This is a genomic window from Corynebacterium sp. 20-84 (assembly GCF_053479455.1).
This window is the reverse complement of sequence record NZ_JBRBCB010000004.1, coordinates 1-202,331: the sequence shown is the minus strand read 5'-3', so window position 1 is coordinate 202,331 and position 202,331 is coordinate 1. Positions and strand designations below refer to the sequence as shown.

The window sequence follows — 202,331 nt, the reverse complement described above, 5'->3', positions numbered from 1 at the left end:
CGACATACATCGAGTTCTATAACAATCACCGAATCAAGATCAGCCTCGATGGCTTGAGCATTGCCGAATATCGAAAAGTCAATGTAGCGTGAGATCGAAACTGTCTAACAAAACGTCCGCACCCCGTTTTTTGACCCTTAACCCTTCGTTCGTGTGCAGCATGGCGGCCAGCATAACGAAAACCTCCGGCCTGCTTCTGCATCGAAGCTGACCGGAGGTTCCGTTTGCATTTTGTACCCCGTACGGGATTTGAACCCGTGTTACCGCCGTGAGAGGGCGACGTCCTAGGCCGCTAGACGAACGGGGCAAAGGACTTTATGTCCAGCAATTCAATAAAGTTTCATCTCTACTGAACTGCAGCTGGCCTACCAGGACTCGAACCTAGAATGACGGTACCAGAAACCGTAGTGTTGCCAATTACACCATAGGCCATCGTTTCTCAGTGCTTCCTGCTTTGTGCGGGTCGCTCTGAACAACGACGATTACTATAACCACACCGGCGATACAGGACCAAATCAGCTGGTCAACAGCAGTGAAAAGGTCACCAGTAATCACACCGGTGTGATTAGCAATGCAGGCTGCGCGCCTTACTCACCGGAGGCCGGCACGAAGGGAGTCTGCTCCCGCGCGGCACGCAGGCGAGCCAGGGTGGATTCGCGGCCGAGCAGCTCCATCGACTCGAACAGCGGCGGCGAAACAGCTGCACCGGACACAGCCACGCGCAGTGCACCGTAGGCCTTGCGGGGCTTGAGGCCGAGATCGTCGATAAGCGCGCCGCTGAGCGCGTTCTCGATATTCTCCGTCGTCCATTCGCTGATGCCCTCGAGTGCGGTGATGCCCGCGTCGAGCGGTTCGACGGCGTCTTCCTTGAGGTTCTTCTTTGCCGACTTCTCGTCGAGCGTGAGCTCCGCGTCCGGGATGACCAAGAACTTCAGCAAGTCATAGGCGTCCCCGAGCATCTTGATGCGGGTCTGCACGAGATCGGCTGCGACGGCGAATTTATCCTCCGGGTAATCCGCCGGGAAGTCCGTGTACTCACTCAAATACTCGCGCAGGCGGTTCTTGAAGTCCTCCGGCTCGAGCATGCGGATGTGGTCGGCGTTGATGGCCTCGAGCTTCTTCTGATCGAAGCGCGCCGGATTGGCCAGCACATCGTTGATGTCGAAGGCCTTGACGAACTCGTCGACGGTGAAGATGTCCTGATCCGCCGACAGAGACCACCCGAGAAGGGCAAGGTAATTGATCATGCCCTCGGGAATGATGCCGTTGTCGCGGTGATTGAACAGGTTCGATTCCGGGTCACGCTTGGACAGCTTCTTGTTGCCCTGCCCCATCACGAACGGCATGTGGCCGAATTCCGGCGTGAAGTCAGTGACCCCGATGCGCTGCAAAGCCTCGTAGAGAGCTAGCTGACGCGGGGTGGACGAGAGCAAGTCCTCGCCGCGCAGCACGTGCGTGATGCCCATGAGCGCGTCGTCGACGGGGTTGACCAGGGTGTACAGCGGTGCACCATTGGAGCGCGCCACGACATAATCCGGCTGGGTGGATGCCTTGAATTCCACGTCGCCGCGAACCAGGTCGTGCCACTTCCAGTCTTTCTCCGGCATGCGTAGGCGCCAGACCGGCTCGCGGCCCTCCGCCTTGAACGCCGCGACCTGCTCGTCAGTGAGATCGCGGTCGAAATTGTCGTAGCCGAGCTGCGGGTCGCGGCCGGCGGCGATGTGCCGCTCCTTGACCTCGTCGGCCGTGGAGTACGCCGGGTAGACCTCGCCAGCTTCGATCAGCTTGTCCAGGATCTCCTTGTAGATGTCCATGCGCTGGGACTGGCGGTACGGCTCATGCGGTCCCCCCTTGACCACACCTTCGTCCCATTCCATGCCGAGCCACGTCAGCGAATCAATGATCGCCTGGTAGGACTCCTCGGAATCACGGGCGGCATCCGTGTCCTCGATACGGAACACCAGGGTGCCGCCGGTGTGTCTAGCTTGCGCCCAATTGAAAAGCGCCGTCCGGACCATCCCCACGTGGGGTGTTCCGGTCGGCGAAGGGCAAAAACGTACTCGTACAGGTGCGTCAGTCATGCACCCAACTGTAGCGCGCTAGAGGACGGCTGATTTCGTGGGCAGCTTATTTGCTCACGCGGGACAGCACTGCCCACATATCGTTCGCGGTGGACGGGTTGTACCACCAGAAGTGGTTCGACCCGTGAACCTTGATGGCCTGCACCGGCTTCTTGCATCCGGTGGCCGAGACACGGGTGGCATTATTGCTCAGCGGAGCCTTGTTGATGCGGCCGATATTGCACCCGTTGCGGCGCTCGTACGAGCTGAACAGTTCCGGCACGCCCAGGTAGCGGGTGCCGCGGCGGACACCGCCGTGGTAGTTCGTGAGCGTGTCGTTCGTGCCGTGGTAGGCCAGGAATGCGACCGGGATGTTCTGGCAGTTGGAATTCACCGGCCAGTAGTACGCGCCGGATACGCCGGCGACGCCTGCGAACAGATCGGCCATATGGCAGGCGGACACGGCAGCCATGCCGCCACCGGTGGACATGCCGGTGGCATAGATGCGGCGACGGTCAATGTTGTAGTAGCGCTGCACGTCGTTGATCATCGCGCGGACGAAGCGGATGTCCTCGCCGGGACGGGTCGCTGACGTAGCAGAACCCTCCCACGAAGTGCCGATCGCACGCGGGTAGACGATGATCGCGTCACGGCCCACGTTCGATTCGCGCAGGCGGGAGTAGTTCCGGAAATTCTCCGTCGAATCCTGGTACGCCGAGTACCCCACCATCACCGGGGTCGGACGCGAGGCGTTGTAACCGCGCGGCACCCAGATCAAGTACGAACGGTTACCCACACGGATCTCACCATTGTGCCCCGGAGCCACCGGCTGCCCAGCAGTCGCACGCCACGGGCCCGATGCCGGCTTCGCTGCGGGAGCCGAAGGCTGCCCCGGAGCCGGGAACGGGTTATAGGGCACCGAGGAGCCAGACGGCACCGTGCCGTTGACCTGACGCGCCATATCGTTCCATGCGCGGTTCGCGTCGTTAGCAGCGCCAGCAGCAGCCTGCTGGACCGCATTCGCTGCATTGCTGGAACCGGCAGTCAGCTGATCGACATTCGGGATGCCCTGGGCTTGGGCGGGAGCTGCGGCGATGCCGACTGCCATGAGCATGCTGGCGGTGGCACCCACGATGCGGCGGCGCCAGAGGGAGGCGGATTTCATCTGCGGCCTTTCAGGAAAATAAGAGAGTTGAGGCAGAAAGTAGGCCATCGAGGAGCGCTCCATCGCTTACCCCCAACAGTCACTTGCGTAACACTAGTCCCAGACAAACCCCACTGCAATAGAGGTATAAAAACTGCTGGAATTTCTCTGAAATTCCCAGAACAGCGCCGGTACTTCCCGCCCGACCCCCCTACCCTGAACCGACTCCCGACCCCGCACTAGAATCGGCACACATGTCATCTCCCAGACCCGACTCCGCGCCTGATTTTCTCCTGTCCCGCGCGGACGGTTCTGTGCGCACACAAGGCTCAAAAATGAGCTTTATCGACGCCTGGGACGCCATTGCTGCACTCGACCGCGGCGAGGTCCCCATTGTCGTCGGCACACTCCCCTTCGACCGCGATGCCCCCGCCGCGCTGACCGTTCCCCAGCGCATCATTCGCGAACCCGGCCCCCTTGAGCCCCACGCCTACTACCGAACCGGCGACGGCGCCCGGCTTTCCGCCCGAGTCACGGGTTATGACCCGGAACCGCACGAGCATCTCCGCCGCGTGGAAGCTGCCGTGGCCACGATCAATGACTCATTATTGGACAAGGTCGTGCTTGCTCGCGCCGTGGACATCGGTTTCGACGAACCGGTCGACCCCCGTACGGTCGCCGCGCGCCTGATCGACCTCTCCCGGACCCGCGACGGCTTCATCGCCGACCTCACGCCCGCAGGAAAACACGGGCACATGATCGTCGGCTCCTCCCCGGAGCTTTTGATCAAACGCAAGGGACTCACGATCTCCTCGTATCCTCTCGCTGGGTCCGCCGCGCGTATTTTCGACGATCCCGCCGCCGACGAAGCCGCGGGACAAGCACTGGCCAATTCCGCCAAGGATCTCGACGAGCACGCGTACGTCGTCGAGCACATCCGCGACGTCCTCGCACCGCTTTGCGACGAACTATCCATTCCCTCCCGCCCTGTGCTGACCAAGACGAATGAGATGTGGCACTTGGCCACCCCGATTACCGGCACACTGCGCGACCCCGCCCCGAATGCGCTGGATTTGGCTGCCCGGCTCTACCCCACCCCGGCTGTCTGTGGCTCCCCACAGCACGCCGCTGAGGCATTGATCACCACTGCCGAATCAGACCGGTCCTTCTACGCCGGGACCGTCGGTTGGTGCGATCGAAGCGGCGATGGCGAATTCATGGTGACCATCCGCTGCGCCGAAGTCAATGGCGACGGCACCGCTGCCCGCGCATGGGCAGGCGGCGGACTCGTCGCCGCCTCCGAGCCGGAGGCTGAGCTCGCGGAAACCACCGCGAAGCTGCGCACGATCCAGCGCGCGCTGGGCCTTTAACCAGCGCTTAGGCGCGCTCCACCGGGTTGCGGAGTGTGCCGATGCCCTCGATCTCGACCTCGATCGTGTCCCCCGGCACCATTTCCGCGGTGCCCGCCGGCGAACCCGTGCAAATCACATCGCCCGGCAGCAGCGTGTAAGCCGACGTGATGAACTCGATGATCTTGCCCAGCTTCCAGATCATCTGGTTCGAATTCGAATCCTGCTTCGTCTCCGTGGTGCCGTCGTGCGTCAGGTGTGCTTTGATCGGCAGGTTGTCGAAGTCAAATTTATCCAGGTCAGTCTCGATCCACGGGCCCAGCGGGCAGAACGTGTCAATGCCCTTTGCACGGGCCCACTGACCGTCGGTGAACTGCAGATCGCGGGAGGAGACATCGTTGACGATGGTCACGCCCCGCACGACTGACTTCCAGCCCTCCGCCTTGACGTTCTTGCACGGCCGGCCGATGACGAGAGCGAGCTCGCCCTCGAATTCGACGCGGGTGGCAAACTCCGGGATCTTGATGGCCGCATCCGGCCCGATCACTGCTGTCGGGGGCTTGAGAAACAGAGTCGGCGGCAGGTGCTCCGAGGACTGTTTGAACACCTCGGCCACGTGGTCGGCGTAGTTACGGCCGATTGCCACTACCTTGCTGGGAAGCATCGGGGCAAGCAGACGCACATCCTCGAGCGCCCATTCCTTGCCCGTGTACTCCGGCTCCGTGAACGGAGTCGCTTTGATTTGCTTCGCAGTCGTCGCGTCATCGTCGATGACCGCGAAGGTCATTCCCTCAGGTGTGGCAATTCGTCCATAACGCATGCCAATGAGCATACGCCACCGTGGACTCTCACCGCTTAGGGATAGCCTTTCAATTCTGAATTATTGATAGCTGACAAACCACGGGCGCGGATCGACCGTGTTGTACGTCTGGTCCGGGGTGAACATCGGCATGTCCTCATCGATGAAGTTCTTCCATGCCATGAAGAACTGCGGCTGCAGATCCTCGCGCATCACATTCCACGTATCGAATTTCTGCCCCGGCGAGCCATGTCCGTCTGCGTGCAGGATGAACGACAACTCCGGCGCAGACGTCTTGATATTCTGGCGGTCCGGCAGCATCGCTACCTGGAACTGGTGCACGATCAATGCCTTCTGCGGCAGACCGTTCTCACGAGTGAGGTTCGCCAGCCATTCCGTGGCCTCATTGATCTCTGCGGCGGAAGCGGAGCCGACCTGCGCCGCCGGCTGCTGCCCCGGCTGGAGTTTCCACTCGGCGTCGAGCGCCAAACCCACATTCGGGCGCTTGAGCAGTTCCTCGTAGCGAACTGCCTGCTCCTTGAAGGTCGTCAGACCCGGCTGCAGGTCGATGACGGCATAGCCGCCCGCCTCAGTAATGGCGTCGATATACGGGATCAGTTCTTCCGGATCCGATTCGTTGGTGAAGTTCCCGTCATCGCCCGGTGCCGAGGACGCGACAGTGGCAATGACCTCGAAGGCGGGGATGATCTTCTCGTCGGTGAGCTCCTGGTACTGGCGCGCCCATTCCTTCACCACGCCCACAGCTTCGGCCGGCGGCTTCTCGCCCATCTGTCCCAGCGCGGGACCGGACGGGTGACCATACGTGGCGATCATGCGGCGCCCCGGGAACACGAGTCCACCGCCGCCCGGCAATTCGCCGTTCTTGGCCAATTCGATCGTGGTCCGGAACCGCTCACTGCTGCCGAATTGGCGGCCGAGCGCGAGCGCTTTCTTGCCGTTGACCTGATCCATCGATTCCTTGGTCACGCGCGGATCCGCGTAGGACAAAACCGTGACCGGAAGCTTGTTTGCCGCTGTCACCGCCGCAGCGAACGAGGTCAGCTCGGTGGCGAAGATCGGAACTTCACCCTCACCGCTCTTATCGGCCCCACCTGCATGAGCGCGGGCGTGGTCGACAATCGCCTTGATCTCGGCATCCTTGTCCGCCGTCACGGGCTGGGTGTCGGCGATGAGCTGGGTGTCTTCGCCGTCCGTTTCTTCGCCAGCCTTTTGCCCCACATTGATCACGCGTGTGGCGCCGAGTCGCTCAATCTCAGCGTCGACCGCCGCGGTGGCCTCGGCGGAGCTGTAGCGGATGAGCATCGGCGCGCCGAGTTCGACGGCGATGGCTGCCGCCTTCAGCTGATTCTCCCGGTCAGGCGCTGCGACAACGACCGTGTCGGATTCGGGGAAGAATTTCTGGGACACCTCGGCTCCCGTGCCGTCTGGGTCGGCAATGACCGCGGACCCGTCCGACACCAAGGAAGCCGCGAAGCTGTCCTTCTCGGCGGCGGCAGACGAGTCCTCCCCCTGCTTCCCGTCACCTCCGATGGCAGAGCAGCCTGCAAGCAGCATCGTGGTAGCCGCCATTACTGCGACGGTCGTGGTGAACCGGGAAGTCGAACGCATAACGAAAACCCTACTTCAGGGATTCCGCGATACGGGTTCCGACCCTTTCCGTGAAGCTTCTAGTTTCCGTAGCATCATTGCCAGTTTCATCCGCAGCATCCTTCCGGCCCGAGACATCCGCGGCGACGGCGTCTTCGATGCGAACGGCAGACGCTTCGTCGTCAAGCCAGCGAAGCATCATGGCCACGGAGAGAATCATCGCGGTCGGGTCAGCCAAGCCCTTGCCGGCGATATCCGGTGCGGAACCGTGGACCGGCTCGAACATCGACGGATTGGTCCGGGACGCATCGATATTGCCGGAGCACGCCAGACCCACGCCGCCGGCGACCGCACCGGCGAGGTCGGTGAGAATGTCGCCGAAGAGATTGTCGGTGACGATCACGTCGTAGCGCGACGGGTCGGTGACCATGTAGATCGTGGCGGCGTCGATGTGGTTGTAGTCGACTTCGACCTCCGGGTACTCCTTCGACACCTCGTCGACGGTGTTCTGCCACAGTGCGCCCGCGTTCGTGAGCACGTTGGTCTTATGCACGAGTGTGAGCTTCTTGCGGCGCGCCATCGCGGTCTCGAAACCGTGGCGGACGAGGCGCTCGACGCCGTAGCGGGTGTTCTGCGAGACCTCGCACGCGACCTCGGCCGGGGTGCCCTGGCGCAGGGTTCCGCCGTTGCCGGCATACAGGCCCTCGGTTCCCTCGCGGACCACAACGAAGTCGATGTCCCCTGGGTTCGCCAACGGGCTTGTCGCCGTCGGGTACAGCTTCGACGGACGCAGGTTCACGTAATGGTCCAGTTTGAAACGCAGCGGCAGCAGCAGGCCGCGCTCCAACACACCAGCCGGGACGCGCTCCGGGTCGCCGATCGCACCGAGCAAAATCGCGTCATGCTCGCGCAAGCTGGCCAGGTCCTCATCAGTCAGCAGCTCGCCGTTGCGCAAGTACCGGCGCGCGCCGAGGTCATACTCGGTAAGCTCCACGTCCCCGCGCACTGCGCGCAGGACCTTGAGCCCTTCTTCCATCACCTCGGGACCGATGCCGTCCCCTGCAATAACCGCAATTTTCAACGTCGAGCTTCCTTATTTTCCTTGCTTGGTATGCGCGAAACGTCGTATATGCCTAGTCGAGCACGAGCTGGAAGCAATCCGCCTCCAGGGAATTCGCGATAGCAGCCTCGAGCTCGGTCGGGACCTCAGCTTCGACGCGGAGAATAAGGAATGCGCCGTCGCCCTTCGCAGACTGAGTCAAGGCTGCGGCCTCGATATTGATTCCTTCGTTGCCGAGCTGCGCGCCGACGTTGCCGAGAGCGCCCGGCTTGTCGGTATACGACAGGAACAGGTTGCGGCCCTGCGCGCGCATGTCCACGCCGCGGCCGTTGATGCGCACGATCTTCTCTACGCGCTCCAGTCCGGTCAGCGCACCTTCGACAGTGGCGGATTCCCCGTTCGCGGACACGACCTGCACTTCAAGCGCAGAGCGGTGGTCGCGGGACTCGTTGGCCACGCCAGTCTCGATATCGAGGCCGCGGGCCTCGGCGATCGCCGGTGCGTTGACGAAGGTGACCTGCTCCTCGACGATGCCGGAGAACAGACCGCGCACAGCGGACAGACCCAGAGTCGACGGGTCCTCGGTGGACAGTTCGCCGCGGGCAGTGACGCGGAGGGCCACCGGTGCGTCGTCAAGCAGCTTGCCCGCCAGCAGGCCGAGCTTGCGCGCGAGCTCGAGCCACACGGCGACTTCCTCGCCCACGGCACCGCCGACGACATTGACGGCGTCCGGAACGAATTCGCCAGCCAGCGCCTTCAGGACAGAACCAGCGACATCCGTGCCCGCACGGTCCTGCGCCTCGCTTGTCGACGCCCCCAGGTGCGGAGTCACCACAACCTCTTCAAGGGCGAACAGCGGAGAATCCGTGCACGGCTCCGTGGCGTACACGTCGAAGCCGGCGCCGCGGATGGGACCGTTCACGATGGCGTCGGCAAGCGCCTGCTCGTCGACAAGCCCGCCGCGCGCGGCGTTGATGATGATCTGGCCTTCCTTTGCCTTGGCCAGCAGCTCGGCGTTGAACATGCCCTGCGTCTCTTTCGTCTTCGGCAGGTGGATGGTGACGAAGTCTGCGCGGGAGACAAGCTCCTCCAGCTCCACGAGTTCGACGCCGAGCTGTGCCGCGCGCGACGGATTCGCGTACGGATCGTAGGCGATGATCTCAGTCTCGAATGCGGCGAGACGCTGCGCGAACAGCTGGCCGATGTGGCCGAAGCCGACGATGCCGACCGTCTTGCCGTAGATCTCCACGCCCTTGAACGAGGAGCGCTTCCACTCGCCGTCGCGCAGCGTCTTGTCCGCAGCCGGAATCTGGCGAGCTGTGGACAGCAACAGGGCGATCGCGTGCTCACATGCCGAGTGGATATTCGACGTCGGCGCGTTCACGACCATCACGCCGCGCTGCGTTGCCGTATCGACATCGACGTTGTCCAAACCCACGCCTGCACGTCCGACGATGCGCAGGTTCGGCGCAGCCTCGAGCACCTCGCTGTCCACCGTGGTCGCCGAACGCACGAGCAGGGCCTGCGCCTCCGGCACCGCTGCGAGAAGCTCCTCGCGGTTCGGACCGTCAACCCAACGCACCTCCACGGAATCCCCCAGAGCGTCCACTGTGGACTGGGCGAGCTTGTCGGCAATGAGAACGACTGGCTTGGCTTCGGGGTTGGACACGGGTGCGGTCACGGTGCTCATCTCCTACTGCATAGTGGCTGATATTGAGTATTGATTCATTAAACCTTAATCCGGCGATTGCGGGAGCGAGGAAATATTATTTAAATCTCCCGGCTGAATTTTCTCTTCCGCTTCTCGGATCCGCTGTGCGAGCTCCACGCTGGTGCCAAATGCCTTGCCCAACGCGACCAACGGTCGTTCCGCAAGCCCGGCAGTGAGCACGAGCGTCAAGTGACTGTCCCGTGGATCCGGTTCATCCGTCATATAAACGGTCGCCCCGAAAGCTCGCGCCGTGGCAATCGCCGCCAGCGAACTCTCCGGCCACGCGATCACCTGCGGTGCCATCGCCGCGTCTTGTCGGGAGCGCACGGGCACCACGCCGGGTTTCGCGTCTTCGGCGACATGCTGGGCCGGACCGTATCCGGCGCGGAGCCACATCGGCTCACCGTCAGCCAAACCCGCCACAGCTGCTGCGGCGTCCTCCGGGCGCTGGACCTCGCGCTCCGCGAATTGCAGAGCAGTCGCTTCCTCCAGCGCTTCCTGATCGCCCGGGTCCTTGATGACCGTCAGTTTCTCGGTGTACCCCAGCACCGGTACCTTCCCCACCGCGTAGACCGTGTGGGTGGACATGCGCTCAATCTCGCGGATCACATCCGAATGCTTCTCGCTCCGGTAGATCAGCATCGGCGCATGTGCCACTACCGCCAGCGATGCCGCTCGCAGCTGTGCAGCGGGAGTCTCGTCGGCGAGGATGAGCACCTCCGAGGACGGGAAGAACAACTCGCTGGTGGCGAAACCATCTGGATCATCCATCACCACCGGATGCGGTTCGAAGCGGTCCGAGACATGCCGCGACTGGTTCACGGTGCGGGCATCTTGCAGCATGCGGTCGACCTGCGGCTCATCTTCCCCGTCTTCGCCGGTGCACCCGGCTAGCAGCAGCGATGCGGAGGCCACTACTGCGGCGAGCTGAATCCCGCCGCGTTTGTTGGTTCCGGTCATTCAGTGCCGCTTTCTGCCCCGTCCCCTGCGTCATCGATGATCACGGGTTTGTCCATCGCGTACTCGATGATCCCCACCAACCGGTCGCGGCGATCCACGAAATAGGCCTGCCAGTTGGAGGTGAACAGGTAATCCGGTTCGAGTTCGTGGGTGGCAAGGACTGTGTCGAATTCCTCGTCCTCCATGATCGCCTTGGACTGCAAGCGGGAGAGATAGCGCTTCGGGTCCGCATCCTCCATGATCGCCTCAGTGCGCTTGCCTAACGGGGTCCGATTCAACACCGACTCTGCCAAGTCCGGATCGACACCCTTGCCGCGGCAGAAACCGTCCGGGAAAACCTGATGGAAGCCCGGCTGCAATTCCTCGACTGTCTCGGCGGTGAAAGTCTTGCCGGTGCGCCAATCACGGGCACCACGCGCCATCAACAGGGAGAACAAGCCGCGGTATACGCCGGAGTCAGCGCGGGCGCTGATCAAGCGGGACTCATTGAAGAAGGCGTCTTCGACCGTCTTCGGAACTGTATCGGTCTCCCCCTTTGCCCACGGGGTGACCTGATCGACATCGGAGCCGGCACGGATCGACGGAGCATGTGCGCCGTAGAGTTCGCCGAAAACGCCATTCCAGTACCACTGGTTGATGCGGTCCCACGTGGTCTGCTGCTCAAGGCACCCTTCCTCCCAGGACAGGCGAGCCAAGATCACTGCCAGCGGCACCAGCTGGTGGGAGTACGGCACTTGGTCAACGGTGAAAATGCACCGATCTGAGAGGAATTCGGCGGCACGCTCGAAAGCCGCGAGCAAATCGCGCGACGCCCAGAGGTAGTCGTGCAAGCTCAGGTTCAAAATATCGCCGCGGTGGCCCCGTGCCGGCCCCGTCGTACTGGTGACCAGAAGCGCGACGCCGCGCAGGAAGCGCACACGGTCGATCTCGTTGAGCGCAGGATGTTCGCGCAACACTGCCTCGGTCTTCTCCCAGTGGGCAGCGAGCGAGAATTCCGGGTCTTCGAGCGCGAACACCGCGGTGAGCAGCTCGAAGACATCCATGGACACGCCAGAAGAATTCGCCTGCGCGAAGATCTGGCCCACACCGATCTGGGAGGTGCCGCGGTCGAGGCGCGTCATGGGCAGGTCGTAAGCGGCGAGCGGACGCAGGATGCGCCGGTGGAATTCCTTCACATCTTCGCGGATTGCCGGGTCGTCGGTGCTCGCAGCCATGTCGAAGAGCAGGTCGTTGCCCTCCTCCCACAACAGCGAGGAGACCGGCACGATGAAATTATCGAGCATGGTCTGGCGACCGGTCACGCCTCCGTCGATAAGCGGGCCGAAATGCGAGCGCACGATACCGTCATCGTCGACTGCGAACACAGCCTCCGTCGGCATCGGGTCAGCGGCGACCGCCGCGCGCACGTCGACGAAGAAGCGGCGGAAAATGCGTCGCCCGCGAAAGTCGAGAACTTCAATCCGTCCGTCGCCCTGCATAGACAGGTACAACGAGGACAGTCGCTGCTGCCCGTCGAGAAGCAGCAGCCCTGGCTGCTCCCCGGTCTCCGGCGCGCCTTGCAAGGGACGGGGACGGAAACGCATGGGCTCGTTGCGCGTGTCCAGCGCCAAGAGCGTTCCCACCGGGTAGCCGCGCAGCACCGACGCCAATAGCGTGCGCGTGCGGTCCACATCCCATAGGTAGGTGTGTTGAAAATCCGGCGTTTGCAGTTCGCCCCGCTCAGCGCGCGCGAACAGATCGGTCAAGGAGTAGCTCGGCGTGGTAAACCCCATGACCCCAACTTTAGATCACTCGCGGTCACCGTGAGGGGCACAATAAACCTCGTGCTCAAAGTGCCCGGGCCCTTCAATTTGAATGGTCGCGTGCTCAATGCCGAGCTCCCGCAACCGCCCCTGCGCACGATCCAGCAACGGACCGTGATCCGCCCGCGTAATCAGGTGCACCGTGCACAGCACGTCACGCCCGCCAGCCGACCACAGGTGCAGGTCATGAATCGCTTCCACACCATCCAAAGCCACCAGCGCGTTCCCCACGTTGACCGGATCGATCCCTGCCGGGACGCGTTCAAGCAGCACGCTTATCGACGCCTTCAGCAACCCCCACGCCCTTGGCAGCACCAACCCAGCGATGATGAGCGAGGCCACCACGTCCGCACCGGTGAATCCTGTCACCGCGATAACCACTCCGGCGGCAATCACAGCGACTGACCCCAGCAAGTCGACCATCACGTGAAGGAATGCCCCCTCGATATTCACCGAGTGCTCTCTTTGGGACTGCAGCACCAGCGCCGACACCACGTTCGCGATCAGGCCGACCACCGCCACGATGATCATCGCCCGCGTCTGGACCTCCTCCGGGCTCCCGATGCGCTGCACCGCCTCCACAACGATCCACACCGAAATCGCCGCCACCATCACAGCGTTGAACGCCGCAGCCAGAACCTCCGCGCGCCGGTACCCGAACGTCGCGTACCGCGACACCGGCTTCCGCCCCACAGCCACCGCGACCAACGCGATGATCAACCCTGTCGCATCCGACAACATATGCATAGCATCGGCCATGAGCGCCATCGACCCAGACAGCCAGCCACCGATCAACTCCGCGAAGAACACCACACCGGTAATCGCCAGCGCCGTCCCCAGCGCCCATAGCGGGGCATCGCTGACGTTATGGTCGTGGCTGTGTCCGTGCCCGTGACTGTGTCCATGCCCGTGCCCGTGACTGTGTCCATGCCCGTGCCCGTGACTGTGTCCATGCCCGTGCCCGTGACTGTGTCCATGCCCGTGCCCGTGGCCGTGACTGTGTTCCGTCATGGTCACCACTGTATGACAGTTTGACGCTTAATGAAAAGGGAATGAAAACGCGCTGATCGCGCGATCTTTCGCCTCACCTGCACAGACCGTGGTGTACACCACTTCAAACATGACCTGGATCGACATGAACGTGACGCAGAACACGTCGACGGCTCCGAAATGCTGTTACTGTGGGGCGCTGACTGTTCAAGCACGGTCTGTTAGATAACAACCTTATTAGAAAGGTGGTCACATTATGACCAGCAAGAACCCGAACGACCCGACCAACAAGCTGCCGAAGGAAGCCGCTGACCGTCTCGCACACGGCGAGCGCGTCACCGACAAGCTGAACGAAACCCGCATCGGCGACAAAATCGACGAGACCCGCATCGGCGACAAGCTGAACGAGACTCGCGTCAGCGAGGAGCGCATTAAGCCGGCTGACAACACCGCTACCCGCGAGGTCCGCACCAACACCCGTCCGGCAACCACCGGCGGCTCCACCGCTGTCGAGGAGAGCGAAGGTGGCAGCGGCTGGTGGAAGTGGTTGCTCGGCCTGCTGGCCCTGCTGCTTCTCGGCCTGCTGATCTGGTCCCTGGTCAAGGGCGGCGGCGACGACGAGGGTGCCGAGGGCTCCACCGAGGTCACCGGCACCACCACCGTCGACGTGACCACCACCGCTGGCGATGCTGCTGGCGACGCTACCGGTGCTGCTAGCGATGCAGCTGGTGACGCTACCGGCGCTGCTGGCGATGCAGCTAGCGACGCAACCGGTGCTGCTGGCGATGCAGCTGGTGACGCTACCGGTGCTGTCGGCGACGCAGTTGAGGGCGCTGGCGATGCAGCTGGCAACGCCGCTGACGCTGCTGGCGATGCAGCCGGCGACGCAACCGGTGCTGTCGGCGATGCAGTCGGCAACGCCACCAACTAAAAACGGTTAGCCGGTTCTCCGGCAATTACCCCGCGCTTCCCGCTCCAGGGACGCGGGGTTCATTCATTTCTGCCCCCAGATCGCCCATCGCACACCCGCTCGTGAATCTGTTTACATCGCGCTTATGCGCTCCGCACCATAAGACCAGGTAGACAACTTTCGGGAAAATTTGAGCTGGTGGAAAATGTAAACAGATTCACCAGCGTTGCCTGCGCGCCGCTCCCGGCCCCACCCATTGCCAATACATAGGCATAGAAAAACCGCCCGGGGGATTCCCCGGGCGGTGAGCCGCTGCTAGAGATTTAGCGGGCGGTGTCGTTCAGAGGATTCTGAACCCAGCTCATCATGTCGCGCAGCTGAGCGCCGGTCTTCTCGATCGGGTGCTGAGCAACCTTGTCGCGCAGCCCCTCAAGCTCCTTGTTGCCACCGTCGACATTCGCGATCAGGCGCTTGGTGAACTCACCGGACTGAATATCCTTGAGGACCTCACGCATGCGATCCTTGGCACCCTCGTCGACAACGCGGGGACCGGACAGGTAGCCACCGAACTCCGCGGTGTCAGAGACGGAGTAGTTCATGTTGGCCAGGCCGCCCTCGTAAATGAGGTCGACGATGAGCTTCATCTCGTGGAGGCACTCGAAGTAGGCCATCTCAGGCTCGTAGCCGGCCTCGGTCAGGACATCGAAGCCATTCTTGATCAGTTCCTCCAGGCCACCGCAGAGAACAGCCTGCTCACCGAAGAGGTCGGTGACGGTCTCAGCTTCGAAGGTCGTCGGGATGACACCGGCGCGTGCGCCACCGATTGCGGCAGCATACGACAGAGCCAGCGCCTGGCCGTTGCCAGTCGGATCCTGCTCGACGGCGATCAGGCACGGAACACCCTTGCCGTCGGCGAAGGTGCGGCGAACCAAGTGGCCCGGGCCCTTCGGGGCGACCATGGCGACGGTGATGTTGTCGGCCGGGTCAATGAGCTTGAAGTGGATATTCAGGCCGTGACCGAAGAAGAGGGCGTCGCCGTCGTTCAGGTTCGGCTCGATGTCATTCGAGAAGATCTCGGCCTGAGAAGTGTCCGGGGCGAGCAGCATGATCACATCGGCCCACTTGGCGGCCTCAGCGTTGGTCTTGACCTCGAAGCCGGCCTCGCGTGCCTTGTCGGCAGACTTGGAGCCGTCGCGCAGGCCGATGACCACCTCGACGCCGGACTCGCGCAGGTTCTGCGCGTGCGCATGCCCCTGGGAACCATAACCGATAACTGCGACCTTGCGTCCCTGGATGATGGACAGATCAGCGTCGTCGTCGTAGAAGACTTCAATTGCCATGAGCGAAGCACTCACCTTTCTGTTTATTGCTGTGCGCCGGAGCGCTGTGCACATTCTGATTTCTATAGAACGTGTCCCGCATATTGGGCGACAAGTTTCACTATACGGGACACAGCACGGTTTGTGTGGGATCTCGGCCCGTTTTTAGGAGGCCGCGGGCCGAAGGGCCACTACTTGGAAGATGCCATCGTCTTCGGTCCACGATTCAGAGCGACACGACCAGACTGGACCAGCTCGCGCACCCCGAACGGCTCGAGCACATCGAGAAACGCACGGAGCTTGCTCGTCGTGCCAGTCGCTTCAATCACCACAGACTCCGGAGCGACGTCGACGATGCGGGCCCGGAAGATATTGGCGGCATCGACGACCTGCGGACGGTTGCTGTTATTAGCGTTGACCTTGACCAGCATTAAAGAGCGGGCGATGGTGTTCTCCTCCTCGAGGCGCACGACCTTGATCACCTGGACCAGCTTGTTCAACTGCTTGGTCAACTGCTCGACGGCGTGCTCGGAGGCGTCGACGACGACCGTCAGACGGTTAATGCCCTCGGTCTCGGTCTTCGCGGACGTGAGCGAGACCAGGTTGAAACCGCGGCGAGTGAACATCGCAGTCACGCGGGTGATGATGCCGTCGACATCCTGCACCAGAACGGACACGACGCTACGGGTGACATCGTCATAGATGGGGTTGTTGTTCATCATTATTCTTCCTCCGCTTCGGTCGGAACATCGGCAACGCTCTCGGTCACGGTCTCGTGGATGTCGGCGGGGGATTCGCCGGCGGACATGTCTTCGTCGAAAAGCGGGCGCAAATCGCGCGCGTACTGGATCTCCGAATTGGAGCTGCCAGCGGAGATCATGGGCCACACCTGAGCATCCTCGCCGACGACGAAGTCGATAAGAACCGGGCGGTCGTTGATCTCGCGGGCGCGCTTGATGGCGAGCAGAACCTCTTCCTCGGTGGTGACGCGGATGGCTTCAGCACCGAGCGCGCTGGCCAAGCCGAGGAAGTCCGGGATGTAGGTCTCGTCCTGGTGCAGCTTGGTGTGCGAGTAGTGGCCGTCGTAGAACAGGGTCTGCCATTGGCGGACCATGCCCAGGTTGCCGTTGTTGATCAGGGCGACCTTGAACGGGAAGCCTTCAACAGCCGCGGTGGTGATTTCCTGGTTGGTCATCTGGAAGCAACCATCACCGTCGATGGCCCAGACTTCTTTGTCGGGACAGGCGGCTTTGGCGCCGAGTGCGGCCGGAATGGAATAACCCATCGTTCCCAAACCACCAGAATTGAGCCAGGTGCGCGGGTGCTCGAAGTCGAGGAACTGCGCGGACCACATCTGGTGCTGGCCGACGCCAGCAACGTAGATGGCCTCTGGGCCGACTTCCTTGGACAGGGTCTCGATGACGAACTGCGGCGACAGCGTTCCGTCGGCATGCTTCTCGTAGCCGCGCGGGAAGCGCTCCTTCATATCGCTCAGGTAGTCCTTCCACTCCCCGATCTTAGGTGCGGAGACCTTCTTGCCCTTCTTGAACGGCTCGGCGAGCTGACTCAGGACTTCCTTGGCATCGCCGACGATCGGGACGTCCACGGGTCGGATCTTGCCGATCTCAGCGGGGTCGACATCGGCGTGGATCACCTTGGCGTCGGGGGCGAAGTGCTCGGGGTCGCCGGTGACGCGGTCGTCGAATCGCGCGCCGATGGTGATCAACAGGTCCGCCTTCTGCAGGGCTGCCACGGCGGGGACGGTGCCGTGCATGCCGGGCATGCCCATGTTCAGCGGGTGATTCGTCGGAAATGCACCGAGCGCCATGAGTGTGGTCACGACGGGAACACCCGTGAGCTCCGCGAACTTGAGCAGCTCCTTGGAAGCATTGGCCTTGATGATGCCGCCGCCGGCATAGATCACCGGGCGCTTTGCCTTGGCGATCATCTTCGCGGCCGAAGAGATCTGGCGGCCGTGCGGAGTCGTCGTCGGCTTGTAACCGGGCAGGTCGATGACCGGTGGCCACGCGAAGTCGATCTCGGCGTTCTGGACATCCTTCGGGAAATCGACCAGGACGGGTCCCGGCCTACCGGTGCTGGCGAGATGGAAGGCCTCGGCGAGCGCCTGCGGGATCTCCTCCACGTCGGTCACCATGATGCTGTGCTTCGTGATCGGCATGGTGATGCCGCGGATATCGGCCTCCTGGAACGCATCGGTTCCCAGCAGTGGGGTTCCCACCTGACCAGTAATGGCCACGATCGGCACCGAGTCGAGGTACGCATCGGCTAGTGCGGTAACGAGGTTGGTCGCCCCGGGGCCTGAGGTAGCCACGCACACGCCGACTTTTCCGGACGCCAACGCGTAGCCTTCAGCGGCGTGTCCGCCACCCTGCTCGTGGCGTACCAAAACGTGGCGCAGCTGTTTCGCGGCAAACAGGGCGTCGTAAAGCGGAAGGACCGCTCCCCCTGGAATGCCGAAAACGATCTCGGTGCCCAGCTCTTCGAGGCTGCGGACGATGGCTTCCGCGCCTGTCATCCGCTCTACCTGTTTCTTCTGTGACGCTGCCACTTTTTCCGAACTCCTTTGATGAGTTGTCAGCACTCTGGTGATCTACGAAAAACGCCCCCGCTCTAAATCCTTAGGCGGGGGCGCTTGTCGTTCGACGTCTACGTATGCAAGTACGTCGCGCGAGGGACAAGCGCCGCGCGAATCACTGCTACTAGGTCGAAGAAGATCATGACTTGAGGATACACATTTCCCAGGGATCTATAGGGAAAATGAGGATAATCTGGAACTGCTATGCCTTTCTCACTTATTCTCGAAAACATATGGCGGTGGTTGGCCGACACCGGAATCAACCTCGCCCTCCTCATTATCGTCGCGATGCTCGTGCCGCGTGCGGGCCGTCTCGCCAATCGTTATGTCGAGCGCCAGATAGCGGACTCGAAGGACTCGGACGAAGGCAAGTCTTCGCTGGCCATTGCCGGTGTGGTCATTTATATCGTCCAGTTGCTGGCGTTCTTTTTGATCCTTGTTTTTTTCCTCCAGCAGATCGGCTTCTCGCTCGCCGGCGCCGCCATTCCGGCCACGGTTGTTTCCGCCGCAGTCGGTTTCGGCGCGCAGTCCATCATTTCGGATTTCTTCGCGGGCTTTTTTATTCTCACGGAGAAGCAATACGGCGTCGGCGACCTTGTCACGTTCCAAATCAACGGCACGGAAATCACGGGCGACGTCATTCAGATCACGATGCGCGCCACGCAGATCCGCACGCTCGAGCAGAACACGGTGACCATCCCGAATTCGACGGCGCAAGTGTGCATCAATAGCTCCAATATCTGGTCGCGCGCACTGGTCGTCGTGCCTGTCCCGCTTGCTCGTTCGCGCGATGTCGACGAAGTGATCGCGCGAGCCGAGCGCGCCGCGCGCAAGGCGTTGGCGAACCCGGAGATCGCACCGCTGATTCGTGGCGAGTTGATGTCGCAGCCGGGCATCCAGATCAATCCGCCAAACACGGTCGGTATGCCGTGGACGCTGGATGTTCGCTTCATGGTGCGGTGCACGCCTGGCGACCAGTTCCCCGTTGAGCGTGCACTGCGCGTCCATATTCTCGAGGAATTCTTCGACGAATACGGTTCGCAGACAGCGACGCAACCGCTTGACGACGAAGCCACGGAGGCCTTCCCCGCCGTTTCTGCCAGCCGCTACAAGTCCAGTTGGGCCGAGGATTATTCCGAAGCAGCTCAAGCCGGCGCAGGGAGCACCGCTGTGACGTCTGCTGCCAATGACGAGCCGGCCACTGATGTCCCCGAGCTGAGTTCCGGTGTGGGCACGAACCCGGACCCTGAACTGAGCGACCACGAGGAAGTCCCAGCGGAAGAAGATCCCGCCGCGAATCCCACCAAACCGCAAGCGCATCATGCACTCGGCACGTTCGGCGGCCGTGTGAGAGCATCGACGGGCCTGCTCATCGCGCTGCTCCTCGGCCTGCTCATCCTTCGCGGCATGATGTTGGAGGGAGAGACCAGCGAAGCTCGCTCCGGCATTCTCGCGCCGCCGCGCCCGACTACCTCGTCGGCTGAGGCAACCACGCCCCCTCCCAGCGATTCTTCGGATGAGCCGACCCAGACAGATGCGCCACACGAAGAAACCACCGGCACTGAACAACCGGGAAACGGGGACTCCACTGAGCCCGCACCTGCCCCGGCTGCATCTTCCGGAGCGCAGGAATCAGTGCAGCCGCGTTCGCAGGAGCAACCGACTGAAAGCGCCGAGCCCTCCGAGCCGGCCAGCGAACCAGTGGAGCAAAGCGCCCCCGCTTCTACCCCGGGGGAGAACGCGAGTCCAGACCCCCGATAGCATGACACCATGACATTCACCCCGGACCGCACCCACGTTCTCGCGGCGGTGCTCATGACTGGCATCGCTCTCATCGGAATCTCTTGGGCCCCGCTCAAGCTCGGCTGGCTGCTCATTTTCCCGATTATTTTCATCGTGTGGGTATTCACCGCTAAAACCCGGGTGGACGATAGCGGCATCACCGTGTCCTACCTGTTCAAGAAGAATGCGCACCTGCCGTGGGACCAGCTCCGCGGAATCGGTTTCGAAGGGTCCAGCGCCAAAGTCGCCACCGTAAACGGCGAGGAGTACACGCTGCCCGGAGTAACGTTCAATTCATTGCCGGATCTCGCGGAAGCCTCCTCGGGCCGCATCGCGGACGTGATCACGCAGGCCTCTGAGGCAGCGGACGGAATGATGGAGGTCACCGACCAGGAAGGAAATTCCATCCTGGTCACTCCTGAGGAATACGAGGAGCGCACCGCCGCCGGCGAAAAGCTTTCGAAGCCTGCTACGGGCACCAGCGAAAGCCGCAAAGAATGAAAGAACTGTAAAGATGACGAGGACTGACACACATGCCTAACTCAATCCCGCTTCGTTCCCGCGTCACCACTATCGGCCGCCAGGCAGCCGGCGCCCGCGCACTGTGGAAAGCCACCGGCACGAAGGATAATGAATTCGGTAGGCCGATCGTGGCCATCGTCAACTCGTACACCCAGTTCGTGCCCGGCCACGTGCACCTGAAGAATGTCGGCGATATCGTCGCTGAAGCCGTCCGCGAGGCCGGCGGCATTCCGAAGGAATTCAACACCATCGCCGTCGACGACGGCATCGCGATGGGCCACGGCGGCATGCTGTATTCCCTGCCCAGCCGCGAAATCATTTCCGATTCCGTCGAGTACATGATCAACGCCCACACCGTCGACGCGATGGTGTGCATCTCCAACTGCGACAAGATCACCCCGGGCATGCTCAATGCGGCAATGCGCCTGAACATCCCCGCCGTGTTCGTCTCCGGCGGCCCGATGGAGGCCGGCAAGGCCGTGGTCATCGACGGCATCGCGCAGACCGGGACGAAGACCAACCTCGTTGACGCGATGTCCAGCTCCGCCAACGACGCGATTTCCGATGAAGACTTGGACCGCATCGTCGAATCCGCCTGCCCCACCTGCGGCTCGTGCTCCGGCATGTTCACGGCGAATTCGATGAACTGTCTGACTGAGGCTCTCGGTCTGTCCCTGCCGGGCAACGGCACCACCTTGGCCACCCATACCGCACGTCGCCGCCTGTTCGAGCGCGCCGGCGAGGCTGTCATGGACATCGCGCGCCGCTACTACGGTGAGGGCGACGAGTCGGTGCTGCCGCGCAGCATCGCCACCCGGGAAGCCTTCCGCAACGCCATGGCGCTGGACATGGCCATGGGCGGATCCTCTAATACGATCCTGCACACCTTGGCCGCTGCCCAGGAGGGCGAAGTCAACTTCGATCTGAAGGACATCGACGAGCTTTCCCACGAGATCGCCTGCATTTCCAAGGTGGCTCCGAACGGTGACGCCCACATCGAGGATGTCCACCGCGCCGGCGGCATCCCCCGCATCTTGGGCGAGCTGAACCGCGCCGGTCTGCTCAACACCGACGTCCACTCCGTGGCGTATTCGAATCTGCAGGACTGGCTCGACGACTGGGATATCCGCGGCGGCAAAGCGACTGAGGAGGCCATCGAGCTCTTCCACGCCGCCCCCGGCGGGGTGCGTTCGTCTGAGGCGTTTTCCCAGTCCAACCGCTGGGATGAGCTGGATACCGACCCGGTGGGCGGTGTCATCCACGACTTCGAGCACCCCTTCACCTCCGACGGCGGCCTCGTCGTCCTGCGCGGCAACCTTGCCGAAGACGGAGCGATCCTCAAGACCGCCGGCGTTGAGGAAGAGCTCTGGGAGTTCTCCGGCCCTGCACGCGTTGTGGATTCGCAGGAGCAGGCGGTGTCCATGATTCTCGCCCGCGAGGTCCAGCCTGGCGACGTGGTGGTCATCCGCTACGAGGGTCCCGCCGGCGGCCCGGGCATGCAGGAGATGCTCCACCCGACGTCCTTCCTCAAGGGCGCAGGTCTGGGCAAGGTCTGCGCCTTGATCACGGACGGCCGTTTCTCCGGCGGCACGTCGGGCCTGTCCATCGGACACATCTCCCCCGAGGCAGCCCAGGGCGGTCTGATCGGCTTGATCGAAAACGGCGACACGATCCGCATTTCAGTGCGCGACCGCAAGCTGCAGCTCGAGGTCGACGACGATGTCCTGGACCGTCGCCGCGCGGAGATGGAGCTGCGGGACAACCCTTTCACACCGAACCGCACCCGCCACGTGACCAAGGCGCTGCGCGCGTACTCGAAGATGGCCACGTCGGCCGATAAGGGTGCAGTGCGTCGCGTGGACTAGCGTTGTAGCGCACGCCCTCGTACTACCCACAGGATCACAACATGCCGCTTCTTCTTTTGCTCGGCGTCGTGCTCGGCGCGATCAATCTCGGCCAAAATCTGCACTTCGCGGTCAACGAGACGCTTCTCGACGTCGGCGTTTTCCGCGATGCCGGCGCAGCCTTTATCAACGGCGACCCGTTGTACGAGGGCTTTCCCACCCGAAGCGGTTTCGCGTTCATTTATCCACCGTTCGCTGCCCTGCTCTTCGTTCCCCTGACCTGGGTTCCGGAAGTAGCGATGGACATCATGTGGAACTGCTCCATCATCGCCGCGCTTTTCGGGATCATCGCGATGGCGTGCCACCGCCTGGGCTTGCGCCCGTGGTGGGCGTGGGCAGCTGCCCTGACAGGCTTTGCCACCTGCCTAGACACGGTGTACATGAACCTGTATTACGGGCAGATCAATATATTTCTCGTCTTCTTGGTGGCCGCGGATGTACTGGGCTACACCCCGAAGGCGATCCGGGGCTTGGGCATCGGCATCGCCGCCGGAATCAAGCTCACCCCCGCGGCCTACGCCGTGATCTTCCTAGCACGCAAGGACTGGTGGTCGGTCGCGCGCTCGGCGGGCTTCTTCCTGCTCACCGCGCTCATCGGTTTCGCATTCCGCCCGCGTGAATCGCTGTACTTCTGGACGGAGGAATTCTTCAAAACCGACCGCGGTGGCGATGTGCATTACCCGCCAAACCAGGGCCTCGGCGGGATGCTGTCGAGGGGGCTGGTGGACGTGGGAATCGTCGACAAGCTCTCCCCTGTCTTCTTCCTCGTCTTCGCCGCAGCGACGATCTTCATCGCATACCGGCTGGAAGAGCGCGGCCGCAGCGTCGAGGCCCTGCTTGTGACGGTGTTGGGCATTTCCCTGGGCGGGCCGTTCGCGGTGTCCCACCATTGGGCGGGCATCGTGCTGGTGCTGCCGCTCATCTTCGCGGTGCGCGAGCAGGGCTTGCGTGTCCTGCTTGCTGTCGCCGCGGGTGCATGGATCGTGCCGGGCTACGAACTGGTGCCCGAGGAAGAGGCGCAGAACTTCGAGTGGCCGTTGTGGTTCAACAGCAATGTCATCGGCCTGATGGGCCTGGCAATCTTCGTGGCGTACCTAGTCCTCGCCATCGGCGGGCGCTTCAGCGCCGAAGTGCTAGGCGAAGACCCAGAGCAGGACCGCAGCGGCGATGCCGAGCGCGGCGCAGATCCACGAGCTGGCCATCGGGCGGCGCGTCCAGCTACGGCTGAAATCGATGCCGAACAGGCCCGGGCCGGTGAACTGAACAGCTAGCGCCATGCCCGCCAGGGCGATCGCCAGCCAGACCGACGGCTCCCACATGAAGATATCGCTCGTGGACTCGGATGTCAACACCGCGTTGATGGCGGTGAAGCCCGTCGCGGCGACAGCGACCATCGACGCGACCGGCGTGAGCAGACCAAGAACGAGGAACACGCCCGCACCCAGCCCCATGGACGGCAGCGCGATCGCGAGTAGATGCGGGTAGTTATACGACGCCAGCTCGTCCTCCAGGCCCGCGAGCCCCGCGTTGCCGCCGAGCTGGAACAGGACCGCCAGAGACGTCAGGATCAGCACGCCGCCGAGCACGAGACGCAGAATCAGCAGGCCGACGTCAATCGTTCCGCGGCCGATCGGCGGCTGCGGCTGGGGTGCGCCCGCGACATCCGCAGTGGAAGCAGCGCTTTCTTGCGTGAGGCTCTCCGCCCCCTCCGTCGTGTGCAGTGTGCCCGCCGTGCTCACGGTGCTGGCTGCCACCGGTTCTTCGACCGGTTGCTTCACCGCAGGTTCAGCGCTGGTGGCAGGTTTCGCGGCCGCATCAACGGCCGGCTCGTCGACCCGATCGACGCTAATGTCGACGGGCTTGTCGCGCGGTGCGCTCTTCGGCGCCGCGGGAAGAACCTCCGTCGGGGCGGCCTTACCGGTGCGGGTATAGACATTGGAGGCCGGCACCACCTCCAAATCGTCCAGATCATCGAGGTGGTCCAGATCGGTGACGTCCTCGAGCTTTCGCGCCTTGTTCGCGGACGTGTCTACGGGCTTTTTGCTGCCTTTATCACTCATGCTTTCAAATTTAAGGCAGGAAAACACCGCGATCGGACTGCCACGCAGGGACTCCTATGTGGACAGAACCAGAAATAGTCCCCGGTTAACCGCGGGTGCGCGAGGCCGTCGCCCCGGCCCAGATATTGATGCCGGCGTCGTGGGCGATATCGTCGATAAGCGAAAGCTCCTCGTCGCTGAACTCGAGGTTGTCGACGGCGTCGAGGTTCGCGTCGAGCTGCTCCACGCTGGACGCGCCGATGAGTGTGCTGGTGACCGTGCGCTCTGCCTGGTCGCGCAACACCCACGCGATGGCCATCTGCGCGAGCGTCTGGCCGCGCTTGGCAGCAACCTCGTTGAGCTTGCGCGCCATAGCGATATTGTCCTCGCTCAGCATGCCCTCGCTCAACGACTTCCCCGCCGCGGCGCGGGAATCAGCCGGGATGCCGTCCAAATAACGGTCGGTGAGCAGGCCCTGAGCCAACGGGGAGAACGCGATGACGCCCAGACCGCTCTCCGCCGCGGACTGAAGCAGGGAGTATCCGTCCTCGCCAGGCTCCTCGATCCACCGGTTGACCATGGAATAGCTGGGCTGGTGAATCAGCAGCGGGCAGCCCTCCCCTGCCATGATTTCAGCTGCCTCGGCGGTGAGCTCCGGCCCGTAGGAGGAAATACCGACATACAGCGCCTTGCCCGATGCCACGATGTCGCGCAATGCGTACATGGTCTCCTCCAGCGGGGTATCTGGGTCCGGGCGGTGGTGGTAGAAAATGTCCACGTAGTCGAGCCCGAGCCGGTCGAGCGACGCATCCAGCGAGGACATCAGGTATTTGCGCGAACCCCCGAAACCGTACGGGCCTTCGTGCATGTACCAGCCCGCCTTCGACGAAATGATGAGCTCATCCCGGTGCGCAGCGAAGTCCTCGGCGAGGATGCGCCCGGCGTTGAGTTCCGCTGATCCGGCGGGTGGGCCATAATTATTGGCGAGGTCGAAGTGCGTGACGCCTCGGTCGAAGGCACGGCGCATGATTGCTCGCTGGGTCTCAATCGGCTTGTCGTCGCCGAAGTTGTGCCAGAAGCCCAATGAGACCGGCGGAAGTTTCAGACCGGAATTGCCTACCCGGCGAAACCAGTCGTCCCTATTGCGGTCATAACGGTCCTGAGCTGCAGTGTAGGCATCCATAAGCGCCCATTGTGCCATAACTTTGTTACTCTCACTCCGATCATTCTTTTCTCTAATTCCTCCTACACAAAGGTTCTTCGATGAAGAAAACCCTGAAAGTGGCCATGGCGCTCGTCGGCCTCACAGTCGGCGCCGGCTTCGCCTCCGGCCAAGAAGTCATCCAATACTTCCTCTCCTTCGGCTACTGGGGCATCGTCGGTGCCGCCGTCGCCGGCACCGCGATCGCGATCTTCAGCGGATTCGTCTACCAGCTCGGCTCCTACTACCTGGCCGACAACCACAGTGTCGTCTTCGAAAGTGTGTCCCGCCCCCTGCTGGCGAAGTACATGGACTACACCACGATGTTCACCTTGTTCTGCATCGGCTTCGTCATGGTGGCCGGCGCGGGCTCAAACATGGAGCAGCAATTCGGCTTCCCAACCTGGATCGGCTCCGCGATCATGGTCGGGCTACTCGTGCTGTCCGGGTTCCTCGACGTGGACAAGCTGACCAACGTCATCTCGCTGATCACGCCGCTTCTGGTCATCTGCATCATCGGCGCATTCATCATCACGATGATGAACATGCCGGACAACCTCGGTGAACTCAATGAGCTTGCCCAGACTAACCAGCATGCATCGGGCACCTTCGGCAACTGGTTCATCACCGCCATGAACTACGCCACGCTCGTGATGATCATGGACTGTTCCATGATGCTCGTCTTCGCCGGCTCCCACATGAACCCGGCTCAGACCGGCAAGGGCGGCCTCCTCGGCGGCATCATCTTCGCGGTCCTGCTGATGATCCTGGTGTTCATCCTGTTCTTCAACATGGAGCACATCATGGGCGCGGACCTACCGCTGCTCATGGTCTTCGACACCATGCACCCGGCCATCGGCACCGGGGTTTCGATCGTCATCTACCTCATGATTTACAACACCGCCGTCGGCCTGTTCTACGCCCTCGGACGCCGCCTGAGCCACGATAAGCCGGAGAAATTCCGTCCCTACTACTTCATCGTTGTGGCGATCGGCTTCGCGCTGTCCTTCATCGGCTTCGCGGACCTGGTCGGCTGGGTGTACCCGCTCCTGGGCTACCTGGGTCTCATCCTGGGCGTCGTCATGGCTGTCGCTTGGTTCCGCGACCGCAAGAAGATCCAGGACGAGACCGGCCGTCGCGAGCGTCTCGCCGAGCTGGCAGAAACGCAGCTCCGCCCCGAATCCGACAACCTGTCCGCCGACGAGCGCAGCGAGGTCGACGACCTGACTAAGGATTCGAATATCGAAGACCAGAACCTCTGGCACTCCGTCCAGGAGGAGGTCGCCGCCGACCTCGACGCGGACGATTCCAACGAGTTCAGCTTGAAGAATGTTCCCGCCCTCGACCCGGATTCTGATTCATACGGCGGCGCCCCTGAATCGAAGGGCGATTCCATCGACTGGAAGTCCTACGAGGAGATGTACAAGACCGGCGAGTTCCCGGCCATCAAGCCCGAGAAGAAATAGCCTTTCGCTTTTCGACGCCGCCCCCTGCGCTGTTTCGGGGGCGGTGTTTTTCATGGCTGCCCCCCGCTACCGCCAAGGCAACCATTCCCCCCAAAAACGCGAAAGGTAACAATCAAACGGTAACCCCGCCCTGTTAGGTGCACCTTTTCGGACACACCGGCCCAGGTTCGAGCATTATTACCGTTTGATTGTTACCTTTCGCCGAATCGAATCCTCAGTGACTAGTCCGCGAGCTTCTTCGCGATGATCTCGTTAATAGACTTCGGATCGGCCTTGCCCTGCGTCGCCTTCATCACCGCGCCGACGATTGCGCCGGTGACCTTCTTATTGCCGGCCTTGTACTTCTCCACGATGTCCGGGTTGGCAGCAAGGGCTTCGTCGACAGCGGCCTCAATGGCACCGTCGTCACGCACGACCTCGAGGCCGCGCTTTTCGACGACCTCGTCGACGTTGCCCTCCCCTTCGATGACACCGTCGATGGCCTGGCGGCCGAGCTTGGTGGTGAGCTTGCCTTCCTTGACCAGCTCGACCACGCGGGCGACATCGGCCGGGGTGACGCCGAGTGCGTCAAGGTCGCGGCCCAGTTCATTGCCCTTTCCGGCGATATAGGAAACCCACCATGCGCGGGCTTCGTCCGGTGTCGTGCCGGCCTCGACGGTGTCGACGATGAGGTCGAGCGCACCGGCATTGACCAGGTCGCGGAATTCCTTCTCCGGCAGCTGCCACTCCTCTTGGATGCGTGCGCGGCGCACCCACGGAAGCTCCGGCAGGGTCGCGCGAATCTCTTCGACCCACTCCGGCTTCGCGATGACGGGCGGCAGATCCGGGTCGTTGAAGTAGCGGTATTCGCTGGCCTCTTCCTTCGGGCGGCCCTTAGACGTGGAGCCGTCGGACTCCTGGTAGTGGCGGGTCTCCTGGACGATCTCGCCACCGGCCTCGAGCACACCTGCGTGACGCTGCATCTCGTATCGCACAGCCTGCTCGACGGACTTCAGCGAGTTGATGTTCTTGGTCTCAGTGCGGGTGCCGAATTTCTCCTGGCCCTTCGGACGGAGCGAAACGTTGGCGTCACAACGCATCGAGCCCTGGTCCATGCGCGCATCGGACACGCCAAGCGCCTTGACCAGCTCGCGCAACGCACCGACGTACGCGCGCGCGACCTCCGGGGCACGCTCGCCGGCACCCACGATCGGCTTGGTCACGATCTCGATCAGCGGGATGCCTGCACGGTTGCAGTCCACCAGCGATGCCGTCGCACCGGAGATGCGGCCGGAGGCGGAACCCAGGTGGGTCAGCTTGCCGGTGTCTTCCTCCATGTGGGCGCGCTCGATCTCCACGCGCCACTTAGTGCCGTCGTCGAGCACGACGTCGAGGTAGCCGTCGTACGCGATCGGCTCATCGTACTGCGAAATCTGGTAGTTCTTCGGCTGGTCCGGGTAGAAGTAGTTCTTGCGGGCGAACCGGGACGATTCGGCGATCTTGCAATTGAGCGCCAAACCGATCTTGATCGCCCATTCCACGCCCTTGGCGTTGACCACCGGCAGCGCGCCCGGCAGGCCAAGCGAGACCGGGTCGACATTAGTGTTCGGTTCCGCACCGAAGTGGGCGGACGAGGTGGAGAACATCTTGGTCTCCGTGGACAGCTCCACGTGCACCTCGAGACCCATCACCGGGTCGTACTTTTCCAGGACATCGCTGTAATCCATCAGGTCGTACGCAGTCATGGTTGCCAAGTGTAGTGCCCCTGCGCCGCCGCCGAGACGATAGCTCCGTTTAGGCGTCCACCTCGCCGCGAGCGGTATCGCACCGAAGCGTCACCCGAATTAATAGGCACGGCATGTATATTGATCGGCGTTATGAATGATCTGAAATCCTCCCGGGCACCTGTTGCGCTCGGGCTTATTCTTTGTGTCCTGGTTATGGCAGTACTGGCCTTCCCCCGCATTGTCGACGCCACCACTTCCAACAGTGAATCCCGCGCGGAACAAAACCCGGTGGAGCTGGGCGGAATCGGCGTTCCCGACGGCCAAGGCGGCACGCTGAACTGTTCGAACCCGTCCGGATTCACCGGCAACACGATCACGTGGGATTGCGGTGACACACGCATCGCCGGCCGCTCCGAGGCCACCCCCGACGATAGCGAAAGGGCGCTCGCCCGCCACCACCGCGCGATGACGCTGACCCGCACCGTGGACGCGAGCGACATCGACTCCCCGCGCGAGGGCATTTACGTCAAGAGCAGCGAAAACAGCGACGGCAGGTTCGTCTCTGTTTCCGTCACCGACGGAGCAACAACCCAGTACTTCACGTTCGGCGGCCCCGAAGCCGACGAACTGTCACAACGGCTTATCGACGACGCCCCCGCCAACTCCGACGACTCCCACCCCAAGGAGGACTCCAAGTGACCGACAAGAATGCTCTTTTCTTGCGCATCGCAGCCGCGGTGATTCTCCTCGCCTCCGGCGCGTGGTCGGCGCTGTATCTGTCCCAGCTCCCAATCAACGGGAGCATGGCCGCAATGAGCGTGGTCGGCGTGGCGCTCTGGTTGCTGCTTGCCTGGCTGATCTTGCGCGGCCACCCCGGTAGGCTCCATCATTCGACGCCAGCATTCATCCTTGCCGGATTCTTCTCCGGAGCGACGCTGCTCGCCCCAGCATTGACGACGAATACCTCCGCCATCGCTTTCAAGGACTGGCTGGGGCTGGACAACCTGGTCTTCGGTCTCCTCTCCCCCGTCACTGAGGAGCTGCTGAAGTTCACTGTGGTGTTCGTGCTGTGCACCATGGTGTTTCGCATCCGTCGCCCGATTGAGGCTGTGACAATCGCGATCGCTGTCGGGCTCGGCTTCGCCGCGGCGGAGAACGCCACGTACATCATGCGCGCCGCGCTCAATAACCTGAATTCGGATCTCGAAGGCTCACTTGTCGGCATCGGTATCCGCACGCTCCCCGGACCGTGGGGACATTCGATTTACTCCGGTCTAGCTGCCTGGGGCTTGGGCAATTTCCTGTGCCGCACCGACAAATCCATCGGCTGGCGCGTAGGCCAACTCGTCGGCTGGTACGCGCTCGGCTACGGCATCCACGCCGTCTTCAATTCTGTTGCCGAACTGCCCGGCGACGTAGCGCCAGTCATCGGTTTTCTCGCCGCTCTCGTCTTCAAATGGGTGGGCGGTATCTGGCTCTATCTGCGCAGCCGGAAGATCGGCCGCCGCGATGTCCCGGAAACACCCACTGAACCAGAAACGGTCTAGGCACCCAGCCGCGCCTCGAGCGAGGTCTTCACCTCGGGCCACTCGGTGTCCAAGATGGAGTAGACGCACGTGTCGCGCACGAGGCCACTCCTCAAGATCTTGTGGCGGCGTAGTACCCCGTCGAGCTTGGCACCGAGGCTCTCGATGGCGGCGCGCGACTGGCGGTTCATAAAGTGGGTGCGGATCTCCACGCGCAGGCACCCCAGGTCCTCGAACGCGCGCTGCAGCATGAGGAGCTTCGCCGCTTTATTGAACGGCGCACCCTGGGCGTCTTTGGTAATCCACGTCGACCCAATCTCGATGCTCCGGTTCGCGGGATCGGGATGGAAGAACGTGGTCACGCCGATGGCGCTGCCGGCAGGGTCGACGATCGCCCATGGGGCGCGCTCACCGCGTTCGTGTTCCGCTAGATAGGCCTTGATGTATTCCGGCACGCTATCCGGCGTCGGGATGTGGTCCTGGTACCAGAGCTCAGACAAGTCGCCGACGCACGAAGCCAAAGACTCCGCATGGTCGAGACTGAGCGGCTCCAGCGTGACCCACTCATTGCGCATTATCGGGTTATCACTGAAATTCATCGAGACCTCCTGAAGAATTCAACGGTGCGTGCCACGCCCTCGTCGAGGCTGACGGTGGGCTCCCACCCGAGAACCTCCCGTGCACGGGCATAGGAAAGGGCGGAGCGGGGGACGTCGCCAAGCCGTGGCGGGAAATCTTCCGGCGTATCGGGCGCGCCCGCATGTTTCGCTACCAAGCTGTGCAGATCGCGGTCGGTGGTCTCCACCGAGGTGCCGATATTGAAGCGTGTGCCGTCGCCGCGCTCACCTGCCGCGAGAACGAACGCGCGCGCAACGTCGCCGGCATAGACATAGTCGCGGGTATTCGTGCCGCCGCCGAAGATCTTCGTCGGATTGCCGCGCAGGAGACTCTCCGCGAAAATCGCCACGACCCCGGCTTCGCCGTGCGGGTTCTGCCGCGGGCCGTACACATTCGCCGGCGCGATGAAACTCGCTTGCATACCGTACAGATGGCGGTAAGTGCCCAGGTATTGCTCACCGGCGAGCTTCGACGCGGCATACGGCGAGTGCGGATCGACAGGGAAGGACTCGTCCACCGGGAATTCGCTCGGTGCGCCGTAAATCGACCCGCCGGACGAGGTGTGCACGATCTTTCGCACGCCAGCCTTCCGCGCGGCTTCCGCGACATTGATCGTGCCCAGAATATTCGCCTGCGCATCAAGGATCGGGTCTTCGACGGATTTGCGCACGTCGATCTGCGCGGCGAGGTGGAAGATCACTTCAGGAGCAAGCTTATCGACGACATCTGCTAGCCCCTTATCCCCCACGTCCCCCTCGACGAGCTCAACTGCAGTCTGGTGGCTGATGTTATCGAGCCGCCCGCTGCTCAAATTGTCCAGCACGGCGACCTCGTGGCCTGCCATGACGAGCTGATCGACGAGATGAGATCCAATGAAGCCGGCACCGCCGGTGACGAGAGTGCGCACGCGGTGATTCTAACCGACGGCTATCCGAACATAGACCGCGCGGTCCGAATGCGGCGCTCAGGCACGCGCTTGAGGTTCTCCACCGCGTCGGCAAGCGGGACGAGCGTGATGTCCTCGCCGCGCAGCGCGACAGTCATACCGAAATTGCCCTCGTGCGCCGCGCGAGCCGCATGCACGCCGTAGCGGGTGGCCAGCACGCGGTCGTACGCCGTCGGGGTGCCGCCGCGCTGCGTGTGACCGAGCACCGTCGTGCGCACGTCGTAGCCCAGGCGGCGGTGAATCTCGTCGCCGATGATCTGGCCCATGCCCTTGAACGTCTTGTGGCCGAACTCGTCTTCTTCGCCAAGTCCTGCGTCCATCGTGCCTTCCTTCGGCACTGCGCCCTCAGCCACGACGATGATGCCGTACTTCTCCCCCATCTGGAAGCGGCGTTCCATCGCCTTGCAGATGTCCTCGATATCGAAGGGGTCCTCCGGGATGACCGTGTAGTGCGCGCCGCCGGCCATGCCCGCGTGCAGTGCGATCCACCCGACGTGGCGGCCCATCACCTCGACGATGAGGATTCGGTTGTGCGATTCCGCAGTGGTGTGCAGCCGGTCGATCGCGTCCGTGGCCACCGACACTGCGGTATCGAAACCGAAGGTGTAGTCGGTGGCATTGACGTCATTGTCGATCGTCTTTGGCACGCCGACTACCGGAATGCCGTTGTCGGAGAGCCACTTCGCACCCTTGAGCGTTCCCTCGCCGCCGATCGGGATCAGCGCGTCGATGCCCGCGTCTGCGAGATTGTTCTTGATCTGGTCGATGCCCGCCTTGAATTTATCCGGGTGCAGGCGACCGGTGCCCAGAATCGTTCCGCCGCGCAGCAGAATCGAGTCGATGAATGCATCGTCGTACAGGTCCTGGCGCAGGTCGTCCATGAGTCCCACCCAGCCGTCTTGATAACCGACGACAGTGGAACCGAACTCCGAGCTAGCGGTGCGGACAATGGCGCGGATGACAGCATTGAGACCGGGGCAATCGCCGCCGGAAGTGAGTGTGGCAAGACGCATGGGACCCAGATTAGCGTGATTGGGCGGTGCTGTCTGACTCTCAGGCCGCCGCCGAGCTTCGGCCCCGCAACGGAACCGATGCGAGTGCGCCGACGAGCATCGCCCCGAGCGGCAGCGCCACCGCCCACCCGGCGGTGTCCGCGATCTCGCCGCCAGCGAGCACCATGCCGACGAGCGCGACGCCGAGCACGCTGCCCACCTGCCGTGCGGTGTTGTACAGCCCCGACGCGGCACCAGTCTGGTGCTCCGCGATTCCCCGCATGGTCACCGCCGCGTTCGGCGCCCACACGAACGCACCGCCGATGCCGAGCAGCGACGTGACGGCCGCGAACCACCACACGCCCGCCGACGCCTCGATGAGCGCGATCTCCAGCCCCAGGCCCGCCGCGCAGACCGTGAACCCGGCGACGCAAAGCTTGCCCGGATCCCGCCTGTCCGTCAGGTACCCCGCGACCGGGGTGAGCACGAGCGCGAAGACCGACATCGGGGCGGTAATCAGACCGGAAGCCGTGGGAGATGCGCCCGCCACTGTTTGCAGCCAGTACATCAGCGGAATGAACATCGACGCGACGGTGAACCCCATCGCCGCCACTCCCACCGCGCCGAGGGCGAACGACCGGTCGCGCAGAAGCTCCACCGGCAAGAAGCCGTGGTCCTCCCCGTTGCGCGCCGCCACAACGAGCGCCACAAGCGAGACCACACCTAAGACGACCACGATCCACTGCCCGAACTGGATGCCGTAGACCAAGCACCCGAGCCCGCCGAATGACAACAGCACAGGGACCAGGTACACCCGCTGCTGACCCGCCGGGAGCTTCGGCAAGGCGGCGAGTCCCGCGACCAGAGCAGCGGCACCGAGAGCCGCCTGCACGACGAATGCCGCGCGCCAGCCGGAGAATTCCGCAATCGCGCCACCGGCTACCGGCCCGATGAGCGAGGCGACCGAGCCGATGACGCCCCAAACAGCGAATGCGCGCCCCTGTTTATCCTCGCTGAAAACCCGCGGAATCAACCCGAAAGCTTGGGGCAGGAAGACCGCGGCACCGAAACCCTGCAGGCCACGCGCGGCGACGAGCGAGCCGAACGACCAGGAAGCGCCCGCGAAGACGAGCGCGGCGACATAGACCGCCAACCCGATCAGGAATACCCGGCGCTGCCCATAGGCGTCGCCGAGCCTGCCCGTCGCAGGCATGGGTGCCACCGTGCACAGGAGGTACACGCTGGTCAGCCACACCGCATCGCCGACGTCGAATGGCAGCAGCGGAGTGATCACGGGCATGAAGCCCTGATCGATCAGAACCAGAAAATACCCCGCAGCGAGCGCTGCGAGGGTATTCCAGGGATTAACGGCGGGCTTCAAAAGCGGCAGCCACGCGGTAGAGACGCTCGTCGGCGAATGCTGGAGCGATGAGCTGCAGGCCGACCGGCAGACCCGTGTCGGAGGCGGTACCCGCCGGAACGGACATGCCCGGCAGACCAGCCAGGTTCAGCGGCAGCGTGAACAGGTCGAAGTTGTACATCGCCAGCGGGTCGTCGACCTTATCGCCGAGCTTGAACGCCGTGGTCGGCGTCGCCGGGCCGGCGATGATGTCCACCTGCTCGAAGGCCTTGGCGAAGTCCTGCGCCACGAGTGTGCGGATACGCTGCGCCTGCAGGTAGTACGCGTCGTAGTAGCCGACGGACAGAGCGTAGGTGCCCAGGATGACGCGGCGCTTGACCTCTTCGCCGAAACCTTCGCCGCGGGTGAGCGCCATGACCTCCTCGGCGGAGTGCTTTCCGTCGTCACCGACGCGCTGGCCGTAACGCATGCCGTCGAAACGCGCGAGATTCGAGCTGACCTCGGAGGTCTGGATCAGGTAGTAGGCACCCATGACGTGGGCGAAATTCGGGCAATCGACCTCAACGATTTCCGCACCCTGGGATTCCAGTTGCGCAATCGCCTTATCGACGGCCTCTGCCACCCCAGCCTGCGTTCCCTCGCCGCCGAACTGCTTCACGCGTCCGACCTTGACTCCGGTGAGATCGCCGGAGGCACCCTCGCGGGCCGCGGCGACGACCGGGCTGACCGGACGGTTGACGCTGGTGGCGTCAAATTCGTCGTGGCCGGCAATGACCTCGTGGAGCAATGCGGTGTCGAGCACGTTATTCGCGCACGGGCCACACTGGTCGAGCGAGGACGCATTGGCGATCATGCCGTAGCGCGAGACCGCGCCGTAGGTCGGCTTCACCCCGACGGTGCCGGTCAGGGACGCCGGCTGGCGGATCGAACCGCCGGTGTCGGTGCCGATGCCCAGCGGGGCCTGGCCCGCAGCGAGCGCCGCCGCGGTGCCGCCGCCGGAACCACCCGGGGTGCGGTCCAGGTCGTGCGGGTTGCGGGTGACCTTGTAGGCCGAATTCTCCGTCGAGGAGCCCATGGCGAACTCATCGAGGTTGGTCTTGCCCAAAATCGGGATGCCAGCTTTACGGATCTTGGTCACGATCGTCGCGTCGTACGGGCTCATGTAGCCCTCGAGCATCTTCGACGCAGCCGTCGTCGGTGCGTCGGTAGTGACAAAGAGATCCTTCAGCGCCAGTGGCACGCCAGCGAGCGGGGAGGCCGGCGCTTCGCCGGCCTTCACAGCGGCGTCGACCTCGTCAGCCGTCTTCAGCGCTTCCTCCGCACCGACGTGGAGGAAAGCACCGATGGTCTCGTCGGTCTCCGCGATGCGGTCGAGGAACGCCTGGGTGACCTCACGGGAGGTCACCTCGCCGGACTGGATCTTCTCCGCCAGCACGTGCGCCGGCAGGCTGGTGAGCCCCTCTGCGGGAACGGTGTAGTCGGCCATTAGTCTTCCTCCCCCAGGATCTGCGGAACCATGAAGCGGTCATCCTCCACCTCGGGCGCCTGGTCGAGAGCCTGCGCCTGAGTGAGGGTGGTGCGCTGGACGTCGTCACGCATTGCCGCTTCGACGCTGTGCGGGTGACTCATCGGCTCAACGCCTTCGGTGTCCACTGCCTGCACTGCGGAGACGGCCTCCACGATGGTGTCCAGCTGCCCTGCGAGCTGGTCCAGCTCCTCGTCGCTGACTGCAATGCGCGCCAACCGCGCGATGCCTGCGACCTCCTCGCGGGAGATTCCTGAGGCTTCAGCCACGTTGTCCCACCTTCTTCAATCCTCGGGTTGCGGTTAACGCGCCTTATCTTACGTCACACCGCCACGCTTACCCGCGAGCGGTAAGACGCACCGGCAGCGATGCCCAGCCGCCCACCGGATGGATCTCGCGCTCTCCCTCGCCCGCGCGCGAAAGCTCCACGGCTGCGCACAGTTCTTCGGTGAATGCCTGCAGCTCAATCACCGACAGTTCTTTGCCGGGGCACGCGTGCGGGCCGGCGCCCCACACCAGGTTCTGCGCGGCGTTCGCGTCCGGGTCGAAGCCATCGACGTCGGCGAAGGTGTCCGGGTCACGGTTGGCGGCCGTCCAATGGATGCGCACTTTCTGCCCCTCGGGCAGCTCGACTTCGCCGAGGGAGACCGGGCACGTGGTGACGCGACGGTTGCTCACGAACGGGGAATCCGCGCGCAGGATCTCATCAGCGATCGCCGTGAACTCGGCACGGGAGACACCCTGGGACAAACGGTCCTTCAGCTCTGGGTGCTCGATCAGCGCCTCGATAATGACGCCTACGCAATACGCCATGGAGCTCAGATCGCCGGCCGTCCAGTTACGCAGCACGGAGACAATCTCTTCGAATTCCAGCGGGCGGCCAAGACTCTCGTCGCGCACGAGGTGCGACGTGACCGAATCATTGGGGTTGTCGAGCAAAGGCTCCACGACAGAGCGGATGATGTCGTCGAAACGCTCCGCGACCGCGGCAGTGCGCTCAAGCTGTCCGGAACGTGTTGCCGCGTTATTGTCCGCGACCCACGCGACGAGATCGTCGTTGATGTTTTCCGGCCAGCCCAGCCATGCCGTCATCGCGCGCACGGCGTACTGCGCGCCGAGGTCGCCGACGGCGTCGACGGTCTCTTTCGCAGCCGCGTCGCGGACAATCTCGCGGGCCAGCTCACGGAAGTCCGGCTCCAAGTGCTCGACTGCCGGCGCGTCGAGGTATTGCTCGATCATCGCGCGGACCTTGGTGTGCTCCTCACCGTCAAGGCCATTGGGCAGCTGCATGAAACGCGACACTGCAGAGGAATAACGCTGCGGATCCTCCGCCACTTCGCGGGCGAGGTCGTGTCCGGCGACGACGACCTCGTCGCCGTCCTTTGCCACCTTCGTTTCGCCCCGGAGAAGATTGTCTCCGTACGTCCGGGGTTCAGTCCCTGCAAGTGAGGTTTCTAGCAGTTCATCGGTATGCAATTTCTGCCTCCTATCGAAAGTGCGTTCAGTCCGTCACCCGATGGTACGCCCGCGCCCGGTACCCCTCATTGCTATAAATAGGGCCATGTCCTACCTGATCCGCGTCGTCCTCCCCGACACCCCCGGCAGTCTCGGCGAGCTCGCCGAGGCCTTCGGCATGCTCGACGCGAATATCAAGTCCGTCGACATCGTTGAATCGACCTTCGCCGACGAAAAGGCCGTGGTCACTGACGATATCGTGGTCGAGCTACCCACCGGAACCATGGTCGATTCGCTCATCACCGCCGCCGCGTCCGTCGACGGCGTCGAGGTCGATTCGATCCGCCCGTTCACCGGCCGCGTCGACCGCCGCGAGCAAGTGCAGATGCTCGCGCGTGTCGCCAACCAGGTCCGCGACCTCCCCGCCGCAATGCAGGAACTCGTCTCCGTCATGCCCCTTGCCTTGACTTCCTCGTGGGCCATCGTCTTGCGCGACACAGGTGCAGGCAGCGAGCGCGTCGCCGCGTCCCAGGCAGCACCGGGAGACGACGGTTCCGCGCCCGTGCTTATCGACGTCTCCGAGGCCCGCATCCTCCGCGACGACATCGACACGTGGGTGCCCGAAGCCTGGTGGCTCCTCGATTCCACCTTGGCCGTCACTCCCCTGGGCACGACCGACCTGTACATGGTGGTCGGCCGCACCGGCGGCCCCGATTTCCTCGCCTCCGAGGTCACCCACATCGGCGACCTTGGCGCTATTGTCGGTGCTCTCGTCAGGTAGAAGACGCGAAAGCTACCGCATTCATCTGCAATTTTCGCCCACGGTGATCGGCCGTTCATGCTTACTATGAACAGGGAAGCTCTCTCCCCCAAACACACCTCACACCATGGAGTCGAAAATGCGCACCAGCTTCGCCACCCTTGTCATCGTCGCTGCTCCCCTTCTCGCACTGACCGGCTGCTCGTTCACGCAGTCCATTGACCAGTCGGAGGTCGAAACCCAGATTGCCGATAGCCTCGAGGAGCAAGTCGGCCAGCGCCCTGATTCCGTCGAGTGCCCGGGCGATCTCGATGGCGAGGTTGGCGCCACGATGCGCTGTACGCTGACCGCCGGCGACACGAAGCTCGGTGTCGGCGTTGAAGTCACCAACGTCGAGGGCAACAATGCGAAATTCGACATCAAGGTCGACGACCAGCCGATGCAGTAGCAGCCCGGCGCGTTCTAGTCAGTTTTTCCGGTCTCCAGCAGCTGCTCGAACTGGGCTTCGTCCAGAATCGTGATGCCCAAGTCCCGGGCTTTTTGCTCCTTCGAGCCGGCGTTCTCGCCGACAACGACATAGTCGGTCTTCTTAGACACGGACCCCGACGCCTTACCTCCGCGAGTGAGAATCGCCTCCTTGGCGCCATTGTCGGTGCCTTGGTGTGCTAGGCCCGCTCCCAGGAGTCACCACCCCACACAAGCAATTTCAAAGCGCGCTCCGGCGTGCTTTTTTATTGCCCCAACGCCGAGGAACTCAAGACTCCTCGACAATTGCAAAACTCTTTTATAATCTTGGAATCGTGGACCAGCAGACTTCTAATTTGACTCTAATTTATTCCAGTTTCTTGGAACGTCTCGGGGCTCTCGAAGGGCGCGTCGCGGCCTTGGAATCCCAAGCATCATCGTCCGGCGGCACCTCCCCGCTCACCCGCGCCACCGGCGAGTACTGGGTCGTCGACGGAGTGGAGGCGTCCCGGCCGCAGGCAGAAACAGACAACGAGCCAGACAATGGCGCACTCGTCTTCGGTGGTTCCGTCCGTATCAACGGCCGCGAATACGCGTACCAGTGGCAGCGCGAAACTGATTATCTGCTGGACCACGAATGGGACGAGTACACCGAGCGCATTGCCGCTATCGCGCACCCTGTCCGCGGAGCGATCCTCCGTCGGCTCCTCACGAAACCTGCGACAGTCTCGGAACTCGTGGAAGAAGCAATCGTTTCTTCGACCGGCACCGCCTACCACCACCTGGGGGCCCTACAGGACGCGGGGTGGGTAGCCAAGCTCAACGGCCACTTCGAGGTGCGCCCCGCCCGTGTCGTCCCACTGTTGACCATCATCGCAGCAGGAGAAGATCACTAATGACCACGAAGCAGAACGACCGCAACCAGCAAAGGCGTTTCGGCCCTACCGCACTCATCGTCGCCGGGGTCGCCGCTCTCTCGACACTTTCATTGCTCATCGCATTCGGGCCCCGACCCATCGCGTTGGCAACGCAGCATACCGGCGAGGAAGAAATCTCCACGCTGCTGGAATCAGGCGCCGATCCAGGCTCCAACGAGCTCGCCGCTTTCGTCAGCGAAGACGGGGAGGTCCGCTTCGGCGGGCTGGGTGCAGACGAGAACACTGAGTTTGAAATCGGCTCTCTCACCAAGACATTCAACGGCGAACTCGCCCGCCAGCAGATCAAGGCTGGCACTCTGCGCCTCGACACTCAAGTCCAAGACATTATTGACGCCGCCGGCACGCCCATTGCTGATGTCACCGTCGAAGAGCTTCTCAACCACACATCCGGATTGTCGCGGCTCGAAAGCATTGGTCTCCCGCAGTTCCTCTCCATGATGGTGCGCGACGGCGGGAACCCGTACCGCGGAGATACCCCCGAGGATATTTTCACTGCTGCCACTAATCCGAAGTTGAAACTAAAGGGCCGCGGCGAGGAGAACTACTCCAATTTCGGCCATGCGCTGCTCGGTCAGTTGCTCGCCAAGAACGCAGGTATGAGCTACGACGAGCTCCTTCGCACGAAGATCCTCGAACCTGCTGGCATGACTTCGACGTTCCTCGCCCTGCCCGGAACCGCCGACGGTCATCCGCAAGGACTCACTTTGGCCGGCCGTCCCGCGGAACGGTGGGAAATGAATGGCTGGGCGCCCGCTGGCGCGATTCGCTCCACTGCCAAGGACATCGCGAAGTACGTCGACTGGATCTCCGCGCACGGTGGCCCTGATCTCGGCCGGGCTGAGTTGGAGGACGACGGAACGGCATACACCTTCCACAACGGCGGCACCGGGGGCTACAGCACGATGCTCATCTGGGACCCGGCGAATCCCCGGCGCGCCGCCTTCGTGGCCAATTCCAGCGAAGCGAGCGTCGACGACCTCGGCATCAAACTGTTGAAAGGAACCCAGCGATGATCAATTTGCTACTCACGATCGCTATTCTCGCGCTCGCAACGTTCACTGCGGTGCGCGGAGTGCGCTCCCCCATTGTCGGGCTTATCGACGCCGTCTTCACCGTCCTCATCGTCTTCCTCCTGGCCCGCGGAATGAGCTGGAATACCGACCTGCCTATATTTGCGTGGTGGTTGCTCGCTCTCTGGGGCGCAGCCCTCGTCGGGTTCCAGGCCGCCCGTGTTGCAGCACGATCCCATAGCTCCGGTGAGCGCCGCACCGGCTAAACGCGGTTGCCCACTACACCGCGCCGGTCTCCAGCAGCTGCTCGAACTGGGATTCGTCCAGAATCGTGATGCCCAAGTCCCGGGCTTTTTGCTCCTTCGAGCCGGCGTTCTCGCCGACAACGACATAGTCGGTCTTCTTGGACACGGACCCCGACGCCTTACCTCCGCGCGTGAGGATCGCCTCCTTGGCGCCATCGCGCGAGTAGTTCTCCAGGGTGCCGGTGACCACGACGGTCAGGCCCTCAAGCGTTCGGGGTGCGGCGTCTTCGACGTCGTCTTCCATGGTCACGCCAGCAGCGGCCCACTTATCGACGATCTCTACGTGCCAGTCCACCTCGAACCAGTCCTTGAAGGATTCGGCGATGATGGTGCCCACGCCGTCAGTCTCCGCGAGCTCCTCCACCGAGGCGGCACGCAGCGCATCCATGGATTTATAGCGCGCCGCGAGTGCGCGTGCAGCTGTGGGACCGACGTGGCGGATCGACAGCGCCACGAGTACCCGCCACAAGTCCGTGGTCTTGCGCTCCTGCAGGTTTTTCAACAGCTTCTTGCCTGACGCATTGATCTGCCCGTCTTTTCTCGTGTACGTAGATGATTTCTCTACGTCGTCGGAGGACAGAGAGAAGAGAGTGGATTCGTCGATAAGCACGCCCGATGCGATGAGGTCGTGTGCGCCCTTCTCACCGAGCGCTTCGATATCGAATGCCCCTCGCGAGGCGATGTACTCCAAGCGCGCGCCGAGCTGCGCTGGGCACGAGCGGGTATTCGGGCAGCGCCAGTCCGCGTCGCCCTCCTTTGCGGGCGCGAGCTCCGTGCCACACGCCGGGCACTCCTTCGGGAAGACGAATTCGCGCTCGGTGCCGTCGCGCAGATCCGCAACGGGGCCCAGCACCTCCGGAATGATCTCGCCGGCCTTGCGCAGCACGACCGTGTCGCCGATGAGCACGCCTTTGCGCTTGACCTCCGTCTGGTTGTGCAGCGTGGCCATCGACACGGTCGAGCCCGAGACGAACACCGGCTCCATGACCGCATACGGCGTCGCGCGACCGGTGCGCCCGATGGAGACCTCGATATCCAGCAGCTTCGTGGTCACCTCTTCCGGCGGGTACTTGTACGCGATCGCCCAGCGCGGCGCCCGCGAGGTGAAGCCCAACTGGCGCTGCTGCGCGATGTCGTCGACCTTGATCACCACGCCGTCCATCTCGTGGATCGCGTCGTGGCGGTGGTCCGCCCAGTAGCTCACCGCGTCCTGGACGTCTTGGGCGGTCTCGGCGCGCTTGGTGTACTCGCTGACCGGCAGCCCCCACGAGGCGAGCTTCTCGTACGCGTCGTGCTGCGTGGCGAATTCAACGCCTTCGCGCGCGCCGATACCGTGGCAGATCATCCGCAACTTACGCTTGCGCACAGCCTCCGGATCCTTCTGCCGCAGGCCTCCTGCGGCCGTGTTGCGCGGGTTCGCGAAAGGCTTGCCGCCTTCCTTCTGCCGCAGCTCGTTGAGCTCTGGGAAATCCTCCGGCCGAATGAACACCTCACCGCGGACCTCCACCAGCGCCGGCACATCGCCCGTCAGCTGATGCGGGATGTCCTCGATGACCCTCGCGTTGGCGGTGATGTCCTCACCCACGCGCCCGTCGCCACGCGTAGCCGCGCGGACAAGCGTGCCGTTCTCGTAGACCAAGTCGATCGACAGCCCGTCGATCTTCAGCTCCGTCAGGTACGGCCCCGGCGTCTTCGCCAGCCAGTCCGCGAGCTCTTCGGCAGAGAACACGTTATCCAAGCTCGTCATCGGCTCGAGGTGCTCGACGTCGGCGAACGCCGTATTCGCCGTCGGTGCGCCGACCTCCTTCGTCGGTGAATCCGGAACAGCCAGCTCCGGGTGCTCCTCCTCGAGTTTTTGCAGCGCACGGAACATCTCGTCGAATTCCGCGTCGGTGATCACCGGGTCGCCGTTGTAATACAGATCCCGGTGGTGGCGGACCTCCTTCGCCAAGTCAGTCCATTCGCGGAGGAGGTCCTTGTCCACAGTGCCGTTGGTCACAGGGGCGTTGTTCTCAGTCACAGGCCCCAAGTTTAGAGGTCTTTCACCACTGCGGGTTGGCCGTATCCACGCCCTTATCCGCCGCATGCTTTTCGACGAGCCCCAGCAAGTAGTCCTGCGTACCGTCGTAAGCCTCGTGGAAACGTTCGTCCCCGACGTACATCCGCGCGAGGATGAGCTGGCGTGCCGGGGTGACCTCGTACCACTGGCCGATCATCTCGCGGTGGCGTGCAACGAGTGCTTCGGCTTCGTCCGAGCCTGCTTCGACACCGGCCTCCCGCGCTGCAGCGAGGTCCGAAACGAAAGCGTCCTGTTCGCGCTGCAGCCGGGCGAAGTCGTTCTCCCCCATCTGCGCGAGCTTCTCCTGGGACTGCGCCCACTCGGCGGTATCGCCCCAGCGCTCTTCGGCTTCCTTCTGGTACTCGGGCATTTTCTCGCCCAGGTATTTCTTCATCGCATCCATGTCAATGTGTCCTTTCTCAGTCTGTTCAATCAGGTCGTCCACCGCATCGAGTTGCTCAGCAACGGCTGAAAGCTGCGCTGCCAATTCCGCACGGTGACGGGTGAGGGCGTTGCGGAGGGTGTGGGAGGGGGCGTCGATAAGCTGCGCGATTGTCTCAAGCGGGATGCCGACGCCGCGGTAGAGCGCGATCGCCGCACCCCGTTCGATATCTGCGTCCGCGTACATGCGGTACCCGGTCGCCGTACGCGACGGATCGAGCAGACCGCGCTCCTCCCAATGCCGCAATGCCTTCGTGGAAACTCCGAGCAGCGCGGCGGTTTCTCCGATCGTGTAATCACCCATGACCACAGTGTGAACGTTGCCGTTGGGTCAAGGTCAAGCGCTCGCGCAAAAACGTGTCGCCGCGCTCATTAGAATGAACCCCATGCCTACTTTCGACGCCTCGCGGATGCTCTCCTTCGACCTGGAGACCACCTCGGCGAACCCGCGGGAGGCACGCATTGTGACCTCAGCGCTCGTGCGTATCGACGGCCGCGATGTCACCGCCACCGAGCACCTCGCCGACCCCGGCGTGGAGATCCCGGAACAAGCCGCCGCGATTCACGGCATCTCAACGGAAAAGGCCCGCGCCGAGGGCCGCCCGCACGACGACGTTCTGCGCGAGACAGTCGAGACTATCAAGCAGGCATGGGACGACGGCTTCACCCTGATCGTGTTCAACGCGCCCTACGACCTGACCGTGTTGCGCGCGCTCACGGGCGATTTCACCGTGACCGGGCCCGTCTACGACCCGCTGCTCATCGACCGCGCGATGGACCGCTACCGCAAAGGCGGCAAGCGCAACCTGGGTGCCCTGTCCGAGTTCTACGGCGTCCAGCTGGAAAACGCCCACGAGGCGACCTCCGACGCGATGGCCGCCGCGCGCATCGCGTGGAAGCAGGTCAAAAAGGTTTGGCCGGAACTATCCACGAAAGAGCTCGACGAGCTCATGGAATTCCAGGCCGTCAAGCACTTCGAAATTCAGACCGATTTCCGAAAATACTGCGAGTCCCGCGGCCGCGACACGTCGAGCATCACGACCGCCTGGCCGATGATCAGCTAGCTGGCTACAGCTGATACTTCTGCTTCACCTCGCCGACGAATTCCCCAAGGCCCTTTTTATCCCAACCGGCGTCGAGCGAATGCGCGGTGCCGTCGTGGGTGCGTACCGTCATCTCACCTTTCGATTCATCGAAGTCAAGACGCGCGATCTGGCCTAGCGGAATGGTCTGGGTTTTCTCGCCCACACCGAACACCAAGTCATCTCCTTCGATGGCCGCCCGGTGCTTCTGCGCCAACGCCAATGCGATGGCCAAGCCAAACATAAGACCGAGGGGGATGCCCATGGCCACGTTCTTGAAGACCAAAGACATGGGAGCGCCGAATGCTACAGCGAAACACAGGATGTAGTACCACTGAATTTGGTTATGCTCCCACTTCATGCCAGCCCCTTTGTCTCAAATAATGCGTGGCACTTAGCGTAGCGAAAGTTCTGAACCCATGCCCTCCGTGTCCGGGGCGGATAGGCCATCGCGCACTCAGTGTTAGCCGATGTGGCTGAGCTCGGGTGTGTTGTGCACCTGCTCGACGAACTCGGCGACGCCAGCTTCATCGCCGCCGGTATCGATCGCGACCTTCGCGCCGTTGACGAACTCGAGCACGAGCACATCGGCTTTCGGCTCTTGGTGGAGTGCGGCCAGCTTTGAAACGGGAACCTTGCTCTCGCCGTCACCGGCATCGTAGGTCAGCGTTCCATCATTGATGGCGACGGAGTGCTTCTCACCAAACGGAATCAACACGACACCCAAGGCGAGACCGATAACGAGTGCGATCACGTAATCGTCGAAAAGCAGTCCGAAAACGACCATGAAACTGAGCGCCGTCCCGAGGCCAAGAGTCCAGTCCTCCTCTTTCATCTCCCATTTCAACTCGTTGCTGCCCATGCCTCCATTTTAGAACTTTCGAATGATAAGGGACCTATTACGAAAGCTTATGTGTCCAACCCCATAGCTAATGAGGCGTGGGCGCGATGGCTTCAGCCATGTCCGCCGCCGCGCGGTAGTTCGCGGCGGTCGCGATCAGCGTGCGCCCGGGTTCCGCATACACGTCGATCGCGGTTTCCGCCGGGTCGATCTGCAGTCGGTCGAAGATACGAAAGACCTCGCGCGGCTCCATCACCGGCACCGCGATCCGGGCGCCGCGGTCGAGCGCGCCGGCCAACCCGTCGAGGTCCACGTCGCCTGCCAGATCGACGGTGAACCAATCCGCGCCACACAACGGCTCCGGGCTGTTGAGCAGGTGCTCGCCGAAACGCCCGAGCACGTCCAGTACGCGCTCGTCCGGCACCGCGGGAATCTCCTCGTAGTCGGTCGCGCCTGTCACCGCGCCGCACCGAACACGCCCGAGCATCGGCTCGTCGAGCTGCAGGAGCGTGCGCACGCCGAAACGCTTTTCGACGTCTCCCCTATGCTCCTCCACCCCGTGTAGCAGCGCATCGGCGATATCCCGTGTCGCGCCGCGGTCGGTGATCATGCGGTGGCCGTTGCCCATCTCCAATTGGGCGGCGAGTGTCCACGGCCCGACGAGCTGAACTTTGAGTTCAGTGACCTTGCCGGCCCACAGCTCCTCGAGCGCGTCGAGATCTCTTTCGAATTGGTCGCGTGCGCGCATGGTTGCGATTTGCGGACGCCGCGTGACCCGCCACGACCGTGGCCCGATGTCCAGGTTCAGTGGCAACAGCGCCGCGGTGCGGCCGACCGCATCAGATCCGACACCGCGTGCAGGAAGCTGCGGGATGTGCGGCGTCGGCGATTCCGAGAGCACAACGTCTGCCGCTTGAGCGAAGTCGGTGCCGGGAAGCGAGCCGAGCCCGAAGGCTGTCATTTCGCGGCGCGAAACCGGAGGCATATTCACACGAAAGAGTCTATAGATTACGGTGCCCGGTTAATATGCTCCCCATGGCACTTGAACAATTCTCCGGGTGGACATTCATTTCTCCCTGCCCGATTCCGAACGATGTACATGAGTTGATGGCCCCTGGCGAGCAACCACTTCAGGCGTTCAAAACAGTACGTGACTCGGCAATCTTCACAAACAAACGGCTTATTGTGAGAGATTCACAAGGCCTGTCGGGCAAGAAAGTCGAGATGTACTCCATCCCCTTCAAGAACGTAACAATGTGGTCGACTGAAAATGCAGGAAAGATGCTCGACTGGAATGCCGAATTAGAAATGTGGACCAGAGCTGGTCACATCAAAATCAATCTCTCCAAGGGAATCGATATCCGGGCAATCGACCGGCTCATCGCGAGCTGCGTTTTGAGCGCTTAGGGCCTCGACTCTTCCGTAACTGCCTTTCACTAACTAGCAGACTCCGTCCCGCAGATCGTGCCGGAACCCAGCACGATATCGCCGTGCCCGTCCGGGTCCGGCAGGTAAAGCACGGCGGCCTGGCCGCGCGCGACGCCGGAAAGAGGCTCGGTGAGAGCCAAGGTCATGGTGTCGGCATCTACATCGACGTGCGCGCGGCACGGCACGACACCACCGTGGGCGCGGATCTGCACGTTGGCGTCGAATTCCCCCTCCATCGAAGGGTGAAGCACCTTGAGGCGGTCGGCGTGGATGGTGGTCACGTCGAGGGCGGCGCGCGGTCCGACGGTGACGGTGCCGGTTTCAGAGTCGATATCGGTGACATAGCGCGGCTTGCCGTCGGCGGCGGGCACGCGGATATTCAGACCCTTGCGCTGCCCGATCGTGTATTGGAACGCACCGTCGTGCTCCTTGAGTTCCGCGCCGTCCTGGTCGACGATCATGCCGGGGCGCATGCCGATGGACTTGCCCAAAAACGCCTGGGTGTTGCCGTCCGGGATGAAGCAGATGTCGTAGGAATCAGGTTTGGACGCGGTGGAGAAACCATAGGCGGCGGCTTCCTCACGGATCTGCGGCTTCTCGGTATCGCCGACCGGGAAAATGCAGCGGTCCAGCTCGTCGCGGGTCATCACGCCGAGCACATAAGACTGGTCTTTATTGGCATCGGTGGAGCGGCGGAGGTTGCCGGCGTCGTCGATAAGCGCGTAGTGCCCTGTCGCGATTGCGTCGAAGCCGAGGGTGACCGCGCGCTCGAGCAGGGCCGCGAACTTGATTTTCTCGTTGCAGCGCAGACACGGATTGGGGGTCTCGCCGCGCGCGTAACTGTCCACGAAATCGTCAATGACGTCTTCTTTGAAGCGGTCCGAGAAATCCCACACGTAGAACGGAATGCCCAGCTTGTCGCACACGCGGCGCGCGTCAGCGGAATCCTCGATCGAACAGCAGCCGCGCGCGGATTCACGGGTCTGCTGCGCGTCCTTGCTCAAGGCGAGGTGAACGCCAACGACGTCGTGTCCGGCATCGACAAGCCGCGCCGCCGCCACAGAGGAATCGACGCCGCCACTCATTGCTGCCAAAACTCGCACGTGGCGTGAGTGTAGTCGCGTCACCGCAGGACGAAAAATGCCCGGCGCGCAAAGTGGTACCTGGGTACGACGACACCGCCGTGCCCCGGAAATTACGCTGTCGAACCATGACCAATCACGTGAAGGCCGCGCCCGTCCGACCCCGGGACGTCGCACTGGCGCTCGCGCTCGCGGCGATGTGCCTCATCAGCCCGCTCGCTGCTAGGTTCGGCGTGCTCGACGCGGCGCTCATCGCGTGCGCGGTCGCCGCGCCATTTACCCGCCGGCGCTGGACGTGGGCGACCATCGGGGCGTGCGTCGCGGTGCTCGCAGCCTGCGCATTCGCAGAAAGCCTGCCGACCGGGACGATCGGTGTGGCGATGTTCACTGCCTATATCGTCGCGCGCCACCTTCCCGCACCCGCGCGCTATGTCGCGGCCGCCGCGCTCCTTGCGGGAGGCATCGCAGCGACGAAGTTCATCGCCCCGGCCTTGCGCTCCCTGCCTCTCGCGGAACGCGCGCAATACATCGCGTGGAGCGTCACGTTGCTCACCGTTGCCTTCCTCGTCGGCGAGCTGCGGCGCCGCGCGGAGGAAGCGGCGGCGAAGGAAGTCCAGATCCAGCTCGAGCGCCAGCGCGAGGAATTCGAGCGCGAAGCAGCAGAGCAGCGGGCGCATCTTGCCCGCGAGATCCACGACATCGTGACGCATTCGCTCACCGTCATCGTGGCTCAGGCCGACGGCGCACGCTACGGCGCCTCGCCCGACGACGCGCTGCGCACGATCAGCTCGGTCGGCCGCGAATCACTGCGCCAAATGCGTGGCGTCGTGGGCCTGCTGCGCGGCGGGGAGCAGCGCCCAGTCGAGCCGCTTGTTCCGGCGCTCGACATCGACAGTCTCGTCGCCACCAGCCGCGCGGGCGGACTCGACATCGACTACAGCGTCGACGGCGCACCGCCCCCACTCGACCCCGGCACGACGCTGACCATCCACCGCATCGTGCAGGAAGCGCTCACCAACGCGATGAAGCACGGCGACGGCACCGCGCAGCTCACTGTGTCGTGGCGCCCCGACGAGGTCGCGCTCCGCCTCGAAAACGGTTTCACGCACGAGCCCGCTCACCAGCACGGTCACGGTCTGCGCGGCATGCGCGAGCGAGCATCGCTTATCGACGGCTCACTTACCTCCTCCCCCTCCCACGACCGCACGTGGGTCACCGAAGCTCGCTTGCCCCTGCAGCGTACAGATAGAGTCGAACCATGACCTTTTCCATCGGTCTCGTCGACGACCAGCTGCTCTTCCTCCACGGCATCCGCGCTGTCATCGACTCCCAGCCGGATTTGTCCGTGAGCTGGCTCGCCGCCAACGGTGAGGAAGCCTTGGAGGCAATGTCCGCGGACCCCGTCGATATTGTCCTCATGGATATTCAGATGCCGGTGCTCGACGGCATTGTGACCACACGCCAGTTCTCGCAGCGTTTCCCCGGCGCGAAGGTGATCATCCTGACCACATTCGACGATGAGGGCTACGTCATGGGGGCATTGTCCGCGGGGGCGAGCGGATTCCTGCTCAAAGACGCCGAACCGGACACACTCCTAAGTGGGATCCGCACCACAGCAGCAGGCGATGCGGTGATTTCGCCGCGGGCGACGAAACGGATCGTCGATAAGCTCAGCTCTTCTTCTGCTGAGGCCGATGTTCCGCTGTCGCCCGCCGACCGTCTCGCATTGGACGAGTTGACCGAGCGCGAAACCGAGATCCTTGTCGCCGTCGGCCGTGGCTGGACGAACACGGAGATCGCCGAGCGGATGTTCATCTCGATGCCGACTGTGAAGACGCACGTCGGGCGTGTGCTCGCCAAAACGCACTCGCGCGACCGCGTCCATGCCGCGCTGTTCGCGTACCGGACTGGGCTCGTCGCGCGCGCGGACCTACTGGATTCATAACGGGCGTCATACCCGGGTAGGACGGCGGAAATCATGCCCCGCGCCGACGCGGAACCTGCTGGTTGTGCGGGAACCTTGAGGGCATGGAGACATCATCGATCATCAGGACAGAAGGTCTGACGAAGAACTACGGCGGCACGACCGTCGTCAACAACCTCGGCTTGGACGTGAAGCCCGGTACCGTGCACGGGCTGCTCGGTCCGAACGGCTCGGGCAAGTCGACCACCATGAAGATGCTGCTGGGGCTGGTCACGCCCACCAGCGGCGAGATCAACATGCTCGGGCGGCCCATGAACCGTACGAACCGGTCCGAGGTGCTCGCCGGCGTCGGCTCGCTCATCGAGGCGCCGTCCGCGTACCCGCACCTCACCGGCGGCGAGAACATGACAATCGCGTCGCGGCTCTTCGGCGCCTCGGAAGCCAATGCGCAACGCGCCATCGAGCTCGTGCGCCTGAGCGGCCACATGGACAAGCTGGTCAAGAACTACTCGCTCGGCATGAAGCAACGCCTCGGCATCGCGATGGCGCTCGCCCGCGACCCGCAGCTGCTCATTCTCGACGAGCCCACCAACGGCCTCGACCCCGCCGGCATCGAGGAAATCCGCGCGCTCATCGTCAGCCTCGCCCGCGATGAAGGCCGCACGGTGCTGGTGTCTAGCCACCTGCTCTCCGAAATCGAGAAAATGGCCTCGAATCTGACCATCATCGACCGCGGCACGCTCATCTTCCAGGGCTCGCAGCAACAGCTTTACGACGCCCAACTCCCCGACCTATTCATCCAAACCCCATCTGCGGACACCGCCGCCTCGCTGCTGGCCGCCCTGCGCCCCGTTGCTGTGGATGGCGGAGTTGAGCTGCCCGGGCTGAGCGACGCCCAGGTCGCCGATGTCTGCGCCCACCTGGTCAGCCACGGCGTTCCTCTGCACCAGGTGGTGCGCAAGCGCCGCAGCCTCGAGGAGATCTTCATCGGACTGACGGGACGGGAGGGTCTGAGCGCATGATCGTCGAGATCGCAAAGCTACGCCGCACCAAGGTGGTGCTGCTCGGATTCCTGCTGTCCGCGGGCATTGTCCTGTTCGCCGGCATGAATCTCTTCGCCGGGGGCCGCATTGACGATTTCCACGCGGACCCCGGGACGAACTGGGCCGGCCACATTGTCGGCTTCTGCATAGCCCTGGCGTTTTTGTCGCCGCTGCAATTGGCGATCATCGCCAGCCGCGTGGCGGACACGGAGAACGTGAGCGGCGGGTGGCGCCTCAACGCCATCGCCGGGGTGCCGCCGGGCACGTTGATCGTGCGCAAATTCGTGGTGGCGGCGGTGCTCGTGGCCGTACTCAAGCTCGTCGAATTCGCCGCGGTCCTCGCATTGCCTCTTCTCCTGGGCGCCCCAACTCCAAGCTCCGAGATGCTGGCTACCTGGGCGCTTTTCGGACTCGGCGCGCTCGGAACCTCGCTTGCCCTGCTCGCTGTGATGCTGTGGCTGGCTGCGGTGACCGATTCGCAGATCGTCGTCCTCGCGATCGGCGTTGTCGGCGGATTCCTCGGCATTGCCGCACTGCTCTCGCCGACGTGGTTGGCCGCCATCAACCCGTTCGGCTACTTCGCGATGCTCACCCCGTTCACCTTCGCCGACACAGGCATCGTGCCGACTGCTCCGCACTGGCTCGCGTGGGGCGTCTTCATCCTCGCGGCCGCCGCAGTCTTTCTCGCTGCAACCCGCATGCTCGACCGGAAGGAACTCTAGAACCATGGATCTTCTGCGCAACGACCTTCTGAAATTCCGCCGGTCGCATATGTGGGCTGTGCTCACCCTCGTTCCGCTCATCGCGGTGGCGATGGGGGCCGGCAACTACTTCGGCAACCAAGGCCAACTTGAGGCCGGTTGGACCAGCTACCTCTCCCAGATCATGCTCTTCTACGGAATGATCTTCATGACCGCAGGCATCGCGATCATCGCCTCCGCCGCCTGGCGCGTCGAGCACCGCGGCCACAACTGGCACTCCCTGCTCACCTCCACCCGCTCGGCGGGCGGCCTGACCGCCTCGAAGATCGCCGCCATCACGATCTCGGCCGCGGCGATGCAGACCGTCCTCGTCGTCCTGGCCGTCGTGATCGGACTCGTACTCGGTGTGCCAGGCACCCCGCCCGGCTCGTTCATCGCGGTCGCGTTTCTGTCGCTGCTGCCCGCCACCGCTGTGGCCGCGTGGCAGTCCTTCCTGTCAATGGTGATCCGCAATTTCGCGGGCCCCGTCGCCATCGCCCTCGTGGCCAGCATCATTTCCTTCGGCGCCCTTGCCTCCGGCGCGACGTTCGCCCGCTTCGTCCTGCCGCCGGGGCTGCTCAGCGACACCCTGTGGCTGGGCAGCAGCGCAGTCGCAGACGCCGGCGCGATCAGCGCGGCGACGGTCGTCCAAGTCGCTGTCGCCTCTGCTCTCCTCGCTCTGGCCGGATGGCTCTCCGCCACGGCCTATCTCCGGGCGACGGACGCGCGTCTGTAGTCTCGGCGGTTATGGCCCAGAAAAGCGAGACTTTCGAGATCGACACCGGCATCGCGGAGATCATCCACGAACCAGACGGGTCGATGCTCCTCATGGTCAACGGCGTGCCCAGCTCGCACATCGTGCCGGGTGAGCCGGAGCGGCTCGATTTCTCGTACATGCGCTGGATCGCAGCCGCGATCGAGGAGACGCGTTCGTGGGAGAAGCCCCGCCTGACGCACCTCGGGGGCGCGGGGTGCTCGCTGCCGCGCTATTTCGCACACGTGTGGCCGCATTCGCGCAACACGGTCGTCGAATGGGACATGGACTTGGCGCAGCTCGCGCGCGAGAAATTCGATATCCCGCGCTCCCCGCTCGTCAAAATCCGCGTGGGCGACGCGCGCGAGGTCACCGACGGCTTCGTGGACGCATCGCGCGATGTGATCATCCGCGACGTCTTCGAATCAGCGACAACGCCGCGCAGCTTGACGACGCTCCCCTTCTACCACTCCTGCCTCCGCTCCCTCTCGTCAGACGGCCTGTATGTCGCGAACTGCGGTTCCCGTGGCGACCTGACCGAGGCCCGCGAAGAGCTCGCCGGCATGGCACAAGTCTTCCCCCACCTCGCCGTCATTGCCGACCCGCCGATGCTCAAGGGGCGCCGCTACGGCAACATCATCTTGCTCGGCTCGCAGTCCGAGATACTCGAAACCCCCGAGCTGACCCGCAGGTTGCTCGGGGGTGGGGTGCCCGCGCACTTCAAAGACGATGCGTGGGCTCGCGCCATGGCTGCATCCGCCACGCCGCGCCACGACGCTGACGCTTAGTTCCTACTCGCTCGACCCAGCGCCCTGCTTATTCGCGTTGTCGAGCAGGATGAGCAGGTCGCCGACGGAGTAGTCGTTGCCGACCATCATGTTGTTGAGGTCATCGACGGGCAGCGTGCCGTTTTCGACCTGGCGGCGCGCGGTGTCCGCGATGTTCTGGGCGTCGCCAGCATCGAAGCCGAAGGTCTGTGCCGCGCCCTCGACGTGCTGCGGCGAGAGTGCGCCAGATGCCAGGCCGAGGATCGCCGCGGCGAGCGCCGAGTTGGACTGCTCGAGGACGGCGAGGGAATCGGCGATGCCGCTGTCGATGTCCTTGTCCTGCAGCTGCTCGAGCAGACCGCCGGTGGCGTTGTGGTCGCCGGCGACAAACCGCACCCACTGGCCCTGGTTGCCGTTGAAGAGGTTCAAATCGACAGGCGTGTTAATGCCCGCAACGCGCCCCGATTCCGAACGCTGCCAGATATCGACCTTGTCCCAACCGCCGACTGGGCCCGGCGCCTTGTTCTGGTACGCGGCGAGCCACAGCGGGTAGTCCGCAAACTCGCCGGTGTTGCCCATCTGCTCGAGCCAGAAGTAGCGGTAGGTGTACACCATCGGGCGACGGCCCGTCTTATTCTCGAGCTCAGTGAGGAACGTGCGCGTCCAGTCGCGCAGCTGCTCGGGGCTCAGTCCTTCGTCGACCTCGAGGTCGAGCACCGGCGGCAGGGTCGTCGCCGGGCCGGTGTTGAGCACGTTGGCGAAGTTATTCGCCTGCGCCACAGGGTCGTTGGCCGGGCGCGCGTAGTGGTACGCGCCGACGGTCATGCCCGCATCGAGAGCGCCTTGCGCGAATTTCGCGTAGGCATCGTCGGTGTAGTCGGTGCCTTCAGTGGCTTTGATGATGGCGAAGCGGTGGTTGTCGCCGCGCACCGAATTCCATTCGATGGCGTTGCCGCCGGTGTCTTGGTGGTGGGAAACGTCGACGCCGTTGACCCAGTCGGCACGGCTATCGGCGTTGACGGAACCAGCGGCCATGATGCTGCCGAAGGCAATGGCCGCGGATGCGATAAGGGCTGCAGGACGCAAAGAACGAGTCATAGCACGCACCTTAACTCACATTCGTCACACAAACCACACGCGACACACAATTCACAGCTTTGCGACGTCCCGCGCCTTCCTGATCACCTCCGGCAGCCTGTCGAGGAGAAACTGCACATCCTCTTCCGTCGTCGTCCTCCCGAGTGTGAACCGGAGAGCTCCATCTGCGTAATCGTCCGGCAGCCCCATCGCTTCGAGAACGTGGCTGCGCTGGTTGACCCCGTTATTGCACGCCGAGCCCGTCGACGCCTCGATACCCTGGCTGTCCAGCAGCATGATCATCGCGTCGCCATTGGCTCCCGGGAAGATCAGGTGGGCGTGCCCCGGAAGCACCTGCACGCCTTCGCGGCCGAGTACCGTCGCATGCGCATCCGGGATCGTGGCGATCGCGGCATGCACGAGTTCGTCGCGAAGCGTCGCCAGCCGTGCTGCCTCCGCGTCCATTTCGCCGGCGGCTTCTTTCAGCGCGGCTGCCGTCGCGGCAGCTGTCGCTACGTCGACCGTCCCCGGCCGGATCCCGCGCTGCTGTCCTCCGCCCGTCAGCACGGGCGACGGCGCTGGGGAACGCTTCGCCAGCAGGATTCCCGCCCCGCGCGGACCACCGAATTTGTGGGCGCTGGCCGCGAGCGTCGTCGCGCCGAGCGCGTGGAAATCGACCGGCAGGTGCCCGACGACCTGGACCGCGTCCACGTGGACAGGCGTGCCCGCGGCATGTGCCCTTGCGACGATGTCGGCGATCGGCTGGATCGCACCGGTCTCGTTATTGGCCCACATGCACGTCGCGACAGCTGCCGGATCGTCGAGCACATCCGTGACGTCGACGACCCCGTCCTCGCCGACTGGCAGCATCTGCACGTCCGCCCCGCGCTTTTCTACATCCGCGACGGTCTCGCGGACGGCGGGGTGCTCGATCGGCGTCGAGATAACGCGCGCGCCCGGGTCATCCGCAAAACCTCGGAGCGCCACATTGTCCGCCTCAGTGCCGGAGGCCGTGAAGATCACCTCGACGGGATCAGCCCCGAGGATCTCCGCGACGGTCTCGCGCGCCTGAGCTAGCACTGCGTTGGCGGCGCGCCCAGACGCGTATTGCCCGCCGGGGTTGAGCAAATGCGCATGCTCGGCCCACGTGTCGACGGCGATCTGCCGCATCGGGGTGGTCGCCGCGTGGTCGAAATAGCGGGGCGCGCTTACCGTCACCGGTTCTTGAGTGCCTTGATCAGCTCGGGCACGAATTCTTCGATGTCGGCGACAACACCGATGTCGGCGATGGAGAAGATCGGCTCGTCGCGGTCCTGGTTGACAGCGACGATGGTGCCGGAGGTCTGCATGCCCGAGGTGTGCTGGATTGCGCCGGAAATGCCGAGCGCGATGTACAGTTCCGGAGACACAGTCGCGCCGGTCTGGCCGACCTGGGTCTCAGGTGAGGCCCACCCCAGGTCGACGATGTCGCGGGTGGAGCCGGTGGCGGCGTCCAGGACGTCGGCAAGAGCTTCGACGTACTCCTTGTAGCCGTCTTCCGAACCGACACCGCGGCCGCCGGACACGACGGTGGCTGCCTGAGTCAGCTCGGGACGGTCAGCGCGCACCTTCGGCGTGAACGACGCAACGCGCACGTCGCGCTCGGTCGCCGCCGGCAGAGGCATCGGCGCGAGCTCGCCCGCAGCTTCCTGCGGCTCAGCCTTCACGGAGCCGGGGCGCAGGGTGTAGATCGGGCACTCGCCACCCGCGATCGCGGTGGTGGTGTAGCTACCGCCGAAGATCTCGTGGTGGGCGGCGCGGTTATCCTCGATGCCCACGACATTCGTCAGCACGCCGGAGCCGAGGCGCGCAGCGAGGCGGCCGGCGATCTCGTTGCCTGTCACGGTCGCGGCGATGACGATCGGAGCCGGGTTCGCTGCTCCGAGCGCCTGCAGGGCGTCGACCTCTGGAAGAATCAGGCGCTCGCTGTAGTCCTCTGCGGACGCATCGATCACCTGAGCGGCACCCAACGCCGCCAGCGACGGTGCGAGCGCTTCCGCATCGCCAGGCGCACCGACGACCACCGCCGAGACCACCCCCAGTCCCCGCGCCGCAGTGATCAGCTCACCGGTGATCGGGCTCAGCTCAGAGCCGGTGTGTTCTGCCAGTACATAAACGTGCATGTCGGATCGGCTCCTTAGTTATTGAGAAGGTTGCGGGCGGACAGCTGCTCGACGACCTGGGCGGCGATGTCGTCAGCCGGGCCTTCCAGCAGCTCGCCGGCGGTGCGCGGCGGCACCTCGGTCGCGTGGGTCACATTCGTCGCGGAATTGCCCAGGCCGACCTGGCCGGCATCGACGCCGATATCAGCGATGGTCAAACGCGTGATCTCGTGCTTCTTGGCGGCCTTCATGCCCTTGAAATTCGGGAAGCGCGGCTTATCGGACTGCTCGGTCACAGCGACAACGGCAGGCAAGGGCGCCGCGAGCTCCCACGTGCCGCGCTCGTCTTCGCGCGTGGCCAAGATCTCGCCGCCCTCGATGCGCAGGTTGTGCGCCTGCGTCACAGCCGGAACCTGGCGGTATTCCGCCAACAGCCCCGCCACCGTGCCGGTGCCGCCGTCGGACGACTGGTTACCGGCCACGACCAGCGCCAGGTCGTCGATGGTGTTCAGGACATTGTGAAGGGCCCACGCGGTGGAGATGGCGTCGGAGCCGGCGAGGGTGTCGTCGATAAGCGAAATCGCATCGTCCGCACCCATCGCAAGGGCCTTGCGCAGCGCTTCCTCGCACCCCTCGGGCCCCATCGTGACGGCCACGACGCGGTAGTCGCCCGCATCGCGCAGGCGCAGCGCCGCCTCGACGGCGTACTCGTTGATCTCGTCGATGACGTTGTCGGCATTTGCGCGGTCGAGCGTGTTATCCGCCTCGAGCGACTTCGTCGACCACGTGTCCGGCACGTTTTTCACCAGCACAGCAATGGTGGGCATGAATTTTCACCTTCCATCTGTCAGTTTCGCTCACACGAGCCTAGCGCACGCGAGCGCCGCAAATGAACGCTGTCGCGTGGTCGCCGATACGCGCGATCGCCACCGCCATCGGCCGGTCGCCTTTGAGTTTCAGCTTGGCGCGCAGCTGGTCGGGGTCGATGTCGACACCGCGCACGAGGATCTCCAGCGAGCCCGCGCCATGCGCTTGTAGCGCGGGCCGCAGCTTCTTCAACGGCACCGCCTCGATGAATGGAAATCCGGAATACCCGTCCGGCACCCGCTCGCCGGTGAGAAACGCGATGTGCGGGTCCAGCATCGCAAGCTTGTGCCGCGCGGCCCACTGCTGAACGAGCCCCGCGCGGATCACCGCACCATCCGGTTCAACGATGGAGCTTTTCGGCTTATCGACGTCCACCCCATCCCCACAGTCCTCCACCCTCTCCGTGAAGCTCTCCCGGATGACCACTGCTTCGCGCGTGTGCCCCGGATCCGCGAGATCAGGTGTGTACAGGCACGCCTCTTTGACTCCCCCGTCCACGCTGACGACGCTGACCAAGCCGTGCCAGTCCGAGTAGTCGATCCCCGGGGCGCATTTAATGGCCATGGCCGCACCGGGGTACGCCGCGATGAGGTCCGGCAGCGGCGGGATGAGCTTTGCTGGGTCGGTGATGCGCCGTCCGTCCGCCCGGCGCGCAGGGTCGGCCACGATGACACGCCCCGGCCGCGACCCCGTGCCTGAGCACGCCCGGATCCGGGGCCCGGGGCTGCTCGCCGGTGTGGTCACGGGTGCCAGCGCATCTGCCTGTGCGACCCACGCGCGCCCAGCTGCAGCACCACCGCCTATGTTCTCCCGGGCCATCAGCAGCCGCGAATAATCGAGGTCCGTGCCGAGCCAGTCCATGCCCGCCGCAGTCACAGCGGGCGCCTCCGTGCCGATCGAGCACGTCACATCATGTACCAGTGACGCTCCCGCCGCGGCGATGCGCCCGGCGCGGACCTGCGACACCGCGAACGGGGTGGCCTGCTGGGCTGAATCGCTGTCGGCCATCCAGTCCGCGGCAGGTCCTGCAAGCTTGGGGGCGAGCGTTTGCCGTGCCTGGAGGAGCTCCATCACGGCGCGGGCTTGATCGTCGAAAAGCTTGGACAGCACAGTGCGGTCGGCGATCGCGGATTTCTTGGTCAGTGCCACCTCACCGGAGGCTGCGACGCGGGCGATGTCGTCGCGGTGGGCAGACAGAAAACGGATTTCTGCGGGGCTAAAGCTCAAATTTCTTTCCCATCCGGTTGACGGGCTGGCGGTCGAAAAGTTCAGAGTAGCGCTCGATCTCCACCGGATCGCCGACGATGGCGTTGATCTCTAAGCCCTTCACATGCGACATGACCTCGGCGACAGAGGCGAATTCAGCCATGTCGTACACCTGCGCCCACGTGGAGGGAGCGAAGCGGACGAGGCCTTGGCGCCAGCCGTCGATAAGCAAGCTCGGCGGAAACCAGTTGGCGTCGCTGGCCTCGCCTGTGGTGACGTCGGGTGCTTGTCCGGCGGGCAGCTCCGCGACGAACGAGAATGTGTCGAACCACTGGCCTTTCTCCGATTTGCCCACCCAGCGGCCGGACGGTTTGAGCAGGGTCGCATCGACATCCAGCCCGGTTTCTTCGAGCAGCTCCGTGAGCGACAGCTCGTGGCTTTCCAGGCGTTTGCGCTCGCGGTGGAAGGGGCGGGCGTCGCTTAGAAGGGCGCCGGTGTCGTCGACAAGCAAAAGCGTGCCTGTTTCCTCGAAGAGCTCGCGCACGGCGGCGAACATGAGCGCGTGCGCCTGGCGTGGCTTCACGTCGAGCTGCTTCGCGAGATCCGACGCGGAACGGCCCGACCACAGCTCTTTCGCGTCCTCCCTCGTCGGCGGAAAATCGCGGATGTCCACGCCGCCGCCCGGAAACACGGTCATCCCCGGGTAATTGCGCATCGTGAGCACGCGCTCCTGCATCCACACCTCGAGGCCGTGAGCGCCGTCGCGCACGAGGATCACGGTCGCCGCGAGGCGCCCGTAGTTGATCCCCAGCATGTCCTCTTCGTCGCGCGTGGGCACAGTTTCACCTCCGCTTATCGACGGTGCGCCCCACCCCGCCGCTCCCTCCGCGCGAAGAAGCGGTCGTCTTCCTTCGTGAGTTTGATCGGCTGGTGGTACGCCTTGGTGAGGTTCTCACTGGTGAGCACGTCGTCGATGAGGCCCTGGGCGACGACATCGCCTTCGTCGAGCAGCAGCGCGTGGGTGAAGCCGAACGGGATCTCCTCGACGTGGTGCGTGATCATGACGATCGCCGGCGCATCCGGGTCGAGCGCGAGATCACCCAAGTACGCGACGAGGTCCTCACGGCCGCCGAGGTCGAGTCCCGCGCCGGGCTCGTCCATGATGAGCAGCTCCGGGTTGACCATGATTGCGCGGGCAATGAGCACGCGCTTCTTCTCGCCGTCCGACAGCGTGCCCCAGCGGCGGCCCAGCAGGTGGAATCCGCCGACCTGGTCGAGCGCGTCGTGCACCTGCTCGTAGTCCTGCTCCTCGTACTCCTCGCGCCAGCGGCCCACGACCGCGTAGCCGCCGGAGAGCACCAGGTCTTCGACGCGCTCGTCGACCGGCACGCGGGTAGCCAGCTCCGAGGTGGTCATGCCGATCACCGCGCGCAGATCGCGCATGTCGGTCTTGCCGATCTGCTCGCCCAGGACGAACGCCGTCCCGGCGGACGGGAATTCCTGCGCCGCGGCCATGCGGATCAGAGACGTCTTGCCGGCGCCGTTCGGGCCGATCACGACCCACCGCTCATCCAGCTCCACCTGCCAGTCAATGGGTCCCACCAGCGTGTTCCCGCCGCGGCGGAACTCCACGCCGCGGAAGTCCAGCAGCAAATCAGGGTTAGTCGGTTCAATTTCAGCAGTTCGGTCAGTCACGCTTTCCATTGTGACGCATTTTGCTTCACGACGGCCGACTGACATGGCCACTTCGCTACTCTGGGAGTCAGAAGGCGTGCCCGTGCACCCTTTAAGCCCCCTGCAACGTCAATTGGACGAGGTGAATCGACGTGAGCCCAGTGATCGGCCGACTTGGAATCGACGACGTCCGACCCCGCACCGCCGACGGTGCTCTGCCTACCAAGGCTGTCGTCGGCGAGGTCGTACCTATTTCCGCGCTGGTGTGGCGCGAGGGACACGATGCGATCGCTGCCACTGTCGTCGTGACGGACCCGGAGGGGCACGAATACTCCGTGCCCATGACCCCGGAAGCCGACCGCCCCGATTACTGTCACGCCGTGATCACTCCTGACACGACTGGTCTGTGGACCTTCCGCGTCGAGGCTTGGTCCGACCCGATGGCCACCTGGCGCAACGCCGTGACCAAGAAGTCCGCGGCCGGCCAGTCCGCCGCCGAGATGGCCAACGACCTGTCCCACGGTGCCGAGCTGCTGCGCCGCGCCGCCTCCGAGGCTGGTGCCCACGCCGCCGGCAGCAGCCAGTTGCTGAACGCCGCCGACGCCCTCGAGTCCGACGCCCCACTGCGCGAACGCCTCGAACCGGCACTCGACCCGTCGGTCGCGGAGGTGCTCGCCGGGCGCCCTGTCCGCGACCTCGTCACCGAAGGTCCGACCTGCCAGATCCTCGTGGAGCGCAAAAAGGCGCTGTTCAGCTCCTGGTACGAGCTCTTTCCGCGCTCCACCGGCGGCTGGGACGCCGACGGCCACCCCGTCCACGGCACGTTCGCAACCACCATGGACGCCCTGCCGCGCGTTGCCGCGATGGGCTTCGACACGGTCTACTTCCCGCCCATTCACCCCATTGGCGACAAGAACCGCAAGGGCCCCAACAACACCCTCGTCGCCGAAGAGGGAGACGTCGGCTCGCCGTGGGCCATCGGTTCGAAAGATGGCGGCCACGACGCGATCCACCCGGAGCTCGGCACCGAGAAGGACTTGAAGAAGCTGCTCGCCCGCGCAAAGGAGCTCGGCCTCGAAGTCGCCCTCGACTTCGCTCTCCAGGCCGCGCCTGACCACCCGTGGGCGGTAAAGCACCCGGAATTCTTCACCGTGCTCGCCGACGGCACCATCGCCTACGCCGAGAACCCGCCGAAGAAGTACCAGGACATCTACCCCATCAACTTCGACAACGACGCCGACGGGATCTACAAAGAGATCTACCGCGCGCTCATGGTGTGGGTGAAGCTGGGGATTACGACCTTCCGCGTCGACAACCCGCACACCAAGCCGGTGGATTTCTGGCACTGGATCATCAACAAGGTCCACAAGACGCACCCCGACGTGATCTTCCTCGCGGAGGCCTTCACCCGCCCGCCGCGCCTGCTCGGCTTGGCCAAGGCCGGGTTCTCGCAGTCCTACACCTACTTCCCGTGGAAGACGACCAAGAAGGAACTCACGGGCTTCACCGAGCAGGCCGTGCGGTTCGTCGACATCTCGCGCCCGTCGTTCTGGGTCAACACCCCGGATATCCTCCACGCGTTCATCCAGACGGGTAACCGCGCGGCTTTCGCGATCCGCGCTACGCTCGCGGCAACGCTGAGTCCGCTGTGGGGCATGTACTCCGGTTTCGAACTCTACGAGCACGAGCCTGTCGCGCCCGGTAGCGAGGAATACCTCAACTCCGAGAAGTACGAGCTGCGTCCCCGCGACTTCCAAGCGGCACTCGAGCGCGGCGATTCGCTGGAACCGTACATCACGCGGCTCAACACCATCCGCCGCGAGCACCCGGCGTTCCAGCAGCTGCGTAACCTGCACTTCCACGACGCGGACAACGACAACATCCTCGTCTTCTCCAAATTCGACGCCGCGACCGGCGACAGCGTCCTTGCCGTGATCAACCTCGACCCGACATACACACAAGAGGCCACAGTCACGCTCAACATGGACGCCCTCGGACTTGCGCCCGGCGCGAGCTTCCCCGTCCACGACGAGATCTCCGGCGCCGACTACGAGTGGACCATGCGCAATTACGTCCGCTTGAGCCCCGTCGACAACGTCGCGCACATCTTCCGCCTTCCGCTTATCGACGAACCCGCCCGCACCCGCCTCGCCTTCCGCCACATCCCCGACGAGGACTATCGCCCGTAAGATATTCCTTCGAACGGATATCGACCGACCATTTATAAGGAACCCCATGACCTCCGGCTACGACGACACCCCTGCACAGCTGGAACCGGCGCACTACATCCCTGATGAGGACCGGCGCCGACTCCTCGAGTGCAAGCACCACGCGCCTCATGATTTCTATGGGTGGCACGCCACGTCGACAGGCTCTGTGATCCGCACGCGTCTGCTCGGCGCGACCCACGTGGAGGCGCTGATTCACAACCAGGGCAAGCCCATGACCCCGATCGGCGACGATATCTGGGTCCTGCCTCTCGACGACGACCTCGCACCGGACTACCGCTTCCAGGTCACCTACCCGGATGCCCCACCCGTCATCATCGCGGACCCGTACCACTTCCTCCCCACCTTGAGCTCCTTCGACCTCCACCTCATCGGTGAGGGCCGCCACGAGCGCCTGTGGGAGGTCCTCGGTGCGAACCAGCACACCTACAACACATCCATGGGCGAGGTGAAAGGCACGTCGTTCGCGGTGTGGGCGCCGAATGCGCAAGGTGTCGCCGTCATCGGCGAATTCTGCAACTGGAACCCGAACCAGTACCCGATGCGCACCCTCGGTTCCACGGGCATCTGGGAGATCTTCATCCCCGGCATCACACCTGGTACCGAGTACAAGTTCACGGTGCAGGGGGCGGATGGACGGGCCGTCGATAAGGCGGATCCTTTGGCGAAGCAAACCAAGACTCCCCCGGAAACCGTCTCCGTGGTCGCCGGCGTCGACGAGTACGCGTGGACCGACCATGAGTGGATGGCCGCACGCCCTGGCACCGACGCGACGAACGCCCCCATGAGCGTCTACGAGGTCCACATCGGCTCGTGGCGCGTCGGGTACGGCTACCGTGAACTCGCCCGCGAGCTCGTCCCCTACCTCGTCGAGCATGGCTACACGCACGTCGAATTCCTCCCCGTTGCCGAGCACCCCTTTGGCGGCTCCTGGGGCTACCAAGTCTCCGGCTACTACGCTCCCACTGCGCGGTGGGGATCGCCGGAGGACTTCAAGTATCTCGTCGATACGCTCCACAACGCTGGCATCGGCGTGATCGTCGACTGGGTCCCCGCGCACTTCCCCAAAGATGAATGGGCACTCGCGCGTTTCGACGGCACCGCCCTCTACGAGCACCCCGACTGGCGCCGCGGCGAACAAAAAGACTGGGGCACCTACGTCTTCGACTTCGGCCGCAACGAAGTGCGCAACTTCCTCGTCGCCAACGCCTTGTACTGGTTCGAGGAGTACCACCTGGACGGCATCCGCGTCGACGCCGTCGCCTCCATGCTCTACCTCGACTACTCCCGCAACCCCGGCGAATGGCTGCCGAACCAATTCGGCGGCCGCGAGAACCTCGACGCCGTCCAATTCCTCCAGGAAGTCAACGGCACCGTGCACCGCACCCACCCGGGCGTGCTCACCATCGCCGAGGAATCCACCGCGTGGCCGGGCGTGACCGCCCAGACCTCCGCCGACGGCCTCGGGTTCTCCCTGAAGTGGAACATGGGCTGGATGAACGACACCCTCGAATACTTCGCCCTCGACCCCATCCACCGCTCCTACCACCACCACGAGATCACGTTCTCCCTCGTGTACGCCTTCTCCGAGCGCTACGTTCTGCCGTTCAGCCACGACGAAGTCGTCCACGGCAAGGGGTCCCTGTGGGAGCGCATGCCCGGCGACGCCTGGAACAAGGCCGCCGGCGTGCGCAACCTGTACGCGTACATGTTCTCCCACCCCGGCAAGCAGCTCATGTTCATGGGCTGCGAATTCGGACAGACCACCGAGTGGGCTGAGGCCGGCTCCATTAACTGGGACGACCTCGAGGGCTGGGACAGCGAGTACCACCACGGCATCCGCACCCTCGTGCGCGATTTGAACCACCTGTACCGCGACACGCCCGCCCTGTACAGCCAGGACAACACCCCGATGGGCTTCCAGTGGATCAAGGGCGACGATTCGCAGCACAATATCCTCGCCTACATCCGGTGGGGCGCGGACGGGACGCCGGTTCTCGCCGTCATCAACCTGTCCGGTGCGTCCCACCCCGATTACCGCCTGGGGCTGCCGCGCGCCGGCGAGTGGGAGCTGATCCTCAACACCGACGACGCGCGCTACAACGGCGCGGGCGAACCGCTTAACGACGCCGTCTCCACCGACCCCCACCCCTGGGACTCCTTCGAGCAGTCCGCGTCGTTCCACCTGCCGGCGATGAGCGCGCAGTTCTACCGCCTCCGCTAGCCCCCAGGCAGCGCCCCATCAGACACGTGGGGCGCAGGGCCCGGCAGGTGTCACTTCGGCACCACAACGGCGTGCAAGGTTCCATGAAAATGCGCATTATAGTGCGCATTTAGCGCTTTACTCGGCCTCGGCGGGCCGCTAGCGTTCGAGGCATGAACCTATTTAGAACACTGATCCAGACAATGTCGGGGGCGGCGATAGACGTCCTCGCGGACTTCGATAAGCAATTAGCGCTCGACGCGGGAATGGACCCGAACCGCGTCAGAGAGTGGGAAGGACTGCACGCGGTCTACTTCGGGAAAACATCGTCACGCCAAAAACAACGCATCGCGCGCGAAAAAGCCCAACGGAAGGGTTTCTCGCTCGACCAGCTCGTGCTCATCGAGCGGCGCATCAAGAAGGTCGCGTCGAACCGCACACGCACCAAGTTGCGCCTCATGCTTCTCGACGCGACTGGGAACTACAAGGCTCTCGCGCGCCTCGCCAGGAAGATCGTCCCCGGCACAGAAAAGCCCCCGCGCAAACAGGTCACGTTCACCCGCTCCAAGGCAGGCTGCCGCACCATGACGGTCACCGCCAGCGATCGTGACATGTCGGACCTCGAACACGCGCTCATGACCGGTGTGGACACCTCCAAGCCCGTCGCACCGCAGATGCTCGAGAATTTCCTGCGGCTCATGCGCGGTTATCACGCGGAAGGTAGTCCGCCGGAAGAGCGCACGCACGGAGTCCCGTACGCGGTTCCGCGTCCGCTGCTGCTCATCCCGCTGCCTGACTGGGTGAAAATCCACCAAGGCACGGGCGACGAGACGATATTGCAGCTCACGGACGGCACGTCGATGACCGGCGCGGAATTTCTCAACCAGCATTACGCGACAGCGGAAAACTACCTCGAGGCGGCCACGTTCCACCCGGAGGAAGGGGCGGTGAACCTGTACCGCGGGCGTCGATTAGCGAATGAGAAACAGCGAGTCCTCGCGCGGGCAACGAGCCCCGCGTGCCCCGTGCCCGACTGCCGTCACAGCGCCGACGCGTGCGAAATTCACCACATCACCGCGTGGAAGCACGGCGGCGAGACCAACATCGCCAACCTCGCGCCGCTGTGCCGCTACCACAACCGCGTCAACGACGACGACCCGGGGCGCAACAAACGCGGGCGCATCGTGAACGTCGCGGGCACGCCCACCTGGCGCTCGCCGCGCGGCCGCATCGTGCCCAACACGCACGGCGCGATGCACACGCTGTTCGCTTAACGACGCTCCCAGCAGTGCCTATGCCAGTGCCTTCGATCGTCGCCCCTGCCGCCGGTGTCCCGCGGCCACGCCACGATATGTGACACCCCAGGCGGAATGTTCTGGTTGCACCGCGGACACACGTAGTACTTCTGCGCCGAGGCCGACCCCATGTGACGGACTAAATAGATGTCCCCGTGCGGGCCGACCTCCTCGCGCGTGCCGTAATACGACCCGCCGTCGCGCGGTAAAGGACGCGTTTTCGGCGCGTATCGACGATTCCTCCGCGGCATCTCTAAAACAACCGCAACTCGTTGCTCTCAATGCCGCGCAACTCATCGTAATCGAGGGTGACACACCTGATTCCGCGGTCTTCAGCGAGCGTTCTTGCCTGCGGCTTGATCTCCTGGGCAGCGAATACGCCTTTGACATCGCCGAGCAGTGAGTCGCGGCTGAGCATTTCCACGTAACGCGTGAGCTGCTCCACGCCGTCGATATTGCCGCGACGTTTCACCTCGACTGCGATCGCCGTGCCGTTAGGGTCTTTCGCCATGATATCTACCGGGCCCAGCGGCGTCGAGTATTCGCGGCGCACGAGCGTGTACCCCTCGCCTAGCACCGTGATGTGCTCCGCCAAGAGCTCCTGCAGATGGGATTCCACGCCGTCCTTGATCAACCCCGGGTCGACGCCGAGGTCGTAGGTGACATCCGAATGGATCTCCTCGACGGTGACGCGCAGCTGCTCACCCTTCGGGTTCTCCACGACCCACAGCTGCGCACCGGTCTCGTCCCCGTCGACGTCTACGATCGGTTCTTCCACGATCGTGCACGGAGGGGTCATCCAGTTCAGCGGCTTATAGGCTCGGTCATCCGCATGCACCGACAACGAGCCGTCTGCCTTGACCATGATCAGACGGTCCGCGAGAGGCAAGTGCGCATCCAGGCGGCCGACATAGTCCACCGAACAACGGGCGATAACAAGACGCATAGTCCCCTACCCTAGCGCCGACGACGCGCCGCGCATCCCACGGCCCCCTTCGGCTAGAGATTGCCCAGGCTCGACCTGAACGCGCGATTGTGGAGCCTATTCATGTCCGTGCGCACCTGCCGCCTGTCCGGGGCAGACTCCACCCACGACACCAACGCCATGCCCGCATGGCGGTCCGTCGCGAACTCAAATTTCTCGCTCGCCGAAGAAAACAAAACGACCACCTCGACCCCGGGCATGAAATGCCGTTCGGTCTCAGTGGCCTGTCTATTGCCGTCAATCGAGAGCGTGGAACGATTCAGCTCCATATCCGCCGAAAAAGACAGCGAGCGCAGCTTGAAAAAGCGCATTGTTTCGCCGGTATATACAGCAATACCGTGGCGCCACCCATGCGTGCCCGTCGCTGGGAGCTTGCGCAGCAACGCCGGTGTGCCGTTATTCCGAACCGTCAGGAACCTCCACAACGCGCCGGCGAGCAGCACCACTAGCACTGCGCCGAAGAGGAACCCGAGAAGCTTCATAAGGGTCCAGTTTAATGACAAGACCCATCATCTCTGAACCGTCGAAAGTTGTACCCCCCGAGAAAAGAAACCGCCCGGACCAAGCCAATGGGCTCAGTCCGGGCGGAAAGGGAGAACTAGGCGTTGCCGCTACGTCGCAAAGCTGCTTGCTCTGCGTCGTGACGAGCCTTCGACGTCGGATCCTCCTCGTCGAACGCACCGTTGGCATCGACCTCATCGGCGAAGATCGCGTAGTCCGCCAAAATGGTGACCTTATTGCCAGTCACCGAGACGAACCCACCCTGGACGGCCGCGACAACCTTGTCGCCGTCGACCGGGGTGATGGTCACGACACCGTTTTCCTTGAGCTGGCCCAAGAACGGCTCGTGGCCGGGCAGCACGCCGATCTCACCTTCGGAGGTCTGGGCGGTGACAACCTTCGCCTCGCCAGACCACAACATGCGCTCAACCGAAACGAGGTGCGCGGTGATTTCAGCCATGAGCTACTCCTACTTCTCTTGCAGCTTCTTGTACGCAGCCTCGACGTCTTCCAGACCGCCGAGGTTGCTGAAGGCCTGCTCCGGGTAGTGGTCGAACTCGCCGGACGCGAGACGGTCGAACGCGTCGATCGTCTCCTCGAGCGGCACGTAGGAACCCTCGTCGCCGGTGAACTTCTTCGCGACGAAGAAGTTCTGGCCCAGGAAGCGCTGGATCTTACGAGCGCGCATAACGGTGATCTTGTCTTCCTCGGACAGCTCGTCCATACCGAGGATGGCGATGATGTCCTGCAGCTCCTTGTTCTTCTGCAGGATGTTGATCACCTTCTGAGCGACCGCGTAGTGGCGTTCGCCGACGATGCCCGGCTCCAGGATGCGGGAGGTCGAGGTCAGCGGATCCACAGCCGGGTAAATACCCTTCGAGGCGATGGAACGGGAGAGCTCGGTCGTCGCATCCAGGTGAGCGAAGGTCGTCGCCGGGGCCGGGTCGGTGTAGTCGTCAGCCGGCACGTAAACGGCCTGCAGAGACGTAATCGAACGGCCCTTGGTCGAGGTAATGCGCTCCTGGAGAACACCCATCTCGTCAGCCAGGGTCGGCTGGTAACCCACAGCAGACGGCATACGGCCGAGCAGCGTGGACACCTCAGAACCTGCCTGGGTGAAACGGAAGATGTTGTCGATGAACAGCAGCACGTCCTGGTTCTGAACATCGCGGAAGTACTCCGCCATGGTCAGGCCGGACAGGGCCACGCGCATACGGACCCCGGGCGGCTCGTCCATCTGGCCGAAGACAAGGGCGGTGTCCTGAAGGACGCCCATGTCCTCCATCTCGAGGAAGAGGTCCGTACCCTCACGCGTACGCTCGCCGACGCCGGCGAAGACCGACGTACCGGAGAACTCGCGTGCAATACGGGTAATCATCTCCTGGATGAGAACGGTCTTGCCCACACCAGCGCCGCCGAACAGGCCGATCTTGCCGCCCTTGACGTACGGGGTGAGAAGGTCGATGACCTTAATACCGGTCTCGAGAATCTCGGTCTTGCCCTCGAGGTCCTTGAATGCCGGGGGCTCGCGGTGGATACCCCAGCGCTCGCCGTCCTGGCCGACCGACGGGTCGTCCAGGCAGTCGCCCAGAGCATTGAAGACGTGGCCCTTGACCTGATCGCCGACCGGAACCGAAATCGGGTTGCCGGAGTCGACGACCTTGGCACCGCGGACGAGGCCGTCGGTCGGAGCCATGGCGATGGTACGGACGAGGCCGTCGCTCAGGAACTGAGCGACCTCGAGAGTAATGGTCTTAGCCACTGCCTCGAGCTCGATGTTGGTCTGCAGAGCGTTGTAGAGCTCCGGCAGCTCGCCGCGCGGGAACTCCACGTCGACGACGGCGCCGATGACGCGCACGACGCGGCCGTTCTCGGAGCCCTGCGGGTTCTGCGTGCTCTCAGCGCTACGAGCCTGGGTGGCATTATCAGCGGCGTTCTCGACGGCACCGGAGGCTGCGACGTTGTCCTCAGCCCCGGTCGGCTCGTCGTTACGCCCATCAAAAGATTGAGCTGTAGTCATGTTCTAGTCACTTTCTCCGCTACCGGACAACGCGCCAGCGCCGCCGATAATCTCGGTGATTTCCTGGGTAATCTTCGCCTGACGGAGCTGGTTCGCTTCGCGCGAAAGCTCGCCGGCAAGTTCGGTTGCGTTGTCGGTCGCGTTCTTCATCGCGGTGCGTCGAGACGCGGACTCCGCTGCCGACGCCTCCAGGAAGATCGAGTAGAGCGACCTGGAAACGTACGCGGGAAGCAGCTGCTCCATGAGCGTTTCTGCATCCGGCTCGAAATCCATGTCCGGCAACACGGCACCGGACGTGCTCAACAGATCTTCCTGCTCGAACTCGACGTCGTGGAAGACGGGCTCGATCGGAAGCAGCTGGTGAACAGTAGCTTCTTGCGACAGCATCGACACGAACTTCGTGTACACAACGTGCACCTGGTCGAAGCCACGGACAGCCTGCCCCTCGGTGCTGCGCAGGCCGTTACGCCACTTCGCCTCACCCTCGGAGCTGGCTTCGAAGCCCTGGATCATGTGCTGGCGGACGTCATGGGTGGACTCCCACGACGGATCCTGGGACCAGCCAGTCCACTCTCCCGCGATCTCCTGATCACGGAAGTCGTAGTGGCTGACGCCCTTGCCGCCGGTGATAAAGCGGACCACGTCGTAGCCGTTGTCCCGGAGCATGCGCTCCAGTTCGCCAGCCTTCTTGAGCACGTTGTGGTTGTAGCCACCGGCCATGCCGCGGTCGGACGTGACCACGAGCATCGCCGCCACCTTGCCGTTTTCGCGTTCACGAAGCATCGGGTGATCCAGGTTGGTCGCAGAGACCAGGCGCTCCATCATGTCCTGCATCTCGTTGGCGTACGGCTGTGCCGCCTCAACGCGCTGCTGGGCTTTGGTGATGCGCGAGGTCGCGATCAGCTCCTGGGCCTTGGTGATCTTCTTCGTGGAATTGACTGACCTGATGCGGTCACGCAGTTCGCGAAGTGTAGCCATGGTGTGTGCTCCTCCTTTCTCTTAAGTCGTAGTGAGTCGTATTCGCTCGTCTAGTTCGTCTAGCTTGCTCTGGACTGAACTAGTCGCGCTTCTGCGACTTACGAGAAACGTTGATCTGGTGCTTCGACACATCCGACTCGTCGAGGGGCTTTGCCTCCGGCTCGCGGACGACGTGCTCCTCATTGGTCGACTGGAAGGTGCGGGCGAAACGATCGTTGACCGACTTGAGAGTCTCCTTGGACTCGTCGGACAGCGCGGTGCCGCCTTCAACCTGCTCGTAGACCTCCGGAGCCTCAGCACGGACCGTCTCGTGCAGCTCTGCCTCGTAACGGCGGACATCTTCGACGGGAACGGAGTCGAAAGCGCCCTCGTTGGCGAGGAAGATCGAGATGATCTGGTACTCGACCGGCTGCGGCGAGTTCTCGGACTGCTTCAGCAGCTCGACGAGGCGCTGGCCGCGCTCGAGCTGACGCTTGGAAGCGTCGTCGAGGTCGGACGCGAATGCTGCGAAGGACTCGAGGTCGCGGTATGCGGCCAGGTCCAGACGCAGGTTACCGGCGACCTTCTTCATGCCCTTGGTCTGCGCTGCGCCACCGACACGGGACACGGAGATACCCACGTCGATAGCCGGGCGGACGCCCTGGTTAAACAGGTCGGACTGGAGGAAGCACTGACCGTCGGTAATCGAGATGACGTTCGTCGGAATGAAGGCGCCCACGTCGTTCGCCTTCGTCTCGATGATCGGGAGAGCGGTCAGGGAGCCGGCGCCGAGCTCGTCGTTAAGCTTGGCTGCGCGCTCGAGCAGGCGGGAGTGCAGGTAGAACACGTCACCCGGGTATGCCTCGCGGCCCGGCGGGCGACGAAGCAGCAGCGAGATCGCACGGTACGCCTCAGCCTGCTTGGTCAGATCATCGTAGATGACCAGGACGTGGTTGCCCTGGTACATCCAGTGCTGGCCCAGCGCAGCGCCGGCAAACGGTGCCAGCCACTTGAAGCCCGCGGAATCGGACGCCGGAGCAGCCACGATCGTGGTGTACTCCAGAGCGCCATTCTCCTCGAGGGTGCGGCGCACACCTGCGATGGTCGAGCCCTTCTGGCCGATGGCGACGTAGATGCAGCGGACCTGCTTCGTCTTGTCGCCGGTCTCCCAGTAGGCCTTCTGGTTGAGGATGGTGTCGATGCAGACCGCGGTCTTACCGGTCTTGCGGTCGCCGATGATCAGCTGACGCTGGCCACGGCCGATCGGGGTCATGGCGTCAATCGCCTTGATGCCCGTCTGCATCGGCTCCTCGACCGGCTGACGGTCGAGCACACTCGCGGCCTGAAGCTCGAGCACACGCTCATCTTCGGCCTCGATCGGGCCAAGACCGTCAATCGGCTGGCCCAGGGGGTTGATTACGCGGCCGAGGAATTCCTCTCCGACCGGGATGGACAGGACCTCGCCGGTCCGTACAACTTTGTCGCCCTCAGTGAGGGTCTCGAAATTACCCAGCACCACAACACCGATCGTGTCGGTGTCGAGGTTCTGTGCGACGCCGATGACGCCGTTCGGGAACTCAAGCAGCTCGTTGGTCATGCAGCCCGGCAGCCCGGAAACCTGGGCAATGCCATCTGCAGCCGACGTCACCACGCCGACCTCCTCACGGGAGGCCTCCGCGGAGTAGCTCGAGGTGTAGTTCGCTATCGCGCTACGGATCTCATCGGAGGAGATCGTCAGCTCCGCCATGTTCTTCCTGCTCTCGGTAGATTGTTCCAGCATTGTTCGTCGTTAGTAAGCCGTGTTGGCTGCCATGTCGGCACGCAGGCGCTGCAGTTTGCCGCGCGTGGAGCCGTCGATAAGCTCGTCGCCAACGCGGATGGTCACACCGCCGAGGAGGCTGGGGTCAACCTCGGAGTGGATGGCCATCTCGCGGCCGTAAATCTTGCCTAGCTTGTCTGCCAGTGCGTCACGCTGCGCATCAGTCAGCTCTGTCGCGGATGCGACCTCCGCAACCGTCTTGCCCGTCAACTCGGCGGACTCGCGGGAAACTGCGGCGATGTCGTCAACCGGGTTGTGCTCGGGGCGACCAATCACCTGCAGCGCAAGCGCCTCGGTGTACATGGTCACCTTGCCGTACAGGACGCTCGCCAGAAGCTGGCGCTTCTGGTCTGCGGTTGCGCGGCGGTCGGACAGCAGCTGGGTCAGCTCGCCCTCACGCTCGAGAAGACGGGACAGTGCGAAGAGCTCGTTTTCAACGTGCTCGAGTTTGCCCTCGTTCTCGGCACCGCGGAGGAGCGCCCGGCGACCCAGGTGCACGAGTCCCTCGCGGAACTCGCGCGGGGTCGACCAGTCTTGTTCAGCAGCCTCCTTCAAAACGGTCAGGGTGGCATCCCCCACCTTGCCGTTGAAGACGTCGCTGATCATGCCCGAGCGCTGCTCCGGCTTCAGGGAGGTGTCTGCCACTGCGACACGCAGGGGACGGTGGTTTTCGAGCTGGTCCACAACGAGGAACAGTTCGGTGCCCACCTGCGCTGCAGTGGAGACGGTGTTGCCAGCGTTGCGCAGAAATGCGTCCAGTTTCTCGGCAACCCGAGTCTGTGCTTCGCGGCTAGCTGCTTTCATGGACTACCTCACTTCCGCGTCGCCGAGCGGGCGGAGACGGTATCCAGCTGGCTCAGGAAGGAATCGATGGTGTTAGAGCGTCGGGTGTTGTCCGACAGCTCTTCACCGAGGAGTTCCTCTGCCAACGTGATGGAGTTCTGGCCCAGGTCGTTGCGAAGATCAGCGATGACCTGCTCGCGGGAGGCCTGGAGCTGCTTCTCGCCGTTTGCGACGATGCGGCGGGACTCTGCCTCTGCGTTGGCGCGGGCTTCTGCCTCGATCTCCTTGCCCTTCTGGCGGGCTGCTTCGCGGATTTCGGCGGCTTCGGCGCGTGCCTCAGCGAGCTGTGCGTTGTTCTTCTCCAGAGCAGCCTTGGCCTGCGCCTGAGCGGACTCGGCGCGCTCAATGCCGCCCTTGATCTTGTCTTCGCGCTCGGCGAGGACTTCCTGGAACTTCGGAAGCACGAACTTCCAGAAGAGAAGGAAGACGATGAGGAAGACAACGAGGGACCAGACGAGGTCGTAGTTCTTGGGCAGGAGGATGGAGTTTCCGCCCTCGAGCGGAAAGTCCTCGGCCTCCTCGGCCGCAAGTAGGTAGATGACGTTCGTCATTGGTTGCTCCTGTACTAAAAGGTTTACGAGTTAATGTGCGTGTTCTTTTAGAACAGGAAGCCGGCGACGAAGCCGATCAGGGCAAGCGCCTCGACGAAGGCGATACCCAGGAACATCGTGGTGCGCAGCTGGCCAGCCATCTCCGGCTGACGTGCCATGCCCTCGACGGTCTTGCCGACGAGGATGCCGATGCCCAGGCCCGGGCCGATGGTGGCGATGCCGTAGCCGATGGCGCCGAGACCGGTGTACTTGGTGGCGTCTGCTGCCTGCGCGAGGATGATGTCGTTCATGGAAAGTCGTTCCCTTTCTTGGTGCCCGTGCCGTCTGTGGCCCGGGCTTTGACGTTGTGAGTGGGGTTATTCAGTTGACCGTGTGTCAGTTCGCGCCTGACTAGTGCGAATCTGCGTGCAGCGCCAGTTCGATGTACACCGCGACCAGAAGGGCGAAGATGTACGCCTGCAGGAAGATGACAATCAACTCGAACAGGGTGAACAGGACCGCTGCGACCAGTGTGAGGCCACCCATTGCCGTCCAGCCGTTGAGCTGCCAGAAGAAGAAGTTCGTGGCGGAGTACAGCATGACGAGAATGATGTGGCCGGCCAGGAAGTTCGCCATGAGACGAAGAGCCAGGGTGACCGGACGCAGAATGAATGTCGAGAAGAACTCGATCGGCACCACCAGGAGGTGGAGCACGGGTGGCAAGTTGGGGATCACGAGCGAGTGCTTCACGTATTTGCCGAATCCGTAGCGCGATGCGCCTGCGTAGATCATGGTGAAGTATCCCACCAGCGCGAGCACGATCGGTAGACCGATTCGCGAGCTCGGCGAGATGTTCAACCCCGGAATGATCGTGGCAACGTTCATGAAGAGAACCGTGAAGAAGATGGTCGCGATTACTGGGAGGAATCGGCGGCCTTCTTTCTTGCCCAAGATGTCTTCGGCGATGTGCAGACGGACGAAGTCCACTGCGAGCTCACCGAAGTTCTGCAGACCTTTGGGAACCAGCTGGGGTTTCCGGAAGGCCAGCAGGAAAAGGATGATCAGGACGGCCGCCATGAACAGGCGGACGATCATGATGCGATCCAGCGCGAACCAACCACCGAGGAAGTCTTCCCCGATGATGTGGCCGTAGTATTGCCCCGGGAAAAATTCTGGGTCCAATTCGGGTGCGTGGAAGCTGCCCCTCATGGCCAAAGTTGTAACGCTCAGCGTTCTCTCCCGTTCTCGGGCCGCACTCTTTGGAAGTGCGGTGCGATGGACGTCTTCATTTCTGCTTTCCGCGGCGGATTCCGTCGCACATCAGCTACCGCGGTGCAGGGGACTTTTAGAGGTGATTACCCCATTAAGGCGTAGCTCTCCTCTTCTAACCCGCGATCAGCCTATCAGCAGATGGGGCGAATCGGGCACGTTGGGGGGAGGTTGTTGCGGGGCTTTATTCAGGTTGGGCGTATGAGCAGGTGCGGGCACCATTCAGGTTGCTGTTAGCTGAGTCACAGCTACCCGACGTACATAGCCCGAGTCGTCATGATTCCCCAGACTTCAGAGGCAAGGACGACAACGAGAGCTGCAATGGTGGTCACCCCGAATGCGGCGGTGTCGTAGAAGTCCATCGTGCGCAGCCACATCATCAGTCCGATCAGGACTAAAAGCTTGACTAGCCAGCTTCCGAGGACGACAGCCATGGTCGTGGACGGCGTGGTGTTCGCGGTCGCGAGGACGGAGATGACGGTCAGGAGGACGAAGCCACCGCCGACGGCTGCGCCGAGGAGCACTCCCCAAATGCCGGGCAGGTCACGTGCTGCGCCCCAGGCCGCGAGAGAGACGAGGGTGAGGACGATCAAAGCCCCAGTGCCCAGTTTCAGAGCCCGCTTGAGCGGAGCTTGGGGGTCTTCGTACTCGGGGACGTCTTTAGCTTCTGTATTCACAGATGCTCATGCTACCGCGCGGGTCCGATCTTTCCCTTCATCGCGGGCACGGCGGTGGCGGCGGCCGCGAGCAGGATCGCCGTGATGAGTAGCGCGGCGGCATAGCGCGACGGAATGACGGAGAAGCTCACTGCTCCGAACGCGATCGCCGAGACCCACATGTACAGCACGAGAACGGTACGGCGGTGAGTGTGGCCGAGCGCCAGGAGGCGGTGGTGAATGTGCTGACGGTCGGCGGCGAACGGACTCTTGCCCTGGGACACGCGGCGGATAACCGCCATGATGAGGTCGATGACAGGCAGCGCGACAGCGGCGACCACCACGATAAACGGGCTGATCAGTGCTACGAAGTCGGCGGTGCCGTAGAGCGACATGTTGATCTTGCCGGACGCGGAGATCGATGCGGCGGCGAGCAGCAGCCCGATGAGCATGGCGCCTGAGTCCCCCATGAAGATCCGCGCGGGTTCGTAATTGTGCGGCAAGAAGCCGGCGCACATGCCCACGAGCGCAGCGCAGATGATGGCGGGCGGATAGGCGGAGACGGCGCCGCCTTGATCATGAAGCACGGTCAGCGAGAACACGAGGATGGCGGCGCCGGCGATCATGCCGAGTCCGGCTGCCAGTCCGTCGATGCCGTCGACGAAGTTGAAGGCGTTGATGAGCATCACGATGATCAGCGAGGACACAATAACGCCCTGCGCCGGGTCGAGAATCAATGTCGTTCCGCCGCCGAACGGCAGGTAGAAGACATTGAAAGACAGTCCCATCACCGACATGGTCACTGCGGCGACGACTTGGCCGAAGAACTTGGAGAGGGCGCCGAGTTCGTAGAGGTCGTCGATAATTCCAACGACCACGATGAGGAAGGCACCCACGACCACGGCGGTCATCTCGGGAGTCACGGGAGCGAACCCGCGGGTGAGCGCCGGTAATTGCATCGCCAGGTACACAGCGGACAAGAAACCGGTGAACATGGCCACGCCGCCGAGGCTCGGGGTGGGCTGGGTGTGCACGTCACGCTCGCGGATCTCCGCGATGCGGCCGGTCCGAACGAGGACGGAGCGAATAGGACCCGTAGCTAGGAAGCTGAGCACCGCAGCGACGAGGATGACCAGCCCCAGCTCTCGTAGAGGGACGCCTGATCCGGTCACCGGTCTTTCCGCCTCAGTTGCTCCGGGTCAAGGTTCAGGACCTCACCAATGCGTTCCGGGCTCACGGCGCCCTCGCGGAGAATCACCGGCGCGGGACCGGAGATATCCAGGATGGTCGACGGCTCCCCCACCTGCGCAGTCCCTCCGTCGAGGTAGGTCTGCACGGCCTCGCCGAATTGGTCGCGCGCGCCAGCAGCGGACACCGGCGGGGCCTGCCCCGAGATATTGGCGCTCGACACAGCCATCGGACCGACTTCGCGGAGCAGCTCGATCGCAACGGGCTGCAGGGGCATGCGCAAGAGAACGGTGCCGCGGGTGTCGCCAAGATTCCACGGCAGCGACGGCGCCTCGGGCACGACGAGGGAAAGACCGCCGGGCCAAAACGCCTCGACCAGCGTCTTCGCAGTATCCGTGAACTCGCGCACCAGCCCCTGAATCGTGGTCCACGACCCCACGAGAACAGGCACGGGCATGTCAGGGCCGCGACGCTTTGTAGCAAGGAGCTTTGCGACGGCATCCGGATTGAACGCGTCCACCCCAATCCCGTAGACCGTGTCAGTCGGCAACACCACGCACTGCCCCGCGCGAACTGCCTTTGTGGCGGCGTCAATGCCGTCCTTGCGCCCCTGGGGGTCAAGGCAGTCGTAGATTCTGCTGGGCATTGAAGTGGTGCTCCTTAAGAGATGAAAGAGGTCAGTTTGTCCGTAGCTTACTCGCCGTGACGAAACGGTCGCGCCCCGTGAGGTCGGGCATGTTGCGGATATTTTCAAAAGAACCGTCTGCTTCGACCAGTTCGCGGGTGAGCGCGGCTGTCGTGTCGTCGTGCTCGATGCCGAGTTTCCCGCCAGGGACGAGCAGCCGAGCCGCGACAGGAATGAGCCCGCGGATCGCGTCCATGCCGTCGTCGCCGGAGAAGACGGCATCCAGTGGGTCGCGGTAGACCTCCGGTTCGAGCTCACCGGATTCTTCCGGCACGAACGGAACGTACGGCGGATTGGCGACGATGAGGTCGACGGTGCCGGTCAGATCGGACAGCAGGTTCGGGTCGGTCATGTCGCCCTCGAAGATCCGCACGTTGGAATGCGCGGCGGCGTTCTCGCGGGCAGCTGCGATGGCGACCGGAGATTTCTCGACACCGATGACGAGCTCCGGCGCTGCACGCTCGGCAATATAAATGGCAAGGGCACCGGAACCTGTGCCGAAGTCGACGACAGTTCCGGTAGGTGTCTGCCCCACCGCCCACTCGGCGAGCACCTCGGTCTCCGGGCGCGGGATGAACACGCCCGGGCCGACCTTCAAATCGTGCACTCCGAAAGGCGCGGTGCCGAGAATGTGCTGCAGCGGCTCACGCTCGACACGGCGGGCGATGAGGGCCGCGTAGTCCGCCTCGAATTCAGGTGTCGGCTCGGCCAAAATCAGCTGAGTCGCAGGCACGCCGAGAAGGTGGGCGGCGATGAGGCGGGCGTCGACTTCGGGGGAGGCAACGTGGGCGTCGATAAGCGATTGCGTGGCGTTCTCGATCGCTGAGCGGAGGCTACTCTGTTTCAAGTCGCTCCTGGCGCTCGTGGGTCTGGAGCGCGGTGATCAGATCGTCCATGTTGCCGTCGAGCACGGAGTCGAGGTTGTTCGCCTTGAAACCGATGCGGTGGTCCGAGATGCGGTTCTCCGGCCAGTTGTAGGTGCGGATGCGCTCCGAACGGTCCATGGTGCGGACCTGCGAAGCGCGGCCTTCCGCCGCCTCAGCCTCAGCCTTTTCACGCTCGGCCTGCTCGAGACGGGCCTGGAGAACCTGCATCGCACGCGCGCGGTTCTGAATCTGGGAACGCTCCTTCTGACACGTGACCACAATGCCCGTGGGCAGGTGCGTGATGCGCACGGCCGAGTCCGTCGTGTTGACGCCCTGGCCGCCCTTGCCGGAGGAACGGTACACGTCGACGCGGATATCCTTCTCGTCGATCTCGATCTCGCCGACGTCCTCCGTCTCCGGGAAGACATACACACCGGCTGCCGACGTTTGGATGCGGCCCTGCGATTCCGTCACCGGAATGCGCTGCACGCGGTGGACGCCTCCTTCGAATTTCAGCTTCGACCACGCGCCGTCACGCGACGGATTCTTCATGGTCACCGAGACAGTCATGTCCTTAACACCGCCCAGGTCGGACTCTGCGACGTCGAGAACATCCCAGCTCAGACCCGCCTTCTCGGCGTATTTCTGGTACATGCGGGCCAAATCGCCAGCAAAGAGCGCGGCTTCTTCGCCACCTGCGCCAGCCTTGATCTCCATGATCACGTCGTCGGCGTCGTGCTCATCGCGCGGGGCGAGCAGGTCAGCAAGCTCCTCTTCGAGGCGCACGATCTCGCCTTCAAGGCGCGCGGCCTCCTCGGCGAACTCCTTGTCCTCGGCTGCCATCTCAGCGGCGGCCTCGTGGTCTTCGCGGGCCTGGTTCAGCTCGTTATTGACGTTGATGATCGGCTGCAGCTGTGCGTAGCGCTTGGACAGCTTGCGGAAGAGGTCCTGGTCGCCGACCACTTCCGGGTCGCTCATCTGGGCTTGGATGCCCTGGTACTCGGAGACGTAGTCGTCGACAAGCGAAACCTGCGATTTCTCTGCCATTACTGGTATTCCTCCGTCTCCTGGTCCGCAGCCATTGGTGCGGATTGTGCCACGCCGACGAGGAATTCGCCGTTGTTCTTCGTCTTCTTCAGCTGCTTGATCAGCATGTCGATGGACTGCTGCGGGTCGAGCGCGGAGAGGATGCGGCGCAGCTTGTGCATGATGCGCGCCTCCTCCGGGCTCATGAGCAGCTCGTCCTTGCGTGTGCCGGACGGGTTGACGTCCACGGCCGGGAAGACGCGGCGCTCGGCGATCTTGCGGTCTAGCTTGAGCTCGGCGTTGCCGGTGCCCTTGAACTCCTCGAAGATGACGGTGTCACCTGCCGAGCCAGTCTCCACCATGGCGGTCGCGATGATGGTCAGCGAGCCGCCTTCCTCGATGTTGCGGGCAGCACCCAGGAAGCGCTTCGGCGGGTACAGCGCGTTCGAGTCGACACCGCCGGACAGGATGCGGCCCGATGCCGGCGACGAGTTGTTGTACGCGCGGCCCAGGCGGGTGATGGAGTCGAGCAGGACCACGACGTCCTGACCCATCTCGACGAGGCGCTTGGCGCGCTCGATGGCCAGCTCCGCCACGGCGGTGTGCTCGCTCGGCGGGCGGTCGAAGGTGGAGGCGATGACCTCGCCTTTCACGGAGCGCTGCATGTCGGTGACTTCCTCGGGGCGCTCGTCGACAAGCACGACCATGAGGTAGCACTCCGGGTTGTTATGCGCGATCGCGTTGGCGATATTCTGCAGGATCGTCGTCTTACCTGCCTTCGGCGGGGAGACGATCAGCGCGCGCTGCCCCTTGCCGATCGGCATGACCAGGTCGATCACACGCGTGGTGAGGATATTCGGCTCGGTTTCCAGACGCAGACGCTGATTCGGGTACAGCGGGGTCAGCTTGTGGAATTCCGCGCGCTGCTTCGCCTCGTCCACCGTCATTCCGTTGATCGTGTCCACGCGCACCAGCTGGTTGTAGCGGTGGCGATTACGGCCATTGCCGTGCGTGTGCCCCTGGCCGTTCGCGCGGACCTGTCCGATCACCGCATCGCCCGAGCGCAGGCCGCAGCGGCGCACCAGGTTGTTGTTGATGAACACGTCCGCCTGGTTCGCCCGGTACCCCGTCGTGCGCACGAACGCCGCGTTGTTGTCGACGATATCGACGATGCCCGCGACCTCCTGCAGTTCCTCCGGGTCCAGGTCCTGGCCGTTGTTGTGGTTCTGGTTGCTGCCGCCACCGCCGTTGTGGTTGTCGCGGTTGCGGCGGTTCCTGCGGTTGCGGCGTCCGCGACGGCCACCCCCGCCGCCGTTACCGCCGTTACCGCCACCGTCGTGGTTGTTGCCGCCGCCGCGATTGTTGTTGCCGTCGCCGCGGTTGTTCCGGTCACCACGGTCGTCGTGGTTGTCTCGGTTGTCACGGTTATCGCGGTTGTCGCGATCGTTCCGGTCACCCCGGTTATCGCCGCCACGGTCGTCATGGAAGTCACGGGAGTCGCGGTTGCCAGAGCCGTCGTCAAGCTTCTGCTCGTGCTTGGCGCGGTTGCGGCGCGCGCGGCGAGCGGCGGAGCGGGATTCGTAGCGCTGCTCGTCGCCCTTGTTGTCGTCGCTCTTCTCGTTCTTTTTGTCGTCGTTCTTCGGAGCTTCAGCAGCGCCGGCGTTGTCTGCGGCGGCTTGCTCGCTGGCGCGCTGACGTGCGCGCTGCGGGACGGTGCCCGTGGTGATGGCTTGGATCAGCTCGCCCTTGCGCAGGGCGGACGTGCCGCGCAGGCCTTTTTCGGCGGCGATCTTGCGCAGCTCCGGAAGCTTCAGCGATGCGAGGTCCTGGCTCGCGGCGTTACCCGTATCGGTCACGGATGTCCTTTCGTCATATTCGTGCGACGCTGTGTTTTCACGCGGTTGTCCCCACTCTCGGCCGACAGGCGCTCAAAGCCCGCAATATATATGGGGCGGAGGTGGTGCACGCTAGATCGGAGACGCGCTACATGCGGAAAAGCTAAGGGCATGGGCGGAATCTGGAGGCGAAAAGCGCCTCAGCTCGCGATCTTGTCCGACAGTGTAGCGGACGCGCGCAAAATGCGGTTCACCAACCCGCGCTAAAGGGGGCCACGGTAGAGTGAGCTGCATGCTTTCCACCATGCAGGAAGTGCCGTTTTCCGTCGGGCGCATTCTCGAATACGGGGCGTCGGTGCACGGGACCACGAAGGTGACCACGTGGCGCAACGGCGAGGCGGAGGAGACCACGTTCGCGGCGGTCGGTGCGCGCGCGGCGGCGTTCGCGCATGCGTTGGAGGACCACCTGGGCATCGACGGGGACCAGCGGGTGGGCTCGTTGATGTACAACTGCGCGGAGCACCTCGAGGTGATGTTCGCGGCGTCGGCGAAGGGTTCGGTGTTCGTGCCGCTGAACCTGCAGTTGATGGAGGACCAGATCGCGTACATCGTCAACCACGCGGAGATCGAGGTGCTTGTCGCGGATCCGCGCCTTGCGCCGAAAGTGGGCCGCATTGTGGAGGAATGCCCGACGGTGCGTGCCGTGTGTTTCACGGGGCTGACAGATTTGAGCGCCGAGCGCGCCGCGGTCCCGGACGGGGTCGAGGTTTTCTCGTACGAATCGCTTCTCGACGGCGCGTCCACCCTCTACCCCTGGCCCGAACTCCCCGAGAACACTGCCGCGGCGATCTGCTATTCCACCGCGACAAGCGGCCCGCCGAAGGGTATCGCGTACTCGCACCGGTCGATCTGGTTGACGGCGATGAGCCTGCGCGCCACGGACTCGCTGGCGATCACCCACGGTGAGTCGTTCTTGTGCTGCATCCCGATCTACCACGTGCTCAGCTGGAACGTGCCGTTCTCCGCGTTTTTGGCGGGCACTCCCCTAGTGCTGCCTGATTCAGATGTGTCGGCACCGACGCTGGCGAAGCTGATCGCCGGCACGCACCCGCGCGTGGCCCACGGCGTGCCCACCTTGTGGATCCAGCTCATGGTGCACTACCTGCACAACCCGCCGGAACGCATGTCGCTGACAGAAATCTACGTCGGCGGCTCCCCTGCCCCGCCTGCGCTGATCAAGGTGTGGGAGGAACGCTACGGTGTGGACATCATCCATGTCTGGGGCATGACGGAGACCTCCACGGTGGGCACGGTTGCCCGTCCCCCATCGGGCGCGTCCGGCGAGCGCCGCTGGGCCTACCGCATCTCGCAGGGGCGCTTCGCCCCGTGGCTGGAATACCGCGTGGTCAACGACGGCGGCATCGTCTCCCGCACCGACCGCAACGACGGTGAGATCCACGTCCGCGGCAATAATGTCATCGCGTCGTATTACTGGCCTTCGAATCCGGAAGCAACAAAGCGCGTATCGACGTTCCGCGGCGAGCCCGTCCCCACCTCCGACGACTCCTTCACCGAGTCAGGCTGGTTGCGCACCGGCGACGTGGGCACCGTGACCTCTGACGGCTTCATGACTCTCTACGACCGCTCCCGCGACGTCATCCGCTCCGGCGGCGAGTGGATCTACTCCGCCCAGCTGGAGAACCTCATCATGGAGTCCGACGAGGTCGTCGAGTGCGCCGTCATCGGCTATCCCGATAAGACATGGGGCGAGCGCCCCCTAGCCATCACCGTCTTGCACGCCGATGTCACCCCGACGATCGACGTGGCGAAGAAGCTCCGCAAGGACCTCGCTGGCGAGCTGCCCACCTGGATGGCTCCCGAGTACTGGACTTTTGTCAGCTCAATCGACAAGACGTCGGTGGGCAAATTCGACAAGGTGGATCTGCGCTCGCACTTGGCCAAGGACGAATTCGACATCATCACCCTGCCCGGCCCCGGCACCCGAACCGCAGAGGAGTCTGGCTCCAGCTCCGACGCGGCAGCCCCCGAATAGTCTGGCTCGCCTGCCGACGCTTCGCCGGGCAAAAACGCAGGACTTCATCGAGTTCACCACCAAAGTCGGCTTGCCCAATACCCTGACCGAGATCGGCCTGACCCCGAGGACACCGACGAGCTCGAGGCCGTGGCCAAGGCTGCCACCGCCGAGCACGAGACCATCCACAACATGCCGTTCCCGGTCACCCCGGAGATGGTCGTCGAGTCCCTCATCGCCCTCGAGCGCATCTCCCGCCGCGTCCGCGAAGACCGCGGCCTGCCGGAGCCCGTTAAGTACGAGGCCAAGCACTAGGCAGCTTTCGCTGAACGACGCCTAAACCGCCCCGCCCCAGGCTCCCTGGGTGCGGGGCGGTTTTCGCCTGTTCCCAGCAGTCTGCCTTTGCCGGCCTTCCTGTTCCCTATGCTGTCTCCACTATGCGATGCCGATTCCCGGCGAGCCGCGACCTGGGGTTATGCAGATCGCATAGTGCACATCGCATAGTCCAGCCGCTTCCGCCCCGCTTCTACGCGTAGGGGCTAGTGTCCGGGCCGTTCGGGTTGCTTGGGCCGTACGGATTCTCCGGCCCGTTCGGGACATTTGAGCCTGGCTGACCTTGCGGACCGCGAGGGTCATGCTGTCCGAACTGGACGGTCGATCCACCGCGCGGACCCTGAGAGAAATCATCCCCCGCATCGACCCGGGACTGCGCACCCTTGCTCTTCCTGCGCAGCAAGAACACAAGCAGACCGATGAGCAGCAGAAGCAGCAGACCCGAACCGATCACCAACGCAAGCAGCCACGACGGCCTACCGGACTCGTCCTCGTCAGCGGCACCAGCGCCATCATCGTCGTTCTCGCTGTCCTTCTTGGAATCGTCATTGTTGGCGCTGTCGAACTTGATCGGCTCATCCGACGGCTCCGGACCATCCTCATACGTCGGCTCCCAATCCGGACCACCATCAGCTGGCTCACCGTCAAGCGCTACAGAAAACTCATATGGCTGCTCTACACCAGTGACCTCACCGGTTCCTTTAGTTTCCATGCCGAACCAGACGTAATAGAAGCCTTGCTGCACTTCCTGGTGCCACGCAAAACCAGTGGGAGCAACGGGGCCTTCTTCATCCCCATCAAGGAAAATCAGACTCCCGTCAGCGAGTCCTTTGCGATACGGGCTGTCGATGCCAAATCCCATTGAATCGGCATCCTTGACCACCGATTTCGGTGTCTTCGCCTTGATCACCGGTCGCTGACCCCACTTCACTGGAATCTTGTACATCCGGAACTCGCCCGGAACGATTTTGTCGGAATACGACCCCTCAGTGATCTCCACTGCATCATTGAAACCAGAACCACCGGTGATCGCCTCCGGATTCTCAATCTCCGGTACTTCGTCAGGCTCACCCGAGGAAGAGATCTTGCGGTCTTCCCATTCCTTCGCCTGCTCCTCATCCGGAATTGGTACGTAATGCACGGCGACTTCAAGGTTCACGTCGTCAGTGATTTCGTCGCCGTCCTGGTACACCTGCACCGGGATGAGCCAGGAACTCATATCGCACCGGTTTTCCTTACCCTTCAAATGGTGTTGTTCTGCGCGATCCAGCACGATGTGATACGAGTCAATCCCGTACTTGGGAGTAATAAAGTTCGACGCGCTCGCCAAAGTCGTATTAGTGCTTCCGCAGGACTCGTCATTCTCATTAACGATGTCACTGGTAGTGATGAATAGCTGGGAGTCCTTGTGCTCACCGTTGCCCTGCACCACCGGGGTGATCGTGACTCGGGCGTTGTGCTCCTCTGGCACAGAGACACGGAAATAACGATCCTTCTTCGCATTCCTGTCCGGGGTCACCTTCGTCTGATACTGACCCTCATCAAGCCACTTCGCATCCTCAGGACTATCCGCAAACTCAAACTTCGTACCCTTCAACTGGTACTTACCCACATCACGCTGAGTCAGAAACTTCAAAGAATCGGCGAGAGAGCCGGCATCGTCAGCCTCGAGGAACTGACCCTTGCCGGCATCAGCAATGCACTGCAGCTCCTTACGAGCCTCCTCATCGACCTTGAAACCCACAGTATGAATGGCTAAGTCGACACCCTCTTCAGCCAACTCCTTGGCCACCTCACACACCGGCGGCGGCGCACACGAATCAATACCGTCAGAAACAAGAATGATCGAACGCTGCCCCTCGTCACCAAGCTCCTTCGCCGCCTCACGCAACGAATTGCCCATCGGGGTATACCCCTTCGGCGTCACACCATCGATGGCCTTAGAAAACTTGTCCTTATCAATCTCCCCCACAGGCGCTAGCGTCTCAATATCCTTACACCCCCGATCCCGATTATCCGGGGCATCAGACTCCTTGGCTCCGTAGACCATCAGACCCATCTGAGCAGTCCCCGGCAGGGACTCAATTAGGTCCTTCGATGCCTTCTTCGCAGCATCAATACGCGGACCATCAGCATCGTCCTCCAACATCGACGACGACGCATCCAAAATCAACATCGCCTTACTATCCGCACTGCCCTCACCGCCGGAAGCACCAGAGGCTTCCTGTGCCTTGGAGGAATCAGCAGAAGCCGACTCAGACGCCGACGACGCGGAAGACGACTCACTCGACTCGCTCTGCGCCAACGTGACAGGCGCCCACACCACACAACACACCACGGCAAACAAAAAAGCGAGGAAACCCCTCGCTCGCACCGATGAAGACAACGCCTGCATAAACCTTCGTTCCTTCCCAACTGTAGTAAACGTCACCAAGCAGAATAAAAGAAACGCAAGCCCCACGCAGGCTTCGTTACCTATTTGTTTTATGCGCGAAGCAGTTCAGCGGTGATCGGCCCGGCGACGTCGAGTTCGAGGACGCGCAGGCCGTCGTCACGCGCGGAGTCGAGGATCTTCGGGTCGACGGGTTCGGTGGACAGCACCATCGCGGTCGGGCCGGCGCCGGAAAGGTAGGCGGCGTAACCGCGGTTGCGCAGGCGGTTCACCCACTCGGCGGTGACGGGTAGGACGTCGGCGCGGTACGGCTGGTGCAAGCGGTCGCGGGTGCCCTCCCACAGGAACTGAGGGTGGGTCTGAATCGCGACGGTCATCACGGCCGTGCGGGAGACGTTGAACCGGGCGTCGGTATGCGTGACGTGCGACGGCAGGACCTTGCGAACGGCATTCGTGGACGCGTGGAAGTCCGGCACGAGCGCGGTCGCGATGATGTCCTTGTGCACGGTCAGCGGCACCGCGCGGTACTCAGGCTGCGAGACGCCGTCGACGGGAATGTCGGTCCACGACACCACTGCCCCACCGACGACGCTGGCGGCGGCGTTGTCCGGGTGGCCCTCGAAAGCGGAGCTGAGCTGGATGACCTCATCGGTGCTCAGCGGATCACCGGCCAGGGTGTTCGCGGCGACAACACCGGCGACAGCCGCGGCCGCGGACGAACCGAGACCGCGCGACTGCGGAATGTTGTTGTGGCAGGTCACCTTCAAACCCGGGGCGTGAACGTCGGCGGCGTGCAGGCCGGAATTGATGGCCTTGACCACCAAGTGGGAGGAATCGCGGGGCAGATCGTCGGCACCCTCGCCGAAGATCTCCACTTCGAGGCCGGAAGAGGTGACCTCAACCTCGACGGTGTCGTAAATGCCCACGGCAAGGCCAAGGGTGTCGAAGCCGGGGCCCAGATTTGCTGAGCTGCCGGGAACAGTCACGCGGGCGCGCAGGCCCACTTCGAGATCAACGCTCATTGTCTACGCGCCCAGACGAATGACGGAGTTGATCGACTTGACCTCGTCGATGTCGCGGAGCTCGTCGACGATGCCCGCGAGTTTGCGCTCCAGCGACTTGTGGGTGACCACGATGAGGCGGGAGTCTTCGCCGGACTCCTCCTGGCGCACGGCGGAAATGGAGATGTCCTGCGCGGCGAAGCGGCGGGAGATCTCGGCGAGGACGCCGGCGCGGTCTACGACGGACATGTCGATGTGGTAGCGCGTCGGCACATCGCCGAAATCAGCGACCGGGTAGTGCGCGTACGGGTTCTCCGCCGGAGCACGGCCGCCGAGAATCTTGTTGCGCGCGGCGCCGACGAGGTCGCCGAGCACAGCGGACGCAGTCGGCGCACCGCCGGCGCCATTGCCGTAGAACATCAGGCGGCCAGCAGCTTCCGCTTCGACGAAGACAGCGTTGTAGGACTTATCGACGCTCGCGAGCGGGTGGTCATTCGGCACCAGCGTCGGGTGGACGCGGGCGGAGACGGAGGTGTTGCCGGCGTCGTCGATAAGCCTCTCGCAAATGGCGAGCAGCTTAATGGTGAAGCCGGCTTCGGCTGCGGCTTCGATGTCCGCGGCGGTGATATTGGTGATGCCCTCGGCGTGCACGTCGTCGTAGGTGACGCGGGAATGGAAGCCCATCGACGCCATGATCGCGGCCTTGGAGGCAGCGTCGTGGCCTTCAACATCGGCGGTGGGGGCGGCCTCGGCGTAGCCCAAGCGGGTGGCCTCGGCGAGGGCTTCCTCGTAGCTCGCGCCGGTGGACGCCATCGCGTCGAGCACGTAGTTGGTGGTGCCGTTGACGATGCCGGAGATGCGCTGGACCAGGTCGCCGGCCAAGGAGCGGCGCAGCATGCCCACGACGGGGATCGCGGCGGCTACGGCGGCCTCATAGTAGAGGTCGACGCCTGCGGCGTTGGCTGCGTCGGAAAGCTCGTCGGCGTGCGCGGCGATGAGCGCCTTGTTGGCGGTGACCACGGACTTGCCGGCGTTGAGCGCGGCGAGGACCAGTTCGCGCGGGTAGTCGATGCCGCCGATGACCTCGACGACGACGTCGATATCGTCGCGGTCGATGAGCTCGCGGGCGTTATCGGTGAGCGTGATATCCGGGAATTTGTCCAGGACCTCGCGCTTCTTGCCCAGGTCGGACACGGCGATCCCGCGGACGTCGATCGGGCCGCCGATGCGGTTTTCCAGGCTGCCGGAGAACTCGTTGATCAAGCGCAGGACCTCAGTGCCGACGGTACCCATACCGAGCACGGCGACCCCCACGGGTTGCCCGATGCCCTTGCCCGGGTAGTTTCCGTTCCTTTCTTCGGCGCTCAGCGCAGTCATGGTTCTCCTATGTCTAGGGGGTTGGCAACAATGGCCTACGAGTCTACAAAAACCTCCCGCGCGAGTAGGTCCTCAACCGTTTCGCGGCGCACCATCGGAGTGACTTCACCGTCGCGGACACTGACCACTGCGGGGCGGCCGAAGCAGTTGTAATTGGACGCCATGGAGAAGCAGTAGGCCCCGGTGGCGGCAAGGGCAATGAGGTCGCCGGGGACAATATCGTCAGGCCAGAGGGCATTATTGATCAGAATGTCGCCGGATTCGCAGTGCGATCCGACCAAGCGCGTGGCGTGCGGAGCGCCTTCGGTGTTCCGGTTGATCACGCGCGCGTCGTATTCCGCGCCGTAGAGCGCGGTGCGAATATTATCGCTCATTCCGCCGTCCACAGCGATGTAGCGGCGGGTGGCATCGTCGGTCACGTGAACGTCTTTGACGGTGCCGACCGAGTAGACGGTCACGGCCGCCGGGCCCGCGATCGCGCGGCCGGGCTCCACGATGACCTTCGGCGGTGTGAGGTCCAAGTCCCCCGCTGCATCATTCACGGCGCGCAGCAAGTCGCGGGCGACGGCGTCGACATTGAGCGGCTCCTCGTCGACCGTGTAGGCGATGCCGTAGCCGCCGCCCAAGTCGAGGTATTCCAGCTCCACGCCGAGCTCACGGTAGATCTTCGCGTACAAGCCAAGCACACGGGAGGCGGCGAGCTTGAAGCCCGCAGCATCGAAGACCTGGGAACCGACGTGGCAGTGCAGTCCGGTCAGGCGAATATTCGACGCGGCGTGGGCGGTCTGCGCGGCGAGGAACGCGGACCCAGATGCGAGCGACAGGCCGAATTTCTGGTCTTCGTGGCTGGTGGCGATGAACTCGTGCGTGTGCGCCTCCACGCCAGGCTTGACGCGGATGAACACGTCCTGGACCACGCCCTCTTCCCCGGCGATGCGTTCGAGGGTGTCCAGCTCCTGGTGGGAGTCGATCACCACGTGGCCGACGCCACTGGTCACGCAACGCCGCAGGAAGGAATCGGACTTGCTGTTGCCGTGGGCGGTGATGCGCTCGGCCGGAAAATCGGCGGCCAGCGCGATCAGCAGCTCGTTCTCGCTGGCGACGTCGAGGGCGAGGCCTTCCTCGGCGACCCATTTCGCGATGCGGGAGGTCAGAAAAGCCTTCGCCGCGTAGTGCACGTGTGCCGGGTCGCCGTAAGCGCGGGCCATGTCGCGGCAGCGGGAACGGAAGTCATCCTCATCGACGACCATGACGGGAGTGCCGTATTCAGCGGCGATGTCAGTCAAAGACACACCAGCGATAGACACGGTGCCGTCGTCGTGACGCTCGGCGTTGCGCGGCCAGACGTGCGCGGGCAGGTCATTGAAGCAGCCGGCTTCGTCGTGACGCACGCGCAGTAGATCGTCGCGCGACAGGTTCGCCGTATTGAGGACGGGATCGAGCACGAATTACATCCTTTCCGGCGCAGTGATGCCCAGCAGACGCAGGGAGTTCGCGAGCACTTGGCGGGAAGCAGCAGCCAGAGACAGACGTGCGGCGTGGATCGGCTCCGGGTTCTCCCCGGCCTTCGGCAGAATCTGGCACGCGTCGTAGAACTTGTGGAAGACGCTGGCCAGTTCCTCGGCGTAGCGTGCGATACGGTGCGGCTCGCGCAGCTCGGCGGCGGCCTTCACCACTGCCGGGAATTCGCCGAGGGTGCGGATCAGGTCGCCTTCCTTCTCGTGGGTGAGAAGCGAAAGATCGGCGCCGTCAGCGGACACGCCGGCCTCAGAGGCCTTGCGCTCGATCGACGCGAGGCGCGTGTGGCCGTACTGCACGTAGTAGACGGGATTGTCGTTGGACTGCTTCTCCCACAGGTCGAGGTCGATATCCAGGGTGGAATCCACGGACGAGCGAACCAGCGAGTAGCGGGCGGCATCGCGGCCGATCAGGTCGACGAGGTCGTCGAGGGTGATCACGGTCCCGGCGCGCTTGGACATCTTCACCGGCTTGCCGTCGCGCACGAGGTTGACCATCTGGCCAATGAGCACCTCGACGGCCTCCGGGTCGTAACCCAAAGCCTGAGCGGCGGCGCGCAGACGCGCAATGTAGCCGTGGTGGTCCGCGCCCAGCATGTAGATCGCCAGGGTGTGGCCGCGGTCGAATTTGTCAGCCACGTACGCGATATCGCCAGCGATGTACGCGGCGTCGCCGTCGGACTTGATCACCACGCGGTCCTTGTCGTCGCCGAAGTCGGTCGAACGCAGCCACCACGCGCCGTCGGCCTCATACAGGTTCCCGTTGTCCTTCAGCGTCTGGATCGAACGGTCCACAGCGCCGGACTCGAACAGGGAGTTCTCGTGGAAGTACACGTCGAAATCCACGCCGAACTCGTGCAGCGACTCCTTGATCTGCGCGAACATCATTTCCACGCCTTCCGCGCGGAACGCTTCCTGCACCTCGGCGTCAGTGCCGTCGAGAGCATCGGGGCGCTTATCGACGACCGCGCTAGCGATCTCCCCGATGTATTCCCCGCCGTAACCGTCCTCGGGCGTCGGCTCATTCTTCGCGGCGGCGACGAGGGAGCGGGCAAAGCGGTCGATCTGGCCGCCGTGGTCATTGAAGTAGTACTCACGGGTCACCTCGGCGCCGGAGAACTCCAGCACGCGGCCCAGCGAATCGCCGACAGCGGCCCAACGCGTGCCGCCCAAGTGGATCGGACCGGTCGGGTTCGCGGAGACGAACTCGAGGTTGATTTTCGCACCCGAGAACAGGTCAGATGAACCGAAAGATGGACCCTTTTCAAGGATGTCGGAAACAATGCTTCCGGTTGCAGCTGCACCCAGGCGGAGATTGATGAAGCCGGGGCCAGCGACCTCGGCGGAGTCGATCTCGGGGCGGGCAGACAAGGCGTCGATAAGCCAGCCCGCGAGCTCACGCGGATTGGTGCCCGCCTTCTTGGCCACCTGCAATGCGATATTCGTCGCGTAATCGCCGTGCTCCGGGTTACGCGGACGCTCGACGGTGACCGTCTCGGGCACGACCGAGGAGTCGAGGTCATGTTTGTCGAGGGTATCGACGGTGATGGTGCGGACAATGGAGGTGAGGTCTGCAGGCGTCATGGGAACGGAGTTTAATTGAACCTGGCCACTGCCCGGCAACTTACCCAGAAAGGAGCCAATCAGTGCGCGTAGCCCTGTTTTCCACATGCCTCGGGGATGCACTGTTCCCCGATGCGCACAAGGCGGCCGCTCTCGTCCTGTCCCGACTTGGATGCGAGGTCGTCTTCCCTCCGGAGCAAACCTGCTGCGGACAAATGCATATCAATACCGGGTACCAGAAAGAGACGGTGCCCATGATTGAAAACTACGTCGACGCATTCGCCGACGATTCCATTGATTACGTGGTCACTCCGTCCGGCTCCTGCACCGGTGCCGTGCGCGAGCAGCACACCCGCATCGCCGAGCGCTACGGGTCCAAGCAGCTGGTCGCCGGCACCAAGAAGACCACCAAGAAGACCCTCGACCTCTCCGAGTTCATCGTCGATGTCATGGGCACGACAGATGTGGGCGCATTCTTCCCGCACCGCGTCACCTACCACTCCACCTGCCACTCCCGCCGCTTCATCAAGGTCGGCGACCGCCCGACGGACCTGCTCAAGGCCGTCGACGGGCTGGAGCTCGTGGAGCTGCCCAACTCCGAGGAATGCTGCGGCTTCGGCGGCACCTTCGCTGTGAAGAACGCCGATACCTCAGCCGCGATGGTCTCCGACAAGGTGCGCCACATCAAGGACACCGCCGCGGAGTACGTCACCGCAGGCGACTCCTCCTGCCTGATGAATATCGGCGGAGCCATGTCCCGCCAGCACACGGGCATTCGCGCAATCCACATCGCTGAGATTCTCGCCTCGACCCGCGAAAACCCGTGGACGCCCGAGTCCGCCGCGTACACGAAGGAGAAGATGCTGTGAAGGTCGGACTTGGTAACCCGACGATGCCGCCCCACGCGCCGCACGACCTGGGGCACTTCCGCGAATACAACAAGTTCCAGAAGAACGCTAAGACTGAGCTGAACAACTCGACTCAGCGCCGCAACCTGAACTACGCCACGACGCAGATCCGTCTGAAGCGCCAGGGCGTCGTCGACGAGCTCGACGATTGGCAGCAGTTGCGCGAGGCCGGCTCGACCATCAAGCGCGACACCTTGGCGCGTCTTCCCGAGCTGCTTGAGCAGTTCGAGGAGAACGTGACCAAGCGCGGCGGCCACGTCCACTGGGCGCGTGATGCCAAGGAAGCGTCCCAGATCATCACTGATCTGGTGAAGGACACCGGTGAGACTGACATCGTCAAGATCAAGTCGATGCTCACCCAGGAAATCGCTCTCAACGACGTTCTCGAGGAAAACGGCATCAACGCCCGCGAGACGGACCTGGCGGAGCTCATCGTCCAGCTGGGCGAGGACTTCCCCTCCCACATCGTGGTGCCCGCGATCCACCGCAACCGCGCGGAGATCCGCGACATCTTCACCGAGAAGATGCCGGGCGCGCCGAAGGACCTGACCGCGGAGCCGGCCGAGCTGGCCGAGGCATCCCGCACATTCCTGCGCGAGCAGTTCATGAAGGCCAAGGTTGCTATCTCTGGCTGCAACTTCGGCATCGCGGAGACCGGTTCGGTCTCGATCGTCGAGTCCGAGGGCAACGGCCGTATGTGCCTGACCATGCCGGAGACCCTGATCACCGTCATGGGCATCGAGAAGATCCTGCCGTCTTATGAGGATCTGGGTGTGTTCATGCAGTTGCTGCCGCGTTCGTCGACAGGCGAGCGCATGAACCCGTACACCTCGATCTGGTCCGGTGTGACGGAGAACGACGGCCCGCAGGACTTCCACATCGTGCTGGTGGACAACGGCCGCACCGCCGCACTGTCCAACGAGATCGGCCGCGAGGCACTCAAGTGCATCCGCTGCTCCGCTTGCTTGAACGTGTGCCCGGTCTACGAGCGCGCCGGCGGCCACGCCTACGGTTCGGTCTACCCGGGCCCGATCGGCGCGATCCTCACCCCGCAGCTCGCGGGCATGGACTCCGCCGACGACGTCACTGCGTCGCTGCCGTACGCCTCCTCCCTGTGCGGGCGTTGCGACGAGGTCTGCCCGGTGAAGATCCCCATCACCGACGTCCTGCTGGAGATGCGCCACCAGAAGGTGGAGAATCACCGCCCCAAGATCGAGGGCGCGATGTTCGATGTCATCGGCCAGGTCTACGGCCACTCGAAGCTGTGGGACAAGGCCGTGCGTATGGTTGCCGCCGGCCGCATTCTCGGTGGCTTCAACGGTGTCATCAACAAAATGCCGCCGCCGGTGTCCGGCTGGACGGACTACCGCGACGTCGCCGTGCCCCCGAAGAAGTCCTTCCGTCAGTGGTTCGAGTCCGACGAGGCCAAGCGCCTCATGGCCGAAGCCAAGGCGGAAGGCGTCAAGGGCCACGCCGCACCGGATGCGACCGGCACCACCGGAGCCGAGGAGACACCCGCCCCGGGCGATTCCTGGACCCGCTACAACCGCAAGGAGGACGAGAAGTAATGGGTACCGCTAAGGAAGACATCCTCGCCCGCATCCGCGACGCGCACAAGCTCGCCGACTCCCCTGCCAGCGTCGAGCACGCCCACGAGTACCGCACGGAATCGCCGCTGAACCGCGACGAGCTGCGCGAGATGCTCGTCGACCGCCTAGTGGACTACAAAGCGGAGGTCAAAACCGTCTCCTCCGCCGAGCTACCCGGCGCGATCGTGGACATTCTCCGCGAGCACGAGTGCAACGAAGTCCGCTACGCGCAGGGCCTCGACGCCGAGCTGTTCGCCTCCTTCGACGGCAATGCGCAGCCGGACGATGTCACCATCGATCCGCGCGAGCTTAACGACGTCGACGCTGTCGTCACCGGCTCCGTCGTCTCGTCCGCCCAGACCGGCACCATCTGCCTCCAGTCTGAAGGCGGCGCCGGAAAGTGCGGCCGCCGCGCACTGAGCCTGGTCCCCGACCGCCACCTGTGCATCGTGCACATGGACTCCGTGGTCTACGGTGTCCCGGAGATGTTCGCAAAACTCGACCCGGAATTGCCGTCCACGCTGATTTCCGGCCCGTCGGCGACCTCCGATATTGAGCTCGTCCGCGTCGAGGGCGTTCACGGTCCGCGCGACCTGATCGTCTTGCTCGTGGACTAGCCAGCACGCCTTTTCGGGGCTACATCACCGCCCCGGAATGCTGCGCGCATCGAGAAACGGCCCGCTCTTCTGTATCAGGAAGGGACGGGCCGTTTCACATTCTTCAACGCCTGCGTCCAGCCCATGCGAAGACTATGATCAGTGACTGTTGTTTTGAAGAATTTCAATAGAACCTGCTGAATTGGGAGGCTGCGCTGTGTTTCGCAAGAAAACACCGTCACTGAAACAGACACCGTCACGTGAGCGGGAAAGGAGCACCGCCCCACTTCTGGCAGCAGTAGGCGTGGCAGCATCGCTGGTTGCCGCACCTTTTAGCACCGCGACGGCGCAGGCGGATCCTGCACCGGCCCCGGAGGTGAAGTGGGGACCGTGCCCGGCCACGGTCGACGCCCCGGGCGCTGAATGCGGTGAGGTGCCTGTGCCGATGCGCTACGGCGATCCGAAGAGCCCGAAGATCTCTGTCGGTTTCGTCCGTGTCCCAGCCGCGCAGCCGGCAGCAAAACGCGGGGTACTCTTTGGTAACCCTGGCGGTCCCGGCGGCGATGCCTACACCTACGTCGGCTCTGACTCGATGGGCTTTTCTTGGCCGAAGGAGATCCGCAACGAGTGGGACATGGTCGCCGTTCAGCCGCGCGGGTTGCAGCACTCCACGCCGTTGGTGTGCGAGCCTGCGGCACCGGCGAACCAGCTCGACGCGATGAGCAGCCAGCTAGAAAGCACGGTCAACGCCGGTGCTGTGTCCCGTCAGATGTGCCAGAAGGAGCATCCTGGCCTGGCGGAGTCCATCACCACCGAGAACAACGCCCGCGACTGGGAAACGGTGCGCCGTGCACTCGGCTACGACACGGTCTCCATCATGGGGCTGTCCTACGGCACGTACCTCGGTTCCGCTTACGCGTCCATGTTCCCGGACCACACTGACAAGGTCGTGCTTGATTCCGCGATGAATCCGGACCAGCAGTGGAACAAGCTGATGATCGAACAAGAGGGCGGCTACGAGCGTGCCCTGCACGACTACTTCGACTACGTGGCACGCAATGACGCCACGTACCACATGGGCGATACTCCGCTGAAGGCGTACCAGTACTGGTCCGCGAAGGTTGTGCAGGAGACCGGAACCAACCCCACGGTCGTCCCGCCGCCAGCTCGCGTCGGTGATCTTCCTCCCGGGCTCGAGTTCGCGGGCCAGGCAGGTGCTGACGCCATGACGGCGACCGGTAAGGCGCGCGTGGAGGCAGATGGAATTGTGAGCCGGATGCTCAAGCCCGGTGCAACCCAGTTCAATTCCCAGCTCCTGCAGCAGACAAAACTGATCATCCCCGCACCCAGCGACTGGGACACTCTCGCGCGGATGACCAACGGCACCTTCAAGCCGAAATCCACTCCGTCTAAGCCTGTCGTCGACGAGCTCATGGGCGCAGACAAAACCCGCCTGAACCTGCTGTTCATTCAGATGTGCAACGAGAATGTCACGCCGGCGGACTACTCGCTGATTCCGCGGGCAATCTGGACCAACAATATTTCGCAGGACGTTTTCGCGGCAGCGCACACCCTCATCGGAAGTGGCCTCGCGTGCAACGGCGCAGCTCCAGTGGCGAAGCCCGTTCCGCTCAACGGCGGCGGTCTGGCCGCCCGCCCGCTGCAGATCAATGCGACCGGCGATCCGCAGACCCCCTACTCCGGTCGCGGTGTGATCCAGAAGGAGATGGGCACGCAGCTGGTCACCGTCCACGGTCCGGGCCACGGCCATGTCGCTCGCGGTAATGCAGCGGTAGACAAGATCGTGATCGATTACCTGCGCTCCGGCAAGGTCAGCCAGCACGACGCTCCCGGCTACCACGCTCAGCAGCGTTAGAACTACTCCGCGCACACAAATCGGCCCGCACCTTCTCGCTGGAGGGTGCGGGCCGATCTGCTGTCATTTTCCCGTGCCGCGCTTGTCGCGCGCAAGAACAACTATGGGCCATAAACCGTTGAGGGCAATGACGAACCAATGCCGGTTCCATCGGGGTTGCCTCCGGGTTGGCTGGCAATGGTGCTGGGAGGCAGACCGGGCTGTGCGTCTGCCCGGCGCCGTCGATAAGCTGCTCGCATGGACATTAGGGAACCACCTCCTGTCATGGACATTAGGAAACTCGATCCGCTGAGCATTCGCCCGCAGCTCAAAGACATGCTCGTCGGCATCGGTGCGATGGTGGCCGTCTACGCGTTGCTCATTGGCTCAGCTTTCGGGTTGAGTGGTCTGGATCTCGGCGACATGGTCAAACCACTCATGCCGGTGATGATTATCTTGTCGCTGGTCATCCCCACCATCTTCTTGGTGGTTTATTTCAAACGCCGGGGGCTTCCCCTTGGATTTCGGCCGTTGGGCAAGCGGGGCTGGCATTTGCTGTGGCAGGTCCCCCTCGCGATTATCGCGGCAGCGTTGTGCACGGGGCTCGTATCCTCGCTCCTCCAGGTTGACTCGAAGGGACCATCGGCCCCGGCTGGCGCGGGAGACATGCTCGTGCTGTTCACGCTCGCCGCGTACATGCTGATCGGCCCGTTCCTTGAGGAACTCGTGTTCCGGCGCCTCCTCATGGGGTACCTGGATACCCTCCTTCCCGCTTTCTCCAGCGTGCTGCTCACCTCGCTGGTGTTCGGGCTAGTGCACATCGCGCCACCCGTCGTGATTTACACGTTCTTCGGCGGCCTCGCCATGGCCCTGCTGACCCGCTGGCACCGTTCGCTGTGGGCGGGATTCATTCTGCACATGTGTAATAACGCGTTGGTGCAATTGCTCGTGTTCGGCTTTGAGTAATCGCCCCCCTGCCCCTCCCCCGGACTGGCCCTGCCGTTACGATGAACGGGTTTTCTTCCGCTTCTCGCGGAGGGTTGTTTCGGTATAAGGAGGTGGCGTGTGGCGCGGACGAACGATGCGGTAGATCTGCGGCCTGTTGTGCTCGTGCTGATCGGGTCGCTGGGCATCCAGTCGTCGGCGATCGTGTCGTCGACGCTTTTTGCTGAGCTGGGCACCGTGGCGGTGTCGACTTTTCGACTGCTCATCGCCGCCGTGATGCTACTCGTCGCATTCCGCCCGGCAGTGCGGACATTCACCCGCCAACGCTGGATCAACGCGTGCGTCTACGGAATCGCGATGGCCGCGATGAACCAGTTCTACTTCGCCGCCGTCGACCGCCTTCCACTTGGTGTCGTGGTCACGCTCGACTTCCTCGGCCCGTGCGCCGTCTCCTTTTTGGGGCTCAAACGCTGGCGCGAACGCGGCTGGGCGCTCATCGCGTTCATCGGTGTCGTGCTCATCGCGGGCCCTGCGTCCGGCATGGACCCGGTGGGCCTCATCTACGGCTTCCTCGCCGGCGGCTTCTTCGCCGCCTACACCGTCTTCGCGGAGCGCGTCGGCAAGGCCGAGGGCGGCGGCTTGAGCGACCTCGCCATATCGGTCGCGGTCGCAGCACTCGTCACGCTCCCCATCGCCGCGCCAAAGCTTATCGACGTCTCCCCCACCTCCTGGCTCATCCTCACCCTCGCCGCCCTGATCGGCGTGGTCATCCCCTATAGCGCCGACACAGTGGCAGCACGGATCACCTCTGCACAGGTCGTCGGCACGCTTTTCGCCCTCGATCCTGTCGTCGGTTCCATCCTCGGCTGGCTCTTTAACGGCGATGAGCTGACTACCCGCATGCTCATCGGCATCCCCATGGTCGCCCTTGCCGGCGCCGTGATCACATGGCGCTCTTCACCCCGCCGCGAGGCCGGCGGATCAGCCGTCAGGGCGCAGGTGCAGGAATAGCGCCCCTGCCCCGAGGGATGGGCGGAAACGACCCTCTTTACTCACCTAGATACGCGGCCCACGCGTCGGGCGCTTCGACGCGGAAGGTCTCGGCCGCAGTCAGCGTGGGTGAGCTGTAGGTGATGGTGCGGCTGTCAACCAGCACCGAGGCCTCGCTGTCCAGCAGCCAACGTGCGGCGAAGAGCCCCGTATCAAGACGAATGGCCTGCGGCTCGGCATCGAGATGGCCGCGAACCACGGCGACGACATGGGCGATGCGCTGCACCGACTCATCGGCGGTCGTGTCGGTGTCGGGCGCCCACACCGTGTGCGCCTGGTTGATCGCGAGAGTGTCCGACGCCCCCGTCACCGATCCCGACAGTCCCTCCGGATGCATCAGACGAACGCCACGACGTGTCGGTGACCAGCCCTGGTCCAGAAGGTGCTGGGCCGTGGTGTCGCGCGGTTGCGTCCACTCGACGGTGGCCCCCAGGTCGAGCAGGTCGACGATCGCCTCATCAGAAAGTGTCTTCTCTGCGCCGCCAGTCATGTCGTTGCCTCTTGTCGTGTCGCCGGGATGTCGATCATTGGTGGTCGATGTTTGTCCACGCTGGGGAATCTCAGGAAAGGAAGGGGGACACGAAAACGGTACCGTAGCCCCGCCCGCGGATCAGCGAATACTCCAACGGGACCTCATCAAGAGCCTTGAGTAGATCGGGGTTCTCCCGGAACGTCGGGGCATGGCGCAGAATGTCATCACACCAAGACGCCGGTTTGTCCACCATGTCGCGACTGATCTGTCAACGATGTCCCGACTGATGACACTCATCGGCATCCCCATGGTCGCCCTTGCCGGCGCCATGATCACATGGCGCTCCTCACCCCGCCGCGAGGCCGGCGGATCTGCCGTCAGGGCGCAGGTGCAGGATTAGTCTCCGCCCCGATCCGGGCTCATCCCAGCGCCCTTCGCTCCGCAGTGGTTTTCTTTATCCTGGCATCACTGTCCGCTATCTAAGGAGCAACCAGTGAACCGCGAAATCGTCTTCATCGTCTATGTCTCGGATATCGACACCTCTGTCGCGTTCTACCGCGATCTTCTCGGCCTCGACACCGACTTCGTCTCACCCCGCTACGTCACATTCGCCCTGGCGGAGAACGTGTACCTTGCCCTTTGGACCGGCAACTCTGAAGCCCTCGGTGCCGCAGGAAACCGCACCACCGAAGTGTGCCTCAACGTCCCCGCTGACGAAGTCACCACGACGTTCGAGCGATGGAATGACAAGGGCGTGAACGTCCTCCGAGAGCCGTACGAGGAAGTCTTCGGCACCACCTTCGTCGTCGCCGATCCAGACGGCAACCTCATCCGCGTCGCCCCCATCGACTAGCGGCGCGCACTCACCGCACGGGCACGCGCCCATCCCAAACTCGGCCAACAAAAATAAACGAAGTCTGGGTTAAGTAGCAGAAGGGGATGCGGACGGAATCTTGCGATTTCCGCAGATCAGACTATACAAATCGGGCTTGAATAAGGATTTAGCCCTTATTCGGGCCCGTTTCTCGTTCAATCCGTCGGACAAGGCCGCGATTCTCTAACGAGATGGGTTCCAATTCCCTCTGCGGCGGATGCCAAACGCTTTATTCAAGCTTGTCGTCCTCTTGTCTGCGGACTGTCCTGACATAACGGGCGTGGTTCAACCAAGTATGCACCGTCGCCAGTGTTGTCTCCCTCGTTGTCCCTCTCGGCAATCCATCCGGCAGGGCTCTCCTTGGCGGCGCGAACCGTCGTCGAACCCCGAGGTGTCCCCGCTGCAAACGGGAATCGAGTCGAGGCTGCGGATGAGGTAGATAAGTTTGTTCGAGCCTTCCCGGTTCAAGATGATGAGGCCATCGAGTTTTGTCCCGTTCGGATCATTGCTTGGGGCTCGAAAACCGATCTCCCGAACTACGCCAGGCTCGTGCGCAACTTGATTCTCGAGCTGGCGACGCTGTTTTCGCAACTTTGCCGGAATCTCTGCCATCTCTGCTCCTTCCACTGTCTCTTGGGCAGCACACACAGCTGCACCGCTATCCGGAACTTGACTAGTTCAGTGATCGCTGTATAGTTCACTGCATGCTGACTATTGCTTCGCGTCTCGACGTGATGAACCGCCTGGGTCGTGCACTGGCCGACCCCACTCGATCCCGGATCATCTTGACCCTGCTCGACCATCCCGCTTACCCGGCGGAACTATCCCGAGATCTGGACCTGACACGCCCGAATGTGTCCAACCACCTGGCATGCCTGCGCGATTGCGGGATCGTCGTCTCCGAGCCCGAGGGTCGTCGGACACGATACGAGATTGCCGATCCGCACTTGGCGCAGGCGCTGACGACACTGGTCGATGCCACCCTGGCAGTAGACGAAGACGCCCCGTGCATGGATCCCGCCTGCTCGCTTCCCGGATGCGACGTAGCTGGGGAGGGCGCATGATCCTCACCACAGCCTTGCAAGCGATAGGCCTGTTCGCAGCTACCAACATCGACGACATCATCGTGCTCTCCCTCTTCTTCGCGCGAGGGGCAGGCCAGAGCGGCACCACCGCCCGTATTTTGGCCGGCCAGTACCTCGGATTTGCCGGCATCCTCATCGCCGCGATCCTTGCGACCATCGGCGCCGGAGCATTTCTGCCCCCGGCAGCTATTCCATACTTTGGTCTCATCCCTCTGGGCATCGGCCTCTGGGCCGCATGGCAGGCCTGGCGCGGAGACGATGACGACGATGACGACGAGGCCAAGGTTGCCGGCAAGAAGGTCGGCGTTTGGACAGTCGCAGGCGTCACGTTTGCCAATGGCGGCGACAACATCGGTGTCTACACCCCCGTATTCCTCAGCGTGGAACCTCTCGCAGTAGTCGCCTACTGCGTTATCTTCCTCGCGCTCGTTGCGGTCCTGGTGGCCCTAGCAAAGTTCGTCGCCACCCGCCCCCCGATCGCGGAAGTGCTCGAACGCTGGGAGGACATCCTCTTTCCCATCGTTCTCATCGGCCTCGGCATCGTGATCCTCGTCAGTGGCGGAGCCTTCGGGCTCTGACGGAGCAGCAGTGTTCCAAACGGCCCCGACCGGGCGCACCCCTCTCGGTTCAGACCCCAACAACTACCCGCAGCCAGTCCTGCGTGATCACAGCAACAAGACCGCTATGAAGCGCTGCAAAAACCACGCCACCAGATGAGTACGGAAACTCTTCCGTGGCTCGGTCCGCGCTCATAAACAATCCGCGCTATAACCCGAGCAGGAACGGCGTTCAGACAAAGAAAAATGACCCCTCCGAACGAACGGAGCGGGTCATTTTTGGGTTCGCGGCCGTTTTTCTTCGGCCGGCAGGAGGTTTCGTGAAAAGATTGGAACAGTTTCGTGAAACCCCCACGTCAGATGGTGTCCCCGACAGGACTCGAACCTGCGACCTTCGGTACCGGAAACCGATGCTCTAATCCACTGAGCTACGGAGACATCGCTTGTAACAGCGCCCCTTAATCTAGCACTCCTCAAACCATGGCAGTTAATCACCTCGGGACGGCCGGTGAGCTGTGCCGATTCTGACCGTTGACACGCGAACCAAGCGCCCGTACGATCGGGCACCGCACATTGTAGACGTATCAACAAGATTAGAAAGTTGCTTCAACGCAAGGAGTCCCACCCTCAATGACCACGCAGAATTACACCGGCGTTTACGACCTCGACACCGCGCACTCCTCCGTCGCATTCACCGTCCGCCACGCAATGGTGACCAAGGTGCGCGGCGAGTTCACGGACTTTAGCGCCACTCTTACCGCCGACCAGGACAACCCTGCAGGCAGCAAGGTGGAGGCGACGGTGGCAACGGAGTCCGTCGATACGCGCAATGCCGACCGTGACGCGCACATCAAGAACGAGGACTTCTTCGACGTGGAGAAGTTCCCGCAGATGACCTTCAACTCCACGTCTTTCGATGTCGACACATCCGGCAACGGCACCGTCACCGGCGACCTGACCATCAAGGACACGACCAAGCCGGTCACCTTCGACGTCGAGACCTTCGGTGTTGAGGAAGACCCATTCGGCAACACCCGCCTGGGCTTCGAGGCCCGCACCACGAACCGCAAGGACTTCGGCATCGACTTCGAGGCCCCGCTGAACTCCGGCGGCGCACTCGTCGGCGAGAAGATCACCATCGAGATCAACGGATCCGGAATCAAGCGCACCTAGTTATAACGGCCGCACAAATAAAACGGCAGTGCAGGTACCCACACTCCTGCACTGCCGTTTTTGTGACTGAAAACCCCTAGTAGGTGGGATCCGGAATGACGATCCAACAGATGAGGTAAATGAGAAGACCGGTGAAGCCCATCACGGTCGCGGCGACAAAGAGAACGCGCACCAAAGTCGGATCAATGTCGTAGGTCTCCGCGATGCCGCCGCACACACCTGCAAGCATGCGGTCGTTCGTCGAGCGGTGCAGCTTGCGCTGCCCCATCGGCGGCGTCTGCTGCTGGCTCTGCTGAAAGCCGCCTTGCTGGTACTGGGTTTGGCCCGTCGTGTAGTTCGGGGTGCCCTGCTGCGCGTCAACGTCGTAATACGCGTCGCCGTTGCCTGGGTTATCGGCCGAATTATTGGCCGCGAAATCCCCGGGATTATTTTCCGGGTTATTCGCGCCGTTGTTCTCGTACGGGTTAATCGGAGTGGACATCGTGGGTCCTTTCGAGTGGAGTTGAGTGGAGCGTTTTGCCTCTTCAACTCCCATTCAACCCCTACACGCTGGTGTTGGCAACGGTCTTTAGTCACCAATGGGAATCTTGGGGTCCACCACCGCTTCATCGAACGCCAGGACACTGTCGACGAACCGACGGATGGCGGGGATATCTTCCGGGTCGAGATGGTCGAAGACGACTCGACGGACAGTTTCGACATGGTCGGGCACGGCACGCTGGAGGCGTTCGAAACCGGTGTCCGTCAGGCACACGAGGACACCGCGGCCGTCGGACGGGCTCTTCTCCTTCGTCACCAGACCACGGCGCGCCATGCGGGTGATCTGGTGGGAGGTCCGGGAGCGGTCCCAGTTGAGGTAGGAACCGAGTTCGCGCAGACGCAGGCTGCGGCCTTCGGCCTCAGACAGGGAAACGAGAACGGCATACTCGGGACTTGAGAGAGACGAGCTGGCCTCAAGCGAGTCTTCGACAATGCGCTGAAGTTTCCTATGCGCGGCGAGCAAGCAGCGCCAAAACACCTGTTCCTCTTCACTGAGCCAGCGAGGTTCCGTGGTCATGTCACCTAGATTACTAAACGCGGACACTACCAGCGAATTCAAGGCTCAATCCGCAGGCAAAGCTACTTGTGCGCGTTAGCGGCCGCCTTTGAGTTCTTGGATCGAAGCACTGCGGGCTGCGGCGACGCGGTCGAAGCGCTGCGGGAAGCACGTCAGCACGAAGACTTGGGAGTTCTCCCCCACTTGGGAGAACAGCGCGTTCATTCGGGCGAGACGCTGCGGGTCGGTCGCCCCGAGGGCATCATCGACAACGACTGGGACGCGGGTCTCCTCGGTGTCGGTGCCCGCGCCGGCGACCATGTCGGCGATGGCGAAACGCGTAAGCAGAGCCATTTGCTCTTTCGCCCCACCTGAGAGCTGAGCGAGATCAATCGTCGTTCCGTCGAGGGTGCGAGCCTCGACGCTCAGTGCATCGTCAAGTGTGAACTCGGTGCCCGGCCCGAAGATCTGGCTGGCATAGCGCTGCAGCGATTGCGCGAACGGTGCGGCGTATTTCGCGCGGGCGGCGTCGCGGTACTCGACGAGCATCTCGCGGAGCAATTTCACGGCATTTGCTTTGCGACGCAACCTGTCCCGCCCCAGACGCGCCACCTCCAGCGCGGCGCGTGCGTGGTCAAGCTTCTCTCCTTCTCCCTCCGCACTGGTGACGCGGGACTCGAGCTGCAGGCGCCGGTCGCGCGCTACGTAGTAGCGCTTAGTAAGGTTGTCCAGACGGTTGCGGGCGCCGTCGCGGAGCCTCTCCGCCTGTGTCGGATCGGCCGCCGCGACCTCCTCTGCGATGTTGGCGGCTTCCGCGGCGGCGGTCTCACTCGCCGCCACAGCGGTATCGCGGGCAGCGACTAGGGCGTCGTCGGCGTGCTTCTCACGTGCGGCAGCAAGATCACTGCGGGCGCCACTGGCGGTGGATTCTAGCCCGGCGATCTGAGCTTCGAGAGCGACGAGCTTCGCGTGCTCCGGCTTGGTGCGCAGCTGCACCAGCTCGAGGGCTAGATCATGAACAGCCCGGGCGATCTCCTCGACCTCTGCGCGTGCGGTGTCGACGGATGTCTGCGCGTCCTCGACGGACAACGATTCTGAATCAGATTCCTCGACGAGTTCGGTAAGACGCGTGTGCTCGTGACGCACCTCGTCGGCGTCGCGGCCACGGAGGATGTCACGACGGCGGTCGATCGCGGCGGTGAGAGCTGCAGCTGCCTCGCGGTGAGAATCGCGCAGCGCACGAGCCTCGTCGACATCTGCGCAGCCGAGTGCACTGATAAGGCGTTCGAGTTCGGCTTCGGCGTCGCGGAGCGCGTCGGAAGCGGTGTCGGTGCCGGTGGCGGCGCGGTAGGTCAAAGTGACATCGCCGATGCCCAGTTCAGTTCCGTCGTGCAAGGCGATGGACTCGGGATCCCCGCCGACGGTGTGGCCGGTGCCGTCGACGGTGATGTTGGTGCCGTCAGGAGCGGTGATGTCCACATGCGCGGCAGCGGCATCACGCAGGCGGCGCTGCAGGGCGACCTCGTTGGAGGCAGTCTCCACAGCGCGGACATCGTCGTCGGTGACCGGGCGGTCCGGCACGGTCTTCCGCAGGCGGGCGATCTCGGTATCAGCGTCATCGAGGCGGGCCACGGTGTCGGCGAGATCACGTAGGCGCTCCGCGGCTTGGGCCACGGCGAGGGATTTCTCCGCCTCGGCGAGGCGCTGACGTGCGGTGGTCTCTTTTTCGCGGGCCTCGGTGTGACTCTCCTCCTTGGCTGCCAGCGCTTCTGCTTCAGCGCGGTCGCGCTCGCGAGCGGGCTCGAGGGACTCGTTGACGGAAGCGAGTTCGGCCTCGACCTCTTTCACGCGGGCGACAAGGGCGGTGCGGCGCTCGAGGTCTTCTTCGATGCGCTCGACATCGACGGCGGCGCGGGCCGCTTTTTCTTTGGCTGCATCGAGTCTGCCGGCCAGCTCTTTCGCCGCGGCGGCGTCTTTCTCACGTTCGGCCAGCTCTTCTTCCGCACCTGGCAACTCGGCTTCGATCTCAGCCATCGTGGCTTCGCTTTGGGCGAATTCGTCGACATCGCGCTCATAGGAAGCCAGGTTGGCTTCGGCTTCACGGACGGCGTCCTCCGCTTCAGTGACAGCTTTGTCGGCTTCGGTGAGCACCCGCTTGTCGTTGCCCTTGCCGGTGAAATACCGGGCGAATTCGGCCTCGACGCGCTGCATCAATCCGGAATCGTCGAGGGGTGCCTCGGAGGAATCAGCAGACGAACCGGAAGCATCGCTCGATGCCTCCAGCGCGCGGGTGAACGACGGGATACCGGCGGCGGAGATGGTCTCGGTGAAAGCGCCTTGGCGGAGAAAGAGTGCGTCGAAAAGCTCTTGGTCGACGTGCTCAGCGAGGATCTCCCCCAGTCGATTGTGGGCCTGCTCCCCTGCCAGCTCTTCACGGCGCGGCGCGGTGATGGTGAGCTCGGCTTTGCCCTTGGCGCCTTTGCCGAAGCGCTTGTGCACGGTGAAGGTGTAGGGGCCGACGGTGGCGGCCAGGGTGACCTCCGGCTGCTCATCGTGGCCCTTCGGATAGAGGGCCCGGATCTTCGCGGCGGTGGAATCGTGCTTGACGGTCAGCACTGCATCTAGCGCGTCCAAGATCGTGGATTTGCCGGCCTCGTTCTCGCCGTGAATGAGGATGACGCCGGTGTCAGGCAGGTCGGTGAGCTCGAGGTGCTCGACTGCCCGGACGTTGTCGATGATCAGGGAGTGGATACGCATTAGTTCGGCTCCTTGCTCAGGCGGAACAACAGGTTGACGGCGTCGCGGGCGGAGGCGGCTCCCTCGGGGTCGGTCGGGACGGAGGCCATCTCGAGCAGGGTGGACATGGCATCGCGGGCATAGCCGGAAAGCGGCAGGTCGGTGAGTTCCTCGTCGCTGGGCTCGAGGTGGAGGTCCATGAGGCGCTCACGCTCGAACAGTGCGCCAAAGACATTCTCCTTCGCCGCGAGCCCCTCCTCCAGCTCGCGGGTCGCCTCCAGCCCGAGCGTGCCAGCGATGGAGTATTTCACCACCGTGCGGGATTTCTCCGGGTAGGCCTCGAGCTGGTCCAGCAGGTCTTTCACGTCGGAGGAATCGGAGACCTCGAAGTGGAGGGCGTCGAAGGTCCATTCGCCGACAGTGCGCTCGTCAACGTTCACCTCAGAATCTGCGGCGGAGCGCTTGTCCACGCCGACCACCAGCGCCTTGCCCGAATTCACTTCCCCGCCCTCGACGTTCTCGCGGCGGTCGTGGAAATCGGTGACCTCGGGTGCACCGGAGAACCACACGCGGCCGCTGGCACCGATCGGCCCGGCGGAGTGGGTGTCGCCCATGGCCACGTAGTCGATGACGCCAGCATCGAGCGCTGCCTCGAGCCCGGGCAGGTCGATCCGGTCAGGCTTGTTCTCCCCGCTGCGGTCCTCGCACTGGCCGTGGGCGATGAGAATGCGGATGGCGTCGGTCGGCTCGAGTCCGGCGAGCGCCTTCGCGGCGAGGTCTTCCGTTGCGTAGCGGGCCAGAAGCGGAGCACCGACGAGCTCGACGCCAGGACGAACCTCGACCGGCATGGAATCCGCCAACACGGTGATGTTGTCGCGCTGCGCGGCGCGCTCCAGTGCGGCACCCGGTAGCAGCGCGTCATGGTTGCCCGGCAGCAAATAGACCGGCACGGGCAAGGCACCGAGCACCTCGAGCGCACGGTCCATGGTCTGGGGGTTGAGCGCATTGGCATCGAAGACATCCCCGGCCACCACGATGAATTCAGCACCGTTTTCTTTGGAGAGGTCACCCAAGCGGGCGATGGCGCGCAGACGCGAGTCGTTGAAACGCGACTGTGCGTCGTCTTCCAAGAACCAGCGGGTCATGCCCAGCTGGAAATCGGAACTGTGGATGAACGTGACGTGCTGCGCACCGGAATGCGCGCCGGCAGATGTCGTGGACTGTGCGCTCGAGGTCATGCTGCTAGTACTACCACCGCGGGTGAACCATGCGGTTTACATGGGCGTATGTGGACGAACAGATGTTCTTACCGGCGGGTGAGTTCGTCGTAAAGGTCCTCGAGATCGGACACGGCGCGCAGCTGGTCGATATTGGTGAAAGAGATGGTCTGCATCGCCTTGTGCAGCAGGTCCAAGTCGGAGTCCTCGATCATCGGGGCGACCTTTGGGTCGGGAAGGTTGGGCAGGATGTGGCCATCCCAGAAGAACTCGGAGCCTTCGCGGGCAGATTCCTTGGCCCGCTCACCGGCTGACTCGCGGAGCTGCCGCTCAAGGGTGTTCAGGTCGAGGTTGCGGAGGCGGAATAAGAGGGTGGGGTCGGCGTCGATAAGCTCTGCTGCTTTGATCGCGGCGGCGACGCTGTGCTTGCACACGCGAGTCTCATCCGGGCAGTCGCAGCGGAAGCGGATCTTCTCGTCCTCGGCGGCGAAGAGGCAGTCGAGCAGCTCACGGGTGAAATAGCCGTTGCGGACCTCGGCGAGCGCATTGGCGTTGTGCGCCATGATCCCCAGGGCTTCGCGGATGGTGCCGGTGTCGCGGTACGGGAGGATGACCAGCGTGGTGAACGGCTCGTTCTGGGAACCGGCGACCGTGGCAGTGAAACGGCCGGGTTCGGGGCGGATGTCCACGACATTGCCCTGGTAGGCGTAATTGCGGCCGCGGGAGAAACGTCCTTGGTCGGTGCCCTGCTGCGCGGCGCGGTAGATGGCGCGGGCGGGCTCGTTGAAGCGCAGGATCTGCGAGCGGACCTCCTCGGACACGCCGCTCGGCGTGGTGGTCTCGGCGGCGCTGTCGACTTTTTTGCGCGAGCCGAAATTCACGAAGGTGACGTTGTCCATTGTCGGCCGTGGCATGTCTACTCCTTTCTTCCCTTCTTGCCTGTCTACTCGCTGGTCCGGTAGCTCATGAGCGTAGCCAGATCCTCGGTACCGAGCTCGGTGATCCAGCCTTCGCCCTCCCCCACGACGGCGCCGGCCAGCTGCAGCTTGCCGTCGAGAATGTCCTGGATGGATTCTTCCATCGTGCCTCGGGTGATCATCTTGTACACCTGAACATTCTTCGCCTGGCCGATGCGGTAGGCGCGGTCGGTGGCCTGGTTTTCCACCGCCGGGTTCCACCAACGGTCCATGTGGACGACCATGGAGGCGGCGGTGAGGTTCAACCCGGTGCCGCCAGCGCGCAGCGACAAGATCATGGCGCGGGGGCCGTTCGGGTCCTGGAAGTCATCGACCATATCGTCACGCTGCTTCTTGGACACCCCGCCGTGCAGGAACGGAATGGCCTGTCCCAGCCGGTCGCTCAGATATGGCTGGAGAATATCGCCGAAGGCCTTGTATTGGGTGAAGACGAGGACGCGCTGATCGGTGCGCACGGCGTCGTCGATAAGCTGCACGAGCTTTTCCACCTTGCCGGAACGGTGCTTGCCCTTGATGGTCACGGCTGAGCCGTCGCCCAGGAAGTGTGCGGGGTGGTTACAGATCTGCTTGATGCGCGTGATGGTCGACAGCACGAGTCCCTTGCGCGCCATGCCGGTGCGCTCCGCGAGCTCTTTTTTCATTGCCTCAACGAGCGCGGTGTAGATCGCGGCCTGCTCGTCAGTCATGTCGACGGTGACCACTTCCTCGCTCTTTTCCGGCAGGTCCGAAATGATCGCCGGATCCGTCTTCAGCCTGCGCAGCACGAACGGCGCGGTGAGTCGCTGGAGACGTTCCTGCATCTCGTCAGCCAGCTGCTCGTCCCGGCGCGACTCGATCGCTTTGGCGAAATGATTGCGGAAGAAGCTCTGCGAACCAAGAATGCCGGGGTTGACGAAGTCGAGGAGGCTGCGCAGCTCCGCCAGCCGGTTCTCCACGGGAGTGCCCGTCAGCGCGATGCGGTGACGGGCGCCAATCGCACGCACGCTTTGCGACGCCCGCGTGGACGCATTCTTGATCGCCTGCGCCTCATCGAGCACCACATGGTCCCAATCGATGCGCCCCAGCTGTTTGTAATCGCGGGAGACCACGCCGTAAGAGGTGATGAGCAGATCGAGCTTGTCGATCTCCTCGATCAAGGCATCACCCTTGAGGCGTCCTTGCCCGTGGTGGACGCCGACGCGCAGGCCCGGAACGAATCGCGCGGCCTCACGCGCCCAGTTCCCCACGACCGAGGTCGGAGCGACGACCAGCGTCGGACCTGTCCTTTCGTCCTTGTCTGCCTCGACCGCGAGCAGCGCGAGCAGCTGGAGCGTCTTGCCCAGGCCCATGTCATCGGCGAGAACAGCACCGAGCTGATTGCGGGACATAAAGTACAGCCAATCGACGCCGCGCCGCTGGTAATCGCGCAGCTCCACCGTCACCGTATCCGGGATGGGCTGGCGCTCCGGTGCAGGACGGTCCGTGCCGCCGATGAGCGCGTCCATCCACGCGGGCGAATCGACGTCGCCGGCGATCTCGAGCGCCCCGCCTTCGGATTCCGCCGCTGCCTCGAGCGCGAGCTGGCGCAATTCCTCTGCGGTGATGACGCCTTCGTCCACTTCCTTCTGCGAGAGGGACTCTATATATTTGCGCGACTTGGCCAACGACCGCGCATCCGCCATCACCCACTGGCCGCGCAGCTGGATCAACCCAGACTTGGAGTTGATCAGCAGGCGCATCTCTTCCTTGGTCAATTCGGTGTCACCGACTGAAAGCGACCAGTCGTAGGAGATCAGCTGGTCCACACCGAAGCGGCGGACCGTCGCCTCGTCCGCATGATCGTCGTTCGAGCCGACAGTGAGCTTCGCCCGCGTCTCCATCCGCTGCCACGACCGCGGCAGCATCACGGTGATGCCCTTCATTTGCAGCCGCGTCGCGTCACGAGCGACCAGCTGCATGAGCTCCTCGGTGTCTAGGTACGCGTCCCAGTCTCCGTCGCGGTTGGTCAGTGGAGTCTGCGGCAGCCGCGGGTGGCGCTCCGGGTCAACCAAGTCGGTGACTTCCACGGCGCGGCGCAGCTGTTCGCGCAGACTGGACAGGGTGGCTACATCCACCTCGTCTAAGTGAATCGGCTGCGGCGCATCCGTTCCGGCGCGGACCTGCGCACGCACCGGCCACTGCACCTTCGCCGGATCCAGCGGCGTGTTGTTGTCAGTGCCAGTGACATCGGCAAGCTCGCTCAACATCGCGCTGGCCGGGTCAGCATCCACCGCCATTGACACCGGGTCGGACGGTTCCTCCACGATGAAGACCAGCTGCACATTCACAGCGGTGATCGAGCCATTCCAGTGCGCGATCTGCTTGGACACGCTCGACCCGCCGCGGCGCAACGGCTGGGAGGTGAGCAGCGCTTCGGCGAAATCATGCCACGGATACGCGCGTTCCTGGTCCTTCAGATGCGCTAGGTGCGCGCTGGCGATCCAGTGGACGAGCGTGGTGGCCACGTCCTCACCCAGATTCATATTGTTCGCGGTGACCACGCCCGGAGCGGCCGCGATCATGGACGCCAGCCAACCGCGCTCCTCCAGCCCGGTTCCCAATTGCCACTCCGGGTACCACGCGCCGTCCGACGGGCGGACGCGGATGCTCACGCGCCCGGCGCGGACAAACCGCGTCAACCCCACATACAGGCGGATGATCCAGTACAGATCCGGGGCGATCGCTTGGCGTTGGGTGGCGGTGGCGGCGGGAGACGCGTCGTCGAGAAGCGAAATATTGCTCAAAAACGCGACTGTCTCTTCCGGCGAGAACGCCGCAGTCGGCGCGCGCAACTGGAGCTGCCGACCCCGCGGCGTTTGCAATGTGATCGCGTCGCGGCGGCGGAACTGCGAATCCTTCAGCATGTTCTCCACCATCGGCGGGAACGTGCCCGACGGGACCTGCGACGGCAGCAAAATCTTATGCCCGTCCACACGTTCAACCCACAGGTTGAGCCCCGTAGCGGGCAGCCACAGGCCGTGCAGAAGGAATTTAGGCATAACCTCTTTTCTACCACCGTTGGCGCACCGCACACTCTGGGCGAAAATGAGACCTATACCACCCTGTGTGCTCTCGTACGTTATCCTGACCGTTGCTTCTGAAAACCACGAGCCTTTAAAGCTACGGGCTTCTAGAACAAAGGAGATCTATGTCCGAGAACACATGGATGATCATTGCAGTGGTCATCTATTTCGGAATGATGCTCGCCATCGGTTATTACGGATGGCGCAAAACCACCAAGTACGGCGACTACGTCATCGGTGGCCGCGACCTTCCCGCTTTCGTCGCCGGCATTTCCGCCGGTGCCTCCGATATGTCCGGCTGGCTGCTGATGGGCCTGCCCGGTGCGCTATTCGTCTCCGGCATGAGTGAGCTGTGGATCGTCATCGGCCTGTTCCTCGGCGCCTTGGCTAACTGGCAGTGGGTCGCGCCCCGCATGCGCGCCTACTCCGAGGTAGCCAACAACTCGATCACGCTTCCGAGCTTCTTCGAGAACCGCACCCACGACCAGACACGCGCGCTGCGCATCATCGCAGCCGCCATCATCATCTTCTTCTTCACCTTCTACGTCTCCTCCGGCATGGTCGCCGGCGGACGCTACTTCGAGTCGACCTTCAAGGGCGACTACCTGTGGGGCATGCTCATCGTCGGCGCGATCACCGTCGTGTACACCTTCGTCGGCGGCTTCTTCGCCGTGTCCTACACCGATGTCGCGCAGGGCATCCTCATGTTCCTCGCACTCATGATCGTCCCGATCATGGCACTGTTCTCACTGGACAACGCCGGTGAGATCTTCAGCTACCCGCTGGATAACCCGTACGGCCCGCACGAAGAAGGCAACCCGACATTCTTCAACTTCTTCGCGGGCGTGTCCGCCGCCACCATCATTGGCAACCTGTCATGGGGCTTCGGCTACATGGGCCAGCCGCACATCGTCACCCGCTTCATGGCCCTGCGCAGCCCGTCCGAGGCACGCTCCGGCCGTAACGCCGGCATGATCTGGGTGGGCATCTGCTACATCGGCTCCGTGTTCACCGCCATCGTCGGTGCCTCCTACTTCGGCACCACCCAGCACTCCGTCACCGACCGCGAGGGCTTCGAGACGATCTTCCTGGACATGACCTACGTCCTGTTCCACCCGCTGTTCGCCGGTCTGGTGCTCACCGCTGTCCTAGCGGCGATCATGTCCACCATGTCTTCCCAGCTGCTGGTCACCTCCTCCGCCCTGATCGAGGACCTCTACCGCGGCTTTGCCAAGAAGGATCTGACCGGCCGGGGCCTGCTCATCGCGTCCCGCGGCATGGTCGTCCTGATCGCTGTCATCGCCGTCCTCATGGCGCTCAACCCGTCGGACACCATTCTCGGCCTGGTCGGCTTCGCATGGGCTGGCTTTGGTGCCGCGTTCGGCCCGGTCGTCGTCGCCTCCCTGTTCTGGCGCCGTTTGACCGCCCCGGGCGCCATGGCCTGCATGATCGTCGGCGCCCTGACCGTCCTGGTCTGGGGCTACCTCCCGGCGACCTCCGACCTGATCTACGAGATGGTTCCGGGCGTCCTGTTCGCCACCATCGCGATGGTCGTTGTCTCCCTGGCCACCAAGCCGAAGCCTGAGTCCGAGGCGGAATTCGACCGCGCCGGCGAGGTCTTCGACTACGCCATGGAGCACCCGGAGCAGAGCTTCGACGACGCGCTGGAGCACACCCCGCGCTAAGCATCTAGCTCCTCCCCGGCTCACATGAGCCGACGTTGCAAAGGGCGGGACGTACGGTTTCAACTCCGTGCGTCCCGCCTTTGTCATGCCGGCTGCGTTTGGGCCCCACTAAGCGATGGCCTCCTTCTTTGGACCCCACTATGCGATGCCGTTTCCAGGCGCAGCGCGACCTGGGGTTTTCGCGATCGCATAGTGGCATCGCATAGGGCACATCGCATAGTGCACCCCGCCCACGGAACCTCGGCGCGCCCGGGGCAGTCCAATAAGGCATGACCTTCTTCCGCGCATACCTCGCCGTCCTTACCACCATCACAGTCGCGGTCGTGCCGTTCCCCACGCCGCACTCGCTTTTCGACGTCCCCTCCCACCCCCAACCCCGCCACACCGTTCTCGGCTACGAGCGCGAATACTTCGGCGACGGCTGGGGCACGCAGCGCACCGGCTGCACCACCCGCGAGGCTGTCATGGCCAGCGCGTGGCAGGTCGATTCCTGTGCTCTGCCCTACCGTCAATGGGACATGTCCGCCGTCGCACCGTTCGACGACCCGTACACCGGCGCCCCACTCAACCCGTCCGAGGTGGAGATCGACCACATCATCCCCCTGCGCGCCGCGTGGGATTCCGGCGCCCACGCCTGGCCGGAGGACAAACGCATTGCCTTCGCCAACGACCCGCTCAACCTTGTGGTCACGTCCCGCACCGCGAACCAGTCCAAGTCCGATTCCCTTCCCAGCGAATGGGTGCCGCCGAAAAGGAATGTCCGCTGCGACTACGCCCGACGTATCGCGCTGATCGCACGCACTTATAGTCTTGCGCTCCCGAAACCGGACGTGCGCGCCATGCGCCGCCAATGTTCAGGTGTGCGTGGCCTTATAGATTCTTTCGTCCCAGCTGGGACAATTCCGTTGCATTCCGTAGAGTAAGGTGCCATGACAACATTTCTGCTTTTCCTGCACGTCGCCGCCGCTGTTCTTCTCATCGGCCCGGTGACCGTCGCCGTGTCCGCGTTCCCGAAGGCCGCTCAGAAGGCCGAGTCCGGTTCGGAAGAAGCTGTCGGCCGCGCTTCCTTCCTGCACAGCTTGTCCACCAAGTACGGTCTTATCTCCCTGCTGGTCCCGCTGCTTGGCGGTGGCCTGCTCGCGTTCGACTGGGAGACCCACAAGTCCAACTACTGGATGCACACCGCGATCGTACTCAGCGTCCTCGCCTGGATCTTCCTGTTCGCTATGGTCATCCCGCAGCAGCGCAAGATGATGGGCAGCCTCGGTGCCCTGCACCCGGCTGATGCCGACCCGCGCGATATTGCCACCAACTTCGATTCCGCCCGCGTCAAGGCAGCTGCCGGCGGCGGCATCTTCTCCCTGCTGTGGTTCCTCACGCTGATCCTCATGTTCCTGCCGACTCCGGCTTAAGACCAGCGGCATCTCGCCCCTCGGCGGTTTAGCGCTTAGTACAAGGCGCTAAACCACCGGGGGTTTCTTTCATTCTGGCTCTGGCGCCGGCAGCAGTGAGGGGAGCCGAGGCCAAGTCCCGCCTAGAAGAACCCGAGGATCTGCCCTGCCAAAGGCGCCGCAGCTGCGATGATCAGCAGCAGGTAGCCGATGATCGCGCCGGGGCTGAGCGCGCCGTTAGACGAGGAGCCCGTGGCGCTGGCGTTCTGCGGGGAGTCAAGAGGGTAGCCCTCATAGGCCGACGCGGTCGGGCCGGGTGTGCCGGTGGGCAAGAAGATAGAGGTGTCGTCGATAGGCACGACGCCCGGATTCGTGCGCTCGGCGAGGTAACGGGTCAAAGCCCAGTTCTTGAAGGACTGGAACGTGTTGGTCGGGCCGTCCTCGGGGAACGTGGCGCGTAGGAATCGCGCGTGGACTTTCTCACCGCCGTCGCGCGGGGAATGCAGCTTCGGGTTCAAATGGCCGGACATGACGCCGACCATCCCGCGGCCGGGAATGAACACGGGGCCACCGGAATCACCCTTCTGCCCCGTGACGCCGATGGCGAAGAGCTCATGGCCGAAATCGGCGGCGGCGCGCCCGCAATGGGAACCGAGGGTGCCGCGGTGCGTGGTGGCGCCGTGGAAGCAGACCTTCTCGCCGGGGCGGACCTCCGACGGACGGATCAGGGGGTCGCCTGTGATGTTATTCGGGGCGAGACGCACGTTGTCGTTCCACTCGATATAGCCCCAGTCATTCGGCGACTGCAGGTCCGAATACAGCGGTGAAATGCGCAGATGACCAAGCACAGGCGAGCGCTTGGTGTAATCCGATGGATCGACTAAGCGCACCCCCGCACCGTCAGCACCGCAGTGCGCGGCTGTGAAGCTGCGCTGGTTGTCGGCATCGTTGTAGCCAATCGTGCACAGGCTGTCCGTGTCGTCCACGACGAACGGCATGCCCTGGTACACAGCCGATGGCACCGCCGCCGAGGCAGGCGCGACGCCGCCGGCAACCACACCAGCGGCAGCTACACCCGCGCACGCGAGCGCGGCGCCTGCAGTCAGCGCAGCAGAACGCGCCCGCAACGCAACGCGCTGCAGGCGTGTTGGGAGTGCATCCGGTGCGGACTGCATGACACCTACTGCCCCACGGATTCCGGCCTAGTCGCGCCAGCCGCGGTCGCGGCCGCCTCGTCCACCACGGTCATCGCGGTCACGGCCACCACGGCCACGTCCTCCACCGCGGCCGCCGCGGTAGCCGCGGTCGCGGTCGTCGTCACGCTTGCGGTAGCCGCCGCGTCCACCACGGCCGCGCGGCGGTGCACCGGTGTCGCGCTGGATATTGATCAGCTGGCCGGAGATGCGCGTGTCGGTGAGGCGGTCGAGGACAGCCGGGTCGAGATTCTTCGGCAGCTCGACAAGCGTGAAGTCGCCGCCGATGGTGATGCGGCCGAAGTCACGGTTAGTCAGGCCACCCTCGTTCGCCAGCGCGCCGACGATGGCGCCCGGGCGGACGTGCTGGCGCTTGCCCACGTCGAGACGATAGGTGTCGAAGTTCGGATCGTCGTTCTGGAAACGGTTGCGCCCACCACGGTCATCGCGGTCACGACGGCCACGGCCACCACGGTCACGGCGGTCATCGCGGTCCCAACGGTCGCGGTCGCGACGATCGCGCTTGTCCTTCGGCGGCTCCTTCATCAGGAATTCGTCACCGGAGGTCTGGGCTGCAAGCGCGGCGGCGATATCTTCCATCGGCACGTCGTGATCGGCGGAGTAGCTGCGCACCAGGCTGCGGAAGAGATCCATCTGGTCGTTCTCGAGCGACTCGGTAATCGAATCGGAGAACTTGGCCATGCGGGAGACATTGACCTCGTCCACGGTGGGCAGGTCCATCTCCTCGATCTTGGCGCCGGTGACCTTCTCGATGGAACGGAGCATGCGGCGCTCGCGCGGGGTGACGAACAGGATCGCCTCGCCCGTTCGGCCGGCACGGCCAGTTCGTCCGATGCGGTGGACGTAGCTTTCCGTGTCGTTCGGAATGTCGTAGTTGAGCACGTGCGAAATGCGCTCAACATCCAGTCCGCGTGCGGCGACGTCGGTGGCGACGAGGATGTCCAAGCGCCCGTCGCGAAGCTGGTCGACCGTGCGCTCGCGCTGCTGCTGGGCAATGTCACCGTTGATCGCGGCGGCGGAGAATCCGCGCGCGCGGAGCTTCTCGGCGATCTCTTCCGTCTCGTGCTTGGTGCGCACGAAGACGATCATGCCGTCGAATTCGGTGACCTCGAGGATGCGCGTGATCGCGTCGAGCTTGTTGCGGTGCGCGGTGAACAGGTAGCGCTGGGTGATATTCGTGTTCGTGCGCGTCTCGGACTTGACCGTGACCTCAGCCGGGTCGTTCAAATACTGCTTGGAGATGCGGCGGATGCCGTTCGGCATCGTCGCGGAAAACAGCGCGACCTGCTTGTCGTCCGGGGTGTCCTCGAGGATGCGCTCGACGTCTTCCTGGAAGCCCATGTTGAGCATCTCGTCCGCCTCGTCGAGCACGAGGAAGCGCAGGTCGGAGATGTCCAGCGAGCCCTTCTCCAGGTGGTCGATGACACGGCCCGGGGTACCCACGATGACCTGCGCGCCCCGGCGCAGACCGGACAGCTGAATGCCGTATGCCTGACCGCCGTAGATCGGCAGGACCGAGATACCGCCCAGGTGGTCGGCGAAGGACTGGAAGGAATCAGACACCTGCAGCGCCAGCTCACGCGTCGGCGCGAGCACGAGCGCCTGCGGGTGGCGCGCCTTCTTGTCGATCTGGGCGAGCACCGGCAGCGCGAACGCCGCCGTCTTGCCCGTACCCGTCTGCGCGAGACCGACCACATCGCGGCCTTCCATCAGCAGCGGGATCGTCTGCGCCTGGATCGGCGACGGCTCCTCGAAGCCGACTTTGCGGATCGCGGCCAGCAAATCATCCGGCAGATCAAGTGCGTCGAAGCCAGTGCTTATCGACGCCTTCTCTGCCCTCTTTCCGCCGTTATCCTCAGCGGAATCCTCGTTCACATTCTCGTTGTTGTTCTGCTCCGCAGCTTCGTCTGCGGCCCCTGTTTCGTTCACGTTCCCATTCTTATCTGCAGTGCCTGCAGCGTCCGAAACACTTGCTGTTTCGCCCTGCGTCTGCGCCTCGGGGCCAGACGGCACCTGATCTGCATTCAGATCGTCGGTGTTTTCCGTCTCAGCCGGGGTATTCGCCTGCTGTTCTTCAGCGGCGTTGTCATCAATACTCATCACCGCCAAAGCCTACCGTCAACGCGGGCTGTATAGCTATTTACTGCGAGTACAGCGCTGCCGGGCACACCTAGACACCCCCACGCTACTGACCGCGACCGACCACGGTCACGCCCTGAAGTTCCTAACGCTGCGGCGGCTGGTTCGTCCCCGGCCCCTGCGTGCCGTATGGGTTCTGGTCCCAGTAAGAAGCGGGTCTCCCCTGCCCGCCCGGCGCGCCCGGTCCACCTGGCGCCCCGGGACCACCCATTGCACCTGGACCACCCGGATGGTCCGGCCGGCCCTGCTGGGAGAAATCGTCCACGAAATTGACCGTCTCACGAATGCGCTGCCGCTCTCGGTGGCGGCCGACCAGCGCGAGAATAACCCCCAATGCGAACAGGAAGAATGCGGCGATGCCGCCGAAGATTCCGCCGAAAATACCGAGCAGACCGGAGCCGATCTTGTCGACGTCCTCTTTGTTCGCCACCATCACGTCGCGATCACACGAGAAGGAGTACTCGCCTTCATCCTTGGAAACAATCTTCATTTTGGAGAACCATGCTTCTTCACCCTCACCCAGCGTGACCGACGTAGCGGTGATCTCGGTGTCAATCTCGTCGCCGGACGGTGAAGAAATAGTGCATTCGGGAAAACCTGTTCCTTCGCCCCGGCCAAAGAGCCGGTATTCCGTCTCCGCGGCAAGGTTCGCCGTGCCATCCCCACCACTGATCTCGATTTTCGGCGTGTCCATGAGCTTCTTCATGCCGCCGCCTCCGACGACCACGCCGAAAACAATCGCTGTGATCAAGGCGATCACACCGATGACCGTGATGACTATGCCTGCCTTCTTCATTTCTGCGCCTTCCTCAACTCACCCAGTACCCACACTGCATGCACCACCTGGCACGCCATGCTGTGTACGTCGGGGATGCACGGCGCAGGAGCTTGTCTATAGATTAACCGTGATGTCCGTCACACGCAGGGCCTTCGCCGATCACCCTGCCCGCGGCAGCGCTTGAACTCACACCACCAGCGCACCGCCTAGACTGAATGCTCATGCAGACCTCCCGCCGACTTCGTTCCGCCGCCGTTCTCCTCGCCGCTTCCGCGTTCGCCCTCGCCGGTTGCTCCGAGACCCAGGACGAGCTCGCCGAGCCCGCACTCACCACCGTGGAGACCTCCCCGGCCGAAGAACAGGCAGAAACCACTGAAGCCGAGCAGCCCTCCTCCGAGAAGAAGGAGGAGAAGCCCACGACGAAGAAGGACGACGGCAAGGACGAGGACAAGAACAAGGACGAAAAGGAAGAGAAGAAGGCAGACGAGCCCGCCGAAGATCGCTCCAACGTCGCCGCCGGCACCGTCTGTGGCGAGGTGACGTCCCTGGGCGACGGCAGTGCCTTGTCAGTCGCCGCTCTCGACGACGGCCTCGACTGCGACGAGGCCATGGAGGTCTTCACCGACTACATGTCCGACTCCCCCTCCGGCACCCCGCCGCAGGGTTCCGGCGCATTCTGGACCGCACCGAACGGCTGGTTCTGCGGCGGCAACAACTTCCTCTTCCCCGGCGACGAGGACCAGAAATTCAACAAATACCCCTCCTGCGGCCCGCAGGACAGCTCCAAGTCCGTCGTCGCGATTCCCGCTGCGCGCATCAGCGAGCTGCCGGTTTAGCCCCCAACACAAAAACCACGAACAGCCGCGCCATGGCTGAACCGATCATCTGCATCAACCAGCGCAGGTACCCGGCGTTCCACATCGCGGCGCCGGGTGGACGGAACGGACGGTGCGGTTTGGGTCAACGCTGCCCGTAGATTTTGCGATCATCGAACTTGTGATGACGACACGCGATGCATACGATCCTGATCCGAAAATTCTTGAATTCAAGGCGGATTTGTTCAGGATCTGTACGGGGCTAGCGAACATCGCGAATGAGATTGGCAGGTTGCCACCGGCGTGGAACGCCGCCATCGTCGAGCAGGTCAAAGGAAAGCTAAATAAAGCTGTAGAGAATGTTGCTCGTCTACCAGATGAGCTGGCGCACGGTCTCCTTCAGGTAGCGGGAGCGCATGTCCATACCATCGGACGGCTAATGCAAGATAAATTAACTTCCCCGGCTACAGTCGCACCGCTGGCACGAAGCGCTTTGGAGTACTCTGCGCTTCTGATGTTTTTGAACCGGGAAGAGGAAGCCCACGTTCGAACAGTCCGCAATGCGCGGGCCCTTCGCATCGGAATGAAAATCGATGGTGCCCACAGGCAGGATGGGCTTGATGAAATCTATGCAAACCTAAACACGGTCGTGCGTTCATACACCAAAAAACACACCGTCCCGGATCTAAAACACGATGAGATTGGCTTCGGGAAGATTGTCGAAGTTACGCTGGGCGATTTAATTGGACCCGGGATCTATGATCAACTGTGCAGCTATACTCACCACAACACTTGGAAAGCGCTCCAACAAGCGATCCTCGCCGACATCAAGCCGATTGAACTTGAGCTTGACTCGCTCCTCTTTGCTTATAAGGCTTCCCTCGCGCTTGTAGCTGCAACTCTCACGATTCTGCCCTACCGCGACGGTGACGCGTCTGTGGAATGGCACGAAGCTCTCGATCTCACGACTTCCGAACTTCTACATCTCGGTAAGCTAATGGGCTCATACTCGCCGAGCGCATAATTGGATCGTAGTGATAACAAGGCACAGAAAGCTGAGCAGATAGTAGTCTCGACGAGACATAAATCGACGCGCAGGTCTGGCCTGCTTCATTGCTCATCTAGTCCGGATACAAATGAAACGCTCAAGCCCGATCCTCGGCGATACAACTTTCAACCCATCATATAGAACACATGTACTATGGGATCAATCTTCAAGTCGAGACCATCGCCTAGAGTGACGGACAAAGATCTAGGGTTAACAGCGAATTCTTCCTAGAGCGAGAAATCGACTAGCAAACAAGTTACAAAGGTTGCGGAGAGGGCAAAGACAAGATGGAGTCAAGAAAAACTCTTACATCCTTGGAGATTTGCGCAGGAGCCGGCGGACAGGCTCTAGGCCTTGAGAGGGCCGGATTTCAACATGCAGCCGTTGTAGAAATCGATAATTGGGCATGCGAGACGCTCCGTAGCAATCGGGGCCAGTCCAGCGGAGAGCACCATTGGCCTGTTCACGAAGTAGACGTACATGATTTCGATGGAAAACCGTGGAGAGGTCAAATTGATCTTCTCGCCGGTGGCGTGCCGTGCCCACCTTTCTCAATCGCAGGAAAACAACTCGGCTCCGACGACGAACGAGATCTTTTTCCACAAGCTCTTCGACTCGTCAGCGAAATAAATCCACGCGCAGTGCTGCTTGAAAACGTGAAAGGACTGGGCCAGAAGCGTTTTGATTCTTATCGAGCTCAGATCATCGAGGCCTTAGACGCAATGGGATACACGGTCTTCTGGAAGCTTATTCAAGCGGTCGACCATGGCGTCCCTCAGCTGAGGCCACGATTCATCTTGGTGGCACTCAAGAATCAATATGCCAAGTACTTTTCCTGGCCCGAACCTCAAGAAAAAATCGTGACTGTAGGCGAAGCTCTTCACCATCTGATGGCTAAGAACGGATGGCAAGGTGCCGATGCTTGGGCAGAACAAGCTAACACCGTCGCGCCGACGTTGGTTGGCGGCTCGAAAAAACACGGTGGTGCAGATGTGGGGCCGACACGAGCGAGAGAGGCCTGGAAGCTCCTCGGCGTTAAAGGATCTTCAATCGCCGAAGAATCGCCTTCATCTGATTTCCCTATCGGTGACCCTGACAACCTCCCTCGCCTAACAGTACCCATGGGCGGAGTTATCCAAGGGTTTCCTGAAGAGTGGATCTGGGCTGGCGGAAAAACGGCACAATGGCGACAGGTAGGTAATGCTTTTCCGCCTCCTGTCGCAGAGGCTATCGGCCGTTCTATCGTGAACGCTCTGGAGAAGGCTCCAATCACTGAAGGAAGTGCTGCGAGCGCTGAAAATCGTAAAATGCAACTCGTAGGCTAGTTTTCAAACAGTGACCATCTTTTTGTCTTACCCTGCCGAGCATGAACACACCTGACGAAAACACGCGCGCTCTCGTCGACCTCTTTCTCCAAAGAGACCCTACTGGCGATGAAATGGGGAGAATTTTTCGCGAGACCTTTGATCAAGCCTACGACGGACAGCACACGGGCAGATTTCGGCCAGAAGAACTAAGTAAGACAGAACTCGCGCACATAGGTTCTCTCGTCGAAATTAACATTCGCCGCCATTTCGCAGACATCATAAGCGATGGCGCAAAAATGGACTACCGAATCGCCGACCTCGAAGTGGACTGCAAGTACTCTAAGAATCCTTTTGGCTGGATGATCCCGCTTGAAACTGTTGGCAATTATGCAATGCTTTGCCATGCGAACGAGGTTACTTCCAAATTCCGAGTCGGGTTCGTGCACGTTACGGATCAAATCTTGAATACTGGCGGCAACCGTGATCGCAAGCGAACGATCAGCGCAGAGGGGCGCAAACAAATCAAATGGGCGTGGTTCGACGAGCCGTACCCTAACAATGTACTTCTGCATTTGCGGCCCGAGATGGCTGAATTCGTAATGGAAAGCAAGTCCGGCCAAGCACGGATTAACAACCTATTCCGTGCTGTACAGAATCAAATCATTCCACGCGGGATCATCTACACAGTTGCCCAGCAAAAAGACCCGATGAAACGAATTCGATACAACGGTGGTTCTAGGTCTGCCCTTCTTCCTGAGGGGATTCTGATTCTTGGAGACTATAAACGCCACACTCGGATCGCTGCAGATCTGGGCCTTCCGATGCCAAAAGACGGAGATACGATAGCCGTCCGTGTCGCTGAGACCAGCCCCTCTTTCGACGGCCCCGTTTCTGAAATCGACGGGAGATTCTGGAGGATTGCCACAGCCGAGGACCCGCACCAAGATGCTCCGGTCATACCCGAGAAATAATCTAATTTTAGAATCGAATTGATGGTTGCGAGATTTTACGCTTCCTTCTCGTTCGTATTCACAGGGATCGTGATCCCCCTTGAAAGTCTTTAATACCGGGAGCGTTTGAACTCAAACTAATCCTCCGCCCGCAGGTGCCGGAGCTTCTCCAGGGCAGCGTCGCCGGCGGCGATGCGGGAGAGGATGTGGCAGGCGTCGTCGAAAAGCGTCCATGCGTGTTCGATGGTGGCGGTGTCTGTGTGGGTGATGATGGCGGCGTTGGGGTCGCGCTCCCAGAAGTCCTTCGTGTCGGCGACGGAGGTGCCGCGGGTGAGCTCGCTTTCGGCTTCGATGTCGATGGTGGTGAGCTGGGGTTCGGGTGCGACCGCGCCGGTGGCGGTGAGCACGGTGAACAGGTCGTGGATCTGGGCCTGGTAGCCCTCCCCCATCTCCTCATGGAATTCGAAGTAGAAGCGGGTGATGGGGTCAAGCTGTTCGGTGATGGGGGCGGTGCCGAGGGTGTGTGTGATGCGGCCGAGGCGCTCGGGGGTGAGGAGCATCTGCTCTGTGGCGTTGAGGGGGCACACGGTGATCGGTGCAGGGGCGTTCGCGAAGACCTCCTTGGCGGCGTGGGGGTCGACCCAGAAATTCCACTCGGCGGTGGGCGTGGTGTTGCCGGGGTAATTGAAAGCCCCGCCCATGACGGTGATGTGGCGCAGCTTCGCGTAATGGTCCGGGTGGAGGCGGCGGAAGGCGGCGAGGTTGGTCATGGGGCCGGTGACAATCAGGTGGAGGTCGTCGGTGCCGCGGTCGATCGCGTCGATCCATAAGGTGTCCCAGTCATGCTCAACGTGGCGGTCGGGGGCGTGCGCATAGCCCATGCCGGTGTCGCCGTGGGTCTCCGGGGTGGTGACAAGCTCCCACTCGAGGGGTTCGGGGACGCCGGCGGCGAGCGGGATGATGGGCAGGCCGCACAGGGTGAGGATCCAGGCAGCATTGCGCGCGCACTGGTCGGCGTCCACGTTGCCGCTGGTGGTAGTCACGCACTCAAGCTCGTGTGTGCCGGCGTGCGCGGCGGCCGCGAGGTAGATCAACGCGTAGGTGTCGTCCACGCCCGGGTCGCAGTCGTAGATAATGCGCATTAGTGCTCCTTCGCGGGGGTTGGTGTGGTTGTCCGGTTCGGACGGGTCTCCTGCCCCATAATCGCCCAGACGGTGAAGGCGCACGCAGCGATCGCGCCGCACACGGCGAAGGCGACGGGGAATCCGTGGGACTGCGCCAGCGCACCGATCACAATCGGGCCGAGAACCTGGCCGGCATCGCCGCACATCTGGAACAACGACAGTGCCTTACCGCCGGAGCGGTCGTTGCCGATGATGTCCGCCAAAGTCGCCTGCTGGCTCGGCACGAGCAGGCCGCCGCCGACGCCGGCAAGAGCAGATAGTGCGATCAGCGGCCAGAAGCTCGTGGCGAAACCGAGGGTCGCCGTCGCGACAACGGTGGTTGCCAGGCCGGTGAGGATCATGGGCTTGCGGCCGATGTCGTCTGCAAGCCTGCCGGAGAACTGCAGCGTCACCGCGTTACCAGCGGCGAACGCCGCGAGCGCAAGCCCAGCCATCGCACCGCCGTGCGCAAACACGGATGCCGCGAACAGCGGGAGGATCGCCACGCGCACGCCCATATTTACCCAGCCTTGAGAGAACATCGACGCGAGCAAACTCCGGTAGCTGGGGTGGCTAAGCGCCTCATCGAGACGCATCGGCGGACGCGTGGCGCGGTCGACGTCGTTGTCCGACTTGGGCAGCTTCGCCCACACCACGAACGCGGCCAGGCCCACGCCGATCCCGTAAATCACGAACGGCCAGCGCATGCCCAGAAACGACAGGCCCGCGCCGGCGATCGGCCCGATGATATTGCCCAGCAGGAATGCCGTCGCATACGTCGAACTTGCCCGACCACGAATCTGCGGCGGCGCGACTTTCACAATCAGCGCCTGCGCCGAGATCGTGAACATCGTCGACCCCAGACCAGCCAGAAAACGCAGCACCATCATGTGCCAATATTCCTGCGCGATAGCGACCAAACCAGTGGTCACCGCAACAATGACAAGGCCGGAGAGGTAGATCTTCCGCGAGCCGAGCTTATCGACGAGCCGTCCCGCCCCCGGCGCCCCCACCAGCCGTGCTGCCGAGAACACCGACACCACGGCCGCTGCCGCCGCCATAGAGACACCGAAGCTCTCCGCGAACTGAGGGATGATCGGCGCGATCAGTCCGTAGCCGAGCGCGATGAGGAATGCCGCGGACACGAGCACCCAGATCTCCTGCGGGATCGGCGGCACCGGTCCGCGCGCGGCCTTCGCTTCCGCGCGGGCATGCCGATGTGCAGCCCAACGGCTGGTCTTAGAGGGGGTTGTCATAGCGCCCAACAGGCTACCCGTTTCGGCCTTTAAAGCCACGTCGCGCTTAGTTTTGCAACACGTGTTCGAAATAGTGTTCGAATGAGTGTGCGGTTGTGTCCGTCTCGCTTCGTAATTTGTGAGCCATGACGAACACACGAGAACTTGCCCAGCAAATCCGCTCCACCCACTCCGATGCCCTCAACCGCTTCGAGGCAGTGATCCACCACCCGCGCTCACTCGCACGCCCCACTCCCGCTTGGCGGCCACCGACACGGGAGCTGCCACGCATCGGCCACGGACCACAGCTCAAGGCGGCGGTCACCCGCCGCCGTGTTGGACCCCGCGCGCAAGCCCGCATCAAGGGCTTCGGTGAATCCCACGTCCCCGCTTATCTGATTGAGGTCCGCTTCACCGATGTCACCGGCATCACCGTCGACCGCGACCTCGCCGAGGCCTGGGTCCGCGCCCTCGTTCCGTCGTCCATGGCCGGCGCCGTCCACGAGGTCTACTCCCCGACCGGCACTACATTCGTCTGGCTCGTCGACGGGACCTTCACGCCCGTCTACTCCCCCGCCTCCATGTTTGAGGGACTAGCAGCCGCTTAGTCCTCGTCGTCGGTGTCGTCGTCTTCGTCCTCTTCGTCGCCTTCGTCTTCTTCGTCGTCCTCATCATCGTCGAGGTCGTAGTCGTCGAAGTCGTCCTCGTCGTCATCATCGTCGAGGTCATCGAGGTCGTCCTCGGTGTCCTCGTCGGCGTCATCGTCATCGTCCGGGTCATCGGCGCCGAAGATGTCGTAGACATCGGGCTCGTCGAAGTCTTCGTCGTCGAACGGGAGGAGCTGGGACTCCCAGTCCTCGGCGTGGTCGGCGGCGAGAGACAGGACATCGAAGAGGCGGTCGAAGTCGAAAAAGACACCGAGGTCGAGGGTCTCCACTTCGGCGACGGCCTCCGCGTGAAGGCTGGCGAAGAGGCGCTCGCGGTCTTCGTCGGTCAGCTCGGCGTCGCCGTCGGATTCCCACAGCTCGCCGATCGCGTCGTCCAGCAGGTCGTCGTAGGACTCCGGCAGCGCGATGAAGGTGACTGCCGCGCACGGGGTGCCGTCCTGCAGTTCCACCTGGACCTGCAGCTCAGCATTGTCGCCTACTTCGGCGCGGACCAGATTCGGGTCGACCGGGTCCTGGAAGAAGTCAAGGTCGCCGATGCGCTCGTCGGTGCCCTCCAGCAGGTCGCTGAGCACCGTGATCACCTGGTCGGTGGCCATGTGCTTCACCGCGGTCTGCACGGCGTCTTCCACCGAGAACACGACGGAGACGAGTACGGTCTCGAATTCATCGTCGTCCTCGTCGACGTCGGCGGCGGCGATGTACACATTCGCAGCGGGAAGAAGCGGATCGATCTCCACAAAGTGGATCTCCACATCCGAGGTGATTGGCACGAACATCGTGTCGTCGTGCACGCGCGACTCGATCCCTTCACGGTCGAGGCCTGCGGCGATGTCCTCGAAAAAGCTCATGACGACAGCTCCCTCCTGCTGGATTTTTAAGACGCGTTCCGCCTGGCCGACCCCAGCCTAGCCAGGTTCCCCCGACACCGCACCGGATCAACGAGGATTGCACGTACTAATGCCTTCATGGGCTCGCCGCGCGCAATGGAGTCAGAGCACGTCATCGGGTTCGAGACCGAGGAAATCGGTGACGCTTTCAAGCACCTCCGGGCGGCCGGTGCCCCAACTGGTGAATTTGAAGCCCTCCCACGCGCGGCGTTTCTCCGCCTTCGGGTCACGCACCACCTTCGGATCGGCGCTGATCACGGCGGTGGCGCGGCCCGGGGCGTCCTCGGAGCGGAAACCGTAGACCGGCCATTCGTCGCCGACCTGCCCAGTGTGGAAGAACGAGCCCCAGTTGCGCTGCATCATCTCGCTGACTGTCTCGAAATCGCTTTGGGGGCCGAGGCGCTGCAAAATTCCGGCGGGGCTGGAATACGGTTCGCCGAAGACTGCCTCCAAGTCGGCGGTGTGCACGGCCCCGATGCCGAGGCGCTTGACTGCTGGGGCGGCGTGGTCGAAGTGGTACATCCACACATCAGCGACGTGGCGGTGCTCCGTAGCCAGGCGCACCGATGGTGCCCAGAAGACGGCATCGGCGATGAGCTCCGCAAAATCGGAACGGGTCTGCGCGCCGTTGTACGCCTCCAGGATCGCGTCGGCATGCCCCGGATCGAATACCTCGAGCAGGCGGCGCGCGGCGCGTTCTCGGGAACGGTTGAACACGTACATCGCCTTGGTGAAGCTGGCCTCGCCAGAATTCGACCCGATGATGAGCGGCACCGGTGCTTCCTCATTGGCCGTGAACACGTCGATCGGGTGTGCGGGCAGCACCTCACCATCGACGGTGGGCATGAACGCGAGGTTCAGATACGGCAGCTCACCACTGCGGATGAGCAGCGAATTGCCCACACGGACAAGCTCTTCACCGTCGACCTCACGCAGGTCTTGGAGGGTGGAGAGGCGGGACAGGCCCATGCCGTCGAGAAGCTTGCGCACCCACATTGCCGCCTGGATGCGAGTGTGGACCGCGGCGGCGGGCGCGGATTGCGCGACGGCGCCGTGGAACAGCCCGCGTGCCGGAGGCGAGGACATCAGCGTGGTCACGGAAGCCGCGCCCGCAGATTCGCCCATGATGGTCACGCGCTCAGGGTCGCCGCCGAAGCCAGCGATATTCTCGCGCACCCACTGAAGCGCGAGAATCTGGTCCATCGTCCCCGGATTAGCCACGCAATCGGCGCCCAGCGAGCGCAGGTCCAGGTAGCCGAGCACGCCGAGGCGGAAATTGATCGACACGTAGACGATGTCTGTGGCCTTCGCGAACCGGTGTCCCTGCAGCACCTTCTCGTGCGAGGAGCCAGTCAGAAATGTCCCGCCGTGCATGTACACCACGACCGGGAGCTCGTCGTCGGTGTCGGGGCGCACGATGTCGAGCACCAGGCAATCCTCCGTGCCTTTGACTCGGTCATTCCAGCCGTACGTGCCCTGCATCGCCGGGTGTGCGAACCTGCTCGCATCGTGCTCGCCGTCCCACGGCTCGGGCGGATGCGGGGCGCGGAAACGCGCGTCCCCACCCGTGGGCGCACCGAACGGCACGCCGCGCCATGTGCGCATGCCCGTCGTCGGGTCCACAATGCCGCGGACGAGTCCAGCGGTGGTGCGCACGACGGGTTCGGTGACCATGCCTTGCCACTGTAGCCATGCCAGCGCGTACGGGCAGACGCTTGACGACGACCCACCCCGTCCTCCTATAAATTGGTGTGCATTGGCTTTCACGGGCCAGACGACACTGCACCCCAGCGCCTGCCCACCATGCAGGCGCGAACAAAGGAGATGCCACACCATGGCCCTGTTCAAGAAAGACAAGAAGAACCAGCCGGCTGCTACGCCGACTGAGCTGGACGCGAAGACCATCGAGCAGAACGCGAACCTGTGGGGCCGTTCGTTCATCCGCGGTCTGGACCGCGCTGTGCGCCTGCAATCCGGTGTGATCCGCGCCTACGTCGACCACCTGCGCCGCTCGAATCCGGAGGCCTCCCCCGCTGAGATCCAGGCGATGATGGACAAACACTTCATGTACGCCGCCTCCGGCACCGGTGCTGGAGCTGGTGGCGCTGCTGCTATCCCGGGCATCGGTTTCTTCACCGGTGCCGCCGCGGTCGCCGGCGAATCCCTCGTATTCGTGGATCTGGCAGCCGTCTACACCGTCGGCTCCGCCTACCTCCGCGGCGTGGACATCTCGGATGCGGAGCGCCGCCGCGCCATCGTTTTGATGGTGCTGTCGGGTTCGCAGGGCGCGGCGATCGTCGATACGCTCATGGGCCCCGATGCCCAGAAGGTCCCCTCCATTGCGACGGTGTCCAAATTCTCCGGCCCGACCTTGAGCCAGGCCAACAGCCTGCTCACCCGCCAGCTACAGAAGTCCATGAAAAAGCGTCTGCGCCGCATGTGGCTGGGCAAGCTCATGCCGCTGGGCATCGGCGCCGTCGCCGGCACCATGGCCAACCGTGCCCTGGCGAGGAAGGTCATTGAGGGCCTCGTCCCCAACCTCGGCCAGCCGCCCGCTGAATTCACCAATGAGCTGCCTGCGAAGTCCGAGGCGGAAGACGAGATCGACAAGGCCGAGAAGAACAAGAAATTCCGCGTCAAGGCCCTCGTCGACGTGTTCAGTCGCTTCCGCGACAGTGACAAGGACAGCGACAAAGACAGCGACGACCGCGAGGCCGACAAGGACGAGGCAGCCGCGGCAGCAGCAGCCGACGCCGCATCATCGAAGCGCTAGCGGGGAGAAGCCGGGATCACACAGTCAGACAGACGGGAGCGGGCGGGGGTCGTCGATAAGCTGCGCGGGCATCTGCTCACCCGGTCGCTGAACGCGAACCGTGGCTTTGCGGCGCTCACCCTGGTCACAGCGGTGCTGGCGGCAGTGCTGCAAACGACGCTGCCGGGGCTGACCGGCACCGCCGTCGACGTCGCCACTGGCACGCGCGACGGTTCCGTTACGTCAATCGCGTGGGCGATGGCTGGCATCGCCGTCGCCCAATTCGCCTTCCAAGTCCTGCGCCGCTGGGCCGCCGGCAACCTGGCCACGCGCTCACAGCACTACGTGCGCGTGGAGCTTTTGAAAACGCTGCACCGCCTCGACGGGCCAGGCCAAGACCACATCGTCACCGGGCAGATCGTCTCGCGCTCCATTACGGATCTGGGTCAGCTGTTCTCCGTTCTGGCGCTGAGCCCCATGGCGTTTTCGCGCCTGGTCCAGCTAATCCTCACCGTCGCCGTCATGGCCTGGGTGGACCTGCCCCTGACACTTATGGCCCTGGCGTTTTTGCCAGTCATCGTGTGGGTGGCCAACCGCTCGCGCCGCTCGATGTACGCCGCCACGTGGGCGAATCAGCAGACCGCAGCCGATCTGACCAGCCACGTCGAGCAGACTGTCTCCGGTGTGCGCGTGGTCAAGGCCTTCGGGCGGGAAGACCACGAAATCGATGTCCTCGATGGACTCGCGCGGCGCCTCTACGCCGTGAAAATGCGCGCGGCGAAGCTCACCGCCTCCTTCCAGCCCGCGCTGAGCCAGCTACCGAACCTCGCACTCGTTGTCACGATCGTCGCCGGCGGCATCATCGCGCTAAACGGCGGCATGACCGTCGGTGGCTTCGTCGCATTCACCGCGTATCTCAGCTCGCTGACGTCGCTGATGTCCATGCTGGCGAACACGTACGTCACGCTCCAGATGGGCATGAGCGGCATCGACCGGCTCGACGAGGTCTTGCAGCTCGCGCCCGAGCGCCCCGACCCCGCAACCCCGCGCGCGCTGCCCGAGGGCCCCGTCGGCATCGCATTCAACGACGTCACATTCACTGCCGACGGCCGGCGCGTCCTCGACGGTTTCGATCTCACCGTCGCGCCGGGCGAGCAAGTCGCGCTCGTAGGGCCAGCAGGTTCCGGCAAGTCGATGGCCGTGCAGCTCGCCGGGGCGCTCTACACCCCCGAGGGCGGGCACCTCGCGCTCGTCACGCCCGACGGCCAGATCCCGTACAGCAAGCTCACCCACGCCGACATCCGCAGCGCCGTCACGTGCGTTTTCGACGAAGCTTTCCTGTTCTCACTGTCCATCCGCGACAACATCGCCATGGGCGCCGACGTCACCGACGCCGAGATCGCCCACGCCGCGCGCATGGCCTGCGCCGACGAATTCATCAGCCAGCTTCCCGACGGCTACGGCACCGTCGTCGGCGAACGCGGCCTCACGCTATCCGGCGGCCAGCGCCAACGCATCGCGCTCGCCCGCGCACTCCTGTCGCGCCCGCGCGTCCTCATCCTCGACGACGCCACCTCCGCCATCGACGCCGCGACCGAAGCAGACATCCTCGCCAACCTGCGCGATAACCTCCCCGGCGTCACCATCATCGCCGTCGCGCACCGCCAATCCACGGTCGAGCACACCGAACGCGTCATCATCGTGGACCACGGCACATCGCTTATCGACGCTCCCCTCACCCCCGTCCTTACCCACCCCTCCTACACGGCCCTCATGGCCCCCGGCGACACCACTTCCGACTCCCCTCCTCCCGCCGATCCCTCCCATGACCAGCTGTGGCCCGACCTGCCCGACTCCTCGCCTCACGAGCACGTTCTCACCTCCTCCGGCACAGGTGGCGGCGGCGGTGGCGGTGGTGGCCGCGCCCGCGTTGTCACCGCGACACCTGAACTCTTAGAGCGCCTCGAGGCGCTTCCCGACGCTGACGAAGAGCCCACCGGCACGATCCCAGCGGGACTGCGCGCGATGTTCTCCTCGGTCAAATGGCTGATCGCGGCAGTCACCGCCCTCCTCGTCGTGGGCGTGCTGGCGGACTTAAGCTTTCCGACGCTGGTCCGCACAGCCGTCGACAAGGGCATCGCCACCGGCAACGAACGCACCCTCTGGCTCGTCTCCGGCGCCGCCCTGACCGTTGTCCTCATCGCGTGGGCTGCCAACGCCGCGATGACCGTCTTATCCGTCCGCTCCGGCGAGCGCCTCCTTTATGGCCTACGCGTGCGCAGCTACGCCCACCTGCAGCATCTCGGACTGATCTATTTCGAATCGCACCTCTCGGGCCGGATCATGACACGGATGACCACCGACATCGACACCCTGTCCAGCTTCCTGCAGACAGGTCTCGCTCAAGCGATCGTCTCAGTGGGCACCCTCATCGGCGTCGCCGCGATGCTCGTCGCCACCGACGGCTCCCTCGCCCTGACCGCCCTCTACGCCGTTCCGGTCATCGCGATGATCACCGTCGTCTTCCGCCACTACTCCAAGCGATTCCACGCTGCAGCCCGCGCCCAGATCTCCGCCGTCAACGGCGAATTCGCCGAGCTCATCGGCGGGATCCGCATCAGCCAAATGCACCGCATGGAACCGTCCGCCGAAGCGCACTTCACCGCAGAAAGCGAGACCTACCGGCGTCTGCGCATGCGCTCGCAGCTCCTCGTGGCCACCTACTTCAACGGCATGCAGATGATCTCCCAGATCATGACCGCCATCATCATCGCCATCGGAGGCGCACGCATAGCCGACGGCACTCTCACCGTCGGCGTCCTCGTCGCCTTCACCATGTACCTCACCCAGCTCTACGGCCCCATCCAGCAGCTCGGCCAAATCTTCGACTCCTGGCAGCAAGCCACCGTGAGCTTCGACCGCATCCGCGCGCTTCTCGACGAACCCACCACCGTCCCCGACACCGGCACCACCCCGCACGCCTCCGACGCCGCTCGCGGCCCCCTCTCCCTCGACGGCGTCACCTTCTCCTACAGCGCCCGCCCCGATTCCCGCGATTCAGCCGACGCAGCCGAGCCGACCAGCGCTTCTCCGGTCGCGCTGTCAGATGTCACCGTCACCTTCCAGCCTGGCGAGACCGTGGCGCTGGTGGGGGCGACGGGGGCGGGCAAGTCGACCGTCGTCAAGCTACTTGCCCGTTTTTATGATCCCGTGTCCGGCGCTGTGACCGCGAGCGGCACCGACGTCCGCGAATTCCCCTTGCCCGACTGGCGACGCGCACTCGCGCAAGTCCCCCAAGAGTCCTACCTGTTTCCCGGGACCGTGGCCGACAACATCGCGTACGGCGCGCCCGACGCCAGCGAAGCCGACATCGAAGCCGCCGTGCGACGCATCGGCGCGCTCGGCATCATCGCCGCCATCCCCGGCGGCTTCAATCACCGCGTCGGCGAACGCGGCCGCGGCTTGAGTTCCGGCCAACGCCAAATCATCGCGCTCGCCCGCGCCGAAATGCTCCGTCCCGACGTTGTGCTTCTCGACGAAGCCACCGCCACCCTCGACCCCGCCACCGAACGCGCCGTCCTCGATGCCTCCGGACGCGCCACTGCTCACCGCACCGCAATCATCGTCGCGCACCGCCTCGCCACCGCCGCGAGGGCCGACCGAATCCTTGTTATAGACCAAGGACGTATCATTGAAGACGGACCCCACACCGACCTGCTCAAGCGGGGCGGAAAGTATGCAGTATTGTGGGCTGTTAGCCATTGATTGACAATGACCGACAAAGCAATCAAAAGCACACATAGAACGAAGAAACGAGGCGAGTACCTGCCGTGAGCAGCGAGAGCACATTCGGCCAAAACGACTGGCTGGTTGATGAGATGTTCCAGCAGTACCAGGAAGATCCGAACTCCGTCGACGAAGAATGGCGCGAGATGTTCGAAAAAGAGGGTAAGCCAGCCGCGGGCAAGGCCACCCCGCTCGTCTCCCCCGCCGCGAAGAAGGTGTCGGCGAACAACACCCAGCCGCACAAGGCGCGCACCGCGACCAAGGTCGCCGAAACCACCGGTGCCCCAAGCCAGGACGGCCGTGAGACCCGCGTCGACACCGCCGTCAAGGACGTGCCGCAGCCGTCGCAGAAGAGCGCCAACAAGAAGAAGGCCAAGCAGTCCCCGATGGACCGCCTCAAGCCGCTTCCGGAGGCTGGCGAGACCCAGCTGAAGGGCACCTTCAAGGCCATCGCGAAGAACATGGACGAGTCCCTGACCGTCCCGACCGCGACGACCGTGCGCGACATGCCGGTCAAGCTCATGTTCGAAAACCGCGCTCAGATCAACGATCACTTAAAGCGCACCCGCGGCGGCAAGATCTCGTTCACCCACATCATCGGCTGGGCGATCGTCAAGTCCGCTCTGCTCCACCCGGGCATGAACGTCAACTACAAGGTGGTCGACGGCAAGCCGTTCGTCGTCACGCCTGAGCACATCAACCTGGGCCTTGCCATCGACCTTCCGCAGAAGGACGGCACCCGCGCGCTCGTCGTCGCCGCCATCAAGGAGTGCGAGACCCTCACCTTCGACCAGTTCGTCAAGGCCTACGAGGACATCGTCGCCCGCGCCCGCCAGAACAAGCTCAAGCTCGAGGACTTCCAGGGCGTCACCATTCAGCTGACCAACCCGGGCGGCATCGGCACCCGCCACTCCATCCCGCGCCTGACCAAGGGCCAGGGCACCATCGTCGGCGTCGGCGCCATGGACTACCCGGCCGAATTCGCCGGTGCCTCCGAGGACCGTCTCGCCGAGCTCGGTGTGGGCAAGCTGACCACGCTGACCTCCACCTACGACCACCGCGTCATCCAGGGCGCAGAGTCCGGCGAATTCCTCCGCGACATCTCGCAGCTGCTTAACGACGACAAGTTCTGGGACGAGATCTTCAACGCCATGCAGATCCCCTACGCCCCGATGCGCTGGGCCCAGGACATCCCCAACGGCGGTGTTGACAAGAACACCCGCGTGATGAACCTCATCGAGGCCTACCGCTCCCGCGGCCACCTCATGGCGGACACCAACCCGCTGCAGTGGCACCAGCCCGGCCTGCCCAAGCCGGACTCCCGCGACCTGCTGCTCGAATCCCACGGCCTGACCCTGTGGGACCTCGACCGCACCTTCAACGTCGGCGGCTTCGGCGGCAAGGAGACCATGACGCTGCGCGAGGTCCTCACCCGCCTGCGCGCCGCCTACACCCTGCACGTCGGCGCCGAGTACACCCACGTCCTCGACCGCGACGAGCGCGAGTGGCTGCGTGACCGCATCGAAGTCGGCATGCCCAAGCCCACCAGCGCCGAGCAGAAGTACATCCTGCAGAAGCTCAACGCTGCAGAGGCCTTCGAGAACTTCCTGCAGACCAAGTACCTCGGCCAGAAGCGCTTCTCCCTCGAGGGCGCCGAGACCCTGATCCCGCTGATGGATGCCGTCATCGACACCGCCGCTGGCCAGGGCCTCGACGAGGTCGTCATCGGCATGCCGCACCGCGGCCGCCTCAACGTGCTGTTCAACATCGTCGGTAAGCCGGTCAAGACCATCTTCGGCGAATTCGAAGGCAACCTGCAGCCGGCCCAGCAGGGCGGCTCCGGCGACGTGAAGTACCACCTCGGCTTCGAAGGCGAGCACCTCCAGATGTTCGGTGACGGCGAGATCAAGGTCACCCTCGCCGCCAACCCGTCCCACCTGGAGGCCGTCGACCCGGTGCTGGTCGGCATCGCCCGCGCCAAGCAGGACATCATCAACCACGACAACAACACCAACGAGCGTTCCGTCGTCCCGATGATGCTCCACGGCGACGCGTCCTTCGCCGGCCTCGGCGTCGTTCAGGAGACCCTGAACATGTCCCAGCTCACCGGCTACAACGTCGGCGGCACCGTCCACATCGTGGTGAACAACCAGGTCGGCTTCACCACCACCCCGGACCAGGGTCGCTCCACCTACTACGCCACCGACTTGGCCAAGGGCTTCGACTGCCCGGTCTTCCACGTCAACGGCGATGACCCCGAGGCAGCTGCCTGGGTCGGCCAGCTGGCCACCGAGTACCGTCGCGAATTCGGCAAAGACGTCTTCATCGACCTCATCTGCTACCGCCTCCGCGGTCACAACGAGGCCGACGACCCGTCGGTGACCCAGCCGCTCATGTACGAGCGCATCGACTCCCACCCGTCCGTGCGTACCCGCTACACCAAGGACCTCATCGGTCGTGGCGACCTCACGGAGGAAGAGGCGGAGATCGCCAAGCAGGACTTCCACGACCAGTTGGACTCCGTGTTCAACGACGTCAAGGAAGGCGGCGGCTCCCCCGCCTCCCAGCACGGCATCACCGAATCCCAGTCGCTCACCCGCGGCCTGGACACCTCCATCACGGAGGCAACATTCCAGGAGCTTGCCGACGCCTACGCCAGCCTCCCCGCCGACTTCACCCCCAACAAGCGCCTCAAGTCGGTGCTGAAGTCCCGCGGCGGCTCCTTCGACAACGGCAACATCGACTGGGCGTGGGGCGAGCTCCTCGCCTTCGGCTCGCTGGCCGCTGAGGGCAAGCTCGTGCGCCTCGCCGGCGAGGACTCCAAGCGCGGTACCTTCACCCAGCGCCACGGCGTCCTGTTCGACCCGAATACCGGCGAGCAGTACAACCCGCTCGATGCCTACGCCATCGAGTCCGGCAACGGCGGCCGCTTCAACATCTACAACTCGGCTCTTACCGAGTTCGGCGGTCTCGGCTTCGAATACGGCTACACCGTCGGTAACCCGGGCGCACTCGTCGCATGGGAAGCACAGTTCGGTGACTTCGCCAACGGCGCCCAGACCATCATCGACGAGTACATCTCCTCCGGTGAGACCAAGTGGGGTCAGCTGTCCAGCCTGATCATGCTGCTGCCGCACGGCTACGAGGGCCAGGGCCCGGACCACTCGTCGGCACGCATCGAGCGCTTCCTGCAGCTCGTCGCCGAGGGCTCCATGACGATCGCTCAGCCGTCGACGCCGGCAAACCACTTCCACCTGCTGCGTCGTCAAGCCTTGGGCGATATGAGCCGCCCGCTCGTCGTTTTCACCCCGAAGTCGATGCTGCGCAACAAGGCCGCTGTCTCCCAGCCGGCGGACTTCATCGAGTCCAAGTCCTTCCGCTCCGTTATCGACGACCCGAATATCGTCGACGCGAAGAACAAGGTCATCGGCGATGCCGACAAGGTCACCACCATCATGCTGTGCTCCGGCAAGATCTACTATGACCTTGAGAAGCGCCGCCAGAAGGACGGGCGTGACGATGTAGCCATCATCCGCATCGAGATGCTCCACCCGATCCCGTTCAACCGCCTCAACAAGGCATTAGCCAACTACCCGAACGCCAAGGAGGTCCGCTTCGTGCAGGACGAGCCCGCCAACCAGGGTCCGTGGCCGTTCTACAACGAGCACCTGGCCAACCTCGTCGACAACCTGCCGCCGATGCGCCGTATCTCCCGCCGCGCACAGTCCACCACGGCGACCGGCGTGAGCAAGGTTCACCAGCAAGAGGAGAAGGCGCTTATCGACGAAGCCTTCGCCTAACCTTCTCCCCTCCCTACCCCGCCCCACGCCCTTTCACCGGCGCGCGGCGGGGTTTCAGCCATTTCTGCGCCCTGTGACCTGCCCGTTTGTGCGATGTCTACTGAAGTAGACATCGTTTCGTAGACGATAAGTTGCGGGGCGTTTAACGTTTGTGCCATGAACCAATTCGCGGCGCATGTGGGCGCAGGCAACGCCATCGACCTGCTGGGCAGTTTCAACGCCCAGCAGCTTGTCGACGCCGGCGCCAACCCCACCCGCGTTGCCGATTGGAAAGGCGTCTACGAGGTCTACTACGGAAAGACTCGGTTTTCCCGCCAGCAGGCTAATGCTGTTCGTGTTGCCCGCCAGACTGCGAAGTCACTGGATCAATTGGTGCTCATCGAGCAACGAGTCCGCCCCTTGGGCACCGAGAAAGAGAAGTGGACAATCCGCCTCGCGTTGCTGTCCGTGCGCGGGAACTACGAGACGTTGAAACGCCGCGCCAAAGACATCGTCCCTGAGGTGGACACACCTGCTCCGGAGTCGGCGGTCCGGTTCGGTAAGGAACGGAAAGGCAAACGCACCTTTAGTGCTACTGGTGATGCGAGTGATATCGCTGCCCTTGAGTACGCCCTGCGCCAAAAACTCGACGCTAACCGTCCCGAGGGTCCGCAGATGTACGAGGCATTCCACGACCTGCTCCACAACGACGGTGCTGTCGCGGATGCTGTCCCACGCCCACTGGTGCTAATCCCGCTGGCGGATTACATCAAGATCCTCGGCGGCCAAGGGGATGACACCATCCTGGGATTGTCGGATGGCACCACGATGACTGGTGCGGAGTATCTGACCCACCATCACTCCAAAGACCTCGAGGTGGCACTCTTCCACCCGCAGGCAGGTCCGGTGAACCTGTACAACACGAAACGGTTCGCCAATAAGAAACAACGCGACCTCGCCCGGGCAACACTGACGACGTGCCCGGTACCAGATTGTCGGCATGCTGCTGATAACTGCGAGGTCCACCACATCGAACCCTGGGCCCGCGGCGGGCCGACGAACATGAACAACCTGTCGGTGTTGTGCAGGTACCACAACCGCACCAACGACGATGACCCCGACAGACACAACAGGGGCCGAATACAGATGCGCGATGGGACACCAACATGGGTTTCACCGCGCGGAACACCAGTACCGAACAGAACACACCAATACGGTGCCATGCACCTACTGTTCGGAACATAGCCGAGGGACCACCACACCCCACGGCCAGTTCGGCGCGCCTGCAATCGGCTTCTAGACTTCGCGAGCCTGGCCTTCGTCGACGATGCGCTTCAACTCGGAACCCATGCCGGTCTTCTCCTGCATCCAGGCATTGACGGCAGCGCCGGGGTCGCCGTCTTCTTCGGTCTTCTCGATGAGCTTCTCCAAGTCTGTCGTGGACAACGCACGGGTGACTTTGTTCATGGCGTTGCGGACGCCGCGGTCGAAAAGCCCGGCCTGGTAGACGGGAATGATGTTCTGCGGCAAGTCGCCGTGATCGGCGTCTGCGCAGCCCTCGGCAGGCGACGGATCGACGGTCTTGAACGCACCAGGCAACGTCGCGACGGCCGCATCATAGGTCGCCAGCGCCAAATCCACGTCGTTGGAGTCATCCGCGTCTGCCTCGCGCTTCTTTTCCTCTAAAGCGTCAGTCTCGGCCGAGTTCGCCGCGACGACCAGCGACCCGACGCACATGACCGCCAGATTCGCGTCGCGGGCCTGAAGCAGGGCGAGCTTCTCGCCGTCATCGTTCAGTTGCTGGCCGACAATCCCCACTTCTTTGCCGGCTAACTCCGCCACCTGGCGGTAGATCTCGGCGAGCACCATCTGCTCAGGGTCAGACGGATCAGCGGCAATCCGCACCGGCTCCTCGGCCGGCGCGCACGCTGTCGCGCCGAAAAGCATCCCCACAGCTGACATAGCGGCGACGATTCGCACAGCTCCAACCGACGACCACGACGAACGCCCACGCGACCTGCTCTGCAGGTGAGAAAGGGAGGGCATTAGCTCTGGGGGCTTTCGTCGATAAGCGATTGTGCGGGACGTGGCCCCATCTCCGCGATCATGTCGCGGGCGCGGGGCGCGGACGACGGCTCGCACAAAATGTCGTAACGGCCGGCGACGATGGTCGTCGCGGACGAGAAATCGCGGCGGCCGCGCGTGAACGCGTACCCGAGCGCTGCGAACACGACGCCGAAGAGCAGACCGATCACGAGCGCCGACAACAACGACTTCCACACATCCGGCGTGAACAGCGCGAACAGCAAACCGACGAACAAGCCGAACCACATGCCGGACAGCGCGCCGCCCGCCAGCACGCGGCCCCACGTCAGCCGCCCGGTAACCCGCTCGACCTGCATGAGGTCGACGCCGACGATCGTGATGTCCTCCACCGGGAACTCGCGGTCGGACAGCCCGTCTACGGCGGCCTGCGCGTCCTCGTAATTCTTGAAGCTGCCCACAGGCCAACCCGAAGGGCGCTGCAGCCCGTCGACGGGACGGCGCGATGCGGAGGCGCCGCCGGGTGCCGGATTCAGCTGGCTCATGTGCTCATCCTTCGTTTTCGCGTTCGTGTACCCGTTCGAGTCTAGTGCCGGCTTCAGCCGCGGGCGCGAAGGCCATATACTTTACGGGCAATGACTGACACAGCCCCGATTTCAGAAGCAGCTGTCCGCAACGCACTCGCCCGGGTCGATGACCCCGAGATCGGCAAACCGATCACCGAATTGGACATGGTCGAGTCCGTGCGTATCGACGGCCGCGACGTCGCCGTCGGCATCTACCTCACCATTGCCGGATGCCCGATGCGCGACACCATCGAATCCAATGTGCGTGCCGTGCTCGAGGAACTCGAGGGCGTCGGCGAAGTCAGCGTGACCATGCACACGATGAGTGAGGAGCAGCGTCGCAACCTCGCCCAGCGGCTCAAGGGCGACAGGTCCGAGCCGGTGATCCCGTTCGCGCAGCCGGGGTCGACGACGCGGGTGTTCGCGGTGGCGTCGGGCAAGGGCGGCGTCGGCAAGTCCTCAATGACGGTGAACCTAGCGACCGCGCTGGCTGCGCAGGGCTTGAACGTCGGCATTTTGGACGCCGATATCTACGGCCACTCCATCCCCGGCCTCATGGGTTCGGCGGGCCAGGGCCCGACGGTTGTCGACGAGATGCTCATGCCGCCCATCGCCCACGGCGTGCGCCACATCTCCATCGGCCAGTTCGTCGAAGGCAACGCCCCAGTCGTGTGGCGTGGGCCGATGCTCACCCGAGCTATCCAGCAGTTTCTTTCCGATGTCTACTGGTCCGAACTCGACGTCCTCTTCATGGACCTTCCGCCCGGGACCGGCGACGTGGCCATCACCGTGGCGCAGCTCGTCCCGAATGCCGAGCTCCTCATCGTGACCACACCGCAGGCCGCTGCCGCCGAAGTCGCTGAACGTGCCGGCTCCATCTCCCAGCAGACCGGCCAGCGCGTCGCCGGCGTCATCGAGAACATGTCCGCCATGGTCATGCCCGACGGCACCACCATGGATGTCTTCGGCACCGGCGGCGGCGAGAACGTCGCCGAGCGCCTCACCGCCATCACCGGCACCGACGTCCCCCTCCTCGGCTCTGTCCCCCTCGATCCAGCTCTGCGTGTCCAGGGTGACGAAGGCACCCCCATCGCTGTGCAGGCCCCCGACTCCCCGTCCGGCAAGGCCATCGCCGACATCGCCGGCAAGCTGAAGATCCGCCGCGATTCCCTCGCCGGAAAGAACCTCAACTTAGGAGTCACCCGAAACTAGGTGACGTCCGCCCACGAGAACCCTGCCCCGCCCGACTGCGCCGGCGGGTTCTGGTTCCCTGTCTGCGAGTCCTGCGGCGCACTGACGCCCATTCCGGGCTGACGACGCCGCCGTTTAGACCCTCGCTCCTGCGATCCCCGCACGTCATCAGAGCTGGGACCGGGAGCCGCCGAACTGCCCACAGAAGGGTCCCCATCCATCATCTTGCGGGGGTCGAACTGGTCGAGGTAGTCGCCGTCTTCGTCGAAAAGCACTTTGGCGATGGCGCGCTTCGGCCCCATCGCGGCGTATTCGGTGACGGTGCTCATCGGTTTGCGGAACTCGTCGAATTCCTCGCCGTAGAGCTCGTCTTTCGCGTCGTTGATCGCGCGGCGGGCCGCGAATATCGCGGCTCGGACATCCATGATGACCCCAGGCAGGCGCTCGGGACCGATAATGATCAGGCCCGCGAGCACGACGACGAAGATTTCGCCCCAACCGATAGTGTCAAACACGGTTTCACCTTAGCCCGTCGCGCATGCGGAGCCAGGAAAAGGGCCGGTTCCGGGACGATTCGCGGGAGCGGGAATCGGCTGCGGCAGCGGGGGAGTCCGCGTCAGCGGAGTCGAGATGCTGCAGGCGTTCCACCAACGACCGCGGCGCGCGCAAGCACCCGTCGGAATTGTGTTCGCGCACAGCATCAGCGGCAGCGCGCTGCTGAGCGACTTCGCGGCGGCAGTCGGGACACTGCAGCAGGTGCTGTTGGGCGCGACGGAGGGCGGTGGGGGTGAGTTCGTCGTCGATAAGCGCGGCGACGGCTTCAAAATTGAGGTGCTCGATGGAATCGAAGGTCGGCACGGCTGTCACCTCGCGCGAATGAGCTCGCGGGCCGCCTCGCTGGACGCGGCCTGGGCCTCGAGCGAGGCGCGCAACTGGCTGCGGCCGCGGTGGATGCGCGAACGGACGGTGCCCATTTTCACGCCGAGCGTCTTGGCGATCTCTTCGTAGCTCATCCCGACGACGTCGCAGAGCACGACGGACACGCGGAATTCAGGCCCGAGTTCGTCGAGCGCAGCCTGCAGCGCGGGGTCGAGGTTCGTCGCGGTGTACACCTGCTCAGGCGTCGGGGCGGTGCCGGGGACGCGCTCGTAGTCCTCGGGCAGCGCCTCCATGCGGATCTTGCTGCGGTGGCGCACCATGTCGAGGAACAGGTTCGTCGTGATGCGGTGCAGCCAGCCCTCGAACGTGCCGGGCTTGTACGTCTTCAGGTTGCGGAACACGCGCATGAACGTCTCTTGCGTGAGGTCCTCGGCGTCTTGCTGGTTGCCGGCGAGGCGGAACGCGAGGCGGTACACGCTGTCAGCGTGCTCCTCGACGAGCTCTGCCCAGCTGGGCATCTCGCCGTGGCCTTGGTCGAAGGCGGCGGTGCCGGTGGCGTCGTCGTGCATGCTCACTATTGTTGCGTACCGCGCGGGTCCACGCACCGCCGGGGTCGATTTCGTAGGATATTCGTGTGAGCAATTCAGCATTTTCGTCCCTCAACGAGTACATCACAGGCAAGCAGCAAGAGGGCCCGCTTATCGACGCCCGCGCCGACGCCTCCGAATACTCCCTTCCCACCCCGAGCGTCGCGGTGGGTGAATTGCTGGGTACGTTGGCTGCAGCCGGCGCCACCAGCGGCGCTGCCGCGACGGGCGCTGTGGCGATGACGCCCGCCGCCGGCGTTGTGGGCCTGCACATTCTCGCGGGACTGCCGGACAAGGCCCCGTTGACGTGCATCGACCCGGAGGCGGATCACCAGGCGCGCGCGAAGGCCGCGTTCCGGGACGCTGGCTTCGGCGGATCGCGCGCGCGTTTCCTGCCGTCGCGCCCGCTCGACGTGCTCGGACGGCTCGCGACGGGCGCGTACCACCTCGTCTACGCGGACGTCGACCCTGTGGATTTGCCGGCTGTCGTCGAGGCCGCGTGGCCGCTGCTCTCGCCCGGCGGCACGCTCGTTCTCGCGGGTTCGCTTCTCGACGGCACCGTCACCGACCCCACCCGCAAAGACCGCGCCACACTCGCTGCGCGGGAAGCGGATGAGCTGGTGGACGGGCTGGAAGGCGCCGTCGTGACGCGTCTCCCCCTCGATTCCGGGGTGACGCTGATAACGCGCCGCGTCTAACTACTCGACGACCTCGGACTTGCCCACCACCACAACACCGGCCTTCGAGATGGTGAACTCGCGGGCACGGTCGTTGTCCTCGTCGACGCCGACGGTCGCGCCGTCCGAAACGTAGACGTTCTTATCCAAGATGGCGTGGCGCACGACAGCTCCGCGGCCGACGCGTACACCTGGCATGAGCACGGATGACTCGACCGTCGCGCCTTCTTCCACGCGCACGTCCGTCGCCAGCACAGAATTGCGCACCGTGGAACCCGAAATGATCGAGCCCGGCGCGATGATGGACTCCTGCGCGATACCGCCGGAGACGAATTTCGCGGGCGGCAGGTTCTCGTCCTCAGTGGAGTGAATCGGCCACGACTTGTTGTACAGGTTGAACACCGGGTGGATCGAGATGAGATCCATGTGGGCGTCGTAGAAGGAATCGATGGTGCCGACGTCACGCCAGTACCCCTTGTCACGCTCAGTCGCGCCGGGGACTTGGTTGGCGGAGAAGTCGTAGACGTGGGCGTCGCCCTTGCCGACAAAATACGGAATGATGTCCCCACCCATGTCGTGGGAGGAGGATTCGTTGTCGTTGTCTTCGCGGAGGGCGTCGATAAGCGCCTCCGTCGAAAAGCAATAATTGCCCATCGACGCGTAGGTGACCTCTGGGTCGTCGGGCGTGCCCGGCGGGTCGGCGGGCTTTTCCAAAAACTCCGTGATCGTGCCGTCGTCGTCGGACTGGATGCAACCGAACGCCGTGGCCTCGACGCGCGGCACGCGGATGCCGGCGACGGTGCACGACTTGCCCGACGCGATGTGGTCCTCGACCATCTGCGACGGATCCATGCGGTAGACGTGGTCAGCGCCGAAGACGAGCACGTAGTCCGGCTGCTCGTCGTAGATGAGGTTCAGCGACTGCAAAAGCGCGTCCGCCGACCCCTGGTACCAGCGCTTACCCAGACGCTGCTGCGCCGGCACCGACGCGATGTACTGGTGCATCGGCCCCGAGAAATTCCACGCGGTAGCCACGTGGCGGTCGAGCGAGTGCGATTTGTACTGCGTCAGCACCGCAATGCGGTTGTACCCGGCGTTGACGAGGTTGGACAGAACGAAGTCGACGAGACGGTAATTCCCGCCGAACGGCACGGCGGGCTTGGCGCGGTCGAGAGTCAACGGAAAAAGGCGCTTGCCTTCTCCGCCCGCGAGGACAATGGCGAGGACATTCGGCTGGCTGTTCACACCCCCAAGCCTAGGTAAGAAGAGCTAAAGCTGCACTGCACTTGCAGCAAATGGGACACCCGCCACCTCCCTCCGTGGGTGCCTGCACGGCCGCGGAAACGCTACTAGTCTCGGAGAGCATGAGAGTCGGAATGATGACCCGCGAATATCCGCCCGAAATCTACGGAGGCGCGGGAGTCCATGTCACAGAGCTCACGCGCTTCATGCGCAAGCTTGACGACGTCACCGTGGACGTCCACTGCATGGGCCAGCCCCGCGACGCGGAAAACGTGTACGTCCACGGCGTCGACCCCGCCCTGGATGACGCGAACGGCGCTATCAAGACCATGTCGACGGGTCTGCGCATGGCTCATGCCGCCTCCGATGTCGACATCGTCCACTCCCACACGTGGTACTCGGGCCTCGGCGGGCACCTCGCCGGACTGCTCCATGGTGTCCCGCACGTCGTCACCGCACACTCCCTCGAACCCGACCGCCCGTGGAAGCGCGAACAGCTCGGCGGCGGTTACGACGTCTCCTCCTGGTCCGAGAAGAACGCCATGGAAAACGCCGACGCCGTCATCGGAGTCTCCTCCGGCATGAAGGACGCCATCTTGCGCGCCTACCCGCGTATCGACGCCTCGCGTGTCCACGTCGTCCTCAACGGCATCGACACCTCGTTCTGGTACTCCACCGTCGACGCCGCTGGCGACCTGCGCGGCGAAACCGACAGTGCCGCAGCCGACGCGAACAGCGAAAAGAATGTCATCGAGCGCCTCAGCATCGACCCATCGCGCCCCGTCGTCGCATTCGTCGGGCGCATCACCCGCCAAAAGGGCGTACCCCACCTAGTGAAGGCAGCCCAGGACTTCGACCCGGACATCCAGTTGATTCTCTGCGCAGGAGCTCCCGATACGAAGGAGATTGCGGAGGAGACGGAGGGGCTCGTCGATAAGCTTCGTGCAATGCGCGACGGCGTGCATTGGGTGACGGACATGCTGCCGAAGGAAGATATCCGCGATATATACTCCGCGGCCGATATTTTCGTGTGTCCGTCGGTGTACGAACCGCTGGGCATCGTGAACCTGGAGGCGATGGCGTGCAACACCGCCGTCGTCGCGTCCGACGTGGGTGGCATTCCCGAAGTTGTCGTTGACGGCGAGACCGGTACCCTGGTGCACTACGACGCGGACGACACACAGTCCTTCGAGAAGGACCTCGCCGCCGCAGTCAACGCACTCGCCCAGGACGCGGCCACCACCAAACGCTTCGCAGCAGCTGGTTTGACCCGCGTGAAAAAAGAATTCACCTGGGACAAAATCGCCCAAGAAACCGTCGACGTGTACAAGTCGCTTCTGTAAGACCGGAGGACGAAACTGTGAGCAATTTGAGACCGGAACTGCATGTCACCGCGGATAAAGGCATTCTGAACGCCGCAGCAGGCATGCTTCGCGACGGCGACGACTGGCACCTCTTCTACCAGTACGAACCTTCCGAAGGTGCCCCGACGCGATGGGCGCACCAATTCTCCGAGGGCAACCCGTTCGACTTCTACGAGTGCAACGACGTCATCGCGCCCGTCGGCGGCGAGACCCGCATCCTGGCCGGCTCCGTCGTTTCCTCGGCGGAGGGCACGGACCTGTACTTCACGTCCGTCACCAACGCAGGAACGACGGTTCAAGCGGCGCGTATCGACGAGATCGAGACCCTCTGCGACGAAGTCGACGAAGCCGGTGACATCGATCCCGGAGTGCGCCGCCTCGGCCCTGTGGTGAAAGACGTCGGGCGTTTCACTCGCTTCCGCTCCCCCTGCGTCGTCCCCGACTGGAAGGAAAGCGAGGACCGCACCCGTGGCCAATCTGGCTGGGTGATGCTGGCGAGCAGCGGCCCCTCCGAGAAGCCTGTCCCGGTCGTGCTGGACTCCCCCGACGGAACGTCGTGGTCCTTGCTCGGCCCGCTGCGCTTCGACGGCGACACCGGCCTTTCCGACGACGCTGTGACCGTCGCCCCGCGCATCATCCGCCTGCGCGACGAGAAAGACGGCGAGATCTACGACGTGCTGTTTTTGACCGTCGAGCTTGAGAAGGGCGACCTGACCGGCTACCTCGTGGGCACCCTCGACGAGACCGAATTCACCGTGCGGACCCCTTTCACCCGCCTCGATTACGGCCACGACTTCACCCGCCCCCGCAGCACCAACGTCGTGCGCGGCACGCAGACCGACGACGAGCGCTACGCCGAAGCCCGCATCTTCGGTCTGCTGGCTGCGACCGGCCGCGGCGGCGACCCGACAGCCCAGCCGACCTGGGAATCCGAAGGCTGGGCCAACGCCCTGTCGCTGCCCCGCGTGGTCACCCTCGCGGGCGGAGAGCTGTACCAGACCCCCGCGCAAGGGCTTCCCGACGCTGTCAGCGCCACCCAGCGCGCCAAGCTCTGGACTGGCCTGTGTGAGATCCCGGTGGGCTCGAAGGTGGCAGTCGAAGTTGTCGACACCACAGGCGACGTCGCCGCTGTGATCACCCACTCCGGCGACGAGATCACCCTCGACCGCCTCGACGGCAACCCCGCCACCGCGCAGCTCGACGACGAGGACGAAGACCACATCTCCGTGCTTGTCGACGGCTCCGCCATCGAAGTCTTCGCCGGCGGCGGCGCCGTCACCATGGCCAGCCGCTTCTGGCCCGAAAACGGCGTCGGTGAGCTCCGCGCCACGACTGAAGGCGACGCGGAGATTCTCAGCCAGTGGAGCCGCCCGCGCGCGGCGGTCTAAAACCGCGAAAGCCCTGCTCGCGCAGGGCTGTAGTTTGCGCGAGCAGGGCGGAGACAGCGCCGCGGAACCTAAGGCTGAGCCGCGGAGCCTAGGCCTGCGGCGCTCGCTTCATCCGAGTGAGCTGCGCTCGCGCGGTGACCGTCATCGTCTCAGGAAGAGCAGCGACACGCTCAGCGAGAACCTCGGGGTCGAGGTGCCGGGCAGACGGGCTCATTCCGACCTGGGCGGCGATCGACTCGCGGTCCAGGTTCATCGGGAACTCAATGAGCTCTGGCTCACCGACGGGAACGAGGTGGCCGGCGGCTTGCTCGAGCATGCGCTCCTGCTTGCCTTCCTCAACGCCCAAGATGCCGAGGGGCTCGCGGAGTTCATCGAGGTGGCCGGCTTGGGGGGTGAGGATGAGGACCTCGCCGTCGTCGACAAGCACGCGCGCGAATTCCTGCGGGTTGCGCGGCGCGAAAATCACGGTGATCACGTCGACGGAATTGTCGCGCAGAGGAAGACCCTCCCACACATCTGCGACGACGGCACCGATCTTGGGATGCGCCTTCGCCAGGTGCTTCGCGGCGGGAACAGCGATATCGACGCCGATTCCGCGGGAATTCTCCACCGCGTCCAGAGTGTGCGTGAGGTAGTAGCCGGTTCCGGCGCCGACTTCGAGGATGGTGGGGGTGGCTGCGACGTCGTCAAGCGGAAGCCCTTGAAGAGCGTCGAGGACGCGCTCCGTGACCGTCTCCACGAACGGCGCGAAATGGCCGCGCGACAAAAACGCCTCGCGCGAAGCAACCATCTCCGGGCTGTCGCCCTCGTGAGCAATCCCGGCACCAGATGCCAGCGTGACGTAGCCCTGCTTAGCCACGTCGTACGAATGCCCGGTCTCAGACACCAGGCGGCTGAAATCGTCCGCCCCCGTTAGAGCACTTCCGTCAACGGGGTCCGCCAGCACATCAACAATGTCTTTGAGCATGGCGTCATGTTACCTGCAGCTCTACTGCGCTGCGACATCGGTGAGGAGCTGGCCAAGTTCGGCAGCTTCCTCGTTGTTGAGCTCCACCACGAGACGTCCGCCGCCGTCGGACGGGATGCGCATCACGATCTTTCGGCTTTCCTCGACGACTTCCATCGGACCGTTGCCGGTACGCGGCTTCATTGCTGCCATGTGGTGTTACTCCTTGGCTCTTCGATTGTCTGCTCTCCGTCGGTCGCGGGTACGCGCGACGGAAATTCCTCCCCAATCTTACGCCCTTGCTTGGATAGGAGGTGCTCGACGAGAGCGTCGACTTGGTCCTGGCGGTATCCACGGGGGACGACTTCAAGGGCGATGTCCTCGTAGCGGCCAGCGTCGACGGCGTCGCGGTTTGCGGCGATGACGTCGTGGGGTGCGTCCATCGGAGGTAGCGCTTCACCGCGGCCGGCGATCGAGGCAGAAATCCACGCGCCGAGCAGCGCGATGGCGGCGATGACGAGGATGAGCAGCAACATAGACAGCATGGCTGCTGATGCTACCGCAGTTCGGCCCAGGGCTGGCGTTGCGGGACGTCGCCTACGCCGGCGCGGGCGAGGATGGTGGCGGCGACGGTTTCAGCCATCGCGGACAGTTCGTGCAAAGGCCGGTTGCGGTGGGCTTTCTGCCCGAGGGGGATTTGGGTGAGGGAGGAGGGGCCGTGGAGGGTGGAGACGTCGATAAGCAAGCCCGCTTCGACGCCGTATCCCGCGACGAACGGCACCTCGAGTGCGGTAGCGCGGCGGATGGCGTATTCGCCGGCGAGCGGCTGGTCGAGCGGCGGGATGTCGGGAAACAGGAGGCGAAGAAGCGGCTTCGCCGTCAGTTCCGTAACGCGCCCGCCGCCGCGCGGGGCACCGTTGAGCGCGCGGTCATAGCTCGCTTTCACAAGATGCACACGCTTATCGACGAACGCCCCCGCCAACCTATCCACCCACCCCGCCTCAACGGTGGTGACGTCTGCGTCGAGGAACACCACGATATCTCCTTGCGCCGCGAGGACCCCGCGCCACAGCGCTTCGCCCTTGCCGGGCTGAACTGGAATCTCCGGCGCAATATCCCGCCAATTGAGCACCGTCGCGCCGGCAGCTTCCGCGTTGGCGGCTGTCGCGTCCGTCGAATCGGAATCGACGACGATGACTTCGTCGGCGCACGATGCGCGAGCTGCGCGCACCACATCAGCGACGGTGGCTTCCTCGTTGAGGGCGGGAATGACGACGGAGACCTGCACTACGCCAAACCTCTGATCGTGGCGAGCGGACCTGTGGTTCCTTGGATGGCTGCGGTGGTGCGGATGACGTCGATGGTTTCGGCGACCTCGTGCACGCGGAATGCCGCGACCCCGCGCGCCGCGCACCACGCTGTCGCCGCGAGCGTGCCCGCGATGCGCTCCCCCACTGCTCGTCCCGTGGTCTCCCCGATGAAGTCCTTATTCGACAACGCCATGAGCACCGGCCAGCCCGTGGCGACGACCTCGTCGATGCGCCGCAGGATTTCCAGCCCGTGGAACGTGTTCTTGCCGAAGTCGTGCGTGGGGTCGATGAACACCTTGTCTTCCGGGACGCCGCAGTCCACGGCGCGCCCCGCGAGCGTCGTCGTTTCGCGGATCACGTCGGCGACGACGTCGTCGTAGTGCACGCGGTGCGGGCGTGTGCGCGGGGTCGCACCGCCGGTGTGAGAGCAGACGTAGCCCACGTTGTGCGCGCCAGCGACCTCGACGAGCTCCGGTTCAAACCCTGCCCACGTATCGTTGATGAGGGTCGCTCCCGCCGCGATCGCCGCCTCCGCGACATCCGGGCGCCACGTGTCCACGGAGATATCCACCGAGGTCGCGTCGGCTGCGGCGAGCTGATCGCGGACGGCGGCGATAAACGGCACGACGCGGTCGATCTCCTCGTGAGCGCTGACGTCGTCGCCGGGGCCCGCTTTCACGCCGCCGACATCGACGATCGTGGCTCCTGCGTCGACGACCTCGCGGCAGCGCGCCAGAGCGGCGTCGAAGGCGAAGGTCGCACCCTTGTCATAGAACGAGTCCGGAGTGCGGTTCACGATGGCCATGACGCGAGGCAGGCCGGCGGGAAGGAGATGCATTTAACGCTCGTATTTGTGCAGGTTGCGCGGGTCCGACATCTCGCGGTGCGTGTTGACGATGTACTCCACCGCCTCGTCCACCGAATCCGTGACGAGGAAGAGCTGGTCGTCGCCCTCCGAGATCAGACCGCGGCCGAGCTGCTGGGTGCGGATCCAGTCGACGAGGCCGGACCAGAACTCGGTGCCGAGGAGCACCATCGGGAAGTTGGTGACCTTGCCTGTCTGGATCATGCAGAGGACCTCGAAGACCTCGTCCATCGTGCCGAAGCCGCCCGGCAGCGAGATAAACCCCTGCGAGTACTTCAAAAACATCGTCTTGCGGGCGAAGAAGTACCGGAAATTCAGGCCGAGGTCGACCCAGGGGTTGAGTCCCTGCTCGAAAGGCAGCTCGATGCCCAGGCCGACAGACATGCCGCCGGCTTCGTAAGCGCCGCGGTTCGGCCCTTCCATCAGGCCGGGGCCGCCACCGGTGACGACCGCATAACCAGCCTCCACCAGGGCCTTGCCCAGTGCGCGGGCCTGCTCGTATTCCGGGGTGCCCTCGCCGAGGCGGGCGGAACCGAAGACGGTCACGGCCCAGTCGAGATCGTGAAGCGCGTCGAAACCGGAGACGAACTCGCTGGTGATGCGCATGACGCGCCACGGGTCCGCATGCTTCCAATCGTGGTCCGGGCGACCCATCTGCAAGAGACGCTGGTCGTAGGTGGACGTGGAATTGGCGTCGCTGCCTTTGTGGCGCCTAAGAATCGGGCCGCTTAGAGTACGGTCGCGATCCGGGCGCGGGGTGATGTGTGGTGCCACGGGGTGAGAGCTTTCTAGTCGGGAAAGTTATTGCGCTGCGGGCCTGCGCTTTAAGCGGATGCGCCGGTCAAGTACGCGATGAGGGTGTCCGCGACGGTGCGGATCTGCTCGATCGGGCACTGCTCGTCGATCTTGTGGGCGAACCCGGGATCGCCGGCGCCAAAGTTCACAGCCGGAACTCCCAGCGTAGAGAACCGGGACACATCCGTCCATCCGAATTTGGCACGGAATTCACCGCCGACAGCGGCGAGCAGGCCCTGGGCGGCGGGGGCGTCGAGGCCGGGGAGGGCGCCGGGGACGGCGTCGTCGTAAAGCAATTCGAGGCCCTCTTCGAGCGCGAGGGTGTCTTCGAGGTGCTGTTTCGCTTCGTCCAGGCTGCGATCGGGTGCGAAGCGGAAGTTGATGGTGAGGGAGGCTTCGTCGGGAAGCGTGTTCGTCGCGACGCCGCCGGAAAGCCCGACGACGTTGAGGCCCTCGCGGTATTCGCAGCCCGCAATGGTGACGGTGCGCGGCTCATATGCGGCGATGCGGCCGAGTACTCCGGCGAGGTCGTGCGCGGCGTTGTGGCCGAGCCACGCGCGTGCCGAATGCGCACGGGTGCCGCGCGCGGTGACGGTGACGCGGATACTGCCCTGGCAACCGGCCTCGATGATCGCGCCGGACGGTTCGCCGAGCAACGCCAGCGAGCCCTGGAGCAGCTCGGGCTCGTCGCGTTCAAGATGCGCGAGACCGTTGTACTTAGCGGCGACTTCTTCCGCTTCGTAGCAGATGAGCGTGAGGTCAAACTGCAGGTCGGCAGAGTTGCACAGCGTCGCGAAAGCGTGGAGGTAGCACGCCATTCCGGACTTCATGTCGACGGCACCGCAGCCCCACAAGATGTCGCCTTCGACGTGGTGGGGCACGTTATCGGCGATGGGCACGGTGTCGATGTGCCCGGCGAGAACGATCCGTTCGCCAAGATCGCGGTTGGTGCGCGCGACGACGGTGTTGCCGCGGCGGGTCACCTCCACGCCGTCCAAGGCCTCGAGCGCGGCCTGGATCGCGTCGGCGATCGCCTTCTCCTCGTGGGAGGGCGACGGGATGTCGACCAGCGCTTTGGTGAGCTCGACAGGGTCAGCAAAAAGGTCCAGATTCACGGGGGCGATACTACCTGCCGGGTAAGCACGTACGATACAGCCATGCCCCAAGGAGCTCGCGCTACAGGAATCGCACATATCGCCGCCAACGGCACCGTCCTCGACAGCTGGTACCCCATCGTCGAGCTTATCGACGACATCCCCCACCCCCTCACCCGCCGCGTCAGCGCCAATGAGCTCTCGCCTCGGCTGCTCAACCTGATCGGCATGGACCGAGACCGCCACGTGGAAGTGGTGCCGGTGCGCACCGAGATCGCGGACCTGTCTGCGCCAGCTATCGACGCGCACGACGTCTACCTGCGTCTCCACTTGCTGTCGCACCGGAAGGTGAAGCCGCTGGAGATCAATATGACAGACGCGCTTGAACACCTCGTCCCCGTGGCGTGGACGAATAAAGGTCCGTGCCTGCCCGATGACTTCGAGTACGTGCGCACCAACCTGCGCGCCCGCGGAACCATTCATGTCTACGGCATCGAGCGTCTGCCGCGCATGGTCGATTATGTCGTCCCCACTGGGGTGTCCATCGCGGAAGCGGAACGCGTCCGCCTCGGCGCGTATCTCAGCCCCGGGACCAGCGTATTCCGGGAAGGATCGGTGTCGTACAACGCCGGAACCCTCGGCCCGGCGCAGGTGGAAGGGCGCGTGCTGTCCTCCTGCGTTATCGGGGCGGGCTCGGACCTCGGGTTGTCGTCCTTCGTCATGGCGGAACGCACCAACGGGCACAACCGGTCTCCCCTGCGCATCGGCGAGAACTGCATCATCCGGCCGTCAGCAGGGCTCATCGACTTGAACATGGGCGACCGCTGCGAACTCGGATCCGGCATCATTTTGGAGCCCGACACCATTGTCTACGACACGCGCAATCCGCACGAGAAGACCTACGTCCCCGCTCACACGATCACTGAACAGTCGGACTGGACGATCATTAACGAACCGCACAGCGCTACCCCTGTGGTGAGGGAGAGGTCGCGGTAGGGGCCGGGCGTCGATAAGCGTGCTCTTTTTACTTGAGCCTGCATTTAATTCACCCCGAATTATTGGCTCGCGCCCATGGTTCCTACACTTGACTCATGTCGAACACCCTCAATAGCGGCTTGCAAACCCGCCACCTGACCATGATGGGACTGGGCTCCGCCATCGGCGCCGGACTCTTCCTCGGAACCGGCGTGGGCATTCAAGCCGCCGGACCGGCCGTCATCATCGCCTATGTGATTGCCGGCGCCGTCACCGTCTGCATCATGACGATGCTCGCGGAAATGGTGGCGTCGCGACCGTCCTCCGGAAGCTTCGCCACATACGCCGACCAGGCATTCGGCGCCTGGGCCGGCTTCTCCGTCGGCTGGTCCTACTGGATCATGCAGGTGCTCATCATCGGCGTGGAGATCACCGGCGCCTCCGCCATCATCTCCGGCTGGTTCGACATCGCGCCGTGGATTCCCGCGCTGATCGCCGTCGTGTTCTTCGCCGCGATCAACCTCGCCGCCGTGCGCGGCTTCGGCGAATTCGAATTCTGGTTCGCCCTGATCAAAGTGGCTGCGATCGTCATTTTCTTGGTCGTCGGCGTGCTCATGGTCTTCGGACTCTTCCCCGGCATGGACGCCGTGGGCACCAGCAATATCGACCACGTCGGCTTCATGCCCAACGGCATCGGCGGCATCGCCACCGCCATGCTCGCCGTCGCCTTCGCATTCGGCGGCATCGAGCTCGTGACTATCGCCGCAGCCGAATCCGAGAACCCCACCGCCGCCGTCAGCGCAGCGATCCGCTCCGCGATTTGGCGCATCGCCGTGTTCTACATCGGCTCCGTGGTGCTGATCATTCTGCTGCTGCCCTACGAACAGATCGCCGGCGCCGATTCCGCCGCCGAGTCCCCGTTCACCCTCGTGCTCGAGCGCGCGAATGTCTCCGGTGCCGCCACCATCATGGAAGTCGTCATCGCACTCGCCCTGTTGTCCGCGTGCAACGCGCAGCTCTACGGCAACTCCCGTCTGCTGTACTCGATGGCGCGCGGTGGCGAGGCACCCTCCTATTTCGCTCAGACGAACGCATCGGGCGTGCCTGTCCGCGCGGTGATCGTCTCCATCATCTTCGGCTTCATCTCCGTCGCGATGCAGTGGTGGAACCCGCCGGGGCTTTTGACCTTCCTTCTCAACGCCGTCGGCGGCATCCTGATTTCGATCTGGGCGATGGTGATCCTGTCGTACATCCGCCTGCACCCCAAGCTCGTCGCATCCGGCGAAATCACCAACGTGCGCATGTGGGGCTACCCGTGGTTGCCGTGGATCACGTTCGCCACGCTAGGTGGATTCATCCTGCTCATGCTTTTCGACGCTAGCGGCCGCACCGAGCTCATCTCCGCCCTCGTCGTCGTTGGCGCGATCGTCGTGACCAGCCTCATCGTTCACCGCGGCAAGGCGTCCGAGCCGGCGCACATGGTTTAGCTGGCGCGACGCCGCCGCCGCGCGTGAAACCCAACACGCCGCCTGAAGATCTTCTAAGCTATGCAGCGCTAGCGCTTTTGCGCGGGCCGTGCATACGCAGACACCGTAAGAGAAAGACTGATTACTACTATGACCACCGCATTCGCACGAGGCTTGGCCACTGTCACCCACGATGGAACTGTCCTGGATGTCTGGTATCCGGCCCCGAAGCTCGGTGAGTCCGTCTCTTCCACCGGCACGACCCGCTTGGAGGAAACCCCGCAGCAGTTCGTCAATCTCGCCGGCCCCGACGAGGACCGTGGAGTCGCACGCGTGCCTGTGGCGACGTCCATCTCCGACATCTCCGCCGCGCCTGTTGACGCGTACGATGCGTACCTGCGCCTCCACCTCCTCTCCCACCGCCTGGTCAAGCCGCACGAGGCGAATCTCGACGGCCTCTTCGGCCTGCTCGCCAATGTCGTGTGGACCAACTACGGCCCGTGCGCTGTTTCCGATTTCCAGGTCGTCCGCAGCCGCCTGTCGGCGCGCGGCCCGGTAGTCGTATTCTCCGTGGATAAATTCCCGCGCATGGTCGACTACGTCGTTCCCACCGGTGTCCGCATCGGCGACGCCGACCGCGTGCGTCTCGGCGCACACCTCGCTGAGGGCACCACGGTCATGCACGAAGGCTTCGTGAACTTCAACGCCGGCACGCTCGGCGCCTCCATGGTCGAGGGCCGCATCTCCGCCGGCGTCGTCGTCGGCGACGGCACCGATATCGGCGGCGGCGCGTCCATCATGGGCACGCTGTCCGGCGGTGGCAAGGAGACCATCAAGATCGGCGAGCGCTGCCTGCTCGGCGCCAACGCGGGCATCGGCATTTCGCTTGGCGACGATTGCACCGTCGAAGCCGGCCTCTACGTCACCGCCGGCACCAAGGTCACTCTGTCCGCTGAGATCGCGCAGTCTGTCGGACGCTCTGAAGGCGACTCTGTCAAGGCTGTCGAGCTCTCCGGCGCCAACGGCATTCTCTTCCGCCGCAACTCTGTCACCGGTGCCGTCGAGGCAGTCAAGGCGAAGGGTGTGGAGCTCAACGCGGAGCTGCACAACAACTAACGCACTCGATGCTGTGGATTTCGCTGGCGCCCCACAACGATCTTCGCACCAAAAGGCCAGGTCGCGAACGGTAGCTAGCGATCAAGAATTTGGTGCGCAGCCGGTGCTGAGGTGTTCAAGCTGAATATATGCAGGCAAGAAACCAGAAACGGGATGGTACCCAACCGCCGTGACCCACGCTGAAACGTCGGTTATCTGGTTAGCATCGATAACCTCGCACGTGACATGTGGACCGATAGAGTTTTCGGCAAAAACCGCATTCACTGCGAGGGACAATTCCCGATTGACGGCCACTCTGTCCGCGTATTCAGACTCGAACGCGACCGCCACCCTAATCAGATGCCTCTCACTGGCAGCGGTTGTTCTAGCATGAGCGACCCCGATCCACGACAGGCCTTTAGTGCAACAATGGCGCAGAGCTCGGCGAACGGCGGCGAGCGCGAGTGCCTGATTCGTGGCAGCTATTGATCGTGCCCCTAACGCACGGGGCCATAAAACGGGGAGTTCCGGCGACGTGGCCTGTTGGGGTGCAGCGTTGGGAGAGGATGTGCTGACGCCGGCCTCTTTCGGCGTTTCGGACCACAGTAACTCAATCGGGAAGTCCGTAAAGGAATCGATGCCCAGGTCCCCGAGAACATCACACACGTCATGTGCCACAGTGCCGAGTGGTGCCTGTGCATCGACCTCAACTGTCAACAGTGGTTGATGAATGGAACCTTCTACAGCGGAGATGCTATTGGCACGCACGCTAAGCACGGAACACGAACTTGCGGTGCTGCCGGACGCGAGCCCCCAAGTGTTGAGAGATTCCCAGATCAGCGCCGATGTTACAGCTGCGGCGAGACAATCAGGATCAGCCATCGCCTTTTCCTGTTGTAACTTAGAAACAAGTTCCGAGGACGCGAGATAGCCACCGCGGTGAATTGCACGATCGACGATGCTTGTTCCTGGGATGAAGCTGCGTACCCGGATGATGCCGCTATCTGGGACCCGACGAATACTCAGCGAAGTCCGTTCGGGAAGTTCTCTCAGCGCGTCATCAGCTGTGTGGACGGCGCTGTCACCCAACACCTGCGTTAACGGTTGGACAGGGAGAAGATCAGTGCTGAGCGGGATCCGGTACAGAATGATTGGCGTTTCTTCAGCATCCGGTTCATGGACGGTGCTAGGGAACGCCTGGTGGAAAATGATGTTGTGGAAAACCGACCCACAATGAACGCCACTTCCACATGCGGTAGCGAAGGCCTGTGCCCGGTCAAGGATGTGCCTCAACACTGATTTTGTGAAAAGAGGATCATCTTCCTGAACGTGCAGGGTGATCACCGGAGCGGTGGTTGCAGAGTCATCATTGACTTTGAACGCCACGCTATAAGCAAGGCGGCCACAACCGAGAACTTCCTGGGTGTTTAGAGAATCCGAACGAAGATCCTTTACATACTTCCGAGTAAGTTCCCGTACTACCTCGCCCGTGAAGTATTCACGAACAGCAAGAGCTAGCAGCCCTAATGACTCGGCCATACTCCAGGCAGGAATATGTTCTGAAAGAGCCGATCCTATTGCGGAGTTGCTGAGGCGCTGAGCTGCAGCTAATGCTGCCTTCGGACTGTAGTCGGGGCGGCGATCCCTGAAGGAGTAGGTTTTGCTCTCGCACGCGCTATCGCTGACATCCAGGATGGCGAAGTCATGGTCGATGTCCTCATAATGCGTTAAACAGAGCTGCTGGTGGTACACATAATCCAGCACAGATTCATCACTAGGAGCTCCGGCTAGCAACCACTGGATATGTGTGTACTCACGCTCAATGTCCTCGAATGCTGTGGCGCGTCCCCCGGCGCTCTGGATCAAGATTCTTCCGGGAGAATCCCCCGGAAGAACAGCCAACGCCTGGCAGTTTCGCGAGATGGCTAAACCACTGGTCCATGCTGCAATTCCAATCCAGCGCACATAGTCAATGGACGTGGTCATTTTCGCCAGTTTAACCTTTTGGTTTTGCTGTCTCCCCTACGCCGCTGTGCTACTTCGCGCGGCCTTGGGTTTCCGGAATGTCCAGAGCTTGTTGATGATGAAGTTCACGGGCATCGCGATCAGCGTCGAGATCGCCTGCGCCCAATACGACTTGGTGCGCAGACCGCTGGAACCGTCGAAGACGTGGTCGGGCAGTCCGACGGGCGTCGTCGGGTTCATGAGCAGCGTCATGCACGTCAAGGACACCACGAAGGCGACAAGCCCCGTGGCGAGGAACGGGAAGAAGCCGCGCAGCCACGACCTTTTGACCATCCCGCCGAAAGTCCAGCTGCGGTTGAGCTGGTAGTTCCAGGTGTTGGCAAGTAGGAAGGCCAATGAGGACAGGAAGTGGTACCAGCGCACATTCCAGCGGGTAGAACCGATCTGGGTGATGATGTCGTCTGCTTCCAACCCGAAGCCGTGAAGTAGAGCCTTCGACGCGAGGTAGAACACCACGAAGTTGACCAGCACGCCGGAACCGCCGACGATGCCGAATTTGATGAATTCGCGGGCACCGTTCAGCACGCGCAAGGCGGTGCTGCCGCTCTTCTGCTGCGCAGGTGGCGCCGAGCGGGCGACATCGGACGTCGCGCCTTCAGCTATATCGTGTTGGGTCACCCCAGCCGCCTTCCTTCCTGCGGTACTGTTCTAAGTCTTTAAACTTGTGACAGTGTAGTCCCGCGAGGGCGACGAAATGAAAACGTTATGAGCTGCGCTACTGCGTGATACGGCGCGCGGCTGCGTCGATCTTCTCGTCGGGAGCGGTCAGCGCGATGCGCACATGGGATGCGCCGGCCGGGCCGTAGAAGTCGCCGGGGGCGCCGAGAATTCCGCGGTCGGCGAACCAGTCGAGCGCCTGGCGGGAGTCCATTCCGTCGCGGCGCACCCACAGGTACAGGCCGGCATCCGAATGGTCGACGGTGAAACCGGCATCAGGCAGCGCCTTGAGCAGCTCGAGGCGGCGCGAGGCGTAGACGGAGCGTTGCATTTCCTCGTGCAGGTCGCTCTCCAGCGCCGCGACCATCGCGTGCTGGATCGGGCCGGGAACGATCAGGCCGGCGTGCTTGCGCACCTCGAGGAGTTCTTGGACGAGGGCTTCGTCGCCGGAGATCATGCCGCAGCGGTATGACGCCAGATTCGACGTCTTAGACAGGGAGTGCAACGCCAAAAGGCCGGTGTTATCGCCGTCGGTGACGGACGGGTGCAGCACGGAGACGGGCTCAACAGCCCACCCGAGGTAGAGATAGCACTCGTCGGAGGCGATGATCGCGCCGGTTTCGCGCGCGAAGGCGACCCAGGAGCGCAGCAGCTCAACAGAGGCCACAGCGCCGGTCGGGTTCGACGGGGAGTTGAGGAAAATCAGGGCGGCGTCGCGGGGGGCTTGCGCCGGATCGTCGCAACGCACGACGTTGCAGCCAGCCATGAGTGCGCTGACTTCGTAGGTGGGGTACGCGACTTCCGGGATGACGACGGTCTCGCCGCGCAGACCCAGCAACGTCGGCAGCCACGCGATGGCTTCTTTGAGCCCGATGGTCGGCAACGCGGCGCGCTCGTTCAATCCGGCGATGCCGAAGCGGCGCTCCAACGCCGAGACGATCGCGGCGCGCAAGGCAGGCGTGCCCATCGTCTGCGGGTAGCCGGGCGCGGCGGAATTCTCCGCGAGCGCGAGCTGGATCGCGGGCGGGACGTCGTCGACGGGCCCGCCGACGGACAGGTCGATCAGCCCGTCCGGGTGCGACGCGGCTTTAGCTTTGACGTCGGCGATGGTGTCCCACGGAAAATCGGGCAGGACCTGGCTGAGCGGGCGGCGCGTCCCCATGTCCCCTACTCCTGGTTCATGGGTGGCAGCGCGGCCACGAACGGGTGGTCGAAGTCGTATGGGCCTTCAGCGGCGGCGCCGCCCGGAGAGCCGATCTCGTCGAAGAAGGCGACGTTGGCGTCGTAGTAGTCGTTCCACTCGTCCGGCAGGTCGTCTTCGTAGAAGATGGCCTCGACGGGGCATGCGGGCTCGCATGCGCCGCAGTCGACGCACTCGTCGGGGTGGATGTAGAGCATGCGCTTGCCCTCGTAGATGCAGTCGACGGGGCATTCTTCGACGCAGGCGCGGTCCAGAATGTCCACGCACGGCTCAGCGATGATGTAGGTCATGGGCTCCTGTCACTCCTTATGACGAAAATTCTCACATCAGTATGTCACTTCCGCGCCGCAATGGGCCACACGGTCCCGGCACACGCGGCGGCGAGCAGGATAACGCAGCGAATCTTATATTCGGCGATGATCGCGGCGGTCACCTCGGGCCCGACAGCGAACAGCAGGAACCCGCATATCCACGCCAAAAGCGGAATGAGGGCGCCGAGCACGCGGCCGCGTGTCCACAGCAGCGCCGTGCGCGTGAACACCGCCCCAAGACCAGCTGCGGCGAGAATCGAGGGGACGCCGTAGAGCGAGCTTATCGACGCCACCTCAACCAACCCCGATCCCACCGCCCCCACCGACAGCCACATGAGTCCGGAGCGGGCTTCCGCCGGTGAGAAGTCGGTCCGCGTGATGGGACGGCGGGGTGAACCGGGGGCAGGCATTAGAAGTCGAGGCCGCTTGCGATATCGGCGCCGTGGTCCAGGGGCAGGCCTGCGCCGAGAAGGTAGTGCTCGCGGCGGATGATGGGTTGCGCGATGAGGTTGGACAGCGCGTAGGTGGTCACCGGGCCACGCGCGATGGCGGGGTGGGGGTTGGTGAGGGAAACGGAGCCGTCGGCAAGCCAAATCTGCGTTGCGTGCGCTTTCATGGCTTCGGCCTTGGCGGCGTAGACGACATCGTCCATCTCCACCCAGGTGTCGGTGGTGTCAACGGCGTCGAGCTCCCCCGGTGCCGGTTGCGTCCAGCCCGTGGGAATATCGTCGGCGAAATTGGCCTCGAGCTCTTCGCGCAGGCGTGCAGCCCAGAGGATGCGGGGAATGTCGACCTGCTGGGCGGCAAGGTGGGTGATCTCGTGGGCTCGGATGTGGTCGGGGTGGCCGTAGCCGCCGTTGGGGTCGTAGGTGAGCACGAGGTGCGGGGCCTCGCGGCGGAAGACCTCCACGAGGTCGTTGACCGCTGCCTCGCCGGAATTGACGAAGGCGCGGGGGTTACGGCTCGCCGGCGAACCCGCCATCCCCGAATCCCGGTAACGCCCGGCCCCGCCGAGGAATTCGCCGCGCACACCGAGGATGGCTAGCGCACGGGAGAGCTCGTGAATGCGGAATCCGCCGAGCTGGTCCGCCTCATCGTTGACCAGACCTTGGTAGGTCTCCCCGATCACTTCGCCCTCTTCCCCGAGCGTGCACGTGACCACGAGGACATCGGCGCCACGGCGCGCGAGATCCGCTAGTGCGCCGCCGGTCGAGATCGACTCGTCGTCGGGATGCGCATGCACTGCGACGACGCGCAATCCCACCAGGTCGCGAGAGCGGCGGTCACTGCTCATGTTCGGGTTCGGGTTCGCGTTGTTCATCGTCGGATCGGTCGTCCTTTCTGCTGTCGTCGCTGTCGTCGCTGTCGTCGTCCTCGGCTGCGGGCTCGGCCGCCTTCCACTGGGCAGCGCTGGCGACGCCGTGGTCCCAGTCGTCGAGGGCGGGCGCGGGGCCGGTGATCCCTTGGCCGAGTGCCATGATGCGGCGTTCGGACAGCACAGGCACCCAGACAGCTTCACGACGAAGCGTGTCCGTAACAGCCCCGCGCACCTCGGAGGCGGGAATGCGACCGGACAAGATGTTGTCGGACATGGCGCGTGTGGAAGGCAGGCAAAGACCGCTCAAGTTGCCGGAGACGAAGTCGGTGTCCTCGTCCGGGCACTGGATCTTGCTGGCCCACACGGCCGCTCCTCCGTCGAGAGACCAGCCGACGACGGCATCGACAGTTCCTTCGCGCAGGCGTTGGGCGGTGTCGGTGGCATCGGCTGCGACAGTTTCAGCTTCAACGCCAGCGCGCACGAGCAGATCGGCTACGGCGCGAGCAGCGGGCATGGCTTGGTCGTCGCGCGGGTCGGCAGCGATGCGGATGGGACCAGATTCAGCCGCGGCAGCGCGCAGCGCGTCCGGCTCATGGCCGAGGGGCAAAGTCGGGTCGGCGGCAGCCAGGTCGCGGGAACGGGAGGCGGCGATGCGGGCGATGAGGGGGACGTCGATAAGCGATGCGAACTCGCGGCGTACCTCTTTTGTCCCGAGAACCGGCGAGTTGACGGACATGGTGACTCCGAGTTCGCGCGGGCCTTCGACGAGGCGAAGTTGCGCGTCGGGGATCAGCGAGTACGCGTCCCACGACGTCTCCCCCGGCACGTGGTCGACGAAAGCGAGCTGGCCCGAGCGCAGGCGGTCGGCGGTGAGGTCCGTCGACCGGACGAAATTGAGCGTGAGCAAGTCGATGCTGGCTGGGTACGGCGCCCAGAAGCGGTCATTGCGTTTCAGGGCGATGACGCCAGCGCCGCGGTCGACCTTGTCCACCATGTAGCGCCCGGCGGAAGCGGGAATCGTCTCAGCGAGCGCCGTGGCGAAATCATCCGCGCGCGAGTCGAGCAAGTGCGACGGGAGGAGATAGTTGAACAGCTCGGGCCATGCCTCAGTGGATTCGCTGAACACGACGTCGACGGTCTTGCCGCCGGTGCCGCTGACGCGCACGTCTTCAATGGCGCGGTAGCCGGCGGGGTCGACGGTGCCAGGCGTGGTGGTCATGCCGCGCCAGAGGTAGACGAAGTCGGCGCCGGTGATCGGACTGCCATCGGACCATTGCGCGGCGGGGGCGATCACGTAGCGCACGGTCATCGCCGAGGTGGCTTCTTCGCCTTCTTCGCTGTCTTCGTCTTCTTCCAGCACTTCCGCTGATTCGAGGAGGTCGCTGTTGAGCTCGCCGTCACTAAAAGCGCTGGGCAATGTGAGCTCAGCGAGGTCGCGGACGGTGGAATTCTCGTCGGCGACCAGGTGCGGGTTCAGGCCATTGCGGAGCGGCTCGACACCCGCGGCGGCCTTGGTGCGCGCGGCGGGCTGGGCTGTGGTCGTGGTTGTCTCCGACGTTTCGGACTCCTCCACAATCGGTGGTGGGCCCGGCTGCGCCGCGCACGACGACAACACCCCCAGCGCGAGAACAGGGGCGAGAATTCTCGCCGCCGTGGTCCTGCAACTGGGGGTGCGCATGAGCACTCATGCTACTGCATGGCGCGTGCGATTCGTCTACTCGCTGCTACTTGTTCATCTGCTTTGCGCGGGAGCGGGCGCGGCCGCGCTCGGTGGCGTTGAGGATGACCTTGCGCACGCGCATCACCTCAGGGGTGACCTCGACGCACTCGTCGTCGTCGCAGAATTCGATGGCTTCGTCGAGGGACAGGGCCTTCGCCTTGGCGAGAGTGACCGTGGTGTCCGCGGACGCGGCACGCATATTGGTCAGCTTCTTCTCCTTGGTGATGTTGATGTCCATGTCCTCGTCGCGGCTATTCGCGCCGACGACCATGCCCTCGTAGGTCTCCGCGCCGGGCTCGACAAAGAACTCGCCGCGGTCCGCGAGCTGCATGAGCGCATACGAGGTGACTTGGCCGGAGCGGTCGGCGACGAGGGAGCCGGTCGGGCGGCCCTTGATCTCGCCGGCCCACGGACGGTGCTCGATGGAGTACGAGTTGGCGATACCGGCGCCACGGGTCTCCGTCAGGAAGGTCGTGCGGAAGCCGATGAGGCCGCGGGACGGCACGTCGAATTCCATGCGGACCCAATCGCCGGAGCCAGCGTTACCCATGGCAGTCATCTGGCCCTTGCGGTTGGCCATCAGCTGGGTGACAGCACCCTGGTGCTCGGCCGGGGTGTCGATGACCATGTGGTCGTACGGCTCGTAGGTCTTGCCGTCGATCTCCTTGGTGACAACCTGCGGCTTGCCCACGGTGAGCTCGAAGCCCTCGCGGCGCATCGTCTCGATCAAGACAGTCAGGGCCATCTCACCGCGGCCCTGGACCTCCCACGCGTCGGGGCGGTCCGTCGGCAGCACCTTGATGGAGACGTTACCGATGAGCTCCTGGTCCAGACGAGCCTTGACCAAGCGGGCGGTGAGCTTGTCGCCGCCGCCGCGGCCAGCCATCGGAGAGGTGTTCACGCCGATGGTCATGGAGATGGCCGGGTCGTCGATCTTGATGCGCGGGCGCGGCTCGACATGCTCCGGGTTGCAGAGGGTGTCGCCGATCATGATCTCGTCGATGCCGGAAACCGCGGCGATGTCACCGGCGACGACCTCGCCTTCGGCAGGCACACGCTCAAGTCCCTCGGTGACAAGGAGCTCGGCGATCTTGACGTTCTTGACGTGCTGCTCGCCGTCGGCGTCGTAGTGGACCCACGCGACATTGTCACCCTTTTTCACCGAGCCGCGGTAGACGCGGATCAGGGCGATACGGCCGAGGAAGGAAGAGGAGTCCAGGTTGGTGACCTGAGCCTGGAACGGAGCGTCGATATCCGCGGAGGGCTCGGGCAGAACGTCGTAAATGACGTCGAACAGCGGCTGGAGATCCTCATTGTCCGGCAGCCCGCCGTTGCCCGGGTTATTGAAGGAAGCACGGCCTGCGCGGCCGGAGGCGTAGAGGACGGGAAGCTCGAGCAGGTTCTCGGCAGCTTCGGCAGCCTCGGGGTCTTCGAGGGAAGCACCGAGCTCGAGCAGCAGGTCCTGGGCCTCGTCGACAACTTCGTCGATACGCGCATCCGGACGGTCGGTCTTATTCACACAGATGATGACCGGCTTCTTGGCCTCGAGGGCCTTGCCCAGAACGAAGCGGGTCTGCGGGAGGGGACCTTCGGAGGCGTCGATCAGCAGGACGACGCCGTCGACCATGGACAGGCCGCGCTCGACCTCGCCACCGAAGTCCGCGTGGCCCGGAGTGTCAATGACGTTGATGACCAAGTCGCGGCCGTCTTTGCCCGCGCCGGCACGACGGATGGAGGTGTTCTTGGCCAGAATGGTGATTCCACGCTCGGACTCGAGGTCGCCGGAATCCATGACGCGGTCTGCAACCTCGCCGTGATCGCCGAACGCGCCGGACTGCTCCAGCATGCCGTTGACGAGAGTGGTCTTGCCATGGTCGACGTGGGCGACGATGGCGACGTTACGGAACTCAGGGTGCGACACTTCTACGTCTGCTCCTTAGATAGGCGTACTGCACACGGCAGTTGAACGGTTAAACCCTACTCCCATAGGGCGCTACGTGCGATACCGAAAATACACGGCGCCGAAAAACCCACAGCCAAGTCCACTTTTCAGCCTTGACAGCGCCAAAAAACTTCAAATAGTGGGACTAATGTTGCAATTGTTGCAAACGACACTAGAGTTACTGACGTTATTAATGTTCTAATGTTGTTTTCCTGCGACAAAGGATCAGTTCCTTGAAGATAGCAACAGCCGCCCACGCTCCTGCCCGCGTCCGCACTGCCGTCATCTCCGCCGCAACTGCCGCAGCGCTTACCGTCGGAGCCTTCGCCGTCCCCGCTTCCGCGCAGGCGGCGCCCGCCCCCGCCCAAGCAGCTTCCGCACTGTCCGCGGGTTCTTCTCTCGTGGATCATCTCGGCCGCCCCACTCCCCAGGTGCAGCGGGCCGTCAAGGACTTCGCGAACCGCCCCGGCGTGCCACCCCAGGTCCGCGACGCATTGTTGAGCGGTCTCGCGTTTTTCGTTGGCGATGCTTCCGGCAACGGCGGCGGCCCCGGCCTGCCAGAAGGCGGCCCTGCGTTCCGCCAAGGCTTCTGGCCGACGGTGTCCCGCAACTGCATGGGCCCCGGCATGAACTCCACGGGCTCCCTCATCGCGGTCCCGGGCCCGGCCCGCATTCCAGTGCCGGCTCCGAAGGCTGGGCAGGCCACATTCGTGTTCACTGCTTTGGGCACGAAACCTGCATCGCCCCAGCAAGGGGCCATGAACGTGCACTGGATCAACCTGGCTAACCTGCGCACCGGTGTAACGCCCCTTTTGAACAAGGGGATAAATAAGACAGGACCGGCAACGCTCTCCAACGTCGCCGACACGGGCTCCGGCCCAGTGCTGGCGGTGGTCTCCGGGGCAGTCAAAACAGACGGCCGCAGCTGCGGCTTCCCCCCGACGGCACTGAGCGTGACGGTGAAGTAGGTATCAACATGAAGCAGCACGGACAGCAGGTGAACGGAATGGCCACATCCAACACGGGCCACGCAGACGCTCTTGACGCTGAGCGCGCAGACGTTCCCGATCTGCACCCGGTCAAGCAGGAGACTTTCGACACCACCTCGAAGATCAACACTGACCCGAAGGGTTTCCTCCGCGAAGTGGACACATTCCGGGTCACGGACTTCGGCCTGTACATGGCGCGCGGTGCGAACCACCCGAGATTCGGCTACCTGGAAAGCTGGCTGCTGCCGCAGCTCAATCTCCGCGCGAATATCTTCCACTTCCGCGAGGGCGTGGATATGGAGCAGGACTACTACTTCGATATCGCGGACATCGACGTCGAAGGCGAAGTGTGGCGTACACGCGACCTGTACGTGGATCTCGTCGCGGTGCAGGGAGAAGCGATCGACGTGCTCGATATCGACGAGCTCGCGGCGGCGACATCCGCAGGCTTCATCACCGCAGCAGAGGCAGAGAAGGCGATCGAGGCCACACTCAATGCTGTAGAGGGCATCACCCGCCACGATGACGACGCAATGGAGTGGCTCCGCGCGCTGGGCATCGAGTTGACCTGGGCCGACGAGGTCGAGCTCACCCCGGCAGCATCCTGATCCAGCGCAGCTACGCCGAGGTCAGTTCTTCGCGGGTGAATCGCGCGCGGCCACGGTCGGCGCGGGCGAATTCCACGACGATATCTTGGTCCTGCGCGAGGTGAATGAGACGCGTGGCCAACTCGCGTTCAGCATTCTCAACTGCGGTTTCAGCTCCCTCGACGCTGAGCATGAGCACGCCCTCCGTGCCGATCACGTCACACGTGGCAGCCCCGTTGCCGGGAGTTTCCAGAGTGCCGGCGGACGGGAAGGTGAACGTGCCTTTGGAGGTCTCGGGGTCCCACGCGACGTCGATAAGCTGCTCAAAATAGCTGGCCAACAGCTTGCCGTAACGTGCAGGGCGATCGATCCGCACGCGCGCGGTCGAGGTGACGGTTTTGGGCATGGACCACACCCTACCCAAAATGCGCGCACACATTAGTATTTGTGTATCGTACCCCTCCCCGACAGAAAGGCACGCGCATGGCCGGCGGTCTCCTCGCATTGCTTGACGACGTCGCCCTCATCGCCAAAACCGCAGCCTCCAGTATGGACGATGTTGCGGGCATGACAGCGAAGACATCCACGAAAGCCGCCGGCGTTGTCATCGACGATGCCGCGGTGACCCCGCAGTACGTCACCGGCGTTACCCCCGCGCGCGAGCTTCCGATGATCTGGAAGATCACGAAGGGTTCGCTGCGCAACAAGCTGATCATCATCCTGCCGATCGCCCTCCTGCTCAATGCCTTCGCACCGTGGGCCCTGGTTCCGATCCTGATGGTTGGCGGCACCTACCTATGCTTCGAGGGCGCGGAAAAGATCGCCGACAAGCTCCTCCACGACGAGACCGAACAGCAGGATCAGGCGGTCAACCGCGACGAACAAGGCGAGGATGCCCTGGTCAAAAGCGCGGTGCGGACCGACCTGATCCTGTCTGCGGAGATCATGATCATCTCCCTCGACGAGGTCGCCGACCAGCCCTTGCTCATGGAATTCATGGTGCTCGTCGCCGTAGCGATTTTCATCACCATCGCCGTGTACGGCGCCGTCGCGCTGCTGGTCAAGGTAGACGACATCGGACTGGGCATGATTGAGCGCGACAACGCCCCCGGCATCGGACGCGCCCTGGTCAATGGCATGCCGATCGTGCTGAAGATCATCGGCATCGTCGGCACCGTGGCCATGCTGTGGGTCGGCGGCCACCTGATCATCCGCGGCCTCCACGAGGTCTTTGGCTGGCACTGGCCGCACGATGTCCTCGCCCAGCTTTCCGAGGCCGTTGGCGGCGGCGCCCTCGGCTGGCTCGTTGATACCGCTGGCTCCGCGCTCGTCGGTCTCCTGGTCGGCTTCGCGGTGCTTGGCGTCGTAGCGGGTGTGCGCAAAGTACTGCGCTAGAGTCGAGGTCCATGGAACCTCTGCCCCGCTACCCGCTCGCTCCGTTCGCCATCGGCGGCGGATCCGACCTCAGCGTGGGCAGCCTCATCGCGGCCACCCTGTTCACGTACGCCGGCACTCCCGATGCCAGCGATCCCCTGAACACCACAGTCGAGCTTGAGTCCGATCCGCTGACCGGCGCGTGGCGTGTGCGCTGGCCTGCCGCGCACGGCAGCATCATCGGCGATATCACCGCGCACGAGCGCGCGCCGTTCCACAGCGTCGACACCCTCCACGAAGCCGGCTTGGTGCCTGCCGCACAGGCCACGATCACCTTCGACCGGCTCACCGCCGCCCACCGCGTCGTTGTCCACCTCGCCCCGCCGGCATTGTGCGTGCCCCGCAATAACCTGCTGCCCGGTGCATTGCTGCTGCCTGGCACCGTTGCCGGCGAGTCCCCCGTGTACGTCCACGTCGCCGATGGTGAATTCACCGCCGCGGAAACCATGCTCATGTCGCCCGGCCAGTGGCTGGTCGGATTGCACCTGCACGGTCACACCGTCGTGGTCACCTGCGGCGGCCGTGTTCTTGGCACCCTCGATGCCCGCCAGTCCGGCCCCGTGCGCGAGAAACTTGCCGCCTTATTCGCCCAGAATGTCGACGTGAAGGCCCGCGCCTGGGCTGTCGACGGCTCCATCAGCGTCGATGTCACCCGCACCCCGGGCATTTTCCCCGTCCGCACCCTCCCACCGCTGCCGTTGCCCGCCGGTCCCGAGATCGATATTCCCGCCGCCGAGGTCTACGAATTCGCCGACGGCTCGCTCGTGGTCACCGTAGATCTCTCCGCCGCCATCGACCCTGAGGATTGGGTCTACCCCCGCCCGGGTGCACGCACCGTCGACCCCGTCCACCCCGCGCAGCCCGCCGCACCGCGCTTCCCCGAAGAACCGCTGGTCCAGCCGGCTGCACCCGAAGCGGCGCACGAGTCCGCGCAGGACGCGCCCACCCAGTACTTCCCTGCCTTCGTGGACTTCAACCCGTCGCACACCGACGACGGCGAAGCCGCGGCCAGCGAGACCTACCTCACCGAAGTGGAAAAGGTCCGCCTCCGCCGCGCGCGGCGCAATTCGCACGGCCCGAAGCACAGCCGGGACGACAGTGCGCCGCAGGAATACACCGGCCGTCACCGGCGCGACGATTAGCCCGGGGTTTGCTAAAGTTCCGTTGCGGTTCAATCATTTTCCCTCCGTGTCTTGAAATGAGTCCGCAATGCGATCGTTCCGCCGTTCCATCTTGTCCATTGCCATCGTCGGCACCATTGCGGTTACTGCGGTTGCCCCAGCCCCCGCGACGGCGCAGAGCTCGCTGAGTTCGACGAGCTCCGGCAGCTCCAGCAGCTCCCGCAACCTGATCAGCGAGATGGGTGGCGCCCTGTCGGACTCGCCGAACCCCGATCCAGCTCCCAAGCCGAAGCCGAAACCAAAGCCGAAGCCGAAGCCGAATCCGAAAACCCGCACCGAACAGGGCCTTGTCGTGGAGATGCTCGGCGACCTGATGGGCAAGCACCAGCCCAACCTGGGGCTCGGGGCCGTTGACTTGGGCATTATGGTGCCGCTGATCAACGAGACATTCGCGATCGTATTCGGCGACTCATTCACCGGCAAGTACTTCGGCGAAGGCAAGTGGCTCAGCCCAGTCGGTCTCGTGGCCAAGCGCGATGAGAACGGCCGAATCATCTTCACCCGCCCGCTTAACGACGGCAAGACCGCCGATCAGCTGATCAACTACAAGCACTACGACAACCGCACCGTCATCCCGTCCGACGTGATCAACCTGGACGGCACGCTCTACATGCAGGGCATGTGGAATGAAGGCATCGGCAATGTGCGTGAGACCGAAATCTGGAAGTCCACGGACTACGGCGCGAACTGGACGTCTGTCGCGCAAACGACGTATCGCTACATGGATGGGCTTGGCAACCTGATCAGCTGGGAGAAGGGCCCCGACGGCTACATCTACGTCGTGTCCTCCGAATTCCTCCGCGACGACCCTGTCTACCTCTCCCGCTTCCGTGAAGAGCAGATCGCGGACCGCAAATCGTGGGAGATCTACGACCCCTCCACCGGCGAATGGAGCAAGAAGCGGCGCACCCCGATCCTGTCCAAGAACGTCCAGGCCGGCGAGATGTCCCTGCGGATGGTCGAGGGCCACTGGGTGCTGGCAATGTTCAACGAGGAGACGGCATCCATCGAGGTGCGCATCTCGAAGACCATCGCCCGTGACTGGGATTCCATCGAACCCGCTCGCGTCGTCGTCGCCGGCTCGGGCGGGTGGCGTGCCGAGCAGAACGCGAGCAACTTCACTCAGCTCTACGGCGGCTACATTGTCCCGGGATCCACACTCGCCAACATGGATCTCGTCGTCTCCCAGTGGAATACTTCGGATAACTCGCGGTACATGTCCACCCAGTTCAACGTGAAGGGTTTGGACAAGTTCTTCGGCATCTCCCCGGAGCAGCCGGAGAGCGCGGAATCCGCACCGCAGGGTACAGCGCGCGCCGCAGCACAGACCGGCGACCAGAGCGCCGTCGTAGTCGATGAGACCGCGGTGTCGCCGGAGGTCGTCAACCGTCTCAGCGACGAAGAGGCCATGGAAAAGGCCGCGGACAACCCGGCTGACACGCTGAACTAGCCCCCGCGGCGCCGCGTCGCCGGGGGCTACGGCTCATCGATGTTCTCGGCGCTGGCTCCGTCAGCCGCGTCGTCGATAAGCTCCTCGTCCGTCGGCGTTGTCCCCGGATCGACCTCGGGGTCGTTGTCGCGCTCGTACTCGCGGACGATGCGCGCCGCCGTGTCCGCGATCTCCTTCATCGACTGGTAGAAACGCCCCATCTCGTTCCACACGCCGTCTTCGGAGAGCACCCCGTACTGGGCTTCGGGGAAGTCGCGGACGTCCTCGCGCCAGACTGATTCGTAGTAGGCAATGAGCTGCGCCATCGTCTCCCAGTCTTCGGCGAGGCGCTCTGGGATTTCTTCCCAGCGGTCATTCGCTTCGACGAAGTGCGCGAGACGCGCGTCGTTGGAAATTATTCGTTCCGGGATGTCGTCGGCCCCGGGGAAATCAGGCTCACCAGTGGTCATGGCCGTCACTGTACCCCGCTTCAGTCCCCTAAGCGGGGTTATCGACAAGGAACCGGCGCACGAAAATCCGCGTACGGTGGGAAGCGGTTGAACCCCACGGCAAGGAGGCCATTATGACTGCACAGAAGGGCAACGACCACGGCCCGAACCCCTACGTCGTCGATATTGAAAAGGCGACCGTCGACAACGAGGCTTTCCGCGACACCCTGTGGACCGGCAAGAATCTCCAGCTCACTGTCATGACCATTCCGGCAGGCGGCGAGATCGGCGCTGAGATCCACGACGGCCACGACCAGTTCCTCCGCCTCGAGGAGGGCGAGCTCCGCGCCCAGATCGGTACGAGCGAGACCGACCTCGAGATCGACCAGGTTGTCGGCGCGGACTGGGCTGCATTCGTCCCGGCCGGCAAGTGGCACAACTTCGTCAACGAGTCCGACGCACCCGCGAAGCTCTACTCCATCTACGCCCCGCCGGAGCACGAGCCGGGCACCCACCACGAGACCAAGGCGGACGCCGACGGCGCATAAACGCACGGCACCCACGCATAGCCCAGCATTTTCGCTGGGCTTTTCGCTTATCGACGTCCGGCCCTTCCCATTTACTTGCCTCCCCCAACCACGGGTCACGTGCTTTTCACTTACCAGTAACGGGCTAGCCATATAACCGTCACAACAGGTCCATTTGCCTGGCTTAGTTTTTGACATGCCCTGGTTGGAAGCTGGCAACCACAGCATCGTGAGCTGGCTGCTTTCCAACCGGTTACTTCATTCCACCGCTGCCCGAAAGGTTCCCACCGATGCGTAACCGCGTTCTGTGCGCCACCATCGCCGCGCTGTCCGTCAGCGCGGGCGTCCTCTCCCCCGTCACCGCTACCGCCGACGAGAAGACCGCCAAAATCTCGATTTCGAACATCACCGACTTCCACGGTCGTTTCGCTCCTAAAGACGTGAACGTTCGTGGCACAGATACACGTGACGACAAGAAGTCCATCCCGGGTGCCGAGCGCCTGAAGTGCGCTATCGACACCGAAGCCGAAGGGTTCGGCAACGCGCACATCCTGACTTCTTCCGGCGACAACATCGGCGCTGGCCCGTTCGAGGCAATGCTGCTGGACGATGCGCCGACCATCGATGCGCTTAATGAGATGGGTCTTGAGGTCTCCGCCGTGGGCAACCACGAATTCGACAAGGGCGCAAAGGATTTCTCCGAGCGCGTCATCCCGGATGCGAAATTCCCGTACCTCGCCGCTAACGCCAAGTCTGTCGCAGGCACCGACGACCACTTCATCAAGGAGATGGACGGCGTCAAGGTCGCATTCATCGGCACCGTCACCGACAACATGCAGAATCTGGTCGCCGCCGACGGCATCAAAGGCATCACGTGGAACGACCCGGTTGAGACCACCAATGCCCTGGCCAAGAAACTCAAGGACAGCGGGGAAGCCGACGTCGTTGTCGCTCTCGTCCACGAGGGTGGCTACACCCCTGACCAGTTCAAGAATGTCGATGTCGCATTCCTCGGCCACACTCACACCGTGATCACCCAGGATGCTAAGACAACTCCGATCGTGCTCCAGGCAGGTCAGTACTCCCAGGGCTTCGCCAACGTGGACCTGAGCATCGACCGCGCCACCAAGAAGGTCACCGTCGAGGAGGCGAAGGTCGTGGAGGGCGCGCCCCTCCTCGACTGCACGGACAAGAAGTACCCGAAGCTCGAGGGCATCGCCAAGACGGCTAAGGCAGAGGCAGAGGTCGAGGGCAAGCGTGTCGTAACGTCGATTAGCTCTGATTTCGCCCGCGGCGTAAATGCTGACGCTGACGCTTCGGAGAACCGCGGTGTCGAATCCACACTGAGCAACCTGCTCGCTGAGGCCGCAAAGTGGAGCATCGAGGCGAATTCAACCGTTAAGCCTGACATCGGCGTGATGAACGCTGGCGGTGTTCGTGACGATTTGGATTCCGGCGAAGTCACGTTTGCTGAGGCGTTCTCCGTCCAGCCGTTCGGCAACGAGAACACGTTCATGACGCTCAAGGGCAAGGACTTCAAGGAAGCCCTCGAGCAGCAGTGGCAGCCGGGCCAGAAGCATCCGATTCTCGCACTGGGTCTTTCCAATAACGTGTCCTACACCTACAACCCGGACGCTGAGCAGGGCAAGCACATCCTGTCCGTGACCATCGACGGCAAGCCGCTTGACCCGGAGAAGGACTGCATCGTCGCTGGCTCCACCTTCCTGCTTGGCGGCAGCGACGGCTTCGAAGCCTTCAAGAAGGGAACCAATGTCGAAAACATCGGTCTCGTCGATGTCGAAGCGTTCGTCCAGTACCTGAAGAACAACCCTGACGTTAAGCCTCGTGGCCAGGCCGCAGTCGGCGTGAAGATGGAGCAGCTCAAGGCCGGTGCTGAGCACTCCATCGACCTGTCTTCCCTGATCTACACCGAGGGCAACCCGGCGAAGAAGGTCACCGTGAAGCTCGAGAATGCTAAGGGCAAGGAACTGGCCTCCACTGAGTCCGACATCGATCCGGACTTCGGCGAGAAGGGCTTGGGCGAGGCTGGCAAGGCCTCCGTCAAGCTCGCCGTCCCGGCTAAGGTTCCGGCGGACGCAGTCCTGCGCATCACCACTGATAAGGGCACCGACGTGACCATGCCGGTGAAGATTGAGGGTGGCCAGGAAGGCGACCAGGAGGGCTCCTCCGGTTCCAGCAATGACGGTTCCAGCGCCAAGCCGGTTCTGATCGGCCTCGGCGTCACCGGCCTGCTGGCTGCTCTCGCCGGCGTCATCGTGGCGTTCGTCCCGCAGTTCGCACCGGTCCGCGACCAGATCAACGCCGCACTGAAGGACTTCGGCATCCAGATCTAATTCAGCGCTGAGTCTGCACTCAACCAGAACCAGCCCTTTTCTCCGCATAGGGAAAGGGTTGGTTCTTTTTGTGCGGTCGGCCAGCGGGGATAGACCCATTCGGCGTGAAGGGGTAGATTGCCGGTGTCGGATTAAAGGGGTCAGGAGGCGCAATGGCACAACAGGTTTCGGCGTCGCAAAGCTCCCCGTGGCCGGCGCTGTGGTCGATGATGGTCGGCTTCTTCATGATCCTGGTTGATTCGACCATCGTCGCAGTCGCTATCCCGGCGATCGCGGAGAGCCTGAACGCCACGTACAACGGCGTGATCTGGGTCAATAGCGCATACCTGTTGGCATACGCGGTACCGCTGCTCATCACGGGACGCCTCGGCGACAGGTTCGGACCGAAGCGACTGTATATGCTCGGCCTCGCGGTGTTCACGGTGTCGTCGCTGGCGTGCGGGCTGGCAGGGTCCGTCGGAGTGCTCATCGCGGCCCGCGCCTTCCAGGGTCTCGGCGGCGCGATGCTCACCCCGCAGACGATGTCGGTGATGATCCGCACGTTCTCCCCCACCCAGCGCGGCAGCGCCATGGGCGTGTGGGGCGCGGTCGCCGGCGTGGCCACGATCGTCGGGCCGCTGCTCGGCGGGATCTTCGTGGACCTCGGCGGCTGGGAGTGGATCTTCATCATCAACGTGCCTTTCGGCATCATCGGCCTGCTCCTTGCCTGGAAGAACGTGCCGAAGCTCGAGCTGACCGCCCGCCGCCTCGACTGGCTGGGCGTCGCACTGTCGGCGGCAGGAATGTTCTGCCTCATCTTCGGCATCCAAGAAGGCTCGAACTTCAACTGGGATGCGCGCGCGATCGGGCTCATCGTCACCGGTGTCGTCTTCATCGCCGCATTCATCCTGTGGCAGGCGCGCACCACCCGTGACGCGCTCGTGCCGTTGTCACTGTTCGCCGACCGGAATTTCGCGCTCGCCTCCGCGGCGATCACCACAGTGGGCTTTGCGGTGTCTACCTTCGCTATTCCGCTGATGATCTACGTGCAGCGGGTGCAGAATTTCAGCCCCACGGTGGCCGCGCTTCTGCTCCTGCCCTCGGGTTTGGTGTCCGGCGCGCTGTCCGGGTTCATCGGCAAGCAGACGAATACGCACGATCCGAAGCCGTTCGCGATTACGGGGCTGGCGGTGACGTCGATAAGCATCTTTGCGACAGTGTGGATCACCGACCCGCAGATCAGCCCGTACTGGATGCTGTTGATCAGCGTCTTCTACGGCCTGGGCAACTCGATGATCTGGGGGCCGCTGTCCATGATCGCCACGCGCAATCTCGATCCGGCGCTCGCGGGCGCGGGCTCGAGCGTGTACAACACGGTGCGGCAGGTCGGCGCTGTCATCGGCTCGGCGGCTGTGGCTGCTGCCATGTCTTCGCAACTCGCCCAGCGTCTCGGCGACGACGCAGCGGGGCATTCGGAGACAGGTCCCCTTCCCGAGTTCCTTCATGAGCCGTTCGCTGAGGCGATGAGCGTCGCACTGCTGCTGCCCGCTGGTGTTCTCGTCCTCGGCGTCGCAGTCGCCGCCATGTTCGCGAAGACCCGCACGTGGAGCGATAACTAGCCCGCTGTGTCTTAGCGCACATTTAAATGCCCATTTGTTCCACGCCATACACATTCCGGTTTTAGAGTGTTTTCTATGTGGAATCCATTTGCCAAGCCATTTCATGAAGACACGAACGAGACCCCCTATGTGAAGCCCGCGGAATTCATTGCCGACGCCGCTTCCCGCCCCGCTGCGTTCATCACCGGCGGTGCCAGCGGCATCGGCAAGGCCACAGCACAACGACTTCTCAACCTCGGCTGGACCGTCGGCGCCTACGACATCCAGGACGTCACTTGGGGTACCAGCGACATCCCCGACGGCCAGCTCATCACTGGCCACCTCGACGTCACCGACCGCGACGAATGGGACACCGCCCTGGCGGACTTCACCTCCCGCACCGGCGGCCGCCTCGACTTCCTCTTCAACAACGCCGGCATCATCATCGACGGGCTGCTCACCGAGCAGGATCCGGAGAAAATCCGAACGCTGGTGGACATCAACTGCCTCGGCGTCACCTTCGGCGCCCAGGCGGCCTTCCCCTATCTCAAGGCGACGAAGGGCGCAGTGGTGATCAACATGAGCTCCGCATCCGCCATCTTCGGCCAGCCGGAGATCTCCACCTACTCGGCCACGAAGTTCTACGTCAACGGCATCACCGAGGCACTCAGCGTCGAATGGCGTAACGACGACATCCGCGTCCACGACCTCATGCCCCTCTGGGCCGCCACGCAGGTCGCCAACGTCAAAGCCCAGTCCGTCAAGACGATGGGCGTAAACCTCACCCCAGGCGACGTTGCCGACGAAGCAGTGCGTGTCCTGACCAAGAACGCCCCCTGGGGCAAATGGGTCCCCCACTACGCCGTCAGCCTCACCGACCGCCTGCTCAAGTGGCTGCGTAAGCCGTTCCCGGACCCGATCGCCCAGCTGCTCATGCGCTTTGTGGCCACCTGGTAAGCCACACCCACTTCTCCACCCCAAAACCAAGAAGGGCCCCGACTGGGGCCCTTTTCCGTCCGGTGTGCCCTATGCGGTCAATACCTAAGCCCCCGGGCATTAGCTCGGGGGCTCAGGGCCGGAAGGACCAGCAGGACCAGCAGCGCCTAGCGGGAGAACACCGACTGCAGCGGCTCCTCGCCTTCGCGGACCTCACGCTCGTACTTCGCGCGGTCGAGCTCGTTCTCGTTCGGATCATCGATGAACAGCGCGTTGCGGCGGGCGTCGTAGATCACAATGGACGCGCCCAGGGCCAGAGCGGTGAACACCAGCAGGACCACGATGGCGATCCAGAACGTGCCGTCGTAGATGCCGTCGACCGAGCGGACGAACAGGTTGCGTGCGTGGCTCATCGGGTGCAGCGGGTTCATGAACGCCAGCGGGGCCGGGAGGGTGGACAGCGGCCAGACCGCACTGGAGACGAACAGGCCCAGGGCGAAGAAGCCGATATTGAACATCGCGCCGACGACTCGGCCGAACAGAACGCGGAAGAACTGGAAGATGGTGGTGCCGGCGACGTCGATAAGCAGAAGCGCCGCACCAATGATGAACCAGTTCTCTGGGCGCCAACCGAGGGTGATGGACACGAATCCCAGCAGCGCGGTGAGCGCAACGTTGATTCCGAGCATGCGGGCCCACGCGCTGAGCACCGGGCTGGCGGCGCTGGATGCCTTGTGGCGGCGACCGATGGCGTGCGGCAGAAGAATGGACACGACTGCCATCAGCAGGAAGTTGATCACGATCAGGCCGAGGATGGAGAAACCGCTCGACGGCTCCTTCTTCGTCGGGTCTGCCGGGTCAACCACGACCTGCGTCGGGTGCAGGTTCGCCTCGTCGAAGATGATCGGGACTGCGATCTGCTCGGAGGACTTGTCCATGGCCTTGACCTGCGGCGCACGGCCGGCACCTTCGTCGAGTTTGGTGGAAAGCTCCTCGGAGCCGTCCTTCAGGCGGTTCATGCCGTCTTCAAGCTGCCCGCCGCCGTCGACAAGCTGTTGCGTGCCGTCGGTGAGGCGGCTAGTACCGTCGTTGAGCTGCCTTGCGCCGTCGTCCAGCTGGTTCGCGCCGTCCTCGAGGCGGGAGACACCGTCGGTGAGCTGGCCCGTGCCGTCCACGAGCTGATCGGAGCCGTCGATGAGGCGGTCCAGGCCGTTGCGGTACGGCATCTCCGGGTCAGAGAGGTTCGCGTAGAGTTCTCCGGTGCCGTCGCGCAGACGGTTGAGGTCGTTGACCACGTTCTCCGGGTTCTCCGGGTCGAGCTGACTGACGATACCGTCGAGCTTGTCCGCCTCGGCGTGCAGGCCGAACTGACGCAGCGTGTCCACGATGGGCTTGAGCTGGCCGACACCGCCTTGGACGTTCTCCAGCAACGGGATCAGCATGCCGGTCAGCTTATCCACGCCCTCGTCGATCTGGCGTGCGCCGTCCGCGAGCTGGTCGGTACCGTCCTCGAGCTGGTACAGACCGTCATTGAGTTGCTTCGCGCCGTCATCCAGACGCCCAGCACCGTCGCTCAGCTCGCCGACACCGTCGGTCAGCTCGCCAGTGCCGTCGACGAGCCGGCCCGTGCCGTCATGGAGTTCATTCGCGCCGTCATCGAGCTGGTTGATGCCGTCGACAGCCTTCTTGCCACCGTCTTTGAGCTCACCAACACCGTCGTCAAGCCGCTTCGAACCGTCGGCAGCCGCGCGAATACCGTCGCCAAGTTCGTTGATGCCGCCGAGGACTTCCTCCGCATACGTCTTGGCAACCTCGGCGCGGACCTCGGATTGGATCTGCGGGACCAGACCCGCGGTCAGGATCGCGCCGTTACTGCCGTTGTAGTCGTTGAAATCGACCATGATATTGGCCTGCTTCGGCTCCGGATCGATGACCGTGACCACGTTCTTGGAGAAGTCCTCCGGGATCGTCACCGTGAACAGGTACTTGCCTGTCATCAGGCCTTTTTTGGCATCCTCTGAATTGACCACGTCGAAGTCGAGGTAGTCCCGGCTGGTCAAGCCCTCTACGACATCGGCGCCGAATTCTTCTAGGCCTGCCCCTTCGCCACGGTCAACGCCCTTGTCGTTGTTGACCACAGCGAGCTTGGTGTTGGGCACCGAACCAGTCGGATCCCACATCGCCCACATGAACAGGCCCGCGAACAGCAGCGGGAACACGAGTGCCAGAATGATAATGGTGCGCGCGACCGTGGAGAACGGACGCCACATCAACAGGCGTTCAAGCGGCCTTAATACCCTGCCCCCGCGCTCAGTGCGCGGTGTGTCTGCATCGCCGCCGGTGACTTTCGTGCTCAACGCAAGTACCTCATTCCTCTTCGTGTTTCGTATCCTCGCCACGTTCCTTTGCGGCGGAGCACACTCGGATTGATACGTGACTTAGATTACTTTGTAGAGGAATATAGTACGATCGAAACAGAAAATCAGGCTTTTATTTACTGTGGCGAAAATTTTTTCTCATTCATCGCCGAAGCTCATCTGTCCAGCGAACATCGCCAGGATCCTTGTCGTCGCGCCAGCCACGCCACACGGCATGCCGCACCTTACCGTCGCACGTTCGCCCAGCTAGAGCGACTTCCTCGACGAGATCGGGGGCCACCCACCACACGCCGTCACGGTCGACTTCAGGCACATCGCTTATCGATGCCTTCCCCACCTTCTTTTCCCTCAATTTCTCCTCCATTGCCTGCAGCTGGTGAGTTGTGAACCGCGTTTCCACGCGCCCGGCATAGAAGAGTTCACCAGTCGCATCGTCGGGAACCGCCAGAAGAAGCGACCCGATTCCGCTGACACGGCTCCCCTTTCCTTCCCGCACGCCAATTACGACAACCAGGTTTAAGCGCATGCTTAAAGGCTGTTTCGCCGCGCCCTACGACACCTTGGGCTATCCAGAGCACGCGTACGCCGTCGATAGGTTCCGGGTCCTACTGGTCGAGCCCTCCGGAAATTTCTGCGTCTTCGTCCCTGGCAAGGGCTTTGAAAGCTTGGACTTCTTCGCGGCGGGTCTTGACCGCGTTGATAAGTTCGCGGCCAGAGCTGAATTGTTGGCGCGGGGGTGGGGCGAACTGGTCTTGTCCTGCCATATCCCTCACCTGCTTTACCAAGTCTCCAAGGCGCATCATCCGGTTGTGCTGCCTATACCAACGATCAGCGGTAGGGTCCTTGCCTGTGTAGAACGGGTTTCGGCTAAAGCGATGGGCAAAGTGCGGATCATGATCTAAAAGCTCACCCAGCACGCGCATAGTCGACTTTTTGGCTTACAATCACCTCTGATTATTCGGGAATGTCTAGAGGTAGTGACGGCCCTGTTTCGTTACCCATGAACCTGCCCTAGCGGACAGTGGGTTAAATGCGTCGAATGTATTCCCGAACTGTTTATTTTGGGTGTACTCCTAGGGACAAGACAGGGACTTAGACAGTAAAGCGTTCCCGACATCACTATATATTGCACAATTATCTCGTTTATAACATTAATCGATATTGGTTTTTGATAGACTGGGGTCATCCAAGCTTTTGACTTTGGAGGAAAAACATATCTTTGTTAAAACGCTTAACCCTATCTGCCCTTACCTTTGCTTTACCTTTGAGCCTTGCAACTCCCGCTCAAGCTGCATCTTCGACCGCAGTTGGTACTCCGGAAAGGGTAGTAACTTCATACGGCCATAGCAGCCGTCCGCCCAACTACATTGCAAGCTATAGCCAACACGCCCAAGATCGCATGCGAGAACGGAATATATCCCGCGACGAGGTTGAAGGTGCCGTTGCTCATCCAAAAAGCTTCCACTGGCAGAAGAAGCAGAATAATTGGTGGATCATGTCTCAGAATGGGCATCTTGCAGTTATTATCGACGACAACGCCAATGTCGTAACCGTCATGCGGATTTTATGGTAGGTCTTTTAATAATGAATGATTCGGACCCCTTCGCTAGCGATGCGCAATACTTCAATATCAGCGGCGCGAAAGGTGAAGGGATAGTTAAAGGCTCTATTCCGCTGTTTTTAGACGATGGGGAACTTGCAGCTTCTCTTGACATCGGACACGATGGAAAACTTGTTGGTATTGAAGTGCTTATTTCTGACTTTTCCAGCGCTTTCCCCACTTAGGCGCATTAGGCGGATGTTCGCGCTGGCAGGGCATATAGCTATGCGCATAAGTGAGAGCCCGAGGTGAAGTGCCCCGAGTTTTGTTCCTAGGCATTTGCCTTGATTTCTATTATTTCCCGTGGCGGGTTCTGCTTCCAAAATGCGAACGCCGCCCGACCTCCGGGGGAAGGTGGGCGACGTTCTTGCCAGCGGGGCAAGTAGTGCTTTCTCGGGGGCTAAATAAGTTAAGCCTCCTTGCCAGCACTACTGACTAACCAAAAGCATTACCACGCGACGTGGTTCCGCAACCGGAACGGCAAATTCGTTCTAGAGTTCCTCTGTGGCGAAGTCTGTGAGTGCTCTTCGAAATGTAGCCCACTGGCGCTCTTTGAAAAGTAGCCCAGTGTGGTCGTAATTGATGTCGTCGACCTCATGGCGGCGCTCGAAGCCTCCCTCGGCCGCAAGTCCGGTAAGACGGGCGCGAAGAAGTCCACGAAGGAGTCAACCAAGAAATCCGCCAAAAAGACCACGAAGAAGGCTTCCAAGAAGTCGTCGAAGAAGAGCAAGAAGTCGACGAAGAAGACGGCCAAGAAGAAGAGCACCAAAAGCGCCTAACAGCGACCAGGTATTCGTAGAATGGCCGCCATGAAGATGAAGTACTTCTTCGGCGCCGACACCGCCCGCAAGCTGGGAAACCAGCTGGGCATCGACGGCGAGGAGTACGCGGCGTGGGTCGCACCCCGCGTCGACGATCTGGAGATCAAAGACCGCGTCGGGGTCTTCGCGAGGGGCCTGCGCGAGCGGTTGCCGGAGGATTACGGGGAGGCGGTGGCGGGGGTCGTCGATCAGCTCGGCCCTGAGCTCGCGGAAGGCGAAGGCTATTTCAACCACGCATTCCACCTCTGGCCCATAAGCCGCTTCATCGAGGACTACGGCCTCGACCACCCCGAACTTTCCCTCGCCGCGACCGAGGCGCTCACCCGCGCGTTCACCGGCGAGTGGGCCGTGCGCCCGTACCTTAAGCACTACCCCGCGCTCACCATGGACCGCGTCGAGGAATGGTCGCTCTCGCCAAGCCACAATGTGCGCCGCTTATCGACGGAAGGCCTCCGCCCCCGCCTCCCCTGGGCCCCCGTTCACCGCCCGTTTCTGGATGATCCCTCACCCATCATTCCCGTGCTGGACCGCCTGTACGCAGATACCTCTTTATATGTGCGCACCTCCGTAGCCAATAACCTGAACGACATCGCGCGCACCCACCCTTCACTCGCCATCGCCACCGCCGAGCGCTGGCTCGCCGAGACCCCGTCCCCGGAGGTCACCTGGGTCGCCGAACGCGGCCTGCGCGGATTGATCAGGCAGGGCGATCCCGCCGCACTCGCTGCCGTCGGTTTCGCCGCCACTGACAACATCCAGCTGGTCTCCGCAGCTTTCCCGCCCCGTGTCGCGATCGGCGAGAAAGTCGTGCTCACCGCGCGTGTGGTCAATGCTTCCGATGAACCCCGCGACATTCTTGTCGACTACCGCGTCCACTTCCTCAAGAAGAACGGCACCCGCCGCCCCACCACCTTCCGCCTCGGCCGGCTCACTCTCGCCCCCGGCGAAGAACGCGACCTGACCAAGCGGCATTCATTCGCTGTCACCAGCACCCGGGTCCTCTACCCCGGCGCGCATGCCATTTCCGTGGTGCTCAACGGTGTCGAGGGCGAGCCGATCCCCTTCGAGCTCGTGGGGTGAGCCCGTTGGCAGGTGTCACCCGGTGCGCCGCGTCCCGTCCCGGCGCGCCCAAGGTGCCGCGTGGATCTACTTTCACTTTAGCCGGGACCTGCTTGGAAAACCCCAGGTCATATTTAGTCAACACGGAAACGATTTAAGCTATATCCACGGCCCTCAGCACAAGGTCCCGGAACGAGCCGGTACCAACCTCTCCGGTGTGTCTGAATCGTGCTACTTTGAGCAGCATGACTTCTCGACGCCGTGCCACGCGTTTTGCCAGCGTCATCATCGGCGCCTCCACACTTCTCGCAGCCTGCGGCAGCAATGAATCCACCGAGATCCCCCAGGCCGCGCCGGAGGAACCTGCCGGCAATGTCGAGATCGTCACCGTCACGCAGTACAACGACGGCACGGTTCTCGGCCCCGACGACGAAGCCGAGGGCGACGCTGAGGAGCCGGAAGCTGTCGATGCTGCCGATGGCGAAGAGGCTCACGGCGACACAGGCGAGGGCGACGACTCAGACGAGGACACCCAGGACGAAGAATCCAGCGACCTCGCGCCGGGAGAGTCCGCATACATCGGCACGGTGGAAAAGCAGACGACCGAAGAAGTCTTAAAGGGCGCGCCGGATCCGAACCCGGACTACAGCAAACCGTCGGACAGGTACTACGTGCTCGTGCTCGATGAGCCCACCGAAATCACTGCGCAGAAGGCGGGCCCCGAGCCCTACACCCGAGTCAATGAGATCATCTCCCTCGGGGACAACAGCACCCACTTCGATTCGAGCGAGCGGTGGGAGCCGTACGTGGGTAAGCGCGTCCGCTTGATCGTTGAGAATAGATACCTGAACTACCCTTCCGACACCAGCCTGCCTCTCGGCGCGATCAGTCTGGTGGAAGATCGCGGCAGGGTGGAAGAGCTCTAGGGGCCAGCGCCGTCGTCGATAAGCGTGCGACGACCGCAACCTTCATGGTCGCGTGTTATAGCTTGAGCTCATGAAAGGTTACCGCACGGGCGAGCACCTCCTCGCCGTCTATTTGTCGTCGATCACGGGGTTCATTGACGCGCTCGGCTTCATGTACCTCGGCGGCTTCTTCTTGTCGTTCATGTCCGGCAACACAACGCGCCTCACCGCAGCGCTTAACGACGGCCACCTCGACGTCGCCGCCAAAGCCGGCCTCCTCATGCTGCTGTTCTTGGTCGGGGTCGCGATCGGTGCACTGATCAGCCAACTAGGGCAACGGTATCTGCCGCAGACGCGGACCCGTGAAGCGATCTTGTTATTCGTATGTCTGACCTCCGCGATCGCGTCGGTGTGGGTAGCGACGGGGCATGAAGACTTGGCGGTCTACAGCCTGTCATTCACCGTCGGTGCGATGAACTCCACCTTCGAGCGCAACGGCGAAGTATCGATCTCCCTGACGTACATGACCGGCACCCTGGTGAAGATGGCACAGCGCTTCGTCGCCGCGTTCTTCGGCGGCTCGCACAGCGCGTGGCTGATCAATTTCGCACTCTGGCTCTCGCTCGCATGCGGCGCTCTGATCGGTGGCCGCTGCTATGTCGAGTTCGGTCTGTACTCCGTGTGGGTAGTCACCGCGCTCCTCGTCGCAGGGACCGCGGCTGCCCTAGTGAACCGGCACATCCGCCGTTCCCGCGGACTGCACGTCTAGCTACTTGCCCAGCTCTTTGCGGCGCTGGTGCGCGATGCGGAGACGCTCCGCACGCTCCTTGCTGCGGTCCTCCAAAATCTTGTCGAGCATCTCGTCTTCTTCGTCGCCAATGTCGTAGTACGAGTACAGGCCCCAGGTGAGCATGCCCGCCACCGGGAACACCACCCAGAAGTAATCCCCCTCAAAAACGAAGAGCCAGAGGAAAAACGCTGCCATCGTGATCGACCAGAGGATACCCAGCGCACGGTTCAGCTTCTTCTTCCGGTCGAGCGCTTCATCAAGCTCACGGTCGGAGTACTCCGCGTTCGCTACCGTCGAGCCGTTCTCGATCGTCGCTGGCACAGGCGCCTGCTGTGCTTGACCACCCGGCAGGTCACCGAATAGCGCTGTCAGATCCGCCCGCGTGCGCGCCGCTGCTGCCCGTCCCGTACGTTCCTCGAACTCGTTGACGTCAAGGTAACCGTTAGCGAAGTGCTCCCCCAACCGGTCCAGCGCCTCCGAGCGCTCCGGGTCTCCCACGCGCACCTGGTTCGGATCGAAACTCTCAGTCACGAGCGTGGACCTTTCTAACTAGTCGCGGACTCCGCCATGGAGCGCGAGCCCGTTCACCATCAACTTATCGCATTTTAGCAGTCTAATCCGCATAGAATTCTGCCTATGACATGGATCATCTTGCTCATCGCATTAGCAGTTTTCATCGTTGTCGCCGTGGTCTTCTTAATGGTTTATATCGCCGAAGACGTGACGCCGCACCCCGATCCGGGTCAATGGGGTCCGCCGCCGGTGTTCCGGGGCAGTCCACGCGTCGTCGCGCTCGCCCAAGCTTTGTATCCACGTTTGCTCGGAACGATGTTCACCATCACGACGACACCTTCGAGCATGGTGATCCAGACCCGCCGGGACAATATCGTCAGAGAATACGCCACCGAAAGAGAAGCCTTCGACGAGGAGCGCGTCGTGATCCTGCACGACCGTCCAGAAGGATTCGTGCGCGAGGATCGCATCATTCGCCATGGCACCGAACAGGGACCGAATTCGACCAGCAAATTCAGCTCCGGTTTCATGGGCACGGCGTTTAGTGCCGACCTGAACTGGGAGGTGTGGCGCGACGAACGCGGCAAATGGGTCAAACGCAGAACGAGCGGACCGAACTTGGATAGCGAGATCGGCAAAGCAATGAAAGAAACCGGGGTGAAATTCGCGCCGTTCAAATTCAAGGAGCAGGACCTCAACACACAGATCGGATGCGTGGCAGCAATCCTCGGTCTGACGGTGGCGTTGGTCATTTTTGTAGTTCCGTTCGCCTTGTAAACACGCAGCGGGTGAACGGCTGTTGAATTCTGTTGTGGCCTTCCACACTATGCGATCGCAGTTTTCGGCCGATGCCGACCTGGGGTTTTGTACATCGCAGAGGGGACATCGCATAGGGCACATCGCATAGTGCCCTGCCTGTCCACCCTCGGCCCCTCCCCGAGCAGCTCCCCAGGGACCCCGTTACAGTGTTGCAGGTTCCAAAATTTTCCGGAGATCACTGCCGAGGAGGTCGTCGTTGCTCAAATCCAATCCGCTGTTCCAGATGGGTCCTGCTCAGCGCGACCATATCCCGGCATTCCGCACGGCCCTCGGCGTGGCCATCCCGATGTTCACGCTGCTGGCGATCGGACGGATCGATCTGGCTATCTACGCGAACTTCGGGGCATTCACCGGCGTGTACGGCCGGCACGCAACCCGCCAGAAACGACTGAAGCACCACATCCTCGCCGGGATCGCCCTGACCCTCGCTGTCACCATCGGCGCGACAATCGCCTGGTTCGAGCTGAGCCCGTGGTTGCTCATGGTGGTGACGGCGATAGCGTCCTCGCTGTGGGCGACGGTCGCGTTGACGGCGGACATGAAGCCTTCTGGTTCGGTCTTCGTGGTCTTCTCCGTCGCGGCAGTCGGGTCTGTCCGCAATCCCGTCCACCCTTCGTTGGCCTTCGCCATCGCTGGCGGTGCAGCGTTGCTGTGTCTCGTGTTGGGGCAGCTTTCTCACTTCATCGGCGAGGGACCCGGCGGCAACGCGAAGCCGAACGAGGTCCCGACACGCGCCCCCGATGCTGCGCGTCTCCCCTGGCAGCGGTTGGCGGTAGAAGCCAGCCGGTTTTTCTTCTCGCCTCTGATCGCGGGAACGCTCGGCCTGATTTCCGTGAGTCTATTCGACCCCCTCTCCCACTCTTACTGGGCGATGGTCGCGGCAGTGGCCCCCTTGGTCAACTCGCGGTTCAAGATGCAGTATTACCGCGCAATTGAGCGCGTGGTGGGCACCCTCACCGGCATCGCCGTAGCGGGCTTTCTCCTGTCTCACTCGTTGCACGGCTGGCAGATCGTCGTGTGGATCATCGTCCTGCAGTACCTCACGGAGATGTACGTAACGCGGAATTACACGATCGCCGCGACCTTCATCACCCCGACCGCGTTGCTCATGGTCCAGACCGTCGACGCCGCACCTGTTGCCCCCATGCTGCTGGCCCGCACCGCTGAGACAGTTCTAGGCGCATTCGCCGCCTTGATCATCATTGCAGTTGGATACGTGCGGACCTACCCCAACGTGGTCTTGCCGCGCCGCGTTCAGCGTCAACCGGAGTCCTAGCTACGTGACCTGCTCAATGTCGGCTCCACCACCTTCGGCCGCACCTACGCCGCCGAGCCGGACAAGCTCATTGAGCAGCTCAAGGCCGACCCCGCCATCATGTCCGCCGACACCCTGCCCATCACCATCCCCACCGGCATGGGCGTGGACGTCAACGTGAAGATCTTGGAAAACTTCGCCACCCACGTCGCCCCTGCGCTGGGCTGGCGGCCGAACAGCGAAAGCTCAGTTACCGGCTATCCCATCGAGTAATTCCGGCAGGTTGCAAGCTCTTCGTTCCAACGTCAGTTCAGCATGTGTTGAATAGTTCAGTGAATACTGTATAGTTCAACACATGCTGACTATTGCTTCGCGCCTCGACGTCATGAACCGGCTCGGCCGGGCCATGGCGGATCCGACGCGCTCCCGAATCCTGATGACCCTACTCGACGGCCCGAGCTACCCAGCCGTGCTTGCGCGCGACCTGGACCTGACCCGCTCGAACGTCTCGAACCACCTGACCTGCTTGCGCGACTGCGGCATCATCGTCGCCGAGCCAGAGGGCCGCAAGACCCGCTACGAAATCGCCGATCCGCACCTCGCGGCAGCGCTCGACGCACTGGTGAACGCAACGTTGGCTGTCGACGAAAACGCCCCGTGCATCGACCCTGAGTGCTCGGTGCCCGGCTGCGGCGAGAAGGAGGCGGACGCATGAGCTCGGCGTGTGGATGCGAACACGAAACCGCCACGGAGATTGAAGAGCTCGATCGGCCATGGTGGAAGGACCCCGAGTTGCTACTGCCGATCTTCTCCGGCGTAGCCCTCTGCATAGGTTTGGCGCTGGACTGGTCCGGGCTGGAGACACCCGCGACGATACTGTTCTGGGTCGGTCTGCTGCTAGGCGCATACACGTTCGCGCCCGGAGCGATCCGGAATCTTGTCACGAAGCGCAAGCTCGGCATTGGTTTGCTGATGACGATCAGCGCGGTTGGCGCGGTGATCCTCGGCTTCGTCGGAGAGGCCACGGCGCTGGCGTTCCTGTACTCGATCGCTGAGGCGCTCGAGGACAAGGCAATGGACCGGGCCCAGGGCGGACTGCGGGCACTGTTGAAGTTGGTACCGCAGACCGCGACGGTGCTGCGCGACGGAGCGGCGGTCGAGGTCACAGCGAAGAACCTCATGGTTGGCGAGCTGATGCTTGTGCGCCCCGGGGAGCGGATCGCCACGGACGGCATCATTCGGTCCGGGCGCTCCAGCCTTGACACCTCAGCGATCACCGGAGAATCCATTCCGGAGGAGGTAGCGCCCGGTGATGAGGTGCCCGCGGGAGCGATCAACTCCGCCGGTGTGCTGGAGGTCGAGACGACCGCAGCTGGAACGGACAACTCGCTGACCACACTCGTGGACCTAGTCGAGCAGGCGCAGGCGGAAAAGGGCGACCGCGCCCGGATCGCCGATCGGATTGCCCGACCCCTCGTGCCCGGGGTGATGATCCTGGCGGTGCTAGTCGGCGTGATCGGCTCGCTGCTGGGCGACCCCGAGACGTGGATCACCCGTGCGCTGGTGGTCCTGGTCGCAGCGTCGCCGTGCGCGCTGGCAATCTCCGTGCCGCTGACAGTCGTGGCCGCGATCGGGGCAGCCAGCCAGTTCGGCGTGGTCATCAAGTCCGGCGCGGCATTCGAGCGGCTCGGCGGCATCCGTCACCTGGCGGTGGACAAGACTGGAACCCTCACCCGCAACCAGCCCGAGGTTACCGGCGTGGTCCCGGCAGACGGATTCAATCGGGCGCAAGTGCTTGCTTTTGCGGCGGCAGTTGAGCAGCAATCGACGCACCCCCTCGCCGCGGCGATCGCGGCGGCGGGGCCCGAAGTGCCCGCTGCCCTGGACATCAGTGAGGAAGCCGGGAATGGCATCGGCGGCACCGTCGAAGGACGACGGGTGCTGGTGGGCAGCCCCCGGTGGATCGACGCCGGGCCATTAAAGTCCGATGTTGAGCGCATGGAGTCCGAGGGGCAGACTTGCGTCCTGGTCACCGTCGATGACGCCCTTGCCGGGGCGATCGGGGTCCGCGACGAGCTGCGGCCCGAGGTGCCCGAAGCCGTGCAGACCCTGCACGCCAACGACGTGAAAGTGAGCATGCTCACCGGCGACAACACTCGCACCGCCCGGGCGCTGGCTGAAATCGCCGGGATCGACGACGTGCGCGCCGAGCTGCGCCCAGAGGACAAGGCAAGCATCGTTGCCGAACTCTCCTCCAAGACGCCGACGGCGATGATCGGCGACGGCATCAACGACGCGCCGGCACTGGCGGGCGCTACGGTGGGCATCGCGATGGGAGCGACCGGCTCTGACGCCGCGATCGAGTCCGCTGACGTTGCCTTCACCGGCCACGACCTCCGGCTGATCCCGCAGGCGCTACAGCACGCCCGCCGAGGCAGCAGGATCATCAACCAGAACATCGTGCTGTCTCTGGCCATCATCATCGTGTTGATGCCGCTTGCGATCAGCGGCGTGCTGGGCCTGGCCGCCGTCGTGTTGGTTCACGAGGTCGCCGAAGTCATCGTGATCTTGAACGGCCTGCGGGCTGCGCAAGCGAAGCGCTGAGCCACGCTTTCGCCCAGCGCGCTGGCTCTCCAACGCGGATCTTGGAAGGATCGAGCTGCTCAGGAACCAAGCGACATCTCAAAACTTTTGATGCCGAGCTTCATCGACACGGCCCGCGACTACCTGGGCAGTGTGTTTGGCAAAGGGCCCCACACCCATCAGCGTTGCCGATCCGTCGCCGGTCCAGTTGCCGTAACCGACTAGATGCAGATTCTCCACTTCAGGTTCGCGGTCGCGCATGAGGTGGCGGAATGGACCGAGGGCCGGACGAAAACCAGTGCACCAGATCAGGTGGTCGTGGTCGAGATCGCTCAAGCTATCGAAGATGGGGGTAGCGGTGAGCTGACCAGAGTTGCGGAGTTCACGTAGATGAGGAAGCGCGACAATGTCCCCGAGGTTCGGGCCGGAATCGCCGCCGAGAATCCGGCGGCGACTGTTGAGAAAGAGATCGCGGCCATCGACGTAGTCAGGCATCCAACGCGGTTGCTCACGTGTGAACCATGTGACCTCCGACGCCCCAATGAGGTCCGCGGCGATCTGGGCACCCGAGTTCGCCCCACCGACCACCGCGACCTTCGCGCCGCGGAATGGTTCGGGACCGGGGTAGGTCGACGAGTGCCACTGGCGTCCCTGGAAGGTACCGGGATAGTGGGGCACGAAGGGCGCGGACCACGTTCCTGTGGCCGCGATAACGTGTTCCGCTGTAAATTGACCGGCGCTCGTATCTAGGGAGAACATCCCTTCCTCATGGGACACGCTGTGAACGTGCACTGGGCGCCTAACCGGGAGGTCGTAGCGTTTTTCGTAGCCTTCCAGATAGTCGATGACATGACTTGCCGGCGGGTACCCCGGGTACCGCGGCATAGGCCAGCCGGGCAGATTGGAGAACTCCGCGGCGGAGAAAAGTGTCAGTGAAGGCCACGTGTGCAACCACGCTCCACCGGGTTCCTCTTGGTTGTCCAAGATCATGAAGTCCACTTTGAAGCGCTGCAGGTAGTAGGACGTGGCTAGACCGGACTGGCCACCACCGACGACGATGGCCGTGTGATGCTCAGCCAATCGATCATCCCTCCATAATCTCCCGGAAGTGACGCTTCAGTATCGTTTCTCACCTCATCGGGCACATGCCCGACCAGTTGTGTCTCCGCGAACTCACCAACAGGGAGAGCTTGTCAGTAGTAGTCAACAATCACCACCTTAACGCCCCTCGTTACACGTTGAGCTTGAGCTCCACGGATTGTCGAAAGACTATAACCTCCCCCTAGCTGCCAAGTCCTTTTCCGTATTACGATTACGTCGCAACGCGGTCTTCGCTTCCGCCGAGACAAGAACGACTCGTAGGGCACCTAGACTGGGCTGCATGAAAGACCTGACCATCGCGCCCGGCCCGGGGATCCCCGACGGTGCAGTCATCGCCGCTGCCGACCTAACGGAGCGTTTCGCGAAGTCGTCGGGTCCGGGCGGCCAAGGTGTCAACACGACCGACAGCAAGGTCCAGCTTTCCATCGATATCGCTGAAAGCGCATCGCTTACCGACGCCCAACGCCGCCGCATCTTGCGCAACCTCGAGCACCGCTTGGACGGCTCCGTCCTCACCGTGTCTGCGTCGACCCAGCGGTCGCAGGTGCGCAACCGAGCTGAGGCACGCGAACGCATGGCCGCCCTGTTGCGCGAGGCCCTAGCTCCGCCCCCTCCCCCGCGGCGCAAGACCAAACCGACAAGGAGCTCGGTACGGCGCCGACTCGAAGCAAAGAAGCGGCGCTCGGAGCTGAAGTCGACGAGGCGACGGCCCCAGATTCCCTAATTCGGGCCTATGCCGAGGCAGCTTGGATCGGCTGAATCCGCTCGATCTCAGCGAGGGCCTTGTCCTCCGCCACCTCAATCTCATACTGGTTCTGCAGATTCATCCAGAAGATCGGCTCGACGCCAAAATATTTTCCGAGCCTGAGCGCGGTGTCAGCTGTAATTCCGCGTTTCCCGTGCACGATCTCGTTGATACGACGAGGGGGCACCCCGATCGATACGGCAAGCTTGTGCTGAGTGATTTCAAATCCTTCAATGAAATCCTCGAGAAGAATCTCTCCAGGATGAACCGGAGGGTAAAGCTTCTCCGACATGGCGTTCCTTAGTGGTAGTCCTCGATGGTCACTTGTTCGGGCCCCGCGCTCGTCCAGAGAAAAGTGATTCTCCGCTGGTCATTGACTCGAATGCTGAAAGTCCCTTTCCTGTCGCCCTTGAGTGCCTCTAGGCGGTTACTGGGTGGCACGCGGAGGGAGTCAAGGGAGACTGCCGCATTGAGCTGGTGGAGTTTCTTGTTCGCCGACTTGTGGATCCGAGGATCCAATTTTGGAACCGGCTCACGCAGAAACACCAGTCATGTTTGTCGATTCCCGAACGACTGAATCATGCTTCACCCTATCCCCCCATAACGCGAAGCGTCAATAACGCATCGCGTTAAACGTTGAACTTGAACTCGACGGTATGTCGTTGCAAAGCTACTCCCTCTCGTTAACACCATCAAAAGGAGTGTTATCCAATGAAAGCGTTCGGCTTCTTAAGCTTCGGGCATTACGCCTTCGGCAGCTAGTGCGGGCCATCTGCGGAAAAGATCGCCAAGACTCGTCTGGAGATCACCCAGGCTGCGGACGAAATCGGCGTGAACAACGCGTCCTTCCGAGTCCACCACTTCGCGCTGCAGGCCTCCGCCCCGATGCCGCTGCTGTGTGCTATCGCGGCCACCACCAAAATCATCGAGGTGGGCACCGGCGGCATCGATATGCGCTAGCGCATATCGGGGTTGTAGCGTTTGAGTCATTGACTCCCGCCGTCTACAAGTACCTACACACTTGATCGGTGCTGCACGTTTCAGGATCCGGGTGCGCGGCGTCCTGGCTAAGGTCCGCGATAGTGTCGCGCAGCACGGAGAGCTGCGCGATCTGCTGCTCGATCTCAGCGAGGCGCACGTCAAGCAGGTCGCGCACGTGCTCGCAGGGCGCATGGCCGCCGTCGCGGATGTCGAGGATCTGGCGGATCTGGGCGAGGGTGAGGCCCGCGGCCTGGCCGCGGTGGATGAAGTCGATCCGAGCGACCGTCTCGGGTGCGTAGTCGCGGTATCCGGACGGCGTGCGCTCGGTCGGGGGCAGAAGGCCCTGTTCCTCGTAGAAGCGAAGGGTCTTCGCGGTAGTGCCCGCCCTCTCGGCGAGTTCTCCGATCCACATTGCTGTCTCCCTCCGTGGCCGCGCTTGACCTTCCACTGCACTGGAAGGTCCAGTATGGCTGAGACAGAGCAGAAAGCCAAGAGTTGACAGGAGTAGCGATGCCTACGAAGTACGATCTCGCCATCATCGGATCGGGAGGCGGCGCGTTCGCCGCTGCGATCCGCGCCAGCACGCTCGGGAAGTCGGTGGTGATGATCGAGCGCGGGACGCTCGGCGGCACCTGCGTGAACACGGGCTGCGTCCCGTCGAAGGCGCTCATTGCCGCGGCCGGCGCGCGGCACGTCGCGGTCGACGCCGCAACCCGGTTCCCCGGGATCGCGACGACGGCGGATCCCGTCGACATGCCCGCGCTGATCGCTGGGAAGCAAGCGTTGGTGGAGTCGCTGCGCGGCGAGAAGTACGCCGACGTCGCCGACTCCTACGGCTGGCAGGTCCTCCGCGGCGACGCCTCGTTCGTGGGCACCCCTGATGCGCCGGTTCTCGATGTTGCCGGATCCGACGGAAGCGTCGAGACCATCGAGGCCCACCACTACCTGGTCGCGACTGGTTCTCGCCCGTGGGCACCGCCGATCGACGGCCTGGAGGAGACCGGATACCTGACCTCGACCACGGCGATGGAGCTGACGGAGGTCCCCGAGTCGCTGCTGGTGCTCGGCGGTGGCTACGTCGCCCTGGAGCAGGCGCAGCTGTTCGCCCGCCTCGGCTCGCAGGTCACGCTGCTCGTGCGGTCCCGGCTCGCCTCGAAGGAGGAGCCGGAGGTGTCGAAGGCGCTCCAGGAGGTGTTCGCCGACGAGGGCATCCGCGTCGTCAGCCGCGCAGTGCCCACCCGGGTCTCCCGCGGCACGGGAGGCGAGGCCGTCGTGACCGCCGCCTTGTCCGGCGGCTCGCAGGAGTTCCGCGCCGACCAGGTCCTGGTCGCCCTCGGACGCCGTCCCGTCACCGATGGCCTGAACCTCGATGCGGTCGGGGTGAATACCGGAGACTCCGGCGAGGTGGTCGTCTCCGACCGGCTGCAGTCCTCGAACCCGCGGGTCTGGGCCGCGGGCGACGTGACCGGGCATCCCGAGTTCGTCTACGTCGCCGCCCACCACGGCACCCTCGTCGCCGAGAACGCGTTCGCCGACGCCGACCGGTCCGTCGACTACGCCCGCCTGCCGCGGGTGACGTTCACCGGGCCCGCGATCGGCGCGGTCGGGATGACCGAGAAGGACGTCCTCGCCGCGGGGATCCGCTGCGACTGCCGCGTCCTGCCCCTGCACCACGTGCCCCGCGCCTTGGTGAACCGCGACACCCGCGGGTTCATCAAGATCGTCGTGAACGCCGAGACGAACGAGATCCTCGGCCTGACCGCCGTCGCCAAGGACGCCGGGGAGCTCGCCGCCGCAGGCATCCACGTGCTCGGCAGGACCGTCGCCGAGGTCGCCAACGCCTGGGCCCCCTACCTGACCATGGCCGAGGGCATCCGGATCGCCGCGAAGGCCTTCACCACCGACCCGTCGCTGCTGTCGTGCTGCGCATGAACGGCAACGCAGGCAATCGGGGAGATCTCATCCTGAAGCAGACGATGAGCGCCGATCAGGACCGCGACGAATGGCGCGCCGGTCCCGTCGTCGCTGCAGTGACCGGGCTGCTCTTGCTGGCATGCTGCGCGCTTCCGTCGCTGCTCTGCTGCGGCCTGCCGTTCATCGCGGCGGGCGGAGCACTCGCAGGCGTCGGTGGGCTCCTCGGTAATCCCTGGATCATCGGTGCCGGGACCGCCGTCGTGATGGCCGTCATGGCGGGGATGCTCGACAGGCTACGGCGGCGGCACCGGCGCCGCAGGTCCGGCTGCTGCGAAAATCCTTCGACCGCTGATCGGAACCGGTAGTTCGAGGGATCCAGCGATCACTGCCACCTACGGAGGCCGCTGAAATCGAAGCCCGACGGGAGAAGGAGGAGCAAAAAGCGTTCGAATCAACCGGTGACGAGGATAATACTGAGGCTGGATCCCGGCCGTCGCGACGCGGTCTCCGCTTCCGCCGAGACGAGAAAGGGTTGTGGGCACCTAGGCTGGGCGGCATGAACGACCTGACCATAGCGCCCGGCCCGGGGATCCCCGACGGTGCGGTCATCGCCGCCGATCTCGCGGAGCGTTTCGCGAAATCGTCGACTCCAGGCGGCCAGGGCGTCAACACGACGGACGGCAAAGTCCAGCTTTCCATCGATGTCGCCGAATGCGCATCGCTTACCGACGCCCAGCGTCACCGTATCTCGCGCAACCTCGAGCACCGCCTAGACGGCTCCGTCTTTACCGTGACTGCGTCGACTCAGCGGTCTGTGTTTCGCTCCTGGTCCTCTCGCTTGCACCTGCGACACAGCCTCGTGTCCCCGGGCCGTAGCGTTCGGGGGAGCACAATAGCCCCAGTCCTCATCACGTCCCGGGATCAAAGAGTTCATCGCAGAGGTTAAGCACTACACGTTAAATTTGAACTCGACGGAGTGTCGTCGATAAATAACCGCTCGATGCGTAAATGCGGTATCCGATGTGCTGTAGCGGAATTTACAACGAAATACTGCTAAAAACAGACAACATATGGTGGTGCACAGAAACACATCTATGTTCTTTCCGGGGGTCAGGCCCGTGCTCGACAACCCCAGCGGACTCAACGCCCACGCCAGCGTCGCGGACCATGCGGCCGGGTACCGGAAGGTGGCCAAGGCCGCGGGCATCGCGATTTAATCCCGCGCAGAGCCGGAGACTGTGACCTGGCGATCATTGATGCGCAAGGTGCTGTCAGCGGCAGCAATAACTGCGGCATCGTGCGTGGCGGCCAGAACGAGTGCGCCCCCGTCCGCAGCTCGCCGCAGGAGCGCGATAACTTGGTCGCGGTTAGTGGGGTCGAGGGAGGCGGTCGGCTCGTCAGCGAACACATAAGCCGCGCCGCGGAGCAGGGCTCGGGCGATCGCCAGCCGCTGCTGCTCGCCTCCGCTGAGAATAGCTGCCGGCCCGTCGAAGGGGACATCAAGACCGACTTCGCCGAGGGAGTGCAGCAATTCTTCTTTGGAGTATTGCTTCCTGGATAGCCCGAGGGTGAGGTTATCTTCGCAGCTTAGTTCGGGAATGATTCCGTGGTCTTGGTGGATTATCGCTGCGCGTTCTCGCCAGAACCTCCGCCTCCGCTTCATCCTCCACGCGGAGGCATTCTCACCGTCTATCCGGAGGAGGCCGTCCGCCGGCGGCAGGAGCCCGGCCAAGGTGTTGAGCAGCAAAGTCTTTCCGGAACCGCTGGCTCCACAGATGGCGACAAAGCCTGGCCCGGGTAGGGAAAACGTTGCATTTTCCACGAGGGACTTCTTCACCATCCGCGTGCTGCGCCCCACAGAAAAAGTCGACTCCGCGGCGAGACAGAGATGAGAGCTGGAAATCTCCGGCGGCAGAGTGGGGGACTGATTGGGGCTAGCCAATGACATTGTGACTCCTAGGGGAGGCGGACATGTGCTGAGAAATACTGAGACGGACAAAACCGAGGTAGACGATTAAGACAAGGCAGCTTAGCGCGGTGAAGGTGTAGAGGAACGGGTTGGGAAGCAGTAGCGGAGCCAGCACGGACAATATGACGACAACTGTCAGGCTGACCAGTTGGCTTTTGAATAGTCGCCACATCGTTTTGTCCGGTGATTGCCCAGCGCTGTGGAGGAGTACCAGGAGGCGACGGTGAACTCGGAGCTGGATGCGCGCCTGGACTATCAAGGCCGCAAGCGTGGCGAGCAAAGCTCCGAGGACGCTCAGGATACTCAGCCAGAACAGCGCCGTGCTGGCTACTAGTTCGGCCAGACCGCGATCGGCCGCGCGCACCGGGTACACGTAGCCTTCGAGGCCGGCAGCGGTAAGTTCTGGACCCAGTTCCGAGAAATCCGCGAAGAGCAAATTTTTACTCGAAGCTGTGGAGCTTAGGAAGTCTGCGTCGAAGCCGGATAGATCGTCCGTTTCAAGCACGTAAAAACAATCGCCGGGAACCAGTTCCCCCGACATTGTTCCACTAATGAATCCGACCGCATGATCGGCACTGACCGGACCAATTTGCGCAGACTTAAGGAGCAGGTCGCCGGATTCCTGAGCCCACAGATCCACGGAAGCTGCGAAATGCTCTTGGGCTGCGGAATAGTCGACCGAGTGGTTGTCGTCTCCGGGACGGAACTGATAATCCTGCAGATCGTGCCATTGGCGGTTAGCAAGTGCCACGGGGCAGGAGTCCGGCACACCGGTAGCTTCTTTCGGCAAAGTATGGCTGAGGACAGCCCCGTGCTCCCGTTCCCAGCTGAGCGCGAAGTCGCGGAAGTTCTGCTGCACACTGGGCGGCAAGAGCTCGCCTCCTTCCACGCGGCCAGCAGGGCCGTCGAAGTTGGCTGAAAAATGCAAGGCTCCAAACTCCGCGAGAGATTTCCAGGTCTGTTGGGCCTCGGATTCCTGCTGGTAGGAGCGGAGCGCAGCCGCTGAGCTAAGACCCGCTGCTACAAAGGTCACGCAGGTAAAGACCGAAATTACTTTCAGCGCTTTTCCCGCCGCCTTCTCTGCGGGGGCACGCTGCCCCAGCAGCGCTACTGCGCGGCGCAACAATGGGGCGGTGACGGCTACGGCCAAACCGGTGGTAGCCAGGGCCAAGCCTATCCCGGCGGCGTAGAACCTGAGGAACAGGAAGGCAAAAGAATAGCTCCCTTGGCGGGCGAGGAATGTACTCGCAAGGCCAATGAGAACTAGGTGCGGGAGGATGACAAAGGCCCATTGCCGCCAATTGCCTTTTTGACTGCGGTGCCCGCCATTTATTGTGCGCAGCGCTGCCAATCTAAGACCGGAAACCCGAAGAACAAATACCAGGGCAAAAAGGGAAACGACAAATAGAAACAGGATCGCCACCAACGCGGGCAGGCGGAATACGACCGATTGGATGAGGTGAAGGAACTGCGTCTTTTCGCTTAGCCTGAGCCCGTCATTCCTGGCCGATTCGTAGAAGTGGTTCGCATTGCCACCCGTTGCTTTGGGAACCAAGACGTAGTCACCGTGGTAATCCAGCGACCCAAGCTCACTGGCCGCTTGGCTCAAGGCATCCGGCCGGTTGAGCCGGGGAATGCGTTCCGGTGCTGGATAATTTTGCTCCAGCGGGATGAAAACCTCGTGGGAAGTCCCGCTTGCGTCATCGGTGCCAGTCAGCCGGTAGATGGAGTAGCCGTTCTGCTCGGCCAATGAAACCAGTGAGTTACGGATTACCGTCGGTGCGTAGTCTGACTCAAGTTCCTCCGCGAGTGAAGTCTTAGGCTCGACGTAGTCAAGACTAAAGGTTGATTCGACCCCTAAGGACAAGGGCTTGGTGGAGTCAACCAGGGCTGTCAGCAGCCACCCAGTAGTCGCGATGACTGCAGCAAGAAGTAGGCTCAAAAGCCCAAGTACTAGGGGTCGAATGCGCATGAGTTCTAGCAGAAGTTGTAGTAGTAGCTGTCCTTAGTGCCCGGCAAATTCGTTGCCCAAAGCTCGGCGATCGACTTCTGGCCGCCGCGGGTGTTGATGCTTCGTTGCGTTCTGCCGTTGACGGTCACAGTCGAAGTATGGCACCGATTCACGGTGAAAGCGCGTGTAGTCATACGCTATTCATAGCGTATTTAGGTTACATTGAAACGAAACTCCACGACATCGCCGTCAGCCATCACGTAGTCCTTGCCCTCTTGGCGGACCTTGCCGTTCGCGCGGGCCTCGGCCATGGAGCCGAGCGCGTCGAGGTCATCAAAGGCGACGATTTCGGCCTTGATGAAGCCTTTTTCGAAGTCGGTGTGGATGACACCGGCAGCCTTGGGTGCGGTATCGCCCTTGTGAATGGTCCAGGCGCGAGATTCCTTGGGGCCGGCGGTGAGGTAGGTCTGGAGACCGAGGGTTTCGAAACCGGCGCGAGCGAGCGTCGATAAGCCGGGCTCGTCTTGGCCTACGGCCGCGAGAAGTTCTGCTGCGTCCTCGTCGTCGAGCTCGAGGAGCTCGGTCTCGGTCTGGGCGTCGAGGAAGACGGCTTCAGCGGGGGCGACGAGCTCGCGGAGTTCCTGCTTCTTCGCGTCGTCGGTGAGCACGCCTTCGTCGGAGTTGAAGACGTAGAGGAACGGCTTCGCGGTCATGAGGTGCAAGTCGCGGATCAGGGCGAGGTCGATCTCGCCGGCCTTGGATGCGGCGAAGAGAGTCGTGTCGTTCTCAAGGATCGCCTGCGCCTTCTTTGCTTCCTCGGCCTGGGCGGCGAGGTCCTTGTCCTTGCGGCCGTCCTTCTCCAGACGCGGCAGCGCCTTCTCGATGGTCTGGAGGTCAGCGAGGATGAGCTCGGTGTTGATCACCGAGATGTCGCTGGCCGGATCCACCTGGCCGTCGACGTGAATGACATTGTCGTCGGAAAATGCGCGCACGACCTGGCAGATCGCGTCCGCCTCGCGGATATTAGCGAGGAAGGCATTGCCCATGCCCTCACCCTCAGAGGCGCCCTTGACGATGCCGGCGATATCCACGAAGGACACCGTGGCCGGCAGAATCTCCTGGGAGCCGAAGATCTCAGCCAGGCGGTCGAGGCGCTTATCCGGCAGCGGCACCAGGCCGACATTCGGCTCGATGGTGGCAAACGGGTAGTTGGCCGCCAGGACCTCGTTGCGGGTCAGTGCGTTGAACAGGGTGGACTTGCCCACATTGGGCAGGCCGACGATTCCAAGAGTAAGGCTCACGGTGGCCAATGATAACGCACGCCCCAGCCAGCCCGGGCGACGGGCGTGGATGGGGCGTGGACGAAGCGTGCGGGAAGAGGCAGCGACTAGAGCTTGATGCCGAACTGGTCGGCGAACTGGCGCAGCTGCGGAACCTGAGCGGCGATTTCGCGCAGCTGCGGGGCAGCCAGCACTGCCCCGCCGATCAGGCCGAGCAGGACGGCGATGCCGATGCCGATACCGACGGCAGAAGAAGCGTCGATCTCGCCGGCAGACGAGCCGCTAGACCCATCTTCGTCTGCGTCGCCGCCGCCCGGGGTCACAACTCCGGGGTCGACGGTCCCCGGCGCGGGGCGGTCGGTGCTGGACTTGTCCAGGGTGAATTCGTCGACAAGCGAATGGTCCGCGACATTGAACGTGCGCATGGTCAGCCTGTCCTTATCCACGTCCACGACGGCGTAATCCGGGGTCTTGTCCTGGGTCCAGAAAGCGATCTCTTTGGCCTGCAGGTCCGTGCCCTCGGTCTGGGAGCGGTCAGTGATCTCCGGGTGCGATTTACCGTCGGGGCTGTGGAAGTCGTAGTACTTGCCGCCACCGGCCGTGGTGGTGGTGACGTACAGGACCTCGCCGGCCTTCGGTTTCAGCACGTCGCCGGCATTGGGGCGCGCGTCCGGCACCGTCGGGGTGAGCCCGTTCAGCAGGTGGGAACGGTTGTACATGTGGTCGTGGCCGGACATGACCATGTCCACGCCCGCCTCGGAGAAGACCGGGGCGAGCCCTTTGCGCAGCGCCTTCACATCCGAGTCCTTCATCGCGTGCGAGCCGTGGCTGAACGGCGCGTGGTGCATGACGGCGATGATCCAGTCCTTGCCCGAACCATGCTCGGCGACGGTCTTGCGCACGAAGTCAGCATGCTTTTCGATGTCGCCCTTCGAGCTCTCGTTCGAGTCGAGCACGACGAACAGTGCGTTGTTGCGCTCGAAGAAGTAGTTCGCGGTGCGGCCGTCTCGGTTCGGGAGGTTGCCGTGCTCGTCGAAGTGCTTATCCGAGAAATTGTAGGTTTCGTGGTTACCCTTCGTCAGCGCGACCGGGTAGTTCTTCAACTCCTCCGCGGAGAAGAACGCTTCCCACTGCTTGATCGGGTTGCCCCAACCCTCGACCTGGTCGCCGGCGTGCAGAATGAACTCGGAGTTCGGGTACTTTCCGGTCGCCTGCTTGACGGCGGTGCGCCACGCATCAGCCTGCTCCTCGACCTTGAGGTCGACGCCGATCTGAGCGTCGGCGAAGTTGAGGAAGGACCAGCTGTCGCCTTCGGCCTGCACGCGGAAGGTCTCCGGGTCGGTCCACCCGCCCTTGTCGGAGCCGATCTGGTAGGTGTACTCGGCCCCCGGCTGCAGCCCGGAGATGCTCGCGTGCATAGAACGGTAGAGCAGCGCGCCGTAATCGGCTTCTTTCGCCGCGACGGTCTTTGCTTCTTCCGGATGGCCGGACGGGTAGTACTTGACGGCTTCGTCCCCGTTGGACGTCGCGCGCCACGAGAAGTTCATGTCGGTCGATGTCGCACCGACGCCGATGTGGCTCACAGTCGCCCCCTTCGTGCCCGTGGACTGTGCCGCAGCATCAGGAACAGCGACGAAAGAGCAGGTCAGCGCCAGCGTCATGGACGCAGCGGCCAGTGCGGATGGACGGCGGATAGTCATGTGGTTCTTCTTTCTAATTTTCAGAAACGGATATTGGCGAGCATGTCGCGGATCTGCGGCTGGAAATGCACGGCAGCGGCATCCGCACCGATCTGCAGCGAGCTCAAGGTGATCGGACCACCCTGTGCCTGCGCGGATGCCTCCGGCACCGCGAAAGTCGAACCGGCCAGGGCTACCGTCAGTGCGGCGGCCGTAACAGTGGTCTTCAGGCGCATAGCAACCTCATCAACATCAATCGGCGGAAGGCGGTACGGGAGACGTTTCAGACAGGGAAAATACAGCTTCTCCTGCGTCTGCGCACAAGAATGTAGCACAGGTCACTTTGGGGCGCTCGTCGAAAAGCGAAGTGCGAACCCGTACCTGCACCCCGATCGGTTAGGGCACAATAGGGCGCGTGAGTTCTGCACACACTGACCCCGAAGCGGGCAAAGAAACCGTGACCGACGACGCGCAGACGCTGGCTGAGAAGGTCAAAGCGACGGACGCCCAGTCGAACGGCTCCGCCGACGTGCACGAATACGGCAACCGTGTCGACCGATCTGTGATCGTGAACTCCTGGATGAAATCCACCGCGCAATTCTCGCTGCGGACGCTCATCATCGTCATCCTGCTCGGCGCGACCTTCTTCCTCGTCGGGAAATTCTGGGCCGGAATCCTCCCGGTGATTCTCGCTCTCATCGTGTGCACGGTCCTCTCCCCGATCACGAATTTCCTGCGCAGACACAAAGTCCCCGGTGGGCTCGCCGCACTATTCTCGCTGCTGATCTTCTTCGCCGTGCTGGTCTTCTTCGTGGCCATCATCCTCCCGGATATCCTGCGCAATTCACGGGTTCTTGTGGTTCAGGCCGGCCAAGGCATTCAAGGACTCCAGCTCTGGCTGCAAAACCAAGACAGCCTGCCGTTCAATATCGACGCGGGCCAAGTCGACAGCATCGTCCAAGACGTGGCCACGTGGATGCAAGACCGGGCGGGCGCCATCGCCGGCGGCATTTTCAGCGGCATCAGCACCGCCACATCGATGTCGATCACCCTGGTCGTTGTCGTGGTTCTGACCTTCTTCTTCCTCAAAGACGGGCCGAAATTCCTGCCGTGGGTACGCAGCGCCACCGGCGGCCGCGCGGGCCTGCACGCGACTGAGCTGCTCACCCGCGCGTGGGAGACGCTCGGCGGCTACATCCGCGCGCAAGCCGTCGTTTCGCTTATCGACGCCCTCTTCATCGGCATCGGCATCTGGATCCTCGGCGTACCGATGGCGTTCACACTGGGCGTGATCACCTTCATCGCCGGGTTCATTCCTCTCGTCGGCGCGATCGTGGCCGGTGCCCTTGCCGTGCTGATCGCCCTGGTCTCCCTCGGTTTCACCAAGGCACTGATCGTGCTGGCCATCGTCCTTGCCGTGCAGCAACTCGAAGGCAATGTCCTATCTCCGCTGTTGCAGTCCCGCGCCATGAAGCTGCACCCGGTGATCGTCCTCGTTTCCGTCACCGTCGGCGGCGGTCTCTTCGGTCTCGTCGGCGCTTTCCTCGCCGTGCCCGTCGCAGCGACCTTGGCTGTGGTGTTCCGCTATATCCAGGACATGCTGCGTCTACACGCAGGCGAAGTCAGCGCCGCCGATCTCACCTTCGCCACCGATGTCGGCCGCGCGCTCGCCGAAGCCGAGGAGCGTGAAAGCGACGCAGCCCGCACCGACCTTTTGTCCCAGCACGCCTGGTCCCCGCCCACCGTCGACGAGGACGACGACGAACGGGAACAGGCTCCTGCTGCGCCACGCAGCCGTCGTGCATCAGCCCTGGCAAAACAGGTCAAAGGCATCTCATTGCGCTCACCAAAAGACTGGCGAATCGAAAATGTGTTCGGCTCGCGTAAGGGTGGCGACGACGACGTGTCCTAGCCGTATGCAATTGTGTGGTGCATGAGCACCACCGTTGCCGTCAGCTTGATCCTCATCGTCGCCGTACTCGCATTCGCCGCCGGCGTGTTTGTCGGCGCCGCCTTCTACGCGGTGCGGATACAACGGCGCACCCCGGCTCACGAGTCCGCCCGCTCGCCCCACCCCGACGACGT

The 202,331-nt window shown here is 63.3% G+C and carries 190 protein-coding genes, 3 tRNA genes and 4 pseudogenes; 85 read left to right on the top strand and 112 right to left on the bottom strand.

All coding sequences use genetic code 11. The features are described from left to right. Positions 1-8: 8 nt before the first annotated feature. A complete protein-coding gene (locus ACUY2Y_RS04735) occupies positions 9-92 on the top strand; it encodes a hypothetical protein (protein ID WP_286362473.1) in 84 nt (27 codons plus the stop codon). Between the two features lie 142 nt (positions 93-234). Here ACUY2Y_RS04735 and ACUY2Y_RS04730 read toward each other — a convergent pair. The 4 genes from ACUY2Y_RS04730 to ACUY2Y_RS04715 all read right to left on the bottom strand — a co-directional run bounded on the left by ACUY2Y_RS04730 (position 235) and on the right by ACUY2Y_RS04715 (position 3,225). Beyond that, positions 235-307 (bottom strand) — tRNA-Glu (locus ACUY2Y_RS04730). A 53-nt stretch (positions 308-360) separates the two neighbouring features. Beyond that, positions 361-432 (bottom strand) — tRNA-Gln (locus tag ACUY2Y_RS04725). Between the two features lie 155 nt (positions 433-587). Continuing rightward, positions 588-2,081: a glutamate--tRNA ligase gene (gene gltX / locus ACUY2Y_RS04720; RefSeq protein ID WP_448325019.1), complete on the bottom strand. Its 1,494-nt coding sequence runs from the start codon at positions 2,079-2,081 to the stop codon at positions 588-590. 46 nt (positions 2,082-2,127) lie between these two features. Further along, on the bottom strand, positions 2,128-3,225 hold the full coding sequence (locus tag ACUY2Y_RS04715) for an alpha/beta hydrolase family esterase (RefSeq protein ID WP_448325018.1): 1,098 nt from the start codon (positions 3,223-3,225) through the stop codon (positions 2,128-2,130). Positions 3,226-3,458: 233 nt separating this feature from the next. Here ACUY2Y_RS04715 and ACUY2Y_RS04710 point away from each other — a divergent pair, with 233 nt between their 5' ends. Then, complete coding sequence (locus ACUY2Y_RS04710) at positions 3,459-4,574, top strand: isochorismate synthase (RefSeq protein ID WP_448325017.1); 1,116 nt, start codon at positions 3,459-3,461, stop codon at positions 4,572-4,574. A gap of 7 nt (positions 4,575-4,581) precedes the next feature. Here the strand turns inward: ACUY2Y_RS04710 and ACUY2Y_RS04705 are convergent, their stop codons facing one another. The 7 genes from ACUY2Y_RS04705 to ACUY2Y_RS04675 are packed head-to-tail and all read right to left on the bottom strand — an operon-like array spanning position 4,582 to position 13,504. Beyond that, entirely contained in the window at positions 4,582-5,373 is a 792-nt protein-coding gene (locus ACUY2Y_RS04705) for a fumarylacetoacetate hydrolase family protein (RefSeq protein WP_448325016.1), read from the bottom strand. Positions 5,374-5,433: 60 nt separating this feature from the next. Then, the gene (locus ACUY2Y_RS04700; protein WP_448325015.1) at positions 5,434-6,981 is read right to left on the bottom strand and encodes a cell wall-binding repeat-containing protein; all 1,548 of its coding nucleotides are present in this window, start codon (positions 6,979-6,981) and stop codon (positions 5,434-5,436) included. A 10-nt stretch (positions 6,982-6,991) separates the two neighbouring features. Then, positions 6,992-8,041, bottom strand: coding sequence for a 3-isopropylmalate dehydrogenase (locus ACUY2Y_RS04695; RefSeq protein ID WP_448325014.1), 1,050 nt, complete (start codon positions 8,039-8,041; stop codon positions 6,992-6,994). A gap of 52 nt (positions 8,042-8,093) precedes the next feature. Beyond that, entirely contained in the window at positions 8,094-9,710 is a 1,617-nt protein-coding gene (gene serA / locus ACUY2Y_RS04690; protein ID WP_448325013.1) for a phosphoglycerate dehydrogenase, read from the bottom strand. A gap of 45 nt (positions 9,711-9,755) precedes the next feature. Further along, positions 9,756-10,691, bottom strand: a complete 936-nt coding sequence (locus tag ACUY2Y_RS04685) for a hypothetical protein (RefSeq protein WP_448325012.1) — start codon at positions 10,689-10,691, stop codon at positions 9,756-9,758. Then, positions 10,688-12,463 (bottom strand): GmrSD restriction endonuclease domain-containing protein, encoded by a 1,776-nt coding sequence (locus ACUY2Y_RS04680; RefSeq protein WP_448325011.1) that lies wholly within the window; start codon positions 12,461-12,463, stop codon positions 10,688-10,690. The genes ACUY2Y_RS04685 and ACUY2Y_RS04680 overlap by 4 nt, the downstream gene beginning before the upstream one ends. Before the next feature lie 15 nt (positions 12,464-12,478). After that, complete coding sequence (locus ACUY2Y_RS04675; protein ID WP_448325010.1) at positions 12,479-13,504, bottom strand: cation diffusion facilitator family transporter; 1,026 nt, start codon at positions 13,502-13,504, stop codon at positions 12,479-12,481. 235 nt (positions 13,505-13,739) lie between these two features. Between ACUY2Y_RS04675 and ACUY2Y_RS04670 the strand changes: the two genes are divergently transcribed. Beyond that, positions 13,740-14,414, top strand: coding sequence for a hypothetical protein (locus ACUY2Y_RS04670; RefSeq protein WP_448325009.1), 675 nt, complete (start codon positions 13,740-13,742; stop codon positions 14,412-14,414). 302 nt (positions 14,415-14,716) lie between these two features. Here ACUY2Y_RS04670 and ilvC read toward each other — a convergent pair whose 3' ends face one another. The 3 genes from ilvC to ACUY2Y_RS04655 form a co-directional block, all read right to left on the bottom strand. Beyond that, a complete protein-coding gene (ilvC, locus tag ACUY2Y_RS04665) occupies positions 14,717-15,733 on the bottom strand; it encodes a ketol-acid reductoisomerase (RefSeq protein WP_448325008.1) in 1,017 nt (338 codons plus the stop codon). 170 nt (positions 15,734-15,903) lie between these two features. Further along, positions 15,904-16,431: an acetolactate synthase small subunit gene (ilvN, locus tag ACUY2Y_RS04660; RefSeq protein ID WP_210572302.1), complete on the bottom strand. Its 528-nt coding sequence runs from the start codon at positions 16,429-16,431 to the stop codon at positions 15,904-15,906. 2 nt (positions 16,432-16,433) lie between these two features. Further along, the gene (locus ACUY2Y_RS04655; protein ID WP_448325027.1) at positions 16,434-18,248 is read right to left on the bottom strand and encodes an acetolactate synthase large subunit; all 1,815 of its coding nucleotides are present in this window, start codon (positions 18,246-18,248) and stop codon (positions 16,434-16,436) included. A 264-nt stretch (positions 18,249-18,512) separates the two neighbouring features. Here ACUY2Y_RS04655 and ACUY2Y_RS04650 point away from each other — a divergent pair, with 264 nt between their 5' ends. The 4 genes and pseudogenes from ACUY2Y_RS04650 to ACUY2Y_RS04635 all read left to right on the top strand — a co-directional run. After that, positions 18,513-20,069, top strand: coding sequence for a mechanosensitive ion channel domain-containing protein (locus ACUY2Y_RS04650; RefSeq protein ID WP_448325007.1), 1,557 nt, complete (start codon positions 18,513-18,515; stop codon positions 20,067-20,069). Positions 20,070-20,078: 9 nt separating this feature from the next. Continuing rightward, on the top strand, positions 20,079-20,591 hold the full coding sequence (locus ACUY2Y_RS04645) for a PH domain-containing protein (protein WP_210572196.1): 513 nt from the start codon (positions 20,079-20,081) through the stop codon (positions 20,589-20,591). A 32-nt stretch (positions 20,592-20,623) separates the two neighbouring features. Next, positions 20,624-22,477 carry a dihydroxy-acid dehydratase gene (gene ilvD, locus ACUY2Y_RS04640; RefSeq protein WP_448325006.1) on the top strand — a complete coding sequence of 618 codons (1,854 nt, stop codon included), beginning with the start codon at positions 20,624-20,626 and terminating at the stop codon, positions 22,475-22,477. Between the two features lie 41 nt (positions 22,478-22,518). Further along, positions 22,519-23,361: pseudogene (locus ACUY2Y_RS04635) on the top strand (glycosyltransferase 87 family protein); the annotation flags it as partial. A 288-nt stretch (positions 23,362-23,649) separates the two neighbouring features. Here the strand turns inward: ACUY2Y_RS04635 and ACUY2Y_RS04630 are convergent. Together ACUY2Y_RS04630 and ACUY2Y_RS04625 are read right to left on the bottom strand one after the other, a co-directional pair. Next, positions 23,650-24,576: a DoxX family membrane protein gene (locus ACUY2Y_RS04630; protein ID WP_448325005.1), complete on the bottom strand. Its 927-nt coding sequence runs from the start codon at positions 24,574-24,576 to the stop codon at positions 23,650-23,652. Positions 24,577-24,661: 85 nt separating this feature from the next. Then, positions 24,662-25,738, bottom strand: a complete 1,077-nt coding sequence (locus tag ACUY2Y_RS04625; RefSeq protein WP_448325004.1) for an aldo/keto reductase — start codon at positions 25,736-25,738, stop codon at positions 24,662-24,664. 80 nt (positions 25,739-25,818) lie between these two features. Here ACUY2Y_RS04625 and ACUY2Y_RS04620 point away from each other — a divergent pair, with 80 nt between their 5' ends. Beyond that, positions 25,819-27,222 (top strand): YkvI family membrane protein, encoded by a 1,404-nt coding sequence (locus ACUY2Y_RS04620; protein ID WP_448325003.1) that lies wholly within the window; start codon positions 25,819-25,821, stop codon positions 27,220-27,222. Positions 27,223-27,443: 221 nt separating this feature from the next. On the opposite strand, the gene gatB is transcribed toward ACUY2Y_RS04620, so the two are convergent. Continuing rightward, complete coding sequence (gatB, locus tag ACUY2Y_RS04615; protein WP_448325002.1) at positions 27,444-28,946, bottom strand: Asp-tRNA(Asn)/Glu-tRNA(Gln) amidotransferase subunit GatB; 1,503 nt, start codon at positions 28,944-28,946, stop codon at positions 27,444-27,446. 195 nt (positions 28,947-29,141) lie between these two features. On the opposite strand from gatB, the gene ACUY2Y_RS04610 reads away from it, so the two are divergent. Continuing rightward, complete coding sequence (locus ACUY2Y_RS04610; protein ID WP_448325001.1) at positions 29,142-29,627, top strand: hypothetical protein; 486 nt, start codon at positions 29,142-29,144, stop codon at positions 29,625-29,627. Next, complete coding sequence (locus tag ACUY2Y_RS04605; RefSeq protein WP_448325000.1) at positions 29,624-30,475, top strand: PrsW family intramembrane metalloprotease; 852 nt, start codon at positions 29,624-29,626, stop codon at positions 30,473-30,475. Before ACUY2Y_RS04610 ends, ACUY2Y_RS04605 begins: the two co-directional genes overlap by 4 nt. On the opposite strand, the gene ACUY2Y_RS04600 is transcribed toward ACUY2Y_RS04605, so the two are convergent. The 7 genes from ACUY2Y_RS04600 to ACUY2Y_RS04570 form a co-directional block, all read right to left on the bottom strand. Beyond that, on the bottom strand, positions 30,472-31,053 hold the full coding sequence (locus tag ACUY2Y_RS04600) for a GNAT family N-acetyltransferase (protein ID WP_448324999.1): 582 nt from the start codon (positions 31,051-31,053) through the stop codon (positions 30,472-30,474). The two genes, ACUY2Y_RS04605 and ACUY2Y_RS04600, sit on opposite strands and share 4 nt — an antisense overlap. Next, on the bottom strand, positions 31,050-31,979 hold the full coding sequence (locus ACUY2Y_RS04595; protein WP_448324998.1) for an NAD-dependent epimerase/dehydratase family protein: 930 nt from the start codon (positions 31,977-31,979) through the stop codon (positions 31,050-31,052). The genes ACUY2Y_RS04600 and ACUY2Y_RS04595 overlap by 4 nt, the downstream gene beginning before the upstream one ends. Before the next feature lie 20 nt (positions 31,980-31,999). Continuing rightward, positions 32,000-33,031: an ATP-dependent 6-phosphofructokinase gene (locus ACUY2Y_RS04590; protein ID WP_448324997.1), complete on the bottom strand. Its 1,032-nt coding sequence runs from the start codon at positions 33,029-33,031 to the stop codon at positions 32,000-32,002. Positions 33,032-33,071: 40 nt separating this feature from the next. Further along, positions 33,072-34,391 carry an MFS transporter gene (locus tag ACUY2Y_RS04585; protein WP_448324996.1) on the bottom strand — a complete coding sequence of 440 codons (1,320 nt, stop codon included), beginning with the start codon at positions 34,389-34,391 and terminating at the stop codon, positions 33,072-33,074. Next, positions 34,375-35,856 (bottom strand): Asp-tRNA(Asn)/Glu-tRNA(Gln) amidotransferase subunit GatA, encoded by a 1,482-nt coding sequence (gatA, locus tag ACUY2Y_RS04580; RefSeq protein WP_448324995.1) that lies wholly within the window; start codon positions 35,854-35,856, stop codon positions 34,375-34,377. Before gatA ends, ACUY2Y_RS04585 begins: the two co-directional genes overlap by 17 nt. After that, the gene (gene gatC / locus ACUY2Y_RS04575; protein ID WP_210572216.1) at positions 35,856-36,164 is read right to left on the bottom strand and encodes an Asp-tRNA(Asn)/Glu-tRNA(Gln) amidotransferase subunit GatC; all 309 of its coding nucleotides are present in this window, start codon (positions 36,162-36,164) and stop codon (positions 35,856-35,858) included. The genes gatA and gatC overlap by 1 nt, the downstream gene beginning before the upstream one ends. Positions 36,165-36,231: 67 nt before the next feature. Next, positions 36,232-37,284, bottom strand: a complete 1,053-nt coding sequence (locus tag ACUY2Y_RS04570) for a cytochrome P450 (protein WP_448324994.1) — start codon at positions 37,282-37,284, stop codon at positions 36,232-36,234. A 172-nt stretch (positions 37,285-37,456) separates the two neighbouring features. On the opposite strand from ACUY2Y_RS04570, the gene ACUY2Y_RS04565 reads away from it, so the two are divergent. Further along, a complete protein-coding gene (locus ACUY2Y_RS04565) occupies positions 37,457-38,131 on the top strand; it encodes an amino acid-binding ACT domain protein (RefSeq protein WP_448324993.1) in 675 nt (224 codons plus the stop codon). 118 nt (positions 38,132-38,249) lie between these two features. Then, positions 38,250-38,558, top strand: coding sequence for a DUF4333 domain-containing protein (locus ACUY2Y_RS04560; protein WP_448324992.1), 309 nt, complete (start codon positions 38,250-38,252; stop codon positions 38,556-38,558). A gap of 14 nt (positions 38,559-38,572) precedes the next feature. On the opposite strand, the pseudogene ACUY2Y_RS04555 reads toward ACUY2Y_RS04560, so the two are convergent. After that, positions 38,573-38,758, bottom strand: a pseudogene (locus tag ACUY2Y_RS04555) (BRCT domain-containing protein); the annotation flags it as partial. 152 nt (positions 38,759-38,910) lie between these two features. Here ACUY2Y_RS04555 and ACUY2Y_RS04550 point away from each other — a divergent pair. The 3 genes from ACUY2Y_RS04550 to ACUY2Y_RS04540 are packed head-to-tail and all read left to right on the top strand — an operon-like array spanning position 38,911 to position 40,789. Then, positions 38,911-39,471, top strand: coding sequence for an ArsR/SmtB family transcription factor (locus ACUY2Y_RS04550; protein WP_448324991.1), 561 nt, complete (start codon positions 38,911-38,913; stop codon positions 39,469-39,471). Then, complete coding sequence (locus ACUY2Y_RS04545; RefSeq protein ID WP_448324990.1) at positions 39,471-40,526, top strand: serine hydrolase domain-containing protein; 1,056 nt, start codon at positions 39,471-39,473, stop codon at positions 40,524-40,526. The genes ACUY2Y_RS04550 and ACUY2Y_RS04545 overlap by 1 nt, the downstream gene beginning before the upstream one ends. Then, complete coding sequence (locus ACUY2Y_RS04540) at positions 40,523-40,789, top strand: hypothetical protein (RefSeq protein WP_448324989.1); 267 nt, start codon at positions 40,523-40,525, stop codon at positions 40,787-40,789. Before ACUY2Y_RS04545 ends, ACUY2Y_RS04540 begins: the two co-directional genes overlap by 4 nt. 13 nt (positions 40,790-40,802) lie before the next feature. Here ACUY2Y_RS04540 and ligA read toward each other — a convergent pair whose 3' ends face one another. Both ligA and ACUY2Y_RS04530 read right to left on the bottom strand, forming a co-directional pair. Beyond that, positions 40,803-42,857 (bottom strand): NAD-dependent DNA ligase LigA, encoded by a 2,055-nt coding sequence (gene ligA / locus ACUY2Y_RS04535; RefSeq protein WP_448324988.1) that lies wholly within the window; start codon positions 42,855-42,857, stop codon positions 40,803-40,805. Between the two features lie 13 nt (positions 42,858-42,870). Continuing rightward, positions 42,871-43,632: a MerR family transcriptional regulator gene (locus tag ACUY2Y_RS04530; RefSeq protein WP_448324987.1), complete on the bottom strand. Its 762-nt coding sequence runs from the start codon at positions 43,630-43,632 to the stop codon at positions 42,871-42,873. An 82-nt stretch (positions 43,633-43,714) separates the two neighbouring features. Between ACUY2Y_RS04530 and ACUY2Y_RS04525 the strand changes: the two genes are divergently transcribed. Then, on the top strand, positions 43,715-44,392 hold the full coding sequence (locus ACUY2Y_RS04525; protein ID WP_448324986.1) for an exonuclease domain-containing protein: 678 nt from the start codon (positions 43,715-43,717) through the stop codon (positions 44,390-44,392). 4 nt (positions 44,393-44,396) lie between these two features. Here ACUY2Y_RS04525 and ACUY2Y_RS04520 read toward each other — a convergent pair whose 3' ends face one another. The 3 genes from ACUY2Y_RS04520 to ACUY2Y_RS04510 all read right to left on the bottom strand — a co-directional run bounded on the left by ACUY2Y_RS04520 (position 44,397) and on the right by ACUY2Y_RS04510 (position 46,236). Further along, on the bottom strand, positions 44,397-44,771 hold the full coding sequence (locus ACUY2Y_RS04520) for a hypothetical protein (protein WP_448324985.1): 375 nt from the start codon (positions 44,769-44,771) through the stop codon (positions 44,397-44,399). 102 nt (positions 44,772-44,873) lie between these two features. After that, positions 44,874-45,272: a hypothetical protein gene (locus ACUY2Y_RS04515; RefSeq protein WP_210572237.1), complete on the bottom strand. Its 399-nt coding sequence runs from the start codon at positions 45,270-45,272 to the stop codon at positions 44,874-44,876. A gap of 67 nt (positions 45,273-45,339) precedes the next feature. Further along, entirely contained in the window at positions 45,340-46,236 is an 897-nt protein-coding gene (locus tag ACUY2Y_RS04510) for a methionine synthase (RefSeq protein ID WP_448325026.1), read from the bottom strand. A gap of 50 nt (positions 46,237-46,286) precedes the next feature. On the opposite strand from ACUY2Y_RS04510, the gene ACUY2Y_RS04505 reads away from it, so the two are divergent. Continuing rightward, positions 46,287-46,658: a PH domain-containing protein gene (locus ACUY2Y_RS04505; protein WP_210572239.1), complete on the top strand. Its 372-nt coding sequence runs from the start codon at positions 46,287-46,289 to the stop codon at positions 46,656-46,658. A gap of 29 nt (positions 46,659-46,687) precedes the next feature. Here ACUY2Y_RS04505 and mnmA read toward each other — a convergent pair whose 3' ends face one another. Further along, complete coding sequence (mnmA, locus tag ACUY2Y_RS04500) at positions 46,688-47,782, bottom strand: tRNA 2-thiouridine(34) synthase MnmA (RefSeq protein WP_448324984.1); 1,095 nt, start codon at positions 47,780-47,782, stop codon at positions 46,688-46,690. A 107-nt stretch (positions 47,783-47,889) separates the two neighbouring features. Between mnmA and ACUY2Y_RS04495 the strand changes: the two genes are divergently transcribed. From ACUY2Y_RS04495 to ACUY2Y_RS04470, 6 genes are all read left to right on the top strand, one after another. Next, positions 47,890-49,023, top strand: a complete 1,134-nt coding sequence (locus ACUY2Y_RS04495; protein WP_448324983.1) for a sensor histidine kinase — start codon at positions 47,890-47,892, stop codon at positions 49,021-49,023. Continuing rightward, positions 49,020-49,706, top strand: coding sequence for a response regulator (locus tag ACUY2Y_RS04490; RefSeq protein WP_448324982.1), 687 nt, complete (start codon positions 49,020-49,022; stop codon positions 49,704-49,706). The genes ACUY2Y_RS04495 and ACUY2Y_RS04490 overlap by 4 nt, the downstream gene beginning before the upstream one ends. Before the next feature lie 83 nt (positions 49,707-49,789). Next, complete coding sequence (locus ACUY2Y_RS04485; RefSeq protein WP_448324981.1) at positions 49,790-50,707, top strand: ABC transporter ATP-binding protein; 918 nt, start codon at positions 49,790-49,792, stop codon at positions 50,705-50,707. After that, the gene (locus ACUY2Y_RS04480; RefSeq protein ID WP_448324980.1) at positions 50,704-51,450 is read left to right on the top strand and encodes an ABC transporter permease; all 747 of its coding nucleotides are present in this window, start codon (positions 50,704-50,706) and stop codon (positions 51,448-51,450) included. The genes ACUY2Y_RS04485 and ACUY2Y_RS04480 overlap by 4 nt, the downstream gene beginning before the upstream one ends. 4 nt (positions 51,451-51,454) lie before the next feature. Beyond that, positions 51,455-52,204 (top strand): ABC transporter permease, encoded by a 750-nt coding sequence (locus ACUY2Y_RS04475; protein WP_448324979.1) that lies wholly within the window; start codon positions 51,455-51,457, stop codon positions 52,202-52,204. A gap of 11 nt (positions 52,205-52,215) precedes the next feature. Then, positions 52,216-53,010 (top strand): spermidine synthase, encoded by a 795-nt coding sequence (locus ACUY2Y_RS04470; RefSeq protein ID WP_448324978.1) that lies wholly within the window; start codon positions 52,216-52,218, stop codon positions 53,008-53,010. 3 nt (positions 53,011-53,013) lie between these two features. On the opposite strand, the gene ACUY2Y_RS04465 is transcribed toward ACUY2Y_RS04470, so the two are convergent. The 7 genes from ACUY2Y_RS04465 to ACUY2Y_RS04435 are packed head-to-tail and all read right to left on the bottom strand — an operon-like array spanning position 53,014 to position 59,984. Continuing rightward, positions 53,014-54,087: a glycoside hydrolase family 25 protein gene (locus ACUY2Y_RS04465; RefSeq protein ID WP_448324977.1), complete on the bottom strand. Its 1,074-nt coding sequence runs from the start codon at positions 54,085-54,087 to the stop codon at positions 53,014-53,016. Between the two features lie 51 nt (positions 54,088-54,138). Then, positions 54,139-55,284 (bottom strand): cysteine desulfurase family protein, encoded by a 1,146-nt coding sequence (locus ACUY2Y_RS04460; protein WP_448324976.1) that lies wholly within the window; start codon positions 55,282-55,284, stop codon positions 54,139-54,141. Further along, positions 55,281-56,228 (bottom strand): electron transfer flavoprotein subunit alpha/FixB family protein, encoded by a 948-nt coding sequence (locus ACUY2Y_RS04455; RefSeq protein ID WP_448324975.1) that lies wholly within the window; start codon positions 56,226-56,228, stop codon positions 55,281-55,283. The genes ACUY2Y_RS04460 and ACUY2Y_RS04455 overlap by 4 nt, the downstream gene beginning before the upstream one ends. A 14-nt stretch (positions 56,229-56,242) precedes the next feature. Beyond that, positions 56,243-57,034: an electron transfer flavoprotein subunit beta/FixA family protein gene (locus tag ACUY2Y_RS04450; RefSeq protein ID WP_448324974.1), complete on the bottom strand. Its 792-nt coding sequence runs from the start codon at positions 57,032-57,034 to the stop codon at positions 56,243-56,245. 40 nt (positions 57,035-57,074) lie between these two features. Beyond that, on the bottom strand, positions 57,075-58,301 hold the full coding sequence (locus tag ACUY2Y_RS04445; protein ID WP_448324973.1) for a THUMP-like domain-containing protein: 1,227 nt from the start codon (positions 58,299-58,301) through the stop codon (positions 57,075-57,077). Next, positions 58,291-59,118 (bottom strand): NUDIX hydrolase, encoded by an 828-nt coding sequence (locus ACUY2Y_RS04440; protein ID WP_448324972.1) that lies wholly within the window; start codon positions 59,116-59,118, stop codon positions 58,291-58,293. Before ACUY2Y_RS04440 ends, ACUY2Y_RS04445 begins: the two co-directional genes overlap by 11 nt. A gap of 14 nt (positions 59,119-59,132) precedes the next feature. After that, complete coding sequence (locus ACUY2Y_RS04435; RefSeq protein ID WP_210574730.1) at positions 59,133-59,984, bottom strand: ABC transporter ATP-binding protein; 852 nt, start codon at positions 59,982-59,984, stop codon at positions 59,133-59,135. 131 nt (positions 59,985-60,115) lie between these two features. Between ACUY2Y_RS04435 and ACUY2Y_RS04430 the strand changes: the two genes are divergently transcribed. The 3 genes from ACUY2Y_RS04430 (at position 60,116) to ACUY2Y_RS04420 (ending at position 65,659) form a co-directional block, all read left to right on the top strand. Next, positions 60,116-62,143 carry a maltotransferase domain-containing protein gene (locus ACUY2Y_RS04430; protein ID WP_448325025.1) on the top strand — a complete coding sequence of 676 codons (2,028 nt, stop codon included), beginning with the start codon at positions 60,116-60,118 and terminating at the stop codon, positions 62,141-62,143. 46 nt (positions 62,144-62,189) lie between these two features. Next, the gene (gene glgB, locus ACUY2Y_RS04425) at positions 62,190-64,406 is read left to right on the top strand and encodes a 1,4-alpha-glucan branching protein GlgB (RefSeq protein WP_448324971.1); all 2,217 of its coding nucleotides are present in this window, start codon (positions 62,190-62,192) and stop codon (positions 64,404-64,406) included. Positions 64,407-64,558: 152 nt separating this feature from the next. Then, positions 64,559-65,659 (top strand): HNH endonuclease signature motif containing protein, encoded by a 1,101-nt coding sequence (locus ACUY2Y_RS04420; protein WP_448324970.1) that lies wholly within the window; start codon positions 64,559-64,561, stop codon positions 65,657-65,659. Here the strand turns inward: ACUY2Y_RS04420 and ACUY2Y_RS04415 are convergent. From ACUY2Y_RS04415 to rho, 17 genes are all read right to left on the bottom strand, one after another. Then, on the bottom strand, positions 65,656-65,931 hold the full coding sequence (locus ACUY2Y_RS04415) for a hypothetical protein (protein ID WP_246875110.1): 276 nt from the start codon (positions 65,929-65,931) through the stop codon (positions 65,656-65,658). The genes ACUY2Y_RS04420 and ACUY2Y_RS04415 overlap by 4 nt on opposite strands. Before the next feature lie 2 nt (positions 65,932-65,933). Beyond that, positions 65,934-66,626 carry an endonuclease NucS gene (gene nucS / locus ACUY2Y_RS04410; RefSeq protein ID WP_448324969.1) on the bottom strand — a complete coding sequence of 231 codons (693 nt, stop codon included), beginning with the start codon at positions 66,624-66,626 and terminating at the stop codon, positions 65,934-65,936. A 53-nt stretch (positions 66,627-66,679) separates the two neighbouring features. Beyond that, positions 66,680-67,147 (bottom strand): DUF2550 domain-containing protein, encoded by a 468-nt coding sequence (locus ACUY2Y_RS04405; RefSeq protein ID WP_448324968.1) that lies wholly within the window; start codon positions 67,145-67,147, stop codon positions 66,680-66,682. Positions 67,148-67,263: 116 nt separating this feature from the next. Then, the gene (locus ACUY2Y_RS04400) at positions 67,264-67,626 is read right to left on the bottom strand and encodes a F0F1 ATP synthase subunit epsilon (RefSeq protein ID WP_210574721.1); all 363 of its coding nucleotides are present in this window, start codon (positions 67,624-67,626) and stop codon (positions 67,264-67,266) included. Between the two features lie 9 nt (positions 67,627-67,635). Beyond that, positions 67,636-69,186, bottom strand: a complete 1,551-nt coding sequence (gene atpD / locus ACUY2Y_RS04395; protein ID WP_448324967.1) for a F0F1 ATP synthase subunit beta — start codon at positions 69,184-69,186, stop codon at positions 67,636-67,638. A 3-nt stretch (positions 69,187-69,189) separates the two neighbouring features. Further along, a complete protein-coding gene (locus ACUY2Y_RS04390) occupies positions 69,190-70,164 on the bottom strand; it encodes a F0F1 ATP synthase subunit gamma (protein ID WP_210574719.1) in 975 nt (324 codons plus the stop codon). A 79-nt stretch (positions 70,165-70,243) separates the two neighbouring features. Next, a complete protein-coding gene (atpA, locus tag ACUY2Y_RS04385) occupies positions 70,244-71,923 on the bottom strand; it encodes a F0F1 ATP synthase subunit alpha (protein WP_448324966.1) in 1,680 nt (559 codons plus the stop codon). 9 nt (positions 71,924-71,932) lie between these two features. Continuing rightward, the gene (locus ACUY2Y_RS04380; RefSeq protein WP_448324965.1) at positions 71,933-72,766 is read right to left on the bottom strand and encodes a F0F1 ATP synthase subunit delta; all 834 of its coding nucleotides are present in this window, start codon (positions 72,764-72,766) and stop codon (positions 71,933-71,935) included. 8 nt (positions 72,767-72,774) lie between these two features. Further along, positions 72,775-73,356, bottom strand: a complete 582-nt coding sequence (locus ACUY2Y_RS04375) for a F0F1 ATP synthase subunit B (RefSeq protein WP_448324964.1) — start codon at positions 73,354-73,356, stop codon at positions 72,775-72,777. Between the two features lie 47 nt (positions 73,357-73,403). After that, on the bottom strand, positions 73,404-73,646 hold the full coding sequence (locus tag ACUY2Y_RS04370) for an ATP synthase F0 subunit C (protein WP_210574711.1): 243 nt from the start codon (positions 73,644-73,646) through the stop codon (positions 73,404-73,406). A gap of 100 nt (positions 73,647-73,746) precedes the next feature. Further along, positions 73,747-74,544: a F0F1 ATP synthase subunit A gene (gene atpB, locus ACUY2Y_RS04365; protein ID WP_210574704.1), complete on the bottom strand. Its 798-nt coding sequence runs from the start codon at positions 74,542-74,544 to the stop codon at positions 73,747-73,749. A 308-nt stretch (positions 74,545-74,852) separates the two neighbouring features. After that, positions 74,853-75,281, bottom strand: coding sequence for a hypothetical protein (locus ACUY2Y_RS04360; protein ID WP_448324963.1), 429 nt, complete (start codon positions 75,279-75,281; stop codon positions 74,853-74,855). 11 nt (positions 75,282-75,292) lie between these two features. After that, positions 75,293-76,432, bottom strand: coding sequence for a glycosyltransferase family 4 protein (locus ACUY2Y_RS04355; protein WP_448324962.1), 1,140 nt, complete (start codon positions 76,430-76,432; stop codon positions 75,293-75,295). Next, a complete protein-coding gene (locus tag ACUY2Y_RS04350) occupies positions 76,429-77,094 on the bottom strand; it encodes an L-threonylcarbamoyladenylate synthase (RefSeq protein ID WP_448324961.1) in 666 nt (221 codons plus the stop codon). The genes ACUY2Y_RS04355 and ACUY2Y_RS04350 overlap by 4 nt, the downstream gene beginning before the upstream one ends. A gap of 31 nt (positions 77,095-77,125) precedes the next feature. Further along, positions 77,126-77,980, bottom strand: coding sequence for a peptide chain release factor N(5)-glutamine methyltransferase (gene prmC / locus ACUY2Y_RS04345; protein ID WP_448324960.1), 855 nt, complete (start codon positions 77,978-77,980; stop codon positions 77,126-77,128). After that, positions 77,967-79,046, bottom strand: a complete 1,080-nt coding sequence (gene prfA / locus ACUY2Y_RS04340; protein WP_448324959.1) for a peptide chain release factor 1 — start codon at positions 79,044-79,046, stop codon at positions 77,967-77,969. The genes prmC and prfA overlap by 14 nt, the downstream gene beginning before the upstream one ends. Next, positions 79,046-80,881, bottom strand: coding sequence for a transcription termination factor Rho (gene rho / locus ACUY2Y_RS04335; RefSeq protein WP_448324958.1), 1,836 nt, complete (start codon positions 80,879-80,881; stop codon positions 79,046-79,048). The genes prfA and rho overlap by 1 nt, the downstream gene beginning before the upstream one ends. A 271-nt stretch (positions 80,882-81,152) precedes the next feature. On the opposite strand from rho, the gene ACUY2Y_RS04330 reads away from it, so the two are divergent. Both ACUY2Y_RS04330 and ACUY2Y_RS04325 read left to right on the top strand, forming a co-directional pair. Beyond that, positions 81,153-82,913, top strand: a complete 1,761-nt coding sequence (locus ACUY2Y_RS04330; protein WP_448324957.1) for a long-chain fatty-acid--CoA ligase — start codon at positions 81,153-81,155, stop codon at positions 82,911-82,913. A 129-nt stretch (positions 82,914-83,042) separates the two neighbouring features. After that, complete coding sequence (locus tag ACUY2Y_RS04325) at positions 83,043-83,207, top strand: hypothetical protein (RefSeq protein ID WP_448324956.1); 165 nt, start codon at positions 83,043-83,045, stop codon at positions 83,205-83,207. A gap of 211 nt (positions 83,208-83,418) precedes the next feature. Here the strand turns inward: ACUY2Y_RS04325 and ACUY2Y_RS04320 are convergent, their stop codons facing one another. From ACUY2Y_RS04320 to argS, 5 genes are all read right to left on the bottom strand, one after another. Then, positions 83,419-85,551 carry a vWA domain-containing protein gene (locus ACUY2Y_RS04320; protein ID WP_448324955.1) on the bottom strand — a complete coding sequence of 711 codons (2,133 nt, stop codon included), beginning with the start codon at positions 85,549-85,551 and terminating at the stop codon, positions 83,419-83,421. A gap of 158 nt (positions 85,552-85,709) precedes the next feature. Continuing rightward, entirely contained in the window at positions 85,710-86,639 is a 930-nt protein-coding gene (gene thrB, locus ACUY2Y_RS04315) for a homoserine kinase (protein WP_448324954.1), read from the bottom strand. 3 nt (positions 86,640-86,642) lie between these two features. Continuing rightward, positions 86,643-87,995: a homoserine dehydrogenase gene (locus ACUY2Y_RS04310; RefSeq protein WP_448324953.1), complete on the bottom strand. Its 1,353-nt coding sequence runs from the start codon at positions 87,993-87,995 to the stop codon at positions 86,643-86,645. 35 nt (positions 87,996-88,030) lie between these two features. After that, the gene (gene lysA / locus ACUY2Y_RS04305) at positions 88,031-89,386 is read right to left on the bottom strand and encodes a diaminopimelate decarboxylase (protein WP_448325024.1); all 1,356 of its coding nucleotides are present in this window, start codon (positions 89,384-89,386) and stop codon (positions 88,031-88,033) included. Positions 89,387-89,443: 57 nt separating this feature from the next. Continuing rightward, positions 89,444-91,096, bottom strand: coding sequence for an arginine--tRNA ligase (argS, locus tag ACUY2Y_RS04300; protein ID WP_448324952.1), 1,653 nt, complete (start codon positions 91,094-91,096; stop codon positions 89,444-89,446). Between the two features lie 62 nt (positions 91,097-91,158). Here argS and ACUY2Y_RS04295 point away from each other — a divergent pair, with 62 nt between their 5' ends. The 6 genes from ACUY2Y_RS04295 to ACUY2Y_RS04270 all read left to right on the top strand — a co-directional run bounded on the left by ACUY2Y_RS04295 (position 91,159) and on the right by ACUY2Y_RS04270 (position 97,979). Next, the gene (locus ACUY2Y_RS04295) at positions 91,159-91,944 is read left to right on the top strand and encodes a (Fe-S)-binding protein (protein WP_448324951.1); all 786 of its coding nucleotides are present in this window, start codon (positions 91,159-91,161) and stop codon (positions 91,942-91,944) included. A 23-nt stretch (positions 91,945-91,967) separates the two neighbouring features. Next, complete coding sequence (locus ACUY2Y_RS04290; protein ID WP_448325023.1) at positions 91,968-93,551, top strand: LutB/LldF family L-lactate oxidation iron-sulfur protein; 1,584 nt, start codon at positions 91,968-91,970, stop codon at positions 93,549-93,551. Next, entirely contained in the window at positions 93,551-94,189 is a 639-nt protein-coding gene (locus tag ACUY2Y_RS04285; protein WP_448324950.1) for a LutC/YkgG family protein, read from the top strand. The genes ACUY2Y_RS04290 and ACUY2Y_RS04285 overlap by 1 nt, the downstream gene beginning before the upstream one ends. 283 nt (positions 94,190-94,472) lie before the next feature. Further along, positions 94,473-96,044: an alpha/beta fold hydrolase gene (locus tag ACUY2Y_RS04280; protein ID WP_448324949.1), complete on the top strand. Its 1,572-nt coding sequence runs from the start codon at positions 94,473-94,475 to the stop codon at positions 96,042-96,044. Between the two features lie 264 nt (positions 96,045-96,308). Then, positions 96,309-96,989 (top strand): CPBP family intramembrane glutamic endopeptidase, encoded by a 681-nt coding sequence (locus ACUY2Y_RS04275; RefSeq protein WP_448324948.1) that lies wholly within the window; start codon positions 96,309-96,311, stop codon positions 96,987-96,989. Positions 96,990-97,088: 99 nt separating this feature from the next. Next, complete coding sequence (locus tag ACUY2Y_RS04270; RefSeq protein ID WP_448324947.1) at positions 97,089-97,979, top strand: EamA family transporter; 891 nt, start codon at positions 97,089-97,091, stop codon at positions 97,977-97,979. A 37-nt stretch (positions 97,980-98,016) separates the two neighbouring features. Here the strand turns inward: ACUY2Y_RS04270 and ACUY2Y_RS04265 are convergent, their stop codons facing one another. Further along, complete coding sequence (locus tag ACUY2Y_RS04265; RefSeq protein ID WP_448324946.1) at positions 98,017-98,508, bottom strand: hypothetical protein; 492 nt, start codon at positions 98,506-98,508, stop codon at positions 98,017-98,019. Between the two features lie 256 nt (positions 98,509-98,764). Here ACUY2Y_RS04265 and ACUY2Y_RS04260 point away from each other — a divergent pair, with 256 nt between their 5' ends. From ACUY2Y_RS04260 to ACUY2Y_RS04245, 4 genes are all read left to right on the top strand, one after another. Then, positions 98,765-98,890, top strand: coding sequence for a hypothetical protein (locus ACUY2Y_RS04260; RefSeq protein ID WP_448324945.1), 126 nt, complete (start codon positions 98,765-98,767; stop codon positions 98,888-98,890). Between the two features lie 93 nt (positions 98,891-98,983). After that, positions 98,984-99,343 carry a VOC family protein gene (locus tag ACUY2Y_RS04255; protein ID WP_448324944.1) on the top strand — a complete coding sequence of 120 codons (360 nt, stop codon included), beginning with the start codon at positions 98,984-98,986 and terminating at the stop codon, positions 99,341-99,343. A gap of 725 nt (positions 99,344-100,068) precedes the next feature. After that, positions 100,069-100,428 (top strand): Cd(II)/Pb(II)-sensing metalloregulatory transcriptional regulator CmtR, encoded by a 360-nt coding sequence (gene cmtR, locus ACUY2Y_RS04250; RefSeq protein WP_194560256.1) that lies wholly within the window; start codon positions 100,069-100,071, stop codon positions 100,426-100,428. Then, positions 100,425-101,027 (top strand): cadmium resistance transporter, encoded by a 603-nt coding sequence (locus ACUY2Y_RS04245; protein ID WP_448324943.1) that lies wholly within the window; start codon positions 100,425-100,427, stop codon positions 101,025-101,027. Before cmtR (ACUY2Y_RS04250) ends, ACUY2Y_RS04245 begins: the two co-directional genes overlap by 4 nt. A 340-nt stretch (positions 101,028-101,367) precedes the next feature. Here ACUY2Y_RS04245 and ACUY2Y_RS04240 read toward each other — a convergent pair. Then, positions 101,368-101,444 (bottom strand) — tRNA-Arg (locus ACUY2Y_RS04240). 192 nt (positions 101,445-101,636) lie between these two features. Between ACUY2Y_RS04240 and ACUY2Y_RS04235 the strand changes: the two genes are divergently transcribed. Next, on the top strand, positions 101,637-102,179 hold the full coding sequence (locus ACUY2Y_RS04235; protein WP_448324942.1) for a YceI family protein: 543 nt from the start codon (positions 101,637-101,639) through the stop codon (positions 102,177-102,179). Positions 102,180-102,255: 76 nt separating this feature from the next. On the opposite strand, the gene ACUY2Y_RS04230 is transcribed toward ACUY2Y_RS04235, so the two are convergent. The 6 genes from ACUY2Y_RS04230 to ACUY2Y_RS04205 all read right to left on the bottom strand — a co-directional run bounded on the left by ACUY2Y_RS04230 (position 102,256) and on the right by ACUY2Y_RS04205 (position 111,162). After that, positions 102,256-102,660, bottom strand: a complete 405-nt coding sequence (locus tag ACUY2Y_RS04230) for a PspC domain-containing protein (protein WP_448324941.1) — start codon at positions 102,658-102,660, stop codon at positions 102,256-102,258. 87 nt (positions 102,661-102,747) lie between these two features. Next, positions 102,748-103,236, bottom strand: coding sequence for a MarR family winged helix-turn-helix transcriptional regulator (locus ACUY2Y_RS04225; RefSeq protein ID WP_448324940.1), 489 nt, complete (start codon positions 103,234-103,236; stop codon positions 102,748-102,750). Positions 103,237-103,311: 75 nt separating this feature from the next. Next, positions 103,312-105,972, bottom strand: coding sequence for an AAA family ATPase (locus ACUY2Y_RS04220; protein ID WP_448324939.1), 2,661 nt, complete (start codon positions 105,970-105,972; stop codon positions 103,312-103,314). Next, entirely contained in the window at positions 105,972-107,189 is a 1,218-nt protein-coding gene (locus ACUY2Y_RS04215) for a metallophosphoesterase family protein (RefSeq protein WP_448324938.1), read from the bottom strand. The genes ACUY2Y_RS04220 and ACUY2Y_RS04215 overlap by 1 nt, the downstream gene beginning before the upstream one ends. 68 nt (positions 107,190-107,257) lie before the next feature. Further along, a complete protein-coding gene (locus ACUY2Y_RS04210; protein WP_448324937.1) occupies positions 107,258-108,082 on the bottom strand; it encodes an SWIM zinc finger family protein in 825 nt (274 codons plus the stop codon). A 29-nt stretch (positions 108,083-108,111) separates the two neighbouring features. Then, on the bottom strand, positions 108,112-111,162 hold the full coding sequence (locus ACUY2Y_RS04205; RefSeq protein WP_448324936.1) for a DEAD/DEAH box helicase: 3,051 nt from the start codon (positions 111,160-111,162) through the stop codon (positions 108,112-108,114). A gap of 149 nt (positions 111,163-111,311) precedes the next feature. Between ACUY2Y_RS04205 and putP the strand changes: the two genes are divergently transcribed. From putP to ACUY2Y_RS04190, 3 genes are all read left to right on the top strand, one after another. Then, complete coding sequence (putP, locus tag ACUY2Y_RS04200; protein ID WP_448324935.1) at positions 111,312-112,871, top strand: sodium/proline symporter PutP; 1,560 nt, start codon at positions 111,312-111,314, stop codon at positions 112,869-112,871. A gap of 269 nt (positions 112,872-113,140) precedes the next feature. Then, positions 113,141-113,794 carry an HNH endonuclease family protein gene (locus ACUY2Y_RS04195; protein WP_448324934.1) on the top strand — a complete coding sequence of 218 codons (654 nt, stop codon included), beginning with the start codon at positions 113,141-113,143 and terminating at the stop codon, positions 113,792-113,794. A 6-nt stretch (positions 113,795-113,800) separates the two neighbouring features. After that, the gene (locus ACUY2Y_RS04190) at positions 113,801-114,283 is read left to right on the top strand and encodes a DUF2269 domain-containing protein (RefSeq protein ID WP_448324933.1); all 483 of its coding nucleotides are present in this window, start codon (positions 113,801-113,803) and stop codon (positions 114,281-114,283) included. A gap of 122 nt (positions 114,284-114,405) precedes the next feature. On the opposite strand, the gene ACUY2Y_RS04185 is transcribed toward ACUY2Y_RS04190, so the two are convergent. The 3 genes from ACUY2Y_RS04185 to ACUY2Y_RS04175 form a co-directional block, all read right to left on the bottom strand. Next, a complete protein-coding gene (locus ACUY2Y_RS04185; RefSeq protein ID WP_448324932.1) occupies positions 114,406-115,437 on the bottom strand; it encodes a hypothetical protein in 1,032 nt (343 codons plus the stop codon). 27 nt (positions 115,438-115,464) lie between these two features. Then, the gene (locus ACUY2Y_RS04180; protein WP_448324931.1) at positions 115,465-117,576 is read right to left on the bottom strand and encodes a DEAD/DEAH box helicase; all 2,112 of its coding nucleotides are present in this window, start codon (positions 117,574-117,576) and stop codon (positions 115,465-115,467) included. Between the two features lie 124 nt (positions 117,577-117,700). Next, a complete protein-coding gene (locus tag ACUY2Y_RS04175) occupies positions 117,701-118,411 on the bottom strand; it encodes a hypothetical protein (protein ID WP_448324930.1) in 711 nt (236 codons plus the stop codon). A 203-nt stretch (positions 118,412-118,614) separates the two neighbouring features. On the opposite strand from ACUY2Y_RS04175, the gene ACUY2Y_RS04170 reads away from it, so the two are divergent. The 4 genes from ACUY2Y_RS04170 to ACUY2Y_RS04155 all read left to right on the top strand — a co-directional run bounded on the left by ACUY2Y_RS04170 (position 118,615) and on the right by ACUY2Y_RS04155 (position 122,534). Further along, on the top strand, positions 118,615-119,229 hold the full coding sequence (locus ACUY2Y_RS04170) for a hypothetical protein (protein ID WP_448324929.1): 615 nt from the start codon (positions 118,615-118,617) through the stop codon (positions 119,227-119,229). A gap of 160 nt (positions 119,230-119,389) precedes the next feature. Continuing rightward, positions 119,390-120,232 (top strand): hypothetical protein, encoded by an 843-nt coding sequence (locus ACUY2Y_RS04165; protein ID WP_448324928.1) that lies wholly within the window; start codon positions 119,390-119,392, stop codon positions 120,230-120,232. Positions 120,233-120,543: 311 nt separating this feature from the next. Further along, positions 120,544-121,581 carry a DNA cytosine methyltransferase gene (locus ACUY2Y_RS04160; protein ID WP_448324927.1) on the top strand — a complete coding sequence of 346 codons (1,038 nt, stop codon included), beginning with the start codon at positions 120,544-120,546 and terminating at the stop codon, positions 121,579-121,581. A 41-nt stretch (positions 121,582-121,622) separates the two neighbouring features. Beyond that, positions 121,623-122,534, top strand: coding sequence for a NaeI family type II restriction endonuclease (locus ACUY2Y_RS04155; RefSeq protein WP_448324926.1), 912 nt, complete (start codon positions 121,623-121,625; stop codon positions 122,532-122,534). A 116-nt stretch (positions 122,535-122,650) separates the two neighbouring features. On the opposite strand, the gene ACUY2Y_RS04150 is transcribed toward ACUY2Y_RS04155, so the two are convergent. Together ACUY2Y_RS04150 and ACUY2Y_RS04145 are read right to left on the bottom strand one after the other, a co-directional pair. Beyond that, complete coding sequence (locus ACUY2Y_RS04150) at positions 122,651-123,655, bottom strand: nucleoside hydrolase (protein WP_448324925.1); 1,005 nt, start codon at positions 123,653-123,655, stop codon at positions 122,651-122,653. Beyond that, the gene (locus ACUY2Y_RS04145; RefSeq protein WP_448324924.1) at positions 123,655-124,932 is read right to left on the bottom strand and encodes an MFS transporter; all 1,278 of its coding nucleotides are present in this window, start codon (positions 124,930-124,932) and stop codon (positions 123,655-123,657) included. The genes ACUY2Y_RS04150 and ACUY2Y_RS04145 overlap by 1 nt, the downstream gene beginning before the upstream one ends. 125 nt (positions 124,933-125,057) lie before the next feature. On the opposite strand from ACUY2Y_RS04145, the gene ACUY2Y_RS04140 reads away from it, so the two are divergent. After that, complete coding sequence (locus ACUY2Y_RS04140; RefSeq protein ID WP_448324923.1) at positions 125,058-125,519, top strand: hypothetical protein; 462 nt, start codon at positions 125,058-125,060, stop codon at positions 125,517-125,519. Here the strand turns inward: ACUY2Y_RS04140 and ACUY2Y_RS04135 are convergent. Both ACUY2Y_RS04135 and ACUY2Y_RS04130 read right to left on the bottom strand, forming a co-directional pair. Beyond that, entirely contained in the window at positions 125,516-126,427 is a 912-nt protein-coding gene (locus tag ACUY2Y_RS04135) for a hypothetical protein (protein WP_448324922.1), read from the bottom strand. The two genes, ACUY2Y_RS04140 and ACUY2Y_RS04135, sit on opposite strands and share 4 nt — an antisense overlap. Before the next feature lie 141 nt (positions 126,428-126,568). After that, positions 126,569-128,140: a carboxylesterase/lipase family protein gene (locus ACUY2Y_RS04130; protein ID WP_448324921.1), complete on the bottom strand. Its 1,572-nt coding sequence runs from the start codon at positions 128,138-128,140 to the stop codon at positions 126,569-126,571. Positions 128,141-128,306: 166 nt separating this feature from the next. Between ACUY2Y_RS04130 and ACUY2Y_RS04125 the strand changes: the two genes are divergently transcribed. From ACUY2Y_RS04125 to ACUY2Y_RS04110, 4 genes are all read left to right on the top strand, one after another. Beyond that, complete coding sequence (locus ACUY2Y_RS04125) at positions 128,307-129,239, top strand: hypothetical protein (RefSeq protein WP_448325022.1); 933 nt, start codon at positions 128,307-128,309, stop codon at positions 129,237-129,239. A gap of 132 nt (positions 129,240-129,371) precedes the next feature. Further along, a complete protein-coding gene (locus ACUY2Y_RS04120) occupies positions 129,372-132,983 on the top strand; it encodes an ABC transporter ATP-binding protein (RefSeq protein ID WP_448324920.1) in 3,612 nt (1,203 codons plus the stop codon). Positions 132,984-133,048: 65 nt separating this feature from the next. Further along, the gene (locus ACUY2Y_RS04115; RefSeq protein ID WP_448324919.1) at positions 133,049-136,804 is read left to right on the top strand and encodes a multifunctional oxoglutarate decarboxylase/oxoglutarate dehydrogenase thiamine pyrophosphate-binding subunit/dihydrolipoyllysine-residue succinyltransferase subunit; all 3,756 of its coding nucleotides are present in this window, start codon (positions 133,049-133,051) and stop codon (positions 136,802-136,804) included. A gap of 156 nt (positions 136,805-136,960) precedes the next feature. Beyond that, positions 136,961-138,028, top strand: a complete 1,068-nt coding sequence (locus ACUY2Y_RS04110) for an HNH endonuclease signature motif containing protein (RefSeq protein ID WP_448324918.1) — start codon at positions 136,961-136,963, stop codon at positions 138,026-138,028. A 51-nt stretch (positions 138,029-138,079) separates the two neighbouring features. Here the strand turns inward: ACUY2Y_RS04110 and ACUY2Y_RS04105 are convergent, their stop codons facing one another. Both ACUY2Y_RS04105 and ACUY2Y_RS04100 read right to left on the bottom strand, forming a co-directional pair. After that, on the bottom strand, positions 138,080-138,745 hold the full coding sequence (locus ACUY2Y_RS04105) for a hypothetical protein (protein ID WP_448324917.1): 666 nt from the start codon (positions 138,743-138,745) through the stop codon (positions 138,080-138,082). A gap of 83 nt (positions 138,746-138,828) precedes the next feature. Beyond that, positions 138,829-139,371 (bottom strand): general stress protein, encoded by a 543-nt coding sequence (locus tag ACUY2Y_RS04100; protein WP_259901220.1) that lies wholly within the window; start codon positions 139,369-139,371, stop codon positions 138,829-138,831. A 90-nt stretch (positions 139,372-139,461) separates the two neighbouring features. On the opposite strand from ACUY2Y_RS04100, the gene ACUY2Y_RS04095 reads away from it, so the two are divergent. Continuing rightward, positions 139,462-140,604: an Mrp/NBP35 family ATP-binding protein gene (locus tag ACUY2Y_RS04095; RefSeq protein WP_210575756.1), complete on the top strand. Its 1,143-nt coding sequence runs from the start codon at positions 139,462-139,464 to the stop codon at positions 140,602-140,604. Here the strand turns inward: ACUY2Y_RS04095 and ACUY2Y_RS04090 are convergent. The 3 genes from ACUY2Y_RS04090 to sigE are packed head-to-tail and all read right to left on the bottom strand — an operon-like array spanning position 140,601 to position 142,031. Then, the gene (locus tag ACUY2Y_RS04090) at positions 140,601-141,098 is read right to left on the bottom strand and encodes a Sec-independent protein translocase TatB (protein ID WP_448324916.1); all 498 of its coding nucleotides are present in this window, start codon (positions 141,096-141,098) and stop codon (positions 140,601-140,603) included. The two genes, ACUY2Y_RS04095 and ACUY2Y_RS04090, sit on opposite strands and share 4 nt — an antisense overlap. A gap of 4 nt (positions 141,099-141,102) precedes the next feature. After that, the gene (locus tag ACUY2Y_RS04085) at positions 141,103-141,441 is read right to left on the bottom strand and encodes an anti-sigma factor family protein (protein ID WP_448324915.1); all 339 of its coding nucleotides are present in this window, start codon (positions 141,439-141,441) and stop codon (positions 141,103-141,105) included. A gap of 5 nt (positions 141,442-141,446) precedes the next feature. Further along, on the bottom strand, positions 141,447-142,031 hold the full coding sequence (gene sigE / locus ACUY2Y_RS04080) for an RNA polymerase sigma factor SigE (protein ID WP_210575748.1): 585 nt from the start codon (positions 142,029-142,031) through the stop codon (positions 141,447-141,449). Positions 142,032-142,096: 65 nt separating this feature from the next. On the opposite strand from sigE, the gene ACUY2Y_RS04075 reads away from it, so the two are divergent. Beyond that, positions 142,097-142,747: an O-methyltransferase gene (locus ACUY2Y_RS04075; RefSeq protein ID WP_448324914.1), complete on the top strand. Its 651-nt coding sequence runs from the start codon at positions 142,097-142,099 to the stop codon at positions 142,745-142,747. Here ACUY2Y_RS04075 and glgC read toward each other — a convergent pair whose 3' ends face one another. After that, positions 142,748-143,971 (bottom strand): glucose-1-phosphate adenylyltransferase, encoded by a 1,224-nt coding sequence (gene glgC, locus ACUY2Y_RS04070; protein WP_448324913.1) that lies wholly within the window; start codon positions 143,969-143,971, stop codon positions 142,748-142,750. Between the two features lie 119 nt (positions 143,972-144,090). Here glgC and glgA point away from each other — a divergent pair, with 119 nt between their 5' ends. Continuing rightward, on the top strand, positions 144,091-145,311 hold the full coding sequence (gene glgA, locus ACUY2Y_RS04065) for a glycogen synthase (RefSeq protein ID WP_448324912.1): 1,221 nt from the start codon (positions 144,091-144,093) through the stop codon (positions 145,309-145,311). Between the two features lie 17 nt (positions 145,312-145,328). Further along, a complete protein-coding gene (locus ACUY2Y_RS04060) occupies positions 145,329-146,720 on the top strand; it encodes a GH32 C-terminal domain-containing protein (RefSeq protein WP_448324911.1) in 1,392 nt (463 codons plus the stop codon). Positions 146,721-146,808: 88 nt separating this feature from the next. Here ACUY2Y_RS04060 and ACUY2Y_RS04055 read toward each other — a convergent pair whose 3' ends face one another. The 7 genes from ACUY2Y_RS04055 to dapE are packed head-to-tail and all read right to left on the bottom strand — an operon-like array spanning position 146,809 to position 151,751. After that, positions 146,809-147,687 carry a methyltransferase domain-containing protein gene (locus ACUY2Y_RS04055; protein WP_448324910.1) on the bottom strand — a complete coding sequence of 293 codons (879 nt, stop codon included), beginning with the start codon at positions 147,685-147,687 and terminating at the stop codon, positions 146,809-146,811. Between the two features lie 21 nt (positions 147,688-147,708). Next, entirely contained in the window at positions 147,709-147,879 is a 171-nt protein-coding gene (locus tag ACUY2Y_RS04050; protein WP_087116512.1) for a DUF3117 domain-containing protein, read from the bottom strand. Beyond that, entirely contained in the window at positions 147,867-148,211 is a 345-nt protein-coding gene (locus tag ACUY2Y_RS04045) for a cell division protein DivIVA (RefSeq protein WP_448324909.1), read from the bottom strand. Before ACUY2Y_RS04045 ends, ACUY2Y_RS04050 begins: the two co-directional genes overlap by 13 nt. A gap of 11 nt (positions 148,212-148,222) precedes the next feature. Further along, complete coding sequence (locus ACUY2Y_RS04040; protein ID WP_448324908.1) at positions 148,223-148,954, bottom strand: glucosyl-3-phosphoglycerate synthase; 732 nt, start codon at positions 148,952-148,954, stop codon at positions 148,223-148,225. Then, entirely contained in the window at positions 148,954-149,814 is an 861-nt protein-coding gene (gene folP / locus ACUY2Y_RS04035) for a dihydropteroate synthase (protein ID WP_448324907.1), read from the bottom strand. Before folP ends, ACUY2Y_RS04040 begins: the two co-directional genes overlap by 1 nt. Then, positions 149,815-150,615: an LOG family protein gene (locus ACUY2Y_RS04030; protein ID WP_448324906.1), complete on the bottom strand. Its 801-nt coding sequence runs from the start codon at positions 150,613-150,615 to the stop codon at positions 149,815-149,817. Positions 150,616-150,665: 50 nt separating this feature from the next. Continuing rightward, the gene (gene dapE, locus ACUY2Y_RS04025) at positions 150,666-151,751 is read right to left on the bottom strand and encodes a succinyl-diaminopimelate desuccinylase (protein ID WP_448324905.1); all 1,086 of its coding nucleotides are present in this window, start codon (positions 151,749-151,751) and stop codon (positions 150,666-150,668) included. A gap of 42 nt (positions 151,752-151,793) precedes the next feature. Between dapE and ACUY2Y_RS04020 the strand changes: the two genes are divergently transcribed. From ACUY2Y_RS04020 to dapD, 3 genes are all read left to right on the top strand, one after another. Then, positions 151,794-152,726, top strand: a complete 933-nt coding sequence (locus ACUY2Y_RS04020) for a succinyltransferase (protein WP_448324904.1) — start codon at positions 151,794-151,796, stop codon at positions 152,724-152,726. A 95-nt stretch (positions 152,727-152,821) separates the two neighbouring features. Further along, complete coding sequence (locus ACUY2Y_RS04015; RefSeq protein WP_448324903.1) at positions 152,822-154,192, top strand: amino acid permease; 1,371 nt, start codon at positions 152,822-152,824, stop codon at positions 154,190-154,192. 129 nt (positions 154,193-154,321) lie between these two features. Then, on the top strand, positions 154,322-155,287 hold the full coding sequence (gene dapD / locus ACUY2Y_RS04010; protein WP_210574775.1) for a 2,3,4,5-tetrahydropyridine-2,6-dicarboxylate N-succinyltransferase: 966 nt from the start codon (positions 154,322-154,324) through the stop codon (positions 155,285-155,287). An 81-nt stretch (positions 155,288-155,368) separates the two neighbouring features. Here dapD and ACUY2Y_RS04005 read toward each other — a convergent pair whose 3' ends face one another. From ACUY2Y_RS04005 to typA, 8 genes are all read right to left on the bottom strand, one after another. Next, entirely contained in the window at positions 155,369-157,252 is a 1,884-nt protein-coding gene (locus ACUY2Y_RS04005; protein ID WP_448324902.1) for a hypothetical protein, read from the bottom strand. 36 nt (positions 157,253-157,288) lie between these two features. Further along, the gene (locus tag ACUY2Y_RS04000) at positions 157,289-157,822 is read right to left on the bottom strand and encodes a GtrA family protein (protein ID WP_246875130.1); all 534 of its coding nucleotides are present in this window, start codon (positions 157,820-157,822) and stop codon (positions 157,289-157,291) included. Between the two features lie 184 nt (positions 157,823-158,006). Continuing rightward, positions 158,007-159,110 carry a succinyldiaminopimelate transaminase gene (dapC, locus tag ACUY2Y_RS03995; RefSeq protein WP_296150337.1) on the bottom strand — a complete coding sequence of 368 codons (1,104 nt, stop codon included), beginning with the start codon at positions 159,108-159,110 and terminating at the stop codon, positions 158,007-158,009. 5 nt (positions 159,111-159,115) lie between these two features. Beyond that, the gene (gene fdxA, locus ACUY2Y_RS03990; protein WP_296150334.1) at positions 159,116-159,439 is read right to left on the bottom strand and encodes a ferredoxin; all 324 of its coding nucleotides are present in this window, start codon (positions 159,437-159,439) and stop codon (positions 159,116-159,118) included. A 44-nt stretch (positions 159,440-159,483) separates the two neighbouring features. Further along, positions 159,484-159,870, bottom strand: a complete 387-nt coding sequence (locus ACUY2Y_RS03985) for a hypothetical protein (RefSeq protein WP_448324901.1) — start codon at positions 159,868-159,870, stop codon at positions 159,484-159,486. Continuing rightward, the gene (mshB, locus tag ACUY2Y_RS03980; RefSeq protein WP_448325021.1) at positions 159,870-160,754 is read right to left on the bottom strand and encodes an N-acetyl-1-D-myo-inositol-2-amino-2-deoxy-alpha-D-glucopyranoside deacetylase; all 885 of its coding nucleotides are present in this window, start codon (positions 160,752-160,754) and stop codon (positions 159,870-159,872) included. The genes ACUY2Y_RS03985 and mshB overlap by 1 nt, the downstream gene beginning before the upstream one ends. Beyond that, positions 160,744-162,456, bottom strand: a complete 1,713-nt coding sequence (locus ACUY2Y_RS03975) for an ABC transporter family substrate-binding protein (protein ID WP_448324900.1) — start codon at positions 162,454-162,456, stop codon at positions 160,744-160,746. Before ACUY2Y_RS03975 ends, mshB begins: the two co-directional genes overlap by 11 nt. A 46-nt stretch (positions 162,457-162,502) precedes the next feature. Continuing rightward, on the bottom strand, positions 162,503-164,419 hold the full coding sequence (typA, locus tag ACUY2Y_RS03970) for a translational GTPase TypA (protein WP_448324899.1): 1,917 nt from the start codon (positions 164,417-164,419) through the stop codon (positions 162,503-162,505). Positions 164,420-164,673: 254 nt separating this feature from the next. Between typA and ACUY2Y_RS03965 the strand changes: the two genes are divergently transcribed. After that, positions 164,674-165,408, top strand: coding sequence for an Rv1157c family protein (locus tag ACUY2Y_RS03965; RefSeq protein ID WP_448324898.1), 735 nt, complete (start codon positions 164,674-164,676; stop codon positions 165,406-165,408). 38 nt (positions 165,409-165,446) lie between these two features. Further along, positions 165,447-166,037, top strand: a complete 591-nt coding sequence (locus ACUY2Y_RS03960) for a DUF402 domain-containing protein (protein ID WP_448325020.1) — start codon at positions 165,447-165,449, stop codon at positions 166,035-166,037. A gap of 10 nt (positions 166,038-166,047) precedes the next feature. Here the strand turns inward: ACUY2Y_RS03960 and ACUY2Y_RS03955 are convergent, their stop codons facing one another. Continuing rightward, positions 166,048-166,422: a DUF2218 domain-containing protein gene (locus ACUY2Y_RS03955; protein WP_210574794.1), complete on the bottom strand. Its 375-nt coding sequence runs from the start codon at positions 166,420-166,422 to the stop codon at positions 166,048-166,050. 77 nt (positions 166,423-166,499) lie between these two features. Between ACUY2Y_RS03955 and ACUY2Y_RS03950 the strand changes: the two genes are divergently transcribed. The 3 genes from ACUY2Y_RS03950 (at position 166,500) to ACUY2Y_RS03940 (ending at position 170,081) form a co-directional block, all read left to right on the top strand. Beyond that, the gene (locus ACUY2Y_RS03950) at positions 166,500-167,411 is read left to right on the top strand and encodes a DUF808 domain-containing protein (RefSeq protein ID WP_210574796.1); all 912 of its coding nucleotides are present in this window, start codon (positions 166,500-166,502) and stop codon (positions 167,409-167,411) included. Positions 167,412-167,422: 11 nt separating this feature from the next. Continuing rightward, positions 167,423-168,592, top strand: a complete 1,170-nt coding sequence (locus ACUY2Y_RS03945) for a hypothetical protein (protein WP_448324897.1) — start codon at positions 167,423-167,425, stop codon at positions 168,590-168,592. Positions 168,593-168,659: 67 nt separating this feature from the next. Beyond that, the gene (locus ACUY2Y_RS03940; RefSeq protein WP_448324896.1) at positions 168,660-170,081 is read left to right on the top strand and encodes a DUF4185 domain-containing protein; all 1,422 of its coding nucleotides are present in this window, start codon (positions 168,660-168,662) and stop codon (positions 170,079-170,081) included. Between the two features lie 26 nt (positions 170,082-170,107). Here ACUY2Y_RS03940 and ACUY2Y_RS03935 read toward each other — a convergent pair whose 3' ends face one another. Further along, positions 170,108-170,530, bottom strand: coding sequence for a DUF4298 domain-containing protein (locus tag ACUY2Y_RS03935; protein ID WP_448324895.1), 423 nt, complete (start codon positions 170,528-170,530; stop codon positions 170,108-170,110). A 113-nt stretch (positions 170,531-170,643) separates the two neighbouring features. Here ACUY2Y_RS03935 and ACUY2Y_RS03930 point away from each other — a divergent pair, with 113 nt between their 5' ends. From ACUY2Y_RS03930 to ACUY2Y_RS03915, 4 genes are all read left to right on the top strand, one after another. Continuing rightward, positions 170,644-171,057, top strand: a complete 414-nt coding sequence (locus ACUY2Y_RS03930; protein WP_448324894.1) for a cupin domain-containing protein — start codon at positions 170,644-170,646, stop codon at positions 171,055-171,057. Positions 171,058-171,326: 269 nt separating this feature from the next. After that, positions 171,327-173,390 carry a bifunctional metallophosphatase/5'-nucleotidase gene (locus tag ACUY2Y_RS03925; RefSeq protein WP_448324893.1) on the top strand — a complete coding sequence of 688 codons (2,064 nt, stop codon included), beginning with the start codon at positions 171,327-171,329 and terminating at the stop codon, positions 173,388-173,390. A gap of 152 nt (positions 173,391-173,542) precedes the next feature. Continuing rightward, complete coding sequence (locus ACUY2Y_RS03920; RefSeq protein WP_448324892.1) at positions 173,543-174,988, top strand: DHA2 family efflux MFS transporter permease subunit; 1,446 nt, start codon at positions 173,543-173,545, stop codon at positions 174,986-174,988. Between the two features lie 75 nt (positions 174,989-175,063). Next, positions 175,064-175,924: an SDR family oxidoreductase gene (locus ACUY2Y_RS03915; protein WP_448324891.1), complete on the top strand. Its 861-nt coding sequence runs from the start codon at positions 175,064-175,066 to the stop codon at positions 175,922-175,924. Positions 175,925-176,070: 146 nt separating this feature from the next. Here the strand turns inward: ACUY2Y_RS03915 and ACUY2Y_RS03910 are convergent, their stop codons facing one another. From ACUY2Y_RS03910 to ACUY2Y_RS03900, 3 genes are all read right to left on the bottom strand, one after another. Further along, complete coding sequence (locus tag ACUY2Y_RS03910) at positions 176,071-178,260, bottom strand: YhgE/Pip domain-containing protein (protein ID WP_296149110.1); 2,190 nt, start codon at positions 178,258-178,260, stop codon at positions 176,071-176,073. A gap of 163 nt (positions 178,261-178,423) precedes the next feature. Then, on the bottom strand, positions 178,424-178,807 hold the full coding sequence (locus tag ACUY2Y_RS03905) for an ATP dependent DNA ligase (RefSeq protein ID WP_296149113.1): 384 nt from the start codon (positions 178,805-178,807) through the stop codon (positions 178,424-178,426). Between the two features lie 79 nt (positions 178,808-178,886). Then, entirely contained in the window at positions 178,887-179,198 is a 312-nt protein-coding gene (locus ACUY2Y_RS03900) for a replication initiation protein (protein WP_448324890.1), read from the bottom strand. Between the two features lie 347 nt (positions 179,199-179,545). On the opposite strand from ACUY2Y_RS03900, the gene ACUY2Y_RS03895 reads away from it, so the two are divergent. From ACUY2Y_RS03895 to ACUY2Y_RS03870, 6 genes are all read left to right on the top strand, one after another. After that, positions 179,546-179,854 (top strand): DUF4258 domain-containing protein, encoded by a 309-nt coding sequence (locus ACUY2Y_RS03895; RefSeq protein WP_296149119.1) that lies wholly within the window; start codon positions 179,546-179,548, stop codon positions 179,852-179,854. A gap of 11 nt (positions 179,855-179,865) precedes the next feature. Next, entirely contained in the window at positions 179,866-180,066 is a 201-nt protein-coding gene (locus ACUY2Y_RS03890) for a hypothetical protein (protein WP_259901257.1), read from the top strand. Positions 180,067-180,450: 384 nt separating this feature from the next. Further along, positions 180,451-180,660 carry a hypothetical protein gene (locus tag ACUY2Y_RS03885; protein ID WP_448324889.1) on the top strand — a complete coding sequence of 70 codons (210 nt, stop codon included), beginning with the start codon at positions 180,451-180,453 and terminating at the stop codon, positions 180,658-180,660. 30 nt (positions 180,661-180,690) lie between these two features. Continuing rightward, on the top strand, positions 180,691-181,782 hold the full coding sequence (locus tag ACUY2Y_RS03880; RefSeq protein WP_448324888.1) for a hypothetical protein: 1,092 nt from the start codon (positions 180,691-180,693) through the stop codon (positions 181,780-181,782). A gap of 224 nt (positions 181,783-182,006) precedes the next feature. Continuing rightward, a complete protein-coding gene (locus ACUY2Y_RS03875; protein WP_448324887.1) occupies positions 182,007-182,687 on the top strand; it encodes a hypothetical protein in 681 nt (226 codons plus the stop codon). A gap of 70 nt (positions 182,688-182,757) precedes the next feature. After that, entirely contained in the window at positions 182,758-183,435 is a 678-nt protein-coding gene (locus ACUY2Y_RS03870) for a YoaK family protein (protein WP_448324886.1), read from the top strand. Here the strand turns inward: ACUY2Y_RS03870 and ACUY2Y_RS03865 are convergent, their stop codons facing one another. Next, positions 183,436-183,987: a DUF1707 SHOCT-like domain-containing protein gene (locus tag ACUY2Y_RS03865; RefSeq protein ID WP_448324885.1), complete on the bottom strand. Its 552-nt coding sequence runs from the start codon at positions 183,985-183,987 to the stop codon at positions 183,436-183,438. Between the two features lie 105 nt (positions 183,988-184,092). Between ACUY2Y_RS03865 and ACUY2Y_RS03860 the strand changes: the two genes are divergently transcribed. The 5 genes and pseudogenes from ACUY2Y_RS03860 to ACUY2Y_RS03840 all read left to right on the top strand — a co-directional run bounded on the left by ACUY2Y_RS03860 (position 184,093) and on the right by ACUY2Y_RS03840 (position 188,647). Further along, positions 184,093-184,746: a hypothetical protein gene (locus ACUY2Y_RS03860; RefSeq protein WP_448324884.1), complete on the top strand. Its 654-nt coding sequence runs from the start codon at positions 184,093-184,095 to the stop codon at positions 184,744-184,746. A gap of 238 nt (positions 184,747-184,984) precedes the next feature. After that, entirely contained in the window at positions 184,985-186,064 is a 1,080-nt protein-coding gene (locus tag ACUY2Y_RS03855; protein WP_448324883.1) for an FUSC family protein, read from the top strand. A 21-nt stretch (positions 186,065-186,085) separates the two neighbouring features. Beyond that, positions 186,086-186,316 (top strand): annotated as a pseudogene (locus ACUY2Y_RS03850) (LLM class flavin-dependent oxidoreductase); the annotation flags it as partial. A gap of 82 nt (positions 186,317-186,398) precedes the next feature. Continuing rightward, positions 186,399-186,758 (top strand): Cd(II)/Pb(II)-sensing metalloregulatory transcriptional regulator CmtR, encoded by a 360-nt coding sequence (cmtR, locus tag ACUY2Y_RS03845; protein WP_210574861.1) that lies wholly within the window; start codon positions 186,399-186,401, stop codon positions 186,756-186,758. Further along, complete coding sequence (locus ACUY2Y_RS03840; RefSeq protein WP_448324882.1) at positions 186,755-188,647, top strand: heavy metal translocating P-type ATPase; 1,893 nt, start codon at positions 186,755-186,757, stop codon at positions 188,645-188,647. Before cmtR (ACUY2Y_RS03845) ends, ACUY2Y_RS03840 begins: the two co-directional genes overlap by 4 nt. A gap of 78 nt (positions 188,648-188,725) precedes the next feature. Here ACUY2Y_RS03840 and ACUY2Y_RS03835 read toward each other — a convergent pair whose 3' ends face one another. After that, positions 188,726-189,706, bottom strand: a complete 981-nt coding sequence (locus ACUY2Y_RS03835) for an NAD(P)-binding domain-containing protein (RefSeq protein WP_448324881.1) — start codon at positions 189,704-189,706, stop codon at positions 188,726-188,728. 301 nt (positions 189,707-190,007) lie between these two features. Here ACUY2Y_RS03835 and arfB point away from each other — a divergent pair, with 301 nt between their 5' ends. After that, entirely contained in the window at positions 190,008-190,451 is a 444-nt protein-coding gene (gene arfB, locus ACUY2Y_RS03830) for an alternative ribosome rescue aminoacyl-tRNA hydrolase ArfB (RefSeq protein ID WP_448324880.1), read from the top strand. Between the two features lie 7 nt (positions 190,452-190,458). Here the strand turns inward: arfB and ACUY2Y_RS03825 are convergent, their stop codons facing one another. Together ACUY2Y_RS03825 and ACUY2Y_RS03820 are read right to left on the bottom strand one after the other, a co-directional pair. After that, positions 190,459-190,764, bottom strand: coding sequence for a HigA family addiction module antitoxin (locus ACUY2Y_RS03825; protein ID WP_201819850.1), 306 nt, complete (start codon positions 190,762-190,764; stop codon positions 190,459-190,461). A gap of 8 nt (positions 190,765-190,772) precedes the next feature. After that, positions 190,773-191,018, bottom strand: a complete 246-nt coding sequence (locus ACUY2Y_RS03820; protein ID WP_448324879.1) for a type II toxin-antitoxin system RelE/ParE family toxin — start codon at positions 191,016-191,018, stop codon at positions 190,773-190,775. A gap of 165 nt (positions 191,019-191,183) precedes the next feature. Between ACUY2Y_RS03820 and ACUY2Y_RS03815 the strand changes: the two are divergent. Then, a pseudogene (locus tag ACUY2Y_RS03815) lies at positions 191,184-191,429 on the top strand (LLM class flavin-dependent oxidoreductase); the annotation flags it as partial. 46 nt (positions 191,430-191,475) lie between these two features. Here ACUY2Y_RS03815 and ACUY2Y_RS03810 read toward each other — a convergent pair. Further along, positions 191,476-191,865 carry a heavy metal-responsive transcriptional regulator gene (locus ACUY2Y_RS03810; protein ID WP_005290994.1) on the bottom strand — a complete coding sequence of 130 codons (390 nt, stop codon included), beginning with the start codon at positions 191,863-191,865 and terminating at the stop codon, positions 191,476-191,478. A gap of 98 nt (positions 191,866-191,963) precedes the next feature. Here ACUY2Y_RS03810 and merA point away from each other — a divergent pair, with 98 nt between their 5' ends. The 4 genes from merA (at position 191,964) to ACUY2Y_RS03790 (ending at position 194,584) form a co-directional block, all read left to right on the top strand. After that, positions 191,964-193,385, top strand: coding sequence for a mercury(II) reductase (gene merA / locus ACUY2Y_RS03805; RefSeq protein WP_448324878.1), 1,422 nt, complete (start codon positions 191,964-191,966; stop codon positions 193,383-193,385). After that, positions 193,382-193,732 (top strand): hypothetical protein, encoded by a 351-nt coding sequence (locus ACUY2Y_RS03800; protein WP_448324877.1) that lies wholly within the window; start codon positions 193,382-193,384, stop codon positions 193,730-193,732. Before merA ends, ACUY2Y_RS03800 begins: the two co-directional genes overlap by 4 nt. A gap of 191 nt (positions 193,733-193,923) precedes the next feature. Then, a complete protein-coding gene (locus ACUY2Y_RS03795; protein ID WP_015381421.1) occupies positions 193,924-194,313 on the top strand; it encodes a class I peptide chain release factor in 390 nt (129 codons plus the stop codon). A gap of 124 nt (positions 194,314-194,437) precedes the next feature. Further along, positions 194,438-194,584: a hypothetical protein gene (locus tag ACUY2Y_RS03790; protein WP_448324876.1), complete on the top strand. Its 147-nt coding sequence runs from the start codon at positions 194,438-194,440 to the stop codon at positions 194,582-194,584. On the opposite strand, the gene ACUY2Y_RS03785 is transcribed toward ACUY2Y_RS03790, so the two are convergent. The 6 genes from ACUY2Y_RS03785 to ACUY2Y_RS03760 all read right to left on the bottom strand — a co-directional run bounded on the left by ACUY2Y_RS03785 (position 194,581) and on the right by ACUY2Y_RS03760 (position 200,482). Continuing rightward, positions 194,581-195,189 (bottom strand): ATP-binding cassette domain-containing protein, encoded by a 609-nt coding sequence (locus ACUY2Y_RS03785; RefSeq protein ID WP_349236925.1) that lies wholly within the window; start codon positions 195,187-195,189, stop codon positions 194,581-194,583. The genes ACUY2Y_RS03790 and ACUY2Y_RS03785 overlap by 4 nt on opposite strands. A gap of 112 nt (positions 195,190-195,301) precedes the next feature. Further along, positions 195,302-197,086 (bottom strand): hypothetical protein, encoded by a 1,785-nt coding sequence (locus tag ACUY2Y_RS03780; RefSeq protein ID WP_448324875.1) that lies wholly within the window; start codon positions 197,084-197,086, stop codon positions 195,302-195,304. 227 nt (positions 197,087-197,313) lie between these two features. Further along, entirely contained in the window at positions 197,314-197,481 is a 168-nt protein-coding gene (locus ACUY2Y_RS03775) for a hypothetical protein (RefSeq protein WP_448324874.1), read from the bottom strand. 18 nt (positions 197,482-197,499) lie between these two features. After that, complete coding sequence (ychF, locus tag ACUY2Y_RS03770) at positions 197,500-198,588, bottom strand: redox-regulated ATPase YchF (RefSeq protein ID WP_448324873.1); 1,089 nt, start codon at positions 198,586-198,588, stop codon at positions 197,500-197,502. A gap of 86 nt (positions 198,589-198,674) precedes the next feature. Continuing rightward, positions 198,675-200,267: a metallophosphoesterase gene (locus tag ACUY2Y_RS03765; RefSeq protein WP_448324872.1), complete on the bottom strand. Its 1,593-nt coding sequence runs from the start codon at positions 200,265-200,267 to the stop codon at positions 198,675-198,677. A 20-nt stretch (positions 200,268-200,287) separates the two neighbouring features. Beyond that, complete coding sequence (locus tag ACUY2Y_RS03760; RefSeq protein WP_448324871.1) at positions 200,288-200,482, bottom strand: hypothetical protein; 195 nt, start codon at positions 200,480-200,482, stop codon at positions 200,288-200,290. Between the two features lie 179 nt (positions 200,483-200,661). Here ACUY2Y_RS03760 and ACUY2Y_RS03755 point away from each other — a divergent pair, with 179 nt between their 5' ends. Further along, positions 200,662-202,158: an AI-2E family transporter gene (locus ACUY2Y_RS03755; protein ID WP_448324870.1), complete on the top strand. Its 1,497-nt coding sequence runs from the start codon at positions 200,662-200,664 to the stop codon at positions 202,156-202,158. The last annotated feature ends 173 nt before the right edge of the window (positions 202,159-202,331 follow it).

Bases quoted from the DNA above. Each gene is read 5' to 3' on its own strand.
- gltX (WP_448325019.1), bottom strand. From the start codon at position 2,081: ATGACTGACGCACCTGTACGAGTACGTTTTTGCCCTTCGCCGACCGGA.
- ACUY2Y_RS04715 (WP_448325018.1), bottom strand. From the start codon at position 3,225: ATGAAATCCGCCTCCCTCTGGCGCCGCCGCATCGTGGGTGCCACCGCC.
- ACUY2Y_RS04710 (WP_448325017.1), top strand. From the start codon at position 3,459: ATGTCATCTCCCAGACCCGACTCCGCGCCTGATTTTCTCCTGTCCCGC.
- ACUY2Y_RS04705 (WP_448325016.1), bottom strand. From the start codon at position 5,373: ATGCGTTATGGACGAATTGCCACACCTGAGGGAATGACCTTCGCGGTC.
- ACUY2Y_RS04700 (WP_448325015.1), bottom strand. From the start codon at position 6,981: ATGCGTTCGACTTCCCGGTTCACCACGACCGTCGCAGTAATGGCGGCT.
- serA (WP_448325013.1), bottom strand. From the start codon at position 9,710: ATGAGCACCGTGACCGCACCCGTGTCCAACCCCGAAGCCAAGCCAGTC.
- ACUY2Y_RS04685 (WP_448325012.1), bottom strand. From the start codon at position 10,691: ATGACCGGAACCAACAAACGCGGCGGGATTCAGCTCGCCGCAGTAGTG.
- ACUY2Y_RS04680 (WP_448325011.1), bottom strand. From the start codon at position 12,463: ATGGGGTTTACCACGCCGAGCTACTCCTTGACCGATCTGTTCGCGCGC.
- ACUY2Y_RS04675 (WP_448325010.1), bottom strand. From the start codon at position 13,504: ATGACGGAACACAGTCACGGCCACGGGCACGGGCATGGACACAGTCAC.
- ACUY2Y_RS04670 (WP_448325009.1), top strand. From the start codon at position 13,740: ATGACCAGCAAGAACCCGAACGACCCGACCAACAAGCTGCCGAAGGAA.
- ilvC (WP_448325008.1), bottom strand. From the start codon at position 15,733: ATGGCAATTGAAGTCTTCTACGACGACGACGCTGATCTGTCCATCATC.
- ilvN (WP_210572302.1), bottom strand. From the start codon at position 16,431: ATGAACAACAACCCCATCTATGACGATGTCACCCGTAGCGTCGTGTCC.
- ACUY2Y_RS04655 (WP_448325027.1), bottom strand. From the start codon at position 18,248: ATGACAGGCGCGGAAGCCATCGTCCGCAGCCTCGAAGAGCTGGGCACC.
- ACUY2Y_RS04650 (WP_448325007.1), top strand. From the start codon at position 18,513: ATGCCTTTCTCACTTATTCTCGAAAACATATGGCGGTGGTTGGCCGAC.
- ACUY2Y_RS04645 (WP_210572196.1), top strand. From the start codon at position 20,079: ATGACATTCACCCCGGACCGCACCCACGTTCTCGCGGCGGTGCTCATG.
- ilvD (WP_448325006.1), top strand. From the start codon at position 20,624: ATGCCTAACTCAATCCCGCTTCGTTCCCGCGTCACCACTATCGGCCGC.
- ACUY2Y_RS04630 (WP_448325005.1), bottom strand. From the start codon at position 24,576: ATGAGTGATAAAGGCAGCAAAAAGCCCGTAGACACGTCCGCGAACAAG.
- ACUY2Y_RS04625 (WP_448325004.1), bottom strand. From the start codon at position 25,738: ATGGATGCCTACACTGCAGCTCAGGACCGTTATGACCGCAATAGGGAC.
- ACUY2Y_RS04620 (WP_448325003.1), top strand. From the start codon at position 25,819: ATGAAGAAAACCCTGAAAGTGGCCATGGCGCTCGTCGGCCTCACAGTC.
- gatB (WP_448325002.1), bottom strand. From the start codon at position 28,946: ATGACTGCGTACGACCTGATGGATTACAGCGATGTCCTGGAAAAGTAC.
- ACUY2Y_RS04610 (WP_448325001.1), top strand. From the start codon at position 29,142: ATGGCAGTACTGGCCTTCCCCCGCATTGTCGACGCCACCACTTCCAAC.
- ACUY2Y_RS04600 (WP_448324999.1), bottom strand. From the start codon at position 31,053: ATGAATTTCAGTGATAACCCGATAATGCGCAATGAGTGGGTCACGCTG.
- ACUY2Y_RS04590 (WP_448324997.1), bottom strand. From the start codon at position 33,031: ATGCGTCTTGCCACACTCACTTCCGGCGGCGATTGCCCCGGTCTCAAT.
- gatA (WP_448324995.1), bottom strand. From the start codon at position 35,856: ATGGCCGACTACACCGTTCCCGCAGAGGGGCTCACCAGCCTGCCGGCG.
- ACUY2Y_RS04565 (WP_448324993.1), top strand. From the start codon at position 37,457: ATGTCCTACCTGATCCGCGTCGTCCTCCCCGACACCCCCGGCAGTCTC.
- ACUY2Y_RS04560 (WP_448324992.1), top strand. From the start codon at position 38,250: ATGCGCACCAGCTTCGCCACCCTTGTCATCGTCGCTGCTCCCCTTCTC.
- ACUY2Y_RS04545 (WP_448324990.1), top strand. From the start codon at position 39,471: ATGACCACGAAGCAGAACGACCGCAACCAGCAAAGGCGTTTCGGCCCT.
- ACUY2Y_RS04540 (WP_448324989.1), top strand. From the start codon at position 40,523: ATGATCAATTTGCTACTCACGATCGCTATTCTCGCGCTCGCAACGTTC.
- ACUY2Y_RS04530 (WP_448324987.1), bottom strand. From the start codon at position 43,632: ATGGGTGATTACACGATCGGAGAAACCGCCGCGCTGCTCGGAGTTTCC.
- ACUY2Y_RS04525 (WP_448324986.1), top strand. From the start codon at position 43,715: ATGCCTACTTTCGACGCCTCGCGGATGCTCTCCTTCGACCTGGAGACC.
- ACUY2Y_RS04520 (WP_448324985.1), bottom strand. From the start codon at position 44,771: ATGAAGTGGGAGCATAACCAAATTCAGTGGTACTACATCCTGTGTTTC.
- ACUY2Y_RS04515 (WP_210572237.1), bottom strand. From the start codon at position 45,272: ATGGGCAGCAACGAGTTGAAATGGGAGATGAAAGAGGAGGACTGGACT.
- ACUY2Y_RS04510 (WP_448325026.1), bottom strand. From the start codon at position 46,236: ATGCCTCCGGTTTCGCGCCGCGAAATGACAGCCTTCGGGCTCGGCTCG.
- ACUY2Y_RS04505 (WP_210572239.1), top strand. From the start codon at position 46,287: ATGGCACTTGAACAATTCTCCGGGTGGACATTCATTTCTCCCTGCCCG.
- ACUY2Y_RS04495 (WP_448324983.1), top strand. From the start codon at position 47,890: ATGACCAATCACGTGAAGGCCGCGCCCGTCCGACCCCGGGACGTCGCA.
- ACUY2Y_RS04490 (WP_448324982.1), top strand. From the start codon at position 49,020: ATGACCTTTTCCATCGGTCTCGTCGACGACCAGCTGCTCTTCCTCCAC.
- ACUY2Y_RS04485 (WP_448324981.1), top strand. From the start codon at position 49,790: ATGGAGACATCATCGATCATCAGGACAGAAGGTCTGACGAAGAACTAC.
- ACUY2Y_RS04480 (WP_448324980.1), top strand. From the start codon at position 50,704: ATGATCGTCGAGATCGCAAAGCTACGCCGCACCAAGGTGGTGCTGCTC.
- ACUY2Y_RS04475 (WP_448324979.1), top strand. From the start codon at position 51,455: ATGGATCTTCTGCGCAACGACCTTCTGAAATTCCGCCGGTCGCATATG.
- ACUY2Y_RS04470 (WP_448324978.1), top strand. From the start codon at position 52,216: ATGGCCCAGAAAAGCGAGACTTTCGAGATCGACACCGGCATCGCGGAG.
- ACUY2Y_RS04465 (WP_448324977.1), bottom strand. From the start codon at position 54,087: ATGACTCGTTCTTTGCGTCCTGCAGCCCTTATCGCATCCGCGGCCATT.
- ACUY2Y_RS04455 (WP_448324975.1), bottom strand. From the start codon at position 56,228: ATGCACGTTTATGTACTGGCAGAACACACCGGCTCTGAGCTGAGCCCG.
- ACUY2Y_RS04450 (WP_448324974.1), bottom strand. From the start codon at position 57,034: ATGCCCACCATTGCTGTGCTGGTGAAAAACGTGCCGGACACGTGGTCG.
- ACUY2Y_RS04435 (WP_210574730.1), bottom strand. From the start codon at position 59,984: ATGGAAAGCGTGACTGACCGAACTGCTGAAATTGAACCGACTAACCCT.
- glgB (WP_448324971.1), top strand. From the start codon at position 62,190: ATGACCTCCGGCTACGACGACACCCCTGCACAGCTGGAACCGGCGCAC.
- ACUY2Y_RS04420 (WP_448324970.1), top strand. From the start codon at position 64,559: ATGAACCTATTTAGAACACTGATCCAGACAATGTCGGGGGCGGCGATA.
- ACUY2Y_RS04415 (WP_246875110.1), bottom strand. From the start codon at position 65,931: ATGCCGCGGAGGAATCGTCGATACGCGCCGAAAACGCGTCCTTTACCG.
- nucS (WP_448324969.1), bottom strand. From the start codon at position 66,626: ATGCGTCTTGTTATCGCCCGTTGTTCGGTGGACTATGTCGGCCGCCTG.
- ACUY2Y_RS04405 (WP_448324968.1), bottom strand. From the start codon at position 67,147: ATGAAGCTTCTCGGGTTCCTCTTCGGCGCAGTGCTAGTGGTGCTGCTC.
- ACUY2Y_RS04400 (WP_210574721.1), bottom strand. From the start codon at position 67,626: ATGGCTGAAATCACCGCGCACCTCGTTTCGGTTGAGCGCATGTTGTGG.
- atpD (WP_448324967.1), bottom strand. From the start codon at position 69,186: ATGACTACAGCTCAATCTTTTGATGGGCGTAACGACGAGCCGACCGGG.
- ACUY2Y_RS04390 (WP_210574719.1), bottom strand. From the start codon at position 70,164: ATGGCTACACTTCGCGAACTGCGTGACCGCATCAGGTCAGTCAATTCC.
- atpA (WP_448324966.1), bottom strand. From the start codon at position 71,923: ATGCTGGAACAATCTACCGAGAGCAGGAAGAACATGGCGGAGCTGACG.
- ACUY2Y_RS04380 (WP_448324965.1), bottom strand. From the start codon at position 72,766: ATGAAAGCAGCTAGCCGCGAAGCACAGACTCGGGTTGCCGAGAAACTG.
- ACUY2Y_RS04375 (WP_448324964.1), bottom strand. From the start codon at position 73,356: ATGACGAACGTCATCTACCTACTTGCGGCCGAGGAGGCCGAGGACTTT.
- ACUY2Y_RS04370 (WP_210574711.1), bottom strand. From the start codon at position 73,646: ATGAACGACATCATCCTCGCGCAGGCAGCAGACGCCACCAAGTACACC.
- atpB (WP_210574704.1), bottom strand. From the start codon at position 74,544: ATGAGGGGCAGCTTCCACGCACCCGAATTGGACCCAGAATTTTTCCCG.
- ACUY2Y_RS04350 (WP_448324961.1), bottom strand. From the start codon at position 77,094: ATGCCCAGCAGAATCTACGACTGCCTTGACCCCCAGGGGCGCAAGGAC.
- prfA (WP_448324959.1), bottom strand. From the start codon at position 79,046: ATGGCAGAGAAATCGCAGGTTTCGCTTGTCGACGACTACGTCTCCGAG.
- ACUY2Y_RS04330 (WP_448324957.1), top strand. From the start codon at position 81,153: ATGCTTTCCACCATGCAGGAAGTGCCGTTTTCCGTCGGGCGCATTCTC.
- thrB (WP_448324954.1), bottom strand. From the start codon at position 86,639: ATGAGCGTTGATCTCGAAGTGGGCCTGCGCGCCCGCGTGACTGTTCCC.
- ACUY2Y_RS04310 (WP_448324953.1), bottom strand. From the start codon at position 87,995: ATGACTGCGCTGAGCGCCGAAGAAAGGAACGGAAACTACCCGGGCAAG.
- argS (WP_448324952.1), bottom strand. From the start codon at position 91,096: ATGACGCCTGCAGACCTCACCTCCATTGTCCGCACCATCACCGTCGAT.
- ACUY2Y_RS04290 (WP_448325023.1), top strand. From the start codon at position 91,968: ATGCCGCCCCACGCGCCGCACGACCTGGGGCACTTCCGCGAATACAAC.
- ACUY2Y_RS04285 (WP_448324950.1), top strand. From the start codon at position 93,551: ATGGGTACCGCTAAGGAAGACATCCTCGCCCGCATCCGCGACGCGCAC.
- ACUY2Y_RS04275 (WP_448324948.1), top strand. From the start codon at position 96,309: ATGGACATTAGGAAACTCGATCCGCTGAGCATTCGCCCGCAGCTCAAA.
- ACUY2Y_RS04265 (WP_448324946.1), bottom strand. From the start codon at position 98,508: ATGACTGGCGGCGCAGAGAAGACACTTTCTGATGAGGCGATCGTCGAC.
- ACUY2Y_RS04260 (WP_448324945.1), top strand. From the start codon at position 98,765: ATGTCCCGACTGATGACACTCATCGGCATCCCCATGGTCGCCCTTGCC.
- cmtR (WP_194560256.1), top strand. From the start codon at position 100,069: ATGCTGACTATTGCTTCGCGTCTCGACGTGATGAACCGCCTGGGTCGT.
- ACUY2Y_RS04245 (WP_448324943.1), top strand. From the start codon at position 100,425: ATGATCCTCACCACAGCCTTGCAAGCGATAGGCCTGTTCGCAGCTACC.
- ACUY2Y_RS04235 (WP_448324942.1), top strand. From the start codon at position 101,637: ATGACCACGCAGAATTACACCGGCGTTTACGACCTCGACACCGCGCAC.
- ACUY2Y_RS04230 (WP_448324941.1), bottom strand. From the start codon at position 102,660: ATGTCCACTCCGATTAACCCGTACGAGAACAACGGCGCGAATAACCCG.
- ACUY2Y_RS04225 (WP_448324940.1), bottom strand. From the start codon at position 103,236: ATGACCACGGAACCTCGCTGGCTCAGTGAAGAGGAACAGGTGTTTTGG.
- ACUY2Y_RS04220 (WP_448324939.1), bottom strand. From the start codon at position 105,972: ATGCGTATCCACTCCCTGATCATCGACAACGTCCGGGCAGTCGAGCAC.
- ACUY2Y_RS04215 (WP_448324938.1), bottom strand. From the start codon at position 107,189: ATGACCTCGAGCGCACAGTCCACGACATCTGCCGGCGCGCATTCCGGT.
- ACUY2Y_RS04210 (WP_448324937.1), bottom strand. From the start codon at position 108,082: ATGCCACGGCCGACAATGGACAACGTCACCTTCGTGAATTTCGGCTCG.
- ACUY2Y_RS04205 (WP_448324936.1), bottom strand. From the start codon at position 111,162: ATGCCTAAATTCCTTCTGCACGGCCTGTGGCTGCCCGCTACGGGGCTC.
- putP (WP_448324935.1), top strand. From the start codon at position 111,312: ATGTCCGAGAACACATGGATGATCATTGCAGTGGTCATCTATTTCGGA.
- ACUY2Y_RS04195 (WP_448324934.1), top strand. From the start codon at position 113,141: ATGACCTTCTTCCGCGCATACCTCGCCGTCCTTACCACCATCACAGTC.
- ACUY2Y_RS04190 (WP_448324933.1), top strand. From the start codon at position 113,801: ATGACAACATTTCTGCTTTTCCTGCACGTCGCCGCCGCTGTTCTTCTC.
- ACUY2Y_RS04185 (WP_448324932.1), bottom strand. From the start codon at position 115,437: ATGCAGTCCGCACCGGATGCACTCCCAACACGCCTGCAGCGCGTTGCG.
- ACUY2Y_RS04180 (WP_448324931.1), bottom strand. From the start codon at position 117,576: ATGAGTATTGATGACAACGCCGCTGAAGAACAGCAGGCGAATACCCCG.
- ACUY2Y_RS04175 (WP_448324930.1), bottom strand. From the start codon at position 118,411: ATGAAGAAGGCAGGCATAGTCATCACGGTCATCGGTGTGATCGCCTTG.
- ACUY2Y_RS04170 (WP_448324929.1), top strand. From the start codon at position 118,615: ATGCAGACCTCCCGCCGACTTCGTTCCGCCGCCGTTCTCCTCGCCGCT.
- ACUY2Y_RS04160 (WP_448324927.1), top strand. From the start codon at position 120,544: ATGGAGTCAAGAAAAACTCTTACATCCTTGGAGATTTGCGCAGGAGCC.
- ACUY2Y_RS04155 (WP_448324926.1), top strand. From the start codon at position 121,623: ATGAACACACCTGACGAAAACACGCGCGCTCTCGTCGACCTCTTTCTC.
- ACUY2Y_RS04150 (WP_448324925.1), bottom strand. From the start codon at position 123,655: ATGCGCATTATCTACGACTGCGACCCGGGCGTGGACGACACCTACGCG.
- ACUY2Y_RS04145 (WP_448324924.1), bottom strand. From the start codon at position 124,932: ATGACAACCCCCTCTAAGACCAGCCGTTGGGCTGCACATCGGCATGCC.
- ACUY2Y_RS04140 (WP_448324923.1), top strand. From the start codon at position 125,058: ATGACGAACACACGAGAACTTGCCCAGCAAATCCGCTCCACCCACTCC.
- ACUY2Y_RS04135 (WP_448324922.1), bottom strand. From the start codon at position 126,427: ATGAGCTTTTTCGAGGACATCGCCGCAGGCCTCGACCGTGAAGGGATC.
- ACUY2Y_RS04130 (WP_448324921.1), bottom strand. From the start codon at position 128,140: ATGGTCACCGAACCCGTCGTGCGCACCACCGCTGGACTCGTCCGCGGC.
- ACUY2Y_RS04110 (WP_448324918.1), top strand. From the start codon at position 136,961: ATGAACCAATTCGCGGCGCATGTGGGCGCAGGCAACGCCATCGACCTG.
- ACUY2Y_RS04105 (WP_448324917.1), bottom strand. From the start codon at position 138,745: ATGTCAGCTGTGGGGATGCTTTTCGGCGCGACAGCGTGCGCGCCGGCC.
- ACUY2Y_RS04100 (WP_259901220.1), bottom strand. From the start codon at position 139,371: ATGAGCCAGCTGAATCCGGCACCCGGCGGCGCCTCCGCATCGCGCCGT.
- ACUY2Y_RS04095 (WP_210575756.1), top strand. From the start codon at position 139,462: ATGACTGACACAGCCCCGATTTCAGAAGCAGCTGTCCGCAACGCACTC.
- sigE (WP_210575748.1), bottom strand. From the start codon at position 142,031: ATGCACGACGACGCCACCGGCACCGCCGCCTTCGACCAAGGCCACGGC.
- glgA (WP_448324912.1), top strand. From the start codon at position 144,091: ATGAGAGTCGGAATGATGACCCGCGAATATCCGCCCGAAATCTACGGA.
- ACUY2Y_RS04055 (WP_448324910.1), bottom strand. From the start codon at position 147,687: ATGCTCAAAGACATTGTTGATGTGCTGGCGGACCCCGTTGACGGAAGT.
- ACUY2Y_RS04050 (WP_087116512.1), bottom strand. From the start codon at position 147,879: ATGGCAGCAATGAAGCCGCGTACCGGCAACGGTCCGATGGAAGTCGTC.
- ACUY2Y_RS04045 (WP_448324909.1), bottom strand. From the start codon at position 148,211: ATGCTGTCTATGTTGCTGCTCATCCTCGTCATCGCCGCCATCGCGCTG.
- folP (WP_448324907.1), bottom strand. From the start codon at position 149,814: ATGCATCTCCTTCCCGCCGGCCTGCCTCGCGTCATGGCCATCGTGAAC.
- ACUY2Y_RS04020 (WP_448324904.1), top strand. From the start codon at position 151,794: ATGCCCCAAGGAGCTCGCGCTACAGGAATCGCACATATCGCCGCCAAC.
- ACUY2Y_RS04015 (WP_448324903.1), top strand. From the start codon at position 152,822: ATGTCGAACACCCTCAATAGCGGCTTGCAAACCCGCCACCTGACCATG.
- dapD (WP_210574775.1), top strand. From the start codon at position 154,322: ATGACCACCGCATTCGCACGAGGCTTGGCCACTGTCACCCACGATGGA.
- ACUY2Y_RS04005 (WP_448324902.1), bottom strand. From the start codon at position 157,252: ATGACCACGTCCATTGACTATGTGCGCTGGATTGGAATTGCAGCATGG.
- dapC (WP_296150337.1), bottom strand. From the start codon at position 159,110: ATGGGGACGCGCCGCCCGCTCAGCCAGGTCCTGCCCGATTTTCCGTGG.
- fdxA (WP_296150334.1), bottom strand. From the start codon at position 159,439: ATGACCTACATCATCGCTGAGCCGTGCGTGGACATTCTGGACCGCGCC.
- ACUY2Y_RS03985 (WP_448324901.1), bottom strand. From the start codon at position 159,870: ATGCCTGCCCCCGGTTCACCCCGCCGTCCCATCACGCGGACCGACTTC.
- mshB (WP_448325021.1), bottom strand. From the start codon at position 160,754: ATGAGCAGTGACCGCCGCTCTCGCGACCTGGTGGGATTGCGCGTCGTC.
- ACUY2Y_RS03975 (WP_448324900.1), bottom strand. From the start codon at position 162,456: ATGCGCACCCCCAGTTGCAGGACCACGGCGGCGAGAATTCTCGCCCCT.
- ACUY2Y_RS03960 (WP_448325020.1), top strand. From the start codon at position 165,447: ATGGCCACATCCAACACGGGCCACGCAGACGCTCTTGACGCTGAGCGC.
- ACUY2Y_RS03955 (WP_210574794.1), bottom strand. From the start codon at position 166,422: ATGCCCAAAACCGTCACCTCGACCGCGCGCGTGCGGATCGATCGCCCT.
- ACUY2Y_RS03950 (WP_210574796.1), top strand. From the start codon at position 166,500: ATGGCCGGCGGTCTCCTCGCATTGCTTGACGACGTCGCCCTCATCGCC.
- ACUY2Y_RS03945 (WP_448324897.1), top strand. From the start codon at position 167,423: ATGGAACCTCTGCCCCGCTACCCGCTCGCTCCGTTCGCCATCGGCGGC.
- ACUY2Y_RS03940 (WP_448324896.1), top strand. From the start codon at position 168,660: ATGCGATCGTTCCGCCGTTCCATCTTGTCCATTGCCATCGTCGGCACC.
- ACUY2Y_RS03935 (WP_448324895.1), bottom strand. From the start codon at position 170,530: ATGACCACTGGTGAGCCTGATTTCCCCGGGGCCGACGACATCCCGGAA.
- ACUY2Y_RS03930 (WP_448324894.1), top strand. From the start codon at position 170,644: ATGACTGCACAGAAGGGCAACGACCACGGCCCGAACCCCTACGTCGTC.
- ACUY2Y_RS03925 (WP_448324893.1), top strand. From the start codon at position 171,327: ATGCGTAACCGCGTTCTGTGCGCCACCATCGCCGCGCTGTCCGTCAGC.
- ACUY2Y_RS03920 (WP_448324892.1), top strand. From the start codon at position 173,543: ATGGCACAACAGGTTTCGGCGTCGCAAAGCTCCCCGTGGCCGGCGCTG.
- ACUY2Y_RS03915 (WP_448324891.1), top strand. From the start codon at position 175,064: ATGTGGAATCCATTTGCCAAGCCATTTCATGAAGACACGAACGAGACC.
- ACUY2Y_RS03905 (WP_296149113.1), bottom strand. From the start codon at position 178,807: ATGCGCTTAAACCTGGTTGTCGTAATTGGCGTGCGGGAAGGAAAGGGG.
- ACUY2Y_RS03890 (WP_259901257.1), top strand. From the start codon at position 179,866: ATGAATGATTCGGACCCCTTCGCTAGCGATGCGCAATACTTCAATATC.
- ACUY2Y_RS03880 (WP_448324888.1), top strand. From the start codon at position 180,691: ATGAAGATGAAGTACTTCTTCGGCGCCGACACCGCCCGCAAGCTGGGA.
- ACUY2Y_RS03875 (WP_448324887.1), top strand. From the start codon at position 182,007: ATGACTTCTCGACGCCGTGCCACGCGTTTTGCCAGCGTCATCATCGGC.
- ACUY2Y_RS03870 (WP_448324886.1), top strand. From the start codon at position 182,758: ATGAAAGGTTACCGCACGGGCGAGCACCTCCTCGCCGTCTATTTGTCG.
- ACUY2Y_RS03860 (WP_448324884.1), top strand. From the start codon at position 184,093: ATGACATGGATCATCTTGCTCATCGCATTAGCAGTTTTCATCGTTGTC.
- cmtR (WP_210574861.1), top strand. From the start codon at position 186,399: ATGCTGACTATTGCTTCGCGCCTCGACGTCATGAACCGGCTCGGCCGG.
- ACUY2Y_RS03840 (WP_448324882.1), top strand. From the start codon at position 186,755: ATGAGCTCGGCGTGTGGATGCGAACACGAAACCGCCACGGAGATTGAA.
- arfB (WP_448324880.1), top strand. From the start codon at position 190,008: ATGAAAGACCTGACCATCGCGCCCGGCCCGGGGATCCCCGACGGTGCA.
- ACUY2Y_RS03825 (WP_201819850.1), bottom strand. From the start codon at position 190,764: ATGTCGGAGAAGCTTTACCCTCCGGTTCATCCTGGAGAGATTCTTCTC.
- ACUY2Y_RS03810 (WP_005290994.1), bottom strand. From the start codon at position 191,865: ATGTGGATCGGAGAACTCGCCGAGAGGGCGGGCACTACCGCGAAGACC.
- merA (WP_448324878.1), top strand. From the start codon at position 191,964: ATGCCTACGAAGTACGATCTCGCCATCATCGGATCGGGAGGCGGCGCG.
- ACUY2Y_RS03800 (WP_448324877.1), top strand. From the start codon at position 193,382: ATGAACGGCAACGCAGGCAATCGGGGAGATCTCATCCTGAAGCAGACG.
- ACUY2Y_RS03795 (WP_015381421.1), top strand. From the start codon at position 193,924: ATGAACGACCTGACCATAGCGCCCGGCCCGGGGATCCCCGACGGTGCG.
- ACUY2Y_RS03790 (WP_448324876.1), top strand. From the start codon at position 194,438: ATGGTGGTGCACAGAAACACATCTATGTTCTTTCCGGGGGTCAGGCCC.
- ACUY2Y_RS03775 (WP_448324874.1), bottom strand. From the start codon at position 197,481: ATGACTACACGCGCTTTCACCGTGAATCGGTGCCATACTTCGACTGTG.
- ACUY2Y_RS03765 (WP_448324872.1), bottom strand. From the start codon at position 200,267: ATGACTATCCGCCGTCCATCCGCACTGGCCGCTGCGTCCATGACGCTG.
- ACUY2Y_RS03760 (WP_448324871.1), bottom strand. From the start codon at position 200,482: ATGCGCCTGAAGACCACTGTTACGGCCGCCGCACTGACGGTAGCCCTG.